This window comes from Haloplanus sp. C73 (assembly GCF_051195115.1).
Lineage (GTDB): Archaea > Halobacteriota > Halobacteria > Halobacteriales > Haloferacaceae > Haloplanus.
In genome coordinates, this window is sequence record NZ_JBNTJZ010000003.1 from 1 (window position 1) to 220,795 (window position 220,795).

At 66.5% G+C, this 220,795-nt stretch carries 220 protein-coding genes, 8 tRNA genes and 6 pseudogenes (1 of these 234 cut by a window edge); 99 read left to right on the plus strand and 135 right to left on the minus strand.

Annotation, left to right across the window (positions count from 1 at the left end; genetic code table 11):
• From ACQUSQ_RS06465 to ACQUSQ_RS06495, 7 genes are all read right to left on the minus strand, one after another.
• A partial coding sequence (locus ACQUSQ_RS06465; protein ID WP_435067730.1) for a surface glycoprotein occupies nt 1–779 on the minus strand: 779 nt, incomplete at its 3' end.
• A 390-nt stretch (nt 780–1,169) separates the two neighbouring features.
• A tRNA-Ala gene (locus tag ACQUSQ_RS06470) sits at nt 1,170–1,241 on the minus strand.
• A 66-nt stretch (nt 1,242–1,307) separates the two neighbouring features.
• Nucleotides 1,308–1,616, minus strand: coding sequence for a 30S ribosomal protein S10 (gene rpsJ / locus ACQUSQ_RS06475; protein WP_157690315.1), 309 nt, complete (start codon nt 1,614–1,616; stop codon nt 1,308–1,310).
• Nucleotides 1,617–2,882: a translation elongation factor EF-1 subunit alpha gene (gene tuf / locus ACQUSQ_RS06480; protein ID WP_435067731.1), complete on the minus strand. Its 1,266-nt coding sequence runs from the start codon at nt 2,880–2,882 to the stop codon at nt 1,617–1,619.
• A gap of 174 nt (nt 2,883–3,056) precedes the next feature.
• Complete coding sequence (locus ACQUSQ_RS06485; protein WP_435067732.1) at nt 3,057–4,004, minus strand: homoserine dehydrogenase; 948 nt, start codon at nt 4,002–4,004, stop codon at nt 3,057–3,059.
• On the minus strand, nt 4,001–4,570 hold the full coding sequence (locus tag ACQUSQ_RS06490; RefSeq protein WP_435067733.1) for an amino acid-binding protein: 570 nt from the start codon (nt 4,568–4,570) through the stop codon (nt 4,001–4,003). The genes ACQUSQ_RS06485 and ACQUSQ_RS06490 overlap by 4 nt, the downstream gene beginning before the upstream one ends.
• A 328-nt stretch (nt 4,571–4,898) precedes the next feature.
• A complete protein-coding gene (locus tag ACQUSQ_RS06495) occupies nt 4,899–7,088 on the minus strand; it encodes an elongation factor EF-2 (protein WP_435067734.1) in 2,190 nt (729 codons plus the stop codon).
• Nucleotides 7,089–7,249: 161 nt separating this feature from the next.
• Between ACQUSQ_RS06495 and ACQUSQ_RS06500 the strand changes: the two genes are divergently transcribed.
• On the plus strand, nt 7,250–8,011 hold the full coding sequence (locus tag ACQUSQ_RS06500; protein ID WP_435067735.1) for a DUF5781 family protein: 762 nt from the start codon (nt 7,250–7,252) through the stop codon (nt 8,009–8,011).
• Nucleotides 8,012–8,083: 72 nt separating this feature from the next.
• Here ACQUSQ_RS06500 and ACQUSQ_RS06505 read toward each other — a convergent pair whose 3' ends face one another.
• Together ACQUSQ_RS06505 and ACQUSQ_RS06510 are read right to left on the minus strand one after the other, a co-directional pair.
• A complete protein-coding gene (locus ACQUSQ_RS06505) occupies nt 8,084–8,698 on the minus strand; it encodes a 30S ribosomal protein S7 (RefSeq protein WP_435067736.1) in 615 nt (204 codons plus the stop codon).
• Entirely contained in the window at nt 8,698–9,126 is a 429-nt protein-coding gene (locus tag ACQUSQ_RS06510) for a 30S ribosomal protein S12 (protein WP_092635289.1), read from the minus strand. Before ACQUSQ_RS06510 ends, ACQUSQ_RS06505 begins: the two co-directional genes overlap by 1 nt.
• 221 nt (nt 9,127–9,347) lie before the next feature.
• Here ACQUSQ_RS06510 and ACQUSQ_RS06515 point away from each other — a divergent pair, with 221 nt between their 5' ends.
• Entirely contained in the window at nt 9,348–10,547 is a 1,200-nt protein-coding gene (locus ACQUSQ_RS06515; protein ID WP_435067737.1) for a PQQ-binding-like beta-propeller repeat protein, read from the plus strand.
• Here the strand turns inward: ACQUSQ_RS06515 and ACQUSQ_RS06520 are convergent, their stop codons facing one another.
• From ACQUSQ_RS06520 to ACQUSQ_RS06545, 6 genes are read right to left on the minus strand one after another with little or no spacing between them, the layout of a single operon-like run.
• A complete protein-coding gene (locus ACQUSQ_RS06520; RefSeq protein WP_435067738.1) occupies nt 10,548–10,973 on the minus strand; it encodes a NusA-like transcription termination signal-binding factor in 426 nt (141 codons plus the stop codon).
• Nucleotides 10,974–11,019: 46 nt separating this feature from the next.
• Nucleotides 11,020–12,240, minus strand: coding sequence for a DNA-directed RNA polymerase subunit A'' (rpoA2, locus tag ACQUSQ_RS06525; protein ID WP_435067739.1), 1,221 nt, complete (start codon nt 12,238–12,240; stop codon nt 11,020–11,022).
• A complete protein-coding gene (locus ACQUSQ_RS06530) occupies nt 12,233–15,166 on the minus strand; it encodes a DNA-directed RNA polymerase subunit A' (protein ID WP_435068222.1) in 2,934 nt (977 codons plus the stop codon). The genes rpoA2 and ACQUSQ_RS06530 overlap by 8 nt, the downstream gene beginning before the upstream one ends.
• An 8-nt stretch (nt 15,167–15,174) precedes the next feature.
• Nucleotides 15,175–17,001: a DNA-directed RNA polymerase subunit B gene (gene rpoB, locus ACQUSQ_RS06535; protein ID WP_435067740.1), complete on the minus strand. Its 1,827-nt coding sequence runs from the start codon at nt 16,999–17,001 to the stop codon at nt 15,175–15,177.
• A gap of 1 nt (nt 17,002) precedes the next feature.
• Entirely contained in the window at nt 17,003–18,562 is a 1,560-nt protein-coding gene (locus ACQUSQ_RS06540; protein WP_435067741.1) for a DNA-directed RNA polymerase subunit B'', read from the minus strand.
• The gene (locus ACQUSQ_RS06545) at nt 18,559–18,789 is read right to left on the minus strand and encodes a DNA-directed RNA polymerase subunit H (protein ID WP_435067742.1); all 231 of its coding nucleotides are present in this window, start codon (nt 18,787–18,789) and stop codon (nt 18,559–18,561) included. Before ACQUSQ_RS06545 ends, ACQUSQ_RS06540 begins: the two co-directional genes overlap by 4 nt.
• A 253-nt stretch (nt 18,790–19,042) precedes the next feature.
• Here ACQUSQ_RS06545 and ACQUSQ_RS06550 point away from each other — a divergent pair.
• The 5 genes from ACQUSQ_RS06550 (at nt 19,043) to ACQUSQ_RS06570 (ending at nt 23,066) form a co-directional block, all read left to right on the plus strand.
• A tRNA-Asp gene (locus tag ACQUSQ_RS06550) sits at nt 19,043–19,115 on the plus strand.
• Between the two features lie 234 nt (nt 19,116–19,349).
• The gene (locus ACQUSQ_RS06555; protein ID WP_435067743.1) at nt 19,350–20,291 is read left to right on the plus strand and encodes a hypothetical protein; all 942 of its coding nucleotides are present in this window, start codon (nt 19,350–19,352) and stop codon (nt 20,289–20,291) included.
• Between the two features lie 229 nt (nt 20,292–20,520).
• Nucleotides 20,521–21,519 (plus strand): ABC transporter substrate-binding protein, encoded by a 999-nt coding sequence (locus ACQUSQ_RS06560; RefSeq protein WP_435067744.1) that lies wholly within the window; start codon nt 20,521–20,523, stop codon nt 21,517–21,519.
• Nucleotides 21,520–22,320 (plus strand): ABC transporter permease, encoded by an 801-nt coding sequence (locus ACQUSQ_RS06565; protein ID WP_435067745.1) that lies wholly within the window; start codon nt 21,520–21,522, stop codon nt 22,318–22,320.
• Nucleotides 22,317–23,066 carry an ABC transporter ATP-binding protein gene (locus ACQUSQ_RS06570; RefSeq protein ID WP_435067746.1) on the plus strand — a complete coding sequence of 250 codons (750 nt, stop codon included), beginning with the start codon at nt 22,317–22,319 and terminating at the stop codon, nt 23,064–23,066. Before ACQUSQ_RS06565 ends, ACQUSQ_RS06570 begins: the two co-directional genes overlap by 4 nt.
• 18 nt (nt 23,067–23,084) lie before the next feature.
• On the opposite strand, the gene ACQUSQ_RS06575 is transcribed toward ACQUSQ_RS06570, so the two are convergent.
• Nucleotides 23,085–24,539 (minus strand): proton-conducting transporter transmembrane domain-containing protein, encoded by a 1,455-nt coding sequence (locus ACQUSQ_RS06575; protein ID WP_435067747.1) that lies wholly within the window; start codon nt 24,537–24,539, stop codon nt 23,085–23,087.
• 237 nt (nt 24,540–24,776) lie between these two features.
• Here ACQUSQ_RS06575 and ACQUSQ_RS06580 point away from each other — a divergent pair, with 237 nt between their 5' ends.
• Complete coding sequence (locus ACQUSQ_RS06580; RefSeq protein WP_435067748.1) at nt 24,777–27,218, plus strand: DUF2309 domain-containing protein; 2,442 nt, start codon at nt 24,777–24,779, stop codon at nt 27,216–27,218.
• Here ACQUSQ_RS06580 and ACQUSQ_RS06585 read toward each other — a convergent pair.
• Nucleotides 27,215–28,234 carry an ATP-binding protein gene (locus ACQUSQ_RS06585; protein WP_435067749.1) on the minus strand — a complete coding sequence of 340 codons (1,020 nt, stop codon included), beginning with the start codon at nt 28,232–28,234 and terminating at the stop codon, nt 27,215–27,217. The two genes, ACQUSQ_RS06580 and ACQUSQ_RS06585, sit on opposite strands and share 4 nt — an antisense overlap.
• Nucleotides 28,235–28,310: 76 nt before the next feature.
• On the opposite strand from ACQUSQ_RS06585, the gene ACQUSQ_RS06590 reads away from it, so the two are divergent.
• Nucleotides 28,311–28,757 (plus strand): DUF7382 domain-containing protein, encoded by a 447-nt coding sequence (locus tag ACQUSQ_RS06590; protein ID WP_435067750.1) that lies wholly within the window; start codon nt 28,311–28,313, stop codon nt 28,755–28,757.
• Here the strand turns inward: ACQUSQ_RS06590 and ACQUSQ_RS06595 are convergent.
• The 3 genes from ACQUSQ_RS06595 to ACQUSQ_RS06605 form a co-directional block, all read right to left on the minus strand.
• A complete protein-coding gene (locus ACQUSQ_RS06595; protein ID WP_435067751.1) occupies nt 28,754–29,527 on the minus strand; it encodes a protein-L-isoaspartate O-methyltransferase family protein in 774 nt (257 codons plus the stop codon). The genes ACQUSQ_RS06590 and ACQUSQ_RS06595 overlap by 4 nt on opposite strands.
• Nucleotides 29,528–29,576: 49 nt before the next feature.
• Nucleotides 29,577–30,239 (minus strand): HVO_0476 family zinc finger protein, encoded by a 663-nt coding sequence (locus ACQUSQ_RS06600; RefSeq protein WP_435067752.1) that lies wholly within the window; start codon nt 30,237–30,239, stop codon nt 29,577–29,579.
• A gap of 74 nt (nt 30,240–30,313) precedes the next feature.
• Nucleotides 30,314–31,525, minus strand: a complete 1,212-nt coding sequence (locus ACQUSQ_RS06605) for a hypothetical protein (RefSeq protein WP_435067753.1) — start codon at nt 31,523–31,525, stop codon at nt 30,314–30,316.
• 517 nt (nt 31,526–32,042) lie between these two features.
• On the opposite strand from ACQUSQ_RS06605, the gene ACQUSQ_RS06610 reads away from it, so the two are divergent.
• Nucleotides 32,043–33,089 (plus strand): DUF2332 domain-containing protein, encoded by a 1,047-nt coding sequence (locus ACQUSQ_RS06610; protein WP_435067754.1) that lies wholly within the window; start codon nt 32,043–32,045, stop codon nt 33,087–33,089.
• Here ACQUSQ_RS06610 and ACQUSQ_RS06615 read toward each other — a convergent pair whose 3' ends face one another.
• Genes ACQUSQ_RS06615 through ACQUSQ_RS06630 form a run of 4 tightly spaced genes read right to left on the minus strand, consistent with a single transcriptional unit; the run spans nt 33,090 to nt 36,627 of the window.
• Complete coding sequence (locus ACQUSQ_RS06615; RefSeq protein WP_435067755.1) at nt 33,090–33,845, minus strand: metallophosphoesterase family protein; 756 nt, start codon at nt 33,843–33,845, stop codon at nt 33,090–33,092.
• Nucleotides 33,845–34,408: a GNAT family N-acetyltransferase gene (locus ACQUSQ_RS06620; protein WP_435067756.1), complete on the minus strand. Its 564-nt coding sequence runs from the start codon at nt 34,406–34,408 to the stop codon at nt 33,845–33,847. The genes ACQUSQ_RS06615 and ACQUSQ_RS06620 overlap by 1 nt, the downstream gene beginning before the upstream one ends.
• Nucleotides 34,408–35,946, minus strand: a complete 1,539-nt coding sequence (locus ACQUSQ_RS06625; protein WP_435067757.1) for a methyltransferase domain-containing protein — start codon at nt 35,944–35,946, stop codon at nt 34,408–34,410. The genes ACQUSQ_RS06620 and ACQUSQ_RS06625 overlap by 1 nt, the downstream gene beginning before the upstream one ends.
• A 54-nt stretch (nt 35,947–36,000) precedes the next feature.
• Nucleotides 36,001–36,627: a hypothetical protein gene (locus ACQUSQ_RS06630; RefSeq protein ID WP_435067758.1), complete on the minus strand. Its 627-nt coding sequence runs from the start codon at nt 36,625–36,627 to the stop codon at nt 36,001–36,003.
• A gap of 77 nt (nt 36,628–36,704) precedes the next feature.
• Here ACQUSQ_RS06630 and ACQUSQ_RS06635 point away from each other — a divergent pair, with 77 nt between their 5' ends.
• Nucleotides 36,705–37,736 carry a P1 family peptidase gene (locus tag ACQUSQ_RS06635; RefSeq protein ID WP_435067759.1) on the plus strand — a complete coding sequence of 344 codons (1,032 nt, stop codon included), beginning with the start codon at nt 36,705–36,707 and terminating at the stop codon, nt 37,734–37,736.
• Nucleotides 37,737–37,740: 4 nt separating this feature from the next.
• On the opposite strand, the gene ACQUSQ_RS06640 is transcribed toward ACQUSQ_RS06635, so the two are convergent.
• Nucleotides 37,741–38,685 (minus strand): aminopeptidase, encoded by a 945-nt coding sequence (locus ACQUSQ_RS06640; RefSeq protein WP_435067760.1) that lies wholly within the window; start codon nt 38,683–38,685, stop codon nt 37,741–37,743.
• A gap of 520 nt (nt 38,686–39,205) precedes the next feature.
• Here ACQUSQ_RS06640 and ACQUSQ_RS06645 point away from each other — a divergent pair.
• On the plus strand, nt 39,206–40,225 hold the full coding sequence (locus ACQUSQ_RS06645; RefSeq protein ID WP_435067761.1) for a type II glyceraldehyde-3-phosphate dehydrogenase: 1,020 nt from the start codon (nt 39,206–39,208) through the stop codon (nt 40,223–40,225).
• Between the two features lie 8 nt (nt 40,226–40,233).
• Here ACQUSQ_RS06645 and ACQUSQ_RS06650 read toward each other — a convergent pair whose 3' ends face one another.
• Nucleotides 40,234–41,469 carry a phosphoglycerate kinase gene (locus tag ACQUSQ_RS06650; protein ID WP_435067762.1) on the minus strand — a complete coding sequence of 412 codons (1,236 nt, stop codon included), beginning with the start codon at nt 41,467–41,469 and terminating at the stop codon, nt 40,234–40,236.
• Between the two features lie 152 nt (nt 41,470–41,621).
• Between ACQUSQ_RS06650 and ACQUSQ_RS06655 the strand changes: the two genes are divergently transcribed.
• On the plus strand, nt 41,622–42,005 hold the full coding sequence (locus ACQUSQ_RS06655) for an Hsp20/alpha crystallin family protein (protein WP_435067763.1): 384 nt from the start codon (nt 41,622–41,624) through the stop codon (nt 42,003–42,005).
• Here the strand turns inward: ACQUSQ_RS06655 and ACQUSQ_RS06660 are convergent, their stop codons facing one another.
• From ACQUSQ_RS06660 to nucS, 4 genes are all read right to left on the minus strand, one after another.
• On the minus strand, nt 42,006–42,866 hold the full coding sequence (locus ACQUSQ_RS06660; protein ID WP_435067764.1) for an ATP-grasp domain-containing protein: 861 nt from the start codon (nt 42,864–42,866) through the stop codon (nt 42,006–42,008).
• Nucleotides 42,867–42,908: 42 nt separating this feature from the next.
• Nucleotides 42,909–43,439, minus strand: a complete 531-nt coding sequence (locus ACQUSQ_RS06665) for a 50S ribosomal protein L16 (RefSeq protein WP_435067765.1) — start codon at nt 43,437–43,439, stop codon at nt 42,909–42,911.
• Nucleotides 43,440–43,523: 84 nt separating this feature from the next.
• On the minus strand, nt 43,524–46,217 hold the full coding sequence (gene ppc, locus ACQUSQ_RS06670) for a phosphoenolpyruvate carboxylase (RefSeq protein WP_435067766.1): 2,694 nt from the start codon (nt 46,215–46,217) through the stop codon (nt 43,524–43,526).
• A gap of 60 nt (nt 46,218–46,277) precedes the next feature.
• Nucleotides 46,278–47,027 carry an endonuclease NucS gene (gene nucS / locus ACQUSQ_RS06675; protein ID WP_435067767.1) on the minus strand — a complete coding sequence of 250 codons (750 nt, stop codon included), beginning with the start codon at nt 47,025–47,027 and terminating at the stop codon, nt 46,278–46,280.
• Between the two features lie 102 nt (nt 47,028–47,129).
• Between nucS and ACQUSQ_RS06680 the strand changes: the two genes are divergently transcribed.
• Together ACQUSQ_RS06680 and ACQUSQ_RS06685 are read left to right on the plus strand one after the other, a co-directional pair.
• Nucleotides 47,130–47,885: a DICT sensory domain-containing protein gene (locus ACQUSQ_RS06680; protein ID WP_435067768.1), complete on the plus strand. Its 756-nt coding sequence runs from the start codon at nt 47,130–47,132 to the stop codon at nt 47,883–47,885.
• Between the two features lie 48 nt (nt 47,886–47,933).
• On the plus strand, nt 47,934–49,178 hold the full coding sequence (locus ACQUSQ_RS06685) for a CaiB/BaiF CoA transferase family protein (RefSeq protein ID WP_435067769.1): 1,245 nt from the start codon (nt 47,934–47,936) through the stop codon (nt 49,176–49,178).
• Here ACQUSQ_RS06685 and ACQUSQ_RS06690 read toward each other — a convergent pair.
• From ACQUSQ_RS06690 to ACQUSQ_RS06700, 3 genes are all read right to left on the minus strand, one after another.
• A complete protein-coding gene (locus ACQUSQ_RS06690) occupies nt 49,175–50,230 on the minus strand; it encodes an isocitrate/isopropylmalate dehydrogenase family protein (protein WP_435067770.1) in 1,056 nt (351 codons plus the stop codon). The two genes, ACQUSQ_RS06685 and ACQUSQ_RS06690, sit on opposite strands and share 4 nt — an antisense overlap.
• A gap of 130 nt (nt 50,231–50,360) precedes the next feature.
• Nucleotides 50,361–51,500 (minus strand): DUF7096 domain-containing protein, encoded by a 1,140-nt coding sequence (locus ACQUSQ_RS06695; RefSeq protein WP_435067771.1) that lies wholly within the window; start codon nt 51,498–51,500, stop codon nt 50,361–50,363.
• 94 nt (nt 51,501–51,594) lie between these two features.
• On the minus strand, nt 51,595–52,656 hold the full coding sequence (locus ACQUSQ_RS06700; RefSeq protein WP_435067772.1) for a helix-turn-helix transcriptional regulator: 1,062 nt from the start codon (nt 52,654–52,656) through the stop codon (nt 51,595–51,597).
• A 203-nt stretch (nt 52,657–52,859) separates the two neighbouring features.
• Here ACQUSQ_RS06700 and thiD point away from each other — a divergent pair, with 203 nt between their 5' ends.
• From thiD to ACQUSQ_RS06745, 9 genes are all read left to right on the plus strand, one after another.
• Complete coding sequence (thiD, locus tag ACQUSQ_RS06705) at nt 52,860–54,254, plus strand: bifunctional hydroxymethylpyrimidine kinase/phosphomethylpyrimidine kinase (RefSeq protein ID WP_435067773.1); 1,395 nt, start codon at nt 52,860–52,862, stop codon at nt 54,252–54,254.
• Between the two features lie 48 nt (nt 54,255–54,302).
• Nucleotides 54,303–56,924: a DNA mismatch repair protein MutS gene (gene mutS / locus ACQUSQ_RS06710; RefSeq protein ID WP_435067774.1), complete on the plus strand. Its 2,622-nt coding sequence runs from the start codon at nt 54,303–54,305 to the stop codon at nt 56,922–56,924.
• Nucleotides 56,925–56,970: 46 nt separating this feature from the next.
• The gene (locus ACQUSQ_RS06715; RefSeq protein WP_435067775.1) at nt 56,971–57,561 is read left to right on the plus strand and encodes an FAD-dependent oxidoreductase; all 591 of its coding nucleotides are present in this window, start codon (nt 56,971–56,973) and stop codon (nt 57,559–57,561) included.
• 434 nt (nt 57,562–57,995) lie between these two features.
• Nucleotides 57,996–58,346 (plus strand): 4a-hydroxytetrahydrobiopterin dehydratase, encoded by a 351-nt coding sequence (locus ACQUSQ_RS06720; protein WP_435067776.1) that lies wholly within the window; start codon nt 57,996–57,998, stop codon nt 58,344–58,346.
• 47 nt (nt 58,347–58,393) lie between these two features.
• Nucleotides 58,394–58,861, plus strand: a complete 468-nt coding sequence (locus ACQUSQ_RS06725) for an FKBP-type peptidyl-prolyl cis-trans isomerase (protein ID WP_435067777.1) — start codon at nt 58,394–58,396, stop codon at nt 58,859–58,861.
• A gap of 47 nt (nt 58,862–58,908) precedes the next feature.
• Nucleotides 58,909–60,969, plus strand: a complete 2,061-nt coding sequence (gene mutL, locus ACQUSQ_RS06730; protein WP_435067778.1) for a DNA mismatch repair endonuclease MutL — start codon at nt 58,909–58,911, stop codon at nt 60,967–60,969.
• A gap of 42 nt (nt 60,970–61,011) precedes the next feature.
• Complete coding sequence (locus tag ACQUSQ_RS06735; protein WP_435067779.1) at nt 61,012–61,956, plus strand: sugar kinase; 945 nt, start codon at nt 61,012–61,014, stop codon at nt 61,954–61,956.
• Nucleotides 61,957–61,997: 41 nt separating this feature from the next.
• The gene (locus tag ACQUSQ_RS06740) at nt 61,998–62,153 is read left to right on the plus strand and encodes a hypothetical protein (protein ID WP_435067780.1); all 156 of its coding nucleotides are present in this window, start codon (nt 61,998–62,000) and stop codon (nt 62,151–62,153) included.
• A 12-nt stretch (nt 62,154–62,165) separates the two neighbouring features.
• Nucleotides 62,166–62,708: a Rieske (2Fe-2S) protein gene (locus tag ACQUSQ_RS06745; protein WP_435067781.1), complete on the plus strand. Its 543-nt coding sequence runs from the start codon at nt 62,166–62,168 to the stop codon at nt 62,706–62,708.
• 295 nt (nt 62,709–63,003) lie between these two features.
• Here ACQUSQ_RS06745 and ACQUSQ_RS06750 read toward each other — a convergent pair.
• From ACQUSQ_RS06750 to ACQUSQ_RS06790, 9 genes are all read right to left on the minus strand, one after another.
• Nucleotides 63,004–63,077: transfer RNA gene (locus ACQUSQ_RS06750), tRNA-Phe, on the minus strand.
• 55 nt (nt 63,078–63,132) lie between these two features.
• A complete protein-coding gene (locus tag ACQUSQ_RS06755) occupies nt 63,133–63,654 on the minus strand; it encodes a hypothetical protein (protein WP_435067782.1) in 522 nt (173 codons plus the stop codon).
• Between the two features lie 38 nt (nt 63,655–63,692).
• Nucleotides 63,693–64,778: a signal recognition particle-docking protein FtsY gene (ftsY, locus tag ACQUSQ_RS06760; protein WP_435067783.1), complete on the minus strand. Its 1,086-nt coding sequence runs from the start codon at nt 64,776–64,778 to the stop codon at nt 63,693–63,695.
• Between the two features lie 6 nt (nt 64,779–64,784).
• Entirely contained in the window at nt 64,785–65,237 is a 453-nt protein-coding gene (gene pfdA, locus ACQUSQ_RS06765) for a prefoldin subunit alpha (protein WP_435068224.1), read from the minus strand.
• The gene (gene rpl18a / locus ACQUSQ_RS06770; protein ID WP_435067784.1) at nt 65,237–65,413 is read right to left on the minus strand and encodes a 50S ribosomal protein L18Ae; all 177 of its coding nucleotides are present in this window, start codon (nt 65,411–65,413) and stop codon (nt 65,237–65,239) included. Before rpl18a ends, pfdA begins: the two co-directional genes overlap by 1 nt.
• Before the next feature lie 36 nt (nt 65,414–65,449).
• Entirely contained in the window at nt 65,450–66,121 is a 672-nt protein-coding gene (locus tag ACQUSQ_RS06775; RefSeq protein WP_435067785.1) for a translation initiation factor IF-6, read from the minus strand.
• A 1-nt stretch (nt 66,122) separates the two neighbouring features.
• Nucleotides 66,123–66,401, minus strand: a complete 279-nt coding sequence (locus ACQUSQ_RS06780; protein WP_435067786.1) for a 50S ribosomal protein L31e — start codon at nt 66,399–66,401, stop codon at nt 66,123–66,125.
• Nucleotides 66,402–66,554, minus strand: a complete 153-nt coding sequence (locus tag ACQUSQ_RS06785; RefSeq protein ID WP_121921429.1) for a 50S ribosomal protein L39e — start codon at nt 66,552–66,554, stop codon at nt 66,402–66,404.
• Between the two features lie 141 nt (nt 66,555–66,695).
• Complete coding sequence (locus ACQUSQ_RS06790) at nt 66,696–68,144, minus strand: methyl-accepting chemotaxis protein (protein ID WP_435067787.1); 1,449 nt, start codon at nt 68,142–68,144, stop codon at nt 66,696–66,698.
• A 587-nt stretch (nt 68,145–68,731) separates the two neighbouring features.
• Between ACQUSQ_RS06790 and ACQUSQ_RS06795 the strand changes: the two genes are divergently transcribed.
• Entirely contained in the window at nt 68,732–68,890 is a 159-nt protein-coding gene (locus tag ACQUSQ_RS06795; protein ID WP_435067788.1) for a hypothetical protein, read from the plus strand.
• On the opposite strand, the gene thpR is transcribed toward ACQUSQ_RS06795, so the two are convergent.
• The gene (thpR, locus tag ACQUSQ_RS06800) at nt 68,887–69,438 is read right to left on the minus strand and encodes an RNA 2',3'-cyclic phosphodiesterase (protein WP_435067789.1); all 552 of its coding nucleotides are present in this window, start codon (nt 69,436–69,438) and stop codon (nt 68,887–68,889) included. The genes ACQUSQ_RS06795 and thpR overlap by 4 nt on opposite strands.
• A gap of 85 nt (nt 69,439–69,523) precedes the next feature.
• On the opposite strand from thpR, the gene ACQUSQ_RS06805 reads away from it, so the two are divergent.
• Together ACQUSQ_RS06805 and ACQUSQ_RS06810 are read left to right on the plus strand one after the other, a co-directional pair.
• The gene (locus ACQUSQ_RS06805; RefSeq protein ID WP_435067790.1) at nt 69,524–70,282 is read left to right on the plus strand and encodes a tetratricopeptide repeat protein; all 759 of its coding nucleotides are present in this window, start codon (nt 69,524–69,526) and stop codon (nt 70,280–70,282) included.
• Nucleotides 70,263–70,553 carry a DUF424 domain-containing protein gene (locus tag ACQUSQ_RS06810; protein ID WP_435067791.1) on the plus strand — a complete coding sequence of 97 codons (291 nt, stop codon included), beginning with the start codon at nt 70,263–70,265 and terminating at the stop codon, nt 70,551–70,553. Before ACQUSQ_RS06805 ends, ACQUSQ_RS06810 begins: the two co-directional genes overlap by 20 nt.
• Here ACQUSQ_RS06810 and ACQUSQ_RS06815 read toward each other — a convergent pair.
• A complete protein-coding gene (locus tag ACQUSQ_RS06815; protein ID WP_435067792.1) occupies nt 70,550–71,221 on the minus strand; it encodes a DUF4352 domain-containing protein in 672 nt (223 codons plus the stop codon). The genes ACQUSQ_RS06810 and ACQUSQ_RS06815 overlap by 4 nt on opposite strands.
• Nucleotides 71,222–71,323: 102 nt before the next feature.
• Here ACQUSQ_RS06815 and sufS point away from each other — a divergent pair, with 102 nt between their 5' ends.
• The gene (gene sufS / locus ACQUSQ_RS06820; protein ID WP_435067793.1) at nt 71,324–72,601 is read left to right on the plus strand and encodes a bifunctional cysteine desulfurase/selenocysteine lyase SufS; all 1,278 of its coding nucleotides are present in this window, start codon (nt 71,324–71,326) and stop codon (nt 72,599–72,601) included.
• Nucleotides 72,602–72,727: 126 nt separating this feature from the next.
• On the opposite strand, the gene thsA is transcribed toward sufS, so the two are convergent.
• The 9 genes from thsA to rnz form a co-directional block, all read right to left on the minus strand.
• Complete coding sequence (gene thsA / locus ACQUSQ_RS06825; protein WP_435068226.1) at nt 72,728–74,380, minus strand: thermosome subunit alpha; 1,653 nt, start codon at nt 74,378–74,380, stop codon at nt 72,728–72,730.
• A 189-nt stretch (nt 74,381–74,569) separates the two neighbouring features.
• Nucleotides 74,570–75,112 carry a KH domain-containing protein gene (locus tag ACQUSQ_RS06830; RefSeq protein ID WP_435067794.1) on the minus strand — a complete coding sequence of 181 codons (543 nt, stop codon included), beginning with the start codon at nt 75,110–75,112 and terminating at the stop codon, nt 74,570–74,572.
• Between the two features lie 45 nt (nt 75,113–75,157).
• Nucleotides 75,158–76,021, minus strand: coding sequence for a serine/threonine-protein kinase Rio1 (gene rio1, locus ACQUSQ_RS06835; RefSeq protein WP_435067795.1), 864 nt, complete (start codon nt 76,019–76,021; stop codon nt 75,158–75,160).
• A gap of 45 nt (nt 76,022–76,066) precedes the next feature.
• Nucleotides 76,067–76,357, minus strand: coding sequence for a translation initiation factor eIF-1A (gene eif1A / locus ACQUSQ_RS06840; RefSeq protein WP_435067796.1), 291 nt, complete (start codon nt 76,355–76,357; stop codon nt 76,067–76,069).
• A gap of 78 nt (nt 76,358–76,435) precedes the next feature.
• Complete coding sequence (locus tag ACQUSQ_RS06845; RefSeq protein WP_435067797.1) at nt 76,436–77,428, minus strand: tyrosine--tRNA ligase; 993 nt, start codon at nt 77,426–77,428, stop codon at nt 76,436–76,438.
• A gap of 116 nt (nt 77,429–77,544) precedes the next feature.
• Nucleotides 77,545–78,126 carry a DUF2391 domain-containing protein gene (locus ACQUSQ_RS06850; RefSeq protein ID WP_435067798.1) on the minus strand — a complete coding sequence of 194 codons (582 nt, stop codon included), beginning with the start codon at nt 78,124–78,126 and terminating at the stop codon, nt 77,545–77,547.
• 42 nt (nt 78,127–78,168) lie between these two features.
• On the minus strand, nt 78,169–80,136 hold the full coding sequence (locus ACQUSQ_RS06855) for a DUF460 domain-containing protein (protein WP_435067799.1): 1,968 nt from the start codon (nt 80,134–80,136) through the stop codon (nt 78,169–78,171).
• Nucleotides 80,137–80,182: 46 nt separating this feature from the next.
• Nucleotides 80,183–80,548, minus strand: a complete 366-nt coding sequence (locus tag ACQUSQ_RS06860) for a hypothetical protein (protein ID WP_435067800.1) — start codon at nt 80,546–80,548, stop codon at nt 80,183–80,185.
• Nucleotides 80,549–80,582: 34 nt separating this feature from the next.
• Nucleotides 80,583–81,500, minus strand: coding sequence for a ribonuclease Z (gene rnz / locus ACQUSQ_RS06865; protein WP_435068228.1), 918 nt, complete (start codon nt 81,498–81,500; stop codon nt 80,583–80,585).
• Between the two features lie 97 nt (nt 81,501–81,597).
• On the opposite strand from rnz, the gene ACQUSQ_RS06870 reads away from it, so the two are divergent.
• The 5 genes from ACQUSQ_RS06870 (at nt 81,598) to ACQUSQ_RS06890 (ending at nt 87,474) form a co-directional block, all read left to right on the plus strand.
• On the plus strand, nt 81,598–82,605 hold the full coding sequence (locus ACQUSQ_RS06870) for an AAA family ATPase (protein ID WP_435067801.1): 1,008 nt from the start codon (nt 81,598–81,600) through the stop codon (nt 82,603–82,605).
• Complete coding sequence (locus tag ACQUSQ_RS06875; protein ID WP_435067802.1) at nt 82,605–83,213, plus strand: protein sorting system archaetidylserine decarboxylase; 609 nt, start codon at nt 82,605–82,607, stop codon at nt 83,211–83,213. The genes ACQUSQ_RS06870 and ACQUSQ_RS06875 overlap by 1 nt, the downstream gene beginning before the upstream one ends.
• A gap of 70 nt (nt 83,214–83,283) precedes the next feature.
• The gene (locus ACQUSQ_RS06880) at nt 83,284–84,243 is read left to right on the plus strand and encodes a TAXI family TRAP transporter solute-binding subunit (RefSeq protein WP_435067803.1); all 960 of its coding nucleotides are present in this window, start codon (nt 83,284–83,286) and stop codon (nt 84,241–84,243) included.
• A 31-nt stretch (nt 84,244–84,274) separates the two neighbouring features.
• Nucleotides 84,275–84,751, plus strand: a complete 477-nt coding sequence (locus ACQUSQ_RS06885; RefSeq protein ID WP_435067804.1) for a DUF1850 domain-containing protein — start codon at nt 84,275–84,277, stop codon at nt 84,749–84,751.
• Nucleotides 84,752–84,756: 5 nt separating this feature from the next.
• The gene (locus tag ACQUSQ_RS06890) at nt 84,757–87,474 is read left to right on the plus strand and encodes a TRAP transporter permease (RefSeq protein ID WP_435067805.1); all 2,718 of its coding nucleotides are present in this window, start codon (nt 84,757–84,759) and stop codon (nt 87,472–87,474) included.
• Here ACQUSQ_RS06890 and ACQUSQ_RS06895 read toward each other — a convergent pair.
• Together ACQUSQ_RS06895 and ACQUSQ_RS06900 are read right to left on the minus strand one after the other, a co-directional pair.
• A complete protein-coding gene (locus ACQUSQ_RS06895) occupies nt 87,471–88,442 on the minus strand; it encodes a TIGR01177 family methyltransferase (RefSeq protein ID WP_435067806.1) in 972 nt (323 codons plus the stop codon). The two genes, ACQUSQ_RS06890 and ACQUSQ_RS06895, sit on opposite strands and share 4 nt — an antisense overlap.
• 53 nt (nt 88,443–88,495) lie before the next feature.
• Nucleotides 88,496–89,068: a hypothetical protein gene (locus ACQUSQ_RS06900; RefSeq protein ID WP_435067807.1), complete on the minus strand. Its 573-nt coding sequence runs from the start codon at nt 89,066–89,068 to the stop codon at nt 88,496–88,498.
• Between the two features lie 96 nt (nt 89,069–89,164).
• Between ACQUSQ_RS06900 and ACQUSQ_RS06905 the strand changes: the two genes are divergently transcribed.
• Together ACQUSQ_RS06905 and ACQUSQ_RS06910 are read left to right on the plus strand one after the other, a co-directional pair.
• Nucleotides 89,165–89,725 (plus strand): TATA-box-binding protein, encoded by a 561-nt coding sequence (locus ACQUSQ_RS06905; RefSeq protein ID WP_435067808.1) that lies wholly within the window; start codon nt 89,165–89,167, stop codon nt 89,723–89,725.
• A gap of 9 nt (nt 89,726–89,734) precedes the next feature.
• Nucleotides 89,735–90,127, plus strand: coding sequence for a DUF7473 family protein (locus ACQUSQ_RS06910; RefSeq protein WP_435067809.1), 393 nt, complete (start codon nt 89,735–89,737; stop codon nt 90,125–90,127).
• Here the strand turns inward: ACQUSQ_RS06910 and ACQUSQ_RS06915 are convergent.
• Entirely contained in the window at nt 90,124–90,339 is a 216-nt protein-coding gene (locus tag ACQUSQ_RS06915; RefSeq protein WP_435067810.1) for a hypothetical protein, read from the minus strand. The genes ACQUSQ_RS06910 and ACQUSQ_RS06915 overlap by 4 nt on opposite strands.
• Before the next feature lie 123 nt (nt 90,340–90,462).
• Between ACQUSQ_RS06915 and ACQUSQ_RS06920 the strand changes: the two genes are divergently transcribed.
• On the plus strand, nt 90,463–91,476 hold the full coding sequence (locus tag ACQUSQ_RS06920; RefSeq protein WP_435067811.1) for a CPBP family intramembrane glutamic endopeptidase: 1,014 nt from the start codon (nt 90,463–90,465) through the stop codon (nt 91,474–91,476).
• On the opposite strand, the gene hisG is transcribed toward ACQUSQ_RS06920, so the two are convergent.
• From hisG to ACQUSQ_RS06935, 3 genes are read right to left on the minus strand one after another with little or no spacing between them, the layout of a single operon-like run.
• Nucleotides 91,477–92,322 carry an ATP phosphoribosyltransferase gene (gene hisG / locus ACQUSQ_RS06925; protein ID WP_435067812.1) on the minus strand — a complete coding sequence of 282 codons (846 nt, stop codon included), beginning with the start codon at nt 92,320–92,322 and terminating at the stop codon, nt 91,477–91,479. It abuts the gene before it with no gap.
• A 50-nt stretch (nt 92,323–92,372) separates the two neighbouring features.
• The gene (locus ACQUSQ_RS06930; RefSeq protein ID WP_435067813.1) at nt 92,373–93,665 is read right to left on the minus strand and encodes a hypothetical protein; all 1,293 of its coding nucleotides are present in this window, start codon (nt 93,663–93,665) and stop codon (nt 92,373–92,375) included.
• Nucleotides 93,662–94,279: a hypothetical protein gene (locus tag ACQUSQ_RS06935; protein WP_435067814.1), complete on the minus strand. Its 618-nt coding sequence runs from the start codon at nt 94,277–94,279 to the stop codon at nt 93,662–93,664. The genes ACQUSQ_RS06930 and ACQUSQ_RS06935 overlap by 4 nt, the downstream gene beginning before the upstream one ends.
• A gap of 469 nt (nt 94,280–94,748) precedes the next feature.
• Here ACQUSQ_RS06935 and ACQUSQ_RS06940 point away from each other — a divergent pair, with 469 nt between their 5' ends.
• From ACQUSQ_RS06940 to hjc, 4 genes are read left to right on the plus strand one after another with little or no spacing between them, the layout of a single operon-like run.
• Nucleotides 94,749–96,038 (plus strand): amidohydrolase, encoded by a 1,290-nt coding sequence (locus ACQUSQ_RS06940; RefSeq protein ID WP_435067815.1) that lies wholly within the window; start codon nt 94,749–94,751, stop codon nt 96,036–96,038.
• Between the two features lie 42 nt (nt 96,039–96,080).
• Entirely contained in the window at nt 96,081–97,358 is a 1,278-nt protein-coding gene (locus ACQUSQ_RS06945; protein ID WP_435067816.1) for an adenosylhomocysteinase, read from the plus strand.
• A gap of 48 nt (nt 97,359–97,406) precedes the next feature.
• Nucleotides 97,407–99,086, plus strand: coding sequence for a potassium channel family protein (locus ACQUSQ_RS06950; protein WP_435067817.1), 1,680 nt, complete (start codon nt 97,407–97,409; stop codon nt 99,084–99,086).
• A 45-nt stretch (nt 99,087–99,131) separates the two neighbouring features.
• Nucleotides 99,132–99,554, plus strand: coding sequence for a Holliday junction resolvase Hjc (gene hjc / locus ACQUSQ_RS06955; protein WP_435067818.1), 423 nt, complete (start codon nt 99,132–99,134; stop codon nt 99,552–99,554).
• Here the strand turns inward: hjc and ACQUSQ_RS06960 are convergent.
• Nucleotides 99,551–100,231 (minus strand): SWIM zinc finger family protein, encoded by a 681-nt coding sequence (locus ACQUSQ_RS06960; protein WP_435067819.1) that lies wholly within the window; start codon nt 100,229–100,231, stop codon nt 99,551–99,553. The two genes, hjc and ACQUSQ_RS06960, sit on opposite strands and share 4 nt — an antisense overlap.
• A gap of 147 nt (nt 100,232–100,378) precedes the next feature.
• Between ACQUSQ_RS06960 and ACQUSQ_RS06965 the strand changes: the two genes are divergently transcribed.
• The gene (locus ACQUSQ_RS06965) at nt 100,379–100,576 is read left to right on the plus strand and encodes a DUF7472 family protein (RefSeq protein ID WP_435067820.1); all 198 of its coding nucleotides are present in this window, start codon (nt 100,379–100,381) and stop codon (nt 100,574–100,576) included.
• Here the strand turns inward: ACQUSQ_RS06965 and ACQUSQ_RS06970 are convergent.
• On the minus strand, nt 100,573–101,640 hold the full coding sequence (locus ACQUSQ_RS06970; RefSeq protein WP_435067821.1) for a DNA primase: 1,068 nt from the start codon (nt 101,638–101,640) through the stop codon (nt 100,573–100,575). The genes ACQUSQ_RS06965 and ACQUSQ_RS06970 overlap by 4 nt on opposite strands.
• A 95-nt stretch (nt 101,641–101,735) precedes the next feature.
• Between ACQUSQ_RS06970 and ACQUSQ_RS06975 the strand changes: the two genes are divergently transcribed.
• Together ACQUSQ_RS06975 and ACQUSQ_RS06980 are read left to right on the plus strand one after the other, a co-directional pair.
• Nucleotides 101,736–102,320, plus strand: coding sequence for a DUF7474 family protein (locus ACQUSQ_RS06975; protein ID WP_435067822.1), 585 nt, complete (start codon nt 101,736–101,738; stop codon nt 102,318–102,320).
• Between the two features lie 40 nt (nt 102,321–102,360).
• Nucleotides 102,361–102,723 carry a DUF5518 domain-containing protein gene (locus ACQUSQ_RS06980; RefSeq protein ID WP_435067823.1) on the plus strand — a complete coding sequence of 121 codons (363 nt, stop codon included), beginning with the start codon at nt 102,361–102,363 and terminating at the stop codon, nt 102,721–102,723.
• Nucleotides 102,724–102,795: 72 nt separating this feature from the next.
• Here the strand turns inward: ACQUSQ_RS06980 and ACQUSQ_RS06985 are convergent.
• Nucleotides 102,796–103,844, minus strand: a pseudogene (locus tag ACQUSQ_RS06985) (site-specific integrase).
• Between the two features lie 302 nt (nt 103,845–104,146).
• Here ACQUSQ_RS06985 and ACQUSQ_RS06990 point away from each other — a divergent pair.
• From ACQUSQ_RS06990 to ACQUSQ_RS07000, 3 genes are read left to right on the plus strand one after another with little or no spacing between them, the layout of a single operon-like run.
• The gene (locus tag ACQUSQ_RS06990; RefSeq protein WP_435067824.1) at nt 104,147–104,566 is read left to right on the plus strand and encodes a helix-turn-helix domain-containing protein; all 420 of its coding nucleotides are present in this window, start codon (nt 104,147–104,149) and stop codon (nt 104,564–104,566) included.
• A gap of 51 nt (nt 104,567–104,617) precedes the next feature.
• Nucleotides 104,618–104,974: a hypothetical protein gene (locus ACQUSQ_RS06995; RefSeq protein ID WP_435067825.1), complete on the plus strand. Its 357-nt coding sequence runs from the start codon at nt 104,618–104,620 to the stop codon at nt 104,972–104,974.
• Between the two features lie 2 nt (nt 104,975–104,976).
• Nucleotides 104,977–105,417, plus strand: coding sequence for a hypothetical protein (locus ACQUSQ_RS07000; protein WP_435067826.1), 441 nt, complete (start codon nt 104,977–104,979; stop codon nt 105,415–105,417).
• On the opposite strand, the gene ACQUSQ_RS07005 is transcribed toward ACQUSQ_RS07000, so the two are convergent.
• From ACQUSQ_RS07005 to ACQUSQ_RS07025, 5 genes and pseudogenes are all read right to left on the minus strand, one after another.
• Nucleotides 105,414–106,157: a hypothetical protein gene (locus ACQUSQ_RS07005; RefSeq protein ID WP_435067827.1), complete on the minus strand. Its 744-nt coding sequence runs from the start codon at nt 106,155–106,157 to the stop codon at nt 105,414–105,416. The genes ACQUSQ_RS07000 and ACQUSQ_RS07005 overlap by 4 nt on opposite strands.
• A 51-nt stretch (nt 106,158–106,208) precedes the next feature.
• Entirely contained in the window at nt 106,209–106,886 is a 678-nt protein-coding gene (locus ACQUSQ_RS07010) for a hypothetical protein (RefSeq protein ID WP_435067828.1), read from the minus strand.
• A gap of 103 nt (nt 106,887–106,989) precedes the next feature.
• Nucleotides 106,990–108,349: pseudogene (locus ACQUSQ_RS07015) on the minus strand (replication protein).
• 312 nt (nt 108,350–108,661) lie between these two features.
• Nucleotides 108,662–108,765: transfer RNA gene (locus ACQUSQ_RS07020), tRNA-Arg, on the minus strand.
• Nucleotides 108,766–108,812: 47 nt separating this feature from the next.
• On the minus strand, nt 108,813–109,190 hold the full coding sequence (locus tag ACQUSQ_RS07025) for a YccF domain-containing protein (protein ID WP_435067829.1): 378 nt from the start codon (nt 109,188–109,190) through the stop codon (nt 108,813–108,815).
• A 93-nt stretch (nt 109,191–109,283) separates the two neighbouring features.
• Between ACQUSQ_RS07025 and ACQUSQ_RS07030 the strand changes: the two genes are divergently transcribed.
• The 3 genes from ACQUSQ_RS07030 to ACQUSQ_RS07040 are packed head-to-tail and all read left to right on the plus strand — an operon-like array spanning nt 109,284 to nt 110,615.
• Nucleotides 109,284–109,829 (plus strand): AAA family ATPase, encoded by a 546-nt coding sequence (locus ACQUSQ_RS07030; protein WP_435067830.1) that lies wholly within the window; start codon nt 109,284–109,286, stop codon nt 109,827–109,829.
• Nucleotides 109,826–110,239, plus strand: coding sequence for an RNA-binding domain-containing protein (locus tag ACQUSQ_RS07035; protein ID WP_435067831.1), 414 nt, complete (start codon nt 109,826–109,828; stop codon nt 110,237–110,239). Before ACQUSQ_RS07030 ends, ACQUSQ_RS07035 begins: the two co-directional genes overlap by 4 nt.
• Nucleotides 110,240–110,243: 4 nt before the next feature.
• On the plus strand, nt 110,244–110,615 hold the full coding sequence (locus tag ACQUSQ_RS07040; protein WP_435067832.1) for a secondary thiamine-phosphate synthase enzyme YjbQ: 372 nt from the start codon (nt 110,244–110,246) through the stop codon (nt 110,613–110,615).
• Here the strand turns inward: ACQUSQ_RS07040 and ACQUSQ_RS07045 are convergent.
• From ACQUSQ_RS07045 to ACQUSQ_RS07055, 3 genes are all read right to left on the minus strand, one after another.
• Nucleotides 110,612–111,169: a magnesium transporter gene (locus tag ACQUSQ_RS07045; protein ID WP_435067833.1), complete on the minus strand. Its 558-nt coding sequence runs from the start codon at nt 111,167–111,169 to the stop codon at nt 110,612–110,614. The genes ACQUSQ_RS07040 and ACQUSQ_RS07045 overlap by 4 nt on opposite strands.
• Entirely contained in the window at nt 111,170–111,751 is a 582-nt protein-coding gene (locus tag ACQUSQ_RS07050; protein WP_435067834.1) for a magnesium transporter, read from the minus strand.
• Between the two features lie 64 nt (nt 111,752–111,815).
• On the minus strand, nt 111,816–113,216 hold the full coding sequence (locus ACQUSQ_RS07055) for a signal recognition particle protein Srp54 (protein ID WP_435067835.1): 1,401 nt from the start codon (nt 113,214–113,216) through the stop codon (nt 111,816–111,818).
• 91 nt (nt 113,217–113,307) lie between these two features.
• On the opposite strand from ACQUSQ_RS07055, the gene ACQUSQ_RS07060 reads away from it, so the two are divergent.
• A complete protein-coding gene (locus ACQUSQ_RS07060) occupies nt 113,308–114,261 on the plus strand; it encodes a hypothetical protein (protein ID WP_435067836.1) in 954 nt (317 codons plus the stop codon).
• Nucleotides 114,262–114,301: 40 nt separating this feature from the next.
• Complete coding sequence (locus ACQUSQ_RS07065; protein ID WP_435067837.1) at nt 114,302–114,646, plus strand: hypothetical protein; 345 nt, start codon at nt 114,302–114,304, stop codon at nt 114,644–114,646.
• A gap of 100 nt (nt 114,647–114,746) precedes the next feature.
• Here ACQUSQ_RS07065 and ACQUSQ_RS07070 read toward each other — a convergent pair.
• Nucleotides 114,747–114,820, minus strand: a tRNA-Val gene (locus tag ACQUSQ_RS07070).
• An 86-nt stretch (nt 114,821–114,906) separates the two neighbouring features.
• Here ACQUSQ_RS07070 and ACQUSQ_RS07075 point away from each other — a divergent pair.
• The 5 genes from ACQUSQ_RS07075 to ACQUSQ_RS07095 are packed head-to-tail and all read left to right on the plus strand — an operon-like array spanning nt 114,907 to nt 118,643.
• Nucleotides 114,907–115,464, plus strand: coding sequence for a DUF192 domain-containing protein (locus ACQUSQ_RS07075; RefSeq protein ID WP_435067838.1), 558 nt, complete (start codon nt 114,907–114,909; stop codon nt 115,462–115,464).
• Complete coding sequence (locus tag ACQUSQ_RS07080) at nt 115,461–115,727, plus strand: DUF7538 family protein (protein WP_435067839.1); 267 nt, start codon at nt 115,461–115,463, stop codon at nt 115,725–115,727. Before ACQUSQ_RS07075 ends, ACQUSQ_RS07080 begins: the two co-directional genes overlap by 4 nt.
• A gap of 48 nt (nt 115,728–115,775) precedes the next feature.
• The gene (locus ACQUSQ_RS07085) at nt 115,776–116,456 is read left to right on the plus strand and encodes a class I SAM-dependent methyltransferase (RefSeq protein ID WP_435067840.1); all 681 of its coding nucleotides are present in this window, start codon (nt 115,776–115,778) and stop codon (nt 116,454–116,456) included.
• 41 nt (nt 116,457–116,497) lie between these two features.
• Nucleotides 116,498–117,736 (plus strand): YihY/virulence factor BrkB family protein, encoded by a 1,239-nt coding sequence (locus ACQUSQ_RS07090; protein ID WP_435067841.1) that lies wholly within the window; start codon nt 116,498–116,500, stop codon nt 117,734–117,736.
• Between the two features lie 43 nt (nt 117,737–117,779).
• Complete coding sequence (locus ACQUSQ_RS07095; protein ID WP_435067842.1) at nt 117,780–118,643, plus strand: phosphatase PAP2 family protein; 864 nt, start codon at nt 117,780–117,782, stop codon at nt 118,641–118,643.
• A gap of 30 nt (nt 118,644–118,673) precedes the next feature.
• Here ACQUSQ_RS07095 and glnA read toward each other — a convergent pair whose 3' ends face one another.
• Nucleotides 118,674–120,047 (minus strand): type I glutamate--ammonia ligase, encoded by a 1,374-nt coding sequence (gene glnA / locus ACQUSQ_RS07100; protein WP_435067843.1) that lies wholly within the window; start codon nt 120,045–120,047, stop codon nt 118,674–118,676.
• A gap of 126 nt (nt 120,048–120,173) precedes the next feature.
• On the opposite strand from glnA, the gene lrp reads away from it, so the two are divergent.
• Nucleotides 120,174–120,635 carry an HTH-type transcriptional regulator Lrp gene (gene lrp, locus ACQUSQ_RS07105; RefSeq protein ID WP_435067844.1) on the plus strand — a complete coding sequence of 154 codons (462 nt, stop codon included), beginning with the start codon at nt 120,174–120,176 and terminating at the stop codon, nt 120,633–120,635.
• A gap of 54 nt (nt 120,636–120,689) precedes the next feature.
• Here the strand turns inward: lrp and ACQUSQ_RS07110 are convergent, their stop codons facing one another.
• Nucleotides 120,690–121,775, minus strand: coding sequence for an aminopeptidase (locus ACQUSQ_RS07110; protein ID WP_435067845.1), 1,086 nt, complete (start codon nt 121,773–121,775; stop codon nt 120,690–120,692).
• Between the two features lie 60 nt (nt 121,776–121,835).
• Nucleotides 121,836–122,777 (minus strand): cation diffusion facilitator family transporter, encoded by a 942-nt coding sequence (locus ACQUSQ_RS07115; protein WP_435067846.1) that lies wholly within the window; start codon nt 122,775–122,777, stop codon nt 121,836–121,838.
• 74 nt (nt 122,778–122,851) lie between these two features.
• Between ACQUSQ_RS07115 and ACQUSQ_RS07120 the strand changes: the two genes are divergently transcribed.
• The 3 genes from ACQUSQ_RS07120 to ACQUSQ_RS07130 all read left to right on the plus strand — a co-directional run bounded on the left by ACQUSQ_RS07120 (nt 122,852) and on the right by ACQUSQ_RS07130 (nt 124,945).
• Entirely contained in the window at nt 122,852–123,430 is a 579-nt protein-coding gene (locus ACQUSQ_RS07120) for a metallophosphoesterase (protein ID WP_435067847.1), read from the plus strand.
• 141 nt (nt 123,431–123,571) lie between these two features.
• Entirely contained in the window at nt 123,572–123,724 is a 153-nt protein-coding gene (locus tag ACQUSQ_RS07125) for a hypothetical protein (RefSeq protein WP_435067848.1), read from the plus strand.
• Nucleotides 123,725–123,775: 51 nt separating this feature from the next.
• Nucleotides 123,776–124,945, plus strand: a complete 1,170-nt coding sequence (locus ACQUSQ_RS07130) for an anion permease (RefSeq protein WP_435067849.1) — start codon at nt 123,776–123,778, stop codon at nt 124,943–124,945.
• Here the strand turns inward: ACQUSQ_RS07130 and ACQUSQ_RS07135 are convergent.
• Complete coding sequence (locus ACQUSQ_RS07135; protein WP_435067850.1) at nt 124,942–126,321, minus strand: hemolysin family protein; 1,380 nt, start codon at nt 126,319–126,321, stop codon at nt 124,942–124,944. The two genes, ACQUSQ_RS07130 and ACQUSQ_RS07135, sit on opposite strands and share 4 nt — an antisense overlap.
• Nucleotides 126,322–126,423: 102 nt before the next feature.
• Between ACQUSQ_RS07135 and ACQUSQ_RS07140 the strand changes: the two genes are divergently transcribed.
• Genes ACQUSQ_RS07140 through ACQUSQ_RS07150 form a run of 3 tightly spaced genes read left to right on the plus strand, consistent with a single transcriptional unit; the run spans nt 126,424 to nt 127,789 of the window.
• On the plus strand, nt 126,424–126,705 hold the full coding sequence (locus ACQUSQ_RS07140; RefSeq protein WP_435067851.1) for a glutathione S-transferase N-terminal domain-containing protein: 282 nt from the start codon (nt 126,424–126,426) through the stop codon (nt 126,703–126,705).
• Nucleotides 126,705–127,217, plus strand: a complete 513-nt coding sequence (locus ACQUSQ_RS07145) for a redoxin domain-containing protein (RefSeq protein WP_435067852.1) — start codon at nt 126,705–126,707, stop codon at nt 127,215–127,217. Before ACQUSQ_RS07140 ends, ACQUSQ_RS07145 begins: the two co-directional genes overlap by 1 nt.
• Nucleotides 127,217–127,789 (plus strand): L-threonylcarbamoyladenylate synthase, encoded by a 573-nt coding sequence (locus tag ACQUSQ_RS07150; RefSeq protein WP_435067853.1) that lies wholly within the window; start codon nt 127,217–127,219, stop codon nt 127,787–127,789. The genes ACQUSQ_RS07145 and ACQUSQ_RS07150 overlap by 1 nt, the downstream gene beginning before the upstream one ends.
• Nucleotides 127,790–127,799: 10 nt before the next feature.
• Here ACQUSQ_RS07150 and ACQUSQ_RS07155 read toward each other — a convergent pair whose 3' ends face one another.
• Together ACQUSQ_RS07155 and ACQUSQ_RS07160 are read right to left on the minus strand one after the other, a co-directional pair.
• Nucleotides 127,800–128,459, minus strand: coding sequence for a CRISPR-associated protein Cas4 (locus ACQUSQ_RS07155; protein ID WP_435067854.1), 660 nt, complete (start codon nt 128,457–128,459; stop codon nt 127,800–127,802).
• A gap of 58 nt (nt 128,460–128,517) precedes the next feature.
• A complete protein-coding gene (locus ACQUSQ_RS07160) occupies nt 128,518–128,850 on the minus strand; it encodes a DUF4234 domain-containing protein (RefSeq protein ID WP_435067855.1) in 333 nt (110 codons plus the stop codon).
• Nucleotides 128,851–129,060: 210 nt separating this feature from the next.
• On the opposite strand from ACQUSQ_RS07160, the gene ACQUSQ_RS07165 reads away from it, so the two are divergent.
• Together ACQUSQ_RS07165 and ACQUSQ_RS07170 are read left to right on the plus strand one after the other, a co-directional pair.
• Nucleotides 129,061–129,450 carry a zinc-ribbon domain-containing protein gene (locus ACQUSQ_RS07165; RefSeq protein ID WP_435067856.1) on the plus strand — a complete coding sequence of 130 codons (390 nt, stop codon included), beginning with the start codon at nt 129,061–129,063 and terminating at the stop codon, nt 129,448–129,450.
• A gap of 8 nt (nt 129,451–129,458) precedes the next feature.
• Nucleotides 129,459–130,172 (plus strand): zinc ribbon domain-containing protein, encoded by a 714-nt coding sequence (locus tag ACQUSQ_RS07170; RefSeq protein WP_435067857.1) that lies wholly within the window; start codon nt 129,459–129,461, stop codon nt 130,170–130,172.
• Nucleotides 130,173–130,402: 230 nt separating this feature from the next.
• Here the strand turns inward: ACQUSQ_RS07170 and ACQUSQ_RS07175 are convergent.
• Nucleotides 130,403–130,507 (minus strand) — tRNA-Ile (locus tag ACQUSQ_RS07175).
• Between the two features lie 159 nt (nt 130,508–130,666).
• On the opposite strand from ACQUSQ_RS07175, the gene ACQUSQ_RS07180 reads away from it, so the two are divergent.
• Both ACQUSQ_RS07180 and ACQUSQ_RS07185 read left to right on the plus strand, forming a co-directional pair.
• Nucleotides 130,667–132,091: a sulfatase gene (locus tag ACQUSQ_RS07180; RefSeq protein WP_435067858.1), complete on the plus strand. Its 1,425-nt coding sequence runs from the start codon at nt 130,667–130,669 to the stop codon at nt 132,089–132,091.
• An 8-nt stretch (nt 132,092–132,099) separates the two neighbouring features.
• The gene (locus ACQUSQ_RS07185; RefSeq protein WP_435067859.1) at nt 132,100–132,525 is read left to right on the plus strand and encodes a GtrA family protein; all 426 of its coding nucleotides are present in this window, start codon (nt 132,100–132,102) and stop codon (nt 132,523–132,525) included.
• Nucleotide 132,526: 1 nt separating this feature from the next.
• Here ACQUSQ_RS07185 and ACQUSQ_RS07190 read toward each other — a convergent pair whose 3' ends face one another.
• The 3 genes from ACQUSQ_RS07190 to ACQUSQ_RS07200 all read right to left on the minus strand — a co-directional run bounded on the left by ACQUSQ_RS07190 (nt 132,527) and on the right by ACQUSQ_RS07200 (nt 135,360).
• Entirely contained in the window at nt 132,527–134,083 is a 1,557-nt protein-coding gene (locus ACQUSQ_RS07190; RefSeq protein ID WP_435067860.1) for an ABC transporter permease, read from the minus strand.
• Nucleotides 134,084–135,178, minus strand: coding sequence for an ABC transporter substrate-binding protein (locus ACQUSQ_RS07195; protein ID WP_435067861.1), 1,095 nt, complete (start codon nt 135,176–135,178; stop codon nt 134,084–134,086).
• Nucleotides 135,179–135,287: 109 nt separating this feature from the next.
• Nucleotides 135,288–135,360, minus strand: a tRNA-Asn gene (locus ACQUSQ_RS07200).
• Nucleotides 135,361–135,483: 123 nt separating this feature from the next.
• Between ACQUSQ_RS07200 and cca the strand changes: the two genes are divergently transcribed.
• Nucleotides 135,484–136,833 carry a CCA tRNA nucleotidyltransferase gene (gene cca / locus ACQUSQ_RS07205; RefSeq protein ID WP_435067862.1) on the plus strand — a complete coding sequence of 450 codons (1,350 nt, stop codon included), beginning with the start codon at nt 135,484–135,486 and terminating at the stop codon, nt 136,831–136,833.
• Here cca and ACQUSQ_RS07210 read toward each other — a convergent pair.
• The 4 genes from ACQUSQ_RS07210 to ACQUSQ_RS07225 all read right to left on the minus strand — a co-directional run bounded on the left by ACQUSQ_RS07210 (nt 136,830) and on the right by ACQUSQ_RS07225 (nt 140,353).
• The gene (locus ACQUSQ_RS07210; RefSeq protein WP_435067863.1) at nt 136,830–137,837 is read right to left on the minus strand and encodes a histone deacetylase family protein; all 1,008 of its coding nucleotides are present in this window, start codon (nt 137,835–137,837) and stop codon (nt 136,830–136,832) included. The genes cca and ACQUSQ_RS07210 overlap by 4 nt on opposite strands.
• Nucleotides 137,838–138,269 carry a histone gene (locus tag ACQUSQ_RS07215; RefSeq protein ID WP_435067864.1) on the minus strand — a complete coding sequence of 144 codons (432 nt, stop codon included), beginning with the start codon at nt 138,267–138,269 and terminating at the stop codon, nt 137,838–137,840.
• Between the two features lie 44 nt (nt 138,270–138,313).
• The gene (locus ACQUSQ_RS07220) at nt 138,314–139,750 is read right to left on the minus strand and encodes a single-stranded DNA binding protein (protein WP_435067865.1); all 1,437 of its coding nucleotides are present in this window, start codon (nt 139,748–139,750) and stop codon (nt 138,314–138,316) included.
• Between the two features lie 129 nt (nt 139,751–139,879).
• A complete protein-coding gene (locus tag ACQUSQ_RS07225) occupies nt 139,880–140,353 on the minus strand; it encodes a hypothetical protein (RefSeq protein ID WP_435067866.1) in 474 nt (157 codons plus the stop codon).
• A 113-nt stretch (nt 140,354–140,466) separates the two neighbouring features.
• Here ACQUSQ_RS07225 and ACQUSQ_RS07230 point away from each other — a divergent pair.
• Nucleotides 140,467–140,539: transfer RNA gene (locus tag ACQUSQ_RS07230), tRNA-Arg, on the plus strand.
• Nucleotides 140,540–140,789: 250 nt separating this feature from the next.
• Entirely contained in the window at nt 140,790–141,407 is a 618-nt protein-coding gene (locus ACQUSQ_RS07235; protein ID WP_435067867.1) for a DUF309 domain-containing protein, read from the plus strand.
• Between the two features lie 277 nt (nt 141,408–141,684).
• Here ACQUSQ_RS07235 and azf read toward each other — a convergent pair whose 3' ends face one another.
• Complete coding sequence (gene azf, locus ACQUSQ_RS07240; protein WP_435067868.1) at nt 141,685–142,473, minus strand: NAD-dependent glucose-6-phosphate dehydrogenase Azf; 789 nt, start codon at nt 142,471–142,473, stop codon at nt 141,685–141,687.
• A 103-nt stretch (nt 142,474–142,576) separates the two neighbouring features.
• On the opposite strand from azf, the gene ACQUSQ_RS07245 reads away from it, so the two are divergent.
• The gene (locus ACQUSQ_RS07245) at nt 142,577–142,912 is read left to right on the plus strand and encodes a dihydroneopterin aldolase family protein (protein WP_435067869.1); all 336 of its coding nucleotides are present in this window, start codon (nt 142,577–142,579) and stop codon (nt 142,910–142,912) included.
• A gap of 83 nt (nt 142,913–142,995) precedes the next feature.
• Nucleotides 142,996–143,397, plus strand: a complete 402-nt coding sequence (locus tag ACQUSQ_RS07250) for a DUF5790 family protein (protein ID WP_435067870.1) — start codon at nt 142,996–142,998, stop codon at nt 143,395–143,397.
• Here the strand turns inward: ACQUSQ_RS07250 and ACQUSQ_RS07255 are convergent, their stop codons facing one another.
• Nucleotides 143,398–144,135, minus strand: coding sequence for a creatininase family protein (locus ACQUSQ_RS07255; RefSeq protein ID WP_435067871.1), 738 nt, complete (start codon nt 144,133–144,135; stop codon nt 143,398–143,400).
• 145 nt (nt 144,136–144,280) lie between these two features.
• Between ACQUSQ_RS07255 and ACQUSQ_RS07260 the strand changes: the two genes are divergently transcribed.
• Nucleotides 144,281–146,131 carry a PAS domain S-box protein gene (locus tag ACQUSQ_RS07260; RefSeq protein ID WP_435067872.1) on the plus strand — a complete coding sequence of 617 codons (1,851 nt, stop codon included), beginning with the start codon at nt 144,281–144,283 and terminating at the stop codon, nt 146,129–146,131.
• Here ACQUSQ_RS07260 and ACQUSQ_RS07265 read toward each other — a convergent pair.
• Together ACQUSQ_RS07265 and ACQUSQ_RS07270 are read right to left on the minus strand one after the other, a co-directional pair.
• Nucleotides 146,128–148,059, minus strand: a complete 1,932-nt coding sequence (locus ACQUSQ_RS07265) for an ABC transporter ATP-binding protein (RefSeq protein WP_435067873.1) — start codon at nt 148,057–148,059, stop codon at nt 146,128–146,130. The two genes, ACQUSQ_RS07260 and ACQUSQ_RS07265, sit on opposite strands and share 4 nt — an antisense overlap.
• 426 nt (nt 148,060–148,485) lie before the next feature.
• The gene (locus tag ACQUSQ_RS07270; protein WP_435067874.1) at nt 148,486–149,607 is read right to left on the minus strand and encodes a tRNA (guanine(26)-N(2))-dimethyltransferase; all 1,122 of its coding nucleotides are present in this window, start codon (nt 149,605–149,607) and stop codon (nt 148,486–148,488) included.
• Nucleotides 149,608–149,709: 102 nt separating this feature from the next.
• Here ACQUSQ_RS07270 and ACQUSQ_RS07275 point away from each other — a divergent pair, with 102 nt between their 5' ends.
• Together ACQUSQ_RS07275 and ACQUSQ_RS07280 are read left to right on the plus strand one after the other, a co-directional pair.
• A complete protein-coding gene (locus ACQUSQ_RS07275) occupies nt 149,710–150,054 on the plus strand; it encodes a hypothetical protein (protein ID WP_435067875.1) in 345 nt (114 codons plus the stop codon).
• Between the two features lie 52 nt (nt 150,055–150,106).
• Nucleotides 150,107–150,403 carry a hypothetical protein gene (locus tag ACQUSQ_RS07280; protein WP_435067876.1) on the plus strand — a complete coding sequence of 99 codons (297 nt, stop codon included), beginning with the start codon at nt 150,107–150,109 and terminating at the stop codon, nt 150,401–150,403.
• Here ACQUSQ_RS07280 and ACQUSQ_RS07285 read toward each other — a convergent pair.
• Nucleotides 150,382–150,861: a cupin domain-containing protein gene (locus ACQUSQ_RS07285; protein ID WP_435067877.1), complete on the minus strand. Its 480-nt coding sequence runs from the start codon at nt 150,859–150,861 to the stop codon at nt 150,382–150,384. The two genes, ACQUSQ_RS07280 and ACQUSQ_RS07285, sit on opposite strands and share 22 nt — an antisense overlap.
• 86 nt (nt 150,862–150,947) lie before the next feature.
• On the opposite strand from ACQUSQ_RS07285, the gene ACQUSQ_RS07290 reads away from it, so the two are divergent.
• On the plus strand, nt 150,948–152,144 hold the full coding sequence (locus ACQUSQ_RS07290) for an MFS transporter (RefSeq protein WP_435067878.1): 1,197 nt from the start codon (nt 150,948–150,950) through the stop codon (nt 152,142–152,144).
• A 1-nt stretch (nt 152,145) separates the two neighbouring features.
• Here the strand turns inward: ACQUSQ_RS07290 and ACQUSQ_RS07295 are convergent, their stop codons facing one another.
• From ACQUSQ_RS07295 to ACQUSQ_RS07305, 3 genes are read right to left on the minus strand one after another with little or no spacing between them, the layout of a single operon-like run.
• Complete coding sequence (locus ACQUSQ_RS07295) at nt 152,146–152,850, minus strand: energy-coupling factor transporter transmembrane component T family protein (RefSeq protein ID WP_435067879.1); 705 nt, start codon at nt 152,848–152,850, stop codon at nt 152,146–152,148.
• Entirely contained in the window at nt 152,847–153,542 is a 696-nt protein-coding gene (locus tag ACQUSQ_RS07300; RefSeq protein ID WP_435067880.1) for an energy-coupling factor ABC transporter ATP-binding protein, read from the minus strand. The genes ACQUSQ_RS07295 and ACQUSQ_RS07300 overlap by 4 nt, the downstream gene beginning before the upstream one ends.
• On the minus strand, nt 153,539–154,123 hold the full coding sequence (locus ACQUSQ_RS07305) for a biotin transporter BioY (protein WP_435067881.1): 585 nt from the start codon (nt 154,121–154,123) through the stop codon (nt 153,539–153,541). The genes ACQUSQ_RS07300 and ACQUSQ_RS07305 overlap by 4 nt, the downstream gene beginning before the upstream one ends.
• Before the next feature lie 123 nt (nt 154,124–154,246).
• On the opposite strand from ACQUSQ_RS07305, the gene ACQUSQ_RS07310 reads away from it, so the two are divergent.
• The 9 genes from ACQUSQ_RS07310 to ACQUSQ_RS07350 all read left to right on the plus strand — a co-directional run bounded on the left by ACQUSQ_RS07310 (nt 154,247) and on the right by ACQUSQ_RS07350 (nt 167,521).
• A complete protein-coding gene (locus tag ACQUSQ_RS07310) occupies nt 154,247–155,734 on the plus strand; it encodes an aldehyde dehydrogenase family protein (protein WP_435067882.1) in 1,488 nt (495 codons plus the stop codon).
• Nucleotides 155,735–155,787: 53 nt separating this feature from the next.
• Nucleotides 155,788–156,294, plus strand: a complete 507-nt coding sequence (locus tag ACQUSQ_RS07315) for a conditioned medium-induced protein 4 (protein WP_435067883.1) — start codon at nt 155,788–155,790, stop codon at nt 156,292–156,294.
• A 171-nt stretch (nt 156,295–156,465) separates the two neighbouring features.
• On the plus strand, nt 156,466–156,873 hold the full coding sequence (gene tnpA, locus ACQUSQ_RS07320) for an IS200/IS605 family transposase (RefSeq protein ID WP_435068230.1): 408 nt from the start codon (nt 156,466–156,468) through the stop codon (nt 156,871–156,873).
• Nucleotides 156,873–158,114, plus strand: a complete 1,242-nt coding sequence (locus ACQUSQ_RS07325; protein ID WP_435067884.1) for an RNA-guided endonuclease InsQ/TnpB family protein — start codon at nt 156,873–156,875, stop codon at nt 158,112–158,114. The genes tnpA and ACQUSQ_RS07325 overlap by 1 nt, the downstream gene beginning before the upstream one ends.
• A 58-nt stretch (nt 158,115–158,172) precedes the next feature.
• Complete coding sequence (locus tag ACQUSQ_RS07330; RefSeq protein WP_435067885.1) at nt 158,173–162,210, plus strand: LAGLIDADG family homing endonuclease; 4,038 nt, start codon at nt 158,173–158,175, stop codon at nt 162,208–162,210.
• A gap of 828 nt (nt 162,211–163,038) precedes the next feature.
• A complete protein-coding gene (locus ACQUSQ_RS07335) occupies nt 163,039–163,527 on the plus strand; it encodes a hypothetical protein (protein WP_435067886.1) in 489 nt (162 codons plus the stop codon).
• The gene (locus ACQUSQ_RS07340; protein WP_435067887.1) at nt 163,520–164,656 is read left to right on the plus strand and encodes a tyrosine-type recombinase/integrase; all 1,137 of its coding nucleotides are present in this window, start codon (nt 163,520–163,522) and stop codon (nt 164,654–164,656) included. Before ACQUSQ_RS07335 ends, ACQUSQ_RS07340 begins: the two co-directional genes overlap by 8 nt.
• A 493-nt stretch (nt 164,657–165,149) precedes the next feature.
• Complete coding sequence (locus ACQUSQ_RS07345; protein ID WP_435067888.1) at nt 165,150–166,922, plus strand: peroxidase family protein; 1,773 nt, start codon at nt 165,150–165,152, stop codon at nt 166,920–166,922.
• Between the two features lie 152 nt (nt 166,923–167,074).
• Entirely contained in the window at nt 167,075–167,521 is a 447-nt protein-coding gene (locus ACQUSQ_RS07350; RefSeq protein WP_435067889.1) for a peroxiredoxin, read from the plus strand.
• Here the strand turns inward: ACQUSQ_RS07350 and ACQUSQ_RS07355 are convergent, their stop codons facing one another.
• The 11 genes and pseudogenes from ACQUSQ_RS07355 to ACQUSQ_RS07405 form a co-directional block, all read right to left on the minus strand.
• Entirely contained in the window at nt 167,522–168,265 is a 744-nt protein-coding gene (locus ACQUSQ_RS07355) for a ParA family protein (protein WP_435067890.1), read from the minus strand.
• A gap of 504 nt (nt 168,266–168,769) precedes the next feature.
• Nucleotides 168,770–169,189, minus strand: a complete 420-nt coding sequence (locus ACQUSQ_RS07360) for an HIT family protein (RefSeq protein WP_435067891.1) — start codon at nt 169,187–169,189, stop codon at nt 168,770–168,772.
• 57 nt (nt 169,190–169,246) lie between these two features.
• Nucleotides 169,247–170,101, minus strand: coding sequence for a ribose-phosphate diphosphokinase (locus ACQUSQ_RS07365; protein ID WP_435067892.1), 855 nt, complete (start codon nt 170,099–170,101; stop codon nt 169,247–169,249).
• A gap of 37 nt (nt 170,102–170,138) precedes the next feature.
• Entirely contained in the window at nt 170,139–170,921 is a 783-nt protein-coding gene (locus tag ACQUSQ_RS07370) for an HVO_0234 family beta-propeller protein (RefSeq protein WP_435067893.1), read from the minus strand.
• Nucleotides 170,922–170,960: 39 nt separating this feature from the next.
• Nucleotides 170,961–171,650 (minus strand): type 1 glutamine amidotransferase, encoded by a 690-nt coding sequence (locus ACQUSQ_RS07375; RefSeq protein WP_435067894.1) that lies wholly within the window; start codon nt 171,648–171,650, stop codon nt 170,961–170,963.
• A 33-nt stretch (nt 171,651–171,683) separates the two neighbouring features.
• Nucleotides 171,684–172,451, minus strand: a complete 768-nt coding sequence (locus ACQUSQ_RS07380) for an alpha/beta fold hydrolase (RefSeq protein WP_435067895.1) — start codon at nt 172,449–172,451, stop codon at nt 171,684–171,686.
• 33 nt (nt 172,452–172,484) lie between these two features.
• Nucleotides 172,485–172,736, minus strand: coding sequence for a hypothetical protein (locus ACQUSQ_RS07385; protein ID WP_435067896.1), 252 nt, complete (start codon nt 172,734–172,736; stop codon nt 172,485–172,487).
• Nucleotides 172,737–172,778: 42 nt separating this feature from the next.
• Nucleotides 172,779–175,547 (minus strand): alanine--tRNA ligase, encoded by a 2,769-nt coding sequence (gene alaS, locus ACQUSQ_RS07390; RefSeq protein ID WP_435067897.1) that lies wholly within the window; start codon nt 175,545–175,547, stop codon nt 172,779–172,781.
• 92 nt (nt 175,548–175,639) lie between these two features.
• Nucleotides 175,640–176,254, minus strand: a pseudogene (locus ACQUSQ_RS07395) (replication factor C small subunit); the annotation flags it as partial.
• A gap of 3 nt (nt 176,255–176,257) precedes the next feature.
• A pseudogene (locus ACQUSQ_RS07400) lies at nt 176,258–177,556 on the minus strand (NUMOD3 domain-containing DNA-binding protein); the annotation flags it as partial.
• A gap of 3 nt (nt 177,557–177,559) precedes the next feature.
• Nucleotides 177,560–177,919, minus strand: a pseudogene (locus ACQUSQ_RS07405) (AAA family ATPase); the annotation flags it as partial.
• 396 nt (nt 177,920–178,315) lie between these two features.
• On the opposite strand from ACQUSQ_RS07405, the gene ACQUSQ_RS07410 reads away from it, so the two are divergent.
• Together ACQUSQ_RS07410 and upp are read left to right on the plus strand one after the other, a co-directional pair.
• Entirely contained in the window at nt 178,316–178,513 is a 198-nt protein-coding gene (locus ACQUSQ_RS07410; RefSeq protein ID WP_435067898.1) for a hypothetical protein, read from the plus strand.
• Between the two features lie 75 nt (nt 178,514–178,588).
• Nucleotides 178,589–179,263 (plus strand): uracil phosphoribosyltransferase, encoded by a 675-nt coding sequence (gene upp, locus ACQUSQ_RS07415; protein WP_435067899.1) that lies wholly within the window; start codon nt 178,589–178,591, stop codon nt 179,261–179,263.
• A 102-nt stretch (nt 179,264–179,365) separates the two neighbouring features.
• Here the strand turns inward: upp and ACQUSQ_RS07420 are convergent, their stop codons facing one another.
• From ACQUSQ_RS07420 to hisA, 5 genes are all read right to left on the minus strand, one after another.
• Complete coding sequence (locus ACQUSQ_RS07420) at nt 179,366–179,968, minus strand: IMPACT family protein (RefSeq protein ID WP_435067900.1); 603 nt, start codon at nt 179,966–179,968, stop codon at nt 179,366–179,368.
• Complete coding sequence (locus ACQUSQ_RS07425; protein ID WP_435067901.1) at nt 179,968–180,468, minus strand: amino acid-binding protein; 501 nt, start codon at nt 180,466–180,468, stop codon at nt 179,968–179,970. The genes ACQUSQ_RS07420 and ACQUSQ_RS07425 overlap by 1 nt, the downstream gene beginning before the upstream one ends.
• 63 nt (nt 180,469–180,531) lie before the next feature.
• A complete protein-coding gene (locus ACQUSQ_RS07430; protein ID WP_435067902.1) occupies nt 180,532–180,783 on the minus strand; it encodes a hypothetical protein in 252 nt (83 codons plus the stop codon).
• A 73-nt stretch (nt 180,784–180,856) separates the two neighbouring features.
• Entirely contained in the window at nt 180,857–181,441 is a 585-nt protein-coding gene (gene hisB / locus ACQUSQ_RS07435) for an imidazoleglycerol-phosphate dehydratase HisB (RefSeq protein ID WP_435067903.1), read from the minus strand.
• 39 nt (nt 181,442–181,480) lie between these two features.
• A complete protein-coding gene (gene hisA / locus ACQUSQ_RS07440) occupies nt 181,481–182,203 on the minus strand; it encodes a 1-(5-phosphoribosyl)-5-[(5-phosphoribosylamino)methylideneamino]imidazole-4-carboxamide isomerase (protein ID WP_435067904.1) in 723 nt (240 codons plus the stop codon).
• A gap of 97 nt (nt 182,204–182,300) precedes the next feature.
• Here hisA and glmM point away from each other — a divergent pair, with 97 nt between their 5' ends.
• Nucleotides 182,301–183,674, plus strand: coding sequence for a phosphoglucosamine mutase (glmM, locus tag ACQUSQ_RS07445; protein WP_435067906.1), 1,374 nt, complete (start codon nt 182,301–182,303; stop codon nt 183,672–183,674).
• A 1-nt stretch (nt 183,675) separates the two neighbouring features.
• On the opposite strand, the gene ACQUSQ_RS07450 is transcribed toward glmM, so the two are convergent.
• From ACQUSQ_RS07450 to ACQUSQ_RS07500, 11 genes and pseudogenes are all read right to left on the minus strand, one after another.
• On the minus strand, nt 183,676–184,791 hold the full coding sequence (locus tag ACQUSQ_RS07450; RefSeq protein ID WP_435067908.1) for a DUF7118 family protein: 1,116 nt from the start codon (nt 184,789–184,791) through the stop codon (nt 183,676–183,678).
• Nucleotides 184,788–185,162, minus strand: a pseudogene (gene hisI / locus ACQUSQ_RS07455) (phosphoribosyl-AMP cyclohydrolase); the annotation flags it as partial. The pseudogene hisI and the gene ACQUSQ_RS07450, both read right to left, overlap by 4 nt.
• Nucleotides 185,163–185,210: 48 nt before the next feature.
• Entirely contained in the window at nt 185,211–186,197 is a 987-nt protein-coding gene (locus tag ACQUSQ_RS07460; RefSeq protein ID WP_435067910.1) for a prepilin peptidase, read from the minus strand.
• 116 nt (nt 186,198–186,313) lie between these two features.
• Entirely contained in the window at nt 186,314–186,703 is a 390-nt protein-coding gene (gene fer / locus ACQUSQ_RS07465; RefSeq protein WP_435067912.1) for a ferredoxin Fer, read from the minus strand.
• Nucleotides 186,704–186,876: 173 nt separating this feature from the next.
• Nucleotides 186,877–188,283, minus strand: coding sequence for a dihydrolipoyl dehydrogenase (lpdA, locus tag ACQUSQ_RS07470; protein ID WP_435067914.1), 1,407 nt, complete (start codon nt 188,281–188,283; stop codon nt 186,877–186,879).
• Between the two features lie 93 nt (nt 188,284–188,376).
• Nucleotides 188,377–189,630: a serine hydroxymethyltransferase gene (gene glyA, locus ACQUSQ_RS07475; protein WP_435067916.1), complete on the minus strand. Its 1,254-nt coding sequence runs from the start codon at nt 189,628–189,630 to the stop codon at nt 188,377–188,379.
• Between the two features lie 71 nt (nt 189,631–189,701).
• Entirely contained in the window at nt 189,702–191,117 is a 1,416-nt protein-coding gene (gene gcvPB / locus ACQUSQ_RS07480; RefSeq protein WP_435067918.1) for an aminomethyl-transferring glycine dehydrogenase subunit GcvPB, read from the minus strand.
• Nucleotides 191,114–192,439, minus strand: a complete 1,326-nt coding sequence (gene gcvPA, locus ACQUSQ_RS07485; protein ID WP_435067919.1) for an aminomethyl-transferring glycine dehydrogenase subunit GcvPA — start codon at nt 192,437–192,439, stop codon at nt 191,114–191,116. Before gcvPA ends, gcvPB begins: the two co-directional genes overlap by 4 nt.
• Before the next feature lie 63 nt (nt 192,440–192,502).
• Nucleotides 192,503–193,687 (minus strand): iron-containing alcohol dehydrogenase family protein, encoded by a 1,185-nt coding sequence (locus tag ACQUSQ_RS07490; RefSeq protein WP_435067921.1) that lies wholly within the window; start codon nt 193,685–193,687, stop codon nt 192,503–192,505.
• A gap of 123 nt (nt 193,688–193,810) precedes the next feature.
• Nucleotides 193,811–195,337, minus strand: a complete 1,527-nt coding sequence (locus ACQUSQ_RS07495; RefSeq protein ID WP_435067923.1) for a M81 family metallopeptidase — start codon at nt 195,335–195,337, stop codon at nt 193,811–193,813.
• A complete protein-coding gene (locus ACQUSQ_RS07500; protein ID WP_435067925.1) occupies nt 195,330–196,781 on the minus strand; it encodes an aldehyde dehydrogenase family protein in 1,452 nt (483 codons plus the stop codon). Before ACQUSQ_RS07500 ends, ACQUSQ_RS07495 begins: the two co-directional genes overlap by 8 nt.
• Nucleotides 196,782–196,945: 164 nt before the next feature.
• Here ACQUSQ_RS07500 and ACQUSQ_RS07505 point away from each other — a divergent pair, with 164 nt between their 5' ends.
• The gene (locus tag ACQUSQ_RS07505) at nt 196,946–198,268 is read left to right on the plus strand and encodes a glutamine synthetase family protein (RefSeq protein WP_435067927.1); all 1,323 of its coding nucleotides are present in this window, start codon (nt 196,946–196,948) and stop codon (nt 198,266–198,268) included.
• Here ACQUSQ_RS07505 and ACQUSQ_RS07510 read toward each other — a convergent pair.
• The 8 genes from ACQUSQ_RS07510 to lipA all read right to left on the minus strand — a co-directional run bounded on the left by ACQUSQ_RS07510 (nt 198,265) and on the right by lipA (nt 206,839).
• Nucleotides 198,265–198,960 (minus strand): helix-turn-helix domain-containing protein, encoded by a 696-nt coding sequence (locus ACQUSQ_RS07510; protein ID WP_435067929.1) that lies wholly within the window; start codon nt 198,958–198,960, stop codon nt 198,265–198,267. The two genes, ACQUSQ_RS07505 and ACQUSQ_RS07510, sit on opposite strands and share 4 nt — an antisense overlap.
• Nucleotides 198,961–199,052: 92 nt before the next feature.
• Complete coding sequence (locus ACQUSQ_RS07515; protein WP_435067931.1) at nt 199,053–199,859, minus strand: ABC transporter permease; 807 nt, start codon at nt 199,857–199,859, stop codon at nt 199,053–199,055.
• A gap of 2 nt (nt 199,860–199,861) precedes the next feature.
• Nucleotides 199,862–200,785 carry an ABC transporter permease gene (locus tag ACQUSQ_RS07520; RefSeq protein WP_435067932.1) on the minus strand — a complete coding sequence of 308 codons (924 nt, stop codon included), beginning with the start codon at nt 200,783–200,785 and terminating at the stop codon, nt 199,862–199,864.
• An 8-nt stretch (nt 200,786–200,793) separates the two neighbouring features.
• A complete protein-coding gene (locus ACQUSQ_RS07525; RefSeq protein WP_435067934.1) occupies nt 200,794–201,855 on the minus strand; it encodes an ABC transporter ATP-binding protein in 1,062 nt (353 codons plus the stop codon).
• A 27-nt stretch (nt 201,856–201,882) separates the two neighbouring features.
• Complete coding sequence (locus tag ACQUSQ_RS07530) at nt 201,883–203,109, minus strand: ABC transporter substrate-binding protein (protein ID WP_435067936.1); 1,227 nt, start codon at nt 203,107–203,109, stop codon at nt 201,883–201,885.
• Between the two features lie 169 nt (nt 203,110–203,278).
• Nucleotides 203,279–204,496 carry a threonine ammonia-lyase gene (gene ilvA / locus ACQUSQ_RS07535; RefSeq protein WP_435067938.1) on the minus strand — a complete coding sequence of 406 codons (1,218 nt, stop codon included), beginning with the start codon at nt 204,494–204,496 and terminating at the stop codon, nt 203,279–203,281.
• A gap of 38 nt (nt 204,497–204,534) precedes the next feature.
• Complete coding sequence (locus ACQUSQ_RS07540; protein ID WP_435067940.1) at nt 204,535–205,797, minus strand: dihydrolipoamide acetyltransferase family protein; 1,263 nt, start codon at nt 205,795–205,797, stop codon at nt 204,535–204,537.
• Nucleotides 205,798–205,909: 112 nt separating this feature from the next.
• A complete protein-coding gene (gene lipA / locus ACQUSQ_RS07545; RefSeq protein WP_435067941.1) occupies nt 205,910–206,839 on the minus strand; it encodes a lipoyl synthase in 930 nt (309 codons plus the stop codon).
• Nucleotides 206,840–206,938: 99 nt separating this feature from the next.
• Between lipA and ACQUSQ_RS07550 the strand changes: the two genes are divergently transcribed.
• From ACQUSQ_RS07550 to ACQUSQ_RS07565, 4 genes are all read left to right on the plus strand, one after another.
• Nucleotides 206,939–207,112, plus strand: coding sequence for a DUF5786 family protein (locus tag ACQUSQ_RS07550; protein ID WP_435067943.1), 174 nt, complete (start codon nt 206,939–206,941; stop codon nt 207,110–207,112).
• Between the two features lie 82 nt (nt 207,113–207,194).
• Nucleotides 207,195–207,404 carry a DUF7561 family protein gene (locus ACQUSQ_RS07555; protein WP_435067945.1) on the plus strand — a complete coding sequence of 70 codons (210 nt, stop codon included), beginning with the start codon at nt 207,195–207,197 and terminating at the stop codon, nt 207,402–207,404.
• A 43-nt stretch (nt 207,405–207,447) separates the two neighbouring features.
• The gene (locus tag ACQUSQ_RS07560) at nt 207,448–209,238 is read left to right on the plus strand and encodes a helicase C-terminal domain-containing protein (protein WP_435067947.1); all 1,791 of its coding nucleotides are present in this window, start codon (nt 207,448–207,450) and stop codon (nt 209,236–209,238) included.
• Between the two features lie 125 nt (nt 209,239–209,363).
• Nucleotides 209,364–209,546, plus strand: coding sequence for a DUF7317 family protein (locus ACQUSQ_RS07565; RefSeq protein ID WP_435067948.1), 183 nt, complete (start codon nt 209,364–209,366; stop codon nt 209,544–209,546).
• 2 nt (nt 209,547–209,548) lie between these two features.
• On the opposite strand, the gene ACQUSQ_RS07570 is transcribed toward ACQUSQ_RS07565, so the two are convergent.
• Nucleotides 209,549–210,652: a 60S ribosomal export protein NMD3 gene (locus ACQUSQ_RS07570; RefSeq protein ID WP_435067950.1), complete on the minus strand. Its 1,104-nt coding sequence runs from the start codon at nt 210,650–210,652 to the stop codon at nt 209,549–209,551.
• An 88-nt stretch (nt 210,653–210,740) separates the two neighbouring features.
• On the opposite strand from ACQUSQ_RS07570, the gene htpX reads away from it, so the two are divergent.
• From htpX to radA, 3 genes are all read left to right on the plus strand, one after another.
• Entirely contained in the window at nt 210,741–211,610 is an 870-nt protein-coding gene (htpX, locus tag ACQUSQ_RS07575; RefSeq protein ID WP_435067951.1) for a zinc metalloprotease HtpX, read from the plus strand.
• Nucleotides 211,611–212,219, plus strand: coding sequence for a PspA-associated protein PspAB (gene pspAB, locus ACQUSQ_RS07580; RefSeq protein WP_435067953.1), 609 nt, complete (start codon nt 211,611–211,613; stop codon nt 212,217–212,219).
• A 116-nt stretch (nt 212,220–212,335) separates the two neighbouring features.
• A complete protein-coding gene (gene radA / locus ACQUSQ_RS07585; protein WP_435067955.1) occupies nt 212,336–213,367 on the plus strand; it encodes a DNA repair and recombination protein RadA in 1,032 nt (343 codons plus the stop codon).
• On the opposite strand, the gene sufU is transcribed toward radA, so the two are convergent.
• The 3 genes from sufU to ACQUSQ_RS07600 all read right to left on the minus strand — a co-directional run bounded on the left by sufU (nt 213,368) and on the right by ACQUSQ_RS07600 (nt 215,830).
• Nucleotides 213,368–213,787 carry a Fe-S cluster assembly sulfur transfer protein SufU gene (gene sufU, locus ACQUSQ_RS07590; RefSeq protein WP_435067957.1) on the minus strand — a complete coding sequence of 140 codons (420 nt, stop codon included), beginning with the start codon at nt 213,785–213,787 and terminating at the stop codon, nt 213,368–213,370.
• Nucleotides 213,788–213,832: 45 nt separating this feature from the next.
• Entirely contained in the window at nt 213,833–214,816 is a 984-nt protein-coding gene (locus tag ACQUSQ_RS07595) for a transcription initiation factor IIB (RefSeq protein WP_435067959.1), read from the minus strand.
• Nucleotides 214,817–215,086: 270 nt separating this feature from the next.
• Nucleotides 215,087–215,830 (minus strand): DNA polymerase sliding clamp, encoded by a 744-nt coding sequence (locus tag ACQUSQ_RS07600; protein WP_435067961.1) that lies wholly within the window; start codon nt 215,828–215,830, stop codon nt 215,087–215,089.
• A gap of 154 nt (nt 215,831–215,984) precedes the next feature.
• On the opposite strand from ACQUSQ_RS07600, the gene ACQUSQ_RS07605 reads away from it, so the two are divergent.
• Nucleotides 215,985–216,335 (plus strand): DUF7344 domain-containing protein, encoded by a 351-nt coding sequence (locus tag ACQUSQ_RS07605; RefSeq protein ID WP_435067962.1) that lies wholly within the window; start codon nt 215,985–215,987, stop codon nt 216,333–216,335.
• Between the two features lie 108 nt (nt 216,336–216,443).
• Complete coding sequence (locus tag ACQUSQ_RS07610) at nt 216,444–217,211, plus strand: SAM-dependent methyltransferase (protein ID WP_435067963.1); 768 nt, start codon at nt 216,444–216,446, stop codon at nt 217,209–217,211.
• Here the strand turns inward: ACQUSQ_RS07610 and ACQUSQ_RS07615 are convergent.
• The 3 genes from ACQUSQ_RS07615 to tatC are packed head-to-tail and all read right to left on the minus strand — an operon-like array spanning nt 217,208 to nt 220,309.
• Nucleotides 217,208–217,936 carry a queuosine precursor transporter gene (locus ACQUSQ_RS07615; protein ID WP_435067965.1) on the minus strand — a complete coding sequence of 243 codons (729 nt, stop codon included), beginning with the start codon at nt 217,934–217,936 and terminating at the stop codon, nt 217,208–217,210. The genes ACQUSQ_RS07610 and ACQUSQ_RS07615 overlap by 4 nt on opposite strands.
• Nucleotides 217,933–218,109: a ribbon-helix-helix domain-containing protein gene (locus ACQUSQ_RS07620; protein ID WP_435067967.1), complete on the minus strand. Its 177-nt coding sequence runs from the start codon at nt 218,107–218,109 to the stop codon at nt 217,933–217,935. Before ACQUSQ_RS07620 ends, ACQUSQ_RS07615 begins: the two co-directional genes overlap by 4 nt.
• A 31-nt stretch (nt 218,110–218,140) precedes the next feature.
• Nucleotides 218,141–220,309 (minus strand): twin-arginine translocase subunit TatC, encoded by a 2,169-nt coding sequence (gene tatC, locus ACQUSQ_RS07625; protein ID WP_435067969.1) that lies wholly within the window; start codon nt 220,307–220,309, stop codon nt 218,141–218,143.
• Nucleotides 220,310–220,412: 103 nt separating this feature from the next.
• On the opposite strand from tatC, the gene ACQUSQ_RS07630 reads away from it, so the two are divergent.
• Nucleotides 220,413–220,795: the 5' portion of a twin-arginine translocase subunit TatC gene (locus ACQUSQ_RS07630; RefSeq protein ID WP_435067971.1), read on the plus strand. The gene runs 799 nt beyond the window's last position; 383 of the gene's 1,182 nt are visible here — the first part of the coding sequence; it begins with the start codon at nt 220,413–220,415; the stop codon falls past the right edge of the window.

The window sequence follows — 220,795 nt, forward strand, 5'->3', positions numbered from 1 at the left end:
ACGACGCCACCGGAGATGTTGCCAGCCAGCTCGATGCTGGATTCGCCCTGGAAGACGGTTGCGCCGTCGTAGACGACGCCGTCACCGTCCTGCGTGTCGAAGTCACCGATACCGCCCGGACCTGCGCGGTTCGCGCTGGAACCGGAAGTGGTCGTGTCGGTGATCTGAAGCGTGAAGAACGAATTGCTGACGGACGAGTCCGCAGTTCCGTCGTCATTCGAGTCGATGGCGAGGCCAACGTCCGTCGACTGGTCACCCTGAACAGCGGGTGCAGTAACGGTCTGGACATCGAAGGACACGTTGACCGTGTCAGAATTGACGCCAGAGCCAGATGCGTCACCAAAGGTGACGTTCACAACGTTATTCGTCGAGTCAACGTTGGAATCGCCGCTGTAGGTGACGTTCTGACCGCTAACGTCGACATTTGACACACCAGAACTACTCAGATCGAGGCTGTCATTGAAGTCAAGGACAACCTTCTGGTTAGTGCTGTCATTAGTGTTAATGCTATCCAACTGAAGGTCGACGGTAAGATCGTTCGTCGAACCTTCTTGAACCGAATTCGGCGTAAGGGAGGAATTCCCTGCTGTAGCCGATTGCGCAGCAGCAGTGCCCGTGAACGCGACGGTGCCGGCGAAAACCGAGAACACCATCAGCGCCGCGAGGATTACTGCGCGCGCTTTGTCGTTATAGTCTGTCATTTTGTTGCTGTGTTCGCAGTGACATTCCCGAGGCCGCTCCTCTTTCCTGTCGATTCGTGGTCTGAGCTGCTCAGCCACTGGTAGGGGTACGTCTGAACCACAGTAGATTATAATAAATGCTTTGTGGTCTGTGCATAGATATGACGCGTGTCAGACCTACACACGGATGATTCTGCCCATCGGTCGTTTGCATCCGCAGGAAATAACCCGCCAGTTGGTGGCGTTCGTCGTTTTCGGCACCACACGTCGGAACGCGCGCTTCGAGGACGTCGCTCGCTACCGGCTCAGCGAACGAACCTCTCAGAAAGTCGAAAATTAAGCGCGCCCGTGCGTGGAGTCACTGTGAAACCGGGGACTCCGAATTCGTGAGAACAGGAAATCGGCGGGACTGTTCGAGAAAGTGTGGTTGATTCGCGGGGCCTCCACGAACGGAGCGAGTGGGGCACGGGAGGGAACGAACGGAGTGAGTGGACTCGCGGGGATTTGAACCCCGGGCCTCTTCCTTGCGAAGGAAGCGATCTACCGCTGATCTACGAGCCCGCAATATAGCCCAGCCGACGGGCGTACTTGTCTGTTGTGAAAACGCCTTAGCGCCGTGCCGTGGCGTCAGTCTTCGAGGACGATCTCGATACTGACGTCGTTCGGCACCTGGATGCGCATGAGCTGGCGTAGCGCGCGTTCGTCCGCGTCGATGTCGATGAGACGCTTGTGGACGCGCATTTCCCAGTGCTCCCAGGTCGCGGTCCCCTCACCGTCGGGGGACTTTCGCGACGGGACTTCCAGCGTCTTCGTCGGCAGCGGAATCGGACCGCTGAGGTTGACGCCGGTTTTGCTCGCGATTTCGCGAACCTCGTCGCAGATGCTGTCGAGGTCCTCCGGGCTCGTGCCCGCCAGGCGAACGCGTGCTTGCTGCATCTATCGCTCGTTGACCGAGAGCACTTTGCCGGCCGCGATGGTCTGACCCATGTCGCGGATGGCGAAGCTCCCGAGCTCCGGAATTTCGGAGGACGGCTCGATGCTGAGGGGCTTCTGCGGGCGAACGGTCACGACCGCAGCGTCGCCGGACTTGATGAAGTCCGGGTTCTCCTCTGCGACCTCGCCACTGGCGGGGTCGAGCTTCTGGTCGATGGACTCGATGGTACACGCGACCTGCGCCGTGTGGGCGTGGAAGACCGGCGTGTAGCCAGCGGTAATCACCGACGGGTGCTGCATGACGACGACCTGCGCCTGGAATGTCTCGGCGACAGACGGCGGGTCGTCGGCCGGACCACAGACGTCACCGCGACGGATGTCGTCCTTGCCGATACCGCGGACGTTGAACCCGACGTTGTCACCGGGACCGGCCTCGGGCACCTCTTCGTGGTGCATCTCGATGGTCTTGACCTCGCCACCGACGTCCGAAGGCTGGAACGACACGTTGTCGCCAATGTTCATGATACCAGTCTCGACGCGGCCGACCGGGACCGTCCCGATGCCCGAGATGGTGTAGACGTCCTGAATCGGCAGGCGGAGCGGCGCGTCCGTCGGCGGCTCCGTGGCCGGCAGGTCGTTGAGCGCTTCGAGCAGGGTCGGACCGTCGAACCACTCCATGTTCCCGGACTTCTCGGCGACGTTGTCGCCTTCGAAGGCCGAAATCGGAATGAAGGAGGCGTCCTCGGTGCCGAAGCGGACCTGCTTGAGGAGCTGCTTGACCTCCTCGACGACCTCTTTGTAGGTGTCTTCGGAGTAGTCGACGATGTCCATCTTGTTGACCCCGATGATGAGCTCGTTGATACCGAGCGTACGGGCCAGGAAGACGTGTTCACGGGTCTGGGGCGCGACGCCGTCGTCTGCCGCGACGACGAGCACCGCGTTGTCCGCTTGGGACGCGCCCGTAATCATGTTCTTCACGAAGTCACGGTGACCCGGACAGTCGACGATGGTGAAGAAGTACTCGTCAGTGTCGAATTCCTGATGGGCGATGTCGATGGTGACACCACGCTCTCGCTCCTCGGCGAGGTTGTCCATGACGTAGGCGAACTCGAAGCCGCCCTTGCCCTTCTCCTCTGCTTCTTCTCGATACTGTTCGATGACGTGCTCCGGTACGGACCCCGTTTCGAAGAGGAGTCGCCCGACGAGCGTGCTCTTGCCGTGGTCGACGTGGCCGATGATGGCCAAGTTCTGGTGCGGTTTGTCACTCATGGTGGAATCACGCGCTAAGGCGCTTGGTGAGGGATATTTTGCTCGAACGACCTAAAACCATTTCGATACACGTCCCAGAGAGTCTCGGTGCCGTCTTGCGGTTTGTCATGCCATACCGCACAACGGCGGCCGAATCGCGGGTGGGGCGTTCGAACGAGCGCGTGGACAGCAGGATTACTCCAGCCGGCCCACGTCGGAGAGAATCGCCGTCGCCGTCTCGGGACCGCCCGCCCCTCGCCCGCTGAGATGGAGTTGCCCGGCGTTGACCGTCTCGAACTGGACGATGTTGCGCGTGCCCGACACCGCCAGCGCGTCGTGTTGGGGGACGAGCCGCGGGCCGACGCGGACGCCCTCGGCCGTCGCTTCGCCGATGAGTCGGACCGTCCGCCCGTCCTCGGCGGCCAAATCCAGCGCGCTCGCCGGGATGTCGCGAATCCCCTCGACGGTCGCGTCCGCGAGGCTGTACACCTCCTCGCCCTGACTGAGCACGTTCGCGAGGATGACGAATTTCAGCGCCGCGTCGGTGCCCTCCACGTCGAACGCGGGGTCCGCCTCGGCGACGCCGAGGTCCTGTGCCTCCGCGAGGACGTGTTCGTAGCCCAGTCCCTCCGCGGCCATCCGCGAGAGGATGAAGTTCGCCGTCCCGTTGAGGACGCCACGGGTCGCGGTAATCTGACTCGGGCCGAAGTCGGCGATGGTCGAGAGGATGGGGATAGCGCCGCCGACGGCGGCCTCGAACTGGACCGTGCCCGCGCTCTCGCGTTCGAGCGCCATCAGGTCGCCGTAGCGTTCGGCCACCGGCCCCTTGTTCGCGAGCACGACGTGCCGGTCGCGTTCCAGAGCCGCGCGGACGTGTGAGAAGCCGGGTTCGGCGTCGCCGAGCGTCGTCGGCGTCGCCTCGACGAGGACGTCGTACTCGGCCGCGAGGGCGTCCTCAGGGTCGCCCGAGCCGACCACGCCCTCCCGTTCCTTGCGGTCGAACACCGCGTCCGCGTCGATACCGTCTGGGTCGACCGCCGAGGACCGAGAGTCGGCGACGGCGGTCACGCTATGCCCGTACTCCGGGGCGAGGTCGACGACCGACCGACCGACTGCGCCGACACCGATGACGGCGAGTCTCATTCCGACACCTCCACGAGCGGCTCGATTACGTTCAGTCCTTTCTCGTCGGCGATAGTGTGCACGTGATCGAACACCTCGTCGGTCCGGCCGGTCCGCGTCGCCAGCCGAAGGCGAGCGCTCGACGCGCCACCGCGGCCGTCGGGCGCCGAGAGCGACAGGTCCGCAAGCGTCGCGTCCGTACTCGATTCGATGCGTCGGAGCGTATCCGAGAGGTCGGTGTCGACGATGTCGCCGACCAGCAGGAGCGTCAACTCCTCGCCGTAGCGCTCCGCGCCGGCTTGGATGACGTTGACGCCCTCGTCGCGAAGCGCCGAGACGATGGTCTCGAAGCGGTCCGGTGGGCACTCGACGTCCACCTCGACGGGGATGTGGCCTCGTGGCGTAAGGTTGCCCCGCTCGTGGAATATCGAGAGCAGGTTGCCACCGTTGTCGGCGATGGGGTGGAGCGCGGACAGGAGCTCGCCCGGCTTGTCGACGAGTTCCAGCCGGATAGTGTGAGTCTGTGGGCGCTCACCGCCGTCCGTTTCGTGAGCGTCCGCGTCGGAGGTGACGGAATCGTCGGACATTCAGGCCGTCACCCCCGCGGCATGACCCGTCGACGGAATAATTGTAATCGGCGACGGGGAGGGGCCGCGGGGTAGCTCCGTGCCGACACGTCGACTGCCGGTAGTCATGCCGCTGGGCATGGTACACAGTGTGCCGGTGGGGTATAAGATTGCATCGGTCGAGACACCGGCTCAGGCCGCGACCGCCGTCTGACTCGCGAGGTCGGTCGGACCCGCCTCGAACAGCGTGACGGGTCTCCGGTCGATTCGGTCGAGTACGCCGGTCATGCTCGCACCGTTGCCGAAGACCGGTTATGAACGGATTCCCGAAGAGAAAGAGCGGGCCGAGTTAGATGTAGTCGATAGACGGCGGGAGTTCGAGCTTCATGCCCTTGCGCTCCCGAATCTTCTTGATGATGTCCGGCTGGAGGTTGTCCGCGAGCACGCGGAAGCCCGCGTTCTCCGTATTCCACGAGGCACGACCCTCGGTGGCGCTACGGATGTCCGAGGAGAAGCCAATCATCTCGTCGACGGGCGCGATGCCTTCGATGACCATGAGGTCGCCCTCCTGATACATGTCGTCGACGCGGCCACGGCGACCCTGAATCTCGCCGGAGGCCGCACCCATGTGCTCGGACGGAACGTCGATGCGGACGTTCTGGATGGGTTCGAGCAGGCGAATCTCGCCGTCGATGAGCGCGCGGTGGACCGCTTCACGGACCGCCGGGATGACCTGTGCCGGGCCGCGGTGGATGGTGTCCTCGTGCAGCTTGGCGTCGTGGAGTCGGATGAGGGTGCCCGAGACGGGCTCCGCGGCGAGCGGGCCGTCGTCGAGCGCCTCCTCCAGCCCCTCGACGACGAGTTCCATCGTCTCGTTGAGGTGCTGAATCCCCTTCGTGTCGTCGATGAGGATGTTCGTCCCGTGAATCTGCTCCACGTTCTGGGACGTGTCCTTGTCCATGCCGGCTTCCTGCAGCGCTTCACGGCGCTCCAGTTCGGGCATGTCCATCGAGACGTTGCCGAGCTGAATCTGCTCGACGATGTCGTCGCTCAGGGGCTGGACGGTGATGTAGAACTTGTTGTGTCGGTTCGGCGAGACGCCTTCGACCTCTTGGGAGGCCTCCTGTGGCGCCTCGCGGTAGACGACGATTGGCTCACCGGTGTTGATGGGGATGCCCTGATTGCGCTCGATGCGCTGGCCGATGACCTCCAGATGGAGTTCACCCTGCCCGGAGATGAGGTGTTCGCCCGTCTCCTCGTTGATTTCGATTTGAATCGTCGGGTCTTCCTTCGCGACCTGCTGCAGCGTCTCGATGAGCTTCGGCAGGTCGTCCATGTTCTTCGCCTCGACGCTTTTCGTGATGACGGGCTCGGAGATGTGCTCGATGGACTCGAACGGCGTCATCTCGACGCTCGACACCGTCGAGCCAGCGATAGCGTCTTTGAGGCCCGTGACGGCGGCGATGTTGCCCGCGGGGACGTGCTCCACTTCCTCGCGCTCGCCACCCATGTAGATGCCGACGCTCTGGACGCGGTTCTTGCCCGCGGTCCCGGAGACGTACAGTTCTTGGCCCTTCTCGAGGGTGCCCGAGAAGACACGCCCGGCGGCGATTTCGCCGGCGTGGGGGTCGACACCGATGTCGGTGACCATGAGGACGACTTCGCCGTCCTCGTCGACCAACTGCATCGACTCCGCGACGTCGGAATCGGCGTCACCGCGCCAGATACGCGGGACACGACGGGGCTGTGCGTCGACGGGGTTCGGGAAGTGCTCACAGACCATGTCGAGCACGACGTCCGAGAGCGGCGTTCGCTCGTGGAGTTCCTGCCGCTTGTCGGCGCGTTCGAGGTCGATGATGTCGCCGAAGTCCATGCCCGTTCGCTGCATCGAGGGCATCGAGACGCCCCACTTGTAGAGCGCGGACCCGAAGCCGACGGTGCCGCCCTCGACGGAGACGGTCCAGTCGTCCTCGATGTCGTCCATCTCCTCGGTCATGCCACGGATGAGTTCGTTCACGTCGTGGATGACCGAAAGGAGTCGCTCCTGCATCTCCTCCGGCCCCTCCTGCAGTTCGGAGATGAGGCGGTCGACCTTGTTGATGAACAGAGTCGGCTTGACGCCCTCGCGGAGCGCCTGCCGAAGCACCGTCTCCGTCTGGGGCATCGCGCCCTCGACGGCGTCGACCACCACGAGCGCACCGTCGACGGCGCGCATCGCCCGCGTCACGTCGCCACCGAAGTCGACGTGGCCCGGCGTGTCGATGAGGTTGATGAGGTGGTTCTGGTCCTCGTACTCGTGGGTCATGGAGACGTTCGCGGCGTCGATGGTGATGCCGCGTTCCTGCTCGTCCTCTTCCGTGTCCATCGCGAGCTGTTCGCCCGCGGTGTCCTGCGAAATCATGCCCGCACCGGCGAGGAGGTTGTCCGTCAGCGTCGTCTTACCGTGGTCGACGTGAGCGGCGATGGCGATGTTCCGGATGTTCTCCGGCTTGTCCATCAGTCGCTCACATTCTTGTACGATCTTCTTTCGTCGGCCCATTACTGGCCCATACCGTCAGGAGGGTCAAAAGGGTAGTGTTTTGCCGGAGGCGAAACCCCCGATTTCCGGCGGTTAATCCGGCGTGTTACGCGATACCACGAAACTCCCCCGTCGAACCGACCACAACCGTCTTACGCGTCTACCCCGTGGTACATATCAACATGGACGTACGCGTTCATGGTGGCGCTCCGCCCGACCCGTTTCTGGGCGCTGCCGACCTACTGGCGACCGAACACGAACTCGACCACCCCGTACACGTCCGCGTCCGCGACGATCCCGACGAGCGAACTTGGGCGGCCCACTACGACGACCATCACGTCCTCAACATCTCCAGACAGGCCGCGACCAGTGCGATGGCGCGCGAACTCGCGCTCCACGAACTCGCGCACATGGCCCGCTACGAGGAGGGCCACGCCTCCCACACGCAGTCGACGGACGAAGCGCTCTTTCTCGCCCTGTCCGGCCAGAGCGTCGAGCGCCGCAAACTCGCACACTGCTACCAGATAGCGAACCACATGCGGGACATCTACGCCGACGACATCACCATCGACGTGGCGCCGGCGGCGAAACTCGTCCAGTTCCTCGAATCCCAACTCGCCGCCGCCGTCGCCGACGCCCCCGGTGACGACGGCGACAGGCCCTCGGGCGCCGGCCCGGCGGATGCGGGCGCCGACCCCGACATCACCGCCGTCAACGCCGCGTTCGCACTCGGCCTCGCCGAGCGCCACGAGTTAATCGACACCGACCACCGCCTCTACGACCTAGCCCGTGCCGCCGCCGCCGACGCCCCCGCCGTCGGCCTCGACGCGTTCAAGCAGCGCTTCCGGTCGCTCATCGACGACCCCTCGGAGAGCGACTTCCGGCGTGACCTCGTGGCGGTGACCAAGGAGTACGCCCTCAACAACGGTCGCGCGGCGGACTGAGCCGTCGCTCCCGACCGCTGGAGAAATAACCCGGCCCGAGGCGTCGCGGCCCCGCCGACCGGAAGAGAGAGATTACCGCGCGGCGGCGGCGACCCGCTCCGCTTCCTCTTTCTGGTTGATGGCGTAGGCGCCGACGTCGTAGTCGGCGGCACCCATCAGCTGCGTGGCGAGCGCCTCCGCGGCGCTCGTTTTCGTCTTGTAGGAGCCGCGCTGAGTCCCCTCAGCGAGGAACTTGAGCGCTTGGTCGACCCGTCGCTGCGGGGCGACGTCGACGGCCTGCGGGACGGAGATGCCACCGTATTTCAGGCGGACCGTCTCCTCGCGCGGGGCCGCGTTCTCGACGGCGGTGACGAGCACCTGCACCGGGCTCTCGTCGGATTCCTCGTCGACGATTTCGAACGCGTCGCGGACGATGCGCATCGTCTGCTGTTTCTTGCCCGTGTTCTCGTCCGTCTGCATCAGGCGGTTGATGAGCCGCTCGACGAGCGAGATTTCGCTCTTCTGGAACTGCTTGGAGGCGTGTCGACCCATCGTGTGCGCGATGGGGGTGACGTTGATGTATCGCTGGGTGCTGGGGTCGGTGTACGAGATGTCGTCCGTCTCCCAGACGCCAAAGAGCAGTGCGTCCGTGTCTTGGTCCTCGCTCCCTGCGGGAGCGTCGGGCTCGGGGGTGTCGCTCTCGGACATTATCGCACCGGTTTCTCCGCGTTACCGCGCACGAGTTCGATGAGCGAGACACCGTTGACCTTCTCGACCTTGTAGTTCACACCGGAGAGGTCGCCCATGGCGCGACCCTTCGCGCCACCGATGCCGGCGATGGTGACCTCGTCGTGTTCGTCGATGAACGAGATGGCACCGTCACCGGGACAGAAGGCCGTCACTTGCTTGCCGTTCTTGATGAGCTGGACTCGGACGCATTTCCGAATCGCAGAGTTGGGCTGTTTCGCTTCGATGCCAACCTTCTCGAGGACGATGCCCCGTGCCTGGGGTGCGCCCTCGAGCGGGTCGGATTTCTTCCGGAGACCGCGCTCGCGTCGCGCGTACTCCGAGTCGGACCACCGTCGAGTCTGGCGGTCCTTCTTGAGTTTGCGGGCCGCGTACTTGCCGTTCGCCATAGTGCCATGTCGTTCCCGGTGGAGCTACTTAAGCCTCCCTTTTCGCTCCGAGAGAGACCGTCTCAGAACGCGTTAGGCACCCCGCTAATCCGATTTGAGGGCTTTTCTCTGGAGAGAGCGGCGCCCCGAGAGGACTGTTGAGCGCCGAAGGAGCGCCGAGAGACCGTGAGAGTCCACACACTCACAGAAGGCTTATTCCGCCGCCGCCGGGACTGCCGGCTATGGTGTCCCGCCGCCGCGCTCTCGCCCTCCTCGGCAGCGCCCTCGCTACGTCCCTGACCGGGTGTCTGTTCGGCAGGTCCGGGAGTGACGAAACCGAACCAACGACCGTCTCGAACCGCTCTGTCGACGTCACGGGGTCGATTCCCCAGTATCAGGCCGACGCCGAAAACGCCGGCCGCCTCGACGAGACGGCGCCGTCCGACCCCTCCGTTGCTTGGCGGCGCACGCCCGCGCTCTACGACGGCTCCCAACCCGTCGTGGACGGAACGGACGTCTACGTCGCCTTCGACGGTACCCTCGTGAGCGTCGCCCTCGATGACGGCGAGACGGCGTGGACGGCCGACGTGGGCCACGCCTCGGAGTCTGCCCCGGCCGTCCACGACGACGTCGTCTACGCGACAGTATGGAACGGCGGCGACGCCGTCCCGCGTGGCCTCGCCGCCGTCGACGCCGCCGACGGGTCGGTTCGCTGGCGCGCCCTGACGGACAACGCCGTCGGCGCGGCCCCCATCCCGACCGACGACGCCGTCTTCGTCGGCGGCGGCCACGAGAACGGCGAGGTCGCTGCGGTCGAACACGACGGGACGGTCAGGTGGCGACAGGACCTCGGCGAGTACGCCGCCGCGCCGGCCGTCGCCGACGACCTTGTCCTCTACGCGACGGGCGAGGCGGAATCGGTCGTCGCTCTCGATACCGCCACCGGGGAATCGGTCTGGGAGCAGTCGCTCGACGACCGTACCGTGGCCGCCCCCACAGTCGCCGGCGACGCCGTCCTCGTCGCCGACGCGTCCGGACGCGTCCGAGCGCTCGACGCCGCCACCGGGGAGCGACGGTGGGAGAGCGCCGTGGACGGCCGCGTCCAGCAGTCGGTCGCCGTCGCCGACGGAACCGTCGTCGTCGCCCATCACGCCGGCGTGACGGCGCTGTCGCTGGACGGTGGTGAACAGGAGTGGTGGACGGCACTCGACCGAACCCCGACAGCGCCGATAACGACCGATGGAGCGGTCCTCGTCGGCGCCGGTCGGGACCTGATAGCACTCGCCGTCGCAGATGGAATCGAGCGCTGGCGAGTCGAGACTCGCGAGCGAACCTACACGGACGTCGTGCTGGGAGGCGTGACCGGGTCGCCGGTCGCCGTCGACGGGACCGTCCTCGTCTCGACACAGGCTGGCGACGTGTACGCACTCGACGACGCGTAATCAGGTCAACTGCACGTCGTCGATGTCGTAATGCCGGTTCGCCAGCCGTCGCGCCGTCTCGATGTTGCGGCCGTCGCGACCAATGGCGACGCCACGGTCGGCGTCGGGCACCTCCGCGTACGCGACGCGGTCGCCCTGTTCGCTGACGGTGACGTGTTGGACCGCCGCCGGCGCGAGCGTGTTCGCGACGAACGCCTCCGGCGTGTCCGCGTCTTCGACGAGTTCGACCGTGTGCCCGAGGGCCTCCTCGACCGCTTGCACCCGCCGTCCGTTCGGGCCGACCGCCTGTGCCATCTCGCCGGCGGCGACGAGGAAGACGACGCGCTCGTCGTCCTCGTAGACCAGACAGTCGCGCGCCGTCGCGCCCGTCTCGTCCTCGAAGCGAGCGATGTACCGTCTATCGCGGTCGGAGAGGGTGATTCGCATTAGACCACCGTGGATCCGGCTCGTCGGACGAGACAGGACACCGTCATCAGTCGTCGGACGGCTGGACCGAGTCCGGACTGAACGAGCCCATCCGGAGGTCGACGTCGCCGGTGCCGATGGCGACCGGCTTGCCGACGATGACGTTCTCGATGACGCCGTCGAGTCGGTCACGCTCGCCGTGGATGGCCGCGTCGAGGAGGTGGTTGACCGTCACCTCGAACGCGGCGCGGGCGAGGACGGACTCCTTCGAGCCCGAGATGCCGTGCCGACCGATGGATTCGATGGTGCCACGATTCGTCATGATGTCCGCGACCAGCATCAGGTGGCGGACGTTCACGTCGTCGAGCCCCTGCTCTTCGAGCGTGTCCATCGTCTCGTTGATGATGGCCTCGCGGGCCGCCTCGACGCCGAGGTTGCGATAGATTTCGTGGATGTTGTTACACGTCGTCCGCGAGGCGTCGACGCCCTCGATTTCGATGACGTCGCCGAAGGCCGACCCCTCGGTGTAGAGGACGAACTCCTCCTCGCCGTCGTCGAGTGTCTCCTTGCGGATGACGACCCGGGACACCTCTTCGATGCCCTTGAACACCACGTCGCGAAGCTCCTCGACCAGCTGGAGGAGTTCGCGGTAGCTCGGCTCGGAGGGGCCGAACTCGATGAGCGTCCCCTCGCGTCGGGTCTGGACGCCGAGTGCGTCCTCGATGGTCTCGGATATTTCGGCGGCGATGTCGCCGACGTTCTCGACGGTCGGCCACCGCTCGATGAGCGTCTCCTCGTTGAGGTCGACCTGAACCAGCATGTCGGCGACGTTCGTCGACACGTCACCCAGCGAGAGAATCTTGGTCGACTCGATGGACCACACCACCTCGTGTGCGCGCTCGCGGTCGGTGGCGTACTCCTCGTCCAGATACACCGTCATCATCGGCGTGTCCGGCGTCTTCCGGGCGTCCACTAGCTCGATGAGCCGGGGCAGCCCCTGCGTCACGTCGATTTCGGCGACCCCCGCGTAGTGGAAGGTGTTCATCGTCATCTGCGTCCCGGGTTCGCCGATGGACTGGGCCGACACCGTCCCGACCGGGTCGAGCGGGTCGACGCGCGTATCGACGTACCGCGACTCCGTCGCCTGCGCGATTTCGTCCGCCTGCTCGGTCGTAATCGGCCCGCGTTCCTCGACAGTCTCGTAGATGCGGTCTTTCAGTCGTCGCGGCAGGTCCGTGTCCTCGACGACAGCCTCGATGTCGTCCGTGACGTGTTCGTAGTCAGTCATCGGACTCCACCTCCATGCCCTGTGCCTTGTTCAGACCGGGACCGGCGTACTCCGAGAGGTTCGTCGGCGGTTCGCGTTCGCCGAGGAAGCGCTCTTTCTCCGCGGGGGAGTCGAACTCCGCCTCGATGACGCGGTCCGCAATCCCCTCGACGTCGATTGGGTTGTCGTCCGTCGACGACACCTTCACCGGACTGGTGCCGTCCTCGCCGAACTCGAACTGAACGATGGTGTCCGAGGTGTCGCGGACGGTGCCGTCGTACTGCGACTCGAGTTCGGACAGCGCGTTGATGAGTCGGCGCTGGAGGTATCCGGACTTCGAGGTTCGGACTGCCGTGTCGACAAGCCCCTCGCGGCCACCCATCGCGTGGAAGAAGAACTCCCGCGGCGTCAGCCCGCCACGGTAGGAGTTCTCCACGAAGCCGTGAGCCTCGGCGGAGAGGTCGTTCGGCTCGTAGTGGCTCAGGGTTCGGTCCTCGTACCCGCGGTTGATTCGCTCGCCGCGGACTGCCTGCTGTCCCACACAGCCGGCCATCTGGGTCAGGTTGAGCATCGACCCACGGGCACCCGAACGCGCCATGATGACCGCCGGGTTGTCCTCTTGGAAGTGGTCCTCGGCGATTTCACCCGCGCTGTCGCGGGCCTTGCCGAGCGTCTGCATGATCTTCATCTCGAGCGTCTCGTCGATGGTCCGCCCGGGCAGGGATTCGAGTTCGCCCGCCTCGTAGCTCTCGATGAGTTCGTCGATGCGGTCGTAGGCGTTGCCGATGGCCGCGTCGACGCTCTCGTTCGCCTCCTCCGGGATGGACTCGTCGTCGATACCCAGCGAGAAGCCGAAGTGCATGATGGCGCGCATCGCGAGCGCCGCCACTTCGTTGATGAACACGCGAGCGCGCGTCTCGGAGTAGACCTTGGTGAGGGTGTCGACGATTTCGCCGCCGAAGGCGCCGACTGCGTCCTCGTCGATGGTCCCCTCGACCAACTGGCCGTCCTCGATTCGGACGGTGTCGCCCGCGGACGACGTGAACTCGAGGTTGAGGTCGTCCGGCAGGAGTTCCGAGAAGACCGTCCGACCGGTCCAGTAGGGTTCGCCGTCCTCCTCACCGTCGGAGGCGGGGAGTTCGTCCACGCTCGTCGCGCGGAGCAGGTCGAGCGCCTGCGTCTCCGAGAAGTGAGGGTTGTCGTGAGTCAGCAGGTAGGTCCCGCTGATGTGGTCCTGAATCGCGCCGATGATGTTCTCGCCGAACCGGGGGCTGAGAATCTGCTCCTGAACGCGCATCAGGACACGCGCCTCGGCACGTGCCTCCTCGTTCTGGAGGGCGTGCATGTTCATCTCGTCGCCGTCGAAGTCGGCGTTGTACGGCGGACAGACCGTCGTGTTCAGCCGGAAGGTCTTGTACGGCATCACGACCACTTCGTGAGCCATAATCGACATCCGGTGGAGCGACGGCTGCCGGTTGAAAATCACGATGTCGCCGTCGACGAGGTGCCGGTTGACCTCCCAGCCCTCCTCGACTTTGGTCGCGAGTTCCTCGCAGTTTTTCTCCGTCACTTTCAGCCGACGGCCGTCCGGTCGACGGACGTAGTTGGCGCCGGGGTGACCCTCGGGGCCGTTGGCGACGTACTGCTGGGCTTCTTCGACGTTGCGCTCCGTGACGTTCAGCGTCTGGGTCATCTCCGTGGCGACCCGTTCGGGAACCCCAACCTCGTTCAGCGAGAGCGTCGGGTCCGGGCTGATGACCGTTCGGGCCGAGAAGTTGACGCGCTTCCCGGACAGGCTACCCCGGAAGCGACCCTCCTTGCCTTTCAGGCGCTGGGAGAGCGTCTTGAGCGGCCGACCCGAGCGGTGTCGCGCGGGCGGGGTCCCCGAAATCTCGTTGTCGACGAACGTGGTGACGTGGTACTGGAGCAGTTCCCAGAGGTCCTCGATGATGAGCTGGGGCGCACCGGCCTCGCGGTTCTCCATGAACCGCTGGTTGATGCGGATGATGTCGACCAGCTTGTGAGTCAGGTCGTCCTCGCTTCGCTGGCCGTTGTCGAGCGTGATGGACGGCCGGGCCGTGACCGGCGGGACCGGCAGGACCGTCAGAATCATCCACTCGGGACGGGAGCGCTCGGGGTCGATACCGAGCACCTGAATGTCCTCGTCGGGGATGTCCTCGAACCAGTCGCGGATGTCCGAGGGCATCAGCTTGTTCATGTCCTCCTCGGTCAGGTCCACGTCGAGGGCCTTCTCCAACTGCTTTCGCGTCTCGCTTTTCGGGCGGAACTCGCCCGCCATGATGTCGTTGACGCGTTCGAGGTCGATGCCGAGTCCCTCGGCGAGTTCCTTCGGGCTGGTGCCCTCGTCGTCCTCGTCCTCGGGGTCCGGCTGCATCGCCTCCGCGATGCGCTCGGAGTAGTCGCCCGCGAGGACGTCTTGGACCTCGTAGTAGGTGGTCGGTTTCTCGTGTTTGATGTCGTGCATCACGCCGTCACAGTCCGGGTGCGGGCAGTAGCTCTGCTTGCGCGCCTGCCGGACCGCCGACTTCAGCACGTCGTTCGGGTCGTTGCCGAGTTCTTCGGCACGAACCAAGTCCTCCTCGTACTCCTCGCGCTCCTCTTCGGTGAGCGCGAGTCGCCCACACTCTCGACAGGTCGAGCGCAGCAGCCGACGGATGAGCTTCGTGAACCCGACGTGGATGACGGGCGCCGCGAGCTCGATGTGACCGAAGTGGCCGTTACACGACCCGGAGTGCTGGCCGCAGGTCCGACACTCCAGACCGGGGTCGATGACGCCCAGACGAGGGTCCATCAACCCCATGTCGATGGGGTAGCCGTCGTCGTCGTAGGTGTCCGCCGTGATGACCTTCGTCGCGGACATGTCGCGATACGTCTCCGGGTCCATCAGCCCGAACTGAATGCCGCCTATCTCCTTTGGTGTCTGCATTGACATGGTTATACTGCGTCCTCGAGTTCCAGCCGTGGTCGAATGCCGAGTGCAATCATCTCGTCGAGGAGGAGCTTGAACGCGTAGCTCACCTCGAGTTCGTGGATATCGTCCTCGTCACCGGTGACGGGGTCGTACACACGCCGCTGTTCCGTGTCCTCGACGGCGACCATCCCCGTCTCGGCGCTGATGTACACGCTCTCGCGGTCCGAGGAGTCGAGCAGACGCTCTTTGAGCGCCATCGCCGCCCCGTGACCGATGAGCACCTCACGCTCCATCTCACCCACGCGGAGCCCACCCTCGCGGGCGCGCCCCTCCGTGGGCTGGCGAGTGAGCACCTGCACCGGCCCGCGGGAGCGGGCGTGCAGCTTGTTGCTCACCATGTGGTAGAGCTTGTGGTAGAAGATGGTCCCGACGAAAATCTCGGCTTCAATCTTCTCGCCGGTCACACCGGAGTACATGACCTCCTTCCCGGAGGACTCGAAGCCGTGTTCTTCGAGCGCACCCCGGAGTTCGTCCTCGTCCTCGCCCTGGAAGGCCGTCCCGTCGACGCGCCGGCCCTCAAGGGAGCCGACCTTGCCGCCGAGCATCTCCAGCACGTGGCCGACCGTCATCCGCGACGGGAGGGCGTGTGGGTTCAGCACCAGGTCCGGCACGACGCCTTCCTGCGTGAACGGCATGTCCTCCTGCGGTGCGAGGTGGCCGACGACGCCCTTCTGACCGTGGCGGGACGCGAACTTGTCCCCGAGTTCGGGGATTCGCTCGTCGCGTACGCTCACCTTCGAGAGCTTCGACCCGTCCTCGCCCTCCATGAGCGTGACCGTGTCGACGACGCCGTCCTCGCCCGAGCGCATCGTGACGCTCGTCTCGCGGCGCTTCTGGGGGCTGAGTCCGCCCATGTCGTCCGGCTCCTCCAAGAATCGGGGCGGACTCGTCTTGCCCAGCAGGACCGAGTTCTCGTCGACCTGCGTCTCGGGATTGACGAGGCCGTCCTCGTCCAGATGCGTGTACGCGTCCTCACCGCGCGCGCCGCGCACGTCCTGACTCGGCACCTCGAATCGGTCCTCCTGTCCGCCGGGGTAGCGACGCTCCTCGCCCTCGTAGGTGCGGAAGAAGTGCGAGCGGGCGAGCGCGCGGTCGACCGACCCCTTGTTCATGACGAGTGCGTCCTCGATGTTGAACCCCTCGTAGGACATGACGGCGACGACGAAGTTCTGTGCCGCCGGGCGCTCGTCGAACCCAATCTGCTCCGTGGTCTGGGTCTTGACCATCGCCAGCTGGGGGTAATGCATCAGGTGCTGGCGGGTGTCGGGTCGAATCCGATAGTTCGCCGCCGGCAGGCCGAGCGACTGCTTCATCATCCCCGCGCCCATCGTAATCCGGGGCGAGGCGTTGTGTTCGGGGTACGGAATCATCCCGGCGCCGATGCCGAAGATGAGCTGCGGGTCGATTTCGAGGTGGGTGTGTCGCTCGTTGAGTTCGTCCTCGTCGACGGCGACGTAGATGTCTTCCTCCTCCTCGGCGTCGATAAATTCGATGTAGCCGCGTTCGACGAGCTGTTCGAACTCGAGGTCGTCCTCGTTGACGGCCTCGATTTCCTCGTCCGAGAGGAGCGGCTCGCCGTCCTCGACGACGATGAGCGGCCGACGGGCGCGTCCCGCGTCCGCGTTGATGATGACCTCTCGGGTGCGGTCCTTGACGGAGACGTTGACCATGTCGCTGACGTCGCCGCGTCGTCGCGCTTCTCGAATTTGATCTGCGAGCTGTTCGGGGTCGGGGTGCGTTCCGACCAAACTGCCGTTGACGTATACTTTCGCCTCGCGTGCCTGAGCCATGTTAATCTGCCATCGAGTCGACGCCTTCGATTCCGGGGATGCCCTCGACCCCCATCGACGCCAGTTCGCGTTTGAGTCCCTGTTCGTCTTCGACGTTCTGGGAGAGCTCCATCGCCTGCGCGAAGTTCTTCACCAGCCCACAGTTCGGCCCCTCCGGCGTTTCGGAGGGACAGATGCGACCCCACTGGGTCGCGTGCAGGTCGCGTGCCTCGAAGTGCGGCTGCGAGCGCGAGAGCGGCGACCGGAGCCGTCGCAGGTGCGAAAGCACGCCCATGTAGTCCGTTCGGTCGACCAGCTGCGAGACGCCCGAGCGCCCACCGACCCAGTTGCCCGTCGCGATTGGGTGTTCGAGGCGCTCGGTCAGCACGTCCGAGCGAACGACGGTGTTGACCGTCAGCTGCCGGTTGCGCATGTTCGCGCGTTCGAGCTGGTACTTCACGTCACGGGCCAACTTGTTCAGGGCCGTCCGGAACAGGTCACGCATCAGGTCGCCGCTGACCTTCAGACGCTTGTTCGCGTAGTGGTCCTTGTCGTCGGCCTCGCGCCGGTCGAGCGCGAGTTCGAAACACGCCTCGGCCATCCGGCAGAGGTAGTACGCCTTGTTGATGCGGACCTCCTCCTCCTCGACGCCCTCCTCGTGGAGGTGGGGGAGCAGGTAGCGGTCGATGACGTAGTTGGCGCGTTTCAGCTGGTAGTTCTTGCCCTGCCCGCCGGCGACGCGCTTGCCGAGGGTTTCGATGGCCTCCTCCTCGCTCTGGACTTCGGCCATCTCCAAGTTCTCCAGCATGAACTTCACAATCTCGGGGTCGTCGCTGACGCGGTGGACGATTTCCTCGTCGGACTCCAGCCCGAGCGCCCGGACCAGCGTCACGAAGTCGACGCTCCCCGAAACGGAGGGGAACGAGACTTCGAGAATCCCCTCGCGGTTGCGCTCACAGAGAACGAGTGCGCGGTAGCCGCGGCGCTGACTGAAGGTCTTGGCGACCTGAATCTCGTCGCCGTACTTCGTGTCGTACTCCGCGAGAATCTTGTTCGGGGCGAGGTCCTCGCTCGTCATCAGCACTCGCTCGGAGCCGTTGACGATGAAGTAGCCACCGGGGTCGACGGGGTCCTCACCGATGTCGATGAGTTCCTCGCGGGTCAGGTCCGCGATGTTACACCGCTCGGACCCGACCATGATGGGCATCCGCCCGACCTTCGTCTCGGTGGAGTCGACGACGACTTCCTCCTCTTCCTCGCCGCCGCGGACGATGGCCATCTCCATGAACACCGGCGCGGCGTAGGTGATGTTTCGCAGGCGCGCTTCCTGCGGGTAGAGGAGTTCCTCGCTCCCGTCGGCCTCGCGAACGCGCGGGGTTTCGACGCGAACGTCGCCGAGTTCGACGAACACCGGCTCCTGCCCCTCCTTGTCGCCGATGTCCGTCTCGATGCGCTCCTTCTCGTCGACGACTTCCTGCATCCCCCGGTCGAGGAAGGCGTTGAACGAGCGGAAGTGGTGTTCGGCCAGTCGTTCCTGCGAGAAATACTCCCGTGAAATCGTACGTCGGCTCTCTCGGTTCATTCGACCACCAGTCGGTATACGGTTGCTTGGTCAGTGGTGCGAGAGTCGCGAACTATCTCGACGACGTCGCCGACTTCGGCCTCGTCGGGCAACGCCGGGTCGCTCAGCGTTATCTTCGGTAAATTGGTTTTGCTCACGTTGTACTCCGCGAGTACCTCGTCGACGCGCTCAGGGTCGTCGAGGACTGTGTGCTCCGGAACCAGCTTGTGTTGGCTTACGTCTACCATGGGTGAGTGGGTGGAGAAGTTATCACGAGATACTACGGCGCCATTGTCAGCCCGCGTATTTAACGTTTTCTAAAGAAGCGTGACGCAAGGCTATTCGGCCTGCCGGCAGGCGCCGACAAGCCACGCTCGGGACGTGTTGTCATGGCTTCTCCCACTACAAAGCCGTTTCGGCGGCGTGGCGCGATACCGCATCCCACGCCGCCTCCATATGGCAAGTCTTATTTCCAAGTCCCCGTTCTGTGTGAATGCGAAGGCCCGGATGGTGTAGTGGCCCATCATACGACCCTGTCACGGTCGTGACGCGGGTTCAAATCCCGCTCCGGGCGTCTTTCTGCCGACGCCGACTACGAACGAGGAGCGTAGCGACGAGTGAGTACCGGCGTCGGCGAATGCGCCACAGCGGCGATTTGAACCAGAGAGCGAACGCAGTGAGCGACCGTAGTTCAAATCCCGCTCCGTACTCCGTCGCTTCGAGCCGTCTAACGGACATTACTCCCCACCACTAACAACATATCAATTAGACTGGAAAAATTAAGTATATGTCTGTCCATGCATCGCGTATGTGGCTCGGGACACCGCTGGGGACGGACGGGGACATCTCGCTGCGCGACCCGACGAGGGACCTCTCCGAATCGGTGGAGTTCGAACCGGCAGCGCCGCTGTCCATCCGGTTGCGTGGGCTGAACGTCACGACGCGACACGACGTCGACCTGCCGTACGTGGACGGAAACGACCTCATCGTAGTGACGAAGACGCGGTTCGGGAGCGAGCCACCGGTCCGGCGTCTCCACGACCTCAGACGCGAAGTCGAACCCGGCTGGAAGAGCGACTTTCTCTACGACGTACTCCTGTCGATTCGGGATTTCAGCGACAAACGACTGACTGTGGAGGTACAGGTGTACGACGTCGACGGCGTTCCGCAGTGGCTCGTCGACCGCGTGGGCGAACTCGCCCCGCTGACCGAAATCGTCCTGCCGGCGCTCGCGCCCGCCGCCGAACTCCCGAACATGAGCGGGGAGAAACTGTTACAACTCGTCGACAACGTCGACGACCACGACCCAATCATCGACCAGCAGATTACGCTCGAAACGGACGCGCGCGACGACCGCCAGCCCCAACTCCAACCGTGCTATCTCGTCTGTTTCGGCGATTCTGGGCCGGACGAGGAGTGCAGACTCGAAGAAGATAGACGCGTCTACACCGCCGACGGAACGCCGTACGACGGGAACTACGCGGTCCTCGAACTCGAACGGGAGCAGTACGAAACGCGAGAGCGGGAACTGGGTCAGAAGGCCGCCAAACTCATGACGGAACTGAACGGTAAGGGCCAGTCCGACGAGAAAGCGGCCGTGGATTTCCTCATGGAGACGATGGCGTCGTACGAGAACTACTCGAAACTGCAACGCGCGAAAGAACTGCAGGCCAAAGACGACCGCACGCAGGCCGAGCAGAACCTGCTCGAAGACCTGCGGTCGAACGACGAGATTGACCGGCTGTTGTGAGCGGCGTCTCGAATCCGGCTAACTCATGACCGCCCGCGAGCGCACACGCGGTACTGGGTTCCGAGGAAATTATTGCCGGTGTTCGAGAGCGCCGGAATCTGTCGGAGACAGGACATATTGGCAGTTCGTGACCGATACTGAACGTTATCAGCTGTAACGAGGAACCGGAGAACGACCCAGTATTGCCCGTTTCTTGCGGATTATACGCGTCTCCGGGCTAGCAGGGCGTATGCACGAGTCGCTGTCGCGCCGCGCGTATCTGGCGGGAGCAGGGTCGACTGCAACGCTGGGTCTTGCCGGCTGTCTGGGCGATGGCGGGGACACCCTCTCTGTCGCGTACATGCCCATCTTCCCCGACCTCCAGTATTTCGTCATGGAGTCGGAGGGGTATCTGGAGAATATCGACGCGACAATCGAGGGCCGGGAGTTCACCGACGGGCCGGCAATCGTTCAGGCGTTCGGCGGCGGCGAAATCGACGTGGCGATGTTCGGCATCGTCCCCTCGATGATAGTCATCGACCGCGGGATTCCGGCGAAGGTGACCGCCGCGAACATCAAGGAGCCGATGGCCATCATGGCCCACGAGGACCTGCAGGCGATGTGGGAGGAGCACGGCGCCGACGCCTTCAGCGTCTGGCGCGAGGAGAAGGGCCAGCGGTTCCGCTTCGGAACGTTCCCACAGGGGTCGGTGCCCGACGTCCTCCTCCGCTACTGGCTCGAACAGGAGGGCGTCGACACCTCGACGGTCGACATCGTCGAAATCAGCGGCGCGAACGCCGTCTGGCAGGCCATCGCGAACGGCGAAGTCGACGGCGCGTCCATCATGGAGCCGGTGCCGACGCGGGCCGCACAGGCCGACGTCCCGATTGGGACGTTCCGCACCGCGGGCGAAATCATGCCCGGCCAGCCGGCGGCGGTGACGCTGATGCGTGACGAGGTGCGCGAGTCCCCCCTCGCCGGCCAGTTCCTCGAACAGCACGTCCGCGCAACGGAGTTCATCTCGAACCAGCCCGAAGCGACCGCCGACATCGTCGAATCCGGCATCGGAATGGCAGCGGACCAAGCGCTCTCGGCGCTCCGAGGTCCGCTCTCGAACTTCGTGACGGACCCGCGCGAAATCGAGAACGGCACCGAGATATTCTCGCGCTTCGCCGCCGAGAACGGCCAGATAGACGAACAGCTGACGCTGGACCAGATATTCGACTACAGCGTCTACGAGAGCCTATAGATGGCCGTCGACGTCTCCGAACAGGTCGACCGGGAGGAGCGACCGACGAGCATCACCGATATCGACACCCAGCGCCTCCGTCGGGGGCTGGCCGGCGTCGTCGGCTTCCTCCTCCTCTGGATGGGGGCTTCGCTCACCCAGCCCGCGTACGTCCTGCCGTCGCCGCTCGCCGTCGCCGAGACGTTCTACGCGCAGGCGGCGAGCGGCGAGATGTTCGTCGCGCTCGGAAACAGCATCCTACACTGGATTCCGGGGGCCGTGTTCGGGACGGGCCTCGGTATCGCCGCCGGCGTCGCGCTCGCGTGGAGCCCGTATCTCGACGACGTCACGTCGCCGGTGGTCCGTGTCCTGCGTCCGGTGCCGCCGCTTGCGCTCATCGGCTTCGCCATCGCGTGGTTCGGCATCAACCACGCCGGCGCGGCGTTCATCATCGCCGTCGGCGCGTTCTGGATAAACTTCTACGCCACCTACGGGGGCGTCGAGGGCGTCTCCGAGGACCTCCTCGACGTGGCGCGGAGCCTCGGCGTGAACCGCGATATCGAACTCGTTCGGACGGTCGTCGTCCCGGCGTCGCTCCCCGAAATCACGACGGGTATCCGCACCGGTATCGGCCGGTGCTGGATGCTCGTCGTCGCGTCGGAGCTCTTCGGCGTCGCCGGCATCGGCCGACGCATCCTCCGTGCGTCGAACAACCTGCAGGTCGACGTGGTCATCACCTACATCCTCGTGTTGAGCCTAATGTATCTCGTCGTCGACGTGGCGTTCCGCGCGCTTCAGCGGCGGGCGCTGGTGTGGCGATGACTGAACCACGGGTTCGCGTCGACGACGTGAGCAAGCGCTTCGAGGGACGGAACGGCCCGGTGACGGCGCTCGACGGCGTCTCGTTCGAGGTCAGCGACGGCGAGTTCGTCTGTCTCGTCGGCCCCTCCGGCTGTGGGAAGACGACGCTCTTTCGCATCATCGCGGGGCTGGAACCCGCAACCAGCGGCGCCGTCTACCTCGACGGCGACAAGGTGGAAGGACCGGGGCCGGACCTCGGGCTGGTGTTTCAGGAGTACCACCTGTTCCCTTGGCGCACCGTCGCAGGCAACGTCGCCTTCGGGCTGGAGCGACAGGACGTCAGCGCGAGCGAACGCGAGGACCGGGTCCAACACCTGCTCGACTTAGTGGGGCTGGAGGGGTTCGCCGACACATACCCGCGGGACCTCTCGGGCGGCATGAAACAGCGGGTGGCGCTGGCGCGCGCGCTCGCTGTCGACCCCGGCTTGCTCCTGATGGACGAGCCGTTCGGCGCCGTCGACGCCCAGACCAAGAAGATGCTCCAGTCCGAACTCCTCGACATCTGGCAGGAGACGGGGAAGACGATTCTGTTCGTCACTCACGACGTCGAGGAGGCGGTCAAACTCGCCGACCGAGTCATCGTCATGGCGAAGGAACCGGGTCGTATCCACGAAATCGTCGACGTGGACATCGAACGGCCGCGCAGCCGGGCCGACGAGGCTTTCGGCACCTACTACCAGCGAATTCTCGACCTCATCGAGAGCTGACGGCTCGATACGCGGCCGTCACGGTTCGGAGCGCGAGCCGTAGTCGCCGTGCGTGGTCGACACCGTCCGCGAATCGGGGCGCGCGGCGTTCAACAGGGCGACGTACACGCGCGGACGCCGCTGGAGCCAACCCAACTGAACCGCGACGTGGCCCGCGACGAACGCCGCGAGCAGGACCCAGTGGACGGGCGTCATCGCGACGGGCGTGTGGACGGCCGGCACGGCGTGCATCAGTCCCGAGATGGCGTTGTACATCAGGGCGTAGATGGCGAGTGCGGGGACGGTAGCGACGACGACGCCGACGAGACGGGCCGGAGGCGACAGCGAGTCGGTACGGAGGAGTTCGACCGCCGCCTGAAAGACAGCGAGCGTGACGACGACGGTGAGGAAAACACCCGTCTCGGAGGCGTCGAACCCCTTGCCGGTGAGCGTCGCGAAGACGGCGCCGCCGGCGACGGCCGCCGCGAGCGCGACGACTATCGACGCGGGAGAGGTGTCGTGCCCCCCTTTCTTCGGCGGTTTCTTCGTCACCTGTCCGCCGGTCGAGAGAAAGAGATACGCCTTGTAGAAGCCGTGGACGATGAGGTGCGTGACGGCGGCGGCGAAGAACCCGAGGCCACACTGGAGAATCATGAACCCCATCTGGGCCACCGTCGAACAGCCGAGCCGGCCCTTGTACGTCGGCTGGACGAGCATCATCGCCTGCGCGAGGAGGGCGCTGACCGCCCCGACGACGGTTATCACGAGTAGCAGGTCACGCTGTGGGGCAAACAGGGGTGCGAACCGCGTCAGGAGGACGCCGCCCGCGTTGACGAAGCCGGCGTGCATCAGCGCCGAGGAGGGCGTCGGCGCGGTCATCGAGGAGAGGAGCCACCGATGGAAGGGAAGGAGCGCGGACTGGACGAGTGCGGCGAGAAGAATCAGGCCGGCCGCCAGCAGTATCGGGGGCCGCGAGAGCGACGCGAGTCCGTCGAGGACGCCCGTGATGGTCAAGGCGTTCGTCAGGACTGCGAGGAGGGAAACGCCCGCGGTCAGTAACGCACTGCCGACGAGGAAGTAGGCTCGCGAGAGACGACTCGCCGCCTGCGCCTCGTCCCATCCGGGAACGTGTCCAATCAGGTCGGCCATCACGAGGCCCATCGCCGTCCACGCGGCCAGAAACAGCACCACGTTGTCGGCGGCGGGCATCGTCAGGACGGCCAGCGTGAACGCCGCGACGCCGGCGAAAAAGCGATTCAGGTCTCGATTCGCCGCCATGTAGCGACGAGCGAAACTCTGGACGATGCCGCTGAAGAACGTGACCGCGACCCACATGACGAGCGTCAGCCCGTCGATGCGGAGCAATCTTCCCGCCGGTAGGCCGACGTCGAACCAGACGGTGGCGGCGACCACGGCGAGCGAGAGCACGAACGCCGCCCACGTCGCGTACGTCGAGATGGCCGGAATACGGCTCGTTCCCCGTAGTTCTCGCATTTTGTTCACCAATATCGGGAATTGGGATAACGATTCCGTATACACAACCCGGTAATAGTATAATTCCTAAAACACCGGTCGCGGTCGCATCGCGTGTGAACGGCGGCGATAGGTGTTGTACGACCGTCGACTACCAAATATATTGCGTTTAACTATTTTAGGAATATTCCCTATTTGAGTTCGTACGTAGAAAGATGTTTAAATTACCGCGACGAGTGTTCGACAAGTTCGACAGCAATGAGCGGATTTGACCCGGTCACGATTCGAGCCACTATCGACAGCGCGGCAGAGCGCATCGGCCGCGTGTGGCCGCTGTACTCCGACGTCGGCGCCAACCCGCTGTCCGGGTTCGAGGACCGGCCGTTCCCGGACGCCGTCGCGGAGGCCGAACGGCTGTTCGGCGGGCGTGGCTATCCGCAGCCGACGTGGTTCCGCGCGGCCTGGGAGTCGGGGCGCATCGACCCCGACGTTCTCGAATCCGTTCTCGAGGCCCACGGCGTCAGCGACTCGCCGGCGACCCTCCTCGACCGGATGGAGGCGTCGGCGTCCGACCGCTCGCGGTCGGCCGACAGCGAGACGCTCGACCGAATCGTCGCGAAGTGGCTGGCGGCCTTTCTCGACCAAGGGCAGGCGGCGTGTCCCGTCCCGAATCGCGAGGAGGGCCTGTACCGCGCTTGGCGGTCGGTGGCGCCGTACGACACCGAGATACCCGCGTCGTCGACACCGGTCGCGACGCAGTACCACGAGCGCCTCGACGACTTGCCCGAGACGGCGCCCGAAGCGGTGTACGCCGTCCTGAGCGACTACCCGACCGAGGACTGGGAGCGCATCTTCGAACACCATCTGGCCGCACTGCCCGGCTGGGTCGGGTTCATCAAGCAGCGCGCGCAGGCGAACAACAACCCGTGGCAGGAGGCCTGTCCCGCCACACTACTCGATTACATGGCGATTCGGCTGATTCTCGCGAAGCACATGGGGGAGCCAATCGACCCGGCAGACGAGGGCGACGCCGACCCGTCCACCGACTCGGACGACCCGCCGCTCGCCGAACTCTGGCTGACGGCGTGGGAGCGGAGTTTCCGGCAGGGCCTCGTCGACGACGTCCAACAGGACTTGGCGGCCGGCCGCGATACGAACCCGGAGACGCCCGACGCGCAACTCGTCTTCTGTATCGACACGCGGTCGGAGATTATCCGCCGCCACCTCGAACGGACTGGTCCCTACGAGACGTTCGGCTACGGCGGGTTCTTCGGCATCCCGCTGGAGTACGAGGGCTTCGAGTCGAAGACCCGGACCGACTCGTGTCCGGTGATGGTCGACCCGACACACCACATCACCGAGCGCCCCCGAACGGACGGTGGGGCGGCGACGGCGTACGACCGGTGGCAGCGACTCACCCGCGCAGGGACGAGCCTCATGAAATCGCTGAAAAACGATGTCGCCGCCGCCTTCGGCTTCGTCGAGGCGTCGGGGAGCCTCTTTGGTGCCGCGCTGACCTCGCGAACGCTCTCGCCGTCGGGAGTGCGCGCCCTCCGCGACCGGCTCAGCCCGCCGCGTCCCGAATCGTTCTGCGACCCCACAATCGACGCGGACGCCGACCACGACCACGCCGCCGACCTGCCGGTCGGGATGTCGACCGACCAGCGCGCGTTCTACGCCGAAGCCGCATTCGATTTGATGGGCTGGGAAGAGTTCGCACCGGTCGTCGTCTTCACCGGTCACCGGAGCGAGACGGTCAACAACCCCTACAAATCGAGCATCGACTGCGGCGCCTGCGCGGGTAGTCCGGGGACGCCGAACGCGCGCACGCTCGCCGCCATCTGCAACGACCCCGCGGTGCGGGCAGAGCTACGTGACCGCGGCATCGAGGTGCCCGAGGACACCGTGTTCCTCGCGGCGGAACACAACACCACGACGGACGACGTGGAGATTTTCGTGACCGAGGACCTCTCCGAGCGACAACGGGCCGTGGTCGACCGACTGCGAGATGACCTCGAAACCGCACAGACGGGCGCGGCCGCGGAACGTCTGGAGACGATGGACGTCGACGCCGCCGACAGCGTGGACGAGGCCGAGAAGCGGACCGCCGACTGGGCGGAGCCGCGGCCGGAACTCGGGCTCTCGGGCAACGCCGGTTTCGTCATCGGGCCGCGACGTCTGACCGACTCCATCGACCTCGACGGTCGGTCCTTTCTCCACTCCTACGACTGGGCGACCGACCCCGACGGCGACGCCCTCGAGAACATCATGACCGGCCCGCTGGTCGTCTGTCAGATGATAAACGCCCAGTACTACTTCTCGACCGTCGACAACGAGGTGTACGGGAGCGGGTCGAAGACGACCCACAACACCGTGGGTCACGTTGGCGTCGTCCAAGGCAACGGCGGCGACCTGCTCATGGGACTGCCCCTCCAGTCGCTGTTTTCGGACGACGGGCGCCCCTACCACGAGCCGCTCCGCCTCTCGGTCGTCGTCCACGCCCCCGTCGAGCAGGTGACCGAGATTCTCGTGGACAACGAGGACCTCGCGACCCTGTTCGACAACGGCTGGCTCTCGCTGACGGTGCTCGACCCCGAGCAGGGAAACGTCCCCTTCGAGTATCAGGGCGAGTTGGCGTGGGAGCCGTGGGCAGAGTCCGCAGAGGAGACGTCCGAGACGCCGGTCACGGCGGGCCGCTAATCGTCGACGCGCGGGTCGGCGCCGCCGTGAGTCGTCTCGCGCCGACGCACCTGCACGCCGTGGACCGACTCGGTGACGTCGTCGACGACGACGGCGCCCCCGGTGGCGGCGGGGAGGCGGTCCCGAAGCCGCCCCGAGAGATACGTCGGCGTCGCGCCCGCCAGCGCCTCCACGTCCGCGGCGGCGGTCAGGCGATGTGCGAGCAGGAGGTCCGATTGCGAGAGCGCCACCGACGACAGCGCGCCCGGTCGTTGGGTGGCCGCGACGAGAGAGACGCCGGGCGTCCGCCCGCGTGTCAACACCGTCTCCAGCGCCGGCGCGGCCACGCTGTCGAAGAAGACGTGTGCCTCGTCGAGGAGGAGCCACGGCAGACGTTCGGGGCGGCAGTCGACACAAACCTCGTACAGCCCCGCCGCGACGGCCCGAACCAGCGCCGCCGCGGCCCGGTCGTCAAACCCCGAGCAGTCGAGGACCGTCCCCGGCGTCGACAGGAGCGCCCGAGCGTCGAGGCCGTCGGGGTCGAAGACGCCCCACGATTCGGCGAGCGTGAGGTGGTTTCGTGCGGCACGCGACACGCCGTCGTCGACGGCCGCGGCGTCGACGTGGGCCGCCATCGCATCGAGCGTCGACGCCTCGCGGGCCGCCTCCCAGAGCAGCGCCCCCACGGCGTCGGTCGGTGAGAGTTCGAAGAGCGCCGGCCACGCCGCCGGCGGGAGCGTCGTCGCGGCGACGGTCGGCGCGTCCACGACGCACACGCCGTCGAGGTCGCCGAGCCCCGCGAACTCGCCCATCGGGTCGACGACGACCGGCGTGACCCCCGACGCACTCGCCGCCCCTTCGGCGACAACGCCCAGCGTGTTCGACTTGCCGTAGCCGCGCTTGCCGACCACGAGCGCCGCGTGCGGGCGATGCAGGTCGAGACCGACGGCCGAGCCGTCGCTTCCATCGGCGGCGCGATACGTGCCGAGGCGGACGGCGGGACCGGTCGCCGAGTCGGTGCGTCCGAGGACGTGCACGAGGTGTCGTGGCCCCGCTATCGCACGTAAACCTCCGCCCGGAGGTTCAAATACGGGTACGGGGACAAGCCGGTCCATGTTCGACGCGTTCCGTGAGGACCGGCGAGCCATCGAAGGACTGCCCATCAGACTGGTCATCGCACTCGTCATCGGCGTCGCCAGTCTGAGCGTGATGATGAACATGCTGAGCGGCATCCAAGGACTATCGACGACGGAACTCGACGTTCGACCAGAACCGGAGGTCATCGGGCCGGGCGAGGAGTCGCTGGAACTGACCGTCGTCGGCGCCGACGGGTCGAGCGTCGCGGACGCGACGGTGCTGGTGACGGCGGGAAGCGCCGACCTCGATGGGGTGCAGACGGAAACGACTGACAAGGACGGAACGGCGACCGTCTCGGTGGAGCCGACGCTCCGAGCGAATCAGGACGAAGGGACGTTGGTCATCGAGGTGAAACCGCCGGCGGGGAGCGGCTACGTCGACCGCCGCGGCAACACGAAGGTGCTGGTGGTGCGAGACGGTTAGCGCCGGTGGTGGCCGCGGCCGCCGTCGAGCCGGCTGTCCCAGTCTATCCACTCGTGTTCCCAGCCCGTCGGCGCGAAATAGCCCTGTTGGCCGAACTCGCGGTCCTCGCGCTCGGTCCGGTTGCGGGTGACGCCGCCAGCCTGTTCGCCGTCGACGAGTAGCGGGGCGAGCGTCGCCGTGCCGAACTCCTCGACGACGGCGAACCCCTCGGGCGAGTCGTCGGGGGCGAGGGCGACGAGCGTCGGGTCGGGCGTCCCCATCGGCATCACGATTCGGCCGTCCGGAGCGAGTTGGTCGAGAAGCGCGCGCGGCGGGCGCACCGCCGCCGCCTCGACGAGGACGCGGTCGAAGGGGGCATACTCCGGTAGCCCGTCGGCGCCGTCACGGCAGTCGACGAGGACGCCCTCGTAGCCGGCTTGCCGGAGGTTCCGCCGGGCGTCGAGAACGAGCCGGCGCGAGATATCGACCGCGTGGACGTGTCGGTCGCCGACGAGTTCGGCGAGTAGCGCCGCCGTGTAGCCGACGCCCACGCCGACGACGAGGACCGAATCGCCGTCGTCGACGTCGAGAGCGCCGAGCAGTCGGGCGACGGTCCGGGGAGCGAGGACCGTCGTCCCGGCGTGGTCGGTCGCGCGGTTGTCATACGGCCGGTCCTCGACGAAGACGTGCCGGGGGACCGTCCGCATGGCCACGCCCAGCGATTCGTCGAGGTCGTCGAGCGTGTGGTCGAGGCCGTCGACCATGTCCTCGCGCAACACTGCGGGGTCCATAGCAAGAGGCTGGGTATCGGTGCTTATGAAGCGTGCGTTCGGGACCGTCTCACCACGCCGACCACGCCGTCGACGTCACGTCACGAGCGTACACCCGCTTGACGTCTTTGGCGAAGACGGTGTCGCCCTCGTGGTCGAGTTTCTCGAAGCGATACTCCGGGGCGTCGTCACGGACCTGCACGCCCGTGATTTCGAACTCCTCGTCGCCGAAATCGGCGGTGTCGCCGACGACGAACTCGTGGTCGCCGGGGACGGAGACGGTGACGCTCCGCGAGTCGTCGCGCCGGCCGTCGTTCGGGTGGACGGTCACGTTGACGCGGACGTTGTCGACGGCGCGGGTCCAGAGCGTCTCGACGTCTTCGAGCGTCGCCTCCTCGACGCGCCGGTCGTCGGCGAGTTCGATGGCGGTGACCCGAACCTGCATGATGGCTTCGGCCGTGTCGACGACGAACTCGTCGCCGTGTTCGACGGTGTCTGCGGCCGGGACGTCGACAGTCGTCGTCAGCGATTCGTCGCCCTGCGAGACGACGACGTCGAGTTCGATTTCGCGGGGTGGGTCGTACCGCTCTTTGTGGACGTGGCCACACTCCGTACAGCGGACGGTGACGTTGCCGCCGGGTTTCAGTACCTCGTGAACCGTCGCCTCGTCGGAGGCACAGGACGGACAGGCGAGAGCGACGCGGTCACCCGCGTCGGGACCGGGATGAGTCATACAGGGTCGTAGCCGGTCAGGCGGTAAAAATCCGCCCTTCCGGCGCGCCGACGCTCAGAAGGGGGTCGGCGTCCTCAGTCCGAATCGACCAGCAACCCGACCGAGTCGAACGCCGAACAGACGGGACACCGGCCGGTCGAGTCGAAATCGGGGGCCGGTTTGACCTTGCCGCAGTTGTCACAGCGGTCGGTCGGGGGATGGTCGACCGCCGCGACGCGGGCGTTGTGACTCTCGACGACCCAGTGTTCGACCCCCGGCCACAGCGCCTGCAGCATGTCGGCGAGGTAGTAGTGAAAGCTCTGCTCGTCGGCCAGCCAATCCCACGGGTTCTCGGTCCGGTCACGGAGCGTCTGTCCGGTCTTGCCGTATCGGTACAGGAACAGTTCTCGTTTGGAGAGAAAGACGAGCGGGTAGCGATAGGCGTAGGGACCGAGCGAGTGCTCGGGAATCGACTGCCGGCGAACGGTCGCGCCGGTGAACCACTCGTTGAGAATCCCGCCGAGAAGCTCCGTCGTGTGGACGCCGGTGAGAATCGCGTCGGCGCCTACCTCCTCGGCGACCCGTTCGAGCATTCGCTGGTTGACGTTGGGCGCGAGCGAGCCGAGGGTCGGGGCGTGGTCGGTGGCTTCCAGCGCGCGCATCGCCGCCGTCGGCGTGTCGGTGAGCCCGTACGTGTCCGCGATGGTCTCGCTCTCGACGAATCGGTGGTCGAAGCCGAGCGACTCGACCATCTCGGCGATGTCGGCGGACGACCGGGCGTCCTCGACGGGGATGAAGTCGGCGACGGTCACGGCCGTCAGGTCGAAGGTCGGCAGGTCGTCTCGAATCGCCGCCAACCCACGGAGGAGCGCGGAGCTATCCAGCCCACCCGAAGCGCCGAGGACGAGCGACTCGCCCTCGGAGATAAGGTCGAAGTGCCGAATCGTATCCAGCAGGCGCGCCTCGACGGCGGCCTGATGGTCGTCGAGCGACCGGGCGGTCGTAGAGGAATCGAGTCCGCCCGTCTCGCCGAACGTGAGTCGTCGGTCGACGTGCGCGGCGTCGTCGCCGACGGGGTCGAACGCCGACCGAATCCGGTCGAGGTCGTACCCTTCGAGCAACCGCGCCTCGTACGAGCGGTCGGGGTCGATTCGGTGGTCGGCGGAGACGGGCGACCCGTCCGCGATGACGACGACGGACGGCGGCGGAATGCGCGCGCTCAACAACACCGACCCGACCGACGCCCCGGGGCGAGCGGGAAGCCGTTCCGTGGTCCCGTCTCGCTCTCGAACCATCAGTTCGTGCATGTCACTACCGAATCGATGGCACGAAATAAAATCGGGGGACGGCCGCGCTCAGTCCTTGCAGAGAGACGGCTTCCGGTCTTCCATCCGAATGCGGTCGGATTCGCTCTCTTTGCGCATCTCTATCTCGTCGCGAATCTGCTCGATGGAGTCGGACATCGCAGTCGAATACACACAGCGTAGAAACAAAAATATTCTGTCACTTATAAGGAGCGTGTCAACCTCCGTTCAGAAATCGAGCGGGGAGCGTCAAGAGTAGAGATGTGTCTCCGGGCTGGGGCGGCACAAAAAATGCGTGACCGGATTCAGTCCATGCAGAGAGACGGCTTCCGGTCCTCCATCCGGATGCGGTCGGACTCGGTCTCTTTGCGCGTCTCTATCTCGTCACGAATCTGCTCAATGGAGTCGGACATTGCAATAGAACGTACGCATCGTAGACATAAAAATATTCTGTCACTTATAAGGGGACGTGTCATCTCTGTTTAGAAAGGTCTGTCATGCGGGGGCATAGACAACGGGTATGTACCTCTCCGAGCAGTTCGAGACGTTCGCGGGGTGGTGCTCGTCCGGGGCGCCGCTGTACGAGCGTCTCGCCCGAATCACTGCTCGACACCGGGAGCTGATTTCGCTGGCCGCGACGGCGCCCGAGGGCCGTGCCGTGCCGCCGCTGTTTCTGGCGAGCGTCCACGCGCCCCTACTCGACGGCGTGGAGCACCCGCTCCGGGAGTACTACCCAAGCTGTGTCGACACGCCGAAACAGCCGGACGACGACCTGTCGCCCGTGTTCCGGCATTTCTGCCGGACGTACCGTGACCGAATCGAGGACCACCTCCAGACGCGGCGCGTCCAGACGAACGAAATCGGGCGATGTGCGGTTCTCTACCCCGCGCTCGCACACGTCACGCGACTCGTCGACGGCCCGCTCGCGCTCGTCGACGTCGGCGCCAGCACCGGTCTCAACCTGCTGGTCGACGAGTACGCGTATCAGTATCCCGACTACGGCCGGTACGGCGCCGACGACTCCCCGGTGATGATAACTACCACCGTGCGCGACGACGGGTTCCCGCCGGCTCTCGAACGCGGCGACGAACCGGCCATCGCGAGTCGCGTCGGCATCGATATCGACCCGCCCGCCCTCGACGACGAAGCGGACCGCCGGTGGCTGCGTGCGCTGTTCTGGCCGGAGCACCAGCGCCGACGCGAGCGGTTCGAGAACGCCGTCGACGTGTGGCGCAAGCGTCGGCCACGGGTGGTCGAGGGCGACGCCATCGAGACGCTACCGGACGTCGTCGCTTCGATTCCGGACGAGCGCCCCGTCTGCGTCGTCAACACACAGGCGCTCTACCAGTTCGACGAGGCGGCGAGCGAGCGATTTCGGTCGACGCTCCGCGAGGTGGCGGCCGACCGGACCCTCCACTGGCTCTCGGGCGAGACGCAGACGCCGACCACCGAGGCCCCGACGATGCGTCACGCCCGCGTCTCGGCTGATTCGGAATCTGTCGAGTTGGACTCACTCGCCACCTATCACGCCCACGGACGATGGCTGCGCTGGGACGCCGACGCCTGATTACGGCGGGAGCCGCGCGGTCCGTTCGAGTCCCTCCGCGTCGACCTGCCGGACGAACAGCGAGCCGTCGTCGGCGAGCGTCACCGTCGCGTACGCGCCGACGCCCCTATCGCTCGCCGACTTGTTGAACGCGTCCACCGTGACGTGAGCAACGCCGTCTATCATCCGGAAGTCCGCCTCGTGGAGGTGGGCGTTGAACACCGCCCGAACCCCGTCGTCAAGCATCGGTTCGACGGCCCCTTTGTTGCCACAGAACGCCACCTCCGGCCGGTCGGAGAACCAGTAGTTGTCGTCGAGCGAGTGGTAGTGAATCGGGTGGTGGACGAACACGAGCGCGTTACTTCGACTGTCAAGTACCCCATCGAGAAACGCCAACTGCTCGGCGTCGAGTTCGCCCCGCCCGTCGCCCAGTCGGGGCGCGGAGGAGTCGAGAAAGACCAGCGGTCCATCGGCGCCGTAGCGCTCGTTTCCGAGCAGGTCGGTGACCCGCTCTCGCGAGAGGGCCGCGACGTCGTGGTTACCGAGCAGCCAGCGAACCGGCGTCGAGAACTCGTCGAGGACGTCGACGGCCCGACGGACGTTTCGGGCGTCGGCCTCCGGCGATACGTCCTGCACCACGTCGCCCAGTATTACCAGCCGGTCCGGGTCGTGCCGGCGCTCGATTCGGTCGACCGTCTCGCGGAGTTCGTCCAGAATCCGGTCGGCGCTGTCGGCGTCGAGATGCAGGTCCGCGAGGACCGCCACCTCCAGCGACATCAGTCCGAGTCGTCGGCGTCGGGGTTGACGGACGCGACGTCGATGGCGTAGTAGACGGTGTCGATGCCCTCGCCCCGGTCGTCGGGGATGGTTTCGATGCGCTCGAACCCGAGGTCACGGAGCAAGGTGAGATGCGAGTCGTTCGTACTCCACGTCCGGGTCGCCACGTAGGGGAGTTCGAGCGCCGGCGGCAACTCCGTCAGCAAGGCTCGATAGAGGGCAGTCGCAACTCCCTGCCGGCGGTGGGACTCGTCGACGATTATCGTCGAGACGTAGTTCGCCGGCGTGTAGCCGTCGAGCGCGTCGGCAGTGTAGTCGTGACGGAACGAGAGGAAGCCAGCCAGCGACTCGTCCGCCCACGCGAGAAGGAACGTCTGCTCGATGCACTGCTGGTAGTAGGTGTCGAGGTCGTCGCCGTCCGTGTCGTCCAAGTCGTCGGTCTGGGTGGTTCCCTCCCGGCCGGCCAACGGCGGAACGAACTCGTCGCTCGCCTCGCGGAGCAGGCGCCGCACCTCGTCGCCGGCGTCGCTCGCGTCCCGGCGGAGTTCGATATCGACCATCATCACGTACTCCCCGCGGTGGTCGCGATGACGTACAGTCGGTCGGTGTTGATGCTCTCTATCGAGCGCTCGCTCGCGATGTCGCGAAACCGCTGGACGAAGGCCCGCTCCTCGGTGTCGTCGAGCTGGTGGCGGTAGGGGGCGAGGCCCGCCTCCGCGAAGTCGTCGACGATTGTCTCGGGGACGTCCGAGGCGATGCGCTCTATCTCCAGCACCTCGAAGTCGTGGGATTCGAGCAGCGACTCCATGCGCGAGACGGTGTGGTAGACGAGCGGGTACGAGAAGTCCTCGAACTTCTCCTCGAAGCCGAGTTGTCGGTAGGCGGTGCGGGCGTCCTCGCGAAGCTCCGTGTAACACCCCTCGTGGCCCTGATGGATGGCGAGCAAGCCACCGGTCCGAAGCATCTCCCGCATGTTGTCGTAGGCGTCGGCTTGGTCTTGGACCCAGTGGAGCGCCGAGTTCGAAAACAGGATGTCGAAGGTGAGGTCGGGCGTGTAGTTCTGGATGCCGACCGTCTGGTACTCGATGTCGCCAGCCTCGCTGTGGTGTTCCCGCGCTCGCTCGACCATCGACCGCTGGGAGTCGATGCCGATGACCTCCGCATCGGGGTAGAACTCAGCGAGTTCCTCGGTCACCGACCCGTCGCCACAGCCGATATCGAGGATACGCTGGGGGTTGAGGTCACGCCGCTGGGCGTAGCCGAGCAGTTGCGTGATGAGGCGCTGGGCCTGCTCTTGCTGGGTGTCCTTGTGTGCGGCGTACCCCTTCGCGTCGAGCATCTCCGCGTCGGTGTTCAGCCGGCTGAAACACTCGCTGGCGAAGTAGTGTAACAGCGCGCGGTCACGACGGACATCGGGGTCGGAGTAGGCCTGAATGAAAAACGGGAGCGCTTCGGTGAACTCCTCGTTCTTGTAGTGGCGGGCGGCCTCGTTGAACTCCGCGATGTACTCGGCGTCGAACTCGCGGTGGTCACACATCTGGTAGGTGTCGACCCGCTCGTAGATGCCCTGCAGTCGCTGGTCGGGGATGAGTCGGAACGAACACGGCACGACGCCGTCGTCGACGCGCATCCGCGTTTCGCGGTCGAGCAGGACCGGCACGTCGAACTTCTTACATAGGTCCTGCAGTCGCGCCGCGACGTTGACACAGCGGCCGACGACGGTGTCGTCGACGCCGGCGAGGTCGATTCGGTGGACCGAGCCGCTGGCCAGCCCGATACCCACGTCGGGTTCGATGGCACAGCGCTCGGAAATCTCCGGAATCTTGTCGTAGAGCATCGTCTGGGCGCACTGGACCGCCCTGACGGCGGGCGCCACGTCGGACTCGTCGGTGAACAGCGCCATCAGCCCGTCGCCGATGAGTTTGTCTATCGTCCCGTCGTGTTCCGTGACGGCGTCGCGAAGCCCCGTCATCGTCTCGTCGAGAAGGGAGTGGACGTCCTCGGCGTCGTAAAACTCCAGCAGTCGCGTGAAGTTCCGCAGGTCGGCGAAAAGAACCGCAATCTCGTCGGCATCCCCAGAGGCCGGCGGCCGGTCTGGCATGGTGGTCCAGTAGAGCCGACCGGCGAACATAAAGGCGTTGCCGGGGCCGAGTGACTACAGCAGGTCGGCGACGGGTAGCGCCGCGAGCGAGAGCACCGCCAAGAACAGGAGGAACACGGCCGCGATGCGGAGGTAGGCGATACCGCGGGCCGTGTGCAGCGCCTTGATTCGGGCGACGTACTTGTAGTTGAACAGGCGCGCGCGCTCGAACTGTGCGTGTGTCTCGATGTCGATATCGGGGTTGTAGCGGTCGAGCCACGCCTCGAACTCCCGGTCGAGGGCCTCGACATCGTCCACGTCCGCGGCGTGTTCGAACTGAGAGAGGTCGAGACTGTCGGCCCCGACGAAGGGAACCCACGGCCGGTCCAAAAACGCCGCCCCCACGTCGGCGCCGTAAAAGGCCCGCGGGAACAGCGAGCGCGAGAGGTGATAGACGCTCAGGACCGTCGCGAGCATACAGAGGGCGGCGAGGGCGCCAAACACCAGTTGAACGCGGGGGAAGCCGGACAGGCGACCGTAGCCGAAGCCAGTCCACACCCCCAGCGCGCTCATGAGGAACGTGATGGCGACTATCATGGTGTCGCAGATGCTGTCGAGGTCGGTGATGGACTGGAACGTCTCATCAGCCTCCTGACTGGCGATGGCGGTCGACTCGTCCGATGAACGGTCCGCGCCCGACATGGTGAAAGGCCGATTGCGACCGGACTAAGGTCTTTCTCCGGGACAACCCTCAAGGGACGACACGTCGACCTCCGCCCATGACGAACACCGACGAGCGGCCCCGGATTCGCGACCTCGGAGTCACCCCAGGAGTGTTGCCGACGGGCGACGACAACGCCCTCACCGACGTGCCGCCCGTACGCGTCGGACACGTGTCTCGGTCGCCGGAGCGCGACGACGAGTCGACGGACGTCCGCACGGGCGTGACCGCCATCCACCCACACGAGGGAAACGTCTTCGAGCGACCGGTCCGGGCCGCCGCACACGTCATCAACGGCCACGGGAAGGTGGTCGGTCTCCCGCAGGTTCGGGAAGTCGGCGAGATAGAGACGCCGATTGCGCTCACGAACACGCTCAACGTCTGGCGCGTCGCGGACGCACTCGTCGACGCGACGCTCGAATCGAATCCGGACGCGCTGTCGATAAACCCCGTGGTCGGCGAGTGCAACGACGGCGCTATCAACGACGTCCAAGCGCGCCACGTCACACCGGAGCACGTCCACGCCGCGCTCGACGGGGCGACGGAGTCGAACCGGGAGGAGGGGTCGGTCGGCGCCGGCGTCGGGATGGCGAGTTTCGGGTGGAAATCCGGTATCGGAACCGCCTCCCGACGAATCGACCTCGGCGGAGCCACCTACACGGTCGGTGCGCTCGTCCTGTCGAACACGGGCGAACCGGGCGACCTGCGAATCGGGGGCACCCCGGTCGGGGAGGCGTTGACGCCGCCGACGGAGACGGCGCGGGCCGGCGGGTCGATGGTCGCCGTCCTCGCCACCGACGCCCCGCTCTCGGTGAGCCAACTCGAACGCGTGGCGCGCCGGGGCGAGGCGGGACTCGGCCGCACGGGCGCCATCGCCGGCCACCGCACGGGCGATTTCGTCGTCGCGTTCTCGACGGCAGAGGCCACCACGTTCGACGGCGACCTCAGACCGGCGTTCCGGGGTGCCGTCGAGGCCGTCGAGGAGTCGATTTACAACTCGCTCGTGCGCGCGACGACCGTCGTCGGGAAGGAAGGCGCGACGTTTACCGCCCTGCCGCTGGACGACCTTCGGTCGCTGCTCGATTCCTGACCGGCTACGGCGTCGGGAGGGCTATTTCGTCGCCATCGACGTAGACGGTCGGGTCGCGGGCCACGCAGTCGAGATGTAACGGCGCCTCGGTGTCGCCGCCGATGGTTGAGTCGTCGCCGATGGCGACGTGGACGGTTCCGGCGGCCTTCTCGTCGATGAGCGCGGACCCGAGGAGGTCAGTCACGCCGACGTTCGTCCCGATACCGAGTTCGGCGAAGTTGGTGGCGGCGCGGCCGACTTCGGCCTCGCCGGCCTCAACTTGCTCGCGGATGACATCGTCGGAGATGTGGGTGACGTAGCCGTCCTCGACCTCGAACCGAATCGGGTCGTCGATGAGGCCGTGAGACATTATCGTCCCGTCGACGATGTAGGTCCCCTCGGCGGTTTCGGGGCTGACGAACACCTCGCCGGCGGGGAGATTCGAGAAGCCGCCTGCGTCGTGAACCATCCCCGTATCGGTCCGCCACTCGCGAGCGCCGGGTTCGACGGTGAGGTCGGTGCCCGCGGGCGTCGTGACCCGAATCTCGTCGGCGTCTGCCACCTGGTCCAGCACCTCGCGACAGTGGCGGGCGATGGTCTCGTAGTCGGCGTCGAGGCCGGCTATCATCACGTCCTCGGTGACGCCGGGGAGAGTTGCGGCGCGGGTGCCGCCGTCACAGGCCTCGCGCCGGGCGCGCGTGTGACTCAGGCTCTTTGTCGTCGGCGCGAGGACGACGTCGGCGCCGGCCATCGCCGCCGCGACGGGCGCGGGGGGTTCGGTGCCGTGTTGCTCACCCGGCGGATACCGCAGGAGCACGGCGTCGTCGGTCACGTCGCTAGCCACGTCGTAGAGCGCCTCGCCAATGGACAGGCGTTCGTCGTCGGTAACGACGGCACACGCCTCCTCGCTACCGAGGGCCATGCACTGATGCACCGCCGTCTCGGCGGCCTCGCGAAGTGCGTCGGTCATGTGTTCGTGGATGCGTGGATTGGGGTTAGCCCTTGTGGACCGATACTGTTCTGAGTAGTGCGCTCGAACTGAAGACACCTCGAAAGCCCCGACTCGCTGGAGTCGGGGGTAGCGAGGCGGCAGAGCCGCTCGAAGCCGCGCACGGCAAGCCGTGCGCGCCCCTCGTTGCGCTCCTCGGCCTTCGGCCTGCGGTGCTTACGTCAGCCGCCTTCCTCCAGCAGCGAGGGAGCTTCGCTCCCTCGGGCAACCGGGCGGCGAAGCCGCCCGGTGACGAGTCGCCCCTTTCAGTCCCATCCAGCGGTGGCCAGTTGGCCAGCCGATGCGGGTGGGACTGAAAGGGGCCGTCCGTTCGCCAGCCGAGACGACGTAAGCACCGCAACGTAGTGAGGAGCGCAGCGAGTCGCAGGCGGCGAACGGGCGGGGGCTTTCGAAGAGGTTTCAGTTACGCCTGCGTATCTGGATACGACTCGTTGCACCGCGGCTCGAAACGATTATGCCCGTCGCTACGCGACTGCGCGGTATGACACAGGTCGGCGTCAACGGGTACGGAACCATCGGCAAACGCGTCGCTGACGCGGTTGCGGCACAACCGGATATGGACCTCGTCGGCGTCGCCAAGACCCGCCCCAACTTCGAGGCGGAGACGGCGGCGCGCAAGGGCTACCCCCTCTACGCCGCGATTCCCGAGCGAATGGACCAGTTCGCCGAGGCGGGACTCGACCTCGCCGGCGAAGTCGAGGACCTCGTCGCCGACTCCGACGTGGTCGTCGACTGCACGCCCTCGGGCATCGGCGCCGAGAACCGCTCGCTCTACGCGGAGCACGACACCCCCGCGATTTTCCAGGGTGGCGAGGACGCCGACGTGGCCGAGGTGAGCTTCAACGCTCGCGCCAACTTCGAGGACGCGGTCGGTGCCAACTCCGCGCGCGTCGTCTCCTGTAACACCACCGGCCTCTCCCGAATTCTCGCGCCGCTGGACGAAACCTACGGCGTCGAGAAGGCACGCGTCACGCTAGTTCGGCGCGGCGGCGACCCCGGACAGACCGGGCGCGGCCCCATCGACGACATCCTGCCCGACCCGGTGACCATCCCCTCGCATCACGGCCCGGACGTGAACACCATCTTCCCCGACCTCGATATCGACACGCTGGGGATGAAGGTGCCGGCGACGCTGATGCACACCCACAGCGTCAACGTGACGCTCGAATCGTCGCCCGACGCCGACGAGGTGCGCGACCTGTTCGCCGACGAGACGCGCCTCTTCCTCATCCCCTCGGGCGCCGACATCGACGGCTCGGGGAAACTCAAGGAGTTCGCTCACGACGCCGGCCGGCCGCGGGGCGACCTCTGGGAGAACTGCATCTGGTCGGAGTCGCTCACCGTCGAGGACCGCGACCTCTACCTGTTTCAGGCGATTCACCAAGAAAGCGACGTGGTGCCGGAAAACGTCGACGCCGTCCGCGCGCTCCGCGGCGACGACGACGCCGCCGAGAGCCGCGCGACGACCGAGGAATCGATGGGTATCGGTATCGATTACTGAGACGCGACTTACTGGTCGACGCCGGATTCGACGCGCTCGCAGGAACGCGTCAGGGCGTCGACGCCGGGGAGCGACTGGCCGGTGAGCGCCCGGACGTAGGCGCCGCCAGCGATGGAGACGTGTGAGAAGTACTCCTCGTCGAGGCCGTAGAGTTCGATTGCGCGAGAGGTGTCGCCGCCGCCGATGACGGAGAAGCAGTCGGTCGTGGCGATGGTTTCGAGGACGCCGACGGTGCCAGTAGAGAACCGCTCGTCCTCGAAGACGCCGAGAGCGCCCTTGACGAAGACGGCCGCCGAGTCCTCGATGACGTCGCCGTAGCGCTCGACGGTCGTCGACCCGACGTCGAGCAACGGGAAGTCCTTCTCTATGTCATCGGTGACGGGCATCTCCGCGCGTTCGTCGTCGTCGTTCTCGTAGGCCAAGTCGACGGGGAGCGTGATTCGGTCGCCCCGTTCCGCGAGGAGTTCGCGAATGCGGTCCTCGTTGTCCTCCCACTGGTGGTCGTAGAGTTCGGTCCCGCCGACGTCGTAGCCGACGTCGTAGCCCGCGGCCCGCAGGAAGAGTTCGCCCACGATGCCCCCGAGGAGGTAGTGGTCGATGGCTTCGTCGAGCGCGCTCATCACGTCGATGACGTCGGTGGCTTTCGCGCCGCCGAGCACCATCGTCACCTGCCCGTCGAACTCCCGGCTGGCGATGCTGGTGTTTGCCTCGTACTCCGCCTCCATGACTCGCCCGGCGTAGGCGGGGAGAACGAGCGGGAAGCCGACCAGCGAGGCGTGCGAGCGGTGGGCCGCCGAGTAGGCGTCGTTGACGTAGCAGTCGAACTCGGGGGCGAGCGACTGGACGAACTCGCTGTCGGCGTGTTCCGCGGCCGGCTTCTCGGGGAGTTCGTCGTCGCACATCCGAACGTTTTCCAGCAGCAGTACCTCGCCGGCGTCGAGCGACCGGATGGCGTCGATGGCCACGTCGCCGTGGATGTCGTCGACGAATCCGACCGGCGTCTCGACGTACTCGGCGAGCAGGTCCGCGTGCTGGTCGAGCGAGACGAAGGAGTCTCGGCCCGGCCGACCCTGATGGGCCATGACGACGACGCGGTGGCCGTCCTCGACGAGTTCCCGTACGGTCCGGGCGTGACGCGCGAATCGGCGGTTATCCTTGACGATGCCGTCCTCGACCGGCGAGTTGAGGTCGAGCCGAACGAGGACGCGATTCCCGGACCCAAGCTCGTCGAGCGTCTTGAACATGTCCCTCGTCTCTCCGAACGACGGTCGAGTATTTCAAACGGGCGATTCCGCCCGAACAATCGTGTCATTGCGTGCCGTGAGTGATATCGAGTGTCGTGTCACTCCCTACCGAGGACAGAAAGCTTTTGAGAGGGTGCGGCTTAGGTGCGGCCATGAGAGGCGACGACCGTGACGACCCGTTCGGCGACATTTTCGACGAAATCGAACGGATGATGAACGAAATGGCCGGAAACAGCTCCGGTGCCGTGAGCGACGGCTCCGGGTTCACCTCCGAGACGCACGTCGATATCTACGAGGCCGACGACCAGATTCGACTCGTCGCCGACCTCCCCGGCGTCGAGAAAGACGCCATCGAGCTGAAATGTGACGGGGAGACCCTCACCATCAGCGCCGCCTCCGCGCACCGCGAGTTCGACGAGCGCATCCGCCTCCCCACCCGCGTGGACGAACACTCCGCGTCGGCCAGTTTCAACAACGGGATTCTGGAAGTCACCGTCGACAAAGTCGACGACTCCGCCGCCATCGACGTCGAGTGACTACTCCGCCGTCGCTCTGACGAGCGCCGCCAACCGGTCGTAGAAGTCGGGAACGTACTTCGTCGCGGCGTCGACCGTCGGCCGCGCGTTCGTCTCCGCGACGACGACCCGGTCGGCCGTCGCGAGGAGGTCAACCCCGAGATACGACACGTCGAGCGCCGCCGCCGCCCGTTCGGCGAGGCGGCGGTACTCCGGGGGCAGGTCGACGCCCGTCGCTTCCGCGCCCCGGTGGACGTTGTGCTTCCAGCGCCCCGCGTCGCGGGCGTCGGCCGGCAGTTCGCGCTCGACCGCCCCCGCGTACGACCCGTCGACGACCATCACCCGGTAGTCGCGGGCGTCGGGCAGATACTCTTGGAGGAGGTAGGTCTTGTCGCCCGTGGCGCGGTAGTCGTGAATCAGGTCGAGATAGTCCGCGATGCCGAGCAACGAGTCGATGTCGGTCGCTTTCGCCACGCCCGTCCCCCGCGTCGTGGAGTTGGGCTTGATGACGACCGGCCAGTCGAAGTCGGCGACGGCGTCGACGAGCGTTGCCTCGTCGACCGGACTCGACACCATCGTCGTCTGCGGGACGGGAAGCCCGGCGGCGCCGAGTCTGGCCACGACGCCACCCTTGTTCCGAGAGGTGAGGACAGTCTCGCGGTCGTTCACCCACGGGAGGTCGTGCAGCGCCGAGAGGGCGTCGCCCGCGGGCGTCTGTGAGGGGTAGACGAAGCCGACGTCGAAGGCGTCGGTCGGAGCGACGTCGAGACGGACCGTCCGGCCCGTGGCCGGGAGGTGACCCACCTCGATGTCACGGGCGGCGAGCGGGTCGCGCAGGCGGTCGAACGTCTCGGCCCGAGTGGTCAGCGCGAGCCGGAGCATACGCTCCCTGAGGTGGGTGGAGGGAAAAGTTCGCGGGTCGAGTCAGGCGACGAGCAGCTGCTCGCCCTTTTCGACGACGATGCGGCACGGCGGCGAAATCTTGTTGTAGGCGCGGCGGAAGGCGTCTTTGACCGTCGCGGCGTCTTCGGGGTCGCAGTAGCAGGTGAACACCGTCTCGTTGGCGTTGATGCGGGCGGCGGTGCCGACCGGCTTGCCGAACGCCTGTCGCATCCCGTCGGAGACACGGTCCGCACCCGCACCGGTCGCCTGCTTGTTCTCTCGGATGACCTGATGGGGGAACTTCCGAAGGACCATCTTGTAGTTGCCCTCACCAATCTCCTTCAGGAGACGACGGTTGGCGGAGAGACGCGAGGCTTCGAGGGCGCCGTGTCGAAGCTGGCACTCCTCCTCGACTTCGAGGCTGATGTGGACTTCGTAGTCGTCGGGGTCGGCCTGAAGGTCCCCCATGTTGTGCTGTGCAATCTTGGAGCCGGGAATGCCCGTAATGTACTCTCGTCGAGTGTACGAGGGCTTGTCGATTTCCCGGTACATCGAGGCAGGCTTGTCGGACATAGTTACTTGTCAGAACCGAAGCCGAGGCGGTGAATAAAGCCTTCGATGCCGTACGGGGGCTGTATCGCCCGTACGCACCCCGGCCTAGCCCGTGCTCTGCATCCCCGCCGCGATGCCTTTGACCGTCAGCCGGAGCGTCCGCTCCTCGGATGGCGAGCGGCCGTCCCGGGCCAGCAACCGCGTCTGCAGGAAGTTCAGGGGGTCGACGTAGGGGTCACGGCGGTCGATGCTCTCGCGGAGCCAGTCGCGCCGCAGCGGGTCGTCCCGGTCCATGATGTCGAGCGCGAGGTCGACGGCGCGGGTGTGCTCGTCGCGGATGCGCGGGAAGAAGCGCTCGCGGAGGTCCTCGGGCGCGAGCGACGCGTACTCCGCGGCAATCTCCATATCCGTCCGCGCCATCGCCTGCGCGGCGTTGTCGAGCGTCGTCCGGAAGAACGGCCAGCGCTCGTACATCCGCTGGAGCGTCTCCATCGACCCGCCGTCGTCGAGGTAGGCGTCGATACCCGTCGCCACCCCGTACCACCCGGGGATGATACACCGGGACTGCGTCCACGAGAACACCCATGGAATCGCGCGGAGGTCCTCGACGGTGCGCTCGCCGGAGCGCGACGCCGGCCGCGACCCGAGGTTGAGGTCCTCGATGACCGTAATCGGCGTCGCCGTCTCGAAGTAGGGGATGAAGCCCTCCGTCTCGAGGAGGTCCTGATACGCCGTCCGCGCCGCCGACGCCATCGTCTCCATCGCCTCGGTCCAGGCGTCGGGCGTCGGCCGGACGGGACCCGCCATCGACTGGTGCCGGGCGAGAATCTGGGCGTCCAGCATCCGTTCGAGGTTGCGCTCGGCGATGCGCGGGTTGCCGTACTTCTCCGCGATGGCTTCCCCCTGTTCGGTGAACTTGATTTCGCCCGTGACCGTCTCGATGGGGAGCGCGAGCATCGCCTCGTGCATCGGGCCGCCGCCCCGCGAGATTGAGCCGCCGCGACCGTGGAACAGCCGCATCTGCACGTCGTGTTCGTCGGTGATACGGGCGAGGCGCCGCTGGTTCCGGTAGAGACTCCAGTTCGCGGCGAGGAAGCCGTTTTCCTTGTTGGAGTCGGAGTACCCCAGCATTATCTCCTGTGTGGTGTCGCGGCAGTCGAGCGCCGCCGAATACGCCTCGTTCTCGAACAGCGTCCCCATGATGCGCCGCGCGCCGTCGAGGGCGCGTTCGGTTTCGAGCAGCGGCACCACGTCGAGCCCGCTGTATTCGGGGAGCGACACCACGCCGGCCTGGTCGGCCAAAAACAGCACTTCGAGGACGTGACTCGGCTCCTCGGTCATGCTGATGCAGTAGGTGTCGATGGCGTCGGTGCCGTACTCCCGTTGCCACTTCCGGAGCGCCTCGAAGCGCTCACACACCCGCTCGGTCGTCTCGCTCACGTCGCCCGGCTTGGCGAGGTCGACCACGTCGGCGTCCTGCATGATGGCCTCGGTGAGCACCTCGATGCGTTCGTCCTCGTCGCGGTCGGTGTAGTCGATGCCCTGTGCCGCCAGCAGGTCGCCGACGGCCTCGGTGTGGTTCTTCTGGTGGTCGCGCAGGTCGAGGCTCGCGAGCGAGAACCCGAACGTCTCGACCTTCCGAACGAGGGGCTGGACGTAGGAGTCGGCGATGGACTCGGCGTCGTTGAGTCGGAGGCTCTCGTCGATGGCTTCGAGGTCCTCGACCAGTTCCGCGGCGTCGTCGTACCCCCCGGGGCGAACGTCGTCGACGCGTTCCAGTCGCTCGCGCATCAGCCGCAGTTTCTGCCGGTAGAACTCGTGAGGGTAGCGCTCTTGGGCCTCGCTCGCCACCTCGGGGAAGCGCTCACGGTCGTCGAGCAACGCCGACTCGAATCGCTCGCCGGGCGTTATCCACGCCGCATCCTGACTCAGGATGCCCGAGAGCCGCTTCAGTTCGGCGCGGTAGCGTTCGAGGACGACCGACCGCTGGCGTTCGAGCGTCTCCGTCGTCACGTCGACGGTGACGGCGGGGTTGCCGTCGCGGTCACTCCCCGCCCACGACCGGAACTCGAACAGTTTCGGGACGTCGACCTCCGGATACGACTCCGCGAGCGTCTCCTCCAAATCGGCGTACACCTCGCCAACCACGTCGAAGAGGGTGTTCTCCAGATACCACTGGACGTTGCGCGCCTCGTCCTGTGGCTCCGGGGCGCGGTCACGGACGTGAGGCGTCTGCCACAGGCTCGTCACTTCGGCCTCCAGTTGGTCCCACGACTTCCGGCGCTCAACGTCGGTCAGCCGGCGCTCGTCCAGCGATTCGAGGAGCGAGGTTATCGTCCGGAGCTTGGCCTTGATGGTCTTGCGATTGGCCTCCGTGGGATGGGCGGTGAACGTCGGCTGAATGAGCACGTCATCGAGGACGCGCTGGACCGTCTCGGCGTCGGCGTCGCGTTCGAGCAGGGACGCGACCGTCTCGGTCTGGCTGTCCTCGATGCGCCCCTCCTGTTCGTCGCGGCGGATGGCGCGAACGCGCTCCCGTTCCTCCGCGAGATTGATGAGTTCGAAATACGCGGTGAACGCCCGCGCCGTCGCACCTTCGAGTTCAGGGTCGAGCGAGTCGAGCGTGTCCTGAAGTGGCTCGCGCGAAGGGAGCGAGCCGTCGCGATAGTCGATGGCCGCCGTTCGGAGGTCCTCGACCGCCTCGAACGCTTCCGTGGAGGACTGAGCCTCCAGTACGTCGCCGAGGAGGGCGCCGAGTTCGCGGACGTCCTGACGGACGGTCCGATGATGAAGGGTCATGAGATATGCGTACCGGTACCACACACATTAAACGCGCGGATGTGGCAGACCTGAGGGGAATCAGTCGTCCTCGGCGCCGTCGGGTGGCTCCCCCGTCGTCGGGTCGAGCGCGACGAACTCCAGCCCCTCCTCGTCGAGGAGCGAGGCCGCGCGGTCGGTGACGGAGGGCGCGACGAGGACGCCCCGAATCTCCGGCCCGTCGCCGAGTTCCCGGTCGAGAGCGTCGACGTAGCGCCGGAGTTGGCCGACCGCGTCCGGACCGACGCGCCGACGCTTCAACTCGACGACGACCGGTCGGCCGGCGTCGTCTTCGCCGAACACGTCCATCGGGCCGGCGGTCGTCTCTCGCTCGGTCGCAATCGGCTCGAAGCCGGCTTCGATTCGCTCGGGATGGGCGAGGACGTGTTCCTTGAGGTCGGCCTCGCTCCCCCGCAAATCGAGTTCGTCGGGGTCGGTCACGTCGTACGCGGCGAGGTGGGTGACGCGCTCGAAGCGCACGTCGAGCAGTTCCTCGGGCGAGCGACGGACGCTCCGCACCCGCAGTCGGCCGTCGCGGACGCTGGCGAAGTGGTCACAACCGGGTGGCTGCCAGTTGACGGGCGTCCGCCCCTCGTCGGTGTGAACGAGCGCCGACCCGTCGGGTTTGAGGAGGAGGAGTCGGTCACCGGGGCCGAGACTGCTCGACGCCCGACCCTCGTACTCGACGGTACAGCGGCCGAAGACAGTAATGAGGTCGCCGCGCTGGAAGGCGTCTTCGAGATGGGTGAGCGCGTCCCGGTGGGCGGGGCGATGGAGCGTCGTGACCGACATCGGTTCGGCGGCGGTACGCCGTCGGCGCACAAAAGGGGCGCGTCGCGGAGACGATGGCCACGGCATAAAAGCACAAATAGCCGCCACCCGTGTATCCGGCGAATGGGGCTGTTCGAACTCATCGCCGCCGTCGATGACGAGGCGAAGACGCTGACCGTCTGCAACCCCGAAGCGGGCGTGACGAGCGCGCTCCGCGAGCACTTCGCGGACCGAAACCTCGCCATCGAGCGCGCGGACGTCGACAGCGGCCCCCAGAACTACGCGGTGCTGAGTCACGGCGACCAGTTTCTGGCCGCCATCGACGTGAGCGACGTCCTCGCCGAGCAACCGGGCGTCGAACCGGGCTTCACCCGCGAGACGTACGACGCCGTCCTCGACGAACTCGACGAGACGATGTTCACGTCCTACGACACGGAGCGGATGGTCGCGGCCTCGAAGGAAATCGAGGACCGGGCGTGGCGCGGCGGGGCCGGCGAACTCCACGCCGGCTTCCAGACCTGCGGTCGGTTCGCCTCGCAGGCTGAAGCGTACGACCACATCGCGCAGCGTGACTCCCTCGCGGTCCACGTCTACGCGCACCCGGAGGGACAGGAAGACTTCACCCCGCCGTCGGCGCCGACGCTCCATCTCTCGACGGCGACGGAGATTCGCGACACGTGGTTCGTCGCCTACGACGGCGGCGGCGTCGACGCCGCGAAGTGCGCGCTCCTCGCGGAGGAGCGGCTTCCGGGGTCGTTCTACGGGTTCTGGACCTACGACGCCGAGACGGTCGACGACATCATCGACCACCTCCGGAGTACGTACGCGTGTCCCGAGGCCGACGGCACGGCGACGGACGGCGGCCCGAACGAGCGATAGGGTTCCAACTCTCGGAAGATTTTACCCGGTCCGGACGAGCGACGGCGTATGGACGCACACGTTCTCGACGACATCACCGTCGTCGACCTGACGACGTTCGTCACCGGTGGGTTCGCGACGCTGATGCTGGCGAATCAGGGCGCGGAGGTCATCAAGGTGGAACGGCCCGGCGCGGGCGACGACAACCGGCACTCGGGGCCGCCCTTCGTCGACCCCGACCCCGACTACGACGGGCCGGGCCGGACCGCCGACGAGAACGGCGAGTCGCCCTACTTCTGGACCATCAACTACGACAAACTGAGCGTCGAGTTCAACCTCAAGACCGAGTCGGGGCTGGAGGCCCTGTACGACCTCGTCGCGGAGGCAGACGTGGTCATCGAGAACTTCCGTCCCGGCACCGCAGAGCGCCTCGGCGTCGGCTACGACGACCTGCGCGACGTGAACGACGACCTCGTCTACTGCTCTATCTCCGCGTTCGGCGAGACGGGGCCGTGGAGCAGTCGCCCGGGCTACGACCTCCTCGTGCAGGGCACCAGCGGCATCATGTCCGTCACGGGGCCGGAGGACGGCGACCCGGTGAAGGTGGGCCTGCCCCAGACCGACCTCATCACGGCCATGTGGGCGGCGTTCGGCGTCGTCGGCGCGCTCTTCCGCCGCGAGCGAACCGGCGAGGGCGACCGAATCGAACTCGGGATGCACGACGCCGCGCTCCCGTGGCTGACCAAGCAGGCCGGCAAGGCCTTCGTCGGCGAGGAACCGACCCGGATGGGCACCAAAGACCCCGTTCTCGCCCCCTACCAGACCTACCCCACCGCCGACGGCTATCTCAACGTCGGCTGTGCGAACCAGAAACTGTGGGGCGAACTCTGTGCGGCGATTGGACGCCCGGACCTCGGCGACGACGACCGCTTCGCGTCGAACCCCGACCGCGTGGAGCACATGGACGAACTCGAAGCCGAACTGTCCGAGGTGTTCCGCGAGCGAACGACCGACGAGTGGGTGGAACTGCTGGCCGAGGACCACGGCCTCCCCGTCGCGCCGCTGTACGACGTGCCGAAAGCCCTCGACAACGAACAGACGGAGGCACGGGGCGTCGTCCGCGAAATCGAACACCCGGCGCTCGGCACCGTGCCCGTCATCGAACACCCGCTCAACTACGAGAACGCGACGGCGGGGTTCGAGGGGGCGCCGCCCCTACTCGGCGAGGACACCGAGGCGATACTCGGCGAACTCGGCTACGACGCCGCGGATATCGACGCCCTCCGAGACGAGGGCGCGATTCCGGACCGCTAGAGGCGGTCTGCGAGGTCGGCCGCGACGGCGTCGGTCGTCGAGTCGCCGCCCAAGTCGGGCGTGCGCGGCGCGCTCTCGTCGGCCAACTGTGCGGCCACCGCGTCCCACAGGGCCGCCGCCGCGTCGGCCTCGCCGAGCGTATCGAACATGAGCGACCCGGAGAGCACCGTCGCGAGCGGGTTCGCGACGCCCTCGCCCATGATGTCGAAGGCGCTGCCGTGGACGGGTTCGAACATCGAGGGGTGGTCGTGCCCGGGGTCGATGTTCGCGGAGGGCGCGAGGCCCATGCTGCCCGTGACGATGGCGCCGACGTCGGTGAGGATGTCGCCAAAGAGATTCGAGCAGACGACAACGTCGAACTCGTCGGGGCGCCGGACCATGTCCATGCTCGCGGCGTCGACGAGGAGGCGTTCCACCTCGACGCCGGGGTACTCCTCGCTCACCTCGTCGACGATGTCGTCCCAGAAGACCATCCCGTGGGCCTGCGCGTTGGATTTCGTGACGTTCGTCAGGTGGCCGTCACGCTCGGTCGCCGCCTCGAACGCCGCGCGGACGATGCGCTCGGTGCTGCGCCGGGTGTAGACGGCGCTCTGGACCGCTACCTCGTTCTCGAAGCCGACGTGTTCGCGCCCGCCGATGTCGGCGTACTCGCCCTCCGTGTTCTCGCGGAAGACGAGGATGTCGATGTCGCCGCCCGAATACCCCTTCAGCGGGCTGTCGACGCCGTCGAACAGCACCGCGGGCCGCTTGCAGATGGACTGGTCGAACCCCTTCCGAATGGGAAGTAGGAGACCGTTGAGCGTGACGTGGTCCGGCACGTCGGGGTGGCCGACGGCGCCGAGGAGGATGGCGTCGTGGTCGGCGAGGGCGTCCAGTCCGTCGTCGGGCATCATGGCCCCTTCCTCCAGATAGCGTTCGGTCCCCCAGTCGTAGCGCGTGGTGTCGATGTCGAACCCGTGGGTCGCGGCGACGTCGTCGAGAAGCGGTAGCGCCGCGTCGACGACGGTCGGTCCAATCCCGTCGCCGGGAATGAGCGCGATGTCGTACGTCATGCCCGAGGCGTCGGGGGACGGATACAAAAAGATGCAATACTCGGCGGAGTCCGGGGAGCACGCGCCGCGAACCCACCGGTGCGGCCGTCACACGGACTGGTCCGTCGTCGGCTATCGTGAGAGGAGGGCGTCAGGGGCGGCCACCGCCGGCGTTGTCCGAGTTGCCGGGGTCGCCGGACTCATCCGAACTTCCGGAGTCACCGGATTCACCCGCGTTTGCGGAGTCGCCGGACTCACCCGAGTTGCCCGCACTATTCGAGTTTCCCGAATCACCGGTCCCGTCGCTCTCGGAGTCACTCGATTCGCTCTCGTCGTTCGCGTTCCCCGAGTCGCTGGCGTTCCCGGTATCGTCAGAGGATTCCGACTCGCCCGCACCCTCAGAGTTACCGGAACCCGCGCCCTCCGGCTGTCCGGCCTCGTCCGGAGAACCGGTCGTCGAGCGGTTCGACGACTGGTTGGTGGGTGTGTTCGGCATCCGCGTCGCGTTGCTGGCGTTGTCGCGGCCGGCACCCGGGTCCTCGGGCGGTTCGCCGGCGCGTTCGTCAGCCTCGTCCGGGGGGCCGGTACCCGCGCCGTTGCCGGCGTTACCGCGGGCCGAGTCGGCGCGCCCCGCCGGCCCGGGACCGCTCCCGTTACCCGCGATGTCGCGGGCGATTTCGGCGATTTCCGGACCGGTGAGTTCGTCCGTATTCCGTTGCAGTTGGTCGATTTCCGTCCGGTTCACGCCGCGGGCTTCGAGGGCGGCGTCGGGCAGGTCACGGGAGACGCGTTCGCTCGTGTTGAGTTGTCGCTGAAGCGACTGCACCTGCGCGGCGGTGACGGCCATCCGCGCCCGGTACTCGCCGGGCGACATCTCGCCGGACTGGCGCGCCTCGCGGAGTTGGTCGCGTCGCTCTCGAAGCGTCTGGAGCCGTTCGCGGGCCGTGTTGAGTTCCGTCGCCACGACTGCCGCCTTCGAGTCGTTCGAGTCGGCGCTGGCGACACGCTGTTCCAACTCCCTGTCCTCTATCTCGCCGTCGAGTTCGGCGCCTTGGACGCCGACGACGCCGGCCAGTCGCTGGCCGGGTGCGACCGAGTCGTTCGATTCGTTCGACGCCGACTCGTTGGTCCCCGACGCGCCGTCGGCCGTTTGCTGTGCAACACGCTCCCCACCGGCCACCGTCGCTGCCGTCGTCGACCCGTCGAGGGCCGAGACGGGGACCGCCACCGCGCTGATGGCGACGGCGACGACGAGGGCGAACACGACGATATCCGGAACGTCACGACTCATCACATCTTGCGTACGAGCGACAACCCAATAAACCGCGACGAACCTCAAGTACGCTTAACCCGGATTAAATGGGCTCAAGCCAGCCCTGAAGGTTTCAGTCCTCCGACTCGTCGTCGGTCTCAGAGAGTTTCAACACGTTCTCCCGCCCGAGGCGGAAGCCTTCGAGGTCACCCTGCTCGCGCAGGTCACGGACTATCTGACTCGTCCGTGCCTCGGTCCAGTCGAACGCTTCGACGATTTCCTGCTGTTTGACTCGCCCACCCTGCTCGCGGACGAACTGGATGACGCGCTCCTCGTTGCTCAGCAGGTCGTCGGGCGGCGTCGACGTCCCGCCGGCGTCGGCTGTCGCCGCCCCGTCGGTGTCGGACGTGTCCTCGCCACCAGTCGAGTCGGGCGTGCTACCGCCGAACCGGTCGCGGTAGCGCCACGCGACGACGCCGGCGCCGACGAGTAGGAGTCCGACGCCGACGAGGGGAAGTATCGAGCCGTCGGCGCCCGGCGAGTCCGTCCCCGCCGAGGCTGGCTGGAGGACGACGCTCGGCTCGCCGGAGACGAAACTCGTCTCGGAGCCGCGCCAGACGACGGCGCCGTCCCGGCGCTCGTCGGGGTCGGGCGCGACGTCGGCTAGCGCGTAGGAACTGGGCCACTCGATGACGAGGCGAGTCCGCTGGTCGAGGAAGAGCCCCTCGATGGCGTCGCCGACACGGAGGGTGTCGCCGTCGACGGCGGCGAAGTTCTCCCACTGGAAGGTGTAGACGATGACGCCGTACTCCGGCGGGGTGCGGGTCTCCGCGCGCACGCTGAAGTCCGAGGCCGACATCTCGCGACCGGTAGCGTTCTCGGCCGCGGTGACCGTCGAGCGCATCCGCGAGGCGAAGCTATCGGAGAAGTTCGACGGGTTCGAGCGGATGTCGCTCTGGAGTGATTCGAACGCGTCGGACGTGTTCTCGTCGTCGAGCCGGGTCCAGTACTGGACGGACCACGTTGCAGAGCCGTTCTCATCGACGGAGACGATGAGCCGGACGGAGTCCGTCTCGACGCTCTGTTGGTGAACGGCGCCGCCATCGAACTGCGCCGGCGGCGACGACGACGCGAGCGCCCCGGCCGCCGGGACGACGGCGGACAACAGGAGCACCGCAACGACGACAGTCGTCACGAACCTATCGGATAGGGGCCTCGACATCTGGGTGTCCGTGGGTTTTCCCCCGGTCGTAGATAGGTCTTGCCGCTTGGAACGGGTGGTCGCTCCACCACCGATAAATATTCGCTGGCTGTACGCGTACACGTGAACATGCTCTCATCGCCGAACCGCACCGACCGAGACCACGGTACGCCTTGCATAGCGCGGGTGAGTGGCGCGTGACCCGCAAGCGCGCCCCTGTCTCGCCGCCGGTCGGTCTCACGGTCGCCGGGAGCGACTCAGGTGGCGGGGCCGGCATTCAGGCCGACCTGAAGACGATGGAGGCCCACGGCGTCTTCGGCACCTCCGTCGTCACCGCTATCACCGCCCAGAACACCGTCGGCGTCGAGCGCTCGCACGTCCTACCGATAGACGAAATCGCGGCGCAGTTCGGCGCCGTCCAAGCGGACTTCGACCTCGGCGCGGTCAAAACCGGGATGCTCGCGACGACGCCGGTCATCGACCTCGTTACCGACCGGGTCGCAGAGATGGACACGCCGGTCATCGTCGACCCCGTGATGGTGTCTGCGAGCGGGGACCGCCTGCTCGAACCGGACGCCGAGGACGCCTACGAGTCGCTCATCTCGGAGGCGACGCTCGTCACGCCCAACGCCGACGAAGCCAGCGTGTTGACCGACGTCAACCTCACGTCGGGGCCGGTGGACCGCGAGCAGACGCGCGACGCCGGCGAGCAACTGCTCGATATGGGTGCCGACGCCGCCCTCGTCAAGGGCGGCCACGTCGTCGACGACGGCGACTGGGTCATCGACACGCTCGTGATGACGACGGCGGACGGTGACCGCCGGGTCCGCACGTTCGAACACCCGCGCATCGACACGGACGCCACCCACGGCTCCGGGTGTACGCTGTCGAGCGCCATCGCCGCTCACCTCGCACACGGAGAGACGCTCGGCTACGCCGTCGAGGCGGGCACGGCGTTCATGGAGCGAGCGATACGCTACGGCTACGACGTGGGCGGGGGTCCCGGTCCTGTCCAGCATCTCGCGGCGCTCCGGGAGGCCGCCGACCGACACCAGACGATGACGGACGTGGCGGAAGTCGTCGAGGCGCTCGTCGACCGCGACGTCTCTCGGCTCGTCCCCGAGGTAGGGATGAACGTCGTCGGCGCGACGGCCTACGCCGAAGCGGTGGGCGAAACCGCCGCCGTCGAGGGCCGCATCACGCGGACGCTCTCGGGGGTCGCCCCGAACGGCGGCGTCAGACTCGGCGCCTCCTCGCACGTCGCGCGCTTCCTGCTCGCGGCGCGGGAGTTCGACCCCGACCTCCGCTTCGCCGTCAACTGCCGGTTCGACGACGAGACGGAGGCGGCGACGGCGGCGCTCGACGGCCCCGTGACGGAGTACGACCGAGCGGACGAACCGGAGGACGCGAGCGGGACGATGGGCTGGGGCGCCCGGCAGGCGTTCGGAGACGTGGCCGCCGACGACCCCACGCCCGTCGCGGTGCTCGACCGGGGCGACGTGGGCAAGGAAGCAATCATCAAACTCGTCGCCGAGACGCCCGAGCAACTCGGCGAGCGGGTGTTTACGCTGCTCGACGCGACCGACGAGTAGCGCGGGGCGACCCACAGCGTTTTACTCGCCGACGGCCCGGGTGTGAGTATGACCGCCGATGGGATTGTGGGGGAGTTTCTCGCCCTGAAATCCGAGACGGACGCGGACCTGCTGGCCATGCAGTGTGGCGATTTCTACGAGTTCTTCGCGGAGGACGCCGAGTTCGTGGGCGACGAACTCGACCTGAAGGTGTCCGAGAAATCCTCACACGGGTCGACCTACCCGATGGCCGGGGTGCCGGTCGACGACCTGACCCCCTATCTCAAGGCACTGGTCGAGCGCGGCTACCGCGTCGCCGTCGCCGACCAGTACGAAACCGAGGACGGCCACGCCCGCGAAATCACGCGCGTCGTCACGCCGGGGACGCTCCTCGAAACGACCGACCCCGCGGCGCAGTTTCTCGCGACGATAACCGTCGTCGACGGGCGCTACGGCCTCGCCCTCGCCGACGTGACCACCGGGGAGTTCCTCGTGACGACGGCAGACGCCGTGGCCGACGTGCTGGCCGAGTGCCACCGCTTCGACCCGGTCGAGGTGGTGCCGGGACCCACAGTCGATGCGGACGCACTCGACCGGATTCGTGAGGATATCGACGCGACGGTGACCGACCACGACGAGTCGGCGTTCGCCCCCGGGCGGGCCAAGCGGACCCTCCGCGAGCAGTTCGGCGAGGCCGCCCTCGACAGCGTCGGCCTCGACGACCGGGCGGGCGTCGCCGCCGCCGGCGCGCTCCTCACCTACGTCGAGGAGACGGGCGTGGGCGTTCTCGACGCGATGACGCGACTGCAGGCGTACGACCCCAGCGACCACCTGAACCTCGACGCGACGACCCAGCGCAACCTCGAACTCATCGAGACGATGCACGGCGACAGCGAGGGGTCGCTGCTCGGGACGGTCGACCACACCGTCACCAGCGCCGGGCGCCGACGGCTCCGCGAGTGGCTGACCCGGCCCCGACGCGACCGGGCGGTAATCGACCGCCGACTCGACAGCGTGGCGGCGCTCACCGAGGCGGCGCTCGCTCGTGACCGGGTGCGCGAGATTCTGGGCGATGCCTACGACCTCGAACGCCTCGCCGCGCGGGCGACGAGCGGGAGCGCGGACGCCTCGGACCTGCTCGCGGTCCGGGACACGCTGGCCCTACTCCCTACTCTTGCCGACGCAATCGACGACTCGCGACTCGCCGACTCGCCGCTCGCGGCTATCGTCGACCGCCCGGACCGGGAAGCGGCGGAGAGTCTCCAGTCGGAACTGGACGAGGCGCTCGCCGACGACCCGCCGGGGACGGTGACCGAGGGCGGCCTGTTCCAGCGCGGCTACGACGACGAACTCGACTCCCTGCTCGACCAGTACGAGTCGGCCCGAGAGTGGCTGGACGGCCTCGCGGCCCGTGAGAAAGACCGTACCGGCATCACCCATCTACAGGTCGACCGCAACAAGACCGACGGCTACTACATTCAGGTGGGGAAATCGGAGACGGACGGCGTTCCCGAGGAGTACCGCGAAATCAAGACGCTGAAGAACTCGCGGCGGTACACGACGGCGGAACTCGACGAGCGCGAGCGCGAGGTGTTGCGGCTGGAGGAGGCCCGCGGCGAGTTGGAGTACGACCTCTTCTGTGAGCTTCGGGAGCGAGTCGCCGCCCGAGCCGACCTGTTGCAGACGGTGGGACGGACGCTGGCGACAGTCGACGCGCTGGCGTCGCTGGCGACGCACGCGGCGAGTCAGGACTGGTGTCGGCCGTCGGTGGTCGAACCCGGGCCGCTGGTGGTCGAGGCGGGGCGCCATCCCGTCGTCGAGACGACCACCGACTTCGTGCCGAACGACGTCGAACTGCGCGACGACCGGGGATTCCTGCTCGTCACCGGGCCGAACATGTCGGGCAAGTCGACGTACATGCGACAGGCGGCACTCATCGTCCTGCTGGCGCAGGCGGGGAGTTTCGTCCCCGCGCGGTCGGCGACGGTGGGGGTCGTCGACGGCATCTACACGCGAGTCGGCGCGCTCGACGAACTCGCGGGCGGGCGGTCGACGTTCATGGTCGAGATGAGCGAGTTGAGCAACATCCTCCACTCGGCGACCGAGGACTCGCTGGTCGTCCTGGACGAGGTAGGCCGCGGGACCGCCACCTACGACGGCATCTCGATTGCGTGGGCGACGACGGAGTACATCCACAACGAAATCGGTTGTAAATGCCTCTTTGCCACGCACTACCACGAACTGACGGCACTCGCGGACCACCTCCCGCGGGTGGCGAACGTCCACGTCGCCGTCGCGGGCGACGGGGACGACGAGGACATCACGTTCCTGCGCACCATCGAGGAAGGACCAACCAACCGGAGCTACGGCGTCCACGTCGCGGAACTCGCGGGCGTGCCGTCACCGGTCGTCGACCGGTCGCGAGACGTGCTCGACCGCCTGCGCGAGGACCGCGCCATCGAGGCCCGCGGGGCAGAATCGGAGACGGAGACGACACAGGCCGTCTTCGACCTGAGCGGGGGCGAGTTCGGGGAGAGCGACGCGGCCGAGTCCGACGGCGGCGAACTCGACCCGGCGACGGAGTCGGTCCTCACCGAACTCGAAGAGACATCGGTCGCGGAGACGTCGCCGGTCGACCTCATGGCGCGGGTTCGGGAGTGGCAAGAGCGGCTGGGAGAAGGGGAAAAGTAGACCCGTAGGCCACAGACATATTCCGGAGGCCGACGATATGTCGCCCATGGCATCAGTAGCAGTTGTCGGCGGCGGCCCGGCGGGACTGAGCGCTGCGCTCTTCGCGGCGAAAAACGGCCTCGACGCGACGGTGTTCGACACCGACGAGACGTGGATGCACAAGGCCCACCTGTTCAACTACCCCGGCATCGGCTCCATCGGCGGGAGCGAGTTCATGGGCGTCCTCCGTCAGCAGGCCGACGACTTCGGCGTCGAGCGCGAACAGGGCGTGGAAGTGACGGGCGTCTCGACCGACGGCGACGGGTTCAGCGTCTCGACCGCGGACGGCGACCACACCGCGGACTATCTGGTGCTTGCAACGGGCGCCGACCGGAGTCTGGCCGAGGACCTCGGCTGTGCGATGACCGACGAGGGCGTCGTCGACGTGAGCGTCGAGATGGAGACGAGCATCGACGACGCGTACGCGACGGGTGCGATGGGTCGGACCGAGGAGTGGCAGGCCGTGATTTCGGCAGGCGACGGCGCCGCCGCCGCGCTCAACATCCTGAGCAAGGAGAAAGGCGACAACTACCACGACTTCGACGTGCCCGCGGACGCGACGGAGACGTTCGGTGCAATGGCCGACGACGAAGCGTAGCGACGGGTCGTGTCCAGATAGCAGGTGAATTTGTGGCCACCTCGAAAGCCCCGACTCGCTGGAGTCGGGGGCCTCGCTGCGCGCGCTCGCTTTGCTCGCGTGCTTACGTCGGCCGCCTTCCTCCAGCGAGTCGCCCCTTTCAGTCCCACCCTGCGTCAGCCGGCTGGTCAGCCGATGCGGGTGGGACTGAAAGGGGCCGGCGTCTCGGCGTACCCGGACGACGCAAGCACCGCAACGCAGTGAGGAGCGTGGTTCGAGAGAGCGAAGCTCTCTCGTCATCACGAAAGAGCGCAATGCGCTCTTTCGAACGACAGCGAGTCCCGGGGGCCGAGACGCCGGGGGCTTTTGAGATGTCTTCAGTCCGAGCGCACTAATCTAAACAGTATCGTAGCGACCGGGCCAACCTACAAACCGTCCGAAACCGTAGGACGGGTATGTCTCTCGCCGACGAGCCGTGTGAAGCGTGTACGAGCGACGACGACCCGCTCACGCCCGAGGAGTACGAACCGTATCTGGCCGACGTGCGCTCGGACGTGTGGGAGGTGGTCGACGACCACCATCTCGACGGCCACTACGAGTTCGACGACTTCCGCGACGCCCTCGAGTTCACCTACGAAGTCGGCGAACTCGCGGAGGAGGAGTGGCACCATCCGGACCTCGCGCTCTCGTGGGGCGAAGTCGAGGTGACGATGTGGACCCACAAAATCGACGGCCTCCACAAGACCGATTTCGTCATGGCCGCGCGGATGGACCGCATCTACGAGGGCTACGAGCCCGAAGACTGACAGTCGGTATCCCCAGCCCTTATCCCTCCGACAACCGTCGTCGAAACATGGCTATCACTGAAGGTGACACCGTCACCATCACGTACACCGGTCGACTCGACGACGGAACCGTTTTCGACACGACAGAAGAGGACGTCGCCGAGGAGTCGGGGATGCTGGACGAACAGCCCGAACGCGAGTTCGAACCCATGAGCATCGACGTCGGCGCCGGCAACCTCATCGAAGGGTTCGAATCGGCACTCATCGGGATGGAAGCGGACGAGGAGAAGACGGTCACGATTCCGCCCGAGGAAGCCTACGGGGAAGCGGACGGCGAGCGAGTCCGTGAGTTCCCGCGCTCCGACTTCGAGGAGATGGTCGGGCAGGAGCCCGCCGAGGGGATGCAGGTGCGAGCGCAGGGCGGCGCGTCGGGAAGCGTCGTCGGCGTGAGCGAGGACACGGTCGAAGTCGACTTCGAACACCCGCTTGCGGGCGAGACGCTGACCTTCGACATCGAAGTGCTGTCGGTCGAGTAACGCACCGACCGTGGCGTTGATGGTGGTCCACCGCGTCGGTGTGGGCCGTGAGCGAGACGCCGACCATCCACGCGCTGGACGATGCGACCGTGCGCCGAATCGCCGCCGGCGAGGTGGTCGAGCGCCCCGCCAGCGTCGTGAAGGAACTACTGGAAAACAGCCTCGACGCAGACGCATCGCGCGTCACCGTCGCCGTCGAAGGCGGCGGCATCGAGGGGATTCGCGTCCGCGACGACGGCGTCGGCATGACGGCCGCGGACCTCGAACGCGCCGTCGAGGAACACACGACGAGCAAGATACGGTCGGGCGAGGATTTGGAGTCGGTCGGCACCCTCGGCTTTCGCGGTGAGGCACTCCACACCATCGGCGCGGTGTCGCGGCTGACGATTCGGTCGCGGCCCCGCGACGGCGGCCGCGGCCACGAACTCACCGTCGACGGCGGCGACACGGGCGACGTAACGCCGTCCGGCTGTCCGCCGGGGACCGTCGTCGAAGTCGAGGACCTGTTCTACAACACGCCAGCCCGCAAGAAGTTTCTCAAGACGGCGGCCACGGAGTTCGACCACGTCAATCGCGTAGTCACGCAGTACGCCCTCGCCAACCCCGACGTGGCGACGACGCTCGAACACGACGGCCGCGAAGTGTTTGCCACCGAGAGCGCAGGTGACCTCGAATCCACCGTGCTCGCGGTGTACGGCCGCGAGGTGGCGTCGTCGATGGTCGAAGTGGATGCGAGCGACGCCGACGGCCCAGTCACGTCGGTCACGGGGCTGGTGAGCCACCCCGAGACGACGCGCGCGGGCCGAGAGTATCTCTCGACGTTCGTCAACGGGCGCTACGTCACGGCGGGAGTGCTCCGCGAGGCGGTGCTCGACGCCTACGGCGGCCAACTCGCCCCGGACCGCTACCCCTTCGCCGTCCTCTTCGTCGAGGTGCCGCCCGACGCCGTCGACGTGAACGTCCACCCCCGGAAGATGGAGGTGCGGTTCGACGACGAGTCGGGAGTCAAGGAGACGCTGACCGAGGCCGTGCGGTCGGCGCTACTCGATGAGGGACTGGTTCGCTCGTCGGCGCCGCGGGGGCGCTCCGCACCCGCGGAGACGGCAATCGACCCCGAGACGCCCGACCGGGAGGTTGCGGGTGGTGAAGCGATAGATACCGAGCGAGCGACGGAGTCGGGCGACGGCGAGAGCGACGACGCGAACGCGTCGCTGGGGGGCGAGACTGACCCCGTCGCGACGGAGACGCGGACGCTCGACGAGGCGGTCGAATCGGCGGGCGCGAGTACGGAGTGCGAGCCGAGCGCGGACGTCGACGAAACGAACGCAGACGGGGCGTCGACAGCCGTCGACACACATTCGAGGACGGCGTCGGTCGACAGTCGCACCGCGGCCGATGAGGATTCGACTGGCGACGACTGGCATCGAAGTGGTATCACCGCCCCGACCGACCAGCGGACACTCGACGGCGAGACGGCGACGGCGGACCGCGGGTTCGACCGCCTCCCCGCGATGCGAGTGCTCGGGCAGTTCGACGACACGTACGTCGTCGCGGAGACGCCCGACGGCCTCGTGTTGGTCGACCAGCACGCGGCGGACGAGCGCGTCAACTACGAGCGCTTGCGCGAGTCGATGAGCGGCGAGACGCCGACGCAGGCGCTGGCCGAACCGGTCGAAGTCGAACTCACCGCGCGGGAGGGCGCGCTGTTCGACCGGTTCCAAGACGCGCTCGCGGAACTCGGCTTCCACGCCGACCGGGTCGACGACCGGACAGTAGAGGTGCGAACGGTGCCGACGGTGTTCGACGCGACGCTCGACCCCGCGCTCCTCCGCGACGCGCTGACGGAGTTCGCGGCGGGGACGGCGGGCGAGACGGTCGACGCCGTGGCCGATGCCCTGCTCGCCGATTTGGCGTGTTACCCGTCGATTACGGGCAACACGTCGCTCACTGAGGGGTCGGTCGTCGACCTCTTGTCGGCGCTGGACGACTGCGAGAATCCCTTTGCCTGCCCGCACGGGCGTCCGGTCGTCGTCTCGTTCGACCGCGACGAAATCGCCGACCGGTTCGAGCGCGACTACCCCGGTCACGCGGGGCGGCGCGCCGAGTGAGCGCAGGCGCACCTTTTTGCGGCGGTCGGACGAACGGGAACCGTGACCGACTTGGTGACCGTCGGTGAAGCGACCCTCCGGTTCTCGCCGCCGCGAGGCGAGCGCATCCCGACAGCGCGAGAGTTCGTGGCTCACGCCGGCGGACCGGAGAGCAACGTCGCCGCGGCGGCAGCGACGCTCGACCTCGACGCCGTCTGGCTGTCGAAACTACCCGACACCGCGCTCGGACGGCGGGTCGTCGGTGACCTGCGCCGACACGGCGTCCGAACGGGCGTGGCGTGGACCGACCGCGGACGAACCTCGACGGCGTTCGTTGAGCGGGGAGCGCCGGCGGGCGCGACGACCATCCCCGACCGCGAGAACGCCGCCGTCACGACGATGGCGCCCGAAGACGTTCCGCTGGGCGTGGTTGGGGACGCCGACACACTGTTCGTCAGCGGGGCGACGCCAACCCGCTCCGAGACGCTATTCGAGACGACGGCAACGCTTCTGGACGTAGCGGGCGACGCGGACACGACGCGAGCGTTCGACACTCGATACGCGGCGACGAATCTCGGCCCCGAGGACGCCCGCGACGTGTACGACCGACTGCTCGATAACGTGGACCTCCTGTTCGTCGACGAGTCGGACGCCGAGACGGTGTTCGGCCTTGACGGCGACGTGGTGCCCGCGGCACACAGCCTGCGGACGCGCTACGGATGCGAGACGGTCGTGGTCACGCGCGACGGCACGGACCACCCCGTCGTCGGCCTCGCGGGCGAATCGATATACGAGGTGCCGCCGTTCGAGGTAGAGACTCACGACTCGGCTGGCGCTCACGACGCCTTCGTCGGCGGCTTCCTCGCCGGGCGCCATCACGGCGAGGACGTCCACGGGGCGTTGCGCGACGGCGCGGCCACCGCGGCGCTCAAGCGGACCGTCGTCGGCGACGCCGTCGTCGGGTCGCGTCGAGACGTCGAGGCGATTCGCGAGCGACGCTCGGAGTAGCCAGTCGCGAAACCTATCAGTCCGGAGCGCAGAGACGAGGTATGTCCGAAGACGACGTGCGTGTCGACATCGAAGTCGACGTGGAAGTCGACAGTGAGGAACTCGAATTCGAGGCCGACGACCGCCGTGAAGTCGAAGCCGAACTGGAGGCCGAAGGCCTCACCATCGAAATCGAAGCCGATATCGAGAAACGCTGATAGCCGATGGGCATGGACGACTCGGTACGCGTGACGGTCACTGATGGGGAAGAGAGCGAGGTGGTGCGAATCGACGGCACCGACGGCGAAGTGGATGCCGGCGGGGCGACGTTCCGCTTCGACGTCGGAGACGTACCGGAGACGGAACCCGAGGAAACGGCGTCCGAGGAGTCGACCGAGTCGACCGGGGGCGACGAGCGCTTCGTCGCACCCGTGGACGACGTACCTAGCGGCGGCACGCTTCGGTTCGAGGCGCGGGCCGGACGGCGACGAATCGACGGCATCCTCCAGCGCACCGACGAGGGCGTACTGGCGTGGGAGAACTCCTGCCCACACGAACCCGAGGTGCAACTCGACCGGGGACTGGGCGCGCTCATCGACGGCGACCAACTCGTCTGTCACAAACACGGCGCGCGGTTCAACTGCGACGACGGCTACTGCACGCGCGGCCCCTGTCGCGGCCGGTCGCTCAAACCCATCGACGTGGCCGTCCGCGACGGCGACGTGATTCTCACCGACGACCGATTCGAGTCGGGACAGCGACTGGACGCGTAATCGAGGAGTAAGGAGAGGGCACGATTTTCAGTCAATATACCGCGCCGAGCGGAGCGAGGCGCGGTTTCACTGCTGGCGAACGCAGTGAGCCAGCAGGACGTTTTTCCCCAAGTTTTTACGAGGAGTGGCTCCCGCAGCGAGCCGACGGCTCGCGAGGAAGCCCGACGAAGTAAAAAGTGGGAAAATGCCGCCTCCCCGATTTGAACAACGCGAGACTCCCTCCGGTCGTCTCGCTGGCTCAAATCGGCTCGGCCTCGTTTCTTCATCCGCTCGCTACGCTCGCGGATTCAGAATATGCCGCCTCCCCGATTTGAACGGGGGACAGCTCGATCTTCAGTCGAGTGCTCTCCCAGTCTGAGCTAAGGCGGCGCACTTGCGAGGAGGAGAATCGAAGGCAAAAGGATTTCGGAACACGGCGACGGCGTCACGCCGAGAGCCGATAGACGTCGACGTCGTCGCCCGTTCCGGGGTCGCGTTCGGCGGCGCTCGCGAGGGCGTCGCGGGCGAGTGTCACCGCAGCATCGAGCGTCGCGTCGGGGTCGTGCCCCGCTTCGAGTGCGCCGAGGGCGAGTGAGGTCCCGCTTCCGAACGCCGCCACCGCGTCGTCCGTGACGCTGCCATCGGCGGCGACGGAGCGGAGGCAGGGGTCGCCGGACTCGTCGGGCGCGGCGACGAGCGCCGAGACGTCGAACTCGGCGGCGAGGTCGCTCGCCATCCGAGCAAACGGGATGATTCGAACCGGGCCGCGTTCGGTCCGGTACGAGCGAATCTCGTTCTCCAGTCGGTCGACGAAGCCGTCGACGTCGTCGCCGACGGCGGCGACACCGAGCGTGTCGAAGTCGAAGACGTGGGTGCGGGTCCCGCGGACGTGACCGCCGCTCGTGACGACTCGGTCACCGGCGAGGGCGACACCGCCGGCGACGGAGAGGCCGAGAATCGTGCTCATGGGGAGTGATATCGGACGCGACGGGGTAGGCGTGTCGCCTAGTCGACGAGGTCGGCGACGAGCGCCTCGGGGTCGAACCGTTCGAGGTCCGAGTACGTCTGTCCGGTGCCGAGAAAGAGGACGGGCTTGCCGGTCACGTGGGCGACGGAGATGGCCGCACCGCCCTGTGAATCGGCGTCTGCCTTCGTCAACACCGCGCCGTCGATTTCGGCGGCGTCGTCGAACTGCTTGGCGCGTTCGACGGCGTCCTGCCCGGCGACGGCCTCGTCCACGAAGAGCGTGAGGTCGGGGTCGACCACGCGGTCGATTTTCTCCAACTGCGCCATCAGGTCGCTCGACGTGTGGAGACGACCGGCGGTGTCGCCGAGGACGACGTCGATGTCGTTGGCCTCGGCGTATTCGACGCCGTCGTAGATGACGGCGGCGGGGTCGCCGCCCTGTTCGTGAGCAATCAGTCGCTTGCCGAGCGCCTCGGCGTGTTCGCGTATCTGCTCGTTGGCGCCCGCGCGGTAGGTGTCACCGTTGGCGAGGACGGACGAATAGCCCTGCTCTTCGAGATAGCGCGCCATCTTCGCGATAGTCGTCGTCTTGCCGACGCCGTTGACGCCGGTGAAGACGATAGTCACCGGCTTGTCGGCCTCGGCGATGCGCGCTTCGAAGTCGAACTGGCCGACGCTGATGACGTCGACGAGCGCGTCCCGAAGCGCGTCCTGAACGAGGTCACCCGTACTCGCCATCTGGGACTTGGTCTCGCCGACTAGGTTCGAGCGGACGTTTTCGAGAATCTCCTCGGCGACGCCCATCTCGACGTCGCTCTCGAGCAACGCCATTTCGAGGTTCCAGAGCGGCTCTTCGAGGTCCTCCTCTTCGAGGACGACCTTGCCGGTGGCGAAGGCCTTGGCGCGTTGCAGTCGGCTGGGGCTGTCGCCCGACTCGTCGGTGTCGGACTCGGTCGCCGATTCGGATTCGGCGTCGGCCTCCGTCTCGGATTCAGCCTCGGCCGGCGTCTCCGCTTCGGCGTCGACTTCGGATTCGGCGTCGACCTCGGTCTCGGCGTCGTCCTCCGCGCTCTCCTCGACGTCGCTCCGGAAGCTGTCCAGTTTGTCTTTCAGTCCGTCGAACATCGCCCGCTATTCGTCGTCCTGCTGTTGCTGCATCTGCTGCATCTGCTGTTGCTGCATCTGCTGTTGCATCTGCTGGGCCTGCTGTTCGATTTCCTCGCTCTCGGCTTCGAGGTCGGAAATCTCGTCCTGAACCTCGTCGATACGGTCGTCGAGGAGGTCCTGCTTGCGTTCGAGGGCGTCGACGGCGTCGCCTTGGTCCTGCTCGGCCGCGTAGCCGCCGCCGAGGTCGACGATGATTTCGTCGATGTCCTGAATCTCCGCGCGGAGGTAGGCGCCGCCGCCGAGCGGCACCTGCACGGTCGCCCCGCTGTCGAGCGTCTCGATGGCCTCGATGGCCTCGTCGATTTCGCTCTGCTCGTCGCGGTAGTCCTGAATCTCGGCTTCCAGCTCCTCGATTTCCTCGTCGATGGCCTCGAGCTCCTGCGAGAGCTGCTGAAGTTGCTGCTGACCGCCACCCATCATGCTGCGCTCACCTCGCTAATCTCGATTTGGGTGCGTTTGAGGCCGTGCTCGCTCCCGAGCTGCGAGAGCGTTCGCTCTCGCGCGACGTTCTCGTTGGGGGCATCGATTGCCTTCTCGAAGCTACGGTGTCCGGTTCGGTCCTGAAAGCGCCCGCTGACGGCGAACTGACTCATGTACTGAAAGGTCGAGAGGAAGCGGGAAGTATCTTCCTACTGCGGGTCGAGATAGCCGAGCGTCTGCTCGATGCGTCCGAGCTCCGGACCGGTGGTGTCCGTCCCGACGATGTACCCCGAATCGTTGGCGATGAGGCCGGACCCGACGAGCGGCGCGCCGTAGTTGACGGTGCCGATGTCGGCGGGCACGTCGAGGACGTCCTCGATTGCCTCCAGTTCCGGCTCCCGTGACTTGGGGTGACAGAGCACGCCCTCGTTGGTCGCGACGGCGGCGGTACCGACGGTGCGCACGTCGGCGAGGTCACCGCGCTCGACGGGGACGTCGAGCGCCGACTTGATGGCCTGAATCGCCTCGCGCTTGAGGTCCGGGTGGACGTACGCGCCGTAGTCGTTCGCGAGAACCACGTTGCCGGCGGCGTTGATGCGGCCGGGAAGCGGAGTCACGGACAGTCCCGTCGCCTCCTCGATGGCGTCCATCTCGCGGTCGGTCGCGCGGCCGGAGACGAGAATCCCGTGCTCGTTGCCGACGGCGAGGGCGCCGACGGTGCCGGAGCCACCGACCGTCGTCGTCACTGGCTCGACGTCGAGTTCCGCCGCGATGTCGGCGACGGTGTCGTCGTCGGCGTCGGAACGGGCGAGCAGGTAGTCGTTGGTCGCCCGGGCGAACACCCCGACGTAGGACGAACCGGCGAAGGAGGCGCGTAACACGTTAGTCTGCGATTTCGGCTTCGACTATCGGTTCCCCGTCCTCGACGAAGCGCGCGGCGCGGACGCGGAGCTTGCTCGGCGGGTTGCTCCGGCCCTGCTCCCAGACGGCCTCGTTGATGTCGGTGTCGAGTCGGACGTCGTCCTCGTCGACCTTGAAGTGCTTCGCGAGGTGCTCGCGGACGAGCGTCATGGCGCGGTCGGCGCGCTTGTTCGACGGCGCCGCCTTGGCGTCGCGGAGCGGCACGGTGACGACGCGCTCCTCGAAGTCGTTGGCGCTCATTTATTCGTCCGTGTCGTTTCGGCGCCAGTTGCGCCGCTTGGGGTTTCGCGTCACCTGTCGGTCCGTCTTGAGCATGACCCACGCGGGAACGCGGCTGTTCTGTCGCTCCAGTTTGGCGAGGCGCTTCTTCTTCGCCTTCGATTTCTTACCCATAGTGCCCCTCACTACCCGACCGTCGCATAAAATCTTGTTTGTTCGGCGATGCCGGGGCGGTCGGGTACGCAGTCGGTGCGACCGGCGTTCAGAGCGGCGATTCGAGACGCGGTGAGCAACGTTGGCGTCGGAAGTCACCCATCACGCGTCGTCTCGCTCGATGACGACGGAGTCCTCCGTTCCGGTCGTCTCTATCTGTTCGACGGTCGCTTCGAGGTCTTCGATGGCGGCTTCGATATCGGTGACGAGTTGGGACTGGGTCGCGTTCGCCTCGTCGACCGTCTCGATTTCGTCGGAGACCTGTTTGGCTCGGTCGGTGGCGGATTCGATGATGCTCGCCACCTCTTCGGTCCGTACCGCTTGGTCGTCCGTGGCCTCGACGATGTCTTTCATCCCGGACGACGTCTCGTTCACGACGTCGACAATCCGTTCCTGATTGTCGACCAGCGTCCGGATTGCGCCGGTGCTCTCGTGAATCTCCGTCGTCACCGATTCGATGCTTTCGATGGTTTCGTCGGCCTCCTCGCGGGTTTGACGGATGATGTCCTCGATGCGTTCGGACTCGGCCTGCACCTCCTCGGCGAGACTCTTGACCTCGTTCGCGACGACGGTGAATCCGCTCCCGGCCTCGCCGGCACGCGCCGCCTCGATGTTCGCGTTGAGTGCGAGGATGTTCGTCTGGTCCGCGATGTCGTTGATGACCTCGACGATATCGTCGATTTTGGCGACCTGTTCGGCGAGCGTATGCGTCCGCTCGGCCACGTCGTCGCTACTCTCGGCGACGTCCTCCATTCGGTCGATGACGTCCGTCCCGGACTCCGTGCTCTCGATTGCGAGTTCTTCGGCCGTCTGCGCCCGCTCGTTGATTTCTTTCGCCGACGCGGCTATCTCCTCGATTGTCGCCGAGAGTTCGCCGACTTCGCTCGCCACTTCCTCCATGTTGTCGACCTGCTCGTCGGCGAGGGAATCCGCGGCGTCGATAGCGTCTCTGACGCGGTCCGTCGTCTCCACGGCCTCCGTAGCGAGCGCGGCGACTTCGTCGGACACCTGCGACTGCGCGTCAGTAATCGTCTGTTGCTGGGTAACGAGCCCGGTGACGTCCGACGTCGTCTCGAACCCGCCGATGACGTCGCCATCTGGGTTCCTGAGCGGGACGCCGCTCGAACGCACCCACCGCTCGCCGTCCGTGGTCGGAATGCGTCGGTAGTTCTCTTCGCGTCGGCTGGTCCCCTCGCGGGCGACAGTCTCTGCGAACGTTTCGTCTTCCGCCGATATCGGGAACGCCTCGTGGGTCTGTTTCCCGAGAACATCTTCCCTGTCGAATCCCAGCCCATCCTCCGCTTCCGAGTTGAAATACGACACCGTCCCGGACTCGTCGACGACGAACCCAGTTTCGGGGTAGTTCTCAATCACTTGTTCGAACAGCCCCTGCCAGAAATCCCGCTCGTATCGGAGCCGTTCCCGCTCGTCCATCGCCTCGGCGTCGGGCTGGATGCCCCCGGCAGACGATACCCTCTGTTCGCGCGCCATGACACCGCCGTCCGGTCGTGCATCCGCTTCGTGAGCGCTCTCGGCGTTTCGCTCTGTCATTACTCTCACTGCCGATGAGGAGATATTAAGCGGCACGCCCCCAGAATCACAGGTGATATTCGAAAGCGGGCGTGAAATTGTAACTCAATCAATTATTCAGCCTTTATTTGCTATTCTGACGGATATGGTCGTCATCATTGCACGGAGCGCGTATTTTGAAACGGGTCGAGCGACGAGTGTCGCGGTACCGTAAGGTCATCCTATCTGTATTCGATATCGCGATATAAAGTTTATCGGCTCGATATGGGTCGATATCTGCGGCATCGGAGCGGCGTCGAAGCCGTGTGTTGGCCCCGACAGCCGTAGAGGAGTAGTGTCCGGGGTGTGGATGCTCCCGAAAGCCCCGGCGCACCGGAATCGAGGATGAGCGAGGCCCTAGAGCCGATGTGAACGGCCGCCTTCCTCCCTCGGGCGGCACAGCCCCCCGTGACGAGTCGCCCCTTTCCATCCGGCTAGCTTCACCGCCGACTGCGGCGGTCGGGGGAGAACCCCGCCAACGACCCGCTATATATCGCATATCGCTATACAGAACAACGAGAACGCGCGAAGTCAGTACGTTCATACGACAGTCGACAGAAGGAGCCGCCGTGAACCGCCTGAAAGCCGGTATCGCGGCCGCGACGGGGCTGGTTCTCGGTCTCCCAATCGGCTTCGTCGTCAGCCCGGACCCGACAGGTGTCGGACCACTCGTCGTCGGTTGCGTGGTGGGTGTCGTCCTCGCGGCGGGCGTCTACCTCGCGCTCTAGAGCGGCACGCGCGCCACGGTTCGGTAGGTCGGACCCTCGTCGGTGAGCGTGCTCTCGGTGAGTCTGACCTCCGAGACGTCGAGCCGTCCGACCGTCGGGTCGACTTCGCGGACGACCCGCTGGACGGCGTCTTTCCCGCGGGCATCGTTCATTCGCGCGAGAGTGACGTGTGGCGTGAAGTCGTGGTCGGCGGGGTCGAAGCCGAGTGCGGTCAGTTCGCGTTCGACGGCCTCGTGGAGGCGGGCGAGTTCGGGGCCGCCCTCGCGAACCCCCGCCCAGACCACGCTGATGTAGTCGGGTGAGGGGAAGACGCCGAAGCCGCCGACGGTCATCGTGAAGGGGTCGACGTCGGCGTCGGTCACGGCGGTGGCGAGGGCCGCCTGCACCGAGTCGAGGCGGTCGGGGTCGACCTCGCCGAGGAACTTGAGCGTGACGTGGGCGTCGGCCGGGTCGACGAAGCGGAGACTGTCGGTGTCGGGGAGGCGAGCTTGCGCGTCGGCGACGCCGTCGGCGAGGCCGTCGAGGTCGACGCTGACGAACAGGCGCATGGATGACGTGAGTCGGCGTGTGCCCCTAAGTCTGGGGTGTAGCGGTGACGCAGGGCTTAACCGGTCCGACGCCGAAGTTGTCCCTATGGACGACGAACGCCCTCACCGATTCTCCGAGGGGCAGGGATTCGACGAGGACTACGAGGAGTTCTCGCTCGACCCGCCCGAACTCTCGGTCGACCCGTCGGAGGTCGACCCCGTCGACTCGCGAGTGTTGACCGACCTACTCGACGAGCGCAACGTCGGGAGCGACCAAGTCGACGCCGAAGAACTCGTCGACGTCGGCCTCTCCTACATGGGCATCAACCGCTTCGAAGAGGCGACAGAGACCTTCGAGCGCGCGGCCCAGTTCGCGAGCACCGACGCCATCGAGCAGGAGGCGTGGGTCAACAAGGGCGCCGCACACGCCCAACTCGAGGAGTACGACGAGGCCGTCGGCGCCTACGAAGAGGCGCTGGCAATCGGTGACGACACCGAACACGCCGCGTCGGCACACACGAACCTCGCGTACGCGCTCTGGGAGTGGGGCCGGACCGAGGCGGCACTCGACCACGCCGAGCAAGCAGTCGAGGTCGACCCGCGCTTCGCACAGGCGTGGTACAACCGTGGCTTCTTCCTCGCCGAGCGCGGCCTCAACGAGGAAGCCGTCGACTGCTTCGACAACGCCATCCGCCTCGGAATGGGGAACGCCGAGGTACTGGAGGAGAAAGCCCGGGCGCTGGAGGAAGCCGGCAAGGAGGAAGAAGCCGAACAGGTGCAGGAACAGGCCGAAGAACTGCGCGAGGAAGCCGAGCGCGAACTCATCGAGGAGCACGGAGACGCGGATGCTGGTCCGCGAGCGTGACACCCCGGAGGGACTTCTCGTCGCCGTCTGCGACGAGGAGTGTCTCGGCGAAACCTACGGCGACGGCGACGTGTCGCTGACGGTGACGGAGGAGTTCTACGGCGGCGAAAAGCGCGACGCCGACGCCGTCGTCGACTCGCTCACACGAGCGTCGGTCGCCAACCTCGTCGGCGAGCAGTGCGTGACCGTCGCCATCGAGGCGGGACTGGTCGACGAGGAGAACGTCCTCGACCTCGACGGGGCGCTTCACGCCCAGTTGCTCTGGCTCTAACTGGTAATCGAGCCCTGTAGCTCTTCTATCTCCGAAATCGTGCCGATGCGAACGTAATGCGTCTCGCCATCATCGCCCGTCGGCTGGACCCGGAGCCAGTACGACTGCTCGGGGTCGAGGTCGAACAGCACCGCCCCGGTTTTCGTGTTGCCGGCGAGCACCGTCGCCGTCGCGATGGATTCGACGTCGATGCGGTCGTCCTCGGTGATTTTCGGCGTCGCCTCGTCGTCGAGATAGCGGCGCTGGTTCTCGTTCCACGCGAAGAAGTTGGTGTTCGGGAACGAGATGGACTCGTCCTGCGGGTTCGAGAAATCCAAGACGACAATCAGGAAGGTGCCGTCGGCCTCCGAGAAGTTCGCCTCGCCGCCGATGCGCGGGGTCCGGAACAGGTTGGTGATTCGGTAGCCGATTGCTTCCTGACCGGTGCCGACGGTGAAGGAGTCGTCGACGTCGTGAGTCGGCCCGTCGGGCCCGGGCGTCGCCGTCGCGGTTGCCGTTTCGGTCGGCGCTTCGGTTTCGGTTGCCGTCGCAGTCGCCGTTTCCGTTGCGGTTGCCGTCGCCGCGTCAGTCGCTGTCGCTGTGGAGTCGGCGCCCCCACCGCCACCACAGCCGGCGAGAAGCCCGGCGAGCACGGTGCCACACCCCGTCAGTAGGTGTCGTCGTTCCATACGACATCAACGCCGAGACAGTGTAAATAAGTTGCCGAGAGTGGATCGTTGACGGGTGAGACACCGAAGGGGTGTTATTCCTTCAGGCCGTAGCCGCGAGCAATGGAAGCACGGGAATCGTATCCAATCGACGTGGAGGCCATCCGGGACGACTTCCCCATCCTGAACCGAAAGGTTGGGGGTGACCCGGAGACGCCCGGTGAAGGACCGGACGACGACACGCCGCTGTGCTATCTGGACAACGCCGCGACGAGTCACACGCCGGACCAAGTGGTCGACGCCATCAGCGAGTACTACCGCGGCTACAACGCCAACGTCCACCGCGGCATCCACCAGTTGAGTCAGGAGGCGTCGGTGGCCTACGAGGAGGCCCACGACACCGTCGCCGACTTCATCGGCGCCGACGGCCGCGAGGAACTCGTCTTCACGAAAAACACCACCGAGAGCGAGAACCTCGTCGCCTACGCGTGGGGACTGAACGAACTCGGTCCCGGCGACTCCGTCGTCCTGAGCGAGATGGAGCATCACGCGTCGCTGGTGACATGGCAACAGATTGCCAAAAAGACCGGCGCCGAGGTGCGCTACATCCGCGTCGACGACGACGGGTATCTCGACATGGACCACGCGGCCGACCTGATAGACGACTCGACGAAACTGGTGTCGGTCGTCCACGTCTCGAACACGCTGGGAACGGTCAATCCCGTGGCCGACCTCGCCGACCTCGCCCACGACCACGACGCCTATATCTTCGTCGACGGGGCGCAGTCCGCGCCGACGCATCCGGTCGACGTGAAAGCCATCGACGCGGATTTCTTCGCCTTCTCGGCGCACAAGATGTGTGGCCCGACGGGTATCGGCGCCCTCTACGGCAAGGAGGCGATTCTCGACGAGATGGAGCCGTATCTCTACGGCGGCGACATGATTCGCCGCGTCACCTACGAGGATTCGACGTGGGAGGATCTGCCGTGGAAGTTCGAGGCCGGCACCCCCTCCATCGCGCAGGGCATCGCCTTCGCCAAAGCCGTCGAGTACGTCGACGATATCGGCATGGAGAACGTCCGGGACCACGAGGAACTGCTGGCGTCGTACGCCTACGACCGCCTGACGGAGTTCGACGGTATCAGCATCTACGGCCCGCCCGGCGACGACCGGGGCGGCCTCGTCGCCTTCAACGTCGACGGCGTCCACGCCCACGACCTCTCCAGCATCGTCAACGAACACGGCGTCGCCATCCGGGCCGGCGACCACTGCACGCAACCCCTGCACGACAAACTCGGCATCCCCGCCTCCGCGCGTGCCTCCTTCTACATCTACAACACGCGTGAGGAAGTCGACGCCCTCATCGACGCCATCAGCGACGCGCGCGACCTGTTCGCGTAATCGGTCCGCCGCTTTTCAGTTATTCCGACGGCGAGCGCTAGCGCTGTCGCTCGGGGATTGGTGTCGATAAAGAAAGTCGATCGCAGGCGATACGGGAGTCGGTGGTGTGGTGGGTGCGCGCCTAGTTTACATCGCGCCGCCCATGCCACCCATGCCGCCCATGCCGCCCATGCCGCCGCCCATGCCGCCGGCGGGGCCGCCTTCGTCGCCGTCGTCGTCGCTGCCGCCGCCCTTGAGGTCGCCGGCCGCGATGACGTCGTCGATGCGGAGAATCATGACAGCGGCCTCGGTGGCGCTCTCGATGGCTTGGGTCTTGACTCGGAGGGGCTCAACGACGCCTTCCTCCTCCATGTCGACCACGTCGCCGGTGTAGGCGTCGAGACCAGCCGAGAGGTTACCCTCGCTGTGGCTCGCGCGGAGTTCGACCAGCGAGTCGATGGGGTCGAGACCGGCGTTCTCGGCGAGGGTGCGCGGAATGACGTCCACGGCCTCGGCGAAGGCTTCGACGGCGAGGGCCTCGCGGCCGTCGACGTCGTCGGCGTAGTCTCGCAGACCGAGTGCGAGTTCTGCCTCGGGGGCGCCGCCGCCGGGCAGGACCTTGCCGTCCTCGAGAGTCGTTCGAACGACGCCGAGGGAGTCGTCGACTGCGCGCTCGACTTCGTCCACGACGTGTTCGGTCCCACCGCGGAGGACGAGCGTCACGGACTTGGCTTCGGAGACGTCCTCGACGAAGATGCGCTCGTCGCCGCCGATGTCTTTCTGTGCAACGGAGCCGGCGAAGCCGAGGTCGTCCTCGGTCAGGTCGTCGACGGAGCCGACGACCGTGCCGCCGGTGGAGCGGGCGAGACTGGAGAGGTCGCTGTCCTTCGCGCGGCGGACGGCGAGGATGCCCTCCTGGGCCAGATAGTGCTGGGCCATGTCGTCGATGCCGCTACCGACGAAGACGACGTCGGCGCCGACGTCTTTGAGGTGGTCGACCATCTCTCGCAGCTGCTTCTCCTCTTGGTCGAGGAACTGCTGGAGCTGGTCGGGGTCGGTGACGTTGACCTCGGCGTCGATTTCGGTCTCCTTGACTTCGAGTGCGCCGTCGATGAGCGCGATGTCGGCGTCCTCGACAGCGTAGGGCATGCTATCGCTGACGCGCGTCTTGTCGACGATGACGCCCTCGATGAGTTCGGAGTTGTCGATGGCGCCGCCGACGACCTTCTCGATGGAGATGTTGTCGGTGTCGACACCGTCGTCGTCGCGCACGGCGAGCACGGCGTCGACGAGCAGGTCGGCGAGCGTATCCTTCGCGTTCTCGGCGCCCTTGCCCGTCATCGCGGTGGACGCGATTTTGACGAGCGTCTCTCGGTCGTCCGGCGAGACGTCGATGGCGTTCGCTTCGAGAATCTCCTTTGCCTTCTCAGCGGCGCTGCGGTACCCCTGAGCCAGCGTGGTCGGGTGAATGTCTTGGTCGATGAGCTCCTCTGCCTCGTCGAGGAGTTCGCCCGCAACGACGACTGCCGTCGTGGTGCCGTCGCCAACCTCGTCCTCCTGCGTCTCGGACACCTCGACAATCATGTTCGCCGCGGGGTGGTCGATGTCCATCTCCTTCAGGATAGTGACGCCGTCGTTCGTGACGACGACGCTCCCGCCGGAGTCGACGAGCATCTTGTCCATCCCCTTCGGACCGAGTGTGGTCCGTACGGACTCTGCCACGGCCTTGCCGGCCGTGATGTTCATCGTCTGGGCGTCTTTGCCCTGCGTTCGCTGGGAGTCCTCGCCGAGAATAATCATCGGCTGACCCTGCTGCATTCGCTGAGACATAATCACTCATTGATTGATTGTGATTCTATAAAAACCTTACGAACATCCGTGTGCGACACCCTCACGCAGTCATGCGATTAGCGAAATCAGGGGACGAATCGCGAACGGGGGGTTATCGTTACGTTACTCGGTACCACGGCCCGAAGAGAGAGGAAAAACTCAGTTCGACGGCTGGAGGTCGGCGCCGCTCGTGAGTTCGTTGTGTTTGCGTTCGAGGTAGCCATAGACTGCGCCGTGGGGCGCGCCGTCGAGCAACATCTCGGCGGCCCGGCGGACGGCCTGTACCTCCTCCGGCTGGCCGATGACGCCGAGGGTCGTGCCGTAGATGACCACGTCGGCGCCCGACAGTTCCTCCATCAGTTCGCGCGTCCGGCCATCCTCACCGATGAGCCGTCCCTTCTTCCGCTGGAGGTCGTTCTTGTTTCGCGTCGCGTCGTCGATGTCGATAAGGTCGAACATTCGCATCTCGTCGTCGAGCAGGGAGAGCGCTGCGTCGGGGCGGAACCCGCGGCCGATGGCGCGCACGATATCGGGCGCGACCATGCCGGTGACCGGGTCACCGACGCTGTCGATGGCGACGCTCCCGCTCTCGGAGTCGATATCGAGGCGGACCTCGGCGCGTCGCTCAATCTCGCGCATCGTCTCGCCACCTTCGCCGATGAGGACGCCGAGACGGTCCTGCGGAACCTTCACGTGCTGCATATCCAACCTATCGGTCGGAGCGATTTAAGGGTTCTCGCTCGCGGATTACGGCTCTGCGTCGACTGCGGTCACGAACTCGCGAAGGTCGTCCGGGTCGACGTCGACCCCCTGTCGCGTGAAGAAACTCGCAACGTTGCGACAGTCCCGGTCGAGGAAGTCGTCGGCGTTCGGATGGTGGACCGTCGCCGCCTGCCCCATGTCGATGACGACCAGTTCGCCGTCGTGAATAATCAGGTTGTACTCCGAGAGGTCGCCGTGGACCAGTCCGGCGCTGTACAGACGACGCATATACTCCCGGACCACTTCGAACGCTGTCTCGGGGTTCTCGACCGACACTTCGGCCAGCCGACGGGCCCGGTCCTCGACCAACCCGACGAGTTCCATCACGAGGACGTTTCGCTCGACAGCGATGGGTTCCGGCACCCGGACACCCGCTTTCCGTGCCCGGCGCAGGTTGGCGAACTCCTTTTTCGTCCACGCGAGGACCACCTGCTTCTTGTCCGACCCGATGCCCTCGAAGCGCGGGTCGCCTTCGAGATACTCCCGCATGTGCTGGAAGTTCGAGGCGTTGATGCGGTAGATTTTCACCGCCACGTCGCGGTCCTCCGCGCCCAGCGCTTCGTAGACGTTCGCCTCCTTCCCCGTCGAAATCGGGCCACCGAACGCGTCGATGTAGCCGTCCTGTACCAGTTTGTAGATGGCCGCGAAGGTGGCGTCGTCGAACACCGACTGCTCGACTTTGAACTGGTCGGCGTCTTTCAGGCGGTCACGGAACTCGGCGAATTTGCGGTCCCGCTTTCGGGCGATTCTGTCGGCTTCGGTGTCGGAGACGTCGATTTCCTCCCACTCGTCGCCGAAGTCCTCGCCCTCGCCTTCCTCCGGATTGAGCAGGCCGTACTCCTCTGTCATCTACGCGCACGTACGCAAGCGAGAGGGAAAAGGGTGGGTATCGGGTTACTCGATGTGGCCTTCGCGTCGCAACTGGTCTGCCTCCGACTTCTCGTAACGCCACGAGATGTCGGCTTTCTCGTCCTGCCAATCCCACGGTTCGACCAGTACCACGTCGTCCTCGCGAATCCAGATGCGCTTTTGCATCCGGCCGGGGATGCGAGCGGTGCGCTCTTTGCCGTCCGCACAGCGTACCTGTACCCGGTTCGCACCGAGCATATCCGTCACGACGGCGAACACCTCGTCGTCGTCGGGCATCCGCAGGTCCGTGCGCCCGCCGTTCTCGTTCTCGCTCATGGGCGATGGTTTGTGAGCGCGTGGTTTAACTTCTGCGAGGCGTCGCGAGGCCTGCCCCCACACGCCGCCTCGACCCGTCTACGCGCTCTCCTGCAGTTTCGCGCGACCGGGCGCGATGAGTTCGTCGAGATACGTCGCCAGCGCACCCTTGGCGTCTGCCGGATGCAACTCGCCCGACTCCAAATCGGCCGCCAGCGACTCGTAGTCGTCGTACTCCAGATTCCCGCCGTACTGCTCGGGGCGCTCGACGACCACCGTCTCGAAGCGGGGGAAGACGTGGTACTCGAAGATTTGAAGCACCGGATTCTCCCGCTCGTTGCCGTCGTCGTCGGGGTCCGGGTCGCGGGTCGGCGGGCAGTACGCGGCGTTCACCTTCTCCTCGATGTCTTCGGGCGAGTCCTCCATCGAGAGGGAGACGCCCTCGCTCGCGGACATCTTCCCGACGCCGGAGTCGAGGTCGGCAATCAGGGGCGTGTGCAGGCAGGTGGGCGCGTCCTCGCCGATTTTCGGCAGGGTGTCGCGGGCCAGCATGTGAACCTTCCGCTGTTCTAGCCCGCCGATTGCGAGGTCGATGTCGAGATAGACGATGTCGAGCGCCTGCATCAGTGGGTAGACGGCCTGCGAGACGGTCACCGTATCGCCGCTTTTGATTTCGGACATCGCCCGCTCGGCTCGCGAAATCGACGTTTCGAGTTCGAGTGCGTGCAGGTCGAGGACGTACTCGCGATCGAACTGGAAGTCGGAGCCGTAGACGAACTCCGTGCGCTCCTCGTCCAGCCCGTAGGCGAGAAACTGGGCCTTCATGCGCTCGGCCGTCTCGCGAATCTCTTCGAAGGTGCCCTTGTCGTTGAGATAGGCGTGGACGTCCGCGAGCAACACGGTCACCTCGAAGCCGGCCGCTTGGAGGTCGATGAGTTTCGTCGCGGTGAGCATGTGGCCGATGTGGAGCACGCCCGACGGCTCGTAGCCGACGTACGCCCGTTTGCCCTCGGGGTCGTCGGCCAACTCACGTCCCTCCGCCTCCGTCACCACCTCGGTCGCGTTCCGGGTGATTCGCTCGTAGACGTCCATACACTATACCGCGGGGGCGGGAAAATATGGCTTCTGCTTGGGCTGTTGGCTGTAACTGCGCGGCGGGGTCGGCACGCCGGCTGCCGACCGCCGCCGCTGACTTACGGCCGACAGTCTCACGACCCGGGCAGCAGGTCGCCCAGCGCCGCACCGATGCTCATGGGGACGAACGCGACGACGACGTTCGCGAGCGCGAGCATCGGCGACGCCCAGTCGACGCGACCCCACGCCGTCAGGAGCAGGGCCGACATCAGCGCGGAGACGCTGAGGATGGCGACCAGCCGACGGGGGAAAATCCCGAGGATAGGGCGGTGGACGCGAACGTCCTGAATGTCGGCGACGTAGATGATGCCGATAGAGAGTACCACGGTGAACGCGAACGTGCCCCCGAGAAAGAGCGGGCGGGGCGCGAGAAAAGTGCCAACCTCCTGCGTGCCACCCTCGACGGCCATCGGGATGCCGAACAGCAGGCTTCCCAGCAACGCCTCGGCGAGGTCACCCCGGTCGAAGCCGCGAATCACGCGGCCGAACGGACTCGCCGCCGCACTCGCGAGCATCGCGACGCGCATCGTCTCCCGAACCTGCTCGCGGGCGTCCTCGTCCTCGACGATATCTTCGAGTTCCTGCAGTTCGTCGAACAGGTCGCCCATGTCGGCGTCGTCCTCCTCCTCGTCCACGTTCACCTCGACATCGCTCATACGCCGACCGTCGAACCCGAGGCTCAAAGCCGTGGGGGGCGGTCAGTCGCCGCTCTCGGCGCGGTGCTCGCTGATAATCTGGTCGACCATCTCCGATTTCTGCTCGCGGGAGCGCTCGTCCGCCCGGCGCTCCCAGTCGTCGATGGCCGCGACAACCTCGCTCTCGCGGGCGACGGCGAGTTCGTCCACCTCCTGAACGGTCACGTCCGACGCGGGCGCGACGGGGATGTCGTGGTCGAACAGCACCTCGTCGGCGACGTCGGAGAGGTTGCCGTCGCGGAGGACGATACGCGGCGCCGTGTCGGCGAGGCGCTCGGCGGTAGAGCGGCCGGCGCCGCTCGCGTCACGGAGATACACCACGTCGCCAGCGGCGAGTCCGTAGGCCGCCGCGGCGTCGTCGATGGCGTCTCGCGTGAACTGCTCGATGACCTTCACCGGGACGAGGTCACGCCCCTCGGAGACGTCGCTGAAGTTGGAGTGGTCGAGTTTCCACAGCGTCTTCAGCCGCTCTAGCTTCGATTCGAGTTCGTCGGCTCGGTCCCGCTCCGTCTCGAGTTCTCGTTCGAGTCGCTCCGTCTCGCGTTCGAGGCGGTTGACCTCGCGGCGCTCGCGGGCCTCGCGTCGCTCCTCGCGCCGCGCCTCGGAGAGTTCCTCCTCGAACTCCGCGATGCGCTCGTCTTTCGCCTGCACCGTCGATTCGAGGTCGTCGACCTGCGATTCGAGGCGCTCGACCTGTCGTTCGAGGCGCTTGATGCGACGCTCCTCGGGCGAAAGCTCGCGCGGTTCGTGAGTGGACTCCTCCTCCTCGCTCTCGTCGTCGCTCGTCAGGTCGCGGAGGACGGCCTCGACGGACGCGTCGCCGGTGACGACGCGGTCGATGACCTCGCCGCGGTCGAACTGCGGCGGTACCTTCTGCGTGATGCGGGCGAACTGGTCTTCGTAGGTGTCGAAGGCGAACAGCGCCGCCGCGAGGGCGTCTCGCTGGTGGTCGTTGTCGTACGTGTGCTCGCGGGTGCGATGGAGTTTCTCGTCGACGGGGAGGTCCGAGTCGGGCGCCCAGCCGTCGGCGTCGAAGCTCCGCCGGAACTTCTCGACCGTCTCGGGCATGGGGTCGACGTCGGCGGCGACGACGACCGGTCGACCCCGCTCGACCAACCACTCGATGACGCCGGCGGTGTCGGCCGTCCGCGTCGAGTAGACGTCGAGCACTTCGCCGTCGAGCGAGACGACGGCCGCGGCGGTGGTGGTGCCGGGGTCGATGCCGACGATGACGCGGTCACGGCGCTTCACCAGCGGCTCGAACTCGATGCCGTCGCGGCGCTCGCGCTCGATTTCGATGCGGGTGTCGCCGGAGCGCTCCCGCGACACCGGGAGGTCCTCGGGCGCCGCCTCGACGGTGAAGACGGCGTTGGCGTAGCCGCCGTATTTCTCGGTCACATCCTGCTCGTACTCCAGATTCGCGTCGTCGAGCGCCGACTCGACGTCGCGGGCGCGGCTCTTGACGTTGCCGTGGATGCGCCGCGTGTAGCGGTCCTGACTCCAGCCACCCTTGCCCGTCGAGCGCCCCCGCGACACCTTCACCGTCGTGGTGTCGGTGAAAGCCGTCACTTCGTGGCCGACGTTCGCCGCCGCGAGGCGGGCCGCCGCCTCCGCCTCCTTCATCGGCTTCTTGCCGTAGGGCACGCCGTGCCGGGAGGCGACCCGCGAGAGGGGTTCGGGGCGCTCCGCGCCCGTCACCTGAACCAAGCGGGTGCCGTCGGGGAGCCACCGCAGGAATCGTACCAAGTCGTCGCGGTCGGTGGCGAGTTCGTAGACGTTGTCCGTCGCGAGAATGGCCGGCTCCTCGCGCTCGATGAGACGGCGGAGCTTTCGGAACGACACCACGTCTCGGTCGAAGTTCTCGCCGTCGTAGGCGACGACGGCATAGGAGGGGGCGTCACCGCGGACGTCACCGCTCTGGATGTCGATACCGAACACCAGCGCGTCGAGCGCACTCGTCCGGGCGTTCACACACGAAATTGGAGGTCGCGAAATAAATACTCCACGGCGCGGGGGGTCAGAGGAAAGCGACGAGCGCGACGGTGAGAAGGGCCGCGAGGGCGACGCTCACGGCGCTGATGCGGAGGGCGTAGCGCCGGTCGTCGCGGCGGTTCGTCGGGTCGGTCACCCGGCCGCTCTCGTCCGCAAAATCGTACTTCCCGAGGAGCGCGAGCGTGACGCAGAACGACTCGTACGCCTGAATCCCGAACTCGAAGGCGAGCGCGAGCGGCGCGAAGACGCCGATGAGCAGGAGTCCGGGGAGCGCACCGACGGCGTAGGCGACGACGATGCCGACGGCGACGAGGAAGGAGACACAGGCGAGTGCCGCGCGCCAGTAGCGTTGCCGCCGGCCGATGTTGCACTGGGCGGGTCGATAGCTCACGCCGGATGAGGCGTCGCCAGCCAGTTGTGCCTTCTCATTCGGGCAACGGGATATCGAGGGTCTGGCCGTCGCTCGCCACGAAACACTCGCCGTCGAACACCTCGCGCGCCTCGCGTTCGAGACGCTTCCAGTCCGCGGCGTAGCGCGAGGAGATGTGGGTGAGCGCGAGTCGGTCGACGCCGGCCCGGTCGGCCACCTCGGCCGCCTCGCGAGCGGTCGAGTGCCCCGTCTGGCCCGCCCGTTCGCGCTCGTCGTCCGCGAACGTCGCGTCGTGAATCAAGAGGTCGGCGTCGTCAGCGGCGTCGACCACCGCGTCGACGGGGCGGGTGTCGCCGGTGTAGACCACCTGACGACCGGGCCGGGGGTCGCCAACCACCTGTTCGGGGTGGACGACCCGCCCGTCGTCGAGTTCGACCGACTCGCCCTCGTGGAGGCGGCCGAACTTCGGCCCGACGGGGACGCCGAGTTCCTCGGCGTGTTCCCGGTCGAAGCGGCCGGGCCGGTCGTCCTCGACGAGCGCGAAGCCCATCGAGCGGGTGCGGTGGTCGGTTTCGACGGTCCGCACCTCGAAGTCGTCGCCCGCGTAGGCCACCGACCCCGGCGACACCTCGTGGATGCGAATCGGGTAGCCGGGCTGGTGGCCGCCGGCGTGGACCAGCTCCCGAATCTCCTCGCGGGCGTTCGGCGGGACGTGAATCGCCAGCGCGTCGGTTCGGTCGTTGAAATCGAGCGACTGAATCAGGCCCGGCAGGCCGAGGATGTGGTCGCCGTGGAGATGCGTGACGAAGATGTGAGAGACGTCGAAGCCGGTCCCGAAGCGCATCATCTGCCGCTGTGTCCCCTCGCCGCAGTCGAACAGGAGACGCTCGCCCTCGCGGTTCACGAGGACGGCACTCGGCGCTCGCTGGGTCGTCGGGATGGCCCCGCTGGTGCCGAGAAACGTCACGCGCATCGACATACCACAGGGTCCGGCCGGGGGCGATAAACCCGTGTCGATTGTGCGACCGAGACAGCAAGGTTTGTACCCGACGGCCGACTACGACACGGCAATGGACGCGCCGCTGTGGACTGACACACACGCCCCGTCGCTCGGGGACCTCCCGCAGGCGTCGGTCCGGGACCGCCTCCAGCGAGCGGTCGACGAGCCGATGAACCTCGTCGTGCAGGGGCCGCCGGGGTCGGGCAAGACCGCCGCAGTCCGGGCGCTCGCCGAGGCGGCTCACGACGACGAGAACGACCTCGTCGAACTCAACGTCGCGGACTTCTTCGACCGGACGAAAAAGGAGATTCGCGAAGACCCCCGGTTCGAGCAGTTTCTCACCGGGCGCTCGCGGATGGCAAAGCGAGACATGATAAATCGCGTGCTGAAGGAGTCGGCGAGTTACGCGCCCGTCTCCGGCGACTACAAGACCATCGTCCTCGACAACGCCGAGGCGATTCGCGAGGACTTCCAGCAGGCGCTCCGGCGGGTGATGGAGCAACACCACCGGACGACGCAGTTCGTCCTCGTCACGCGCCAGCCCTCGACGCTCATCGCCCCCATCCGCTCGCGGTGTTTCCCGGTGCCCGTCCGGGCGCCGACCGCCGACGAAATCGAGGACGTACTCGACGGGATTCTCGACGCCGAGGGCGTCGACTACGACGACGACGGGTTGGAGTTCGTCGCCGGCTACGCCGATGGCGACCTGCGGAAGGCGATTCTCGGCGCGCAGACGACGGCGATGGAAGCCGAGGAAGTGACGATGACGACGGTCCACGAGACGCTCAAAGACGTGGGGCACGACGACGAACTCGCCGCCGTCTGGGAGGCCGCGGAGGCGGGCGAGATGACCGACGCCCGCAAAACGGTCGGCACCCTGCTCGACGACGAGGGGTACGACGGCCAGTCGCTGCTCGTCGACCTGCTCGATGCGGCACACAAGCGCTACGACGGCGAGACGCTCGCCCGCCTCCATCACCTCGCGGGCGACATCGACCACGACCTCGTGACGGGAACGGACGACCGACTCCACCTCACCCACCTCCTGACGGCGTGGGGCCAGCGCGTGGAGGCCTGATGCCGGCGTTCGCCCCCGGAACTCGTCGGTTCGCGCTCCCGCCGCTGGTCGCGGCGATTCCCCTCGCCATCCTCTCGCCGCCGCTCGGGGCAGGCGCACTCGCGCTCGGCCTCGGCGTCCTCTATTTCTTCCGTGACCCCGACCGGACGCCGCCGCCGACGGGCGTCGTCTCGCCCGCCGACGGACGCGTCTCCGTCGTCCGCGAGGAGGAGAACCGAATCCGCGTCGGCGTGTTCATGAACGTCACGGACGTCCACGTCCTCCGGGCGCCGCTTGCAGGCCGCGTCGAGTCGGTCACCCACCGTCCCGGGGCGCACCGCCCTGCGTTCACGAAGGAGTCCGAGCGCAACGAGCGAGTCGACGTCGCGCTCGACACCCACGACGTGTCGATGATAGCCGGCTGGTTCGCCCGGCGCATCTACCCGTATCTGACCGACGGCGACGCAATCGAGCGAGGCGACCGAATCGGCCACATCGCCTTCGGAAGCCGGGCGGACGTCCTCCTCCCGCCGGCGTACGACCGGGAGGACGTCCTCGTCGAGAAGGGCGAACGTGTCAGGGCGGGCGAGACAGTCGTCGCTCTCGACTCGTCGGAATCGGCGCGCTGAGCAGGTGCGAGCGTCACAGACCCGTATTTTGGATAAGGTTAAATGCACGGCCCCCCTTAGTATCAACAGTATGTCAGACGATTCCACTCGACGACGATTCCTGCGTGCCGCTGGAGTGACCGGTGTCGCCGCGCTCGCCGGCTGTAGCGGTGGTGGCGGTGGCGACGGGAGTGCCGACACGCGCCTCTCGTGGCACGCTGGCGGCACCGGCGGGACGTACTTCCCGCTCTCGAACGAGTTCAAATCGGTCGTCGAGGCGAACACCGACTACACGCTGAACGTCCAGTCGACGGGCGCCAGCGTCGAGAACGTCGGTAATCTGGCGAGCGGCGACGCCGACTTCGCCCTGATTCAGAACGACATCGCCTACTTCGCGAAAAACGGCACGGGCATCGACGCGTTCGAGGGGTCGGCCGTCGAGAACCTGATGGGCGTCGCGACGCTCTACCCCGAGACCATCACCGTCGTCACGCTCGCGGACACGGACATCACCCAACTGTCTGACCTGTCGGGCGCGACCATCAACACCGGTGACCTCGGGTCGGGGACGCAGGTCAACGCGCTCCAGATTCTCGATGCGGTGGGCATCACGGACTTCGACGAGCAGAACGCCTCGTTCTCGCAGGCCGCCGACCAACTGCGGAACGGCGACATCGACGCGGCGTTCGTCGTCGGCGGCTGGCCCGTCGGCGCCATCGAGGACCTCGCGACGACGAACGACATCCAGCTCGTCCCCATCGCGGGCGAGAACCGCGAAGCGGTGAAAGACGCCGCCTCGTGGTTCGCCGACGACACCATCCCCGCCGGCACCTACAGCGGCGTCGACGAGGACATCGAAACGGTGGCCGTGCAGGCGATGATTGCCACTCGCTCGGGCGTGCCCGAGGAGACGGTGGAGGAAGTCACCGCCGCCATCTTCGACAACGTGAGCGACCTCTCGACCAAGACGGAGTTCATCAGCCGAGACTCGGCACAGGACGGCATGTCCATCGAACTCCACCCCGGCGCAGCCGCGTACTTCGACGCGTAAGCCGCACTCGCCCTCCGCTTTCGACGCGCACATGAACAGACGATATGCCATCGTGGCGTTGCTACTAGTGGCCGTCGCCCTCGGGAGCGTCGCTGCAACTACCGAGGAGACAGTTCTCGTCGTCGCCGACGCGGAGACTGGCGAGACGTATCTCGAAGTCCCGGTGGAGAACGGCACCACCGTCGGCATCGAGTACACCCACAGCGTCGAGAAGACGCGGGTGTACGACGAGTACACGGTCCGTGGCGACCGTCTCGTGATGACTCGCATGGAGTTCGAATCCTACGGCTGGGGGCTCCCGAGCGGCGCGAACGTCACTCGTGAGAACGGGACATTTATCTACGACCCACCGGGCAGTTACGAGCGATTGACGGTCGCGCCGGGACGGGTCGCCGGCCACACGCTGTCCGTCGGTGACCGAACGTACGACCTCGTCGCCGTCTCGGACGGCCGTTCGGTGACGTTCTCGATACAGCGGCGACCCGCGTTCGACCCGCGACTGGAGTGAACAGTATGAGCGCCGACACACCCGACGAGACGGTCGACGAACCGGCATCGGACACCGACGCGATTATTCAGGAGATAGAGCGCAAGCGCTCGCTAGCGGGGTGGACGACAGTCGCCGTCGCCGTCGTCGGCATCGCCTTCTCCCTGTTTCAGATGTGGCTCGCGGCGAAGGGATTCGTCCTCGCGCTCGACCTCCCCGTCATCGGGCGAATCGAGTTCGTCTCGCTCCAACTCCTCCAAATCAACGCCGTCCACGTCGCGTTCGGCCTCGTCCTCACCTTCCTGCTCTACCCGTCGAGTACGGGCGACGGCCCCATCGCGTCCCGATGTGTGGCACTCGGCGCCGCCGTCGACGGCCGACTGGGCCGCGGACACCCGCTCTCGCGGGCGGTCCACGCCGTCGGCGGGGCGCTCCGGTGGCTGTTCGTCGACCCCGACCTCGACCGGGTGACGCCGTTCGACCTCGCCCTGATTCCGGTGGCGGTGCTGTCGGCTATCTACTTCATCACGGATTTCCAAGAGATTCAGCGGATGCGCGCGCTCGGCCTCGAAGCCGGGCGCCCCGTCCACGAGGTGTTTCGGTTTCTCGACCCGGTCGCGGGCCTGCTCGGCCCGCTGAGCGAGATATCCTACGCGATGGTGCTTGGCGTGGTCGGCGTCCTCCTCGTCCTCGAAGCGACGCGGCGAGCGATTAGCCTCTGGCTGATGCTCATCGTCGCGGGGTTCATCGTCTACGCGCGCTTCGGCGTCTACATCCCGCAGAACGCCGCCTACGTCGGCGTGCTCTCGATTCCCGAACTCTCGTGGCCCGCAATCATCCAGAACCTCTGGTACAACACGGAAAACGGTGTGTTCGGCATTCCAGTGACTGTCTCCGTGCAGTTCATCTACATCTTCATCCTCTTCGGCGCGTTTCTGGAGATGTCGGGCGCGGGCAAGTGGTTCATCGACCTCGCGTACGCGGCGACGGGGACGCGCCGAGGTGGCCCGGCCAAGGCGTCGATTCTCGCCTCCGGCTTCATGGGTACCATCTCGGGGTCCTCCATCGCCAACACGGTGACGACGGGCGCGTTCACCATCCCCCTCATGAAGAAGTCGGGGTACCGCCCCGAGTTCGCGGGCGGCGTCGAAGCCTCGGCTTCCTCCGGCGGGCAGATTCTCCCGCCCGTCATGGGCGCCGCCGCGTTTCTCATCGTCCAGTACACGGGGACGCCCTTCGCCGACGTCATCGTCGCTGCCACCATCCCCGCCATCGTCTTCTTCTTCGGCGTGTGGGTGATGGTCCACTTCGAGGCGTCGCGCCTCGATATCGGCGGCCTCGACGCCAAGGACCTAGTCGACATTCGCTCGCATCTCCGAAGCGGTTGGTTCTACCTCGTCCCGCTTGCCCTCCTGCTCTACTACCTCATCGTGGCACGGCTCTCGGTCGCCCGGTCGGCGTGGTTCACGCTCATCGCCATCGGCGCGCTCGTCACGCTCGTCGCGGCGTACAGCGACGAGACGCGCGGGCGACTGGGTGCGCTCGTGGTCGGGCTGACCCTCGCGAACGTCCTCTCGCACTACGTCGCGGGCGTCGGTCCCATCGCCGCCGTCGCCGGCGCGGGCGTCGGCGGGCAACCGCTCGACGCCGCCGTCATGGCCACGCTCGGCCGCCTCGGCGGCATCAGCATCGTCGCCGGCGTACTCACGCTGGCGACCCATCCCTTCGTCGACGCGCCGTTGCTGGAGTTCGACGACGCCGTCGACGAGACGGCGGCGACGACGGCCGGCGCCGTGAATCGCCCGCGCCTCGCCGAGAACGGGCTCTATCGGCTCGGCGTCTTCGCGGGCAAATCCATGGAGAGCGGGGCGCGAACGGCGGTTCCGGTCGTCGTCGCCGTCGCCGCCGCGGGCATCATCCCCGGCGTCATCAGCGTCTCGGGGCTCGGTCCGAATCTCGTCGCGCTCATCGAAGCCGTCGCGGGCGGGTCGCTCGTCCTCCTGCTTCTCGTCACCGCCGTCTCCTCCATCCTCCTCGGGATGGGGATGCCGACGACGGTGACGTACATCATCCTCGTCTCGCTGTTGGCGCCGGCGCTGACGGCGTTCGGCGTGCCCGAACTCGCCGCCCACCTCTTTATTCTCTACTTTGGTGTCATCGCCGACATCACGCCGCCAGTGGCCGTCGCGGCCTACGCCGCTTCCGGCGTCGCCAAATCCGACGCCTTCCAGACCGGTATCGAGGCCTTCTCGCTGTCGCTGAACAAGGCCATCGTCCCCTTCGCGTTCGTCCTCACGCCGGGACTGGTTCTCCTGCGCCGCGAGCCGAACGCACCCGACCTCGAAATCGGGGAGAAGTATCGCGTCCTCGGCGCCGCCGACCTGTTCGACGTGGCCTACATCCTCCCCGAGGTGCTCATCCCCGTCGTCGGCGTCTTCCTCGGCGTCGTCGCGCTCGCGGCGACGGTCATCGGCTACGTCTACGCGCCGGTGTCGCGGGGCGAACGCGCCGCCTTCGCGGTGAGTTCGCTCCTCCTGATGGCGCCCGGACTCGGCGTTCGCGGCCTCCTCGACATTCTGGGCGTCGTCGGTGTCGGAAGCGGTGGCGGCGCCCCCGTCCCGATTGCAATCGACCTCGCGCTCCGCGGCGTCGGGCTGGCGCTTTTCGTCGTGCTACTGCTCGGCAATCGGAAGCAGGGCACGGGGCTGTTCGGGACGGGCGACGCCGCGGCCGAGACGGCCTAGCGGGTCAACAGGTGGACGTGCCGGGTGAGCGAGCGGTGGACGCGCCGCTCGAACGTCGCCTCGACGGTCCAGCCGGCGTCGCGAGCCGTCTCCGACCACGAGCGGTCGGCGACGACGACGGCGCGCGGAGCGACACGCGCCGCCTCCGCAAGCGCGCCGGACACGAGGTCGGTCAGCGAGTGGCGGGCGATTTTCGACTGGCGACCGTAGGGGGCGTCGAAGACGACGCCGTCGACGGCGTCGTCCGCGAGAGGGAGCGCCGTCGCGTCGCCGCGGAGGCAGTGAAACGGGGCGTCAGCGAGATACGCCCGACAGTTCTCGCGGGCGCCGCGAACCATCTTCGACTGGGCGTCGACGCCGATAGCGCGGGCGCCGACGAGGCCCGCCTCGATGAGCGTCCCGCCGGTGCCGCACATGGGGTCGAGTAGCGTCGTGTCAGGGCCGGCACCGGCGAGGTTGACGAGGGCGCGGGCGTCGAGCGGGGCCATACTCCCCGGCTGGAAGAAGGGGCGGTCGGTGGGGCGGCGGTCACCGTAGTCGCGGACACTCTCGGCGACCAGCCACCCGAGCAGGCAGGTGTCGCCGGCGAAACACGCCCGGAGTTCGTGGTCGGGGTCGTCCAAGTCGACGGTGAAGCCACGGTCGACGAGGGCCGTCCCGAGTTCGCGCTCGGCGCGTCGCGTGTCGACGCCCGCCGTCGAGCGCACGTCGCGAGCGCGGACGGCGACGGTGCCCGAGCGGTCGAGCGTGGCCGCATCGAGCAGCGTCCGCGCGGCGTCAACGCTCGCGCCACAGCGACCGAGCAGGCGGCTGGCGCGGTGGGTGTAGGCGAGGCGTTCGAGGCGGTCGGTGTCGACGCCGCGGGCCGTCGCGAGACCGGGCGCGACCACCTCAACGGCCGACGCGGCACACGCCGCCTCGCGGGCGGCGAAGGCGTCGTCCTCGCCAGCGAGTTCGAGACCGTACACGCTCGTCACTCACTCCGCCGGCGCCATGAGACTACCGAACCGCGGTCGGAAGGCTATCTATCGGCGACCATCCCGATGAGCGCGCCGCCACCACCGGCGAACAGCACGGGGTAGACGATACCGGCGAGGACGACGGCGGGAAGCAGGGTCGGCCCGCCGCTGACGTCGCCGACAGTCACTTCGAACAGGAAGACGCCGGCGACCGACAGCAGGAGGTATCCCGGCAGGGCGGTCAGGCCGGTGAGCGCTCCGTTGGTCGGGTCCGTAACGCCCTGATAGCGGGCGAGTGCGACGCCCGCCGCGAGAAGCAGGCCGACCGGAATCACGTAGAGGAGGACGGTAAAGCCTTGCTCGCCGCCGACGAAGCTAGTCGTCCGACTGCCGACGAAGGGGACGTTCTGGAAGACGGTGTTGACGAAGTGGGCGTTGAAAAACACCCACCCCACCAACTCGTAGGTGGCCGACTCGCCCCCGAACGTCTCGATGATGCGCTGTAACGACGACTCGCGGACGTCGGGCGCCACGAGGAGGTAGGTGAACGCGTAGCCGAGGACCCACGCGGCCACCCCCGACAGGGCTCCGGGGACGAGCGGAAGCCTATCGGTGATATTCGAGTTTGATGACATGACTACGTCATCCGAGTGCCCGACCGGGTAAATACTCGGGGGCCGAACCCCGCCACCAATATTTTTAAACCTTAAATACGACACTTAAATCGTCTCATGACCGACCCCAAGGAGACGATAAACATCGAGAACGTGGTTGCTTCTACCGGTATTGGACAGGAACTCGACCTCCAGAGCGTCGCGATGGACCTCGAAGGCGCCGATTACGACCCCGAACAGTTCCCGGGTCTGGTCTACCGGACGCAGGACCCCAAATCTGCGGCGCTCATCTTTCGGTCCGGAAAAATCGTCTGCACGGGCGCGAAGTCGACGGCCGACGTACACGAGAGCCTCCACATCGTCTTCGACAAACTCCGGGCGCTCCACATCGACGTCGACGACGACCCGGACATCGTCGTCCAGAACATCGTCACGAGCGCCGACTTGGGCCGCAATCTCAACCTGAACGCCATCGCCATCGGCCTCGGTCTGGAGAACATCGAGTACGAACCCGAGCAGTTCCCCGGACTCGTCTACCGACTCGACGAACCCGACGTGGTCGCGCTCCTCTTTGGCTCGGGCAAACTCGTCATCACCGGCGGGAAACAGCCCGAAGACGCCAAAGAGGCGGTCGACGTCATCGTCTCTCGTCTCGACGAACTCGGCCTCTTGGGATAGCGGATTCGAATGGCTCCGGTCCCCACTTCAGTCGCACTCCAGACGGACGTCGGCGCGGCGTCACCGCTCGCTGTCGCCGGCACCACCGCGCTCTTCGCGCTCTTTCTCTCCCTGACCGCCCACCTCGCGGCGCGCAACGTTCTCGGTGACGTGCCCGTTCGCAACGCCTTCCTCGTGGGGCCGCTTCCCGCGGCCATCGCCGTCGTCGCCGCGGCCCTCGAACTCCCCTCGCTCCCCGCCGTCGCCCTCGCCGTCGTCGTCGACGCGCTCCTCGTCCGAACCGTCTACGGCCTCGACCGACGCCTGACCGCCGGCGTCACCCTCATCCACGCCGTCGTCAGCGTCATCCTCGGGAGCATCCTCTTCAGCCTCTACGTCCTCGTCCTGTCGGCGCCGGGCTAACGCACCGCATCCCGTGCGGTCCGGACGGTGAGCGTCGCGAGGACACAGCCCACGCCGAGAACGACGCCACTCGTCGCCGCGCCGACGTCGCCCGCGAACAGCGCCACGACGTAGGTCAGGAGGCCGAGCGCGCTCCCGGCCGTGAGGAGCGTGTCGGCGACGGCGAGCGGCGAATCCACCGTCAGTCGAGCGCTGAGGCTTCGGGTGCTCATACCGTGCCCTACGTTCCCACACACCACATAACTTTCGTATACATTCATTATAGTTCGAGCCACAAACTGGGTCGACACCGCGCGGGCAACGCAACTAAACCACCGCCGGATCACGGGTGGGTCATGGGACTTCGAGGAGTCGTGTGGAACGCCGACGAGCGTCGCCCCCGAGCGCCCGTCCGGATATGCTGTCTGGTCGTCGTCGCCGCCGTCCTCGGCGTCGCGGTGAGCCTCCTCGGGAGCGCCGGCATCGGGGCGTGGCTAGGGGGTGGGAACGGCGCCGTGGCGACGACGCTGCGCGCCGTCGCGGGCATCCTCGTCTCGGGCGTGACCGTCTCGCTCGCCGTCGCCGTAACGGGGCGCTACATCGACCGGCGCCGACTGCGGGATTTCGGGCTTCGAATCGGCCGCGACTGGTTGCTCGACTACGGGTTCGGCCTCGCGCTCGGCGCCGGTCTGATGACGCTCGTTTTCGTCGTCGAACTCGCCGCCGGCTGGATTCGGATTACGGGGACGGTCCAGCCCCGAGACGGCTTTCTCGTCCGCTTTGCTGGCCTCGTGGTCGTCTTCCTCGCCGTCGGTTTCTACGAAGAACTCCTCCTGCGGGGGTATCTCCTCACGAACGCGGCGGAGGGGCTGGTGGGCCGACTGGGTGACCGCCGTGCCGTCGCCGCCGCGACGATATTCTCCTCGCTCCTGTTCGGCGTCGCTCACGGCAGCAACCCGAACGCGACGCTCGTGAGCACGCTCGCCATCGTCCTCGCTGGCGGGATGTTGGCCGCGGGCTACGTCCTGACGGGCGAACTCGCCGTCCCCGTCGGCCTGCACACGACGTGGAACCTGTTTCAGGGCGGCGTCTACGGCTTCCCCGTCTCCGGCCTCGGCCTCGGCGTGAGCGTCGTCGGCGTCGACCAGCGAGGGCCGCGCCTGCTCACCGGGGGCGACTTCGGCCCCGAGGCGGGGCTGGTCGGCCTCGGCGCGATGGCGCTCGGCACCCTCGCCATCGCCGGGTGGGCGCGCTGGCGGACCGGCGACCTGACGCTCGCGCCGGCGGTGACGACGCCCGAGTTGCGGGTGGGAGACGGAACGGAAGTCGAGACGGAGCGCTGGGAGCCGGCGCCGGGCGAGGAGTCGTAACTACTCCACGAGGCGCTCGATTTCGGTGACGAGAATGTCGCTCGCGCCCATCTCTTTGAGGTCGTTGATGACGCCGAAGACGGCTCGCTCCTCGACGACGGCGTGGACCGCCACGTCGTCGGAGCCAGCGACATCCATCACCGTCGGGCCGCCCATCCCCGGCAACACGTCTCGGACCGCGTCGAGGCGCTCCTCGGGCACGTTCAGCATGAGATAGCGGCGGTCCTCGGCGGCGAGCACGGACTCGAAGGCGGTGACCAACTGCGTGACCTTCTCGTCGTCGGCGACGTCGGGCCGGGCAAAGAGGCGGACCGAACTCGACAGCACCTCCTCGATTTCGGCGAGGCGATTGACGCGGAGGGTCGTCCCCGTCGACGTGATGTCGACGATGGCGTCGGCCATGTCGACGTGGGGCGTGAGTTCCGTCGCGCCCGTCACTTCGACCACCTCGGCGTCGACGCCGCGGTCGGCGAAGAATTCGCGCGTGATTCGGGGGAACTCGGTGGCGACGGTGCCGCCGGCGAGGTCCTCGACGGACGTGATATCGCCGTCTTCGGGGGCCGCGACGACGAGGCGACAGCGGCCGAACTCCAAATCGAGGAGGTCGACGAGTTCGTGGCCCGACTCGCGGGCTTGGTCGAGGCCGGTGATGCCGACGGCGGCGGCGCCGTCCGCGACGTACTCGGGGATGTCGGCGGCGCGGGCAAAGAGCGCGGTCACGTCGGGGTCGACGGTGTCGGCGTAGAGTTTGCGGTCGGCGCCGCCCTCGAGATGCAGGCCGGCGCGTTCCAGCAGGTCGATTGACGGGTCGTGCAGGCGGCCCTTGTTGGGGACGGCGATACGCATTGCCACAGTCCTCGCGCCGACGGGGCAATTGCCTTGCGGTGCCGCGGCGGTTAGCCCAGCGTCGACGCGACGCGCTCGCTCACGGCGGGCGCCGCCCGCGCCCGCGCCATCGCGACGAGATAGGCGGAGACGGGGTAGCGAATCGACCGCGCCGACACCTCGCCCTCCTCCGTCGCCAGTCGGGCGTCCGCGTTGGCGAGTTGGGTCGACAGTATGGAGAGCACGGACCGCGTCAGCATCGGCGCCGCCGGGTCGTCGTTGGCCGCACGGAGCGCGTCGACCGCCTCGCTTCGAATCGCGGCCACGTCCTCCAGCGACTCGATTGCGAAGCGCTCGCCGTCGGCGACGCGGGCGCGAAGCGACTCGAACGCCCGGAGCGAGACGAACGCCCGATGGCCCCACACCAGCGACCGAGCCAGTGGGTCGCCGCTCCACGCCCGCTCGTACCCGGGGTCGACGGGGCGATACAGGTCGTCGAGCGCCTCGCCCGCGGGCGTCTCGCTCACGTCGACGTCGCCCACCTCCCACGGGCGCTCGGGGTCGACCGCCGGCAACGACTCGCGCTCGGACTCGAAGTCGGCTTGGAGCGTCTCGCGCGCCGCCCGGTAGCGCGGGCGGAGCGTCGGCGGGTCGCCCAACGGTTCGACGTGTTGGTCGTAGAGGTGGGCCGCGTCGTCGACGGCGGCGCGAGCGCGTTCGACGTCCTCGGCGAGTTCGCCGACGCCGAGCGGGTTGCCTTCGCGGTAGCGAGTCGGCCCGTTCGTCCCGATGTTCATGTCGAGTCGCTCCTCGATGGCGGCGTGAACCAGCAGCGCGGCCACCGGGTCGTCGCCGAGATACTCGTGACGCTCGCGGAGCGCTCGGCGGTCCTCGCGGACGCTCGTCGCTTCCTCCTGCAGGTCGGCCCGCGTCAGCCCGGCGTCGATGGCGCGCCACGCGCCGGCGGCGAAGCGGGCGTCGGTCCGTGCGTCCGCGAAAGCGCTCAGGCGCTCGTAGTCGGCCGACGTGTTCGCGGCACGGGTCACCTCTCCGACGGCGTGTTGGCGGGCGTCGCGCACCCGCTCCCGGATGGCACCGTTCGGAATCTGGTCGGCGGAGAGATTCGCCGGCACGGCATCGAGCAGTGACCGCGCCCGCGCCGCCGTCGCATCGAGGTGAGCCGGCGCGATGTCGACGGGGACACGCTCCGGAACGGTGGGCGGGGCGTCGTCGGCGAGCGCGGCGAGTGCCGCGCCGTCGAGCGTGGTCGATTCGTCGTCGTCGGAACCGGGGAGCGAACTACACCCCGCGCCCGCGACGGCGCCGACGAGCGCGAGCGTCTCGCGGCGAGTGAAGTCGGTCATTGCGACGCACGCTCCGTCCGCGCGTGGTTGTTGCGGCGCTCACAGGACGCTGAGCCGGTGCTTCGGCCGTAGCCGTTGACCTCGCTCGGGTCGAACGCCTCCGGGATGCGAATCAGGGTCGCAATCGTATCGCGGGCGTCGGCATCGCAGGCCACGTCGGCGTCGCGGTAGGCGCGGGCGTAACTCGTCTCTATCTCCGTCGCCGACCACTGGACGTGACAGAGCGTCGTGGTGTAACACTCGCGAATGAACGACTGCTCGACGTACACCGTCGTCGAATCGTAGTCGGTCGATTCGAGGAACTCGCGAGCCGCGTCCGCGCCGTCGACGTCGGCGAATCCGACGCCGTCTACCGACGACGAGTCGGTGAGGAAGAAGTGGCCGTTCGCGTGGAGGTGTCGCTCCTCGTCGATCCGGGTGGGGCGCTCGCCCGTCCAGACGGCGGGAGTCGGCTCGGGGTTTCGCAGTCGATGCGACTCGGGGTCGAACGCGAGACTCCCACTCGGGTCGGCGGGATAGCTCGAACTCGACGAGGATTCGCCGGCACAGCCGGCCGCGCCAGCGAGGAGCGCGGCGGCTGCGTGGAGGGCGTCTCTGCGTGTCGGGGAGGGCATCGTTCGCCGTCCCGCCGCGACGAGTAAATGTCTTCCGTCAGAATGATACTGTTCAGATTAGCGCGTTCGAACTGAAGACACCTCGAAAGCCCCGACTCGCTGGAGTCGGGAGCCTCGCTGCGCTCCTCGGCCTTCGGCCTGCGGTGCTTGCGTCGGCTTCCTTCCTCCAGCGAATCGCCCCTTTCAGTCCCGCCCGGCGGCAGCCGGTCGGCCAGTCGACGCGGGCGGGACTGAAAGGGGCCGGTGTCTCGGCGTACCCGGACGACGCAAGCACCGCAACAAAGTGAGGAGCGCAGCGAGTCCCGGGAGCCGAGACGTTCACGAGAGCTTCGCTCTCGTGAGCACACCAGAACCCGGAGGGTTCTGGGGACGCCGGGGGCTTTCGAGGTGGTCCCAAATGCATCCGCTTATCTGAACACTACCGTCAGAATCCCACGGAATCTTAACCCAGCGGGGGATGGGATGGGGTATGCAGACGCTCGCGATTCGCGGCGGCCGCGTCCTCAGACCGGACATGACCGTCGTCGAGGCGGACGTACTCGTCGACCAGACGGCCGGTGAGATAGTCGAAGTCGGCCCGGACCACACCGGCGACGCGGAACTCGACGCGTCGGGGTCGCTGGTGATGCCGGGCTTGGTGAACGCCCACACCCACGTCGCGATGACGCTCCTGCGGGGGTACGCCGACGACAAACCGCTCGACACGTGGCTCCGAGAGGACATCTGGCCCGTCGAGGCGGCGCTCGAACCCGAAGATATCGAGGCGGGCGCCGAACTCGGGATGCTGGAGATGATTCGGTCGGGGACGACGGCCTTCGCCGACATGTACTTCGAAATCGACCGCACCGCTGAGGTGGTCGAGCGGGCGGGACTGCGGGCCGTCCTCGGCCACGGCGCCATCTCGGCCGGGAAGGACGCGGACGCGGCCCGTGCCGACATAGAGGAGAGCGTCGCGATGGCGGAGCGGGTCGACGGCGCCGCCGAGGGGCGAATCTCGGCGGCGGTGATGCCCCACAGCCTCACGACGGTCACGCCCGAACTGCTCGAGTTCGCCGCCGAGGAGGCCGCCGCCACCGGCGTGCCCGTCCACTACCACGCCAACGAGACGCGCGACGAGGTCGACCCCATCGTCGACGAACGAGGCGAGCGACCCATCGAGTGGGCGCGCTCGCTCGGCCTCTGTGGCGCCGACGACTTCCTCGCCCACGGCGTCCACCTCGACGAACGAGAGCGCGAGATACTCGCCGAGACGGGGACCGGTGTCGTCCACTGCCCGGCCTCGAACATGAAACTCGCGTCGGGGATGGCGCCGGTACAGGCGTTGCTCGACGCGGGCGTGACGGTCGGCCTCGGCACCGACGGCGCCGCCTCGAACAACGACCTCGATATCTTCGACGAGATGCGGGACGCGGCGATGCTGGGGAAACTCGCGGCCGACGACGCGAGCGCCGTCGCCGCGCCAGACGCCGTGCGGATGGCGACGGCGGGCGGCGCCGACGTACTGGGCCTCGACGCCGGTCGAATCGAAGCCGGCGCGGCCGCCGACCTCGCGGTGGTCGACCTCGACGCGCCGCACCTGACGCCGGCCCACGACGTGGTGAGCCATCTCGCGTACGCGGCCCGTGGCTCGGACGTTCGCCACACGGTGTGTGACGGCGCGATTCTCATGCGGGACCGCGAGGTGCTGACGCTGGACGAGGCGGCGGTGATGGAGCGAGCCGAGACACGCGCCCGCGAACTGGTCGCGCGAGCGGACTAACGAAGACGGTAGCGTTTTGCCGCGCCTCGCGCTACGGAGCGTATGACCCGCACGATAGCCGAGCGACTCGACGACCCCGAGGCCGAAGCGGCCGAGGGCCGCCGGAAGATGGACTGGGCGGAGGCCCACATGCCCATTCTGGCAGAGCTTCGCGAGTCGTTCGCCGCGGAACAGCCACTCGAAGGCGAGCGAATCGCGATGGCGATGCACGTCGAGGCCAAGACGGCCGTCCTCGTCGAACTCCTCGCCATCGGTGGGGCCGAGGTAGCCATCACCGGTTGTAACCCCCTCTCGACCCAAGACGACGTGAGCGCGGCGCTCCACGCCGTCGACGGCGTCACCTCCTACGCCGCCCACGGCGTCGACACCGAGGAGTACTACGACGCCATCGAAGCCGTCGTCGACGTCGACCCGACCATCACCGTCGACGACGGCGCCGACATGGTTACCCACATCCACGACGAGCATCCGGAGCTGATTCCGCAGTTGAAAGGTGGGTGTGAGGAGACGACGACCGGCGTCCACCGCCTGCGGTCGATGGCCGACGACGGCGCCCTCGACTACCCGATGTTCGCCGTCAACGACACGCCGATGAAGACGCTGTTCGACAACGTCCACGGCACCGGCGAGTCCGCGATGGCCAACATCGCGATGACGACGAACCTCGCCATCGCGGGCAAGACAGTCGTCGTCGCCGGCTACGGCTACTGTGGCCGCGGCGTCGCGAAGAAGGCGTCTGGCATGAACGCCGACGTCGTCGTGACGGAAATCGACCCCCGGCGCGCGCTCGAAGCCCACATGGAGGGCTACGAGGTGATGCCCATGAACGAGGCGGCCGCCGAGGGCGACATCTTCGTGACGACGACGGGCAACCGCGACGTCATCACTCGCGAGGACTTCGAGCAGATGGCCGACGGTGTCGTTCTCGCCAACGCCGGCCACTTCGACGTGGAAATCAACCTCGCCGAACTCGACGACTTGGCAGAGACACGGCGCGAGGTGCGCGACGGCGTCGAGGAGTACGCCCTCCCCGACGGGCGGCGCGTGAACGTCCTCGCGGAGGGCCGACTGGTGAACCTCGCCGGCCCGCTGTCGATGGGCCATCCGGTCGAGGTGATGGACCAGAGCTTCGGCGTGCAGGCCGTCTGCGTGCGCGAACTCGCCGCCAACCCCGACGCCTACGAGGCCGGCGTCCACGAGGTGCCCGACCGTCTCGACCGCGAGGTGGCCGAGGTGAAACTCGACGCCGAGGACATCGCTATCGACACCCTCAGCGACGAACAGCGCGAGTACATGGACTCCTGGGACCACGGGACGTAAGCCACCCACGGACTTTTGGGCGACGCGAGCGACTGCCCAGCCGTCGCGATGCCGACGCTCCCCACCCTCACAGACCTCGACCTCTCGCGCCGTGACCGGCTCATCGTCTACTACGTCGTCGGTCTCGCGACGCTCGTGCTGGTGTACGCCGCCGCGTACAACACGGTGTTAGCGCGGCTGGAGGGCGTCGACCAGTCCATCTTCGCGTCGTTCGAGTTCGTCGTGCAGACCATGACGACGACGGGGTACGGCCAAGACTCCGGGCTGTGGAGCCACCCCCTGACCTTCCTGTTCGTCTCGTTCGTTCAACTCTCGGGCATCGGTATCGGGTTCTTCACCCTCCGACTCATCATCATCCCGCTGTTTACCGACGCGGAGGTCAATCTCGACGACCGGCTCTCGCGGAAGCGAGACCACGTCATCATCTGTGGCTACCGCCGCGATTCCGCAGTCTTGCTCGACGAACTCACCGACCTCGACATCGACTACGTCCTCGTCTCCGAGTCCGAGGAGGACGCGAAAGACCTCTCGGGTGCGGGCTACGCCGCCATCCACGGCGCGCCGGAGGACCGAGATACCTTCGAGCGAGCGAGCATCGACAGCGCGCGGACGGTCATCATGGACGCCGGCGACGCGAACGTCAACGCGATTCTGACGGTGCGCGCACTCGACCCGGATATCGAAATCATCGCGCTGACCGACGACAGCGACATGCGAGACGTGTTGCTCGATGCGGGCGCGGACAGCGTCCTATCGCCACACGGCGTGTTGGGCCGGCGGCTCGCGGAGAAAGCCGTCTCCTCGTTCAGCACCGAACTGACCGATACGGTCGACCTTGGCCCCGATGTGGAGGTGGCGGAGTTACTGGTCGGCCACGGGAGCCGGCTGGCGGGGACACGCCTCCGCGATTCGAACCTTCGCGAGCGGACGGGAGCGAACGTCATCGGGGCGTGGATAGACGGCGACCTACAGTTACCGCCCGACCCCGACGCGGTCATCCAGCCCAATACGGTGTTGCTCGTCTCGGGTGACCACGACGCGCTGGAGGCGTTGAGCGAGTTCACCCGCCCGATACGCTCGCGCCGGGCCCACGACCGAATCATCGTCGCCGGCGGGGGCGAGGTGGGACAGGCGGCGGCCTCGGTCGTCGAATCGTCCGGATTCGACGCCGTCACTATCGACACCGAGGCTGGTGAGGAGATAGATATCGTCGGGGACGCCGCCTCGCGAGCGACGCTACATGAGGCGGACATCGAGCAGGCCGACGCCGTCATCGTCGGCCTCCCAGACGACTCCGACGCGCTGTTGACGACGGTGCTGGCGCGGTCGATAGACCCCGATATCGACGTCCTCGTTCGGGTGACGGACACCGACGCGACGGGGAAGGCGTTGAGCGCGGGCGCCGACTACGTCCTCTCGGTCCCGCGAGTGAGCGCCCGGATGGTCGCGCGGGAACTGCGTGGTGAGGACGTCCTCGCGCCGGCGAGTCAGGTCCGCATCGTCCGGGTGCCTGCGGAACCGTTCGCCGGGTCGACACTCGCCGAGTCGGCGATACACGACACCGACTGTCGGGTGGTCGCCATCGAGGACGCGGACAGCCCCTCGGGCAGAGTCGACCCGAACCGGGAGTTGGACGGGGACGAACGACTCACTATCGTCGGCACCGACGAGGCGGTCCAGCGCTTCCGCGAGCGGTTCGGCATCTCGGACGCCGACCGGCTGGTGTGAGCATCGGTCCGGCAACTTAAGACCGACCGCCGCGCAGTCGGTCGTATGGCCGCGAACCGCAAGGGTGACCGCCGGGAGCGCGAACTCGTCAACGAACTCGACGCGGCGGGCTTTGCCGTCATGCGCGCGCCCGCAAGCGGGAGCGCGACAGAGCGCGACCTGCCCGACGTCCTCGCTGGCGACGGCGAGCAGTTTTTCGCCATCGAGGCGAAATCGAGCGCCGGCGACCCCATCTATCTCACGGGTGAGGAGGTCGAGGCGCTGATTTACTTCTCGCGGAACTTCGGCGCGAACGCCCGCATCGCCGTCCGATTCGACCGCGAGGACTGGTACTTCTTCCACCCGGGCGACCTCTACGTGACCGACGGGGGCAACTACCGCGTGAAAAAGGAGACGGCGCTCGAATCGGGGACCGACCTCGACGGCCTCGTCGGCCACTCGACACAGGCGCGTCTCGACGACTCCTAGGCCGTCGTGGGGTCAGTCACGTCGGCGCTGTCGGCCGGCGACGGCCCGTCGCTCGCGTCCGCGACCCGTTGTAGTCGAGAGGCCGGAAAGGCGTAGCGCCGAACGTCGCCCTCGCGACGGAGGGCGTCGAGATAGACGACCCGAAAGACGGGTTCGTGTCCGCCGTAGTGGGCGTTCGAGGGGTAGTCCGCGACGAGGCGGCCCTCGTCGGTTTCGAACCGGTCGGCCCGCTCGCCGGTCGCCGCGACGACGATGAGGCGGTCGCCGGTCTCGCGGTCACGGACGAGCGTTCCGGGGTCGGACTCGTGAGCCGCACAGAGCGCGGGCGCTCGCGACGCCTGCGGGACGAAGGTGCGCCCGCCGCAGACGGCACAGACGGCGGTCCGCTGGTCCGGCGGCGGCACGAGGCCCTCGGTCACTTCGAGGGCGACGCGACGGCGGTGCTTACACCGGGCGTCGCGGAGTTGGGCGTCCGGGCAGGTGCAGGTTCGGGCGTCGAGGTCGACGACGTACGTGCCGCCCGCCGTCTCGACGGCGTAGCGACCGTCGCGGAGCGGGCGGACCGCCATCGGCTCGGTGCGGGCACGCCGGGCACGACCCGTGGTGTCTTCGGCGGCGAGCGTCGTCTTCGAGCGGGTAGCCGGCAGTGACGCGGGTGTGTATTCTGGTTGCGTCATGGGTGTGGAGTGACCGTCACTCCGTTGCCAACACTTGGCGCTCGGCACACCTAAACCCTCGTTTCGGCGGGATTAGGTGGGCTACGCGGCGGTGAGTGGGTCCGATGGCATCGAAGGGCTTTTGCCGGGGCCGGCGGATTCCCGAGTATGGAACTCGAAGAGGGGATGGTTCGGAAAATCGCCATCTCCGTCGGCGCAGTCGGGCTCTTCGTCGCGCTCGTTCTCGGAATCGGCACCACGTTCAACGACGGTGGACTGGGGTCGACAGGCGGGCTGGCGCTGGTCGGCTCTATCGTCGTGTTCATCCTCGTGATGGCCGGCGTCGGTATCTTTCTCGCGGACTAGTCGTCCGCTTCGACGGCGTCCGTCTCGGCGATGGCCGACGCGTAGTATCGGAGCGGGTGGTCGATAGTCTCACAGCGCTCGTCGGGGTTCACGCAGTCGCCGAACGTCTGCATCGTCGCACACGAGGGCGCCGGATACTGACTGCCGTCCGTATCGTCGAGTACCGTCACCCGATGTGCGAGCGCGTCGTCGTCGAGGACGGGCCAGCGCTCGGCGATAGTGTCGGCGTCGAGGCCCAGCGAGACGAGGAAGGCGGTAGCCGCGAAGGCGGCGTGGTCCGGAAGGCCGTCGTCGCCGTCGAGCAACGCCTGCATACAGGGCGGGAACTGCTCGGGGGCGACGGTGTCGACCGAGGGGAGGCGCTCGCGGTCGGCGAGTCGGTCGCGGAGCGCGGCCACGTCGTCGTCGAGCGCCGCCGCGAGTTCGTCGCCCGCGGCGCTCCCCCGGACGTCGAATGGCAACCCGTCAATCACCCGGCGACGGACCGCTTCGCGGAGAAGGCGGTGGAGTTCCTCGCGCTGAACGGGCACCTCGCCGGCGTCCAAATCGCGGTTGACGAGGCGCCACGAATCGCCCCAGTCGCTATCTGCGAGCCGGAGATACGCGACCACGTCGACGCGAAACCACGGGCGGCGGCTGTCGGCGTCTGTTCGCGTCACGGCGTCTGCGAGGCCGAACTCCGAGAGGGCGGTGTCGAGGTCCACCCGTGGTCGCGACACGCTCTGTAAGTCGTCGTCGGTCGCGGAGAGGTCGGCCTGCAGGCGGTCGTGGGCCGTCTCGGCCTCCGCCTCCGCGTACTTCTCGACGGCGGCGCGCATGTCGACCAGCGAGACGAGGATGCGCGCGATGGGGTACGAGAGGAGTTCGTCCCGGTCGCTCCAGCGCTCCGGTGTCTCGGATTCGACGGTGCCCGACATGAGCGCGCGCTCGACGCGTTCGCGGGCGCGCTCGACCGCCGGGTCACCCTCGGTGACCAGCCGAGGGGGCGAGATATCGGCCCGCTGGACCGCCTCGCGCGCGTCGCGAAAGAACGGATACCGGGCGTAGAGCGGGTCGGGACGCATCGGGAAACGGTTGTAGAGCGGGGTGGATAAGCGCGACGGTCACGGCCCCACCGGGGACGGCAATCCATATACGTTCGCGTCTCCAGCGAGCAGTCGTGCCGACGTTCGACTACCCGTGCCCGGAGTGCCGGACGACCAACAGCCTCCACGACGCCGACTGCCGATTCGAGGGGACGCCGTGGGCCGACATCGAGGCGGCCTACGTCGACGTGGTGGCCGTGCTCTCGGGCGGCGTCACCGACGCCGACGCGCTGCCGAACGCAGTCGAAACGTGGGGGCCGCTCCGACAGGCCGCAGTCGAGCGCCTCCGCCGCGACGGCCGCGTCGACGACGCCAACGACCGCCTCAGGCTCCTGCCCGCCGAGGAGTACCGCGAGGCGGTGTCGGTGCCGACGCGAGACCCCATCAAAACTATCTACGAGCGCGGGAGCGTCCCCGGCTGTCACGACAACGCCGTCTTCGCCATGATTGCGTGGTACGAGATGGTCGGCCTGTCGTGGTCGGAGACGAAGGCCAACGTCACCGAGTGGCTCCGCGAGAGCGGGACGTGGGACCGCGGCGGCTTCGAGGAGGCGACACCGGAGGCGCTGGTCGAGAAGAAACGCCACGTCTACGAGGCGGGCTACGGCTGGAAGGAGAAGGCGACGGCCGCGAAACGCGTCATCGACCGGAGCCTGTAGGGCCGAAGACGTTTTTTCGCCGGCTGTCGACCCCCAGAACATGGTCTCCGATTCCACCCTCCACGCCCTGCTCGGCGCCGTCGTGACCGTCGCGTTCTCCTTTATTCCCTTTTCGCCCATCCTCGGCGGCGGCGTCGCCGCCTACCTGAGCGACGCCGACTCCGCCGAGGGGGTTCGGCTCGGCGCCCTCTCGGGGGCGATGGCCACCGTACCGCTCGTCCTGTTCGGCCTCTTCGTCGCCGTCTTCCTCGGCTTCTTCGCCCTCGGTTTCGACGGCGGCGTCGCGTTCGGCATCGGCGGCATCCTCATCCTCCTCGTCGGCGTCGTGATAACCGGCGCCTACACCGTCGGGCTGAGCGCGCTCGGCGGGTATCTGGCGCCGTATCTGGTCGAGGAAGTGTGAGTGGGAGTGAACGGGCACGATGGGGTCTCGCTATACCGGAGTTCGAGACCCGTTTAGTATCGAATCGTGAACTCATAGATCAGGGAGGAAGTCGCTACGCTGTTCTGCCTGTTCTCGATCCGAACGCCGGTCGTAGTGACGGTCGAGAATATCCTCGCTAGCGTTCAGGCGATCCTTGACGACTCGACGGGGGACGTCCTCGCGTCGGTAGTACGTCACGCGCCCGCTACGGAGATCGTGCGGTGAGCGAGCCGACGGGCATTTGCTGGCGTGATCGAGATGGGTCGCGTCGCAGTGTTCCAGGTCACGATCATGTGGGCACTCCTCGCCGCGCCAGCAGGGTCGCGTCACTCGGTAGAGCGATTTCCGGAGCGTATTGCCCGCGGGACGACCGTATTCAGTTGTTATCAATGGGTTTCGGCCGTGATCATCAGTCACATCGTGCCGGTGGTAGTCGATGTAATCCTGAAGGTAGCGAGCCGTTGATTCGCTGATTCGATTCCACCGAGTTCCTTTGGTCTGATTCTTCAGCGGCGTTCCGGTTTCGGGACGGTGGACAAAGTGAATCGCCGGGCCGTTGACTCGCGGTGCGTGCCATCTAGATCGAGATCACGGAGATCGAGACCACGGACCGCTCCGGTTCGAGCGCCAGTCTTCCAGAGCAGAAGGACGATGATATGATCACGAGAGCCCGGTTGGGCTCGTTCGAGGTATTTCAGAATCTCGATGCCGCGGTCAGCCGAAAGGGTCGATTCCGAAACGTCCTCGCCGCTCGTCATCGTTGGCAAGGTAACCTGTTCGTAGAGCTTCGCTTGCACGGCGTCTATGTCGGCGGCGAATCGGAGGAATCGCCGGAGAGTAGCCAGTTGACCCTTGAGCGTGACCTTCTTTATTGATTCACGACCGTCGCCTTGGCCGTCTCGCCGCCACGTACGGTATAGGTACAGGTCGCGCCCGGAGAGTTCGGTTAGATCCTCGATTCCCTCCTCGTCGCAGAATTGGAGGAAGGCGCGGAGTCGGTGTTTTTCGCTCCGGCGTGTCGACTCGGCGTGTTCGTCAAGCATGGCGTCGTGAAACATCTTCACCGCCTGCTCCGGCGGGATCGATTCGAGATCGCTCATCGAACCACCACCGAGCCGGCGGAGCCGGCGAAGAGCGAGGAGCTACATCTAACGGATAGTCGTTGGCTTGCGATTCCAGCAATCTTACGAGTTGGGCTTTCGTACTGATTCATGCATCCACCTTGGATGCCACGGCGTGACGCGGAGCGTGTCTCTTTGGACGGGGTCACGCTCCACGGTGTGCCGTGACGTACCCACTATCAGAGCAACGGCACTTAATCGTTGTCATCAATTAGTTACGTGCAATTGTTTGCTTTTGGTTGGCGACACTCTTTTAGCAACAGAAGCGCGTTGCTATGGACATGGCCGATTCTGACCCGCCCGAGCCAAGCGAGTTTGACAAATACATCCAAGAGCACGGGTTCAACTTGACAACAGGTTCATACAATCACGAAGAGATGGATCCTCCAGACTGGATTACCGATCTCGACCGAGAAATCTGCGGCCTCTTACGTCACGGTTTGATTCTTACTCCGTCAGTTCTCGCCAAGAATTTGGATCGACCACGGAGTTCCATCTCGCGGCGGCTCAACACGCTTGAAGCAGGGAATATTGTCGAAAAAGTCGAGCGGGGCCACTACAAGATGACTGAAGAAGGACTTGCAAGGATGTTGCAGACAATTAACACCGACAAGATAGGTAAAGGGTCACCAGACTCCCGAACTTGGCGCACGACAAAGATACTCACCGCAAAAGAAGCAGAAAAGTTAGAAGATAATTGAATGATTCCGATTACCGAAAAGCATTAGATTTGATGATCGATACATCATTATGTGACAGATATCGATTTGATATTATCTCTCCTAACGGCCACTGTTACACAGACATCGTTACTTTTGATCATTTATACCTTCTTTCGCCGACTACAATACGATTATAAAGGAAGGGAAGGGATTCCTAACGACACCTATCAAACGTGGTCGAAAGGTATTGCTTTGGCGACCATAGCAGGTTTACTAGCAACGCTATCGTTATTAGCTGGAGTGACTCTTGCTGATCAGTTGCACATTAACTGGCAACAGCCAAGTCTCCCAGCAACACTGACTGGAACTGGTATCCTTCTATTCTTCGTTGAAGTAATACTTTTGTTGCTTGGTTTTATTTACGTTTCAAGTGAGGAACTGAACTAGGCATGTTATCGAGTGATGATATTACTGAAGACTGTCCAGAACACCGAGAGGAAGACTTAGAACAGATTGACGAGGGCCGGATACAAGCCTTGAGAACGAAACTGGAGGGAGCAGCAGAAGCAGAGACAGAAAATTGCGGTGCTGATATTGATTCAATCAAATCAACGCCATTTTATCAAGAGTTTAAATCTCATACGGAGGTTCGAAGAGATCTAATAGAATTTTTTATTCTCTGGGCCCGGGGTGGAGATAGTGGTATTTCGAATGTGGGAGAATTTTCTGATGTAACCGAACATATTGTCTCCGATTTTGACAACGATCTAGAGAATGATGCTGACTTTAGTGACTATATGAATGGTAATTTTTCGAATTCAGATGAGCGAGACGTTAAGCACTCTCTTGTGCAAGTTGCAATGCTAAACGGCGATGGTCAGAGTAGCTAGTTAGGCAGCTGTAGTCTATCAGCACGATGGGACAGAAACACTCGTAGCATATGCGTTTTCCTATCCTCAACGTCAGTACCGCGACCTCTGAGCCGGTCAAAGTAATGTCCTAATTCATCAAAGTACTGTTGTCTTTCTTCTTCTAGTGCCTCCCAAGAAAGTGATCCCTCACTAGACGCGGATTCCTCATACGAAGTCGTCTCTTTTAGTTTCTGTAGACGCTCCTTCAGCTTCTGTTGAAACTCCGGCTCAGCATGCTTACCAACTTTAGGAAGCGCTTCCAAGACTTCGTAAGGTATCGCTTCGGTAGGGGAACTACCAACCTCAATTACAAGATTGTTCGCCTTATTTGTGACATCAGAACGTGTGGCTGAAGGAACCTGTTGTGCAGTTCGGAATTCTTCCAAGGATTCTATTAATTCACGCGACCACTTCTTCTTATTTAGTGATTCCCCAATTTTGGTTTCGAATTCTTCCGCACCCTGATCTAACGACCTCTCACGGATACTCATATGCCGGGGTTCCAGCTGAATGGAAGCGGAATGTGCTTCCTGTATTGATTTTTCAGCCTTTGTTTCTTCTGGGTGGTATCCTCCAAGGAATTTCTCTCGGTCACGATCTTCAGTAAAAACTACCGAAGTACTCACCGAACTCTCGATATCGGTGGTTCGCGTAGCGGTATTGCTAGTTGAGGAAAAGAACGTAGCTAAGGATGACATATCTCCGATATCTACAGCCACTGGGAGCTGCTCCTCACCCGACGAATGACTAAATCCAACCATAGATTGATTTCATTCTTCGGTTGTCTCATCGCCATCGTTCATCTGTCCGCGTTCGCCATCTATTGTCTCCAGCTCCTCTAACCTTTCGTTCAACTCATCTGTTTGCTCTTGGAGCTTCGTCAGTTGGCGCTCAACGCTTTCCTTCTCATCCTGGGAGACTTCATCAACCCACTCTAAAGCGGAATCAACGGCATGAACATGACTATGCGCAAAATCAAGGAAATGAGCTGGTGATTCCTCCAAATTTAACACCTCAACGGGTCCAGAGTATGCATCAAATTTAATCCGAGGCCTTCTTTCTTCAGCCACGAGTTCAATTTCCGTATTAGTTTCGGTTATTGTATTTTTGAACCCATACGCCTTTTCATTCATTATTGCTTCAAATAAAACAGATAGCTGCGAAGAATATTGATTATGGATTTTCTGTGATTTGTCAACCGCACTTTCATCAATTGTCACTTCTAAATCCGCCCAAAACTGATCAACGTCTTCAAGACATAGCCGAATAAATCGGAATAGTCTTGGCTGATGTCCCGCAAAATTTCGTATTTCTTCTCTAACTTGTTTTGAATTTCCTTGAATAAGCGATCTTTGCCACTCTTTTAGTAGTTGCTCAATTTCCTCATACACAGGGGCAAAGTCCGTCCACAGTTCCTCAAGTTCCTCCTCATACTCACCTTCTGTCATTACTTTGGACCATATATCTCCTCTCTTGAATAGTTTTATTCTGACCGAAATTGTATAATCACTCCCTCAGAAAGATATTTACACAAATCTTACTGATTAATTTCTAATTGAATTCCGAGAGAGTTAAGAGAGACATAGATGGAGTGGGTCGATTAGGTGGTATCTTCTTGGGAGGATCAAGATACTCTGCCCCATCAATATGAATATATTCTACGCCAGCCTGCTCTACAGAGTGGCATGTCTCCCCATTTTGATCAGCAATCCCGATTCCATCAAACTCCCAGTCATCCTGGTTTGATAGCGTATCCGATGTAGATCTATCCGGGTCAAGAGCGAGTTCTTCTAGATCTTGCTTGGCAATCCAGCAGTTAGCATCAGGAGATTCTGCAGATTCAGGATCTTTCTCTTTTTGCTCATCCTGATCAGCGGAAATAAATTCTTGCGCACCGTTCGAGAAATCAACGCGGTTGGTCGAAGTCGCCCAGCACGTTGCCCGAAAAGCCAATTCCTCTACGCTCCGCTCGAATAGTTCTGTCCCGTATGCACCGATATACTCAGCAACATACGAGCCGAGGTTTCCCACAACGTCCTCGGCACCATCGTAATCCCCGGGATCAAGCGCAGTATCTACCCGAGACGTACTAATCGGACGTTTCTCCGTTTCAGGTGCATAGTAGTTGTGCGCACTCGCACCAGCAGTGCCGAAGATGAGTGTCAATCACCGGGCGAAAGTCTGCTTCCGAAACGACTCCATCGATAAAGAGAGCAACGTGAACGTGTCCGTACGCGCTACCCGGATGATGCTCAACGACACGAGCGTATTCCCAGTTGTCCACGTCGGCACCGTTCGATCCGAGCGCCCGATGAAGCGCGGGGCGCACATGATCGGTGAATGAATTGATCACTTCGCGCAAGTGGTCGGCTGGACAGCGCCAACCACCGTTCTCATTCTTGTTCGAGGCAGTCAGCGTCAGCATGACGACGTGTGGGTTCGACGCAGTAGCGAGGAACTGCCGTTCGAGCGCCTTGAGCCGAGCGTAGTAGGTGTCGCCGTACTGCGGCTGGTGAGAGTTTGGCATCGGAGCACGGACGAGATCACCCTCAGGATCACGAAATCGAAGATGCATATGTCGATAGTCGTTGTACCAAGTGAGGAATTCGCGGAGAACGTGAGACCACGCCTTGCTACGAACAGACCCATCCGCTTTGGAAGTCGCCGCCTCTTCACGGAGCGTCGTCCCCTCACGGACGGAAATTGGTCGAGCCGCCCGTTCGGGAGCCGTCTCTAACCACTCGTTGACCAGATCGTTCTTTTGATGCCACCAGCGACGGCGTGACAGCGCGGTGCCGTCAGCCGGCGATTCAGAGCCGCTATCGGGGGCTGACGGGTTATTCTTGGAAGGCCGAGAGCGGGACTCCCAGTCTGGAGCGTGCGGCCCAGTTATGGAAGTTGGATCGCTCACAGCAACCGCCCCCGCACCGCAACCTCGCTCCCGGCGGATGCTCCGCCGGTCGATGCACCGAAACGAACCGCCGGGGGCCGCATGGACCCCACTCCGGTTCGTTTCCGGTGGGTCGGTAGGTGGGTGGATGGAGTTCCCCGCTGACAGCCGGGGCCGAGTATAGAAATCGACAGCAGGCGACGGGGGGCGTTCAGCCGTTGAACGAACTCCGGATTGAGAGCGTGACGGACGAAATGAGAACCGCGAGAATTGGCGCGGTAGAACTCCTGAAGCGTGGTTTCACGCTGAAGGAGGTAACCAAGTGTTGCTGTACGGGCACGATGGGATTTGAACCCACGACCGTCGGATGGCTTCCTCCACACGCAACCGCGCGGAGTTAGAAGTCCGACGCTCTATCCGGACTGAGCTACGTGCCCTCACCGACGAGAACGGGGGACAGTCAAAAAACCGTTCGGAACCGCGGTCAGCCGTCGAACCGATACAGCGACGTGACGTAGGGCAGACGGTCGAACATCGGAATCGCCAGCGGGAGGCCGACGACGGAGACGGCAAGCACGCTCGCGACGTTCGCCCAGAGCCACCCGAGCCACCAGCCCACGAAGACGAAGTAGAGCGCCCGAACGGCGAGCGAGCGCTGGCCGCGAGCGGCGGTCGGGTCGCCGAGACTGCGCGGCTCTTTCAGCGTCAGGGTGGTTGGCACGAGGTTGATGAGTTTGACGCCGATGGGAGCGCCGACGACAGTCGCACACAGGAACCACGCCGCGTTGACGACGACGGGCGTCGCCCACCAGCCGACGGCGACGAACCACAGGGCGCGCGTGAGGAGGGAGCGCTGAGTCATACCGAGCTAAGGCCGAGCGCGGGGAAAAGGCTGCCGAGCGGCGTCGGCGCCACGTCAGAGGGTATAAGGCCGCGAAACGGGTAGCGACTGGTAATGAAGGTACTCGGAACCGTCGGACTCCCCGGAAGCGGGAAGGGGGAGGCCGCGGCAGTCGCCCGCGAGGCGGGCGTCCCGGTCGTCACCATGGGCGACGTGATTCGCGAGGCGTGTCGCGACCGGGGACTCGACCCGGCGGAGCACCACGGGTCGGTCGCGACGGCGCTGCGCGAGGAGGAGGGCGAGGCCGCCATCGCCGAGCGGTCGCTCCCACACATCGAAGCGGCGCTCGACGACGGCGAGACGGTGCTGGTCGACGGCCTGCGCTCCCCCGCCGAAATCGAGCGCTTCGAGGACGCCTTCGGCGACGCGTTCGTCCTCGTGAGCATCGAGGCGCCGTTCGAGACGCGGGCGGACCGCCTCGCCGAGCGTGGCCGCGACGCGACGGACGTGGACCGGGCGGCGCTACGCGAACGCGAGGAGCGCGAACGCGGCTTCGGCATGGACGAAGTGATGGCCCGCGCGGACGTGACGGTCACGAACACGGCGTCGCTCGACGCCTTCCGCGAGCGGGTTCGAGCGCTACTGGAGGACGACCCATGATATATCAACTCGACGTGCGCGTGGTGGCACCGGTTCGCGATACGGAAGTGACCGACCGCGTCGCCGACGCGGTCCGCAACCTGTTCCCGAACGCCGATATCGAGCAGGAACCGGGCCAAATCGTCGGCGAGACACACTCGCTGGAGGCCTTCGCCGAGCGCCTGCACGAACAGGAGATTCTCGACACCGCCCGTCGGCAGTTCTTCGGTAGCGCCGACGAGGATGGGTTCGCGTTCGCGCTGAAGAAGCAAGCGGCGTTCGAGGGGGTCATCAACTTCGCCGTCGGCAACCCGGACGAACTCGGCGACGTCGAGGTACAGGTGACGGTCCACGACCCCGACGTCGAGACGGTCATCGACCACGTCGCGCCGCCGACGGAAGACGGCAAGCCGGTCCAGCCCGACGAGTAGCCACATGGAGTTCACCGTCTCGACCGACGCCGAACGCGACGTGGTGGACATCACGGACCGCGTCGCCGACGCCGTCACGGCGGACACGGGCACCGTCACCGTCTTCGCCGAACACACGACCGCTGGCGTCGTCGTCAACGAGGCCGAGCCGCGGCTGTTGGACGACATGGAGGCGTTTCTCGGGACTCTCGTCCCCGACGAGGGGTGGGCACACGACGAGTTGGACGGCAACGCCGACGCGCATCTCCGGTCCCTAGTGCTGGGGGCGTCGGAGACGATACCGGTGGAGAACGGGAGCCTCGCGCTCGGTCGGTGGCAGTCGGTCCTGCTCGTCGAGTGCGACGGCCCGCGCGAGCGGACGGTCTGGGTCGGTTAGACGAAGACGAGGACGGCGAGATACAGGAGGACGACCCCGAGGACGTCGCAGGTGTTGGTGACGACGGGTATCACCACGTCGTCGGGGTCGAGTTCGAGGTGGTAGGCGGCGTAGGTGGCGACGACGGTGACGACGACGGCGAGGACGGCGAGCGAGAGCCCACTGGACAGGGAGACGGCGAGAACCGTCCACGGCGAGAGAGCGGTCGAACCGGTGAGCGCCGTCAGCCCCCACGCGCCCAGTCCGACGACTGGGAAGATAGAGGCGGCGAGCGCGACGGTGGCGAGGGCGTTGCCGGCGAGCGTCTCGTCGTCGGGGGCGAAAGAGAGCGTCCCGAGGTGGAAAGCGGTGGAGAGACGGGCCGCGAGGATGCTTCCGAGGTTGCCCGCCGTCCCGATAGTGACGGGAACGAGGACGAGTAAGGAGGGGTACCGGAGCAGGGTCGTCTCGAACCGGCCGAGGACGAGCCCGCTCCCGATTTCGACGAGGGTGAGCAGGAGAAGGACGGGGAGCATCGCCCGCGTGATGGCGCTGACGGTCCAGTCGGTCGTCACTCACCCACCCCCCGCGACGAGCGCGACGGTCCGGACGGCTAGCAACAGGAAGAGGACGCCGAAGACGTCGCCCGTCGTCGTGACGAGCGGCCCGACGAGCGTGTCGGGGTTGTGTCCGCGGCGATAGCCCGCGAAGACGACGGTGACGACGACGACGACGAGCGTGATACCCGAGAGCAGGCCGGCGATGACGGCGATACCGAGCAGATGTGGGAGGCTGGCGACCGGTTGGCCGAGAAGCGTGAGGATGGCGACGGCGGCGGTAGCGGCGAACATCGATGCGACGATACCGTTGCCGAGCGCCGCGGCCGCCGCGGCCCGGAGGCGACGGTCACCGGCGCGGACGTGTGGCTCTATCAGCCCCTGATGGAGCCCGGTCGCCAGCCGCGCCCCGAGCGAGCCGTAGACGTTCCCGCGGGTCGCGAGCAGCGCCGGGACGAGAACGAGCAACCCCGGAACCGAGCGGAGGTCGCTCCGCATGCCGCCGAGAACCAGCCCCGCGAGGAGGCCACCGACGAGGCTGGCGCCGAGTGCCGGCAGCGCCTCGCGATACGCCTCGGCGGCCACCTCGCGGACGGTCATCGTCGGAAAGGATGCGGGCCTACATGAAAAGTGCCGGGCTCTGCGGTGATGCGTGTCGAGGGCGTTAGCCGAACGGCCCCATCCCACCCATGCCGCCCATACCGCCGCCACCGCCGCCGTCGCCCTGTTGCATCTTCTTCATCATCCGCTGCATGTCACCGTCGCCCATGCCTTGGAACTGCTTGATGGTGCGCTCCATCATCTTGTGCTGTTCGAGGAGTTCGCGAATCGACTCCTCGTCGACGCCGGACCCGCGGGCGATGCGCTCGACGCGTTCCTGTCCGATGGTCCGCGGGTTCTCGAGTTCCTCCTCGGTCATCGACTTCATGGCGACGTCGAAGGTGCGCATCCGGTCTTGGGTCACGTCCATCGCGTCGTCGGGCAACTGGTCCATCAGCCCGCCGCCCATGCCGGGAATCATGTCCATCACCTGGTCGAGCGGCCCCATGTTGTTCATCGCCTCCATCTGCTTCTGCATGTCCTTCAGGGTGAACGACCCCTCCATGATATCTTGGGGCTCCCAGTCGTCCTCCTCGGTCCCCGTCTCGGCCATCGCGCGCTCGACGCGCTCGGAGAGCTGTTTGAGGTCGCCCATCCCCAGTAGCCGGGAGATGAAGCCGTTGGGCTCGAAGCGCTCGATGTCCTGCACCGTCTCGCCGGTGCCGAGGAAGGCGATGGAGGAGTCCGTCTCGTTGACGGCGGTCAGGGCGCCGCCACCTTTCGCCGTCCCGTCGAGTTTCGTGATGACGACGCCGTCGATGCCAATCGACTCGTCGAACTGCTGGGCTTGGTCCTTGGCGCCCTGCCCGATGGCGGCGTCGAGAACGAGCAACGAGCGGTCGGGGTCGACCGCCGAATCGATTTCCTCGATTTCGGCGATGAGGTCGTCTTCGAGGGCGTGCCGGCCCGCCGTGTCGACGATGTGAACGTCGGCGTCGGCGGTTGCCTCCAGTCCGTCCCGAGCGATTTGGACCGGGTCATCGGAATCGGGGTCGCCGTAGAACTCCACCTCGGCGCGGCCGGCCATCTGCTCGGCCTGTTCGTAGGCGCCGGGGCGGAAGGTGTCGGTCTGAATGACTGCGGGCCGAAGCCCCTTCTTCGAGAACCACCACGCCATCTTCGCGGCGGAGGTGGTCTTGCCCGACCCCTGCAGACCGGCGAGGAGGATGGTCTGCGGTTCGAGCGGAATCTCCGTCGAGTCGCCGATGAGGTCGACCAGTTCCTCGTAGACGATTTTGAGGACGTGGTCGCGGGCGCTGGTGCCGCCCGGTGGCTCCTCCTCCAGCGCACGCTCCTCGATGGAGTCCGAGAGGTCCATCACGAGACTCACGTCGACGTCGGCCTGCAGCAAGGAGCGCTGAATCTCCTTGACGACCTCCGAAACGTCGTCCTCGTCGAGACGGGACTTCCCCTGAAGCGTGGAGAGAGTGTCACGCAGGGAACTCCCCAGATTGTCGAGTACCATTACCCTTCGATACGCGCTTGCGCCGGTAAAGGCTTTGTTCGCGACGAGCGCGGGGAACGCCTATAAGTCGCCCCGGTCCCAACGCGAGTCGATGCAGCGGCGCGCCTATCTCCGGACGCTCGGGACTCTGTCCGCCGTCAGCGCCCTCGCCGGCTGTTCGGCCGACGACGAGGCGAGGGCGGCGACGTCGACACCGGCCGCGAGCGAGACGCCCGACCCCACCGCGACGACCACGCCAACCCCCACCCAGCGCGCACTCGCCCCCTACCGGTCGTGGCTCGTGGCGCCGACGCCAGTAGAGGGGTCGCTATACGAGTTCACCCACCTCTCGCTGTCGGCGGTCAGGCGCGACGCCACGCCGTCGTTCGCCGAGTCCCTGAACACCTTCTGGCGCCAGCGAACTGAGGCGTACTTCGGCGTCTCCGTCCCCGTCGACAGCCTCGATGCCGTCCTCACCGTGAGTCACTCGCGGGACCCCGACGAGTCCTACCGCGTCGCCAGCGGGTCGTTCGACCGCGACGTGCTCAGGCCTCGCCTCGCCGACGCCGGCTTTTCCGCCGACGGCTTCGTCGGCGACGTCCAACGATTCGTCCGCGCCAGCGACGGCGTCCAACGCGTTATCGGGCTTCATCCCGACCTCCTCGTCAGTATCGGCGCGCTCACGTCCGCGACCGACCCGCTCGCCACGGCGCTCGACCAACACGCGGCGGGCGAAGTCCGAACCGAGTCGAACGCCGGAACCGAGGCCCTCGTCGACTACTTCGGCACGGCCGACTACGTGACGGGCCAAGAACTCGAACCCGCCGACGAGACGTACACCCTCAGCACCGCCGTCGCGACGGGGCGACGCCTCGACGTCGGCGAGACCACCTCGTGGGCCGAACGCGCGTACGTCCTCCCGCCGGACGCGACGATAGACCGGGCCGTCTTCGAGGAGGAAATACAGACACGTCACGCCGGTCAGCCGACCGACGAGTTCCGGCGCGAGGGCCGCGTTGTCGCCGTCGCGGGCGAGGTGGAGAACTCGCTGGTCCGACTGGTGTAGGGCTGGAAGGCCCAGTATCGGCGAGCGAAAATCCGGGCGCATGTGGTCCAGACGCGCCGCCCTCGGCGGTATCGGACTCGCCCTCTCGACCGGACTGGCCGGTTGTAGCGCCCTCAACCGACCAGACCCGACCGTCGTCGGCACCGAAGTCGAAGGCGGAATCGAGGCCCTGTTCGGCGATACGGACGTGTACGTCACCGTCCAGAACGACGGCGGCGCCGGCGACGTCGCGGTAACGCTCGAACTCCTCGACAGCGAGGGGACCGTCCTCCTCGACGAGACACAGACCGTCTCGTTCGAGGCCGACGAGCGAAAGCGCGTGACCTTCTCGGTTGACGTGCCGGAGGATACGGAAGAAGTGAGCGCGAGCGCAGAGGCGGCGTAGGATTCGAACCACGAGGACGTCGCTTCGCTCGTCCTCTGGGTTCGAACCGCCCTCGGGATACAGATTTGTGACTCACCGTTCGGTTCGTCACAAAATCTGATGGGCTCGGGCGGATTCGAACCACCGATTTCGGCCTTGTAAAGGCCGCGTCATAACCAACTAGACCACGAGCCCTCGGCACAACGTCTGGCCCCGGACCGAATAACGGTTTCTGTCTCGTGCCGCGAAACCCTTACCGTCGCGCGCCCGATTCGTGGGGTATGCGCGCGATTCGAATCCTTCTCGCCTGCTGTCTCGTCGTCGGCCTCGCCGGCTGTGCAGGTGTGGGAACGACACCCACGGCGACGGAGACAGAAACGTCGACGGCTGACGCAACCGCCGACGCGACAGCGACAGCGACGCCGACGCCGGAACCCGTGGCCACCCCCGGTAGCAACTACGACACCGCGACGGTGACTCTCGTCGCCGCGAACGGGACGGAGTTGGCGACGGTCGACGCGTGGGTGGCCGACACGTGGCCGAAACGCTACACCGGCCTGAGCGACACGGAGGCGCTCGAACCGGGGCACGGAATGCTGTTCATCCACGACCAAGAGTCGGACCACGCCTACGTGATGCGAGACATGGCGTTCCCGCTCGACATGGTGTTTATCGCCGAGAACGGCACGATAACCGAGATTCACCACGCGCCGCTCCCCGAAGACGGCGACGACCTGCGGCAGTACTCGGGGCGCTCGAAGTACGTTCTCGAAGTGCCGCTGGGCTACACCAACGAGACGGGCGTCGAGGTGGGCGACCGAGTCCGTATCGACCGATGACGGGACTCGACGCACTCGCGGAGCGCGAGGGCTGGCGCGTCGAGGGCTTCGCGGCTCGCGTCCACTATCAGGGCGAGGGCGACCGCTACGCCATCGAATACTACGAACCGAGCGACTGCGTCCTCTACTGGAAGGTGAAAGGCGACGGCGAGACGGCGGTGCCCGTGGGCCGAGAGACGGTGCCCGACCCGCTTCGCGAGCGGGTGCAACTCGACCTCGACGCGGCGGGCATCGACCCCGAAATCGAGTCACGGTCGCTGTGACCCCGCGATGCAGTAGCGATTTGTGGCCGGGGGGCGTCGGTCTTCGACATGAGCGTTCAAGCCGAGTTCGACCGCTGGGCGGCGGCGGGGAAGGACAAGGGGATGGAGGAGCGCCACTGGCACACGGCGAAAGAAGCCCTCGCGCGGATGCCCGTCGAGAGCGGCGAGACGGTGCTCGATTTGGGCACCGGGTCGGGCTACGCGCTCCGCGCCCTTCGGGAGACACGGGACATCGGGGCGGGCGTCGGTCTCGACGCGTCGACGGCGATGGTGGAAAACGCCCGGAGCTACACCGACGACCCGGCCCTCGAATTTCTGGCCGGCGACTTCGAACATCTGCCCTTTGCGGCAGACAGTATCGACCACGTGTGGTCGATGGAGGCCTTTTACTACGCGCAGGACCCCGCGACGGTGTTGGAGGAGCTTCGGCGCGTACTTCGCCCCGGTGGCACCTTCTTCTGTGCGGTGAACTTCTTCGAGGAGAGCGTCCACACCCACGAGTGGCAGGACACGGTCGGCGTCGAGATGCAGTTGTGGGACCGCGAGCGATACCGCGAGGCCTTCCGCGACGCGGGGTTGTACGTGGCCGAGCAGAACACGGTTCCCGACCGCGAAATCGAGATTCCGCCCGCCGACGCGTTCCCGACGGAGGACTGGGAGCGTCGCGAGGCGATGGTCGACCGATACCGGACGTGGGGGACGCTCCTGACCGTCGGCGTCGCACCGTAGCGCAGGCGGGGGCTTTTGTCAGCGCCGGCCGAACGCCGAACGTGCCCGCTCGCTCACGACTCGAACTCGCTCGCACCGTCGTCCGCGAGGTGCGAGCGCGCGACGCCACTTTACTCGCCGCAAGTATCGCGTACTACGCCTTCGTCTCCCTGCTCCCGCTGCTCGTCCTGACGACTGTCGTCGCCACCGCGCTCGGTGGCGCCGAACTCCGAACCGCGGTGCTCGAACTCGCGGGGCAGTATCTCCTGCCGGTCGGACAGGGCGTCGTCGGCGACGCGCTGGCGAACACGACCGGTCGCGGCGGCCTGACTGTCGTCGGGGCCGCCCTTCTGCTCTGGAGTTCGCTCAAGCTCTTTCGCGGCATCGACACCGCCTTCGCCCGCATCTACGGCACCGCGCCCCGCGGCCTCCTCGGAAGTCTCCGAACCGGCGCGACGGTCTTTCTCGCGGTCAGCGCCGGCGCGTTCGGTGGCATCGCCCTCGTCGGCGCGCTCACCCTGTTCGAGACGCCGCTCGCGGCGCTGGCCCCACTGCTCATGTTCGGCGTCCTCGTCGCCGCGCTCGTCCCCGTGTACTATCTGACCCCCGCAGCCAGCCTCTCGGTCAAGCAGGCGCTTCCGGGGGCCGTTCTCTGTGCCCTCGGCTGGACCGGACTCGGGACTGCGTTCGCGCTCTACGCCGCGATAGCGACGACGAGCGGGCGGTTCGCGCTCTACGGCATCCTCGGTGCCATCCTCCTGCTCGTGACGTGGTTCTATCTCGCCGGACTCGTCCTGCTGGTCGGCGCGACGCTCAACGCGGTACTCGCGGCGGAAACGGTCGCCCGGAACCGGCAGGTACAACATTCGCGGCACCGAGACGAGCATACGACGGCAATGACCGGCGACGACACGCAGGCGGAGACAGAGCCCTCCCCGGCACCGGATATCGAGGACCTCGAAGACCGGCTGGACGAAGTCCGTGCCGACCTCGACGAGTTCGAAGCCGACGTGGAGGAGCGGACGGTCGACCGCCCCGACCTCGAAGCGGAGTTACAGGCGTACGTCCGCGACCGGATGCGCCGGGGCCACGCCCGCGGCTGGGGTCCCTACCTCGTACTCCTCTACGGCACCGTCATGACGCTCGGCGCCTTCGTCCTCCTGAGCGACGTCCTCGCCGTCGTCGCCATGCTCGTTATCTTCCTCTCGACGCTGGGGCTGTACGTCCTCTTCGTCCTCTTCGGCCTCGGCCTCTCGCTTCTGGGCACCCCCGGCCGAGCGCTCCGTCGGCTCCGTCGATGAGCGGAACACGGAGTATATAGGGCTCGCTCCGCACGCTTCGGCCATGACGCGCGACGCCACCGTCGCCGACCGCGGTATCGGCGAGACGAGCGTGGTCGAGACGGCACCCGACGGGCTAGTCGAACTGTTCGGACTGCTCACGTATCTCGGCGACCCCGTCGGACTGCTGGTGCTCGTCGTCGCCGGCTATCTCTTGGCGGAGTACGTCGACGTGTCCGAGACGCGCATGGCCACCGCTATCGCCGTCGCGCTCGGCGGTTTCGCGCTGACGCTCGCGCTCAAACACGCCTTCGCACTCCCCCGGCCACCGGGCGCCGGCACCGACGGCTTCGGCTTCCCGAGCGGTCACGCCATCGGCGCGACGGTCGTCTACGGCGGCCTCGCGGGCGTGCTCGCGAACCGCGGGACGCGCCGCTACTGGGTCGCCGGCGGCGTCGTCGCGCTCGTCGCCGCCTCCCGAGTCGTCATCGGTGTTCACTACCTCGTCGACGTGGTGGTGGGGGTCGGCGTCGGGCTAGCCTATCTCGCTATTGCCTTCCGCGTCGGCCCGGGGTGGGCACCGGAGCGCGTGTCCGCCGCCGCTGTCGGGCGGACGTTCGGACTCGCCATCGTCGTCGGCGTCGCGGCGCTGAGCGTCGCCGTCGTCTTGGACACCGTCGTCGCCGTCGCCGCGGCGATTGGGGGCTGGGTCGGCTGGCGATTCGCCGGCGACCGAGTCCAAGCCACGACTGGCTCGACGCGCCAACTCGTGGCGTCGCTCGCGGCCCTTCCCGTCGTCGCCGTCACCGCGGGCACCGTCGTCGACGGCGGCGTCTCGCTGCCTATGGCTGCGGTGCTGGCCGGTGGCATCGTCGCGCTGGTTCTCGCGGCGCCGGGGCTGGCGGCGGTCGAACGGTCGTCGGACTGACGCGGGTCGAAAAAACGGGGCGTCGCGGCGTTAGAACTTCTCGAGGTAGCGGTCGATTTCCCAGTCGGAGACTTCGACGATGTACTCGCCGAACTCCTGTGACTTGGCCTCGATGAACTTCTCGGAGACGTGCTCGCCCATGGCGTCTTTAATCATCTCGTCTTCCTCGAAGGCCTCGACGGCCTCGCCGAGATTCGAGGGCAGCGTCGTGATGCCGTAGTCCTCGCGCTTCTCGGCGTCGAACTCGTAGATGTTCTCGCGGACCGGGTCGGGGCAGTCGAGGTCGCGCTCGATGCCGTCGAGACCGGCGTGAATCATGGCCGCGAAGGCGAGGTAGGGGTTACACGACGGGTCGGGCGAACGCAGCTCGATACGCGAGGCGGCAGGCACGCGGGCTGCCGGCTTGCGGATGAGCGCCGAGCGGTTGCGGTCGGACCAAGCGACGTAGACGGGTGCCTCGTAGCCCGGCACCAGCCGCTTGTAGCTGTTGACCGTCGGGTTGGCGATGGCCGTGATGGCCGGGGCGTGTTCGAGGACGCCGGCGAGGTAGCTCTTGGCCGTGTCGCTCAGGTTGAACTCGTCGTCGCCGTCGTGGAAGGCGTTCTCGCCGTCCTCGGTGAACAGCGACATGTGGGTGTGCATCCCCGAGCCGTTGATTCGCGCGATGGGCTTGGGCATGAACGTCGCGTGGAGGTCGTGTTCGGCCGCGATGGCGCGAACGACCGCGCGGAAGGTTGCGACGTTGTCGGCCGTCGAGAGGGCGTCGTCGTACGTGAAGTTAATCTCGTGCTGGCCCTGTGCGACCTCGTGGTGGCTGGCTTCGATATCGAAGCCCATGCTCTCGAGGCCGTAGATGATGTCACGGCGCACGTCGGACGCGAGGTCTTTCGGTGCGAGGTCGAAGTAGCCGCCAGCGTCGTTCGTGACGGTCGTCGCGCGACCGTTCTCGTCCTCCTCGAACAGGAAGAACTCCGGTTCGGGAGCCATGTTGACGCTATAGCCCATCTCGTTGGCTCGGTCGATAGCGTTTTTGAGGACGCCACGCGGGTCGCCCGAGAACGGCTCGCCGGTGGACGTGTCGATGACGTCACAGATGAGGCGGGCCGCCGAACCGTTTTCGTCGTTCTGCCACGGCAGGATGGCGAACGTCTCGGGGTCGGGGTCGAGGCGCATGTCCGACTCCTGAATGCGGACGAAGCCGTCGATGGAGGAGCCGTCGAAGTAGATGCCCTCGGTGAACGCCTTCTCCGCCTGCGTCGCCGGCACCGAGACGTTCTTGACCGTCCCGAGAATGTCGGTGAACTGAAGGCGGAGGAAGTCGACGTTCTCCTCGTCAATCTCGTCAAGGACGTCCTGTTCTGTCGCCGTCAAACCGCCGTCCGTCGCCGTATTTTCGTCCGTCATGTTCTGGACAGGGTAAATCTATACTCCTAGTATTAAGCCCTTTTCGTTGACTGCAATTTACTCACGGCACGCAGCGGAATTGGATATTCGTAAATTTCTATACCCCCCGTGCCGTGTGTAACTGCCATGACGTACGAAAATCTCGACGCCAAGCTCATCAACGCACTCCTCGGCGACGGTCGAGCGAGCCTGCGAAGTCTGGCGGAGGAACTCGATGTCTCCGTCACTACCGTCTCCAATCACCTGCGCGACTTGGAGGAGGAGGGCGTCATAGAGGGGTACACGCCGCGTGTCAACTACGACGCTCTCGGCTACGACGTGACGGCCATCCTCCAGTTGAAGGTGGAGGGGAGCGCCCTGCCCTCGGTGACCGAGAGCCTGCGCGAGCAGAAACAGATGATTAGCGTCTACGAAGTGACCGGCGACTACGACGTCATCGCCATCGGCAAGTTCCTCGACACCGACGGCATGAACCAGCAAATCAAGACGCTCCTGACCGACGCCGACATCCGGGAGTCGAACACGAGCGTCGTGCTCAACGCCGCCGTCGAGAACAAGCAGTTCGACCTCGACGTCGACGAGGAGTAACGCCGCGACCCACCGTTTTTCGACCGCCAGCCGGGGAGTCACGACGCTCGCGACTTAGAACTCGTCTTCGAACACGAACGTCCCGTCCCGCTGGACGACTTCCCCGTCGACTTCGATGACCGAGTCCTCGGACATGTCGACTATCATGTCGACGTGTTCGGCGCTCTCGTTGCGCTCGTTCTCCGCGGCGACGGTGTCGGCGTAGGCGTTCCCCACCGCCATGTGGACGGTGTCGCCCATCTTCTCGTCGAACAGCATGTTGTACGTGAACTGGTCGATAGAGCGGTTCATCCCGATGCCGAGTTCGCCGAGATAGCGCGCCCCCTCGTCAGTCTCCAAAATCCCGGTGAGGACGTCCTCGTTGCGCTCGGCGCTGTGGCCGACCACGCGGCCGTCCTCGAAGCGGAGCCGGGCGTCCTCGATTTCCTTGCCCTTCCGGTAGAGCGGCAGGTCGAAGTGGACGTAGCCGTTCACCGACTCCTTGACCGGCGCCGTAAACACCTCGCCGCCGGGGAGGTTGCGCTCGCCGTAGTCGTTGAGCGTCGGGTTGCCCGCGACGGACATGGTGACATCTGTCTCCTCGCCGCTTTTGATGCGCACCTCGTCGGCGCCGTCGAGGATGTCGACCATCTGGGCCTGATGCTCACGCTGGGCCTCCCAGTCGAGGGTGACGGCGTCCCAGACGAAGTTCTCGTAGCCCTCGGTGCTCATCCCCGCGAGTTGGGCGTGGCCGGAGGAGGGGTACTGCGTGAGACACCACCGCTTTTCCAGTCGCTCGTCGAGGACGGGCCGCATCGCCCGGCGATAGGCGGCGTTGGTGTCCGGTTCGACATCGCCTTGTTCGGAGACGTTCTCGCCGCCGCGGGCGATGATGAAGGCGTCCGCCGCCTCGTAGAGCGCGAGTTGGTGGCTCGGCGTCTCGAACGCGTCCTCGTCGCTCGCGCGGAGATACGCCCGCGCCGCGCGGTCGGAGTTGTTCAGAAAGACGGGGTTCGCGCCCCGGTCCCCGAGCAGTTCGTGGAGCGCGACGGCGAGGTCCTCGGCGACAGCAGGCATACTGATGACGACGTTGTCGCCCGACTCGATTCCCGTCGAGTGGTCGACGATGGTCTCTGCGTGAGTGCGAATACGCGGGTCCATACCCCCGCCTTTCGGCGCGGCCGGCAAAGCCTTTCGGAGTGTGCATGTCCGTCGGGCCGTTCAGCGTTCGGGCTCGATGTAGACGAAGCGCACCCGGTCGTCGTGAGCCCGGAGTTTCTCTTCGAGCGCGCGGATGTCGGCGTCGAGTTCCGCGGTGTCGAGTTCGGCGTCGAAGCTCACGTCGGCGGCGACGAGGATGGCGCCCGGCCCGACGAACATCGTCCGGAACCGGTCGACGTGGTCGACGCCGAGATGCTCGGCGACGATGGACTCGAACTCGGCTTCGAGGCTCGGCGGCGCGCTCTCACCGAGGAGGAGGCGCTTGTTCTCCCACGCCAGCGCGAGCGCGAAGAACATGAGGAGGGCGCCGATTATCGTCGCCGAGACGGCGTCGTAGATGTGGTTGCCCGTCAGTCGCGTGAGCACGATGCCCACGAGCGCGATGACCGCGCCGCCGAGGGCGATGGCGTCTTCGGTGAAGGCGGTGAGCGTCGTCACGTCGCTGGTCGTCCGAAACGCCTCGACCAGATTCGACCAGCCGTACGCCTCCATCTGCCGCCGGAGTTCGGCGTGGGCCTTGACGAAGGCGTACGTCTCGAACGCGATGGCGCCGAGCAAGACGAGGATGCTCACGTAGACGGCGTCGAACGTGACGCCAGCCAGCGTCACCATGCCCGGCGCGGCGGAGTGCCCGTGCACGATAGCGTCGTAGCCGTGCTTCAGACTCTCCCAGCCCGCGATACCGAACAGGAGGACCGAGACGAGGAAACTGTAGAAGAACTGTGCCTTGCCGTAGCCGAAGGGATGGCCCTCGCTCGGCGCCTTCCCGCTGTAGCGGATGCCGATGAGCAGGAACACCTGATTGCCCGTATCGGAGATGGAGTGATACGTCTCCGAGAGCATGGAAGGGCTTCCCGTGAGGAGAAAGGCACCGAACTTCAGGACGGCGATGGCGCCGTTCGCGACGAGTGCGGCCAGAACGACCGACTTGCTGCCAGCCATACACGGGTGTCGACCGCCTGCCGATTCAACCTTCCGACCGCAACGGAGTTGCCGCTGGGCGTTCACGACCACCCATGCTCACCGTCTGCTCCGACACCCACGGCACCGAGAGCGCGCGCCTCACCGGGCGCACGCAGGAGGCCGTCGACGCCGCCGACGTGGTCGTTCACGCGGGGGATTTCACGACGGAAACGGTCCTCGACGAGTTCCGCGACCGGGCGACGCGTCTCGTCGCCGTCCACGGCAACGCCGACACGCCCGCCGTCCAAGACCGCCTCCCCGAGGCGGCGACGGCGACGTACGGGGGCGTTCGTCTCGCGGTCACGCACACCCAGCGCGGCGGAGCGACGGCGCTCTCGATGTTCGGCCGCCAGCGCGGGGCGGCGCTCGTCGTCTCCGGGCACACCCACCGCCCGACGGTCGATTCGTCGGCGAGCGCCCCGACGCTACTCAATCCGGGGAGTTACGCCGACCCGCGGGGGCATCGGGCGGCCCACGCCGAACTGTGGGCGCCGGGAACGGAGACGGTGCCCGACGCCCTCCAGCAAGACGTAGCGGCGGAGACGGCGCTGGTCGGTGCGCTCCGGTCACCAGAGGGCGAGCGACTGGGTCGAATACACGTCCCAGCCGCCGGGGGCGTCGAAAGCGAGTGAAGGGGGAGGGCCGAAGCGAGGTCGGGGGGACCACGCATCTCGACGTACAGCCGTCGGTATAATAGAGGCGGCGTAAACTCAAAACGGCGTTGTAGTTTCCGGTGCGAAACGGCTTTGTGGCCGCCGGGTCACGTCATCGGCATGCAGACACCGGTGCTCCAGTCCTCGCTCCTCGACGACCCAATCTTCCTCGCGCTGGTGGCGCTGATGCTGTTGCTCGTCTTTTTCGCCTACCTGCTCATTCGACGCACCCTCCTGTCGCTCCGCGAGGGATACGACGATGGGTATCGCTGACACCGACCCCGACACCGCTTAGTACCCCCCTCACACAGGAACGCACACTCGATGGTTGCAACCGGAACGCTGCTGACGTTCGTCGTCGCCGCTCTCGCCAGTCTCTTTATGGCGTGGGCAATCGGAGCCGGGTCGTCCGGGTCGACACCCTTCGCCGCCGCCGTCGGCGCCAACGCGATTTCCGTGATGCGCGCCGGCTTCGTCGTCGGCCTCCTCGGCTTCGCCGGCGCCGTCCTCCAAGGCGCGAACGTCACGGAAGCGGTCGGCACGCAGTTGATTGGGGGCGTCTCACTGACGGCGACGGCGGCCATCGTCGGCCTCCTCACCGCGGCCATCCTCGTCGCCATCGGCGTGTTCACCGGCTATCCAATCGCCACCGCGTTCACCGTCACCGGCGCCATCGTCGGCGTCGGCCTCGCGCTCGGCGGCGACCCCGCGTGGGCGAAGTACCGACAGATTGGGGCGCTGTGGGTCTTCTCGCCCTTCGTCGGCGGCGGCATCGCCTACGGCACCGCGCGGCTCCTCCGGTCGGAGGCAGTCCCAGAGCGATACGCCATCGCGATACTCGGCGGGCTGGTGGGCGCGCTCGTCGCCACAATCGAGTTCACGCTGCTCGCGCCCGCCGGTGAGACGGCGTCGATTGCGGCCGCGCTCGGCGACCTGCTCCCGGTTGGCACCGCCGTCGTCACGCTCGGCTGTGCGCTGCTCGTGACGGCCGTGCTCTTTCGGGGACTCGTCACCGACCCCGAGGCGACACAGCGGCGCTTTCTCCTCTCGCTCGGCGGCCTCGTCGCGTTCTCGGCGGGCGGGAGTCAGGTGGGACTGGCCATCGGCCCGCTCGTCCCGCTACTGGACGAGGTTGCGGTGCCGCTCCCCGCCGTCCTCGCTGGCGGCGGCTTCGGCCTCCTGCTGGGCTCGTGGACGGGCGCGCCGCGGATGATAAAGGCGCTCGCACAGGACTACTCCTCGCTCGGGCCTCGGCGGTCGATTGCGGCGCTCATCCCCGCGTTCGCCATCGCACAGGTCGCCGTCGCCTTCGGCATCCCCGTCTCGTTCAACGAAATCGTCGTCTCGACGATTATCGGGTCGGGCTACGCGGCGGGCGGCAGCGGCGTCAGTCGAGAGAAGATGCTCTACACCGTCCTCGCGTGGATAGGCTCGCTGCTTCTCGCGCTCACGCTCGCCTACGGGGCGTTCACCGTCATCGACACGCTGGCCTAGCTCTCGGGCTGGGCCTCGGCCTCGTCTGCCGGCCCGTCCTCGTCCTCCTCGTCGTGAATCGTGAGCCGCGCCTTCATAATCCGGGTGTTGTCCACCTGCTCGATGCGAATGGTGATGCCGTCGAAATCTATCTCCTCGCCCTCCTCGACGAGGCGGCCGGCGCGGTTGAAGATGAAGCCCGCGAGCGTCTCGAACTCCTCGCCCTCGGGGAGGTCGAGGTCGAGCATCTCGTTCACCTCGTCGATGTTGACCTCGCCGCGGACGATGACGACGTCGTCGTCGAGGAACTCGAACGGCCCTTCCTCGTCGCCTTCGAGGATGTCGCCGACGATTTCCTCGACCATGTCTTCGAGGGTTATCAGGCCCTCCGTCGTCCCGAACTCGTCGATGACGATGACCATCCGCATCCGGTTGTCCTGAATCTCCTCCAGCAGTTCGTCGACGTTTTTCGACTCGGGGACGTGGAGCGTGGGCTGGACCACGTCGGTCAGGTCGCTGGCGCCCTCGCCGTAGTGTTTCTGCCGGATGAGGTCACGGAGGGTGACGACGCCGATGATGTTGTCGAGGTTGCCCTCGTAGACGGGGATGCGCTCGTGGTCGCTCTGCACACAGGTTTCGATTGCCTCGTCGAGGTCGGCGTCTTTCGGCACCGCCGTCATGTCGAGTCGGGGCGTCATCACCTCCTTGGCGATGGTGCGGTTGAAGCGGAAGATACGCTGGAGCATCTCTCGCTCCTCTTCTTCGATGACGCCCTCGCGCTCGCCCGTCTGAATCATGTTCTGAATCTCGTCGCGAGTGACGTACGTGGACTCGATGGCGGAGCGACCGCCCGTGATACGGTTGATGACCCGCGTGAGGTGGTCGAAGACGATTACCAGCGGGAGCAAGGCGAGTTCGGAGTATTTGAGCGGGCGGGCGATGCGAAGCGCCCACGACTCCGTATTCTCGACGGCGTAGGACTTGGGCGCGCTCTCGCCGAACAGGAGCACGAGCGTCGTGACGCCGAAGGTGGCGGCGAGGACGGCCTGTCCCTGCGAGAGATAGAGGGCGAACAGCCCCGTGGCGATGGAGGACATCGCGATGTTGACGATGTTGTTCCCGACGAGGATGGTGATGAGGAGCCGATGGGGGTCTGACTTGAGCTCTTTCACCACTCTGGCGCCGGGAATCCCCTCCTCGACGAGGGAGTCGACCCGGTGCCGTGCCAGCGAGAACATCGCAATCTCGGAGGAGGAGAAAAACGCCGACAGCGCGATGAGAAACAGGATGGCCACGGAGCCGGCGATAGTGACGGTCGTATCTGTCAGTGGCACAATATCGGCAAGTTGCGCCGGGGTGGCGGCTCCGGCGGCGCTCGCTATCGGCGACAAACCCATGGAAGTACAGACCCTTATCCCGGGGCTGAATTAAGCGTTGTCCTCACAGCGCCGAACGGCCCGAGCGAAGGTCTTAGGCGGATGCCTACCCTATCGAGTCGTATGTCAGACAGCGAGCCGCCGATTACCCTGTATCGGCTGCAGGCGTGTCCGTACTGCGAGCGCGTCGTTCGGACGCTGCAGGACCTCGGACTCGACTACACCTCGCGGTTCGTCGAGCCGATGCACTCGGACCGAGACGTCGTCAAGCGAGTCGCCGGGTCGCGTCCCGTCCCCGCCATCGTCGACGAGCGGACGGGCGTGACGATGTCCGAATCGGCCAACGTCGTCGAGTATCTGGAATCGACGTACGGCGACGGACTCGTCGACGGGGGGTCGGCCTGATGGTCGATTTCGACGTCGTCCCGCTGCCGGACGCCGACCACGTCGCCGAGGGCGAGCAAGCGCCGGATTTCACCCGCCCGCTCGTCAACGGCGAGTTCTGGGAGGACGCGTCGCTCTCCGACCTCACCGACGAGGGGCCCGTCTGTCTCGTGTTCTACCCGATGGACGGCGCCTTCCCGGCGACGTACATCTGGAACGAACTCCGGGACCGCGAGTGGGACGAGCATCTCACCGTCGTCGGCGTCTCCATCTCGACGCCGTACGCCCACAAACAGCTCATCGAGGAGCGCGAGATGCCGTACGACCTCTTTGCCGACCCCGCGAACGGCGTCGCCGAAGAGTACGGCGTCGCCCACGACCTCGACGGGATGGCCGGCGTCTCGGAGCCGCGCCCGGCCGTCTTCCTGCTCGACGAGGACCGCACCGTCCAGCACGCGTGGGTGGCCGAGGAGTGGCCCGACTTTCCACCTTACGACGCCCTCGAAACCGAGATTCGGGCGCTCGTGGACTGATGGAACTCGACGACGCCGTAGCCGCCGCCCGCGACGGCGAGGCCATCGTCTACCCGACCGAGACGGTGTACGGCCTCGGCGCCGACGCCACCGACGCCGACGCCGTCGAGCGCGTGTTCGACCTGAAGGGGCGGTCCCGAGAGAAACCGCTCTCGCTCGCCGTGCCGAGCGTCGACGCCGCGCTCGAACACACCCGACCCACCGCGCGCGAAGAGCGGTTCATGCGGCGCTTTCTCCCCGGTCCGGTGACCGTCGTGGTCGAGCGCCGCGAGACGCTTCCCGACGTCCTCACCGCAGGCCGAGAGCGGGTGGGCATTCGGATTCCCGACCACGAGACGGCGCTCGCGCTCCTCGAACGCACCCCGCCGCTGACGGCGACGAGCGCCAACCGCTCGGGCGAACCGAGCATCACCCGGGTTTCGGACCTCGATACGCGCGTCCGCGAAGGCGCGGCCGTCGTCGTCGACGGCGGCGAGACACCCGGCACCGAGAGCACCGTCGTCGACCCCGGCGAAGGCGTCGTCCACCGCCGCGGGGCGATGGCCGACGACATCGAAGACTGGCTCTCGTAGCGACTCACAGCTAGCCGAACCCGAGCAACGACGCGAGCGAGCGCGTCCGAACGCCACACTCCTCGCGGTACGCGCAGGCGTCGCATTTGGCGTCGTCGTCGATACGCGGCGGCGGGCCGTCGACCGCTCGAAGGGAGCGGACGGTCCGGCGATACGCCGCCCGGTTGCGCGTCGTCGTGTCGACGCGCCGAACCACGCCATGAGCCGGATACTCGACGAGCGCCGCCGGAACCGCTCGCTGTCGCTCCCACGCGAGCGCCTTCGCCATCGCCACCGCGCGGACGCGCTGGGGTCGCCACACCCCCCGCTCCGGTGGACGCCCCGGAGATACGAACGTCGGAACGGGTGGGTCACCCGACAGCACCTTGTGAGCGATACCGCGACACTCCCGGCCCGTCAGCGGTGTGCGCGTCGTCGTCGGGTCGGCGAGTTCCGCCCAGTCGTCGCGGGTGGCAAGACGGTCGAGTGCCGACCGGTACTCGTCGGGGGAGCGCGCGAGCGGTTCGGCGGCGAGTTCGGCGTCGCTGGCCGCGCGGAGCGCCGGGTAGCGAAACGCCAACTCTTGCCGCTCGCGAACCGCCGGCGGCGGCCCGGCGTCGTCGTCGCGCTGTGCGTAGTAGTGCTGGCGCAGGCAGTACGCCGCCCGCGCGAGGCCGCTGAAGGTGAGCACAGGCGGGGTGGCCGCGGCTTCGCACTTGAAAAATAGGGAGGCGCGTCCACGACGGCGGTCAGGCCGACGCGACGTCGTTCATCCCCGACTGCACCCAGTACCAGCCGAGCGGTCCGAAGAAGAGGAACACGAGGAACAGCGCCATCTGACTCTGGTCCGTGACGGCCTCGGCGGCGTCCGAGATTTGCCACATGCAGATGAGGTTGAGGATGGGGACGAACGCGAAGACGGGCGTGAGGTCACGGTTCGTCCCGGCGTCGAGCTGTTTGGCCGTGGAGAAAAACCAGTAGAGCGAGTACAGCCCGATTGTGATGACCGAGAACAGGACCTGCTTGCCGAGCGATTTCTGTTCGAACGCTGATTCGTCGACGATTTGGGCGCTTTCAGTCATGCTTCCGGGCTAACCTCAGCCGCATTCCCCATTAATGTATCCCACAGGACAGTTTGGAGGCGGGGCAGTCGGTTCGAATTTACCTTCGGCCGTGTCACTCGTGGCGGAGCGCAATTATCGACGGCCACGGGCGAAGATGACTCACTCCAGCAGAATCAGTTCTGATACGGCGTCGAGAAGCTATTTCACCCCCGGCGAGAGCGATAACCCGTGAACGACTGTCCACGTTGCGGCGAAACCGTAGACGAAGAGAGCGACTACTGTGGGGAGTGCGGTGCCGAACTCGCGGACGAGGCGGCTCCAGACACGGACCCGTTTCTCGAACGATACGGTGCGGAGCCGCTTCCGCTCGCGAGCGAGCGTGGCGAACTCATCAGTATCTACGCCCAGTTGCTCGGAAGCATCCCAGTCGTCGGGAGCGTACTGAAGCTCTTTGCGGGCATCAGTTTCTGGTGTTACTCGGTGTGGCTGAAAATATTCACAGTCGTAACGCTGGGAGCAGACGTGACGAACCGATTCAAGGCGGATTTCAACTATCTCAAGGACAACTTCTACAGCGAGTACGACGGCACGGAAAAGCCGCCGAAACCGCCGCAGTAATCTGATTGATGACGGGCGACGAATCGACTTCGGCCGACGCTTACTGTAGCAACTGTGGCGAGTCGATACCGGCAACTGCCGGCTACTGCACCGCGTGTGGCGCGGAGCAGGCGACGAGCGCCGAGGCGGACCCCGGTCCAGCGTCGAGCGGGGTCACCAGCTGGGCTATCGGGTTCGCACCGGGGGCGACACTACGGAACGTCCTCGTCGCGGCCGCGTACCTCGTCTTCTACATCGTCGGCATCCCGTTGCTGGTGTATGCGTACTGGGCCCGCGGGGGAAAATACCGGAAACGGACGTATTACGCGCTCGGCGCCCTCGGTGTCGGCTTCGTCGCGTTAGTCGTTCTTCTCGCGGCTATCGGCGCGATGGTCGGTCCAGTGACAGAGACCGGCACGTCGCCCGGTGGAGAACAGGCAGTCGAATCCACACCGACGCCGGAGCCAGCCCCCGCGTTCAGCGTGCGGATACACTACGGCGGGTCGTGGCAAGGCGCGCTCAGCGTAACGGGCGGTGGGTCGAGCACATCGGAGTCGATTTCCGGGTCGGGGAGTCGCTCGATTCCACTCTCCGGTGGCGTCGATATCGTCTCCGTGAACGCACAGAAGCAGGACGACAGCTCTGCGGAGATTGTCGTGCAGATTCTCAGGCGAGGCGACGTCGTCGCCGAAGCCAGTACGACGTCGAGTTACGGGGTTGCACAGACGAGTCAGGCGTTCTGATGGCGGATTCGAACCGCGAGGACGTCGCTTCGCTCGTCCTCTGGGCTCGACCCCGTTCTGCGGTCTTTTTCCCCAAGTTTTTGCGAGGGAGCGAAGCGACCGAGGAAAAAGTGGGATGGGCCCTGCCGGATTCGAACCTCGGTCGTTCCGCTCGCTTCGCTCACTCCACTCCCTGCTTCGAATCGGCAGAACGGACGAGTTCCTGCTCACTGACGTTCGCAGGTAATAGATGGGCCCTGCCGGATTCGAACCAGCGATCACCCGGTGTCCCATGCTCGCGGACGGTCCACGACCAGTATGAGCCGGGGGCTTTAACCAGACTAAGCTAAGGGCCCTCGGGCGTATATCGACCCTCCGGTGTCTTGAACGTGCCGGACTCGGTCGTTCGCTACCAAAAGGTTGAGTAGACCCACACCGTATATCTGTGACGACCGGGTTCGTCGACCGTGGCAGGTCGTACTGCCGAGACCACCCGACGTCGGCACCCACCACACATGACAGACGCTCCCGTATCCAACACTGTTCTCGTCACTATCGACTCCCTTCGCGCCGACGCCATCGGACCGTACGACGGCGAGTACGAGACGCCGACGCTCTCGGCCATCGCCGAACGCGGCACCGTCTTCGAAAACGCCTTCGCGCACGGCAACTGGACGCCGATGTCGTTCCCGTCGATTCTCGCCTCGCGCCCGGTGTTTGCCGACACGGGGCGCATCGGCGTCGACGGCGCGACTACGCTCGCCGAGCAGTTGCAAGCAGCGGGCGTGTCGACTGGCGGCTTCAACGCCGCCAACGGCTTCCTCACGGAGCATTGGGGGTACGACGCCGGCTTCGACGACTTCGACGCCTTCGTCGGCGGCGGCGGCGACGGCCGCGCCGGCGAGTTCGTCGCCGCACACCCGACGTGGGGCGCGTGGCTCCAACTCCTCACCTCACCGTTCCGCCGGGCCGGGAACCTCCTGCGCGGTGGGGCGGACGACCAACCGTTCACCGACGCCTCGCGGATGCTCGATACGGAGCGGGCGGCCACCTCGTTCGTCGCCGAAACCGAGGAGCCGTTTTTCCTCTGGGTCCACTACATGGACGTCCACACGCCCTACGTCCCCGCGCCGCGGTATCTCCGCGACACGGGGCGTCGCGTCGGCAAGACGCGGATGCTCGTCGCACACGTCCGAACGGGGCTGGGCTGGTCGGTCGGCGACCGGACGCTCGCGGACCTGCGCACGCTGTATCAGGGCGCCGTCCGGCAGGTCGACGCCAGCCTCGACCGTCTGCTGGACGCGCTCGACGAGGCGGGCGTCGCCGACGACACGGCGCTCGTCGTCGCCGGCGACCACGGCGAGGAGTTCATGGACCACGGCCACCTCGCACACTATCCCAAACTCTACGACGAACTGGTTCGCGTCCCGCTCATAGTCGACGTACCGGGGCTTCCGTCACAGCGCATCTCGGAGCACGTGGGACTCGACGCCATCGCGCCGACAGTTTGTGACCTCCTCGGCGTCGACCCGGCGGCGGAGTGGATGGGAGAGAGCCTCCTCCCGACGCTCCGCGACGGGACGGCGCCGTCGGAGGACCCGGTGGTGACCGTCACCGTCCGCGGGTCGGACGTGACCCAGCAGCCGATTCCGCGGTCGCTGGACGAGGGCGACCTGCTGGTGAGCGCCCGCGACACGGACTGGGTGTATATCCGAAACACGGAGACGGGGGCCGAGGAACTCTACGACCGGCGCGCCGACCCGGGTCAGCAGACGGACCGCTCGACGGCCGACGACGAGGCGGCGACGGCGGCCCGCGAGCATCTTGGAGCCGTCGTCGACGACCACGTGGCGCTGCTCGACGCGGTGGACAGCGCCGACGAGTCCGACGCCGTCGGCGAGGACATCGAAACCCGACTGAAAGCCCTCGGGTATCGGTAACGCTCATTATGATTCGGCGCTTCCTGCGGGCGATACTGGTCGGTCCGGAGGCGGTTCAGCTCCGCCGATTCTTCCTCGTCGGATTACTGGCCGCCGGGTTCCAGACCGGCCTGCTCGGCGCGCTCGTCGAGTGGGGGAATATCCAGTATCTCCTCGCCGCCATCTGCTCCATCGAGATAACCATCCTGCTCCAGTACGGCGTCAACAACCGGTGGACGTTCCACGCCGCCCGCCATCAGGGCTGGCGCGAGTACGGACGGGGACTGCTGCGGACGAATCTCGTCCGCGGGTCGGCCATCCCCATTCAGGTGGGAGTGTTGTACGCGCTCGTCTCGCTCGCGACCATCCCCTATCTGGCCGCCAACGGCATCGGCATCGTCGTGAGCGGTATCTATCGGTACGTCCTTGACTCGCGCTGGACGTGGCAGGACTGACTTACCAGTCCAGACGCCGTTGCAGGAGCGTCGCGCTCCCGAACAGCCCCAGACCGAGCGCGAACAGGCAGGCGATGGCTGCGTACGTCAGCGCCGGCTGGAAGTTCCGCATCCCCTGATTGACGAGGACGCCGAGGCCGCCGTTGGCGACGAACCACTCGGCGATGACGACACCGGAGAGCCCGCTGACGATGGAGAGTTTCACGCCCGCGAGGACGGTGGGCACGCCGTACCGCAGTCGGACGGCGAGTCGTGCCCGGCGCGGCGCATCGACGGAATCGAGCAGGGAGCGGTGTGATTCGGGGAGCGTCGCCAACCCGCTCGCCGTCGCGACGGCAATGGGGAAAAACGTCGCGAGCGCAATCAGCACCGTCGCGGCGCTGACGGAGATGCCGAACCAGACGAGCAAGAGCGGCGCGGCGACGATGGTCGGCGTCACGCGCGCGCCGACCAGAAACGGACCGACGACGGGGCGAGAGTTTGGAACGAACGCGATGAGCGTGCCGAGTCCGCCGCCGACGGCGGCCCCGAGCGCCCACCCGGCCGCGAGTTTGGAGAGCGACCCCCCCGTCGCCGTGACGAACAGCACTGGCGACGCGAGCAGGGTCGTGGCCACGTCGCTCGGCGCGGGCAGGAAGACGGACGCGTTCGGGATGGTGAGGGTGCCGGCCAGCCAGACGCCGGCGAGAAGCGCGAGGGCAACGAGGCCGGCGCGGAGCCGCTCCGCGCGCGGCGCGACGACCCCGTCGGTTCGGGTGCCGAACGCGCTCGCGTCGTCGGCGCCGTCGGACCAGCGAAGCAGGCGTTCGGCGCCGGAAACGAGGCCGAACAGCGTCAGTCCGATGCCGACGACGAGCGAGACGTCGGCGAACACGAGCGCCGTATCGAGGTCGGCGGCGGCGCGCAACACCGCGTAGCCGAGGCCGCGCGAGGCGGCGAGAAACTCCGCGAGCAACACCCCTTCGACGGCGAGCGGCGTGGCGATTTTTACCCCGGCGAAGACGCTCGGGAGTGCGTTCGGCAGGCGGACGTGTCGAATCCGCGCCCACGTCGACGCCTCCACCGACTGCAGGAGGTCGAGTTGGCTCGACGGAACCGACAGCAGGCCGTCGAGCGTCGACACGGTGACGGGGAAGAAGGTGAGAATCGTGGCCATCAGCACGCGCGTCTGGAGCGTCGCGCCGAAAGCGACTAGCAACAGCGGCGCGATGGCGACGAGGGGGACGATACGGACGGAGAGCAAGAGCGGGTAGATAGCGAGTCGAAGCCGGCGCGACGCCGCCATGACGCCTGCGAAGCCGACGCCGGCGGCGACGCCGACGAGCCAGCCGAGGCCGATTTCGTACGCCGTGTAGCCGAGGTGTCCGACGATGTCCGTGCGGTTGGCCCGGAGCGCGGCCACCACCTCCGTCGGCGCCGGCAACAGGATGGTCGGCACGCCGGAGACGGCCGTCACAACCTGCCAGCCGACGACGGCCACGGCGAGCGTGGCGGTGGCGACGACGGGGTGGGCGAGGCCGGCGGCGAGTCGGCGCGCGCGGGGACGAGCCGCGCCCATTCAGACGGGGAGGTCGTAGTCAGTTGAGACCTGTGCGGCGTAGTCGCCGACGACGGCGGCCTCCGTGTCGAGATACTCGTTCGTCCAGACGTCGGACGCGGCAACGCCGCCGTCGATGACGCCGCCGTCGGCGAGACGGCTCACGACCCGGTCCCACGCGTCGGCGCGCTGGTGGCCCCAGCCGTGTTCGCGGACCGTCTCGCTCAGCACGAGGTTTTTCGCCGTGTACTTCAGTTTGAGGAGGCCCACCTCGCGCGATTCCGACAGGCTGGAGCGAGCCTCGACCATCCGGTCCATCGCCCCCTCGGGGTTGTTGGAGGCCCACGCCCAGCCCCGAGCGGTCGCCCGGAGGAACCCCCGGAGCACGTCGGGGTTCTCGGCCGCGTAGCCGGGGCGGGCGAACACCGTTCGGCCGATGGCCGGCGTGTAGTCGGCGAGCCAGAGCATCGAGGCGTCGTACCCCTGCTGGGAGAGGCCAATCGAGTCGGAGAAGATGCCGACCGCGGCGTCGACGTTGCCCGAGAGGAGGTTCGACGTCTGCTGTTCGACGCCGACGTTGACGAGTTCGACGTCCTCGCGAATCCCCTCCTGTTCGAGCAGCATCTCCAGATACGTCATCGTCTTGGCCGACTCGGCGACGACGGCGACGCGCTTGCCGGCGAGTTGTGCGGGGTCGGTGAGTGCCTCGCCAAACTGCTCGTCGACGGTGTAGATGGCGGCGTTGGAGTCCTGTGCGCCCGCAAAGGACCGAACGTCGAGGTCACGGTCGCGCGCCTGCAACAGCGCGACGCCCGTCCCCAGTCCGAGGTCCTGATTCCCGAGACCGACCTGTTTGGCCGCGAAGCCGCCGCCCTGTCCCGAGACGAGGTCGACGTCGAGGCCTTCCTCCTCGTAGAAGCCGTTCTGGTCGGCGACGAAGTAGCCCGCCTGCGTCGCGTTCGGCTTCCAGTTCAGAATGACGGACACGTCGGTCGTGCCGCCCGAATCCGCGCTGGCACTCCCCCCCGAGTCGCCGAGACAGCCCGCGAGTCCGGCGCCCGCCGCCACGCCCATCGCCCGAAGCGCGTCACGCCGTGTAGTGGTAACCCAAGACATACGCGTGGGTGGAGGTGGGGGTATTGATACTTAAACATTTCATCGTTATTCTTATTTATAGAGAATAGCCGTGCGAGCGAACGGCTCGTCGGGTAGCGGTTCGAAGAAGCGCCGTCGCCAGGGCTCGAACCTGGGACCACCTCGTTAACAGCGAGGTGCTCTACCATCTGAGCTACGACGGCTCAGTTTCCGATAGTTGCAGTCTACCCAAAGGGCTTTCGCTTTGACCCGCTCCCCGTCGGCTGGTCACGTGGGGCGCGACGCCACACCGACACGCTTTCCGCTCGCCGGAGCGAGACGCCGCCATGAGCGACTTCGAGGCCGTCGTCACGCACGTCGCCGACCGCGTGACCCCGGACGCCGCGGAACGGGAGCGCCTCCGTGACGCGGTCGATACCCTGACCGAACGCGTCCACGACGCACTCGCCGACCTCCCCGTCGAGGGTGACGTGGTACAGGTCGGGTCGACCGCCCGCGGGACGTGGCTCGCCGACGACCGAGATATCGACCTGTTCGTCCGCTTCCCGCCCGACCTCCCTCGCGCCGAGTTGGAGCGCTACGGCCTCGACGTGGGCCGACGCGCCCTCCCCGAGGGGCGGGAGGAGTACGCCGAACACCCCTACGTCACCGGCGAAATCGACGGCTTCGACGTCGACCTCGTCCCCTGTTACGACGTCGCCGACGCGACGGCCATCCAGTCTGCGGTCGACCGCACCCCGTTTCACGACGCCTACCTGCAAGAGCGCCTCGACGAGTCGATAGCGCGCGACGTACGCCTGTTCAAGGCCTTCCTCACCGGCATCGGCGCCTACGGGAGCGACCTTCGCACCCGCGGGTTCTCGGGCTATCTCTCCGAACTCCTCGTCCTCGAATACGGCGGGTTCGAACCCCTCCTCCGGGCCGCCGCCGACTGGCACCCACCGGTCCGCCTCGACCCCGAGGACCACGGCACGGCGACCTTCGACGACCCGCTGGTCGTCATCGACCCGACCGACCCCGAGCGCAACGTCGCCGCCGTCTGCGCCGCCGAGAACGTCGCCCGCCTCCAGCACTACGCCCGTGACCTCCTCACCGACCCCCGCGAGTCGCTGTTCGTCCCGAGCGACCCCGACCCGCTGGACGCCGACGCCGTCCGCGACCACCTCGACCGGCGGGGCACGACTCCCGTCGCCGTCGCCTTCGAGACACCCGACCTCGTCGACGACCAACTCTATCCCCAACTCCGCAAGTCGCTCGACGGCATCGCGGGCGAACTCGACCGCCGCGGGTTCGCCCCGCTCCGCACGGCGACCTTCGCCGACGAGCGCGCGGTCCTGCTGGTCGAACTCGCTGTCGCCGAACTCGCGGCCGTGACCCGGCACGACGGCCCGCCGGTCGACGTTCGCGAACACGCGACCGGCTTTTACGACACCTACGCCGAGCGCGACATCTACGGCCCCTTCCTCGACGGCGACCGCTACGCCGTCGAGCGCGAACGCGAGTTCACGACGCCCGAGGCCCTGCTGGCGAGCGACGCGCTCTTCGACGTGGCGCTCGGGGCACAAATCGAGACGGCACTCGACGACGAGTACGACCTCCTCGTCGGCGACGACGTGGCGACGCTCGCCGACTCGTTCGGCGTCGAACTCGCCCGCTACTTCGACCCGCGCCCCTAGGCGAGGCCGTGAATCGCTCGCACCTCTGCGAGCAGGTCGGTCGTGTCCTCGGACGGGTCGTCGTCGTCCTCGACCGGCGCCCGCCCGTCGAAGGTTTCGTGGATGGTAGCGACGCTCTCGGAGAGCGTGTCCAGCCCGTAGCCGCCTTCGAGAACGAACCCGAGGCCGGCGTCGACGTCCGCCGCCGCCTCGCGAACCCGGCCGGTGAGGCGGGCGTACCCCTCCGTCGAGACGCGCATCCGCGAAATCGGGTCGTGGCGATGGGCGTCGAAGCCCGCGCTCACGAGCAGTAGGTCGGGGTCGAAGCGCGCGATAGCGGGGCGAATCGCCTGTTCGAACGCGAGGAGGTAGTCGGCGTCGCCGGCCCCGGAGGCGAGCGGGACGTTGAACGTCGCGCCCTCACCGGCACCGTCGCCCGTCTCGTCGAGAGCGCCGGTTCCCGGATACAGGCCGTCCTCGTGAATCGAGGCGTAGAACACGTCGTCGCGGTCGTAGAAGATGTCCTGCGTGCCGTTGCCGTGGTGGACGTCCCAGTCGAAGATGGCAACGCGCGTCGCCTTCCCGTCGTCGAGGACGGACCGCGCGGCGACGGCGACGTTGTTGATGAAGCAAAACCCCATGGCCTCGTCTGCCGTCGCGTGGTGTCCGGGCGGGCGGCCGATGGAGAAGGGCGTGTCGCGGCCGTCGTCGCCCGCGAGAGCGCGCTCGGCGGTCCACTGGGCGAGACCGGCGCTCGCGAGCGCGGCGTCCCACGTCCCCTCGGACGCGACGGTGTCGGTGTCCCAGTCGCCGCCGCCGTCGGCACAGAACTCGCGGACCGAGTCGACGTAGTCCGCGTCGTGGACAGCGGTGACTGCCTCGACCGAGGCCGGGTCGGCGTCGACGTAGGTCACGGCGTGGCGCCGGGCGAGTTGGCGGCGGATGGCACGAAGCCGGTCCGCCGCTTCGGGGTGGCGCTCGCCCGTATCGTGGTCGAGACAGGTCTCGCTGTAGCCGAACTGCATCTATTCGAAAAGCTCGAAGTACGTCTCGATGTCCTCCGCCTGGATGGTCCGCCGGTCGGCGTGATTGGCGAGTGTCGCCGCCGCCGCAGCGACGTTGTCCGCGTAATCCTCCAGGATGTCGGCGAGGGCGATGCGGGCGTCCATAGAGACGCGATAGCTCTCGTCGATGTCGAGGCGGGCGATGCGGTCGACCGGCGCGACGGGGAGTTCGAGCGAGTCCCGGTCGACGACCTGTTCGACGCCGAAGTCGGCGGCCATCAAGGTCTTCCGACCGTCCGCCGTCGCCTCTTTCGCCGCGTCGACGGTGAGGTCCGCCCCGTGGCGCTGGATGCGTCGGGCGAGTTCCTCCGCCGCACCCGCGCTCACCCGAAGGTCGCCCGCGTTCCGACGGATAATCGTATCTACCGGGGCGAACGGTAACTCGACGCTCATACCCCGATAGGTGTCCGTGGCGCGTATAATCCTTTCCGTCGGCCTTAGTACACTTCGTCGGCGTCGATACGGCCGTCGTGGAGCGAGCCCCGAACCGTCACTTCCTCGCCGAGTCGGAGGTCGGCGTCGGTGTCGACGCTCCGGGTTTCCGTCCCGTCGTCGAGGACGACCGGACTGCCGGCCTGTACGACCGTCCCCGTGAACTGGACCGTCTCGCCGTCCTCGGATTCGGCGTCGGCGGTCGTCGCCGTGGCCGCGGTGGCCCCGCCGTCGCCGTTGCCGTCGCCGAAGGCGTCGAGGCCCGGACTGCCGTCGCTTCCCCCACTGCTACCGCCCGCGTCCGTCCCCGGCGCGTCGCTCGGCGGGTCGGTGACCGTCACCGTCGCTCGCCACCCCGCCGAGGCTTCGAGGTCGTCCTGCCACCCCTCCTGAATCTCGGCGTCGGTGACGACGACGTAGTCCGCGAGGTCGACGTCGAAATCCGCCTTCTCGCCCCACAGAGCGACGCGGATGTCGCCCGTCTCGTCTTTGATGCGGACGTTCCGAACCTGCCCTTCGGAGCCGTCGTCGCGGTCGAAGGTTCGCTTCTCGTCCGTCTCGATGACGCCGCCCGCGATGTCTGCCGTCTCGTCGAGTTCGAGGTCGGCGATGTCGGTCGTCTCGGGGTCGTAGTGGACCTCCTCGTCAATTTCCTCGACGGCACCCCGGGAACCGACGTGGAGTTCGAGGTCACCGTCGCGTTCGCGGACGTAGCCGTCGACCACCTCGACCGACGTGCCGGTGTCGAGTTCGGTGGCCCGGTCGGCTCGCTCGTCCCACAGCGTCACCCGGACGCGGCCGGTTTCGTCGCCGAGCGTCAGGTTCGCGACGCGGCCCTCGGAGCCGTCGTCGCGGTCGAACGTCCGCACCGAATCCGTCGCGAGCACCCGACCCCGCAGGTTCACGTCGGAGAGGCCGAGCGAGAGGTCGTCGACGCGGTACGTGTCCTGAATCTGGACGTCCACCTCGGCCTCCTCGTCGACTTCTGCTTGGTCGGCGCTGACCTCGACACCGCTGTACCCCTCCTGTGGTCGACCCTTGATTCGGATGACGTCGCCGACGGCGAGTTCGCCGTCGTCGACCGACTGGGCCATCCGGTCCCAGAAGGAGACACGCACCTGCCCGGTTTCGTCGGCCACGTCGACGTTGATGACGCGGCCCTCCTCGGCGTCGTCGTCAACGTCCTCGCCGTCGCGTTCGAACGTCCGCAGGTCGCCGACGCCGATGACCTTCGCGAGGAACTTCACCTCGTTCATGTCGGGGTCGATGTCGGCGACACCGCTCACCTCCTCGTCTTCGAGTTCGTGAGCGATGAGCATCGCTGCCGTCTCCTCGTCGGCCAGCCCCCCCATCTGCTCGACCTTGTCGTGTACGGCGGCCTCGAACTCCTCGAACTCGACGTCGGTGTCGAGGTCATCGTACACGTCCTCGATTACGCCCATCGTATCCTGCAACAGGCGAACCCGTCGGTTAAGCGTTGTCCTTGCCCGAACGACCCGCCGCAGTCTGTCGATTTCGGCGTCTGCGCCATAGCGCTCACAGACAGGGATGAGCCGGCACCCGGGAAGAACCTACGCGTCGAGTTCGTGGGCAGTGTCCTCGCTCCCGTGGTCGCCGCCACCCGTTATATCGGTGACCGTCACCCGACCGCTCGGCGTGTCGTGAACCACGCGGACCGACGTGACGCGGTGGTCGAGCGCAATCGTCGCCGCGTACGACCGATAGACGAGCGCCTGCGTACACGACGTGTCAGGCGGCGCGTCTCGCTCCGTCGTGACGACGGCCACCAGTTCGTCGCCCTCGACGGTCGCCGAGTCGAGACTCGCGACCGAACACCCGTTCGGCCCGGTGATACAGCCACTGATTCGGACCGTCGTCGTCGAGGCGTCGACCGTCGCCGTCTCGCTGTCGCCCTCCGAGCACTCGCCCGTGTCCGTGAGGTCGCGGTCGGTCACGCGCGGGTCGTCGCCGTCGCCGCCACCGCCCCCCGCACAGCCACCGAGGAGCAAGAGCGGCGTCGTCCGAAGTAGCGTTCGCCGGTGCATACCCGTCGGTGGACCGGCGACGACATACCCTTTCGGGAGACACAAGAGACCGTTTGACGTTCCCGGCGGCGTATCGTAACCGTCTTAAGTAACTCCGGGGTATAGGTAGATGAGTCCTGATAGGGTAGTGGACTATCCTCTTGGCTTGCGGAGCCAGGGACCGGAGTTCAAATCTCCGTCAGGACGTTCACTTCAGTCGTGACCTGACTTCGTCAGGTCACTCCTTCGCTCACGACCTGACGTGCCCCACGCTCGCTACCGCTCGCGTGGGACTCCGTCAGGACGTTTCTGCCGACATTACCCGACGAGCGTAGCGAGTCGGCTGTCGACAGAACGGAGACACGGAGATTTAAGCAGGAAAGTCACAGCGCCGAGCGACAGCGAGGCCACCGTCCGCGACGACGCGGTTTTTGCGTCTCGGGCCGCAATCGGGGGTATGGACGAGGCGCTCCGGGCGGGCATCGCCATCTACAACGCCGGCGACTACCACGCCGCTCACGACGCGTGGGAGGAGCGATGGCTCGAACTCGAATCCGGCACCGACGACGAGCGACTGCTACACGGCCTCATTCAGTTCACGGCGGCGATTCATCACGCCCGCGACCGCAACTGGAGCGGGGCGACCGGACTGGCAGAGAGCGCCACGACGTACCTCGATGGCCTCCCTTCGACGTACCGCGGCGTCGACCTCACTTCCGTCCGCGCGGCGCTCGAACGTCTCGACGCCGACCCGGTGTGGGTCGAGCGTCGCGCACCCCCGCCGCTCCGACACGAGGAAGCGGTCGTGATGCCGGAGGACCTGCGCTTCGAGGCGGCGGCGGTGGCGGCGCGCGTACTGGCGGCGGCGTATGGCTACGACACCGCGACCATCGACCGGGCAATCACGTTCGCCCGCGAGGAAATCGAGGGCGGGGAGCAGACGCTCTTTACGACCGCCGTCATGGAGTTCGTGACCGCTGACGCGGCGCGGGCGCTCGTCTACCAGCGACTCGCCGAACACGTTGAGCGGCGCAACCGGGAGTACGAGGACGTCGACGGCCTGTTCGAACCGTGACTCACGACGTCCGCGGGTCGTCCCGCGGCGCGTCCTGACAGTCTTCGAGGTGCTCGGGAAGGATATCGACGGTAGCATCGCAGAATGGACAGGTTCGGCGCATGGACACACACAGATGTGTGCCGGACTGGGTTAAAACTGCTCGCCCGTCTCAGAACAGCGAGACGGCGTAGGCGAGCGACGAGAAGACCATGAGGAAGACGAGCACGAGGGCGAGAATCTGCTGTCGGTCCATACGGGCGTATGCCACCTCGGAGAGGAGTAGTTTTCGTCTCCGTTACGCGTCTTCGATTGGGTCGCCCGCCAGCGTGTACTCCGCCGAGTCGTCTTTGGGGTCGTAGCCCAGCACCTCTTTCGCGCGCTCGATGGAGTAGTACTTGCGCTCGTTGTCGGAGATGCCGTAGACGATTTCGTACTCGTAGTCGGCGGTGAGACAGCAGTCGAAGAGGTGGGCGCAGTCGCGGTGCGAGAGCCACATCGCCTGCCCGCGCTCGTAGTTTCGCGGCGGATGGCCCTCGGTGAGGTTGCCGATGCGGACGCAGGCGACGGACAGGCCCTCGGCGTCGTGGTAGTAGCGCCCGAGCGTCTCGCCCGCCGCCTTGCTGACGCCGTAGAGGTTGCCCGGCCGCGGGAGTTCGGACCCGTCGAGGCGGTAGTCGTCGTCGGTGCGGTACATATCGGGCGTCCGCTCGTCGGTCTCGTACGCCGAGACGGCGTGATTCGAGGAGGCGAAGACGACGCGGTCGACGCCGGCCTCGACGGCCGCCTCGTACACCGTCTGGGTCCCGTCGATGTTGTTCGTGAGGACCGAGTTCCACGGCGCCTCGGGACGGGGGTCGCCGGCGAGGTGAATCACGGCGCCGACGCCCTCCATCGCGTCGGCGATGGCCGCCTCGTTGGTCACGTCCGCGACGACGACGTCGTCCTCGCCGACGCCCGTGGGGAGGCGGTCGCTCGACAGCGGTTCCCGGTCGAGCAGTCGCCACTCGTAGGCGTCGCCGATCCCGCTGAGAATCGCTTGCCCGACGCGGCCGCCCGCGCCAGTCAGTAGCACCGGGTCGTCCATTCGACCGTCAATGGGACCACCGAACCCAAGTAATATCCGATTTGCCGGTGCGAGACTGGGGACGCGGCGACAGGCCTTACCGAGACGCGAGCGAGGGACCGATATGGTCACCGACCCACAGCGTGCCTGCTTCGAGGCGGGCATCAAGTTCGGCTCGCTCTATCACCAGTTCGCGGGGACGCCCGTCTCGCCCGACAGCGCGCCGAGTCTCGAACGCGCGATGGAAGAGTCAATCGAGAATCAGCCGTTCTGCGAGGCCGTCGACGTCGATATCGACGCATCGGCGCTCGAAGACGCCGCCGACGACCACGGGTACGTCGAACTCACGGGTCGGTTCATGGAGGTCGAGATGCGAATCGTCTACGAGGGCGTGACCGTTCGGACGGAGATGGTGATGGAAGACGGCTACCCCCTGATGCAGCTAGTGACCGTCGAATAGCGGTCGCTCGTACCCCGGATACACGACGTTTCACTTTCACTTTCGGGCGTGCGTTTAACCCACATGACGGCGAACGGATGGGCATGAGTCAGACGACACTGGGCGACGACGAACTCTTCGGCGAGGCGGCGGCGGAGGTTCGCGCGGACGTGGAGGAACACCTGTCGAAGGCGCGGGCCGAACTCCCCGATTCGACCGATATCTGGGAGACGGAGGCGGACAACGTCCTCGGCGTGTTGAACGGGCTTCGGTCCGCGCTCGATGTCGGCGACGCCGAGGAACACCTCAGGCAGGCGAAAAAGTGGTACACGATGGGCGAACGCGCCGACGCCTTCGAGGACGCCGACGACCTTGCCGCCGCCATCGAGGAACTCGACGCCCTCATCGAGTCCATCGAATCGGCCCACGACGGGGTGAGCGACCTCACGAACGCGGTGCCGGAGCTTCGTGGGTCACTGCAGGAGTTCGAAACGGACGAAGAGTAGTCAGCGGTTCGGCGGCCGAGACACGTCGCGCTCGGCGACCGCCTGCAGGAGTCGGTCGAGCGCGGCCGCCGACAGGTCGAGGAGTTCGTCGCCCAGCGCCGCGTCACCGGCGTCGGGGTCACCGACCACGCCGTTCTCGGTGAACTCGGCGGAGTCGTGAGCGAGATTCGTCCCCGAGGTCCAGTGCCCCCAGCCGTCGCTGGCCCCCGCTTGCGCCTCGTCCATGCGGTCCTCGTGGACGAGTTCGGGATGGGTCGCGCGCAAGAGTGCCGTCTCCAGCGGGCCACCGTGACCCATGTCGGCGGCGTGGTCGCCGACCGCCTCGAACCACGTGAACGGGACGGCGTAGGCGTCGTCGTGCCGGGTGATGGTCGAGGTCACCTCGCCGAGTGCGGGGACGTTGCCGCCGTGGCCGTTGACGACGACCACCCGGTCGAGGCCGTGATGGGCGAGACTCTGTACGACCTCGCGGACGTACTGCCGGAAGGTGTCGGGCGACACCCAGAGCGTCCCCGGGAACTGGCGGTGTTCCTCCGAGACGCCGACGGAGACGGGGGGTGTCACCGCCACGGTCCCGTCGTAGCGGTCGGCACCCGCCTCGGCGACCGTCTCGGCGTGGAGGGCGTCGGTTCCGAGAGGGGCGTGTGGTCCGTGCTGTTCGGTGCTGCCGACCGGAACGAGCGCGAGGTCGGTGTCGGCGTCCCGTACGTCGGTCCACGTCGCGTCGGTGAGGTGCATATCCGCATCTCGACGGCCGGGGCCTTCAACGTCCGGCCGGGCCGTGTGGTACCCGGTACCATTAGGGACTGCCAGTCCCACATACAATGCGGGGAATCATCGTATGGACGGAGTGGGCGACACGGAGCCGGGGGGACAAATCCGGGTGCTACACGTAGACGACGACTCGGAGTTCGCCGAGATGGCGGCGACGTTTCTCGAACGGGCGGACGACCGGCTCAGCGTCGAGACGGCGACGAGCGCTCGCGAGGGGCTGGACCATCTCGAACGCGGGGCCGTCGACTGTGTCGTCTCGGATTACGAGATGCCGGAGATGGACGGCATCGGGTTTCTGGAGGCCGTCCGCGAGCGCTGGCCCGACCGGCCCTTCATCCTCTTTACGGGCCGGGGGTCGGAGACGGTGGCGAGCGACGCCATCTCGGCGGGCGTGACCGACTACCTCCAGAAGGGGTCGAGTACGGAGCGATACGAACTGCTCGCGAACCGCATCGGGAACGTCGTCGAGGCTCGCCGCTCCCGTCGAATGTTGACCGAGCGGACCCGGCGACTGGAGACGCTCATCAGCAACCTGCCGGGCATCGTCTACCGCTGTCGGAACGAACCGGGGTGGCCGATGGAGACGGTCGAAGGAGAGGTAGAGCGGCTCACGGGGTACAGCGCGGGCGCGCTGGAACGGGACGACGTGTCGTGGGGCGAGGACGTTCTCCACGAGGCTGACCGGGAGGAGATATGGGAGACGGTTCAAGCACAACTCGCGACCGAGGAGTCGTTCGAGATGACCTACCGTATCGTGACGGCGGGGGGCGACACGAAGTGGATGTGGGAGCGGGGCCGCGTCGTCGAGCCGTCCGGTGGCGAGTTGACGGTCCTCGAAGGGTTCATCACCAACATCACCGACCGGAAGGAGCGAGAGCGGGAACTCGAACGCCGGACCGAGGAGTTGGAGGAACTGACGACCGAACTCGAAGAGCAGTACCGCTATCTCTTCGAGGAGGCGCCGGTCATGGCCGTCGTCACGCGTACCGAGGACGGCGAACCAGTCATCGACGACTGTAACCGGCGGTTCGCCGAGACGCTGGGCTACGAGCGCGAGGCCGTGGTGGGGGAGCGACTGGCGACGTTCTACACGCCGGAGTCGGCACGGGAGTTACTGGGGGGCGGCTACGACCGGGCGCTGGCCGGCGAGTTCGTCCGCGAAGACCGGGAACTGGTGACCGCCGACGGCGACGTCGTCGAGACGCTGTTGCGCGCGGTGCCGCGGTACGACGCGTGCGACGAGGTTGTGGGTACGCTCGCACTCTACGTCGACATCAGCGAGCGCAAGGAGTTGGAGCGAGAGAAGTCCCGATTGGAGGAGTTCGCGAACATCGTCTCGCACGACCTGCGGAACCCGCTGAACGTCGCCCAGAGCCGAGCGAAACTGGCGCGGGAGACGGGCGACCTCTCGCATCTGGACGCCGCGATGCGCGCTCACGAGCGGATGGAGGCACTGGTCGAAGACCTCCTCACTCTCGCGCGGACGGGCGAACACGTCGACGAGCCGGTGGCGGTCGACCTGTCGTCGCTCGCCGAGCGCTGTTGGACGACGGTCCCGACGGCCGAGGCGACACTCGTCACGCAGACGGAGCGGTCCGTCCGGGCCGACCGGGACCGACTCCAACAACTCCTCGAGAACCTCGTCCAGAACGCTGTCGAACACGGCTCGACAGGCAATCAGACTCCGTCTGATGACGCAGTCGACCACGGCGGCAAAGCGGTGACCATCACAATCGGCGAGATGGCAGACGGTTTCTACGTCGCCGACGACGGCCCGGGCATCCCCGAGTCGGAGCGAGAAGATGTGTTCGAGGCCGGGTACTCGACGGTGGAGGACGGGACGGGCTTCGGCCTCCGCATCGTCCGACAGGTGGCGGAGGCCCACGAGTGGGACATCGACCTGTGCGAGAGCGAGGGAGGCGGCGCTCGCTTCGAGTTCCGGGGCGTCGAGTTCGACTAATCGGTGCCCGAAGTCGATTCCTCGACGTCGGCGCGTGCCCCCCGGTCGGTCGCCCGGTCGACGAACTCGGCGGGAAGGGCGTCGATTTCGCCCGCCTGCACGCTCCACAGACTCGCGTAGAGGCCGTCGGTCGCCAGTAGGTCCTCGTGAGTCCCTCGCTCGACCACCTCGCCGTCGTCGAGGACGACGATTTGCTCGGCGTCTTTCACCGTCGAGAGGCGGTGGGCGATGACGAACGTGGTTCGGTCCGCAGTCAGTCGGTCCAGCGAGCGCTGAATCAGCATCTCCGTCTCGGTGTCGACGTCGCTGGTCGCCTCGTCCAGAATCAGAATCTCGGGGTCTTTGAGCATCGCCCGCGCGATGGAGAGGCGCTGGCGCTGGCCGCCGGAGAGTTTCACGCCGCGCTCGCCGACCATCGTGTCGTAGCCGTCGGGGAGGTTCGTGACGAACTCGTGGGCCTCGGCGGCCTTCGCGGCGGCGACGATGTCCTCGTCGCTCGCGTCGAACGTGCCGTAGGTGATGTTCTCGCGGACGGTGCCGTAGAAGAGAAAGGTCTCCTGACTGACGTAGCCGATGGCGTCGCGGAGGCTGTCGAGAGTCACGTCGCGGACGTCCTGTCCGTCGATTCGAATCGCGCCGGCGTCGACGTCGTACATCCGGAGGAGCAGTTTCAGCGCCGTCGACTTGCCGGCGCCGGTTGGGCCGACGAGCGCGAGCGTGTCGCCGCCCTCGGCAGTAAAGGAGACGCCGTCGAGGATGGTCTCGTCCTCGTAGCCGAAGGTCACGTCGTCGTATTCGACGCGGCCATCGTCGACGGCGAGTTCGGCGGCGTCGGGGCGTTCGTCGATGCCCGCGTCCTCGTCCATCAGCCCGAAGATGCGGGCGGTGGAGGCGTAGGCCCGCTGGTACATGTTGATTATCTGCCCGAACTGCGCCATCGGCCAGATGAAGCGCTGGCTGTAGAGGATGAAGGCGACGAACTCGCCGGGGCGGAGTTCGCCGGTGAACAGCCACGGCCCTTCGCCGCGAAACACCCAGAGGCCGCCGATGGTGAAGGTGAGCGCGAAGCCGAGGCCGGCGAGCACTCGCAGGCCGGGGAAGAACTTGATGCGCGTCTCGATGGCGTCCCAGTTGGCGTCGAAGTAGTCGCCGGACACCTCCTCGACGCGGTCAGCCTCGTAGGACTCGGTGCTACTCGTCTTGATGACCTGAATCCCGCCGAGGTTGTTCTCCAGTCGGGAATTGACCTGCCCGACGGAGGAACGGACGTCGGCGTATTTGGGCTGGATTGTCTTGACGAAGCGGTAGGTGAAGAAGGCGATGAGCGGGACGGGCAGGAGCGCGACGACGGCGAGTTGGCGGTTCATCCAGAACAGCAGGGCGGCGATGCCGACGACCATCACGCCGAGGCGAAAGGCGGAGTTGAGGCCGTCGTTGAGAAAGCGTTCGAGGCGGTTGACGTCGTTCGAAAGCACCGACATCATCTCCCCGGTCTGCTTGTCGGCGAAGAAGGTCATGTTGAGCCGCTGCATCGCGTCGTAGGTGTCGGTGCGGACGGCGTGTTGGACGTACTGCGCGAAGCGGTTCCAGCCCCAGTTTCGCACCCAGTGCAGGCCGGCGCCGCCGAGAAACGAGAAGAGGACGATGCCGACGATGAGCCAGAACTGCGCCTCGGTGTCGGTCGGCAGCCACACGTCGGGAACGAGCGGGAGCGAGAACTCGCTCTCGTCGAGGAAGATGGCGTCGACGGCGATACCGAGGAGGAGGGGCGGGAGCAGGTCGAGTATGCGGGCGAGCAGGCTGGCGACGACGCCGATGGCGAAGGTTCCGGAGCGCTCGCGGCCGTACTCGGCGAACAGCCGACGCATCGGGTTACTGGTTCGCTCGCGCTGCGCTTCGAAGGGGTCGTCGTCCGCGGGGACGTCCATCGCGATGAGTTCAGGGACGCCCCGGCAAAAGGGTACGGACCGCTCAGTTGATACTGTTCAGCGTAGCGCGTTGGAATTGACGACACCTCGAAAGCCCCGACTCGCTGGACTCGGGGGCCTCGTTGCGCTCCTCGGCCTTCGGCCTGCGGTGCTTACGTCGGCCGCCTTCCTCCAGCAGCGAGGGAGCGAAGCTCCCTCGGGCAATCGGGCGGCGAAGCCGCCCGATAACGAGTCGCCCCTTTCAGTCCACCCTGTTGCGGCCAATCGGCCAGTCGATGGGGTGGGATTGAAAGGGGCCGGCGTCTCGGCGTACCCGGACGCTGCAAGCACCGCAACGTAGTGAGGAGCGCAGCGAGTCCCGGGAGCCGAGACGCCGGGGGCTTTCGAGGTGGCGCCAATTTCATCTGCGTATCTAAACACTACCACTCAGTCGCCCGCGCTCGTGGCCTCGCGAATCTCTGCCACCGAGGCGTCGGTCTTGAACGCGGTGCCGTGATAGTGGGCGCGCGACGCCTCGAAGCCGGCGTCCCGAAGGTCGGCGAGGAAGTCGTCCATCGCGGGCGCCGAGCGCGTCCACTCCTTGCAGAGGCGGTGCTGGTCGTAGTGGGTGGGGCGGTCGAGTTCGGTTTCGAGCGTGTCGAGCAGTCGCCCGGCCCGGGCGGCCTCGCCCATCTCGTCGTCGATGTGGTCGGCGACGCTGGCGACGAAGTCGCGGTCACGAATCGCACCCAACCAGAGCGGCCCGGCGGTGACGAAGCGGTCACTACCACAGGCGGGACAGTCCTCGGGCGGGTGCGCGATAAAGCCGTACTCGTGATTGCGAGTGAGACAGTCCTCGCAGTGGTGGACGTAGCCGAGTTCGTCGAGACACGCGTCGGCTTGGGTCGCCCGCCCGTCGAGTTCGAGATAGGTCCGGGCGTAGTGGCGCGAGACGTGCGAGCAGATGGGACGGGCGGCGGTGTCGTAGCGGGCGGCGGTGCGGACGAGCGCCGAGAGGAGAATCCGAAGCCCCATCTCGGGGTGGTAGTCGGTGTTTCGGGGGATGGCGCTGTAGGAGCGCCGCCCGCTCTCGAAGTGGGCGCCACAGAGGGGTGCGGTGTCGGTGGCGGTGACACAGACCATGTCGCGGGCGTTCGAGAACGCGGCGTCGGCGAAGGGTATCGGCGTCCCGAAGGGGTCCAAGTCGATGACGTCGTGGGTCGTGTCGTACATCAGGGCGTTGGCGTCGCGTTCGCGGACGTCGACCGAGAGGTCGTTGCGGTCGGCGTTCGCCCGCGTGAGCGAGACGGCGTCGGCGTCGGTGTCGGCGGCGGTCACGTCCCAGCCCTCGTTCGCGGCCCGGAGCGCGCGGACGCCACTCGCGGTCATCGCGTCGAGATAGGAGTCGGCGCGGGGTTCGCGCTCGCGATACGCCCGGAGTACGGCGACGGTCACGTCGCGGTTCAGTTCCTGTGTCGGGTTGTAGAAGACGCCCTCGCCGCGGCCCTCGCTCGCGCCGTCGCGGGCGTCGGGCACGTCGAACTCGATTCCGCCCTCGGTGACGCGCATGGTCGAGGTGGGCGAGGCGGGCCGAAAAACGGCGCGGTTCGCGGGCGGTGCGCATCCATCCGACCGAACCCCTTTAGACGGCGAAGCCCGACGGCTTTCGTCGTGAAGGAGGACGACTGGCGGGCGGCGCTCTCGACGGCGGGAGAGCTATCCGGACCCATCGCCGACGCCATCCTCTCGGCACACGGGAATCGGGGGCAACGCGCCATCGAAGCCGTCTCCGAGGAGCGTGTCAAGCAGTACCGCGATTTCACCGTCGTCGTCGGCCACGACGACGAATACATCGTCGAAAACGGCACCTGCACCTGCAAGGACGCGGAGTACAACCTCGACCAGAGCGACCCGACGGACCTCTGCTGGCACGCGCTGGCCGTCGAAATCGCCGAACGCGTCGACGCCGTCGACCACCACGACATGTGGTACTCCGAAGTGCGGGAGTTCATCTAAGACGACCCCGACAGCCAAAAGAGTCTCATACACGAGCGCCGAAGAGGGTATTATGTCCCCGGCACACCGACACGGCCCTCGCGGCGTCGACCTCTCCCGCGAGGAGGCGTGGGTGCTCCACGCCGCGGTGTTGGATCACGCCGAGCGAACGGTCGCAGCGGGTCGCGACCCGGCGCAGGCAGTCGCCGTCCTCGACCGTATCGAGGCGGGCGAGCGACTCGACGAGACGGCGCGGACCGTCGCCCAAGACGCCCTCGAAACGTATCTCGAAAGCGCGCCGGAGCGGGACCGAGCGCTGGCCGACGAGATTCGGGCCGCCCTCGGCGCTCAGGCCTCGTCCAGCCAGTAATCCACGTCGTCGTCGCGGCGGTAGTAGCCCGCGACGGTCCGTGGCTCCTCGCTCCCCGGCGGCGACCCGGCGTAGACGCCGATTTTCTCCGACTCCGGATACACGGTCACATCGGGGTCGTCCATCGTCGACATCGCGAGATAGCGAAGCGGCTCGTCGCCGTCGTTGCTGACGCGGTGCGCGCCGGCCTCGCCCTCTGGGAGCGCGACATAGGCCCCGGATTCGAGCGGACGGACGCCGTCGGCGGTGCGTAACTGGCCCGACCCGCTGAGAACGTAGATAGCCTCCTCGTTGCCGGTGTGGTAGTGGAAGGGCCACGACTTCGTCCCCGGCGGGAGTTCGTACAGCGAACAGCCGAGGCGCTCGCCGCCCGCGGCCGCCGCGAGACGCTTGCGACGGAACCTCGTCTCACCCTCGTCGATCGATTCCCAGTCCAAATCGGTCTCGTCAACGTGCATATCGACGGCTCGGTGGGGGAGCGGAAAGAAACTGCGCCGAGTGCGGCGAAATATATATTGCTATTGAGTACTATGTGTGTCAAGTAATGTCACGGTTGACGTTAGCACAGCTCGATGACCGATACGCGGCGCTAGGGCTCTGTGTCGGCGCGTACTTCGCGGTGCGGCTGGCGCAGTTGCTCGTCAGCCCGCTGGTACCGTCGCTCCGGGAATCGTTCGGCGTCACGCAGGGCGTCGTCGGCGTCATCCTCACCGGGATGTGGCTGGTGTACGCCGTCGCGCAGGCGCCGAGCGGCGCGGCGGGCGACCGCTACGGGCCGCGCCGCGTGGTCCTCGTTGCGCTCGGCTGTACGGCGGTGGGAGCGCTGGCGCTCGCGGCGGCGCCGTCGCCGCTCACCTTCGGGGCGTTCGCGCTCGTCCTCGGTGTCGGCGCCGGGCTCTACTACACGCCGGCGACGGCACTTCTGGCCGACCGGTTCGACGACGTGGGGCAGGTCATCGGCGTCCACCGCGTGGGAAGTCAGGTCGCGGGGCTGGTCGCGCCGGCGCTGGCGACGCTCGTCGGCGCTCGCTTCGGGTGGCGCGTCGCCGTGGGGAGCGGGGCAGTCGTCGCCGCGCTAGTGCTCGGCGTCGTGACCGTGAGCGGCGCGTCGCGCTCAACGCCGCCTCGCCCCGCCCGGACCGACGGGGGGACGGCGGTGCGTCCACACGCCGCGCTCGGCGTGCTCACTCGCCCGCGAGTGGCGTTCGCCGTCGGCCTCGCCACGGTGGGTGAGTTCGCGTCGCTGGCGACGCTCTCCTTTCTGCCCGCCTTTCTCGTCGCACAGCACGGCCTCTCGCTCCCGGAAGCGGGCGCGCTCTTCTCGGGCTACTTCGTCGTCGTCGCGGCGCTCCAGCCGGTGAGCGGGTGGGCCGCCGACCGCTTCGGACGAGACGCCGTCACCGGGGGGCTGTTCGTCGTCGGCGCCGCCGGCTACGCGGGCCTCGCGCTCACGAGCGACGCGGCGTTCGCAGTGCCGGCGGTGGCGCTCGTCGGCGTCGCGATGGCGTGGGGGCCACCGGTACAGGCGCGAGCGGTGGACGCGCTGGCCGACGCGGAGCGCGGCGTCGGCTTCGGCACTGTCCGAACGAGCTACATCCTCGTCGGAGCGCTCGGCCCCGCCGTGGTGGGAACGCTCGCCGATACCGCCGGGTGGACCGTCGGCTTCGGCTTCCTCGCTGTCGTCCTCGGCGTCGGTGCCAGCGCACTCGCGGTGGCGCGACTCGGCGGGCGAGCGTGGTGAGTCACCAGACGGCCCACGCCAGCAACGCCACCCCGACGGCCACCGCGGGGGCGTCGCGCCACGTCGGGGCGAGCGGTGGGAGGGTTGGGTTCCACGCGAAACAGCGGGCCTGAAGCGCGAGCGCGAAGCGGTCGGCGCGGGCGAACACCCGCCGCAACCCCGTCACTCCCACGAGGCGTATCCGCTCGCGGAGCGACCGGGTCGACCCTAGGCGGGCGTCCATCGCCGACCGGATGGTCGAGAGGTCCTCTCGAAGCAGCGGCAGAAAGCGGAGGACGAACCCGACGCCGGCGCCGAGGACGACGCCGGCTCGACCGGGCAGCAGCGACTGGATGGCGGCGCGGGACGCCCGCACTCGCGTCGTGCGGATGTACGCCGTCGAGACGAGAAGCAGGAGGAGGACGCGATAGCTGGCCAGCGCGGGCGTGACGGCATCGGCGAGGACGAACCACGGCCCCCCGAGGGTCAGCCCCTCGACTACCGGCGCGGCGACGAGAAAGGGGAGGAAGGCGCGGTAGGAGCGCAGGCTGGCGAGGACGGGCGTCGCCGCCAGCCAGCAGACTGCAAGGGCGAACCCGGTGAGCGCGAGGAGGCCGCGGGGCGTCGTGTGGGCGAAGGCCGCGATGGCGACGGCGGCCTGCACGAACAGTTTGGTCCGCGGGTCGAGGCGGTGGACGACGGTGTCGCTCGTCGCGTCGAACCTCATGGCGGTCGGACGCCGAGTTCCTCCAGCCGTGCCGCCGACGGGTCCGCCGCGTCGAGCGCGACAGAGCCGTTCGAGAGGACGACCGTTCGGTCCGCGAGCGGGCGGAGGTCACGCAGGTCGTGAGTGACGACGACGACGCTGACGCCCGACGCGTGGAGCGCGTTGAGACGGTCGAGGACCGACTCGCGGGCGCGCAGGTCCAGCCCCGTGAAGGGTTCGTCGAGGACGAGGTGGTCGGGTTCCATCGCCAGCGCGCCCGCGATGGCGACGCGTTCGCGCTCACCCCCGGAGAGTTCGTCGATGCGGTCCGTCTCCCGGCCGCCCATCCGCACGGCGTCGAGCGCGTCGGCGACACGCCGGTCGATTTCCTCGCGGTCCAGACCGAGATTCTCCGGGCCGAACGCCACGTCGGCACCGACCGTCGCAGCGACGAAGCCGTCGCGCGGGTCCTGAAACACCATGCCGACGCTGGTTCGGGCGGCGACCAAGTCCTCGGCCACGGGGCGGTCGTTGACGCGCACCTCGCCCTCGTCGGGGGTTACCAGCCCGTTGAACCCGCGGACGAGCGTCGTCTTGCCGGAGCCGTTGGGGCCGGCGAGCAGGAGGAACTCGCCGTCGTCGACGGTGAGCGAGACGTCCTCGACGGCGGGGACGCCGTCGTAGCGATACGTGTAGTCCTCGACCGCTATCATCGGGCGACGATGGCGTCGCTGCGGACGATGGCTATCGTCGCGGCGACTTTCAGCGCGGCGACGGGGATGAAGGGGACGACGACGGCGGTGACCGCCGCCACGAGGCCGATAGCCTGCACGAGCGCGTACCCCACCGCGCCGGCGGCGTAGACGACGAGAGTCCCCGCCGTGAGCGCGAGGAACAGGCGCGGCACCGGAACATCGCTCGGCGGCGTGAGGCCGTCCCGGCCGTGGGCGACGGCGCCGATTGTCATCGCGGCGAGCGGGAAGCCGATGAGGAAGCCACCGGTCGGCCCGAGGATGACGCCGAGTCCGGCGTTGCCGCCGGCGAACACGGGCAGACCGATGAGCCCCGCAAGTAGGTAGAGCGTGAAGGCGACGCCCGCCCACAGGGGGCCGAGGACGATTCCAGCGAGATACACCCAGACCGTCTGGAGCGTAATCGGGACGTTGGGGGCGAGCGGATGCACCATATCGACCGGGGCGGTGGCGCTCGTCGCCGCCGCGAACAGCACCGCCCGGGCGACGTTGCCCGTCACCTCGTCGCCGACCAACTCGACCGAATCCGTCGGAGTCGACATGGCCGCCACTCTCTCGTAAACCTATTAGTAGGTTTGGGTTGACGGAATCGGCGGTTGAGAGAACAACCAGTCAACGTTTCCGCCTGTCCGCCGCTTTTGAGCGTCTGGCCCCTTGTATCGACGATGTCAGACTTCTCCATCGAGGCCGATTGGGGCGCGCTCTACGTCGACGGCGAGTGGACCGAGGGAGCGGACGGGGAAACCATCGCGGTGGAGGACCCGTCGACCCGAGAGACGGTCACGACCGTCGCCGCGGCCACCGAGAGCGACGTGGACGAGGCCTACGAGGCCGCCGCGGCCGCGCAGTCGGCGTGGGCCGAACAGCCGCCCGCTCGCCGCCAAGCGGTCGTCGAGGAGTTTCTGGACGTGTTGGAGGCCCACCACGACGACGTGACGGACCTCCTCGAGTACGAGGTCGGTGGCTCGACGCTCATGGGCGAGACGTCGATGCAGATTGCGACCGACCACGCGACGGAGGCGGCGACGCTTCCCCGCCGGATGAAAGGCGAGCACGTCGCCTCGAACATCCCGGGGAAGGAGAACCTCGTCGAGCGACAGCCGAAAGGCGTCGTGACGGTCATCTCGCCGTGGAACTTCCCGCTGAACCTCTCGATGCGGGCGGTGGCGCCGGCGATTGCCGCTGGGAACAGTGTCGTGCTCAAACCGTCGACGAACTCCCCGATAACGGGCGGTCTGCTCTTCGCGAAGCTGTTTGCCGAGACGAGTCTCCCCGACGGCGTCATCAACGTCGTGACGGGGCGCGGGTCCGAGATTGGCGACCGAGTCGCGGGCCACCCCGAGAGCGACGTCGTGGCGTTCACGGGGTCGACGTCGGTCGGCCGGCGCGTCGCGGGCATCGCAGGCGAGAACCTCGCCATTCCGGCGATGGAACTCGGCGGCAACAACGCTCACGTCGTGATGGCGGACGCGGACTTGGACCGCGCCATCGACGCCGCGACGTTCGGCTCGTTCGTTCATCAGGGACAGGTGTGTATCTCCATTAATCGCCACCTCGTCCACGAGGACGTGTACGACGAGTACGTCGAGCGTCTCACGAAGCGGGCGGCGGCGCTTCCGACGGGGAGCGTGCACGACGAAGACACCGTCGTCGGCCCCATCATCGACGAGTCACAGCGCGACGAGATGCTGAGCTACGTCGAGGAGACGGTCGAAGCGGGCGCGACGCTCGAAACCGGCGGCGAGACGGTTCCTATCGACGGCGTCGACGACTCGCTGGTCGTCGCGCCGACGGTGCTCTCCGACGTGACCCAAGATATGGCGGCGGCGTGCAACGAGCACTTCGGCCCGATTGCGCCCGTGATTCCGTTCTCGGACGTCGACGAGGCGGTCGCACTCGCCAACGACACCGAGTACGGCCTGTCGGGGGCGGTCCACTCGACGGAGCTCAGTCTCGCGAAAGAGGTCGCGCAGCGCATGGAGACGGGCAACGTCCACATCAACGACCAGCCCATCAACGACGAGGCCCACGTCCCGTTCAGCGGGGTCGGCGCCTCGGGCGTCGGCACCTACAACAGCGACGCCTTCCTCGACGAAATCACGGAGACGAAGTGGATTTCGGTCCAGCACGAGCCGCGGGACTACCCCATCTGACGCACTCGCCGAACGCCGATGGGTTTTTGGCCGCGAGCGCCCCGTCCTGTAATATGGACGAAAAGACCGCGGAGCTACGCGACATCTTCCTCGACGCGACGGACGGCGAGGAGACGGTGACGGAGTCGCAGGCGAAGCGCCGCGGGTCGCTCGTCGACGCCGACAGCGACAGTCCCGCAGTCGACGCCCGTCTGCGCGAACTCGTCACGGCGATGCGCGAGCGCTACGACTTCGAGACGGCCCTCGACACCGAGTCGTACGTGCGGGTGATTCGAGCGTTCTACGACGGGAAAAGTGACGACGCCATCGCCGCCGCGGTAGACGTCGACGTCGAGACGGCGGTGCAGGCGCGTCTCGACTGCCACCTCGTTCGCGAGGACGAGGACTCGCCCGCGGCGACGGCGAGTCGCGAGCGGAGCGTCCGCGTCAACCATCGCTTTCGCGACGAATTCGCCGATTTGCTGACCGACGACGCGCTGTCCGAGCGTCTCGCGAGCGACTCCCGCGAGGACGGCCTGCGCGAGGCGACCGAAGACATCGAGACGGACGTGTCGTTTTAGCTGGATATAGGCGCTAAGCCCCCACCCTCAACGGAGCGACCGAAGGGAGCGGAGTAGGGTGGGGATACAGGGCCGTCATCATCTATTCATACAGCGGTACGGTTGCAGGCCCACAGGCCCACGTAGTCGCAACGTTTCTGAATTGGGATACCGTACAAAAGTATGAACCCGATGGAATACGACCTCGATTCGGGAGCGCATTCGACGTACTCCCTGCACTACCACCTGATACTCACCACGAAGTATCGGCGCGGAGTGCTAACCGAGGAGCGAACCCAATTCATTCGCGGGGTCATCAGCGGGTTCACGGACAAGTACGACGTCGAACTGACGAACCTCGACGGAGAGGACGACCACGTTCACATCCTGTTCCGAGCGAAACCCACCACGGACCTCGTGAGGTTCATCAACACGGTCAAGGGCGCGACCGCCCGCCGTATCCGTAACGAGTACGAAGATGAACTGAAGACCGAACTGTGGGGCGACTCGTTCTGGAACGACTCGTACTGCCTCATCTCGACGGGGCAGGTGTCGCTGGATGTGCTGAAACAGTACGTCGAAGACCAGCGGGAGAGCTGATGTACTACGCCTACAAGTACCGTCTCAAGCCGTCCGACGCCCACCGCGAGGAGTTGGACCGCCACCGCGATATTTGTCGGCAACTCTACAATCACACACTCTACCGCCTCAACGAGTACCAAGACGAACACGGCGAACTGCCGTCTATGACCACGCTTCGGTCGGAACTCCCCGACCTGAAGAAGTGGTGGGACGGCCTCTCCGACGTGTACTCGAAGGTTCTCCAAACCGTCGTTGAACGGTTGTTCGACAACCTCAAAGGCCTCTCCAAGCTCAAGGAGAACGGCTACGGCGTCGGTCAACTCAAGTGGAAGCCACCACGGGAGTTCCGCAGTTTCACATACAGTCAGTCTGGCTTCAAGCTCGACAAGAAGGGCGGTCAGGCTGTGCTGTCACTCTCGAAACTCGGGGACATACCGATACGGCTCCACCGCGCCATCCCCGACGACGCGAAGCTCAAACAGGTCACGGTCAAGAAGGAACCGACGGGCGAGTGGTTCGCCACGTTCGGCGTCGAAATGGACCACGAACCGCCCGAACCGCCTGAAAACCCCGAGCAGTGCGTCGGCATCGACGTGGGGATTCTCAAGTACGCCCACGACACCGACGGGACCGCCGTCGGGTCGCTCGACCTCTCAGACGAACGGGAGCGACTGGAACGCGAACAGCGGTCCCTCTCACGGAAGGAACACGGGTCGAACAACTACGAGAAGCAACGGCGTCGAGTCGCGGAGTGTCACGCCGACCTCCGGCGGAAGCGCCGCGACTTCCTCCACAAGCTCTCGAACTACTACGTTCGGGAGTACGACCTCGTGGCGGTCGAAGACCTGAACGTGAAGGGGATGCTCGAATCGCCGTCGAACAGTCGCAACACGGCGTCTGCCGCGTGGCGGACATTCCTCTCGTTGCTCGAATACAAGTGTGAGCGTGAAGGAACGCACTTCGTCGCGGTCAACCCGAGAGGGACGACGAAAGAGTGTGCGACGTGCGGCGTCTCGACGGAGAAGCCGCTGTGGGTCCGTGAACACTCCTGTCCCGCCTGCGGATTTGAGGCGGACAGAGACGCGAACGCGGCGTGGAACATCCTTTCTCGCGGCCTCGAAGACGTAGGAGTGGGATACTCCGAACCAACGCCTGTGGAGACTGCGCTCCCTGTGGACACCTCGGTGTCTGCAAAGCGCGTCGTGGAAGCAGGAAGCCCTACCCTCAAGGAGCGAACGGCGTCAGCCGTGAGCGAGTAGGGTAGGGTAGTTCACTCAGAGCGAAGGTTCTTAGCCGGTCCCGCGCAAGGGGCGTGCAATGGCGCAGTCGTCGCCGAACCAAGAACTGACCGACCGTTTCGCCCGGTTCTACCGGAACTACTACCGGGACGCGATCAGTCAACTCGCCCAGAACTACCCCAACGAGCAGCGCTCCCTCCACATCGACTACGACGACCTCTATCAGTTCGACCCGGACCTCGCGGAGGACTACCTCTCGCAACCGGACCAACTCGGGGACTTCGCGGAGGAGGCCCTCCGCATGTACGACCTGCCCGCCGACGTGTCGCTCGGGCAGGCCCACGTCCGCCTGCGGAACCTGCCCGACACGGTCGACATCCGCGCGATTCGCGTCCACGACAACCACGTCGGGCGCATGATTGCCGTCTCGGGCATCGTCCGCAAGGCGACGGACGTCCGGCCGAAGATAACCGAAGCGGCCTTCGAGTGCCAGCGCTGCGGGACGATGACGTACATCCCGCAGTCCGACGGCGGGTTTCAGGAACCCCACGAGTGTCAGGGCTGTGAGCGACAGGGCCCCTTCCGCGTTAACTACGACCAGAGCGAGTTCGTCGACTCCCAGAAACTGCGGGTCCAAGAGTCGCCGGAGGGCCTTCGCGGCGGCGAGACGCCCCAGAGCATCGACATCGACATCGAGGACGACATCACGGGCAAGGTGACCGCGGGCGACCACGTCGTCGTCACGGGCATCCTCCACATCGACCAAGTGACGGAGGGCAACGAGAAGTCACAGCTGTTCGACCTCTACATGGACGGCGTGAGCGTCGAAATCGAGGACGAGCAGTTCGAGGACATGGAGATATCCGAGGCGGACAAACGCGAAATCATCGAGCTGTCGAACCACCCCGACATCTACGAGGAGATGGTGGCCTCGGTGGCACCGTCCATCTACGGCTACGACGAGGAGAAACTCGCGATGATTCTCCAGTTGTTCTCGGGCGTGACCAAGACCCTCCCCGACGGGTCGCGGATTCGTGGCGACCTGCATATGCTCCTCATCGGTGACCCGGGGACCGGGAAGTCGCAAATGCTGTCATATATCCGAAATATCGCCCCGCGCTCGGTCTACACGTCGGGCAAGGGGTCATCCTCGGCGGGGCTGACCGCCGCTGCCGTCCGCGACGATTTCGGTGAGGGCCAACAGTGGAGTCTGGAGGCCGGGGCGCTCGTCCTCGCCGATCAAGGTATCGCGGCTGTCGACGAACTTGATAAGATGCGGTGTGTGACGGGCGACACGCTCGTCCATCTCGCCGACGGGTCCGTCCGTCGTATCGCGGAACTAGCACGGGATACCGCTGAAACGGGAACGGTCGAGACGCTGGACAACGGTCGGACGATACGAGAGACGGACTTCGACGTGTGGACGATGGCCGACGACGGGCGCATCGTCTCGCGGCCCGTATCGGCGATTCACGAGTACGAAGCCCCCGACACACTCACGGAAGTTCGACTGGAGACGGGGGAGCGTCTCACCGCGACGGCCGATCACCCCTTCTTCGTCTTCGAGGAGGGAGAGCGGGTGGAACGGGCGGCCGCCGACCTGTCGTCGGACGATTGGGTGTACGTGCCCCGAGCGGTGCCACAGTCGGCAACGGACGGCGGGAGCGTGGCAGTCGACTCGAATCAGCCGACCCGAGACAGCGATATCACGCCCGCACTCGGGGCAGTACTCGGCTATCTCTCCGGGGACGGGAACGTGTTTTACAACCGCGAGCACGGCAGTTACGGAATTCGGTTCACGAACGCCGAAGCGGAGTTGCTCGACGACTTCGAGCGAGTGGCGAGAGACGCGTTCGATGCCGATCCGATACGGGCGCCCAGCGAACAGCGAGCCGACGGCGTCGAGACGGTTCGGGTCTCGGGACGAGATGTCGCGGACACCGTTCTCGACGCAGGGATGAATCTCAAAGTGTACGACGACAAGGCCTTCCCCGAGCGAGTCGCCGACGGATCTCGGGAAGTCAAAGCGGCGTTCGTTCGAGCGCTCGCCGACAGCGAGGGGTCGGTCGATACCGAGACGGGCAACGTCCAGATTTTCTCGGCGAGTTACGAACTGTTGCTCGGGACGAAGCAGTTGCTTCTGGAGTTCGGCGTGTCGAGCCAACTCCAGACGCGCGAACGCGACGACGGACGTGACCTGTACGTACTCGCTATCACGGCGGCCGACTCGCTCCGAGCGTTCGAGCGACAAATCGGATTCGTACTCGAACGGAAGGCGTCGGCGCTGGAGTCCGTTCGAGAGGGAACCTCCGGGGACCGAACGATACTGGACGTGATGCCGAACTGTGGGGAGCGATTCGCGACGCTCCGTGACTCGCTCCGGTTGTACCAGCGCGAGTGCGGAATCAAGGCATCGACGTACTGTAGCTTCGAAACCGGCGAGGCGAACGTCTCACTGCGCTTGGGGCGACGGATACTCGACGCGTTCGAGCGGCGACGGCAGACGGCAGCGACCGACATAGACGAGTTACGGGCGGAGACAGACTGGGAACGAATCGAGACGCTGACCGAGCGATACCACGTCACGCAGTCGGAGCTAGCATCGCACATAGACGGAGAGACACAGCAAGGGATATCTCGACAGTGGGGAACCGACTCGATTCGCTCGCAGGTCGTCGATGCGCTTCGGGAACTGCTTCGGGAGGTCGCACAGACCGACCTCACGTCGCTTCGCGACCTCGTCTACGGCGACGTGAAGTGGCGTCGCGTCGCGGAGGCGCGTAGCGTCGACCGGGGAGCCAACGATGACTATCCGGAACGCCTCGACCACGAACTGGCCGACCGGCTCGGCTGTGACGTGACGGAGGCCGTCACACGGGGGCGACAACTACTCGCCGCCGACCCCGACCCCGAGACGTGGGAGGAACTTCGAGAGTGTGTGGAACGACACGGCGTCTCGCTTTCGGATCTCGCGAGCGAACTCGACGTCGACGCGTCGACGCTCTCGCGCTGGAGTCGTGGCGTCACCGAGGCAGACCGGTTCCACGAGGTCCAGAGGGTTGCACTCGACCGAGTCGAAGTCGTTCGGTCCGAAATACGGCAGCGGCTCGAAGAGATAGACGAGCGAACGCGAGCACCGCGCGTCTACGACCTCACCGTCGAGGGAACCCACAACTTCGTCGCGAACGGGATGGTCGTCCACAACTCCGAAGACCGCTCGGCAATGCACCAAGCGCTCGAACAACAGGAAATCAGCATCTCGAAGGCGGGCATCAACGCCACCCTCAAATCCCGGTGTTCGCTGCTCGGCGCCGCGAACCCGAAGTACGGCCGGTTCGACCAGTACGAACCAATCGGCGAGCAGATAGACCTCGAACCCGCGCTCATCTCGCGATTCGACCTGATTTTCACGGTGACGGACCAACCGGACCCGGACAAGGACGCGGCGCTGGCCGAACACATCCTGCGGACCAACTACGCGGGCGAACTCGAAACCCAGCGGACGAAGGTAGCGAATCCGGAGTTCACCGAGGAGGAGGTGGCGTCGGTGACGGACACGGTCGAACCCGCCATCGACCCCGAACTCCTGCGGAAGTACATCGCGTACGCGAAACGGAACTGCTTCCCGACGATGACCGACGAGGCGAAAGCGGCGATTCGGGATTTCTACGTCGACCTGCGCTCGAAGGGAGCAGACGAGGACGCGCCGGTGCCCGTCACGGCCCGGAAACTCGAAGCGCTGGTTCGGCTGGCGGAGGCCAGCGCTCGCGTCCGACTCTCGGACACGGTGGAGGCCGAAGACGCCAAGCGCTCGACGGACATCGTCCGCTCGTGTCTGAAAGACATCGGCGTCGACCCCGAGACGGGTGAGTTCGACGCCGACGTCATCGAGACGGGGACGTCGAAGAGCCAGCGGGACCGCATCAAAAGCATCAAAGACGTCATCGAGACGGTCGACGCCGAGTACGAGGGCGAGGCCGGCGCGCCCATCGACGCCATCGTCGAACGCGCCGAAATGGAGGGCATCGACGAGGACAAAGTGATGGACCAGATAGAGCAGTTGAAGCGAAAGGGCGACGTGTACACGCCGGCCACGGACCAGTACAAGGTGGTCTAGGTGGGTGGTCGAGGCGCGGCACAGACAGCATGTCGATGAGCGAGCGGGCGACGTATTCCTGAATCGGTTCTGAGCGAGCGACGTGACGAGCGGAGGCGTTGGGTGGTGTCGGGAGCTGTGACGCGGTTCATAATCGGGTGTGGCGGCCGCAAGGCGGCTGTGTCACGGGCAATCGCGGTGGGGATGACGGGGTGCAGTCGGAGGGGCGGTGTGGCACTGGAGCGACGAGTGGCCACAGACGGGAGCAGCGCGGCTGCGAACGGGGACTAGCTGTAGCCCGGACGAGCGGTGACTCGTCGTAGCCGATAGCGCGGGGTGGGCGGGGCCCGTGGGCGAGTCATACACGGGCGCCAGCTGTCGATTGTGCTGATTATGAACGACAGTCGGGGCCACGATGAGCGACGGTCGCCAACCACCACCATCGCCGGCATCGTGACACCCGTCTCGACGGACACCGGCTGACGCGACCCCCGACAGAACAGCACCGACACACCCATCATACCCCGATTCCCGAGGTCACAGCTGACCTCCAACCGCGCCCACAGCCCACCCACCCACCGAGCGACACCACGTGTGCGTCCCGTCACGACAGCCCAGCCTCAGATAGCTGCGACGACGTCCCCACCGTGTTCCGGGCCGACACCCCGATTATGAACACCACGAGCGCGACCGAAATCAGCTCTCGCCCCCAGACACCGCGTCGCCCACCGAAATCGCAGTCACATTATGAGACTCATCGCAAGAGGACCGGCGCCGGCCATCGTGGGGGGTTGGTATGGGGCAGCCGGCAACGGGTGCCGGCTGCCCACAGGGAGCCGGGAGCAACGCATGACTCGACAGAAAGCGCGCGATCCAGAGCGACGCATGGGTATCTACAAGCACCACGCGGCGGTTCCCGACCACGACCGCCTCGCCAGCTATGCCGAGCGCTACGACGGCAGAGACGTGTGGACAGCGTTCTACGAGAGTCGGTCAAGCGAGTTCGATTCGGCGGGCTACGAACAGACGTTCACGAAAACTGAGCGGTCATGGAAAGCCCACATGCGCGAGCAGGGGCGGCATCACGCACTGGCACGGCCCGAGGACGTCGAAGCATGGTGTACGTCCCTCGCCGCGTCACGGACGCTCCGGACGGTGTACTCGCAGTACTGGGTCCGTCTCGAAGAGTTCTACACGTGGTTGCAGTTCCACGCAGAGCATCCACATCGGTATCAGCCAGTATGGATGGCAGCGGCGAGGGGGGGCACAGCCGGGCAGGTTTGGGACACAAAGATGGGGCGCTGCGACACGACACAGGGACGTGATGCCGATGCGTGAGGGCCCGAGCGACGACGGGCGGCACGAGTCGCACGAAGCCATCGCGGCGGCGTTCAATCGGACGACTGACCCGCTCGCACCGTATGCGGCGACGTTCGACGATATCGATGCGGACCCGTTCGCACTCTTTTTCGATGCGGTCGCCGAACCACGAGACCTGACAGCGAAGACGAAGCGGAAGTACCGACGCGTCATCGACCAGTGGGCGGCACACATGCATCGGCTGGGCCGCCACCCGGCCTGTCCGAACGAATCACACGTACAGCAGTTCGTACACGACGGGCTCCACGAGCGGGACAATCAGCCCGATACGGTCCGGACGAAACTCCACCGACTCGACACGATCTACCAGTTCTGGCAGCGCGACCCCGCATTCCCGCATCCAGAGTCGTACAACCCGTTCGAGCTTGTCCTTTCACAGGTCGACTTGACGCGTCCCCCACAGAAGGATCCGCCACGACTCTCAGTCGAAGAACTGTCGGCGTACATCCGCGCACTCCCCCATATTCGTGATCGCGCCGTCGTCCTCACCCAACTCAAACTCGGCCTGCGAGCGGGTGAGTTGTGTAATCTTCGCCTGAGCGATATTGCGGTCGATCACGCCGAACTGAAGGCGGCGTACCCCAGTCTCGGGACGCATGCGCTACTGGCGGGGCGGTCGAATGCCGTGTGCATTCCGTCACGATACGAACGGTCGGGAAACAAATCAGGGCGACCGCGCGTGTTACCCCTCGATGCCGAGTTGCGTGCGACGCTCGTCGACCTACTGGTGACCCGGCCTGAAACCGACGCCGACGCGGTGTTTTACACGACATCGACGCACAATCCGTTGGGGACCGAAGACGTGCGACGCATCTGGGCGGAGCACTTCCAGGCGGACTATCCAGAGACAGAGACACACCGCGCGGTGACGAGCCACTTCGGTCGCCACCGATTCACGACACACTGGCTGGTCACTAAGGGTTGGAATCGGGAGTTGGTGAAGTACATGCGCGGGGATCGGATCGACGGGACCGACGTGACTCGGGAAGCCGTCGATAGCTACGTGCACACGTACTACGAGGATGTGGCCGACCAGTATCGAGCAGAGATTTATGACTTCGGTACTGGTGACAGTCTCAGACCTTGAGCGAACTACACCGATGGCCCGATCAATTCTCGCCGACTGGCTCAACGGCAGCCTCTCGCCCTCGCGGCGTCCGTCGAAACTCACGACCCCGTGCCGGAACTGGCTGACGCCGTCGCGGGCGTCCGCGAACCGGAGTCGAACGCGACGGTGGCCAAACGCGACGCGCTGGCCGAGACGATGAGTTCCGTCGACGACCTGCGGTAGGCCGTCGCAAAACGGGCACATTCACCCACTCACTAGCTGTGGTGATGTGACGATACGTGTTAGCCGAGCTAACATTTATCTGTTATTCGTTTGATACTCTACTATGAACCGTCACCACGGTAGTCTGGAGCATCGGGGGCTGAACGAATCGGCGAGGACGAGCAGCGGTCGGGTCAGAAGCCATCGGTTTGCCAACCGGTTCGCGCGGCTCGACCCGTACGTTAGGAGCGACGAATTTCTCGAGGCGCTTGGGGGCTATGAAGTGACGGGTGACGAGGTCGTAGGGCCGATGCTTGGCGATACGGATGGGAGGGAGAACGCCGACGTGCCCGCCGGGATGGCACTGTTCGGCCAGTTCATCGACCACGAAATCACGTTCGACCCCACCTCGTCGCTCGACCGACAGAACGACCCTCGTGCGCTCCAGAACTTTCGGACACCGGCGCTTGACCTGGATTCGATATACGGTACCGGGCCGGAGGTGCGGCCGTTTCTCTACGACGAGCGGGACCCCGACGAGGCGAAGTTACTCACCGGCCCCGCGGCGGACACCCTCCCGAGTGACGGGGCGTCGACGCGGGCGGCTCGGTTCGGCGCGACGGACCTCCAGCGCAACGGTCAGGACAGCGCGCTCATCGTCGACCCACGCAACGACGAGAACCTGCTCATCTCACAGTTGCTGTTGACGGTCCTGAAGTACCACAACCGCGTCGTCGATTACGTCCGCTCGGGCGACGGCCATCACCTGATTGAGGCCGAGGAGGACGCCTTCGAGGCGGCCCAGCGACTCGTCCGCTGGCACTACCAGTGGCTCGTCCTTCACGAGTTCCTCGAACAAGTGTGTGACAACACCGTCATCGACGACATCTACGCCCACGGGAGGGAGTTCTTCCTCGACTCGGATGGCCCCGTGTCGATTCCCGTCGAGTTCGCGGTGGCGGCCTACCGCTATGGTCACAGTCAGATTCGGGACGCGTACACGGTCAACGGAGACTCGGGGGACGTGCAGTTCTTCCCCGGGCCCGCGCCGAAGACGATGCTGACGATGGCGGCGGGCGAGGAGGGACCGGAACTCCCGCCGGGGACCATGGAGGAGGCAACCGAGGACCATCTCCAAGGCTTCCGGGCGGTCCCCGACGACCTCGTCGTCGAGTGGCCATACTTCTTCGAGCACGGGGATGGCAAGACCCAGCGCGCGGCGAAAATCGACGCGAAACTGCCGCCAGCGCTCCACCTGCTCCCGTTCATCAGTGAGGGGCCGACATCGCTGGCGGTCCGAAATCTCCGTCGCGGCAAGGCGTTCGGTCTCCCCTCGGGCCAAGCACTGGCGCGGGCGATGGATATCGACCCAATCGACAACGACGACCTGCCGCTGGGTAACGACCGGTCGTTCGGAGAGTATCTCGCCGACGTCCATCGGGGTGCAGACACCGACGCACCGGCATGGTTGTACGTGCTCGCGGAGGCCGACCGGCAGAACGACGGCCACCGACTCGGCGCGGTCGGGAGCCGGATAGTCGGCGAGGTGATATACGGGTTGGTCGAGGCCGACGACCGGACATTCCTCAACGAGAAGCCGGACTGGCGGCCGGTCCTCCCCCGGGAAGTGACCGAAGTGCCGGACGACGAGTCCGAGCGAGCGGCGCCGTATAGGCTCGGCGACCTGCTCCGGTTTGCGACCGGTCCGACACCGGACGGGCTGACTATCGAGGCGGTCGACGCCGACGGCAGCGGCCCGGCGCCAGAGACACCCACCGCCGACCCCACGAACGGCGAGGCGGTCATTCTCGAACACACGGGGGCCGGAGAACTCCCCATCGACGGCTACGCGGTCGATTACGAGGAACAGCGGGAGACGATTACGAGCGAGGGTGTGGAACCGCTTCCGCCCCTCCAGCCCGGGGAGCGGCTGGCCGTCTACACCGGCGACGGCCCGGACGGCGACCCGGGGGTTCGAACGGTCGCGTTCGGTCGCCGGGCGGCCGCCATCGACGACGGCGGAGAAACCGTCACCGTACTGACCCCGACGGGCGAGGTGAGTGCGTTCGAGACACACGGATGAGGTGCTACCCGGGACGCTGGCCGTCGTCGGATAGCGTCAGAGCGGCGTCAGCGATTCTCGGGAGGCTCGACTGGCCGTAGTGGTTCGCGGGGGGATTCGAAGAAGGGGCGTCACGCGTCGGGCTTAACTCCGTTCCCATCCAAGCACCGCCGATGCTCGAACCCGGCGACCCAGCGCCCGAACTCACGGCACAGACACAGGACGGCGAGTCGGTCACGCTCTCGTTCGCGGAGCCGACGGTCATCTACTTCTACCCGAAGGACTTCACCGGTGGCTGCACCACGGAGGCCAGCGAGTTTCAGGCGGCGCTCCCCTCGTTCCGCGAACTCGGCGTGGCGGTGTACGGCGTCTCGACCGACGACGCCGAGACACACGCCGACTTCGCCGACTCGGAGGGGTTGCTGTTCGACCTGCTCGCGGACCCCGAGGGCGACGTCGCCGCGGCGTTCGGCGTCTCGACCGACGGCGGAACGGCGGATAGAGTGACCTTCCTCCTCGCGGACGGCGAAGTGCTGGAGACGTACGACGGAGTCGAACCCTCTGGGCACGCCCAGACGGTTCTCGAGGACGCCCGAAGCGAGTTCGTCGTCGGCGGCTAGCTACCGGGAGACGAACCCGCCGACCGAGTCGAGGAGGCCACGGCCGCCCTCGGTCGACGGAGTGACGTCGACGGCGACGCCGGCGACGTCGGCGACGGCCGTCGCCATCGAGCGGTCGGAGAGACAGGTCGGCGCGGCGGTCACGTCGGCCGTCGTCTCGGGGACGGAGGCGTCGGCGACGGACAGCGACCCGCGCGTGGTGACGACGCCATCGACGTCGACGCCGAGGTCGGTAAGCCGGTCGGACATCCGCTGGATGGCGTCGCGGCCACGCGTCGTCGCGGGCGCGACGACCACGGTTCGGTCCGCGGCGTTCACGGCCGCGACGGACTGGTTCGCGGCCACGGGTGGCGTGTCCACGAGGACGGTGTCGAACGCCGTCGCCGCCTGCGCGATGCGCGCTTCCAACTGCTCTGCCGCCGCCGGCGACTTCGCGCGGGCGAGTCGCTCGAACGGCGCGGCGGCGGGACAGCAGGCCAGTCGCCCCTCGGTGTCGAGCGGAAAGTCGACGACGCCCGCCGAGAGCGGCGACTCGTCTTCGTCGGTGAGAAGCGCCGTCATGTCCGGAGCGAGGCGGCCGGAGAGGTAGTCGGAGAGGCCCTGCGTGGCAAACGCCGCGTCGAGGAGGAGAACCTCCCGCCCGTCGTTCGCGAGGAGCGCCCCGAGTTCGACCGTCAGTCGCGTCGTTCCCGCGCCACCGGTGGCGCCGACAAGCGCCGCCGTCTCGTCACTAGCGTCACTCATGCACCGAGGTGGCGCGTCCTCTGACAAAAGGATGGGGTCGTCTGGGAGGGGATAGATGCGACTGAGGACAGTAGTGGGCACGTCAGAGCGGACGCAGTTCGCCCTCGCTGGACCGACGAGGGCGTGGCATATCGCGAAGACAGGGTGGTACGGTCCCACCGGGAGCGGGTGGGAGCCTCGGCCATGAGTAGGGTAGCAATCCCAGTCGTACCACCCCGGAGACTGACCGTCTCGTTGTGGCTGTGACGACAGTGTTGGCTCGAGACCGATGTGTCGGTCACGCGTGCTGTGTTCGTATCTCGACCACCTCGCTCAATTTTCTGAATGTGCTTCCAGTATATATGTCTTTAGCTAAAGCTCCTAGTAGTATTTTATTGTATTAGTTCTGTTCGTCAAAGTTGTATAGAATTCAGTTTTTGTTTGTCATTTTCTAGTGGTGCGACTGACGAGCGGCGAAATCGGCCGCTCGGCTACTGGATGGCTCGACGGCGAAAAAGCGGCGGATCAGTCGTCGCGGATGGCGGCGGCGAGGTCACCGAACTCGTCGTCGTCGACTTCGGGCGGACTCTCGATGAGGGCGTGAATCGGCTTGCCGCCGTCTTCCTCGGACCGGGGGACGATGTGAGCGTGGACGTGAGGCACTTCCTGTCCGGCGGCGGGGCCGTTGTTGACGGCGATGGTCGTCGCCTCGGCGTCGACAGCGGCCTCGACATCGTCGGTCAGGTCGTGGACCGCTGCGAACACGTCGGCGGCAAGGTCCGCCGGCAGGTCGTTGACGCGTTCGTGGTGTTCCTTCGGGATGACGAGCGTGTGGCCCCGAGCCAGTGGGTTGACGTCGAGGAAGGCCAACACGTCGTCGTCCTCGTACACGGTGTGGTTCGGAATGTCGCCGTCGACGATGGAACAGAAGATGCAGTCGGCCATACCTGTGTGTTCGTTGTCCGGTTTCAAAAGCGTCCCGGAGGCGGCGACGGTGCGCCCTCAGAGCGCGTCGGCAACGACGGGCGCGACGGAGACGGCGGTGATATCGCGCTCGATTGTGTCCGTGGCGTAGATGTCGGTGACGCCGGCGCGTTCGAGTTTCGTCCGCGCGCTCCGCGCGAACAACGGGTGGACGCACGCGACGAACACGTCGGCGGCGTCGCGGTCGGTGAGGACGCCGATGGACTCGCTCATCGTCGACCCGGTGGCGACGATGTCGTCGACGACGACCACGGCCCGACCCGCGACGTCGGCGTCGCTGGGCGTGATGTCGACGTCGGTCCCCGAGTGCCGCACCTTCTCGAAGTAGTCGACGTCGCCGCCGCCGTACGCGTCCCGAACCGACTCGGCGAGTGCGATAGCGCCCGCGTCGGGGGAGAGAAAGAGCGGGTCGGTCAAATCGGACGGGAGCGGGTCGGCGAGTGTCGGCGCCGCGTCGACCACCGAACAGGGCACGTCGAAGAACTCGGTCACCGATTCCTCGTGGGGGTTGACGAGGACGACCCGGTCGGTACCGGTCGAGACGGCGCGGGCCATCGCCCGCGCAGAGACGGGCTGACCGGGTTCGAACGCGCGTTCCTGTCGGCCGTAGCCCATGTAGGGCAGGACGGTCGTGACGTGGTCGACGCCCGCCTCGCGGACGGCATCCTGTAACTGCAGGAGTTCGACGTAGTCGGCGTCGGACTGCGTCGAGGCGACGACGACGGCCCGGTCGCCGCTCACGTCGTCGATATCGACCGACGCCATGCCTTCGCCGTCCGGGAACCGGTCGTACGACACCGCGGCGAGGTCGCGACCCGTCTCGGCGGCGAGGGCCGCGCCGAGTGCCTGCGAGGCAGAGCCGGGGATTATCATACCCGATGGTCGATACGCGCCCCGAAAACCGTTTCCGTTAGGCCTGCACGGCGACGCCAGCGACGCCCGTCACGCCGAGTTCCTGTGTCCGCCAGCCGTCGCCCGCGTCCGCGAGGAGCGTCCCCGTTTCGGTGACGGCGACTGTCGCCGCGTCGGTGTGGGCCACGTCGGCGAGGCGGGCGTCGGTCGGCACGTCGACCGGGTGCCACGACCCGACGCGCTCACGCTCGAACAGGCCGTCGTCGCCGGCGGCGTGTGCCCGGTCGTCGGCGGCGACGCTCACGGCGTCGAACGCCCCCTCCGCGTCGTCCATCCACCCGTTGCCGAGCCGATACAGGCCGTTTCCGGTCGCCGCGAGCGGCATCCCTCGCCCGTGGACGTCGCGGACATCGCCGAGGCCGACGTTCCGAAGGCCGTCGTCGACGACCTGATGAACCCCGCTGTCGGCGGCGACCATCCCGCCGTCGATGGCGCGGGGGTCCGTGACGGTTCCGAGGGTCGCCCACTCGTCGTCGAGGCGCGCGACGCGCCCGTCCGGGCCGGCCGCGAGAAGCGCCTCACCGTCGAAGCCGACGGTGACGGCGGGGCCGAAGTCCGTCGGTTCGTCGTCGCCGACGAGGACGTCCTCGGCGGTGGCGATGGCGCGGCGGTTCCCGGCGGCGGCGACGTCGCGGGCGGCGGTGCGGTGTTCGAGGCCAAACTCTCCGACCCGGTCGCCGGACAGGGACGCAATCACGACCCCCTGTTCGGCGGCGATTAGCACCGTCTCGGCGCCCGTCCGGTCGGCGTAGACGCGTTTCTCGTCTATCTCTTGGTCCATACCGCCTCTCGGCGGGCGTCCCTCAAAAACGTGGGCGAGTCAGGCGGGCGGTTCGTCCACCGTGTGTCGGCGCACGTGCTCGACGAAGTTGTCGAACAGGCGTTTGGTTCGGCAGGCGGCGTCGTAGGCGTCGTCGTCGATGCCGTCGACGACGCGCTGGATTCGGTCGGCGGGCAAGTCTGTCCCGCGCGCCACCTCCTCGGCGCTCGACTGGTCGTACTCGGGATGGAACTGGACGCCCCAGCAGTTGCCGCGCCGAAACGCCTGCACGCCGCGGTCGTTCTCGGCGAGACGCGTCGCGCCCGGCGGCAGGGCGGTCACGCGGTCCGAATGCGCCTGAAAGGCCGTGAACGGCGTGTCGATGCCGGCGAACAGCGGGTCGTCGTCGACGGTCCGAACCTCGCGATACCCGAGTTCGTAGTCGCCCATCGACTCGACTTGACCGCCGAGCGCCGCCGCGAGCGCCTGATGGCCGTAACAGACGCCGAGAATCGGGAGGCCTCGGTCGGCCGCCGACCCAATCCAGTCGAGCAGGTCGTCTATCCACGGTTCGGACCCGTAGACGGACGAGCGCGACCCGGTCACGACGACGGCGTCGTAGTCGAAATCGGGCGGCAGGTCGCCGGCGCTCACGTCGAACTCGACGAGGGCGGCGTCGAGTTCGCGGCGAAAGTTCCGGCGCGTGTGTTCGGTGCCGTGAGAGGCGTCGAGTAGAGCGAACCGCAGCATTACGTCTGGAAAGGGGACCGAGCGACGAGACTCTTACGCCGACTCGATATGGCCAAAGAGGCGGTCGTTCACCTCGCGAGCGCGCTCGATGCCGACGAGATGGCCGGCGTCGAGTTCGACGAACTCTCCGCGAGGCAGGTTCTCAGCCAGTCGACGCCCGCGTTCGACCGGCCAGACGGCGTCGTCGCTACCGTGGACGACGAGCGCCGGGCAGTCGATTTCGTACAGGCGGTCGGAGATATCGAACGCCTCGACGGCGGCGGCTTGAGCCTCCCACGCCGCCCGCGTGGCGTCTTCGGCGGCGCGCCACTCGACCATCTGCTCGACGTCGGCGGGCCGCGAGTCGATAAAGTCACGAGAGAGCGCCGCCGCGAGCGACGACTCCAGCGCGTCCGGGTCGTCGGGCGCGCCGAACAGGGGGTCGAGCGAGAGTCCGGCCCCGGCGGCGGCCGTCCCGAGGAGTGCGAGCGACCGGGGACGTGTCGAGAGCCGCGCGAGTTCGAGTGCGACCATCCCACCCAAGCCGGCGCCGACGACGTGGACCCGGCGCTCCCCGTGGTCGTCGAGTACCGCCTGCACGTCGGCCGCGAGGTCGTCGACGGCGTAGGGGCCCGATGGCGCGTCGGAGCGCCCGGCGCCGCGAAGGTCGGTCACCAGCGTCTCGAACGGCCCCGAGAGGCCGCCGTGTTGCCACCCCCACTGCCACGCGCCGTACCCCACGTCGCCGAGGAAGACGACAGTCTCGCCCTCGCCGTCGACTTCGTAGTACAGCGACACGGACCCGTTCGATGCGGTCGGCATACGTGCCCGTCCAGCCCCGAGCCACTTATACGCTCAGTCCAAGCGCGCGGTCAGGAGGAGGAGGCCGATGAGCGTAGCCGCGAGACCGACCAGAATCAGAGTGACCGTGTAAGCCAGCGACGGCAAATCGACCGGGTTCGCGCCGGCCAGCAGGTCGAAAAGCGTCACCTCGCGAAACAGCGAGCCAGCCGGAACCGCCACGATTGAAAGCGCCACGACACCGACGGTGAGGAGGGCAAAAACCGTCAGCGCCGACGTGCGGGAGTCGTACGACGGTGCTTTCACACGCTGACTGTCTGCGGCTTCACATATGAACGTTCGTCCGACTCAGGCGTCCTGCATCGCCCGGAGGATGTCCGCCGCGTCGTCGAGGGCGTCGTCGAGGGCGTCGACGTCCGGGCCACCTCCCTGTGCGAAGTCCGGGGGGCCGCCGCCGCCGCCGCCGACTTGCGAGGCGAGTCGGCCCACGACTTCGCCAGCGTTGACGTCGACGCCGTCGGGGACGCCAACGACGAACTGCGCGCTCCCGCCCTGTGCGCTCCCGAGGACGGCCACCGCGCCCTCGTCGACGATGGCGTTTGCGGTGACACGCAGTTCGTCGGCGTCGGCGTCCATCCGCCGAATCACGGCGTCGACGCCGTCGATATCCACCTCGTCCTCCGTCGCCGACGCGGCGCGAACCTCGGCGAGTTCGGATTTGAGCTGGTCAATCTGTTTGCCTCGGGCCTTCCACTCCTCGAAGAAGCGTTCCGCCGTCTCGGGGACATCCTCCGGCGACACGTCGAGGACGTCCGCCGCGTCGTAGAGCGCGTCTTCGGTGCGCTGGGTCGCCTCGATGGCCGCCTCGCCCGCCGCGAAGACGATGCGCTCGACGCCGTCCTGCACCGGCTCGGTCGTGAGCACCTTGATGGCGCCGATGTCGCCCGTTCGAGAGACGTGCGTGCCCGCACACGCCTGCACGTCCTCGTCGACGTGGATGAGGCGAATCTGCTCGCCCGGCGGCACCCCGCCCTGATACAGGTCGAAGCCATGTTCGGCCTCCGCCTCGTGGCGGTCCGGCCACTCCTGTGTGACGTGGTGGTTGTCCGTCACGATGTCGTTGGCGACGCGCTCGATTTCTTTCACCTCCTCGCGGGAGATGCGCCGGAAGTGTCGGACGTCGAGACGGGCGCGGTCGGTCCCCTTCTGGGCACCCGCCTGCCGGACGTGCTGGCCGAGTACCTGCCGGGCGGCGTAGCCGATGACGTGAGTCGCGGTGTGATGCCGCATCAGCCGGAAGCGACGCTCCGCGTCTATCTGCCCGCGGACGAACTCGCCCTTGCCGGGGTTGCCGTCCGTGTGGTGAAGCACGACGCCGTTCCGACGCTGGACGTCGGTCACTTCGACCGTCGTCTCATCCGTCGAGAGCACGCCCGTGTCGGCTGGCTGTCCCCCGCCCTCCGGGTAGAACATCGTCTGGTCGAGGACGACGTCGTAGCCGTCCTCGCGCTCGAACACGTCGAGGACGACCGCCTCGAACTCGGTTCGGTCTTGGTCCTCGTAGAACAGGCGGTCGGTCTCGGGGAGGTCGCCCAGTCGCTCGTCGCGCTCGGCATCGACCTCGTTGACGCCCTCTTCCCCGTGTCGGGCGGCGACCAGCCCGTAGAAGTCGTCCGGGACGTCGACTGTCGCGCCGTGGTCGCGGGCGATATCCGCCACCATGTCGGGCTGGATGCCGTGAGAGTCGTAGAGTTCGATGAGCGTCTGGCGCGGAATCGGCTCGCCGCGCTCGGCGTAGTCCTCCGCGATGCTCTCGACCTTTCGGGCGCCGCGTTCGAGCGTCTCGCGGTACTTGCGCTCCTCCGTGCGCACCATGTCGCGGATGGTGTCGCGGTTGGCGTAGCCGAGGCGCTCGGCCTGCATATCGACCAGTTCGTCGAGGGGGACGTCGATGTCGAGACCGTCGACGAGGCGCTTGGTCCGCCGGAGGACCATGCGCGCGAGATACCCCGTTCCGACGTTCGAGGGGACGATGCCGTCGCCGAACATGTACGCCAGCGTTCGGCAGTGGTCGGCGATGGCGTAGACGTCTTCGAGCGGTTCGAGAAGGTCGGTGAGGCGCTCGGGGTCGACACCGAGTTCGTCGGCCACGTCCGCGCGGGCCGAGGCGAGGTCCTCAACCTCGTCGATGTCGAGATAGCCCGAGAGGCGAGCGGCGTCACGGATGAGTGCTTCCTCCTCCTCGGAGTGGTCGATGCCGGCGTGTTCAGAGAGGACATCTATCATCTCGGGGTAGACGGCCTCGTACACCGTGGGCGTGCCCTGTGACATCCACGTCCACCGCTCCAGCCCGTAGCCCGTGTCGACGATGTACGTGTCCATCGGGCTGTAGCGGTTGCCGTCTTTCATCTCGTACTCGCCGTCGGGGTCCTGCTCCATCGACATGAAGACGAGCGTGGCGAGTTCGAGGCCACGGTAGATGACTTCGAACGCCGGGCCGGCGTTGCCCCCGCCAACCCACGGGTCCTCGATGTACGTGATTTCGGCGGGGTCGGCGCCCATGTGTTCGAAGAACTGGTCGCAGAACTCGACCGTCTCGTCTTTCCAGTACACCTCGCCCTCGTAGGCGTACTCGCCGTCGGCCTCCTCGCGGGCGTTGAAGGCGTGGTGGGCCATCATCTCGAAAGCCATCGTGTGGCGGCCCGTCTTGCCCACGTTGTCGATGTCCTGCATCCGGATGCAGGGCTGGCTGATGGTCAGGGGGTTGGCGGGCGGCGGCGTCTCACCCGACGTGACGAGCGGCTGGAAGTCGTAAATCGACGCCTGCGTGAGGAGGACGTCGTCGCGCCAGCGGTTCGCGGCGACGGGGTACGGGTCGATGCGCTCGTGACCGTTGTCCTCGAAAAAGGAGAGGAAGGCCTCGCGCATCTCCTCCAGCGAGTGCGCGTCGTCGAATCCGGGGTTGCCGATAAACGAGTAGTCGTCACAGGGCGGCTCACCGCAGGTGTCGCGCTCGATACGCGACCAGAAATGCACGCCACACGAGGCACACTCCTGTCGAGTGAACCCCTCGTCCTCGAAGTAATCGAGACGGTAGGCGTCTTCGAGTTCGCTCATTATGCCTTGTTGGCCCGTCTCCGCCTAAAACAGTTCCGGGAAGGCGAGAGGGCGCCGATTTCGGCGACGGCGAGGTGTCGCCGGCGCGCGATTCACTCCTCGTCTAACGCCAAGGCCGCCAGCATCGCCTCCAACTGCACCCGCTCGTTCGCACCCTCGGTGATGCGGTAGTCGGCCTCGCCCAGTCGCTCCATCAGTTTGACCGTCCGGCGGTCGTCGATGTCGAACTCCCACGCCGAGCGGTGAAGTTGGTCGATGACGTCGCCCCCGGCCATCCCGGAGTCGACGAGTAGGGTTTCGAGCGTCGACCGGGCGCGCGGGAAATCACCCTCGATAGCCGCCTCGACCATCGACTCGATTTCCTCGGGTCGGGCGGTGCTGGTGACGGTGTAGACGGCCTCGTCGTCGACGGTTTCGCCCGTCGTCGCCGCCGCCTGCAACGTGTTGATGGCCCGTCGCATGTCGCCGCTGGCGGCGTAGACGAGAGCGTCGAGGCCGTCCTCGGTCAGGTCGATGCCCTCGGCCTCGGCTATCTCTCGCGCCTGCGCGGCGACAGCCTCGTCCGGAAGCGGGGAGAAGCGGAAGACGGCACATCGAGACTGGATGGGGTCGATGATGCGGCTGGAGTAGTTACAGGAGAGGATAAAGCGGGTGTTGTCGGCGAACTGCTCCATCGTCCGGCGGAGCGCTGACTGGGCGTCGGAGGTGTTGTGGGTCAGAATCCCGTTAGCGAGCATGAAGTTCGGCGTTCCCTCCATGCTGATGTTGTAGGCTTTTCCACGGTGGCTGTGTTCGATGCGCTCTATTTTCGCGGTTTGCACCGTTTGGAGGCCGCCGTCGGAAAGGACTGCAGGCTCGAACTCCGCTCGCTCGTAGTGTTCGTGATGCGGAAGGTCACCGTCACCGACGACGACGAACGTGTATTCGTCACCGTAGGTGTCGAGGAACTCTTCAACCTTCTCCGTCTGTCCCCACAGTTTAGCGACTCCTTTGACCTCGATGACGGTATCGTCGACCAAGAAGTCGGGATGATACACCGAGTCGGACAGTTCGAACGCCGGTTCGTACTCGTATTCGATGCCAGCCTCCTGTAACGCCTTCCCGACCTCGTACTCCCAGTCAGACCGGACGAGATGTCCAAGTTCGTCACTGTGTCTGACGTTGCCACCAGTCGGTTCGTGTCCCTGCAGTGCGTCCGAGACTTTCTGTGCGACCTCGGGGTCACGCATCGGGTTGTCGTCGCCGCTGATATCACAGACCGGATAATCGGTGTTTTCGACGCTCTTCCTGACGACCCTCGACTTCTCCTCGTCGTCGAGAGACGCCCACCAGTCGGCGGCTGACGCCCCGATATCCGCTAGTACCCGCTCGGGGTCGGCATCGACGACCCAGTCCTCCCACGAGGTTCCGGACCGCATCTCGCTAATCGTTTCGCGGACCCGCTCGACCGTCTCCTCGTCCATCTCCCAGACGTGGACGCCGTGGAACTCTCCTCCGTAGTTCGGGTTGTTTTCGCCCGCAAATCGCCCATCGGAGAGTTTCTCGACGATTTTCCGTCGCCGCTCGTCCGACCACGTCGTCCCGTACATCGGGTTCTGCTCGCCACGCATGTCGCGGCTATGCCCCTCGTTCTTGCAATCCACGGAACAGAATCGGCCTGCAGTCCACGCGTCACAGATTTCACACTGCGACACGCCGATATCATCTTTGAAATCTGCGATTTCGTCTCCCGGCGAAAGGTCCTGCAGTTCCGTTTCCACGAGTGTTCCGTCGTCAGCAACGACGAAAAACGGGTGAGTCAAACTCGCCGATATCGTCCGTCCGTCCTCCAGTTCGATTTCAAAGAAATCCGCAATACCGGAATCGACGAGGGTCCCCTTGTCAGACTGTATTTCGTTCGTCTCGAAGTCGACAGAGGGAATCGGTTCACCATCAGCGCTCACCTCCTCTATCGGCTTGACTTCCGGTTTGGACGGATATCCCGTCACCACTTCGGTCCCCGGCGGCACGCACAACGAGTCTGCCTCATCAAGGAATATGATGCGGTAGTCGAAGCCGCCGAAGGAGGACCGGGCGAAGCTCTTGATTCGGTCCCGAACCACGTCGATACCGCGCTCGTCGGAGGCGTTGAGTTCGAGGAAGTTGCCCCGCCAGTCGTCGCCGTACACCTCGCGGGCGATAGCTGTGGAGCAGGTGGTCTTCCCGACGCCCGCCGGCCCCGAAAAGAGGAGGTGGGGCAGGTCGTTGCGCTCGATGTAGCTCTGCAGTCGGTCGACGATGTCGTCCTGTCCCTTCACGTCGTCGAGGGTCTGCGGGCGATACTTCTCTATCCAGATTTCCCGCCCCGTGGACGACCCCTCGGCCTCGCTCATACGGGTGCAAGGGGCCGGTCCGCACATAAACTCCCCGAGACGGTGATAGTACTCAGATTAGCGCGCTCGAACTGAAGACACCTCGAAAGCCCCCGGTGTCTCGGCTCCCGGGACTCGCTGCGCTCCTCACTCCGTTGCGGTGCTTGCGTCGTCCGGGCACGCCGAGACACCGGCCCCTTTCAGTCCCGCCCGCGTCGACTGGCTGACCGGCTGCCGCCGGGCGGGACTGAAAGGGGCGACTCGCTGGAGGAAGGAAGCCGACGCAAGCACCGCAGGCCGAAGGCCGAGGAGCGCAGCGAGGCTCCCGACTCCAGCGAGTCGGGGCTTTCGAGGTGGTCCCAAATTCATCCGCGTATCTGAACACTCCGCGAGACGGCCATCCGACGGTTTAAGGAGATGCCCGCGACACCACGGCGTATGGCGTCACAGGGCGACCCGCGCGTACTCTTCGTGATGAATCTCGTTCTGTCGGCGGTGTTCGGGACGGTTGTCGTCTGGGGGCTGTCGGTCGTCGGCCTCCTCGGGTTCTCGGTCTGGAACGCCGCCTCGCTGACCCTCATCCTGATGGCGATTACGCATCTCGTGACGCGGTGAGAGCGGGGCCGTGAAGGACTGACACGGCGGCTGACGAACGGGAATTTATTACGCTCGACTCGCGGAGTAGCGGGTATGACCATCGAAGACCGAGACGAGGCCCACCTCATCACGCACGCGCTGGCCAAGGACACGCTCTCGAAGATTCGCGACGTCGACACCGAACAGGTCGCCTTCCGCAAGGGACTGGTGAAACTCGGGCGCATCTGTGGCTACGAAATCATCGACGGTGCGATGGAGACGGAGTACGTCTCGCTGGAGACGCCGATGGCGGAGACGACGGGCGAGCGCGTCAAAGGCCTCGACGACGTGGTCATCATCAACGTCCTCCGGGCGGCGACGCCGTTCGTCGAGGGCCTGCTGAAGGCGTTCCCCCGCGCGAAACAGGGTGTCATCAGCGCCGGCCGCGACGAGGAGGCGGGCATGAACGAGGACGGCGAGTTCCCGATTACGGTCGACTACGTGAAACTCCCCGAAATCGGCCCAGAAGACACCGTCATCGTCGCCGACCCGATGCTCGCGACGGGGTCGACGATGACCGCCGTCCTCGAACACGTCCTCACCGACGCCGACCCGGAGAACGTGTTCGTCCTCTCGGCGGTCAGCGCCCCCGCCGGCCTGCTTCGCGTTCGCGAGGCGGTTCCCGAAGCCGACCTGCTCACCGTCTCCATCGACGACCACCTCGACGACGACGGCTTCATCGTCCCCGGCCTCGGCGACGCTGGCGACCGCGCCTTCCGGACGAAGTAACCCCTCTCCTTCCGGTCGAAAATCGGCAGACTGCAATCGATTTCACGTCGACATATCTCCACTCGTCGCCGACCACCCGAGCGCACAGTAGTCCTCCGTAGCTCACCCCAACTCGACGCGGCCGCCGGTCGCGCTCCGCAACCGGTCGCGGAGCGGGTCGGCCTCGTCGACGGGGACGCGAACGTCGAACGTGACGGTGGCCTCGTAGGCGGCGTCGAACTCGGCGCCCACGCTTTCGAGAATGCCACGGACGGTGCCGGAGTCGTCGTACTCGACGGTGACCGTGAGTCGCTCGTGGGGGCGCTCTTCGACCACGCCGGCGGCGTCGAGGGCGTCGCTCACGCCGCGAGCATAGGCCCGCGCCAACCCGCCGACGCCGAGGTTGACGCCGCCGTAGTAGCGGGTCACGACGGCGACGACGTTGCGCACTTCGCGCTGGACGAGGACGTTCAGGGCGGGCTTGCCCGCCGAGTTCGTGGGTTCACCGTCGTCGCTCGCCCACTCGCGGAGCATATCGCCCTCAGGCACCCGGTACGCGGGGACGTTGTGGGTGGCGTCGGCGTAGGCGTCGCGCACCTCGCTCACGAACGCCTCCGCGGCGTCGACGGACTCGGCGGGGGCGACGTGGCCGATGAACTCCGAGCCTTTCACTTCAAACTCGGCCTGTCCGCGCTCGGCGACTGTCAGAAAGGCGTCGTCGCTCATCAGAACTCGACCCGGCGGACGTAGGGTAGCTCCCGAATCTCGACCAGCAGGTCACCGGGGAGGCTGGCGTCCGTGATGACATAGAGTTTGGAGTCGTCGACGAACTCGGGGTCCTCGCTGATGACCTGTCGGATGGAGATGTCGTGGTCGGCGATGGCGCCGGTCACGTCGGCGACGATGCCCGATTCGGTTTCGTCGTCGACCCAGACGGTGAGCACCGTCAGGTCGAGGACGGGCGCGAGGTCCATCAGGCTCGGAATGGCGGTGATGTTCTGGAAGATGCGCCGGAGTTGGGGGTCGTCGAGGATGGCGTCGGTGGTCGAATCGACCACCCGGCGGTCGACGCCGATTTCGCGGGCGATTCCCGTGTTGGGAATCTCTATCCCGCCGGAGACGACGCGACCCTCGTCGTTGACGGAGAAGCCGCGTTCGAGCAGGAGCCGAATCACCGCCTGCTGGCTCGGGCTCCCCTCGAACTTCTCCATAATCTCGTCGAACATACGGACGTGTAGTCGGGTGGGTCGCTTCCGTCTTGGGGTTGGCGGCCCCGCCGGCAACGCCGCTCAGACGGTGTCGTGCATCCGGTCAGCGGGCGAGTGCTGCTCGGGCGCGTGCTTCACGAGGACGATTCGGTCGGACCCGTCGAGGCGGCGAACGATACCCTCGTCGTCCAGATGGCGGACGGTGGCGAGGACGGTCAACAGCGGGAGTCGAAGTCGCTCCGCAATCCGGTCGGGCGTCGCGTCCCCGACGCGGTGCAGGTACAGCACGACCAGTTTCGACGTATCGCTTTCGAGCCGTTCGAACGCCTGCATGGACGCCCCGTCGCCCCCCGCAATCAAATAACTAACGACGCGCGTCGAAAGAACATACGTCAGGAGACGTTCGCTACAGCTCGCCTTTCGTACTCGGCGTGTCGGAGCGTCGCTCGTCGATGCGCGTGGCGTCGTCGAGGGTGCGCGCGAGCGCCTTGAACAGCGCCTCCACCTCGTGGTGGGCGTTCTCGCCCGTCACCTCGGCGTGGAGGGTGAGACCGGCCTGCATCGCCAGCGAGCGGGCGAAGTGCCGGGCCATGACGGTCGTGAACTCGCCGACGCGCTCCTCGGTGAACTCGCCGTCGAACCGAAAGAGGGGGCGACCGCTCACGTCGAGGACGACGCTGGCCACCGCCTCGTCGAGCGGGATTCGGCGGTCGGCGAAGCGACGGATGCCCCGCTTGTCGCCGAGGGCGTCCTCGAAGGCCGCGCCCAGCACCAGCGCCACGTCCTCGACGGTGTGGTGGTCGTCGATGTGGAGATCACCGTCACAGTCGACGGTCAGGTCGAACAGGCCGTGCTTGGCGAAGGATTCGAGCATGTGGTCGAAGAAGCCGATGCCGGTATCGACGCGGGCGTCGCCCTCGCCGTCGACGTCGAGGGTCACCTCGATGGTCGTCTCCGCGGTTTCGCGGGTTCGAGCGGCGGTACGGTCCATATCCGACCCTCGCGGGGCGGGCGTAAGTCGGTTGCGCCTCTACGCGTCCATCGCCGCTTCGAGGGTGAACGCGCCCTCGTACAGCGCGGTGCCGACGACCACCGCCGCGGCCCCCGCCTCGCGACACGCCCGCACGTCGTCGAGGCTGGCGACGCCGCCGCTGGCGATGACGGGGATGTCGACTGCGTCGGCCAAGCGCTCGATTCGGTCGGCGCGGACCCCCTCCAGTCGACCCTCGACGTCGACGTCGGTAAAGAGGATGGCCGCCGCACCGAGGTCGGCGTACCGCCCCGCGGCCTCGACGGGGTCGAGGCCCGTCCCCTCGGTCCACCCAGAGACGACGACTTCGTCGCCTTTCGCGTCCAGACTGACCACGACGCTCCCCGGGCGTCGCTCGCTGATTCGGCGGACGATATCGGGGTCTTCGACGGCGGCGGTGCCGAGAATCACCCGCTCGACGCCGCGGTCGATGAGCGAAACGGCGTCGTCGACGGTGCGGATGCCGCCCCCGAGTTGGACGGGGACATCCACCGCGGAGACGACGGCCTCGACTGCCGCCGCGTTGGCGCGTTCGCCGTCGAAGGCGCCGTCCAAATCGACCAGATGCAGGGTCTCCGCACCGGCGTCGACCCATCGGCGCGCCGCCTCGACGGGGTCGCCGTATCGCGTCTCGGTCCCGCGCTCCCCCTGTACCAGTTGCACCACCTCGCCGTCCTGCATATCGACGGCGGGAATCACCTCGAACGTCGAGAACTGGGTCATACCGGCCCTGTGAGGGGCGACGGCCTAAACCCTCCGTTCCGCAGGATACGGAGCGACGTCGGAACGGATTTGTGGCGCGCGCGTCCACGTCCTGTCGATGCAACTGTTCGGCTCCAGCGGAACCCGCGGCGTCGTCGGAGAGGCGTTCACGCCGGCACTCGTTCGCGACGTCTCGGCGGCGGCCGCGGCCGTCTGGGACACCGACCGGGTGGTCGTCGCTCGCGACACCCGCGACTCCGGGGGGCCGTTCACCGATGTCGCCGCCGGAACGCTCGCCGCCGCCGGCGTCGACGTCGACCGACTGGGTGTGCTTCCGACGCCCGGCGTCGCCTACTACTGCGAGCGCGAGGGGATTCCCGCCGTCCACGTCACCGCCTCTCACAACCCGCCCGAGTACAACGGCATCAAACTCATCGGGGCGGACGGGACGGAACTGTCCGTCGACGGGTATCGACAGGTCGAGGACCGCGTGCGCGCAGACGAGACGCCGCTCGCGGCGTGGGACGGCGTGGGGACGAGCGAGGCAATCGACGGCGTGACCGCGGAGTACCGCGCCGACATGCACGCGGGAATCGACGGTGACGCCATCGCCGCCGCCGACCTCACCGTCGCCATCGACCCCGGCCACGGTGCGGGGTCGGCCGTCTCGCCCGAGTTCGTCCGCGAACTCGGCTGTTCGGTCCGGACGGTCAACGCCGACCCGGACGGCCGGTTTCCGGGTCGCGACCCCGAGCCGATTCCGGAGAACCTGACCGCACTCCGCCGGCTGGTTCGGTCGACGGATGCCGACGTAGGAATCGCGCACGACGGCGACGCCGACCGGGCCATCTTCGTCGACGAGACGGGGGCGATGATAGACGGCGACACCTCCTTCGCGGCGCTCGCCGATACCGAACTGCGGGCAAGCGAGGCGGGCGCCGACGACGTCGTCGTCGCCGCGGTCAACGTCTCCCAGCGAGTCGTCGACGCCGTCAACGCGGCGGGGGCTGACCTCGAACTCACGCCAATCGGGTCGACCCACATCGTCACGCGGATTCGCGAGTGTCGCGGGGCCGGCGCGCGCGTCCCCATCGCCGGCGAGGGCAACGGCGGCGTGTTCTTCCCCGAACACCGCCTGACGCGGGACGGCCCCTACATCGCCGCGAAGTTCCTCGAACTCCTCGCCACCGCCGACGGCCCCGCGAGCGACGTCGCGGCGCCCTATGCCGACTACCACCTCGTCCGCGATGCGGTCGGCTACGCGGACGAGACGGAGCGCGACCACCTCCTCGGCGTCGCTGAGGCGTACGCTCGTGACGCCGACGCCACCCTCGACACGACGGACGGCTACCGCCTCGACTACGGCGACGCGTGGCTCCTCGTCCGCCCGAGCGGCACCGAGCCAAAAATCCGTATCTACGCCGAGGCCGGCGACGACGCGCGTGCGGAGGAACTCGTCGCCGACCTCCGGGAGCGGCTGGTCGACGCCTGACTCAGGCGTACTCGTCGAGCGCCGCGTCGATGCGCTCGCGCTCCTCGCGGGCGGCGGTCAGGTCGTCCGCGACGTCGCCCCGAGCCAGTCGCTCCCGCTCGTCAGTGTCGAGTTCGTCGCGAGCGAGCGCCGTCTCGCGCAGGCGTTCGTAGTCCACCGTCTGGGGCAGGCGGCGGAGGCGACGCGCCGCGGCGACGGCCTCGTCTTCCGCAAACCGCGCCACGACCGAGACGAGTTCGCCGGCGCGGTGCCGGAGATGCTCGGCGCTCGGCGGCGGCCACGACACGGTCAGCGGGTCGGCGTCCAGACGCTCCAGATAGGTCCGGTGGGTCCCGACGCGCGTCCGGAGGGCGCCGGGGTCGTCGACGTAGTGGTCGAGTTTCGAGGTGGAGTAGTCGGCGTAGTCGAGAAGCGTCGGAATCGGCTCCTCGCCCGCGGGGTACGTCTCGACGTACTCCCGGATGTCGGGCGGGGGCGAGGGGAAGGCGGCGAGCGGGTAGGCCTGACTTGCCTCGACGACGCGGAACACGTCGCGGGCGCCCGCCGACCGGCGGAACGTCTGCCACGCCTCGCGGACCGTCTCGTTGTAATCGTCGATGGGGTCGCGCAGGTTCTCGACGGGCGCGTCGAGGTCGGCCTCGCCGAGCCGTTGCAGGCGCCGCAAGTGCTCGATTCGGTCGTCGAGTTCGCGCCGTCGCTGGCGCGCCTCGCGCTTGGCCGTCTCGTACCCGTCCTCGGCCCGGTCGCGCTCCGACAGCAAGTCGATGTACTCCCTCGCCGGTGTGAGCGTCTCGCGAGCGCGTTCGAAGTCGTCCTCGCCGAGTCGGCGCTGGTCGAGGATTTCGTTTGCCTCCTCGAACGCCTCGCGAGCGGGCAGGTCGTCGGGCAGGTCCTCGACGAGTTCGACGAAGGCCTCCTGAAACCTGACGAACGCCTCGAAGTCGCCGGTGCCGGTCGCCTTCCCGTCGTATCGGTCGAGGAGGTCCGTCGCCTCGCGATAGGCATCACGGACCGTCTGCAGGCGCTCCTCGCCGTGTTCGGCGACGGCGTCGCGGGCGTCGAGCAGGCGCTGGTGTGCGTCGCGGAGTCGGTCGGCGTAGTCGGGACCCGCACTCATTCGTCGCCGTACACCTCGTCGGGGTCGAAGACGCGGTCACCGACCGTCTCCCCCTCGATGGTGCGATAGAAACAGGAGCGGTGGCCGGTGTGGCAGGCACCCCCCTCCTGCTCGACGAGATAGAGGAGGGTGTCGGCGTCGCAGTCGACGCGTACCTCCTCGACGCGCTGGACGTTGCCGCTCGTCGCCCCCTTCTCCCAGAGTTCGTCTCGGCTCCGCGAGTAGTAGTGGGCCCGGCCTGTCTCGCGGGTGCGTTCGAGCGCCTCGGGCGAGACGTAGGCCAGCATCAACACCTCGCCGGAATCGGCATCCTGTGCGACGGCGGGGACGAGGCCGTTCGCTCCGAAATCCACCTCGACGGTCATGCCCGATTCAGGATGGCTCGACCGATAGGTCTTGTGTCAGGCGGTCACCGGAGGTTAGACTAGCCCGAGCGCGCTGAGCAGGCCAAAGAGCAGGTCGCCGTACGTCAGCCCGACCACCAGCCCGAGGAAGACGGGGACGATGAAGGGGATGCCCGGCGAGAGCCACACCGTCTCCCGGGTCGTGACGACGCGCAACCCATCGCGCAGGTCCTCGGGCGTCGTCCCGTACGCAGAGCCGTCGATGTCGTCGAGGAAGCGTGCCGCGGCCCACGGGTCGTCGTACTCGGCGTCGAACGTGGGGTTCGTGTCGGCGGGCGGGGCGTCGTCGGGCGCCTCGTCGGCGTCGACGGCGCCGTCGGTCGGATCGTGAGTGCCCTCGACGCTCGCGGGGTCGCGGTGGGCCGCGGGCGACGCCCGGAGCGCCGCGAGGCTGGTGCCGCGCCAGCGCAGGTACATCCGCAGGGCGTCGATATCGAGGCCGTGCCGGGTGACGCCGTCGGGCGTCTCGAACAGCCGCCCGTGTTCGTGAGTGAGCGCCGAGACTGGCGTCCGCCGACCGACGAACATGAGTACAGAGACGTTGCCACGGAGGGCGTTTCGCGCGCCGAGATAGAGCGGATAGGCCAGCCCGAGCAACACCGCGTTGGTGAGGACGGTCAGCGAGAACACGCCGAGCGTGGTCGCCACGAACGGCATGGTGTCGTTCGAGAGATAGAAGACGGGATACGTGGGAAAGAGAAGCGCGAGCGTCATCAGCGCCTTGGCGTCGGCGCCGCCGAAACCACCGAACCACCAGAGGCCGTACGCGAACGGAATCAGGATGAGCAGGCTGACGCCGACGCGGACGAAAAACAGGCGGTCGTCGACAGACGTCAGGGGGAGATGCGCCGTCGCATCGACGAGCAACGCCACGAGTCCGATGGCGGCGAGCGGATACCACAACTCGTTGGGCAGGCGCCGAGTGCGGACGTCGCGCCACGCTGCCCACCCGAACGCCGGCACCGCGAGCAGTCGCAACAGGTCCGTCGTCGCCGCGAGCATGTCGGGTAGCGAACGGGCATTTAATTAGGGTTTCCGGTCGCCAGAGGTGAGGCCGGGCCTCGTCGTCGGCAAAAAATTGAGAGAATTGGGTTGGTGCGAGTACCGCCGGAACCGGCTTAGATGACGCGGTTCTGGAGGTAGTCGAGGTGCTTCGCGTTGTAGACGAGTTTGACCTCGTCGGCCGTCGGGCTGCCGATGCAGGTCAGCCGGACGTTCTTCTCCTCGACTTCCTCGTCGGAGAGAATCTGCTGCATGTCCATGTCAAGGTCGCCCTCCTTGACGATGGCGGCACAGTTCGCACAGGCGCCGGCGCGGCACGAGAAGGGCCAGTCGTAGCCCTGTGCCTCTGCGGCTTCGAGGACGTATTCGCCCTCGTTGACTTCGAGCGAGCCGTAGTCCTCGGCATCGAGGCCCGCGTCAGCGGCCTTCTCGAAGAGGTCGTCGTCGTCCATGTCCCAGCCCTGGTCGTCCAGTACTTCGTAATTGAGGTATTCTACCGTGGGCATCAGGCGAAACGTTGAGTCGCCACCCAATTAGACTTTGCTGTTCGGCAAAACCTTGTCGAGGCCTCACGTTGCCTCATCTTACCCGTTCTATCCCGCCGCCGTCGGCGAATCACGCGCAGAACGTGACAGATTCCGTAGTGTTATGTCTACCCTGACATATCGGTGGCAATTACCTATCGGTTGAGCGTGTGAATGGCCTGCCCGAGGGCGTTTTCGGCGGCTTCCATCACTGCCTCGGAGAGCGTCGGATGAGTGTGAATCGTCGCCGCCACGTCCTCCAGCGTCGCACCCATCTCGATACCGAGTGTCGGCTCCGCGACGAGTTCCGACGCCTCGGGGCCGACAATCTGGGCGCCGAGGAGGAACCCGTCCGCGCTCGCGACGATTCGGACGAAACCGTCCGTCTCGCCCGCCGTGAGCGCCCGCCCGCTGGCGTTGAAAGGCATCTCGCCGACGACGGGGTCGTACCCCTCCTCGGCCGCCTCGGCTTCGGTCAGCCCGACCGTCGCAATCTCGGGGTCGGTGAACACGGCGGCCGGAATCGCGCGCGTGTCGAACGCCGCTGGCTCGCCCGCGATGGCCCCTGCGGCGACGAGGCCCTCCGCCGACGCGACGTGGGCGAGCATCGGTTCGCCCGCCACGTCGCCGACGGCGTAGATGCCCGAGATGTCCGTCTCGCCGCGCTCGTCCGTCTCGAACACGCCGTCGTCGGTCGGCTCCAATCCGGCGTTTGCGGCGTCGAGCGTGTCGGTGACCGGTTCGCGTCCCACCGCGACGAGGACACGGTCGGCGCCGTGAGTCGACGCCTCGCCGTCTGCCGTCTCCGTCGTCACGACGATGTCGCCGTCGGCGGCGTCGCGCCACCCCGTCGCCCCCTCGCCGAAGTGGAAATCGACGCCCAGCGACTCGGCGCGCTTGCGAACCACGCGCGCAACGTCGTCCTCGTAGCCCGGGAGCGCGCCATCCAGCGCCTCCACGACGGTCACGTCGCTCCCGAGTTTCGCAAAGACCGTCGATAGCTCCATCCCGATGTAGCCCGCGCCGACGACGACGAGGCGGTCGGGGACGGAGTCGAGTTCGAGCGCCGCCGCCGAGTCGAGGACGGGGTCGGCAGCGAAGGAGAAGCCGGGGAGTTCGATGGGTCGACTGCCGGTGGCGACGATACAGTTCTCGAACGCGATGGTTTCGGTGTCCTCGTCTCGCTCGACCCGAACCGTCTCGCTGTCGAGGAACGCCGCCGTCCCCTCGACGAGGCCGACGCCGTTTGCCTTACAGAGTTTCTCGACGCCGCCGGTGAGTCGGTCGACGACGCCGTCTTTCCAGTCACACATCGCCGCGAGGTCGATGGCGGGGTCGGCGTAGATACCCATCTCCTCCGCCGTCGCGGCGTCGTGAGCCACGTCCGTCGCCGAGACGTACGCCTTCGAGGGGATACAGCCGCGGTTGAGACAGACACCACCGTAGGCGTCGCGTTCCACGAGCGTCACGTCGAGCCCGTGCTGTGCGGCGCGGATGGCGGCGACGTAGCCACCCGGTCCCGCACCGATGACCAGAACCTCCGTCGTGTTGTCGGCGTCCATGCGTGGACGACGCCGCCGCCACACGTATAAATACTGGCAGGAATGTGCGGGAAGGTATACCACCCCAGTTCGAGAACGGGGCAACGACTGGCGTTACTCGTACACCGGGAACTCGGCACAGAGCCGGTCGACTTCGTCCTGCACCTCGCTGGCCACGACGTCGTCGTCGGGGTTGTTGAGGCGCTCGATGATGAGTTCGCCGACCGTCTCCATGGCGTCGTCGTCGAAGCCACGGGTCGTGAGCGCGGGCGTCCCCACGCGGATGCCGCTGGTGACGAAGGGTGACCGCGTCTCGCCGGGGACGGTGTTCTTGTTGACGGTGATGCCCACGTCGTCGAGGGCGTCTTCGGCCTCCTCGCCCGTGAGGTCCGGATGGGACTCCCGCAGGTCCAAGAGGAGGAGGTGTTTGTCGGTGCCGCCGGAGACGGGCTGGATGCCCGCGTCGGTGAAGACGTCCGCGAGCGTCTTGGCGTTGGAGACGACCTGCTCCGCGTAGTCGACGAAGTCGGATTCGAGCGCCTCGCCGAAGCCGACGGCCTTGCCCGCGATGTTGTGCATCAGGGGGCCGCCCTGTCCGCCGGGGAAGATGGCCTTGTCCACCGCCTCGGCGTGCTCGTCGGTCGTCATAATCATGCCGCCGCGCCCGGCGCGGATGGTCTTGTGCGTGCTGCCGGTGACGAAGTCGGCGTCGCCGACGGGGTTGACGTGGACGCCCGCGGCGACCAGCCCCGTGACGTGAGCGATGTCCGCGAGGTGGTGGGCGTCGACCGACGACGCGATGTCGGAGAGGCGCTCGAAGTCGAATTCGCGGGGGTAGGCGGAGGAGCCGCTGACGATGATGTCGGGGTCGAACTCCGCGGCGTGGTCCGCGACGGCGTCGTAGTCGATGTAGCCCGTGTCGGGGTCGACACCGTACTGCTCGACGTCGTAGAGCTGGCCAGAGAAGTTGACGTGGTGGCCGTGGCTCAGGTGGCCGCCGTGGTTCAGGTCGAGCGAGAGAATCTTGTCGCCGGGGTCCAGCATCGCGAAGTAGACGCCCATGTTCGCCTGCGTCCCGCTGTGGGGCTGGACGTTGACGTGCTCGGCGCCGTACAGCTTTTTCGCGCGCTCGATGGCGAGGTTCTCGACGGTGTCCATGTGCTCACAGCCACCGTAGTAGCGCTCGCCCGGATAGCCCTCGGCGTACTTGTTCGTCATGACGCTGCCTTGGGCCTCCATGACCGCCTCCGAGACGTGGTTCTCGGACGCAATCATCTCCAGATTGTTCTCCTGTCGGCGCTCCTCGCCAGCGATGGCTTCGGCGACTGCAGGGTCAGTCTCCTGCAGGTGCGTATGTGTCGGTGTCACGCCACACACCATGCAGAACAGGCAAATAAGTAGCGTGGTCCATCACAAAATGCCCCTAAAACCTAGGCCGCTCACTCGCCGTCGAGCGCCTGCCACGACAGGCGCGGATTCCGGGCCGCAGTCGCTTGGTCGATGCGCCGAGCGGTCGTCTCCGTCGGCGTCTCGGCCAAGTCCTCGGGGTCCGTCGCGGCGACGGCGTCGAACGCCGCCGCGAGGTCGTCGAGTCGCGCCTTCGACTCCGTCTCCGTCGGCTCCGTCATCAGCGCCTCGTCGACGATTTCCGGCCACTTCGTCGTCGGCGGGTGGACGCCGTGGTCGAGCATCGCCTTCGCCACGTCCGCGGCGTCGGCGTCCGCGCTCGCGACGAACTCGTGGTGGAAGGGGCCGTAGGGCACCTCGTACTCGATTTGGGAGGCGAGATAGTTGGCGTTCAACACCGCCGTCTCGCTCACCCGTTCGAGGCCCGCGTCGCCGTGGCGCAGGATGTAGGCGTAGGCCTTCACCAGCACTAGCCAGTTGCCGACGAACTCGTGGACGCGCCCGATGCTCCGCTCGGGGGCGTAGGTTTCGTAGTCGCCGTCGACTTCGCGAACCTGCGGCGCGGGGAGGAAGGGCGCGAGTTCCTCGCGAACGCCGATGGGACCCTGTCCCGGCCCGCCGCCGCCGTGGGGCGTCGCGAACGTCTTGTGCAAGTTGAAGTGCATGATGTCGAAGCCCATGTCGCCGGGCCGGGCCTTTCCGAGCAGGGAGTTGAGGTTCGCACCGTCGTAGTAGAGCAGGCCGCCGGCGTCGTGGACGATGCTCGCTATCTCCTCGATGTCGCGCTCGAACAGCCCCAGCGTGTTGGGGTTGGTGAGCATCAGGAGCGCGGTGTCGGGGCCGACCGCCGCGCGCAGGGCGTCGACTTCGACGCGGCCGTCCTCGTTCGAAGGGAGTTCGACCACGTCGTAGCCGGCCATGGCCGCGCTGGCGAAGTTGGTGCCGTGGGCGGATTCGGGGACGATGACCTCGCTCCGGTCGTCGCCGTCGTGATACGCCTTCGCCACCTGAATGCCCGTGAACTCTCCGGCCGCGCCCGCTGGGGGTTGGAGCGTCACGGCGTCCATCCCGCCGATGGTGGCGAGCGTCTCCTGCATCTCGTAGAGCAAGTGGAGAATCCCCTGTTTGTCCGCGTCCGTGCGCAACGGATGGACGCGGTTGCCGGGGTGGGCGGCGACGTCCTCGGTAAAGGACGGGTTGTACTTCATCGTACACGACCCCAGCGGGATGGGACCGGATTCGACCCCGTAGTTCATCTGCGAGAGGTGGGTGTAGTGACGCGCCAGTTCCGGCTCCGACGGCGCGGGGAGTTCGAGTTCGTCCCGCGTCAGGTCGTCCGGGAGCGAGGAGTCGACGTCGACCGACTCGGTCCGCTTCTCGGACAGGAGCGGTTCGTACTGTCCGCCCGCGTACCAGCGGGCCTGCTGGTGCGGCGCTTCGTCGCTCATACCCCACCCCCGTGGCTCGCGAGGGCGTCGACCAGTTCGTCGACCTGCTCATGGTTGGTGTCGGTCACACAGACGGCCAGATACGTCTCGCCGTCGTCGGTGACGGTGCGGAGGGCGACGCCCGCGTCCCGACAGGCGTCGACGACGGCGGCGGGGTCGGGGCAGTCCACCAGCGCCTCGCGGAAGTGATGGCCGTCGTAGACGGGGGCCGCGAACCCGTCGAGGGCGTCGATTCGCTCGCAGGCGTCGGCGATACCGGTCACGCAGGTTTCGGCCAAGTCGACGAGGCCATCGGGACCGAGCCACGCGGCGTGCATCGCGGCCCGGAGCGCCAGCCACGCCTGATTCGTACAGATGTTGGAGGTGGCACGCTCCCGGCGGATGTGCTGTTCGCGCGTCTGGAGCGTCAGCGTGTACGCCCGGTTGCCCGCGGCGTCCTCGGCGGCGCCGACGAGGCGGCCGGGCACCTGTCGGAGGAAGTCCTCGCGGCAGGCAAAGAGGCCGAGACCCATCCCGTAGGTGGTCGGCAGGCCGAGGACGCTCGCGTCGCCGACGACGACGTCGGCGCCGTACGATTCGGGGGGTTCGAGCAGCGAGAGCGCGACGGCGTCGGACCCGACACAGAACAGCGCGTCGTGGTCGTCGGCGATATCGCCGACTGCGGAGAGGTCGGGTTCGAGCAGGCCGCGGGCGTTCGGCGTCGCGGCGTACACCATCGACACGTCGCCGTCGATGCAGTCGACGAGGGCGTCCACGTCGACGGTCCCCGCATGAGTGGGGTAGGTGTCGACGCCGATGTCGGGGCCGTCGGTGTAGTTGTCGAGGACGGACCGAATCCGGTCCGGAAGGCTGTCTGGCACCAGCACTCGGTCGCCGTCGGCGGCGCGCACCCGGTCCGCGAGCAGCGCCGCCTCGCCGAGCGCCGTCGCGCGGTCGTACATCGAGCAGTTGGCGACGCCAAGACCGGTGAGTTCGACGACGAGCGACTGAAACTCGAAGAGCGCTTGCAGGAACCCCTGCGTGACTTCGGGCTGGTACTGCGTGTAACTCGTCAGGAACTCGGAACGAAGCGAGAGGTGGTCGACGACCGAGGGGACGTAGTGGTCGTAGTGACCGCCGCCGAGAAACTCGGTCATGTCGGCGGATTCGTCGAGAATCCCCTCGACCGCGGAGCGGGCCGCGCGCTCGGAGTGGGCGTCGATTCCGTAGTCGCCGTCGAACCGAACGGAGTCGGGGATGTCGAACAACTCGTCGGGGTCGCCGACGCCGACGGCGTCGAGCATCGCGGCCCGTTCGTCGTCGGGGTGAGTCGCGTACGGCATACTAGGCGCCCTCAGACCGCCCGACGTATATATGCGATGCCGTCAGGGAGTTTGCGGGTCCGGTCATAGCGTGACGAACTCGCCGTCGAACGCGCGTTCGAGGATGCCCGCCAAGTCGTCGGCGTCCGTCGCGCGCGGGTTCCCGGTGAGCGAGCCGTCGTCCATCGCCTGCTCGGCCAACTGCGGAATCGCGTCGCGCTCCGCGGCCGTCGCGGCGAGCGTCTCCGGGATGCGCACGTCGGACGCGAGACGCCGCACCGCCGCCACCGCCCGCTCGCCTGCCACGCGAGACGGGGTGGCGGGGTCGACGTCCTCGCCGAGAGCGTCAGCGATGGTCGCCATCTTCTCGGGCACCTGCGGCAGGTTGTACTCCATCACGTAGGGGAGGAGGATGGCGTTTGCCAGCCCGTGGGGGACGCCGAAGGTGCCGCCGACCTGATGGGAGAGGGCGTGGACGGCGCCGAGGCCCGCGCCGTTGAACGCCATGCCGGCCTGCGAACTCGCGCGCGCCATCTTCGACAGCGCCTCGCGGTCCGTGCCCCGGTACTCGACGGCCCGGGGGAGGTAGGTGCCGACCTTCTCGATGGAGTCGACGGCGAGGGCCGACGTCTGGCTCTGGGCCTTGATAGAAACGTAGGCCTCGATAGCGTGGGTCAACACGTCCATGCCCGTCGCGGCCTTGACCGGCGCGGGCGCACTGGCGGTGAGTTGCGGGTCGACGATAGCGAGGTCCGCGAGCAGGCTCACGTCGCCGATTTCCTCCTTGATGGACGTCTCGGAGTCTTTGACGATGGTCCAGTGGCCGACCTCACTGCCCGTCCCCGACGTCGTCGGCACGAACACGCTCGGCGGCGGGTCGTTGGGGACGTTCCCGCTCCCCTCGAAGTCGAGGATGTGCCCGTCGTTGGTCGCGAGGATGCTGGCCGCCTTGGCGGTGTCGATGGAGGAGCCGCCGCCGACGCCCAACACGAGGTCGGCGTCGGCCTCGTCGTACGCCGCCGCGGCGTCGTGAACGACGGTGTCGGTCGGGTCGGGCTGAACGCCGTCGAAGATGGCGTAGTCGCGGCCCGACGCCTCGATGGCGTCGAGAAGCGGGTCGAGGACGCCCGCCGCTCGAACGCCCTCGTCGGTGATGATGAGCGGGCGCTCGACGCCGAACTCGTCGAGATGCGCGCCGAGTTCGGTCACTGCACCCCAGCCAAAGAGCATCCGATTCGGTACGTTCCACATCTGGTGAGTCGCTGTCATAATGCGTAAATCCTGTCGCCGTGGCGAGCCACGGCCGTCGATTGCGGCGGACGGTCGTGTCGCCGCGTGTGGGATACGTTCCCGTGTCGTCGCAAGGCCATTGTGTCACATATCGACGGGCGGTTAAGTCGCCGCGTCCGGGTCGAGCGGGTAGATGGGTCGGGGCACGTGTTCGTACGCGAACGCCGAGAGGTCGGGGGTACACAGCCCCGGCGTCGCCACCTCACACACCTCGTCGACGAGGGGTTCGAACGCCGCCCGGTAGTGGACCGTGCTCTTGAGGACGAGGACGTTCGCGCGCTCGGGCGTGATACCCTGACTTCGGAACGCCTCGGGGTCGTACGGCTGCTGGCGGTGCGAGCCGACGAGGACGTCGATACCGTCGATATCGAGGCGGGCGGTCCGCCCGAACGAGACGTCCAGACCCGTCGACATCGGCCCGTAGTTGCGGTAGTCGCCGTCCGAGAGCAGGCGCACCTCCCCCGTCACGTCGAGCGGGTCGCCGTTCTCGCCGCTCCGGCCACCGAGCGACACCGAGACGGTGCCGCCGACGCCCGCCCCGATAGCCGCCACGACGGCCTCGGGGTCGTAGATGGTCGCTACCGCCGCGTCCTCGACACCAGTATCGAGAAGCGCCGCGAGGAGTTCCGTGCCGTCCTGTGCGCTCCCCCCACCGGGGTTGTCGGCGATGTCGGCGAGGAGGAGCGGGTCGTCGCCGTCCCACGCCGCGGCGCGCGCCGCCGCGTCCTCGACGCTCGTGTAGTCGCGGTCGAACTCGTGGCGGCGAGCGTAGGCCTCGTCGGCGAGCGACCGGCAGGTGTCGCGGGCGTCGTCGGCCACCGACGCGTCCGCGACGCCGACGACGGAGAAGCCGGCGTGGTCGACGTCGGCGTGAGCGAACCCGCCGAACACCGACACGTCGGGGAGCGAGTCGCTCTCGGCCTCACCTGCCGCGTCGAGCAGGGAGCGCATCGGGTCGAGTTCCGTCCGGAGTTCGGGAAGCGGCGGGAGGAGGGGCGCGCGCTCGACGACCACCGTCGGGTCGATGTCGCCCCGGAGCGTCGCGGCCATCGCCCGCGCCGCCGTCTCGCCCGTGTCGCCGATGTCGACGTGCGGGTAGGTGTCGTAGCCGAACAGGCCGTCGGCGTGCGTGGCCATCCGGTCCGAGACGTTGGCGTGGAGGTCAAGCGACGCCATCACGGGCACGTCGTCACCGACCGCCGCCCGCACCCGTTCGAGGATGTAGCCGTCGCCGTCGGCGACCGAGTCGGATTCAGTATCGGTCCCATTTTCCGAGGAGCGTGGCTCCTCGCTACGACTCACCATCGCGCCGTGCAACGCCAGCAAGACGCCGTCGGGGTCGGACCGCTCGATGCCCGCGAGCACCTCGTCGAGGAGCGCCTCGCGAGCCTCGGGAGTGACCGGGCCGCCGGGCGTGGCGTCGGCGGCGACGGTAGGCACCACGTCCCAGTCCTCGCTGTCGGCGATACGGAGGAAGCCTCCGACCGCCGTGTTCGTGCCGGCGAGGTCGGAAACGACTGCGTCGCCGTAGTGGAGCGACGCGTCCGCGAACTCCTCCATCCCCGTCTCGAACGCGGAGAACGTGTTCGTCTCGTGCTCTATCTGCCCGACGAGGACGGTGTCACTCATACGGCTCACCGATATCGTCGTGTTCGACGACGACGCTGTCGACGGTGGTGAAGGCCTCGACGCCTTCCAGACCGCCCTCGCGGCCGATGCCGCTCTCCTTGTTGCCGCCCCACGGACTCTGTGGCATCGACACCGGGAAGCTGTTGACGGCGACGAGACCGTGGTCCAACCGGTCCGCGAGCCGCGTCGCGTCGATGGAGTCGGTCCACAGCGACGCCGCGAGCGCGAACGTCGAGTCGTTGGCCACCTCGATGGCCGCCTCGGCGGAGTCGACGGTGACGAAGCCGAGCACCGGGCCAAAAATCTCCTCGCGCGCAATCGTCATGTCGGGGGTCACGTCGTCGAACACCGTCGGCTCGACGAAGTGACCGTCCGCGAGTTCGGGGTCGTCGGGCACCGACCCGCCGGTGAGCAGCGTCGCGCCCTCCTCGCGCGCGGAGTCGATGTACCCAAGCACTTCGTCTTGGGCGTCGGCGGAGATGACCGGTCCCATGTCCGTCTCGGGGTCCGAGCCCTCGCCGAGCGTGATGCGTTCGGTCTTCTCGACGACGCGCTCGACGAGTTCGTCGTGAACGTCCTCGTGAACGAGACACCGGGAGGTGGCGACGCAGTTCTGGCCGGCGTTCGAGAAGATGCCGGCGACGACGCCGCGGGCGGCGTTCTCCAAGTCGGCGTCGGGGAGGACGATAGCGGGCGCCTTCCCCCCGAGTTCGACGTCGACGGGCGTGATGTGCTCCGCGGCGGCTTTGAGGACGCCCCGGCCGACGCCCGTCGACCCGGTGAAGGTGATGGCGTCGACGCCGGCGTTGCCGGCGAGTTCGGCGCCCACCTCGCTCCCCGGACCGGGGACGAGGTTGACGACGCCGTCGGGGAAGGCGTCGGCGAGGGTCTCCCCGACCCGCATTGTCGACAGCGGCGCGAGGCTCGGCGGCTTGACGACGAGGGTGTTGCCCGTCGCCAGCGCGCTCGCGAACCCGCGGGTGCCGAGCAGGAGGGGGTAGTTCCACGGGACGACGTGGGCGGTGACGCCGTAGGGCGACCGCCGGGTGTAGACGAAGCGGTTCGGGGCGGTCGGGATGGTGTCGCCGCGGACCTTGTCGGCCACGCCGGCGTAGAAGCGGAACTGGGCCGCCGTCTCGGCGACTTCGCCCTCTGCCGTCGCGAGCGGTTTGCCCGTCTCGGCGGCCAGCAGCGCCGCCAAGTCGTCGTCGGCCTCGATGGCGTCGGCGACGGCGCGGAGGGCCGCCTCGCGCTCGGTGGGACCGGTGTCTCGCCACGACGGGGCCGCGTCGGCAGCGGCGTCGATAGCGTCGGCGGCGTCCGCCGCGTCGCCGCTCGCGACGTGACCGACCGTCTCGCCCGTCGCGGGATTCTCGACCGATAGCGTCGACGCGGCGTCGCGCCACGCCCCGCCAATCAACAGGTCGTACGCGTAACTCTCCATGCGCCGATTCCCCGGCGACTCGGCCTAAGCGTTATCCACCGGATGTGTGGTCGTTTATACGTGAGGGGCGTGGACAGACGGCGACCGGGCGGCTGCCTACTTAGTCACTCGTAAGTCTCCGGGTGAACCGCTATGAGGTGGTGGCACCCTTGGTACACCGTCTAATGACCGAATACGAACGGGTTCGACTCGTCTGGACGGACCTGAACGGCGTCGCTCGCGGTATCTCCCTGCCGGCGAGCGAGTACGAGGCCGCAGTCGAGGAGGGGGTCGGGTTCGCCAACGGCGTCGCCGAACTGACGCTCGAACCGGGGCTACTCGACAACCCGCGCTACGGACCGGAGGGTGGCGACATGATGGCCGTCGCCGACCCCGACTCGCTCCGCGAGGTGGCGTGGGCCGACGACACCGGCGCCGTCTTCGCCGACCTCACGAACGTCGACGGGTCGGCGTTCGACCTCTGTTCGCGGGGGGCGCTCCGCCGGGTTATCGAGGACCTCCGGGCCGAGGGGTTCGTCCCACTCGCCGGCGTCGAAGCCGAGTTCTCCCTGCTCAAACCCGACGGCGAGGGCGACTGGGAACCCTACAACACCCGCTGTTCCTACGACATGACGGCGCTCGACGGTGCCGACGACATCCTCCGGGCGTGGTCCGAGGCGATGGAGCGGTCGGGCGCGTCGATGCTCGGCGTCCATCAGGAGTCTCAGCCCGGGCAGTACGAGGTGAACATCGAGTACGACGACGCGCTCACCACCGCCGACTCGCTCATGTTCTTCCGGCAGGCGGCGAAGGCCATCGCCAGCGAACACGACTGCAAGGCGTCGTTCATGCCCCGCCCCTACAGCGGCGAGGACGCAAACGGCCTCCACTTCCATCTCAGTCTCTGGGACGAGTCGGTCGAGGAGAACGTCTTCGCCAGCGAGACGGGGAATCTGGAGTTCCCGGCTGGCAAACACCCCGCCGGCGAGTCGGGGCTATCTGAGACGGCCCATCACTTCATCGGCGGCCTGCTCGACCACATGCAGGCGCTCACCGCAATCTGTGCGCCGACGGTCAACTCCTACCGGCGTCTCCTGCCGGGCATCTGGGCGCCCGTCAACGTCGCTTGGGGACCCGACAACCGCTCGACGGTGCTGCGAATCCCACCCGAACTCGGGTCGGCGGCCCGAGTCGAACACCGGGTGCCCGACTCGGCGTGCAACCCCTATCTCGGGCTGGCGGCGACGCTCGCGGCGGGGCTGGACGGGATTCGAAACGAGACGGACCCCGGCGAGCCGACGCTCGGCAACGCCTACGACGAGGAGTACGACAGCCTCCCCCGGACGCTCTGGGCGGCGCTCGACGAACTGGAACGCGACGAGGTGTTGACCGAGGCGCTGGGCGAACCGCTCGTCGAGGAGTTCCTGAAACTCAAACGCGACGAGTTCGACCGCTACATGGACTCGGTCACCGAGTGGGAGCGCGACGAGTACGGCGACGAGTTCTAACCCTGTTGTAGCATCGACCCGACCGCTTCGAGAATTTTCGCCTCCGACCGCCGGAGATGCTCGCCGACGGTCGAAGTGTTCGCCGAGTCCATCGCCGCGAGTTCTTCGATGTTACAGCCGCGCGGCGACTCGTAGTAGCCGTTGTCGATGGCGCGGGAGAGGACCTCCGTCTGCCGGGGCGAGAGGTCCTGCACGGCCTGTTTTATCTCGGTCAGCCCGGTGAGGAGGCGGCCGAGTTCCGGCTGGCGGAGCGAATCCACCTCGACGGAGCCGATATCGCGGAGTTCCTCGTGGGTCGTGCTCACCTCCTCGTGAGTCGAGGCGAGGACACTCCAGTGCTCGCGTCCGTCGGAGACAGTGGCCGGAATCGTCGGGAAGCAGTTGTTCCGCAGGAGGACGTTCAACACGGGCTCCGTGTCGGTGCGGTAGTCGCCTTCGAGACTGATGAAAGCCGTCTCGCGGGTTTCGTGATAACTGACCAACCGCGCCGTCGTCATCACCTCGTGGTCGCCAAGCCACTCGACTAGGCCCTCGACTTCGTCCTCGGGGACGCCGGTGGCCTCTATCATCGTGATGCTCGTCCCCGTCAGCCGATAGGAGTAGATGATGGTGGCCGCGACGTTCGGAAAGTCGTCGTTAATCGTCTCGGTCCAACAGCCCTTGTGTCTGATTCTGAAGGTGTATTCGAGCATCGTCTCACTCCCTGCGGTGGGTGTGGATACGTAGCGACCCACACATTTACGGGTTGTGTCCGATTCGCCCGGATATATCCGGGCGAACCGGGTTAGTTGCGCTCGTCGCGGAACTCCACGACGAAGGCAACGACGACGAGCAGAATCGAGACGTAGAAGATGAGCGAGGCGACGGCTGGCACGACGGGCGTGAACCCTTGGGTCATGCGGCCGTGAATCCAAGTGGTAATCGTGCTCTGTGCACCCGAGAGGAAGGAGACGATGTAGTAGTTGTTCCACGAGAGCACGAACGCGAAGATGGCGCCGGAGACGACGCCGTCTTTGATGAGCGGGAGCGTCACCTCGCGGTAGAGAGTTATCGTGTCGGCGCCCAAGTCACGGGCCGCCTCCTCGACGTTGGGGTCGATACCCAGCGCGGTGATGGAGACGACGAACATGACGATGGGCGAAATCCAGACGAGTTCGCCGATGATGGCGGGGACGATGCCGTACCCCAGCCCGATGACGCTCGACCACATCGACATCCCGAGTCCGAGAAGGATGAGCGGGAAGAAGATGGGCAAGAGCGCGAGCAGTTTGAACTGCTCCTGCCACGGGAACTCGTAGCGGGTGTAGGCGATGGCGCCCGCGGTGCCGATAATCGTGCTCAGAATCGTCACCGGAACCGAGATGCGGATGGTGTTCATGAAGGCAGAGCGGATGCTCCCCGAGGTGAGCGCCGCCCGATACCAGTCGAGCGAGAACTCGTAGTCGACGATGGAGAAAAACCGGCCGTCGTAGAAGGAGGCGATGACGAGCGAGAACAGTGGCGTGAGGAAAAAGAGCGCCACGAGCGCGACGTAGCCGTACCACGCGCCGGCGCCGAGGCGAGCGCGGAGACTGCTGGATTCGGTGCTCATACTCACTCACCCCGCGACGCGATTTCTTTCAGGTTTATCGTCCGCAGGATGATGATCCCGCAGACGAGGGTGATGATGAGGAGGCCGACGGCCTGTGCCGAGCCGAGCGGCCAGTTCTGGCTGTACCCGAACGAGTAGTTGATGTTGCTCGCCATGGTGAAGATGGAGCCGCCACCGAGAATCTGGGCCTCGACGTCCGCGCCGAGACTCAGGATGAAGACGAACAGCGAGCCGATGATGACCCCCGGCTTGCTCAGCGGGAGGATAATGCGCCGGAAGAGCGTCCACCGGTTCGCGCCGAGGTCACGGGCGGCGGCGATGGTTTCGTCCTCGACGGACAGCAAGGAGAGGTAGATGGGAAAGAGCATGAACGGCATGTAGACGTACGTCGTCCCGAGGATGATGGTCCATCGCTGGTACATCATCGTGGGGTAGCTCGCGACGCCGAACAGGCTGACGATGCTGTCGAGGACGCCGTTCTGGACGAGAAAGAGCGCCCACCCGAACACCCGGATGTTCACGCTGGTAAACAGGGGGATGATGAGCACGAGCAGGAAGACGGTCTTGTACCGGTCAATTTTCCGCGCCAGCGCGTACGCCGCGGGGTACGAGAACACGAGCGTCACGGCGGTAGTGACGGCGCTCACCGCGGCGGTGTTGACGAGGACGTCACCGTAGACGCCCTCGCCGCTCACCATGCCACCGATTATCTCGGTGTAGTGTTCGAGCGTCCACATCTGGGGGTTCAGCGAGATGGCGTTGCCCGGCTGGACCGAAAACACCACGATGGCGAGCATCGGCCCGACGAACATGCCGAGCAGGAGGATGGCGAGCGGGAGCAAGAGCAGGTAGGGCGGCGTGAGAAGCGTCGAGAGCGGGTTGTCACTGGCCGCCGCCGCGTCCACACCGCCACGGAGGGAGTCCATCACCGACATCACTCTGGCACCAGAATCGACTTCGCGGCGTTCCACTGGATGTACGCCGTGTCCCCGACGGCGAGGTCGATGTCCTCGAAGCGGTCGTAGTCCACCTCGGCGACGTAGTCGTCGTCGGTTTCGGTCGACGAACACTCGACAAGAACGGTGTTGCCCCGGACGAGGATGTTGTCGACGTCGACGGCGGCTCCGACGGGATGGTTGAGCGTCGGTTCGACCACGCAGTCGTCGTGGCGGACGACGAGATACTCGGGCGGGTCGTCGAGATGCGTGTCGACGGTGACCGACCCCTCGAACTCGTCGCTGTCGACGGTCATCTGGTCACCCTCGGCGTCGACGACGTCGATGGCGAAGACGTTGGCGTCGCCCATGAACTCCGCGATGAACTTGTTGTTCGGCTCGCGGTAGATGTCCTCGGGCGGCCCCGTCTGAATCAGGTCGCCCTCGTCGATGACGAAGAGTTTGTCGCTCATGACCAGCGCCGCCTCCAGCGAGTGGGTGACGTAGACGAAGGTCATGTCGAGTTCGACGTTGAGGTCGGCGAGTTCGCGCTGGAGCTGCTTCTGGAGGACGTAGTCGAGCGACGCGAGCGGTTCGTCGAGCAGGAGGATGTCGGGGTCGTAGGCGAGCGAGCGCGCGAGCGCGACGCGCTGGCGCTGGCCACCCGAGAGTTCGGACACCTGCTTGTCGGCCTGTACGTCGGGGTCGAGTTGGACCTGTTCGAGCAGCGTTTCCACCTGCCCGTCGACCGACCGCCCCGTGGTTCGAATCGGGAACTCGATGTTCTCCCGAACGGTCATGTGGGGGAACAGCGCCCACGACTGAAACACCAGACTGGTGGGGCGCTCTTGGGGCTTGGTGTCGGTGATGTCCTTCCCGTCGAGCGTAATCGTCCCGTCGGTGGGTTCGAGGTGGCCGGCGAGCATATGCAACAGCGTACTCTTGCCACTGCCGGACGGGCCAACGATGGTCGCGAACTCGCCAGTCTCTATTTCCAGGTCGACGTCGTCGACGGCGACGAGTGAGCCATACTCCTTCCGTAAATCAGTTGCCTGTAACATTGATAATCGCCGCGGCCCGAGGGCCGCTCAGATACGAGTCTTGGCTTCTCGCCAAATCGGTTCGAACTTCTCCAAATCCGGAATCCCGGTGTAGAACACGGACCGGTCGATGATGTCGCGCACTTCGTCGACGCGAAGCACCTCTCGCTGCCGGTCGCTGTAGTTCTCCCATGCCGTCTGGTGGGGGACGACGTTCGTCCCGCCCGAGGTGGGCCACGAGAGCTTGAGCGCGTTCTCGCCACGCTGCATGTACGCGAGGTAGTTGTCGGAGACGGTGGGCTGGTCGCCCTTGACGAAGGCCGTCGTCTCGACCCAGATGACGCTGCCTTCCTCGGGGACGACGGCTTGGAACTGCAGGTCGCCACCGCGGCGGAGCGTCCCGTTAATCCAGTTGCCCGAGATGAAGCCGATGTCGATTTCGCCGGACTTCATCGCCTGATTCATCGAAGCGAAGTCGGGCAGGAGCGTCTTCGCGTTGTCGAAGAGCTCGAACGTGGCCTGTCGCACCTGTTCGACTTCGGCCTCGGTGTGCTCTTTGAACGGGTCGATGCCCTCGCGGAGCATGATAATCTGGATGCCCCAGAACATCAGGTCGTAGACGCCGACTTCGAACTCGCTGGACCACGCGGCGTCGTAACTGGAGTAGGCGTCCTCGGGGACGTTGTCGGTGTTGACGACGAAGGAGGCCCACCCGAAGCGCTGGGGGGCGCCGTACATCGTGCCGTCGATGTCGAACGTGTAGTCGTCCTCGTTGACGAACGCGTACTTGTACCCGTTCTCCTTCTTGAACAGGTCGATGTACTGGTCGAAGGTGTAGGCCTTCCAGTCCTCGTAGTCGATGGGGCGTATCAGGTCCGCCTCGGCCAAGCGCGGAATCCACGCCATGTCGAAGGTGGCCTGATGGAACTGCTGCCACTCGCCGGACTGGAGCCGGTTGAACGCCTGTGGATTGGACGTGAACAGGTCCAGTTGCGTGTCGCAGCTGAACTGCTCGCGGAACGGGTCCTGAACGTTCGAGGCGTCGTACCCCGTCCACGTGAGGTGGTTAATCGTCTCGCCGGACTGGTCCTGTTCAGTCGGTTCGTAGAGCGCCGGATGCTCCGGCGCCGGAACCGTCGCGAGTTCCTGTGTCCGCCAACTGTTCCCCTCGCTACCACCGCCGCCACCGAGACAGCCGGCCGCTCCGGCCATCACCGTGCCAGCGGTCGCCGCCTGCAGGTACTTTCGCCGCGTTAGGTCGTGGTCGTTGGTCATAGTGCGTTGTCGACTCGTGACCCGACACGCCGCTCGTGCCCGGTCACGTCACGATACAGAGTGCAACAGTGTCACAAATCACCATTACGCAGGCTATGTGCGGCCGTTTAAGTTATGCCCGATAAAACCTCGTATCCGTCTATCGATACGAGGCTGTCCCCCACGTTCGTCAGTTCACTCGCTCGACTTCGTAGCCCGCATCCTCGATAGCGGTCATCACGCTCGTCGCGTGACTCTCACCGCTCGTGAGCACTTGGAAGACGAGATAGGCGTCGCCGACGTGCAGGTCGCCGACGGCGCGGTCGTGTCTGACCGTCCGGATGTTCGCGCCCTTGTCGCCGATGATGCCGGAGATGCGCCCCATCTCGCCGGGTTCGTCGCGGATGCGGATGCGCAGGCGGAGGAGCTGGCTCCGGTCGGTCAGGGCGTGTGTCAGCACCGTCTGGAGCATCGACATGTCGATGTTGCCCCCACAGAGCAGGGGGACGACCGTCTCACCCTCGACGTCGACTTGGTCGCTCAACAGCGCGGCGACCGACGCGCCGCCCGCGCCCTCGATTAACTGCTTGGCGCGTTCGAGTACGACGAGGATGCTCTGGGCGATTTCGTCGTCGCTCACCGTCACTACCTCGTCGACGTGTTCCTCAATGAGGCCGAGGGTGAGGTCGGAGATACTCCCCGTCGCGATGCCGTCGGCGATGGTCTTCGGCGAGTCCTCGTCGACCGGGATACCCTTCTGGAGGCTGTCGGGCACCGTCGCCGCCATCTCGGCCTGCACGCCGACGACGCGCACCGAGTCGTCGAGCGACTTCAGCGCCGTGCTGACGCCGCCTATCAACCCGCCGCCGCCGATGGGGACGAGGACGGTGTCGACGTCGGGCACCTGCTCGTAGATTTCGAGGCCGAGCGTCCCCTGTCCGGCGACGATGTCGGGGTCGTCGTAGGCGTGGACGAACAGGCGACCCGGCTCCTCGGCCATCTCTTGGGCGTGTGTCATCGCCTCGCCGAAGTTCGACCCGTGGAGTTCGACCGTCGCGCCGTAGCTTCGGGTGGCGTCGACTTTGGCCTGCGGGGCGTTCTCGGGCATGACGATGGTGGATTCGAGTCCGACTTTCGTGGCCGCGAGCGCGACGCCCTGTGCGTGGTTGCCCGCACTCGCCGCGACGACGTGTTTGTCGCTGCCGGCGTCGGCCTCCTGTTTCAGTTTGTTGTACGCCCCGCGAGTCTTGAACGACCCCGTCCGCTGGAGATGCTCCATCTTCAGGTGGACGTCCCCGCCGGACATCTCGCTGAGCGAGCGGTTCGTCTCTATCGGCGTCTGTCGGACGATAGCCGGGTCGTCGAACCGGTCGCGCGCAGCCTCGATGTCCGAGAGTGTCACGGTCATGGGCCAACCTGCACGGAGAGCATGATTAAATTACGTGTTTACCGCAACCCTTCGTCCGATGGGGGTACGAGGAGGTCTGACGGCGTCGAGAGGCGGTCTCGGACCAGATTGGTGAAGCGAGCGGCCGTCGCGCTGTCGACGATTCGGGGGTCGACCGACAGCGAGAGCGGGAGCGTGTGCCGCGGCACCACCTCGCCGTCGACGACCTGCGGGCGCTCCGCGAGACGACCCAGCGCCAGCGTGGCCACCTGCGGAGCGACGAGTGAGGGCGTCGCGTACTCGCCGCCGACGGCGCCGGGGTTCGTGAGGGTGAACGTCCCGCCCCGGGTCCGGGCGTCGGGAAGCGTCCGGTCGCGCGCTCGCTGGACGAGGGTGGCCGTCTCCGACGCGAGGGCGAGGAGGTCCATGTCGTCGACGTCGCCGACGACGGGCACCGCGAGGCCCGCACCTGTCGCCGTCGCCACGCCGAGATTGTAGTCGTCGTGATAGACGACTTCGTCCGTGTCGAGCGAAGCGTTGAGCGACGGGAACTCGGCGAGAGCGTGCACGACGGCCCGCATCACGAACGGCAGGGGCGTGAGGTCGACGCCCGCGTCGGCGGCGTACGGGTCGAGTTCGGTCGTCAACTCGACGAGCGCCGTCACGTCGACGCGGTCGGTGTGGGTGACTCGCGGCGCGTCGGCGTGGTCGAAGGGCCGGCGACCGTCGTCGTACGCCACCCGGTCGCCGGGCGTCGGACGGTCGGGTATCGGGTCGCGGTGCGCGCGGCGGAGAGTCACCTCGCCCAGCACGCTGGTCGTTCCGGCGGCGAGCGACCGCGGTGTCGGGCGCGTGTCCTCGCTCGCCGCGCGCACGTCGGCGTCGGTGATGCGGCCGTTCGGCCCCGACCCCGAAACGCGCGCGAGGTCGACGCCGAGTTCTCGGGCGAGACGGCGGACGCGCGGCGGGGCGAAGACGCGGTCGGTGGGTTCGGCGGGCGTCCGTTCGGCGTCTTCGTCGTCCGTGCGTTCGGCGGCCATCTGTTCCTCGTCCTCGCTCTCGGCGTCCCCCTCCTCGTCGGCGTCCACGTCGATGGAGACGAGGGGGTCGCCGACGGGGATCATCTCGCCGGCGGCGGCGTGTCGTTCCTCGACGCGACCGGCGACGGGCGAGGGAAGGTCGACGATGGCCTTGTCCGTCTCCATCTCGGCGATGACGTCGTCCTCGGCCACCGTCTCGCCCACCTCGACCAGCCATCGGAGGAGTTCGCCCTCCGCGACGCCCTCGCCCAAGTCGGGCAGGTCGACCGTCTCGACGGTCACGGGGCGACCACTCCGGATGCGGAGGTGTCGGTCTCCGTCCGAGAGACGACTCGGACCGCCTGTACCGGGGGTTGGGTGTGGGGTTCAGTGTACATACTCGAAGATACGGCAGTCACGTCGCCGTCCGGGCCTCGTTGCGTGCCTCGTCGACGCTCCGGCCGTCGCGGAGGAGGGCGTCGACGAACAGTTCGCCCGCGCGATACGACGACCGGACCATCGGGCCACTGGCACAGTAGAGGAAGTCGAGTTCCTCCTCGGCGACGCGGCGCCACGTCTCGAAGGTGTGGGGGTGGACGTAGTCGTACACGTCGAGGTGGGTGTGCGAGGGCTGGAGATACTGGCCGAGGGTGACGATGTCGACGCCCGCCTCGCGACAGTCCGAGAGCGCCCGGTAGAGTTCGTGGTCGTACTCGCCGAGGCCGAGCATGAGGCTGGTCTTGGTGTAGACGTCGCTCGTGTCGGCGGCGTGTTCGAGGACCGACAGGGACTGGCGGTAGCCGGCGCGGCGGTCACGGACGGGCCACTGGAGGCGGTCCACCGTCTCGACGTTGTGGGCGAACACGTCGGGGCCGGCGTCGAGGATGCGGTCGACGCAGTCGAGGTCGCCCCGGAAGTCGGGGACCAGAACCTCGACGAGGACGCTCGAATCGCGCGCCTTGATGGCCTCGATGGTGCGCGCGAAGTGGTCGGCGCCTTGGTCGGGCAGGTCGTCCCGGTCGACGCTCGTGAGAACGACGTAGTCGAGGCCGATGTCCGCGACGGCGTCGGCGACGGTTTCGGGTTCGTCGGGGTCGAGCGCCTCCATGCCGCCGGTCTCCACGTCACAGAAGTTACAGCCTCGCGAACAGCGGTCGCCCATGAGCATGAACGTGGCCGTCCCCGGGCCGTCGCGACCGCTCCAGCACTCGCCCAGATTCGGGCAGTTGGCCTCCTCGCACACGGTGTGAAGGTCGCGGTCACGGAGCGACTGCTTGATTTCCGTGAACCGCTGGCCCGACGGCGGTTGCGTGCGTAACCAGTCGGGCTTGCGTTGCCGTGCCATACACGCGCCTTCGGCCGGCTGGGCAAAAACGTGTGGGCTCCGAACGGCCCAAAACGTCCGTTACATATATATTTGGAGATTTCCAAGTGAGCGTGTACCATGTCAATGGGTGCCTATGACGAAGCCGAGCACGAACGTCGGGAGCAGAAAACGGGGCAGGTCGACGCGGAGTTCGACGACGACCGGTCGCAGTACCGAGGGACCCTCTCGTACGAATCCGGCGACTCGACCGAAGCGCTGCTGGACCAGTTCAAGCAGTTGCAGGGCGAGTAGCCGCCGACTGCGGCGTTTTCGGGGCACGTTCTCGGCGCCGAGACCCGCAGGTCTTTCCCGTTCGGCCCGCTCGATGGACGCAATGAGTTCCGACCCCTGTGATGGCTGTGGCGAGAGCGTGCCCGTCGGGGGCGGCATCGGCGACTTCTGGACGTTCGAGGCCGAGACGACGGGCGGGATGACGCTCGAACTCGCCGACGGGAGCGAGCATTTCCTGTGTTTCGACTGTATCGAGCGACTGCCCGACGACCGCGACGTGACGGCCGCGGACGTGGCGGCGCTGTCGGAGTAGCCGCGTCCGACAGTATTACCTGCGCCGACGGGCTGGAGCCACCGTGGACCCCGACCGCATTCCGGCTTCGTTTCCGGCTCCCTCTTTCCGCGGCAATCAGCGCGAGGCGCTCGACGCCATCCGCGACGCCTTCGCCGCCGGCAACGACGCCGTGTTGGTGCGCGCACCGACCGGGAGCGGGAAGTCCCTCCTCGCGCGCGCCGTCGCCGGCGCCGCCCGCACGGCGGAGGAGGCCGAACCCGCCGAGGCCACCGGCGCCTACTACACCACGCCGCAGGTGTCCCAACTCGACGACGTGGCGGAGGACGACCTGCTCCAAGACCTCAACGTGATTCGGGGCAAGCGTAACTACACCTGCATCCTCCCCGACGAGACGACGACGCCCGTCGACCGGGCGCCCTGCGCTCGCGAGTCGGGCTACGACTGCTCGGTCAAGCATCGGTGTCCGTACTACGCCGACCGCACCATCGCCTCCAGTCGGTCGATTGCGGCGATGACGCTCGCGTATTTCATGCAGACCGCCGGCTCGGACGTGTTCGGCCGGCGGGACGTGGTGGTCATCGACGAGGCCCACGGCCTCTCGGAGTGGGCGGAGATGTACGCCACGGTCGACCTCCAGCCGGAGACGGTGCCCGTCTGGGACGACGTGGGCGTGCCCGACGTGTCGGCGGCGGACGACCCCGTCGACCGGACGGCGCGCTTCGCGGAGACGCTCGCGGGCGTCTGCGAGCGGGCGGCGGAGGACCTCGCCGCCACCCCGGAGTTGACGCCGGGGGAGGCGGCCCGCCGCGACAGGCTCCAAGACCTCCGCTCCGAACTCTCGTGGTTCGTCTCCGACTACCGCGACCCGACCAGCACGACGACGTGGGTGGTCGACCAGCCCGACGGCGAGGGGACGCCGATAACCATCAAACCGCTCGACCCCGCGCGCTACCTCCATCACACCGTCTGGGACCGAGGGAACAAGTTTGCCCTCCTGTCGGCGACGATTCTGGACAAGGAGGCGTTCTGCCGCGGCGTCGGACTCGACCCCTCGAACGTGGCGCTCGTGGACGTCCCCCATACGTTCCCGCTGGAGAACCGCCCGCTCTACGACGTGACACAGGGGAAGATGACCTACGAACGGCGGGACGACACCCTGCCGGACGTGGCGCGACTGCTCGTGAGGCTGATGGCCGCGCACCCCGAGGAGAAGGGACTCGTCCACTGTCACTCCTACGCGATTCAGGAGCGACTGGCCGACCGCCTCGACGACTTCGGCGTCGGCGCGCGGATTCGTGCTCACGACCGAGACGACCGGAACGACGCGCTGGAGGCGTGGAAGGCGACGACCGACCCCGATGTCTTCCTCTCGGTGAAGATGGAGGAGGCGCTGGACCTGCGCGGTGACCTCGCGCGCTGGCAGGTGCTCTGTAAGGCACCGTATCTCAACACGGGCGACTCGCGAGTGGCCCAGCGCCTCGAAGACGGGCAGTGGGCGTGGTACTACCGGGTTGCGCTCCGGACAGTCATTCAGGCGGCGGGCCGGGTCGTCCGGGCGCCCGACGACCACGGCGTGACCTACCTCGCCGATTCGAGCCTACTCGACCTGTTCGACCGTGCGCGGACCGACATGCCGGCGTGGTTCGCGGACGCCGTCGACGCGATGGACCGCCCCGACCTGCCCGAGTTCGACCCCGAGGCGGCGCTGGCGGGGACGGATGCTACGGGGTCGCGTCGGCGGTCGGGAACGAGACAGACGAGTACCGACCGCTCGTCGGGCGGCGCGAGTGGGTCGACCGGCGGCGACGACGCCGACGACGGCCACCCCCTCTCCGACGTGTGGGGCGAGTAGCCGCGGGTGACAACGCCACCCAAGAACTGGCCGTTCATGCCCCTATCTGCCTCGAATTCTGCGATTTAGCTAATTCAATCTACGAAGGCTTAGATACCGTCGAATCGTAGGCCGTGTCTAGTCTAATGCACAGCCACTCGTTCCGGTCGTCGGTGACGCTGTATCGCAACGGAACTCTCACGCTCGCGCAGGCGGCGCGCCACGCGGGCTGTTCGGAGGCGGCGATGACGGAGGCGGCGACGACGCGGTCCGCGCGAGCAACGTCGGACACCGGCGGCACCGCGCTCAGTCGCTCCGTCGACGTCTAATCTCACTCGGGCAGGATGTGGAGGCCGGCGCGGGTCTTGACGACGGGCGTCGTCTCCGCGTCGGGGTCGAAGAAGTCGGGCCGGGGCACCGTTTTTGCCTCGTACGTCTCGGGGTCGAGCAGTTGGACCGCGTGGTCGTCCTCAACGGTCACCACCGTCGTCTCGACGGCGTCGTCACGAGTCGCGAGGCGCCGGCCCGGCGTCTCGTCCTCGAACGGCTCCTCGTAGGGGTCGCCCGTGGCGAGACGGGTGCCTTTCAGGTTGCCGCTGACGCTCGTGACGAGCACCGGCCCCTCGCCGTCCTCGGGGTCGATGACGTCGCCGGGCGTGAACTTCGGCAGGCGGACGGCGTAGGTGACGCGGTACACCTCGTTGCCGTCGCCGTCCTCCGTGACGAGGGTCGGGAAGCTCTCGACGCTCCCGCCGAGTTCGCGGACGATGCGGCGGGAGACTTCCTCGCCAAGGCCGTTGGTCGAGAGCTTCACGTTCGGGCCGTCGTCGGTCTCTTTCACCTCGGTCACGAACGCCTCTCGGTCGCCGTCGCCCTCGCGGTCGGCGACGTGTGACTCCGCGATTTCGACGGCGCGAGAACGTTCTTCGGGCGTGGGTGTGCGGTCGGTGGCTCGGACTTGGACGGTGCTTGCGTAGTAGCCGCCGGCGATGCGGCCACAGCGGTCGCAGGTCCCGCGCGAGATTTTCACGGGGACGACCACCGTCTCTTCGAGGGGCGTGTCGCGGACGACGCCGGTGAACTGACAGTGCATCCGGATAGTGTTTTCGTCCACCTGTTCGGGGTCGACGGCCCACGTGATGTCGCGGGCGTCGACGTGGACACCGAGGGCTTCGCTCACCTCGTCGACGGCGATGTCGGTGTAGTCGCGGGCGTCGACGTCGACCCAGCGGTTGCCGCGGTGGACGGCACCACACCCCGAACAGACCAGCACCTCGATTCGGTCGGGGGCATCGACCAAGTCGAAGTCGTCGAAGTAACAGGCGTCACAGAGAAGTCGGTCCCGGTCCCGCGGCGCGCCCGGAAGCGGCTCCGCGCGTGCGGGCACCGGGTCGCCACAGCGGGGGCAGAACTCGCGGGACTCGCTATCGCTCATCGACGCCGGATAGTCGCTCGCGGTGGTTAAGCCCCGCGACATCGGTGGGAGCGATACCATTTACCTTCGGCGCCGCCTGACTGGGCGTATGGAGTGGAAATCGGACTGGGGACTGCGGGGCCGCATGGTCCTGACGATGTTTCTGCTGGTCGCGCTCTATCTCGTCTTCATCGCCATCCTCTCGCAGTACATGGGCCTGTTCGGCGTCGTGGTCGTGATGGGGCTGTTCTCGTTCGCGCAGTACTTCTTCAGCGACCGACTGGCGCTGTACAGCATGGGCGCCCATCAGGTCGAACCCGACGAGTACCCCGACCTGCACGCGACGGTGGGGCGACTGTCCCAGCAGGCCGACCTGCCGAAACCCGACATCGCCGTCGCGGAGACGGAGGTTCCGAACGCGTTCGCGACGGGGCGCTCACCCTCGCACTCGACGGTCTGTGTGACGAAGGGACTGCTCGAAACCCTCGATTCGGACGAACTTGAAGGCGTGTTGGCACACGAACTCGCTCACGTCAAAAACCGGGACGTGATGGTGATGACCATCGCCTCCTTCCTCTCGACTATCGCGTTCATGATAGTCCGGTGGGGGTGGCTGTTCGGCGGCAACCGCAACCGACAGGGCGGGGGCGGCGTGGCCGTCGCCATCCTCGTCTCGCTCGTCGTCTGGATACTCTCCTTTATCCTCATTCGGGCGCTCTCGCGGTACCGCGAGTACGCCGCCGACCGCGGCGCGGCGGCGATTACGGGCAACCCGTCGGCGCTCGCGGGCGCCCTCATGGCCATCTCCGGGCGGATGGACCGGGTGCCACAGGAGGACCTCCGCGAACAGGCGGAGATGAACGCCTTCTTCGTCATTCCCATCCGGAGCGGCTTCGTCGGCCGAGTGTTCTCGACGCACCCGCCCACCGAGCGACGGGTCGAACGACTCCGCGAGATGGCGCGGGAGATGGAGACGTAGATGGGCCTGTTCGACACGCTGCGCTCGGTGTTGGGCGTCAACGCCGAGGCGGGCGCGACGCGAGACGCCGACCCCGAGGACCTGTTCGGGATGAGTACCGCCTACGTCACGATGGAGGCGGACCTCGATTTCGTCCCCGCCGGGGCCGCGGCGCTCTGTTTCTCCGCCGTCGACAGCACCGACTTCGACGCCGCCGTCGACGAAGTCGAAACCATCCTGCACGCGGGCCAAGAGGAGACGGGGACCGAGTTCTACCATCGCGAGGACGACCACGGCTACCACTGGGTCGTCCTCGAAGACGACGACCCGGAGGATTTGGTGACGAGCGTCCACTTCGCGGCGGACACGTTCGAGGAGGCAGATTTCGGCTCCCGACTACTCGCCGCCGTCTTCGGATTCGTCCGCCCCCGTGACGACCGGCGGGCGTACTGGGTCTACTCCTTCCGGCGCGGGGCGTACTACCCCTTCGTACCGACGGGGAGCCACGAGCGCGACAGCCGTATCGAGTTCAAACTCGCCGCCGTCCTCGACGGCGAACTCGACGTGGAAGACGACGAGAGCTACTGGTACCCGCTGTGGCCCGACGGCGACGGCCACCCGTGGGAGTGAGTTATCGGGTTTGAACGTCGCTGCGACGTGCCAGCGACCCGCACGCCGTCGGCGAGTTTCACTTTCACCACGGTGTTAACGAGGCTTTATGTACGGGCCGGCACAAGCACGGTCACATGGCAGAAGACGATCTCGAGACGCTTCCGGGTGTGGGGCCGGCGACGGCCGACAAGTTGGTCGAAGCGGGCTTCGAAAGCTATCAGAGCATCGCCGTCGCGAGTCCGGCGGAGCTGTCGAACACCGCCGATATCGGCGAATCGACGGCGAGCGACATCATCAACGCGGCCCGTGAGGCGGCCGACGTCGGCGGGTTCGAGAGCGGGGCGGCCGTGCTCGAACGCCGCGAGCAGATTGGAAAGCTCACGTGGAACATCCCCGAGGTGGACGAACTGCTCGGCGGCGGCGTCGAGACACAGTCCATCACCGAAGTCTACGGCGAGTTCGGCGCCGGGAAGTCACAGGTCACCCACCAGCTCTCGGTGAACGTCCAGTTGCCCGAAGAGCACGGCGGGCTCCGCGGGAGCGCCATCTTCGTGGACAGCGAGGACACGTTCCGCCCCGAGCGCATCGACGACATGGTGCGCGGGCTGGACGACGAGATAATTCAGGCGACGATGGACGACCGGGGCATCGAAGGGTCACCCGGCGACGAGGAGGCGATGGAGGCGCTCGTGACCGACGTCCTCGACAAGATTCACGTCGCCAAGGCGTTCAACTCCAATCACCAGATTCTGCTGGCGGAGAAGGCCAAAGACCTCGCGAGCGAACACGAGGACAGCGAGTGGCCGGTCCGCCTGCTCTGTGTCGACTCGCTCACCGCCCACTTCCGCGCCGAATACGTGGGCCGTGGCGAACTCGCAGAACGCCAGCAGAAACTCAACAAACACCTGCACGACCTGATGCGAATCGGCGACCTCTACAACACCGCCGTCCTCGTCACGAATCAGGTCGCGTCCAACCCCGACTCCTACTTCGGCGACCCCACCCAGCCAATCGGTGGCAACATCCTCGGCCACACCTCGACGTTCCGGATGTATCTCCGCAAGTCCAAGGGCGACAAGCGTATCGTCCGACTGGTCGACGCGCCGAATCTCGCCGACGGCGAGGCCGTGATGCGCGTGCAGGACGCGGGTCTCGTCCCCGAGTAGTTACTCTTCGGTCGTCGTTTCGTCGAGGTCGAGTTCGCCCTCGTGAATCTTCGCGCCGTCCTGAACCACCTTCTCGGCGAGGACGGCACATTTGATTCGCATCGGGCTGATGTCGACACCGAGCATGTCCACCACGTCGTCGGTGTCCATCTCGGACAGTTCGTCGAGCGTCATCCCCGGTAGCTGTTGGGTGAGCATACTCGCGCTCGCCTGACTGATGGCACAGCCGTCGCCGGAGAAACTGACGTACTCGATGGTCTCGCCGTCGTCGGCGAGTTGCACGTCGATTTGAATCGTATCACCGCAGGACGGATTCTCGCCGACGTGAGAGAACGTCGGGTCTTCGAGGGCCCCGTGGTTTCGGGGGTTCTTGTAGTGGTCGAGAATCTGCTGTCGGTACATATCCGAGCCCATACCCATAGTTGCGTCCTGATACGGCGCTGGCGAGTAAAAGGATTCCGGGCCTCAGGCTACGACGGCGCGGTCGACGTCGTCGTAGGCTTCGAGGAGTTCGCGGTAGCGGTTGCGGATGGTGACCTCCGAGATGTCGGCCACTTCACTCACGTCCTGCTGGGTAATCTGCTCGTTGGTGAGCAGGGGGGCGGCGTAGACGGCGGCGGCGGCGAGGCCGACGGGGTTCTTGCCGCTGTGGACGCCGCGTTCCTTGGCGGCGTCGAGCATCTCGCGAGCGAGGCGTTCGGCCTCGTCCGAGATATCGAGTTCCGACGCGAACCGGGTGACGTAGCTCACGGGGTCCGCGGGCGCGACTTCGAGGTGGAGTTCCCGGACGACGTAGCGGTAGGTCCGTTTGAACTCCTCCTCCTCGACGCGGCTGACGCGAGCCACCTCGTCGATGGTCCGGGGGACGCCGGCCTGTCGAGCGGCGGCGTAGAGCGCGCTCGTGGCGACGCCCTCGATGGACCGGCCCGGGAGCAGGTCGTCTTCCAGCGCGCGCCGGTAGATGACACTCGCCGTCTCGCGGACCGTCTCGGGCAGGCCGAGCGCGGAGGCCATCCGGTCGATTTCGCCGAGCGCCTGTCGGAGGTTACGCTCCTGGTGGTCGCGGGTCTGGAACCGGCGGTTCCACGTTCGCAGACGCTGCATCTTCTCGCGCTGATTGGACGAGAGCGTCTTGCCGTAGGCGTCCTTGTTCTGCCAGTCGATGGTCGTCGACAGGCCCTTGTCGTGCATCATCTTGGTCGTCGGCGACCCGACGCGCGATTTCGAATCGCGCTCGCTGGCGTCGAAGGCCCGCCACTCGGGGCCGTGGTCGATTTCGTCCTCCTCGACGACGAGGCCACACTCGCTACACGCCGTCTCGCCGTGTTCCGAGTCGGTCAGCAGCGCGCCGCCACACTCCGGACAGACGTGCTCCTGCTCGCTCTCGCTCGTCGACTGCTGTTCGTCGATTCTCGTTTCGTTGGCCGTCCACGTGTGTGTTTCAGTCATGATAGGGCAGACACCACGAGTGGCCGAGCGGGGATCGGCCCTCGTAGCGCTTCTTACCTATTGTAAGCACGATAGACTTATAAAGGTTTCGATGATATCGCCGAATAGGGATAACGTCGTCGGAATAGACGCAATGTTACTGACAGATAGCAGTGACGGGAACAGTAATTAGTATATAATACCTTTGGTCATCTATCTCACGGGAAAGAGACTCACGGACAGGAGCGGGGAGAAATCGGAGGTGAGCGTGTGCCGGTCAGCGACGGGGCGTCACTCGCTCTGGATGCGCGGCGCGAGCATGAACGTCACGTTGCCGAGGCCCTCGGCGAAGTCGTAGTGAAGTTTCACGGGGAACTCCTCGCCGAGTTCGATGGTCACTTCGGCGTCGCCGGGGATGGCTTTGTTCATGTCCTTGAGGTAGTCGAGCGAGAACAGGGAGTCGGCGGGGCCGGCTTCGAGGGCGATGAGGACGTCGGTTCCGAGTTCGAAGTCGACGTCGTCGGTGTCGCCCTCGGCTTCGATGTGGAACGTCTCCGCGTCCTCGTCGACGCGGAGGTTGATGTGGTCAGACACCATGTCGGCGGCCGTGATACCCCGGTCGAGTTGGTTCCCCTCGACGACGATTTCGGCCGGGAGGTCAAGGTCGGGGATGTCCGGCTCCTGCCGGATTGAGTCGGGGTCGATGAGCGCCAGCGTGTAGGAGAGCCCGTCGATGCGGATGTGGAGTTTCCGGGTCTCCTCATCGAGTTCGAGGTGGACGAGGTCGCCCGCGTTCCCCATTCCCGCGATGTCTTCGAGACGAGCGAGGTTGACGCCGATGACGCCGCCGTCGGCCTCGTAGGATTCGAACGCGGCCGCATCGAGCGAGAGGTCGACCATCCCCACGTTCGCCGGGTCGACGGCCCGAATCGACAGACCGTCCTCGTTGAGCCGCATCTTACACTCGTCGACCAACACGCTCACGGAGTCGAGGGCATCCCGGAGCGTCGACGCGCTCACGATGGCCTTGAACATGTATCGAGCGTACGCCCCATGCGTTAAATAATACCCGCTTGTTCGTCCGCGACCGGGCGCGCGCGCCGCGCGCAACTGACCCGACTAGATAATCCAGCGACACATTCATGAGTCGTCCTCCCAAATCGACAGTCGTCCCAAAGGGGGGGAGACGATGACGACGTCTAACGCAAACCACCGCGAACAGACGACGGTAGAGGAATCGGGGGGGAACTACACGGAGAGCCACGTCGACGCCGTGTTCGACGTACTCTCTGACGCACGCCGTCGCCGCACCATCCGCGCGTTACGAGAACGCGGCGACAGGACACCGGTCACCGAACTCGCCGACGCGCTGGCGGGGCGAGAGCCGGGGTCGCCGGAGACCGAGCAACTCGTCGTCTCGCTGCAACACGTCCACCTGCCGAAACTGGAGGCGACGGGTGTCGTCGAGTGTGTCGACGACGGGACGGCCGTCCGGTACGACGACGCACCGCTCGTCGAGACGCTGCTGGACCAGGTCTGAACGGCCTCGATTCGGCACGTCTTTCCGGTTCGACCGCCTTGCTACGACCATGATTCAGCCGTTCGCAGTCGTACGCGGCGGGTGCGCCACCTCGTGGGTGAGCGCGCCATGACGGGCCGAGACGAGTACTACAACCGCTCGAAACAGGAAGGGTATCGCGCGCGGTCGGCGTACAAGCTCAAGCAACTGGACGAGACGGCGACCCTGTTCTCGCCGGGCGACACCGTCGTCGACCTCGGCGCCGCCCCGGGCGGCTGGCTTCAAGTCGCCGCCGAGGAAGTCGGGGACGGCGGCACCGTCGTCGGCGTCGACCGCCAGCGCATCCGTGACCTCGACATAGAGACGGTCGAGACGGTGCGTGGCGACATGACCGAGGAATCGACGCTCGACCGCCTGCGCGACGTGGTCGGCGACACGAGTGTCGACGTCATCATCTCCGACATGGCGCCGAACATGACCGGAGAATATTCGGTCGACCACGCGCGCTCCGTCCATCTCGCGCGCCAAGCCTACGAAGTCGCGCTCGAACTGTTAGCGCCGGGTGGCGACTTCGTGACCAAGGTGTTCGATGGCCCGGACCTCGCCGACCTTCGCGAGGAGATGGAGACTGACTTCGAGTACGTGCGCTCGGTCCACCCCGACGCCTCCCGTGACGCCTCCTCGGAGCTGTATCTGGTCGCGAAAGGGTATCTGACCGCACCCATCGCCACCGGTGACGAACTCACCGTCGAAATCACCGACGAGGGCGACGAGGGCGACGGCATCGCCAGCGTCGACGGCTTCACCGTGTTCGTCCCCGACGGCACGGTGGGCGAGGAAGTCGACGTTCGAATCGAGGACGTGAAACCGCGGTTCGCGTTCGCCGAGCGGCGCTAGGCGTCGCGGTCCGTCGCCGACGCGGCGGCCTTCGCGGCGGCGTCGGCGCGCGAGCGAACGAGCCCCACGACGGCGTAGACGAAGGGCGTGTCGACGAGCGCGATGAGGAGTTTCAGGAGGTACTGCCCAATCATCAGCGTGACCACGACGGACCACGGCGTGGTCGGGCCGATACCGACGTACTGCGGCAGGAGATAGAAGGCGATACCGACGAAGATGACGGTGTCGATGGCCTGACTCGTCGCCGTCGAGACGATGTTTCGAAGCCAGAGGAAGTCGCCGTCCGTCGCTTCGCGGAGCCGATGAAAGACGAGTACGTCCCAGTTCTGACTGATGATATACGCCAGCAGGCTCCCGGCGACGATGTTGGTCGCGGGAGCGAGGACGCTCTCGAACTGCGCCGCGAACTCGGCGTTGCGGCCCGGCGCGAAGATGGTCGACCACACCAGCGCCAGCAGGACGAAGTTCATCACGAACCCCACATTCACCATCACCTGCGCATCACGCCGGCCGTAGAGTTCGCTGTAACAGTCCGAGGCGAAGAAGGTGAGTGCGTACGCGAGCGCCGCGCCGGGCAGGAGGATGGCGTTACCGACACGCGGTAGCGCGACGGGAAGCGGGATGGCGAGCACCTTCGACGCCGTCAGCTGTGAGGTAACGAGCGCCGTGACGAACAGCGACAGGATGGCAACGCGGCCGACCGGCCAGTTAGGGCGGGCGCTCATTCGTCGGACTCCAGCCGGTCGTGGCGAGCGTCGATTTCGTCGAGTAAGTCGAGGGTCTTCCGTACTGACGCCCGGATGGCGTCGCTTCGATTCACGAACTTCCCGTCGTCGCCGACGTGGTCGTCGAGGTCCGCGAGCAGCTCGTCGGGAATCTCGACACTTATCTTGGCCATACTGGAAGATTATCCAGCGAATATCTACGTCTTACGCTTTCGCGGTCCAACCACCCAGATTCCGCCGGCCCCCGAAGGTCACGAGGAAGAGGATGCCGAGGCCGATGCCGTAGGCCACCATCAGCGGAATCGTGACCATGAACATCGTCGTCACGTCGGCGGGAGTCGCGAGGGCGGCGAAGGCCATGATGCCGACGGTCACTTCCCGCCAGCGCTCGCGCATGGTCCGGTAGGAGACGCCGGCGGTGTTGAGCAGGAGCATGAAGACGGGCACGTCCGCGAGGAGGCCGATACCCGCAGTCGTGAAGAAGATGAGCCAGAAGAAGTTGGTGATGCGGTAGGCGATGACCATGTTGGCTCGAACCCCGTCGGCGACGAGATAGGAGATGACCGTCGGCGCGACGATGGAGTAGCCGAGGGCGAACCCGGCGAACAGCCCCACGACGAGCGCGGCACCCCACCCGAAGATGAGGTTGCGGTTGCCGCGGACGATGCCGCGTTCCCGCAGCGCCGGCCACGCGTAGTACATGACGAGAGGGAGCGTGACGACGACGGCGATGAGCGTCGAGAACTTCACCTCGAAGATGAGCGCCTCCATCGGGTGGAGGGCGACGACGTTGATGTCGTCGGGCGTCACCTGACTCGGCAACTGCGAGAGGAACTGGTCGAAGACGCGGCCGATACCGCCGGTGTAGAGCCAGCCGAAGGTGCCCGCGAGGACGATACCGAACAGCGCGGCGATGCGGAAGGCCCGCGAGGTGAGGCTGTCGAGGACGAAGGCGATGTCGGTGTAGTAGCCGCCGATGTCGTCCTCGTCGCGCTCGCCGTCGGTGAGTTCGTCGAGGAAGGAGCCGCCGGCCCGCGTCGCCCGGTCGCCGATTTCCTCGGTCGTGGAGTTCTCCTCCGACTCCTCGGCCTCCTCGGCTTCGGTTTCGGCCTCGTCGAAGCGGTCGAGGATGGCCCGCGCCTTCGCCTTGTCGTCGTCCTCGGCGGCGGCGGCCGCCATCGACACCGCGTCGTCTTCGCTCAGTTCCGCAAAGGCCTCCGGCGGCGCGGCTCGAATCCCGTCGGCGTCGAGTTCCGAGAGGTCGATATCCGCGGGGTCGCCGACGGCGGCCGGCTCGACGGCCGCGTCGAACTCGGTGTAGACGTAGTACATGAACGCGACGAGCCCGGCGACGAGCGTTCCGAGGCCGGCCCACAGTCCGAGCGCGACGGTTCTGGAGACGGGCAGAATTGCGCCGGGCTGGCCGAGACGGCGACTGCTGCCCGCCCACGCGAGGGCGTCGTTGGCGGCGCCCAGCCCACCTCGGGTCAAGAAGGCGTAGGTCAGGAGCCCACCCACGAGGCCGATGCCGAGGATGACGTTCCAGTGGCGGAGCGCGGCGGTACCGACGCTAATCTGCTCGCTTCCCCGCTTGGCCGTGACGACGAGTCGCGTCAGATAGAGGCTGAACCCGTAGAGGATGACCATGGGGATAGCCCACATGATTTGCGTGAAGGGGTCCGGTGGGGTGAACAGAGCACCGAAAAGCACCATGATGACGACGGCGTGTCGCCAGCGGTCACGGAACGTCTCGTAGGGGACGATGTCGGCGTAGGCGAGTCCGCTCATCGCCAGCGGCAGTTGGGCCGCGAGGCCGAAAGAGAGCGTGAGCAGGAAGATGAACTGCGCCCAGAGGACGATGGAGTACGTCGGCGTGAACCCCGCGGAGATGGCGTTGTTCGCGAGGAAGGCGAACATGACGGGGAAAAAGACGAGGTAGCCGTAGGTGAGGCCGGCGAGAAAGAGCGCCGTGGCGAGCAGCCCACCAAGAGCGAGTTTCCACCGCGGAACCGGCGAGGAGGGCCACAAGCCACGCGCCTCCAGCGCATCGCGCGAGTAGTAGAGGAAGAGAGGGAGACCAAGGAGAATGCCCGTCACCAGCCCGATTTTCGCCTGCAGGAGGATGACGTCGAACGGCGTCTGAGCGATAATCTGGAGTTCGCTCGACGTCGCCGCGTTCATCTGTGACCGCGTGACCGATTCGAGGAAATTCCACACGTAGAGTCGCAGGACGTAGAACGAGCCGATGAACCCGACGAGGAAGACGATAAACACCTTCTGGAGGTCCTTCTGGGCGGACCGGAGCATCGCGCCGGCTGTCTCCCGGCCGGCGTCCAGCGTCTGACGGGTGTCCTCATCGAGCGCGCTCGACATGCACGAACGAAACCGTCTCGCTGTCATCAATCTTTTCTCTCCACGGCCGGGCGCTGGCGCGATGGAAAAAGGCCTATAACAGCACGGGAGATATGTCGGGTGAATGGCTGAGGACTCGGAGTCGGACCCGTCCACGGACAGCGACGAGGACGACGATATCCCCGGTGGGTCAATCGAGGACTTCGTCGACGACGAGTCCGTCATCCGCTCCGACGAACAGGCACCGATGGGGGCGACGGGGACGCCCGACCCGTTCGAACTCGAAGAGCGCGAGAGCGTCTCCGAAGCCGTCGGCGCCCCCGTTTCCAGCGAGGAACTCGACGACGACCCCGAACTCGCCGACGCCGGCGACCAGTCCGTCATCGAATCCGCGGACGCCGACACCGAATCTGCCGGCGACGCCGACACCGCCGAATCGGTCGTCGAACGCGACGACGAGGCGGTGGCCGAGACGAGTGGGGGTACCGAAGCCGCCCCGACGGAACC

Coding starts and splice junctions, on each gene's coding strand:
- ACQUSQ_RS06720 (WP_435067776.1), top strand. CDS start 57,996: ATGTCTCTCGCCGACGAGCCGTGTGAAGCGTGTACGAGCGACGACGAC.
- sufU (WP_435067957.1), bottom strand. CDS start 213,787: ATGGGTATGGGCTCGGATATGTACCGACAGCAGATTCTCGACCACTAC.
- ACQUSQ_RS07530 (WP_435067936.1), bottom strand. CDS start 203,109: ATGACCAACGACCACGACCTAACGCGGCGAAAGTACCTGCAGGCGGCG.
- ACQUSQ_RS07565 (WP_435067948.1), top strand. CDS start 209,364: ATGCACAGCCACTCGTTCCGGTCGTCGGTGACGCTGTATCGCAACGGA.
- ACQUSQ_RS06870 (WP_435067801.1), top strand. CDS start 81,598: ATGGACGCGCCGCTGTGGACTGACACACACGCCCCGTCGCTCGGGGAC.
- ACQUSQ_RS07550 (WP_435067943.1), top strand. CDS start 206,939: ATGTCAATGGGTGCCTATGACGAAGCCGAGCACGAACGTCGGGAGCAG.
- ACQUSQ_RS06790 (WP_435067787.1), bottom strand. CDS start 68,144: ATGACAGAGCGAAACGCCGAGAGCGCTCACGAAGCGGATGCACGACCG.
- ACQUSQ_RS07065 (WP_435067837.1), top strand. CDS start 114,302: ATGTGGTCCAGACGCGCCGCCCTCGGCGGTATCGGACTCGCCCTCTCG.
- ACQUSQ_RS07375 (WP_435067894.1), bottom strand. CDS start 171,650: ATGCTGCGGTTCGCTCTACTCGACGCCTCTCACGGCACCGAACACACG.
- ACQUSQ_RS07150 (WP_435067853.1), top strand. CDS start 127,217: ATGGAACTCGACGACGCCGTAGCCGCCGCCCGCGACGGCGAGGCCATC.
- ACQUSQ_RS07310 (WP_435067882.1), top strand. CDS start 154,247: ATGTCAGACTTCTCCATCGAGGCCGATTGGGGCGCGCTCTACGTCGAC.
- ACQUSQ_RS07420 (WP_435067900.1), bottom strand. CDS start 179,968: ATGAGCGACGACGCCTTTCTGACAGTCGCCGAGCGCGGACAGGCCGAG.
- ACQUSQ_RS06565 (WP_435067745.1), top strand. CDS start 21,520: ATGGCCGTCGACGTCTCCGAACAGGTCGACCGGGAGGAGCGACCGACG.
- ACQUSQ_RS06650 (WP_435067762.1), bottom strand. CDS start 41,469: ATGTTCAAGACGCTCGACGAGCTTGGGTCCGGGAATCGCGTCCTCGTT.
- ACQUSQ_RS07430 (WP_435067902.1), bottom strand. CDS start 180,783: ATGCAGGCGTTCGAACGGCTCGAAAGCGATACGTCGAAACTGGTCGTG.
- ACQUSQ_RS07305 (WP_435067881.1), bottom strand. CDS start 154,123: ATGTCGACTCCGACGGATTCGGTCGAGTTGGTCGGCGACGAGGTGACG.
- ACQUSQ_RS06660 (WP_435067764.1), bottom strand. CDS start 42,866: ATGCTCCGGCTCGCGCTGACCACTCGGGCCGAGACGTTCGACCGCCTG.
- ACQUSQ_RS07185 (WP_435067859.1), top strand. CDS start 132,100: ATGATTCGGCGCTTCCTGCGGGCGATACTGGTCGGTCCGGAGGCGGTT.
- ACQUSQ_RS07145 (WP_435067852.1), top strand. CDS start 126,705: ATGGTCGATTTCGACGTCGTCCCGCTGCCGGACGCCGACCACGTCGCC.
- ACQUSQ_RS07555 (WP_435067945.1), top strand. CDS start 207,195: ATGAGTTCCGACCCCTGTGATGGCTGTGGCGAGAGCGTGCCCGTCGGG.
- ACQUSQ_RS06755 (WP_435067782.1), bottom strand. CDS start 63,654: ATGAGCACGATTCTCGGCCTCTCCGTCGCCGGCGGTGTCGCCCTCGCC.
- ACQUSQ_RS07075 (WP_435067838.1), top strand. CDS start 114,907: ATGCGCGCGATTCGAATCCTTCTCGCCTGCTGTCTCGTCGTCGGCCTC.
- rnz (WP_435068228.1), bottom strand. CDS start 81,500: ATGCGCGTGACGTTTCTCGGCACCAGCGGGGCCATCCCGACGACCCAG.
- ACQUSQ_RS06600 (WP_435067752.1), bottom strand. CDS start 30,239: ATGACTCATCCCGGTCCCGACGCGGGTGACCGCGTCGCTCTCGCCTGT.
- ACQUSQ_RS06715 (WP_435067775.1), top strand. CDS start 56,971: ATGGCATCAGTAGCAGTTGTCGGCGGCGGCCCGGCGGGACTGAGCGCT.
- ACQUSQ_RS07330 (WP_435067885.1), top strand. CDS start 158,173: ATGGCGCAGTCGTCGCCGAACCAAGAACTGACCGACCGTTTCGCCCGG.
- tatC (WP_435067969.1), bottom strand. CDS start 220,309: ATGTCGAGCGCGCTCGATGAGGACACCCGTCAGACGCTGGACGCCGGC.
- ACQUSQ_RS06680 (WP_435067768.1), top strand. CDS start 47,130: ATGGGGCTGTTCGAACTCATCGCCGCCGTCGATGACGAGGCGAAGACG.
- ACQUSQ_RS07295 (WP_435067879.1), bottom strand. CDS start 152,850: ATGAGGTTCGACGCGACGAGCGACACCGTCGTCCACCGCCTCGACCCG.
- ACQUSQ_RS07215 (WP_435067864.1), bottom strand. CDS start 138,269: ATGAGCGTCGAGTTACCGTTCGCCCCGGTAGATACGATTATCCGTCGG.
- ACQUSQ_RS06915 (WP_435067810.1), bottom strand. CDS start 90,339: ATGAGCACCCGAAGCCTCAGCGCTCGACTGACGGTGGATTCGCCGCTC.
- hisB (WP_435067903.1), bottom strand. CDS start 181,441: ATGGACCGTACCGCCGCTCGAACCCGCGAAACCGCGGAGACGACCATC.
- ACQUSQ_RS07265 (WP_435067873.1), bottom strand. CDS start 148,059: ATGGACGTCCCCGCGGACGACGACCCCTTCGAAGCGCAGCGCGAGCGA.
- rpoB (WP_435067740.1), bottom strand. CDS start 17,001: ATGGCTCAGGCACGCGAGGCGAAAGTATACGTCAACGGCAGTTTGGTC.
- ACQUSQ_RS07360 (WP_435067891.1), bottom strand. CDS start 169,189: ATGGCCGACTGCATCTTCTGTTCCATCGTCGACGGCGACATTCCGAAC.
- ACQUSQ_RS06640 (WP_435067760.1), bottom strand. CDS start 38,685: ATGACCGACGCACTTCGCGAGGCCGCCGAGACGGCGGTGCATCAGTGC.
- ACQUSQ_RS06665 (WP_435067765.1), bottom strand. CDS start 43,439: ATGTCCGACAAGCCTGCCTCGATGTACCGGGAAATCGACAAGCCCTCG.
- ACQUSQ_RS07280 (WP_435067876.1), top strand. CDS start 150,107: ATGTCCCCGGCACACCGACACGGCCCTCGCGGCGTCGACCTCTCCCGC.
- ACQUSQ_RS07605 (WP_435067962.1), top strand. CDS start 215,985: ATGACGACGTCTAACGCAAACCACCGCGAACAGACGACGGTAGAGGAA.
- rio1 (WP_435067795.1), bottom strand. CDS start 76,021: ATGACAGAGGAGTACGGCCTGCTCAATCCGGAGGAAGGCGAGGGCGAG.
- ACQUSQ_RS06815 (WP_435067792.1), bottom strand. CDS start 71,221: ATGGAACGACGACACCTACTGACGGGGTGTGGCACCGTGCTCGCCGGG.
- ACQUSQ_RS07595 (WP_435067959.1), bottom strand. CDS start 214,816: ATGACTGAAACACACACGTGGACGGCCAACGAAACGAGAATCGACGAA.
- lpdA (WP_435067914.1), bottom strand. CDS start 188,283: ATGGACGCCGACAACACGACGGAGGTTCTGGTCATCGGTGCGGGACCG.
- ACQUSQ_RS07335 (WP_435067886.1), top strand. CDS start 163,039: ATGACTCGACAGAAAGCGCGCGATCCAGAGCGACGCATGGGTATCTAC.
- ACQUSQ_RS06610 (WP_435067754.1), top strand. CDS start 32,043: ATGTACCTCTCCGAGCAGTTCGAGACGTTCGCGGGGTGGTGCTCGTCC.
- ACQUSQ_RS07225 (WP_435067866.1), bottom strand. CDS start 140,353: ATGCACCGGCGAACGCTACTTCGGACGACGCCGCTCTTGCTCCTCGGT.
- ACQUSQ_RS06520 (WP_435067738.1), bottom strand. CDS start 10,973: ATGCGAATCACCCTCTCCGACCGCGATAGACGGTACATCGCTCGCTTC.
- ACQUSQ_RS06495 (WP_435067734.1), bottom strand. CDS start 7,088: ATGGGCCGACGAAAGAAGATCGTACAAGAATGTGAGCGACTGATGGAC.
- ACQUSQ_RS06785 (WP_121921429.1), bottom strand. CDS start 66,554: ATGGGTAAGAAATCGAAGGCGAAGAAGAAGCGCCTCGCCAAACTGGAG.
- ACQUSQ_RS07510 (WP_435067929.1), bottom strand. CDS start 198,960: ATGCTCGAATACACCTTCAGAATCAGACACAAGGGCTGTTGGACCGAG.
- ACQUSQ_RS07600 (WP_435067961.1), bottom strand. CDS start 215,830: ATGTTCAAGGCCATCGTGAGCGCGTCGACGCTCCGGGATGCCCTCGAC.
- cca (WP_435067862.1), top strand. CDS start 135,484: ATGAGCGACTTCGAGGCCGTCGTCACGCACGTCGCCGACCGCGTGACC.
- ACQUSQ_RS07410 (WP_435067898.1), top strand. CDS start 178,316: ATGCCCGCGACACCACGGCGTATGGCGTCACAGGGCGACCCGCGCGTA.
- ACQUSQ_RS07025 (WP_435067829.1), bottom strand. CDS start 109,190: ATGACTCAGCGCTCCCTCCTCACGCGCGCCCTGTGGTTCGTCGCCGTC.
- ACQUSQ_RS06810 (WP_435067791.1), top strand. CDS start 70,263: ATGCTGGTCCGCGAGCGTGACACCCCGGAGGGACTTCTCGTCGCCGTC.
- ACQUSQ_RS06890 (WP_435067805.1), top strand. CDS start 84,757: ATGAGCGCCGACACACCCGACGAGACGGTCGACGAACCGGCATCGGAC.
- ACQUSQ_RS07495 (WP_435067923.1), bottom strand. CDS start 195,337: ATGAGTGACACCGTCCTCGTCGGGCAGATAGAGCACGAGACGAACACG.
- ACQUSQ_RS07140 (WP_435067851.1), top strand. CDS start 126,424: ATGTCAGACAGCGAGCCGCCGATTACCCTGTATCGGCTGCAGGCGTGT.
- ACQUSQ_RS07425 (WP_435067901.1), bottom strand. CDS start 180,468: ATGTTCGACGAGATTATGGAGAAGTTCGAGGGGAGCCCGAGCCAGCAG.
- ACQUSQ_RS07300 (WP_435067880.1), bottom strand. CDS start 153,542: ATGATAGCGGTCGAGGACTACACGTATCGCTACGACGGCGTCCCCGCC.
- ACQUSQ_RS06500 (WP_435067735.1), top strand. CDS start 7,250: ATGGACGTACGCGTTCATGGTGGCGCTCCGCCCGACCCGTTTCTGGGC.
- ACQUSQ_RS06595 (WP_435067751.1), bottom strand. CDS start 29,527: ATGGACCCCGCAGTGTTGCGCGAGGACATGGTCGACGGCCTCGACCAC.
- tuf (WP_435067731.1), bottom strand. CDS start 2,882: ATGAGTGACAAACCGCACCAGAACTTGGCCATCATCGGCCACGTCGAC.
- ACQUSQ_RS07220 (WP_435067865.1), bottom strand. CDS start 139,750: ATGGGCGTAATCGAGGACGTGTACGATGACCTCGACACCGACGTCGAG.
- ACQUSQ_RS06850 (WP_435067798.1), bottom strand. CDS start 78,126: ATGAGCGATGTCGAGGTGAACGTGGACGAGGAGGAGGACGACGCCGAC.
- htpX (WP_435067951.1), top strand. CDS start 210,741: ATGGAGTGGAAATCGGACTGGGGACTGCGGGGCCGCATGGTCCTGACG.
- ACQUSQ_RS06945 (WP_435067816.1), top strand. CDS start 96,081: ATGACCCGCACGATAGCCGAGCGACTCGACGACCCCGAGGCCGAAGCG.
- nucS (WP_435067767.1), bottom strand. CDS start 47,027: ATGTCGGTCACGACGCTCCATCGCCCCGCCCACCGGGACGCGCTCACC.
- ACQUSQ_RS07490 (WP_435067921.1), bottom strand. CDS start 193,687: ATGACAGCGACTCACCAGATGTGGAACGTACCGAATCGGATGCTCTTT.
- ACQUSQ_RS07050 (WP_435067834.1), bottom strand. CDS start 111,751: ATGACCGTCCGCGAGGTGGCCGCCGAGGCGTATCGCGAGGCGCTGCCG.
- ACQUSQ_RS07000 (WP_435067826.1), top strand. CDS start 104,977: ATGTTATCGAGTGATGATATTACTGAAGACTGTCCAGAACACCGAGAG.
- ACQUSQ_RS07315 (WP_435067883.1), top strand. CDS start 155,788: ATGGACGAAAAGACCGCGGAGCTACGCGACATCTTCCTCGACGCGACG.
- ACQUSQ_RS07620 (WP_435067967.1), bottom strand. CDS start 218,109: ATGGCCAAGATAAGTGTCGAGATTCCCGACGAGCTGCTCGCGGACCTC.
- ACQUSQ_RS06485 (WP_435067732.1), bottom strand. CDS start 4,004: ATGAGACTCGCCGTCATCGGTGTCGGCGCAGTCGGTCGGTCGGTCGTC.
- ACQUSQ_RS06685 (WP_435067769.1), top strand. CDS start 47,934: ATGGACGCACACGTTCTCGACGACATCACCGTCGTCGACCTGACGACG.
- ACQUSQ_RS06980 (WP_435067823.1), top strand. CDS start 102,361: ATGGTCTCCGATTCCACCCTCCACGCCCTGCTCGGCGCCGTCGTGACC.
- ACQUSQ_RS07195 (WP_435067861.1), bottom strand. CDS start 135,178: ATGTCTTGGGTTACCACTACACGGCGTGACGCGCTTCGGGCGATGGGC.
- glmM (WP_435067906.1), top strand. CDS start 182,301: ATGCAACTGTTCGGCTCCAGCGGAACCCGCGGCGTCGTCGGAGAGGCG.
- upp (WP_435067899.1), top strand. CDS start 178,589: ATGACCATCGAAGACCGAGACGAGGCCCACCTCATCACGCACGCGCTG.
- ACQUSQ_RS07055 (WP_435067835.1), bottom strand. CDS start 113,216: ATGGTACTCGACAATCTGGGGAGTTCCCTGCGTGACACTCTCTCCACG.
- ACQUSQ_RS06920 (WP_435067811.1), top strand. CDS start 90,463: ATGGGACTTCGAGGAGTCGTGTGGAACGCCGACGAGCGTCGCCCCCGA.
- ACQUSQ_RS07180 (WP_435067858.1), top strand. CDS start 130,667: ATGACAGACGCTCCCGTATCCAACACTGTTCTCGTCACTATCGACTCC.
- alaS (WP_435067897.1), bottom strand. CDS start 175,547: ATGAGCGAACTCGAAGACGCCTACCGTCTCGATTACTTCGAGGACGAG.
- ACQUSQ_RS07610 (WP_435067963.1), top strand. CDS start 216,444: ATGACGGGCCGAGACGAGTACTACAACCGCTCGAAACAGGAAGGGTAT.
- ACQUSQ_RS06625 (WP_435067757.1), bottom strand. CDS start 35,946: ATGCCAGACCGGCCGCCGGCCTCTGGGGATGCCGACGAGATTGCGGTT.
- ACQUSQ_RS07115 (WP_435067846.1), bottom strand. CDS start 122,777: ATGGCTGGCAGCAAGTCGGTCGTTCTGGCCGCACTCGTCGCGAACGGC.
- tnpA (WP_435068230.1), top strand. CDS start 156,466: ATGGAATACGACCTCGATTCGGGAGCGCATTCGACGTACTCCCTGCAC.
- ACQUSQ_RS07245 (WP_435067869.1), top strand. CDS start 142,577: ATGGTCACCGACCCACAGCGTGCCTGCTTCGAGGCGGGCATCAAGTTC.
- ACQUSQ_RS06830 (WP_435067794.1), bottom strand. CDS start 75,112: ATGCAGCACGTGAAGGTTCCGCAGGACCGTCTCGGCGTCCTCATCGGC.
- mutS (WP_435067774.1), top strand. CDS start 54,303: ATGACCGCCGATGGGATTGTGGGGGAGTTTCTCGCCCTGAAATCCGAG.
- azf (WP_435067868.1), bottom strand. CDS start 142,473: ATGGACGACCCGGTGCTACTGACTGGCGCGGGCGGCCGCGTCGGGCAA.
- ACQUSQ_RS06950 (WP_435067817.1), top strand. CDS start 97,407: ATGCCGACGCTCCCCACCCTCACAGACCTCGACCTCTCGCGCCGTGAC.
- ACQUSQ_RS07250 (WP_435067870.1), top strand. CDS start 142,996: ATGAGTCAGACGACACTGGGCGACGACGAACTCTTCGGCGAGGCGGCG.
- ftsY (WP_435067783.1), bottom strand. CDS start 64,778: ATGTTCGACGGACTGAAAGACAAACTGGACAGCTTCCGGAGCGACGTC.
- ACQUSQ_RS07515 (WP_435067931.1), bottom strand. CDS start 199,859: ATGAGCACCGAATCCAGCAGTCTCCGCGCTCGCCTCGGCGCCGGCGCG.
- gcvPA (WP_435067919.1), bottom strand. CDS start 192,439: ATGCCGTACGCGACTCACCCCGACGACGAACGGGCCGCGATGCTCGAC.
- ACQUSQ_RS06910 (WP_435067809.1), top strand. CDS start 89,735: ATGGCTCCGGTCCCCACTTCAGTCGCACTCCAGACGGACGTCGGCGCG.
- ACQUSQ_RS06845 (WP_435067797.1), bottom strand. CDS start 77,428: ATGGACGTCTACGAGCGAATCACCCGGAACGCGACCGAGGTGGTGACG.
- hjc (WP_435067818.1), top strand. CDS start 99,132: ATGGCCGCGAACCGCAAGGGTGACCGCCGGGAGCGCGAACTCGTCAAC.
- ACQUSQ_RS06545 (WP_435067742.1), bottom strand. CDS start 18,789: ATGGTAGACGTAAGCCAACACAAGCTGGTTCCGGAGCACACAGTCCTC.
- ACQUSQ_RS06780 (WP_435067786.1), bottom strand. CDS start 66,401: ATGAGCGCCAACGACTTCGAGGAGCGCGTCGTCACCGTGCCGCTCCGC.
- radA (WP_435067955.1), top strand. CDS start 212,336: ATGGCAGAAGACGATCTCGAGACGCTTCCGGGTGTGGGGCCGGCGACG.
- ACQUSQ_RS07570 (WP_435067950.1), bottom strand. CDS start 210,652: ATGAGCGATAGCGAGTCCCGCGAGTTCTGCCCCCGCTGTGGCGACCCG.
- rpl18a (WP_435067784.1), bottom strand. CDS start 65,413: ATGAGTCAGTTCGCCGTCAGCGGGCGCTTTCAGGACCGAACCGGACAC.
- ACQUSQ_RS06560 (WP_435067744.1), top strand. CDS start 20,521: ATGCACGAGTCGCTGTCGCGCCGCGCGTATCTGGCGGGAGCAGGGTCG.
- ACQUSQ_RS07085 (WP_435067840.1), top strand. CDS start 115,776: ATGAGCGTTCAAGCCGAGTTCGACCGCTGGGCGGCGGCGGGGAAGGAC.
- ACQUSQ_RS06575 (WP_435067747.1), bottom strand. CDS start 24,539: ATGCGAGAACTACGGGGAACGAGCCGTATTCCGGCCATCTCGACGTAC.
- ACQUSQ_RS06695 (WP_435067771.1), bottom strand. CDS start 51,500: ATGAGTCGTGACGTTCCGGATATCGTCGTGTTCGCCCTCGTCGTCGCC.
- ACQUSQ_RS07365 (WP_435067892.1), bottom strand. CDS start 170,101: ATGATAATCCCCGGCTCTGCCTCGCAGGCACTCGGCGCGGCCCTCGCC.
- ACQUSQ_RS06935 (WP_435067814.1), bottom strand. CDS start 94,279: ATGCCCTCCCCGACACGCAGAGACGCCCTCCACGCAGCCGCCGCGCTC.
- ACQUSQ_RS07135 (WP_435067850.1), bottom strand. CDS start 126,321: ATGGGTTTGTCGCCGATAGCGAGCGCCGCCGGAGCCGCCACCCCGGCG.
- ACQUSQ_RS06515 (WP_435067737.1), top strand. CDS start 9,348: ATGGTGTCCCGCCGCCGCGCTCTCGCCCTCCTCGGCAGCGCCCTCGCT.
- ACQUSQ_RS06505 (WP_435067736.1), bottom strand. CDS start 8,698: ATGTCCGAGAGCGACACCCCCGAGCCCGACGCTCCCGCAGGGAGCGAG.
- ACQUSQ_RS06805 (WP_435067790.1), top strand. CDS start 69,524: ATGGACGACGAACGCCCTCACCGATTCTCCGAGGGGCAGGGATTCGAC.
- ACQUSQ_RS07035 (WP_435067831.1), top strand. CDS start 109,826: ATGATATATCAACTCGACGTGCGCGTGGTGGCACCGGTTCGCGATACG.
- ACQUSQ_RS06905 (WP_435067808.1), top strand. CDS start 89,165: ATGACCGACCCCAAGGAGACGATAAACATCGAGAACGTGGTTGCTTCT.
- ACQUSQ_RS07255 (WP_435067871.1), bottom strand. CDS start 144,135: ATGCACCTCACCGACGCGACGTGGACCGACGTACGGGACGCCGACACC.
- ACQUSQ_RS07060 (WP_435067836.1), top strand. CDS start 113,308: ATGCAGCGGCGCGCCTATCTCCGGACGCTCGGGACTCTGTCCGCCGTC.
- pfdA (WP_435068224.1), bottom strand. CDS start 65,237: ATGGGTGGCGGTCAGCAGCAACTTCAGCAGCTCTCGCAGGAGCTCGAG.
- ACQUSQ_RS07520 (WP_435067932.1), bottom strand. CDS start 200,785: ATGGACTCCCTCCGTGGCGGTGTGGACGCGGCGGCGGCCAGTGACAAC.
- ACQUSQ_RS06960 (WP_435067819.1), bottom strand. CDS start 100,231: ATGACGCAACCAGAATACACACCCGCGTCACTGCCGGCTACCCGCTCG.
- ACQUSQ_RS06555 (WP_435067743.1), top strand. CDS start 19,350: ATGTGGCTCGGGACACCGCTGGGGACGGACGGGGACATCTCGCTGCGC.
- ACQUSQ_RS07080 (WP_435067839.1), top strand. CDS start 115,461: ATGACGGGACTCGACGCACTCGCGGAGCGCGAGGGCTGGCGCGTCGAG.
- ACQUSQ_RS06880 (WP_435067803.1), top strand. CDS start 83,284: ATGTCAGACGATTCCACTCGACGACGATTCCTGCGTGCCGCTGGAGTG.
- ACQUSQ_RS07235 (WP_435067867.1), top strand. CDS start 140,790: ATGGACGAGGCGCTCCGGGCGGGCATCGCCATCTACAACGCCGGCGAC.
- ACQUSQ_RS07450 (WP_435067908.1), bottom strand. CDS start 184,791: ATGAGTGCGGGTCCCGACTACGCCGACCGACTCCGCGACGCACACCAG.
- ACQUSQ_RS06620 (WP_435067756.1), bottom strand. CDS start 34,408: ATGATGGTCGATATCGAACTCCGCCGGGACGCGAGCGACGCCGGCGAC.
- ACQUSQ_RS07340 (WP_435067887.1), top strand. CDS start 163,520: ATGCGTGAGGGCCCGAGCGACGACGGGCGGCACGAGTCGCACGAAGCC.
- ACQUSQ_RS06605 (WP_435067753.1), bottom strand. CDS start 31,525: ATGCACGAACTGATGGTTCGAGAGCGAGACGGGACCACGGAACGGCTT.
- eif1A (WP_435067796.1), bottom strand. CDS start 76,357: ATGAGCGAGAACGAGAACGGCGGGCGCACGGACCTGCGGATGCCCGAC.
- ACQUSQ_RS07460 (WP_435067910.1), bottom strand. CDS start 186,197: ATGCTCGCGGCGACGACGGACCTGTTGCGACTGCTCGCGGTGCCGGCG.
- ACQUSQ_RS06875 (WP_435067802.1), top strand. CDS start 82,605: ATGCCGGCGTTCGCCCCCGGAACTCGTCGGTTCGCGCTCCCGCCGCTG.
- ACQUSQ_RS06510 (WP_092635289.1), bottom strand. CDS start 9,126: ATGGCGAACGGCAAGTACGCGGCCCGCAAACTCAAGAAGGACCGCCAG.
- ACQUSQ_RS06580 (WP_435067748.1), top strand. CDS start 24,777: ATGAGCGGATTTGACCCGGTCACGATTCGAGCCACTATCGACAGCGCG.
- ppc (WP_435067766.1), bottom strand. CDS start 46,217: ATGACCCTTCATCATCGGACCGTCCGTCAGGACGTCCGCGAACTCGGC.
- ACQUSQ_RS06930 (WP_435067813.1), bottom strand. CDS start 93,665: ATGACCGACTTCACTCGCCGCGAGACGCTCGCGCTCGTCGGCGCCGTC.
- ACQUSQ_RS07130 (WP_435067849.1), top strand. CDS start 123,776: ATGGTTGCAACCGGAACGCTGCTGACGTTCGTCGTCGCCGCTCTCGCC.
- ACQUSQ_RS07355 (WP_435067890.1), bottom strand. CDS start 168,265: ATGAGTGACGCTAGTGACGAGACGGCGGCGCTTGTCGGCGCCACCGGT.
- ACQUSQ_RS07290 (WP_435067878.1), top strand. CDS start 150,948: ATGTCACGGTTGACGTTAGCACAGCTCGATGACCGATACGCGGCGCTA.
- hisA (WP_435067904.1), bottom strand. CDS start 182,203: ATGACCCAGTTCTCGACGTTCGAGGTGATTCCCGCCGTCGATATGCAG.
- ACQUSQ_RS07210 (WP_435067863.1), bottom strand. CDS start 137,837: ATGCAGTTCGGCTACAGCGAGACCTGTCTCGACCACGATACGGGCGAG.
- ACQUSQ_RS07160 (WP_435067855.1), bottom strand. CDS start 128,850: ATGACTGAAAGCGCCCAAATCGTCGACGAATCAGCGTTCGAACAGAAA.
- thsA (WP_435068226.1), bottom strand. CDS start 74,380: ATGATTATTCTCGGCGAGGACTCCCAGCGAACGCAGGGCAAAGACGCC.
- ACQUSQ_RS07380 (WP_435067895.1), bottom strand. CDS start 172,451: ATGCCGACCGCATCGAACGGGTCCGTGTCGCTGTACTACGAAGTCGAC.
- ACQUSQ_RS06940 (WP_435067815.1), top strand. CDS start 94,749: ATGCAGACGCTCGCGATTCGCGGCGGCCGCGTCCTCAGACCGGACATG.
- ACQUSQ_RS06725 (WP_435067777.1), top strand. CDS start 58,394: ATGGCTATCACTGAAGGTGACACCGTCACCATCACGTACACCGGTCGA.
- ACQUSQ_RS07170 (WP_435067857.1), top strand. CDS start 129,459: ATGACGGGCGACGAATCGACTTCGGCCGACGCTTACTGTAGCAACTGT.
- ACQUSQ_RS07325 (WP_435067884.1), top strand. CDS start 156,873: ATGTACTACGCCTACAAGTACCGTCTCAAGCCGTCCGACGCCCACCGC.
- ACQUSQ_RS07505 (WP_435067927.1), top strand. CDS start 196,946: ATGACCGAATACGAACGGGTTCGACTCGTCTGGACGGACCTGAACGGC.
- rpsJ (WP_157690315.1), bottom strand. CDS start 1,616: ATGCAGCAAGCACGCGTTCGCCTGGCGGGCACGAGCCCGGAGGACCTC.
- ACQUSQ_RS06900 (WP_435067807.1), bottom strand. CDS start 89,068: ATGTCATCAAACTCGAATATCACCGATAGGCTTCCGCTCGTCCCCGGA.
- ACQUSQ_RS07285 (WP_435067877.1), bottom strand. CDS start 150,861: ATGCACGTTGACGAGACCGATTTGGACTGGGAATCGATCGACGAGGGT.
- ACQUSQ_RS06965 (WP_435067820.1), top strand. CDS start 100,379: ATGGAACTCGAAGAGGGGATGGTTCGGAAAATCGCCATCTCCGTCGGC.
- ACQUSQ_RS06990 (WP_435067824.1), top strand. CDS start 104,147: ATGGCCGATTCTGACCCGCCCGAGCCAAGCGAGTTTGACAAATACATC.
- ACQUSQ_RS06690 (WP_435067770.1), bottom strand. CDS start 50,230: ATGACGTACGACATCGCGCTCATTCCCGGCGACGGGATTGGACCGACC.
- ACQUSQ_RS07525 (WP_435067934.1), bottom strand. CDS start 201,855: ATGTTACAGGCAACTGATTTACGGAAGGAGTATGGCTCACTCGTCGCC.
- ACQUSQ_RS07350 (WP_435067889.1), top strand. CDS start 167,075: ATGCTCGAACCCGGCGACCCAGCGCCCGAACTCACGGCACAGACACAG.
- ACQUSQ_RS06540 (WP_435067741.1), bottom strand. CDS start 18,562: ATGAACCGAGAGAGCCGACGTACGATTTCACGGGAGTATTTCTCGCAG.
- ACQUSQ_RS07110 (WP_435067845.1), bottom strand. CDS start 121,775: ATGGACCCGCGTATTCGCACTCACGCAGAGACCATCGTCGACCACTCG.
- ACQUSQ_RS06530 (WP_435068222.1), bottom strand. CDS start 15,166: ATGCAGACACCAAAGGAGATAGGCGGCATTCAGTTCGGGCTGATGGAC.
- gcvPB (WP_435067918.1), bottom strand. CDS start 191,117: ATGAGCGACGAAGCGCCGCACCAGCAGGCCCGCTGGTACGCGGGCGGA.
- thpR (WP_435067789.1), bottom strand. CDS start 69,438: ATGCGCCTGTTCGTCAGCGTCGACCTCGACGGCCTCGCCGACGGCGTC.
- ACQUSQ_RS07040 (WP_435067832.1), top strand. CDS start 110,244: ATGGAGTTCACCGTCTCGACCGACGCCGAACGCGACGTGGTGGACATC.
- ACQUSQ_RS06570 (WP_435067746.1), top strand. CDS start 22,317: ATGACTGAACCACGGGTTCGCGTCGACGACGTGAGCAAGCGCTTCGAG.
- ACQUSQ_RS07270 (WP_435067874.1), bottom strand. CDS start 149,607: ATGCGCGTCACCGAGGGCGGAATCGAGTTCGACGTGCCCGACGCCCGC.
- ACQUSQ_RS06745 (WP_435067781.1), top strand. CDS start 62,166: ATGGACGACTCGGTACGCGTGACGGTCACTGATGGGGAAGAGAGCGAG.
- rpoA2 (WP_435067739.1), bottom strand. CDS start 12,240: ATGACTGACTACGAACACGTCACGGACGACATCGAGGCTGTCGTCGAG.
- pspAB (WP_435067953.1), top strand. CDS start 211,611: ATGGGCCTGTTCGACACGCTGCGCTCGGTGTTGGGCGTCAACGCCGAG.
- sufS (WP_435067793.1), top strand. CDS start 71,324: ATGGAAGCACGGGAATCGTATCCAATCGACGTGGAGGCCATCCGGGAC.
- ACQUSQ_RS06635 (WP_435067759.1), top strand. CDS start 36,705: ATGACGAACACCGACGAGCGGCCCCGGATTCGCGACCTCGGAGTCACC.
- ACQUSQ_RS06590 (WP_435067750.1), top strand. CDS start 28,311: ATGTTCGACGCGTTCCGTGAGGACCGGCGAGCCATCGAAGGACTGCCC.
- ACQUSQ_RS07010 (WP_435067828.1), bottom strand. CDS start 106,886: ATGACAGAAGGTGAGTATGAGGAGGAACTTGAGGAACTGTGGACGGAC.
- ACQUSQ_RS07125 (WP_435067848.1), top strand. CDS start 123,572: ATGCAGACACCGGTGCTCCAGTCCTCGCTCCTCGACGACCCAATCTTC.
- hisG (WP_435067812.1), bottom strand. CDS start 92,322: ATGCGTATCGCCGTCCCCAACAAGGGCCGCCTGCACGACCCGTCAATC.
- fer (WP_435067912.1), bottom strand. CDS start 186,703: ATGCCCACGGTAGAATACCTCAATTACGAAGTACTGGACGACCAGGGC.
- ACQUSQ_RS07615 (WP_435067965.1), bottom strand. CDS start 217,936: ATGAGCGCCCGCCCTAACTGGCCGGTCGGCCGCGTTGCCATCCTGTCG.
- ACQUSQ_RS06490 (WP_435067733.1), bottom strand. CDS start 4,570: ATGTCCGACGATTCCGTCACCTCCGACGCGGACGCTCACGAAACGGAC.
- ACQUSQ_RS06885 (WP_435067804.1), top strand. CDS start 84,275: ATGAACAGACGATATGCCATCGTGGCGTTGCTACTAGTGGCCGTCGCC.
- lrp (WP_435067844.1), top strand. CDS start 120,174: ATGACGTACGAAAATCTCGACGCCAAGCTCATCAACGCACTCCTCGGC.
- ACQUSQ_RS06655 (WP_435067763.1), top strand. CDS start 41,622: ATGAGAGGCGACGACCGTGACGACCCGTTCGGCGACATTTTCGACGAA.
- ACQUSQ_RS06630 (WP_435067758.1), bottom strand. CDS start 36,627: ATGTCGGGCGCGGACCGTTCATCGGACGAGTCGACCGCCATCGCCAGT.
- ACQUSQ_RS06645 (WP_435067761.1), top strand. CDS start 39,206: ATGACACAGGTCGGCGTCAACGGGTACGGAACCATCGGCAAACGCGTC.
- ilvA (WP_435067938.1), bottom strand. CDS start 204,496: ATGACCGTGACACTCTCGGACATCGAGGCTGCGCGCGACCGGTTCGAC.
- ACQUSQ_RS07095 (WP_435067842.1), top strand. CDS start 117,780: ATGACGCGCGACGCCACCGTCGCCGACCGCGGTATCGGCGAGACGAGC.
- ACQUSQ_RS06970 (WP_435067821.1), bottom strand. CDS start 101,640: ATGCGTCCCGACCCGCTCTACGCCCGGTATCCGTTCTTTCGCGACGCG.
- ACQUSQ_RS06740 (WP_435067780.1), top strand. CDS start 61,998: ATGTCCGAAGACGACGTGCGTGTCGACATCGAAGTCGACGTGGAAGTC.
- ACQUSQ_RS06615 (WP_435067755.1), bottom strand. CDS start 33,845: ATGTCGCTGGAGGTGGCGGTCCTCGCGGACCTGCATCTCGACGCCGAC.
- lipA (WP_435067941.1), bottom strand. CDS start 206,839: ATGGCACGGCAACGCAAGCCCGACTGGTTACGCACGCAACCGCCGTCG.
- glnA (WP_435067843.1), bottom strand. CDS start 120,047: ATGACGGACGAAAATACGGCGACGGACGGCGGTTTGACGGCGACAGAA.
- ACQUSQ_RS07120 (WP_435067847.1), top strand. CDS start 122,852: ATGCTCACCGTCTGCTCCGACACCCACGGCACCGAGAGCGCGCGCCTC.
- ACQUSQ_RS07190 (WP_435067860.1), bottom strand. CDS start 134,083: ATGGGCGCGGCTCGTCCCCGCGCGCGCCGACTCGCCGCCGGCCTCGCC.
- ACQUSQ_RS07500 (WP_435067925.1), bottom strand. CDS start 196,781: ATGGAGAGTTACGCGTACGACCTGTTGATTGGCGGGGCGTGGCGCGAC.
- ACQUSQ_RS07370 (WP_435067893.1), bottom strand. CDS start 170,921: ATGGACCAAGAGATAGACGAGAAACGCGTCTACGCCGACCGGACGGGC.
- ACQUSQ_RS07030 (WP_435067830.1), top strand. CDS start 109,284: ATGAAGGTACTCGGAACCGTCGGACTCCCCGGAAGCGGGAAGGGGGAG.
- ACQUSQ_RS07345 (WP_435067888.1), top strand. CDS start 165,150: ATGCTTGGCGATACGGATGGGAGGGAGAACGCCGACGTGCCCGCCGGG.